We start from the raw sequence: 230,686 nt of genomic DNA on the forward strand, positions 1-230,686 counted from the left end.
CTTTTCGGTAATCGAGTGGGTCACCATGGTCATCCCGGTGATGAAAACGTTGTCGCAAATTTCGATATGCCCCACCAGCCCTACGCCACCGGCGAGCATGCAATGCTTGCCGATTTTGGTGCTGCCGGAGATCCCCACGCACGCGGCCATGGCGGTGTGATCACCGACCTGGACGTTGTGGGCGATCTGAATCTGGTTGTCGAGTTTCACCCCGTTACCCAGAACGGTATCGGCCAGTGCACCGCGATCGATAGCGGTATTCACGCCAATTTCCACATCGTCACCGACCAGCACACCACCGATCTGGGCGATTTTCTGCCAGACACCTTTCTCGTTGGCAAAACCGAAACCTTCGCCACCGAGCACGGCACCCGATTGAATCACCACCCGTTTACCGATGCGAACATCGTGGTACAGCGTGACTCGCGGGGCCAGCCAACCGCCCTCGCCAATCTCGCAGCGTGCACCGATGAAGCAGTGCGCGCCAACGGTCACGCCCGCAGCAATACGCGCGCAGCTTTCGATCACCGCAAAAGCACCAATGCTCGCCGCCGGATCGACCACTGCATCCGCTGCCACAACCGCTGTCGGATGGATACCGGCAGCCGCCTTTGGCTTGGGATCGAACAGATGGGAAATACGTGCGTAGGCCAGATACGGATCAGGCACCACCAGCGCATTACCTGCAAAACCTTCAGCGTCAGCGGCCTTCAGCAACAGGGCTGCGGCCCGGCTGTCCGCCAGGTATTTACGGTATTGGGGGTTTGCGAGAAAGCTCAACTGAGCTGGGCCAGCCTCTTGCAAAGTGGCTAGCCCAGTAATTTCTTTCTCCGGGTCGCCACGCAGTGTGGCGCCGAGGAACTCGGCCAATTGGCCGAGCTTTATAGTCGCTGTCATGGTTACTTCAGCTGATTCATGCGCTCGATAACCTGGCGAGTGATGTCGTACTGAGGTTTGACATCAATCACTGCGCCACGCTCGAAGACCAGGTCAAAAGCACCTTTCTTGATGACTTCTTCCACAGCGCTGTCCAGTTTCGGCTTGAGCTGCTTCAGCATTTCACGGTCGGCAACGGCTTTGGCTTCGTTCAGTTCCTTGGACTGGAACTGGAAGTCACGGGCCTTTTGCTTGAACTCGAGTTCCAGGCGTTCACGCTCACCTTGCTGCATCTTGTCGCCGCCGGCCATCAGACGGTCCTGGATGCCTTTGGCACTGCTTTCCAGAGTCTTGAGTTTGCTCAGCTGTGGGCCGAACTTTTTCTCGGCATCAACGGCGTACTTCTTGGCCGCGTCGGATTCCAGCAGAGCCATCTGATAGTTCAGAACGGCGATTTTCATGTCGGCAAAAGCCGGACCTGCTACCAGTACGGTCGCCAGGAGAACCAATTGAGTCAACTTACGCACGATGCACTCCTACAAAATCCATTGTCGTTATCTTGGGTCAGACGCTTAGAACGTCTGGCCGAGGGAGAATTGGAACACTTGAGTCTCAGCGTCATCCGGTTTCTTGACCGGCATGGCCAACGCGAAGCTCAGAGGACCCAGTGCGGTAACCCAGGTCACGCCTACACCGACGGAACTGGCCATGTTGCTCAGGCTGATGTCGTTACACGCTGTTTGAGCAGTCGAACCGACATTCGCGTTCGTCGTTTTTTCGCACTTGGAGTCGAATACGTTACCCACATCCCAGAATACCGAAGTACGCAGGGAACGCTGATCCTTGACGAATGGCAGCGGGAACAACACCTCGACACCACCCTGGATCAAAACGTTACCACCGAACGGCAGCGGATCCTGGTCCGGGTCGGCGAGCGTGCCGGTGTTACCCGTCACAGCCGCACCGCGACTTGGGGTACTGCGAGGACCGAGGGTGCTGTCCTTGAAGCCACGAACCGAGTTGAAACCACCAGCATAGTAGTTTTCATAGAACGGCAAGCCATCGGTAGAACCATAACCATCGCCATAGCCCAGTTCCGTGTGCAGGCGCATGGTGTAGTTTTCAGACAATGGCTGGAACAACTGGCCACGGTAATCAAGCTTGAAGAACGACAGGTCGCTGCCAGGCGTGGTGGTTTCCAGTGTCAGGCTCTGGGAATGACCACGGGTCGCCAATACGCCTTTGTTCAGGGTGGATTCGGACCAGCCGGCCGAGGCCTTGAAGTTCAGGTAGCTGTCGCCTTCCCTGTTAACGAAGTCGAAGATCTCGTCAACGGTGTATTGACCGGTCTTGATCTTGTCTTGTTGCGCGGTCAGGCCGAAGGTCAGACGCGAAGTCTCGCTGATCGGATAACCGACGCTAACGCCTGCACCCAGGCTGTCCACGGCATAGCTGGCTACGTCGACGTCGAGGTCTTTGTAGTCAGTGGTGCGATAGAACGCGTTGTAACCCAGGCTCACGCCATCAGCAGTCCAGTACGGGTCGACATAACCGAAGTTATAGCGGCTCTGATATTGACTGCGGGTCAAGCCGATGCTGACTTTGTTACCCGTACCCAGGAAGTTGTTCTGGGTGATCGAACCACCGAGGATCAGACCGGCGCTCTGGGCGAAACCGACGCTGGCGGTAATCGAACCGGAGGCCTGCTCTTCAACGCTGTAGTTCACGTCTACCTGGTCGTCGACGCCCGGCACGGCCGGCGTTTCGACGTTGACTTCCTTGAAGAAGCCCAGACGTTCAAGACGAGTCTTGGATTGGTCGATCAGGTAAGTCGAAGCCCAGCCGCCTTCCATCTGACGCATTTCACGGCGCAGCACTTCGTCTTCGGACTTGGTGTTGCCACGGAAGTTGATGCGGTTCACGTAAGCACGCTTGCCCGGATCGACGGCGAACGTGATATCGACGGTGTGGTCTTCATCGTGAGGCTGAGGCACGCCGTTGACGTTGGCGAAGGTGTAACCCTCGTTACCCAGACGGCGGGTGATCAGTTCGGACGTGGTGGTCATCAACTTGCGCGAGAACACCTGGCCCTTCTGGACCAGCAGCAGAGACTTGACCTGGTCTTCAGGGACTTTCAGGTCGCCGCTCAGCTTGACGTCACGGACGGTGTACTTCTCGCCTTCATTGACGTTGACGGTGATATAGACGTGCTTCTTGTCCGGGGTGATAGACACCTGGGTCGAAGCGATATCCATGTTGATATAGCCACGGTCCAGGTAGTAGGAGCGCAGACGCTCCAGGTCACCGGAAAGTTTTTCACGAGCATACTTGTCATCGTTCTTGAAGAACGACAGCCAGTTGGTGGTCTTGAGTTCAAACAGGTCGATCAGGTCTTCATCAGGGAAGACGGTGTTACCCACCACGTTGATGTGCTGGATAGCAGCAACGGTGCCTTCGTTGATATTGACCTTCAACGCAACGCGGTTACGCGGCTGCGGTACCACTTCGGTGTCGACGGTGGCCGAGTAGCGACCCTGAGCGACGTATTGGCGCTGCAGCTCGTTACGCACACCTTCGAGGGTGGCGCGCTGGAAGATCTCGCCTTCGGCCAGACCGGATTGTTTGAGGCCTTTCATCAGGTCTTCAGTGGAGATCGCCTTGTTACCCTCGATCTCGATACTGGCGACCGACGGGCGCTCGACTACCGTGATGACCAGGACGTTGCCATCGCGGCCCAGCTGGATATCTTGAAAGAAACCGGTTTTGAACAACGCACGAGTGGATTCCACCAGGCGACGATCATCCGCCTGTTCACCGACGTTCAACGGCAAAGCACCAAAGACGCTACCCGCGGAGACCCGCTGGAGGCCATTGACGCGAATATCAGAGATAGTGAAGGACTCGGCGTGAACTTCGGCGATCATCAATACGGTGAGAACCGCAGTTAGCAGCAGACGTTTCATGAAGTCCTTTCTTATTCCAACTGGCAATAAACAAACTGCCGCAAAATGCGGCAGATTCGCAATTCAGCGAAGCGTTACAGTCGACCCAGATCATTGACAAGAGCAAGCAACATCACCCCGATCACCAAACTGATACCGATCTGTATCCCCCAACCCTGCACCCGATCCGACAAGGGGCGACCACGCGCCCACTCGATCAGATAAAACAACAAATGTCCCCCATCCAGTACAGGAATGGGTAACAAATTCAGAACCCCCAAGCTAATACTCAGATAAGCAAGGAAATTCAGGAAATCAGCGACACCCGACTGGGCAGAAGCGCCCGCCACTTTAGCAATGGTTATCGGTCCACTCAAGTTTTTTACCGAGAGCTCACCGAACAACATTTTCTTGAGCGAATCGAGGGTCAGTACGCTCATGGTCCAAGTGCGTCGAGCCCCCTCCCCAATCGCTGCCACAGGACCATAACTCACTTCGCGAATCATCTCTGGCGGCCAATCAACTGCCTTCACCCCAGCCCCCAGATAACCACTGGGCGCCTTCTTCTCGCCGCGAGCGGCCAGCGTCACAGGGACGTCGATTTGAGCACCATCACGCTCGACGCGCAGCATGATTTTGGTATCAGGGTGCATACGGACCGTGTCCACCACCTGCTGCCAGTCATCAAGCGACTTGCCGTCCAGAGCCAACAGTCGGTCACCGGTCTTCAGGCCAGCAGCCTGTGCCGGGCCTTTCGGGTCAAGTTCGGCCAGGACCGGTGGCAGCGCCGGACGCCAAGGACGTAAACCCAGCGAACGAATCGGATCTGGCTCATCGGCACCCTTGAGCCATTTATCCAGCATCAGCTCACGGGGCGAATCCACTGTGGAACCCTGATCACGGACCAGCAACTGCAGGGAACCGCTCTCCCCAAGACGACGGACCAACTGCAGGTTCACTGCGGCCCAGCCGGAAGTTGGCTCTCCATCGATGGCAATGATTTCCTGGCCCGCGCTCAAACCAGCCTTGGCGGCGATACTGCCGGATTCGACTGCACCAATGACCGGGCGCACTTGCTCGCTGCCGAGCATGGCGAGCACCCAGAAAAAAAACATCGCCAGTAAAAAGTTGGCAATCGGACCCGCCGATACGATAGCGATACGCTGGCGGACGGATTTGCGATTGAAGGATTGATCAAGCTGATCGGCCGGCACTTCGCCTTCGCGCTCGTCGAGCATTTTCACGTAACCGCCCAGCGGGATCGCGGCGACGACGAACTCAGTGCCTTTCTTGTCGTGCCAGCGCAGCAACGGCATACCGAAGCCTACGGAGAAACGCAGCACTTTGACCCCACAGCGACGTGCGACCCAAAAATGGCCGAATTCGTGGAAGGTGACCAGCACACCCAAAGCCACCAGGGTGCCGACAATCATATAGAGCGCGCTCATCTACTTTCTCCGCAATCCTGTCCAGTGCCGCATGGGTCAACGTATTGCAGCACTTACCGCCCGTGACGACTCAACCATTGTTCGGCCAGTACTCGCGCTTTCGCGTCGGCCGTGAACACTGCCTCGAGATCGTCAACCGCAACCACGGGCTCGAGATTCAACACTTCTTCGATGATACTCGCGATTTCCGGGTAGCGAACCCGCCCGTCGAGAAAGGCCGCGACCGCCACTTCATTCGCCGCATTAAGCATGGCCGGCGCGCTATTGCCGGATTCGGCTGCCTGACGCGCAAGACGCAGACACGGGAATCGCTCTTCATCAGGCGCCTGGAAGTCCAGCCGCGCAATTGCAAACAGGTCCAGCGGCGCAACACCCGAATCGATCCGCTCCGGCCAGGCCAGCGCGTTGGCGATCGGCGTGCGCATGTCAGGGTTACCTAACTGGGCCAATACCGAACCGTCGATGTAATCGACCAGCGAATGAATCACGCTTTGAGGATGAATCACCACTTCGACCTGGGACGGCTTGGCATCAAACAGCCAGCAGGCTTCGATCAGCTCCAGCCCCTTGTTCATCATGCTGGCCGAATCCACCGAAATCTTGCGCCCCATGGACCAGTTCGGGTGGGCACACGCTTGCTCAGGGGAAACATGCACCAGTTCAGCCATAGGGGTCTGTCGGAACGGACCGCCAGAGGCCGTGAGTAAAATCCGACGCACCCCGACGGCACTCAGTCCACGAGCGAAATCCTGTGGCATGCACTGGAAAATCGCGTTGTGCTCGCTGTCGATCGGCAGCAACACCGAACCACTCTTGCGCACCGCCTGCATGAACAGAGCACCGGACATCACCAGTGCTTCTTTGTTGGCCAGGAGGATTTTCTTGCCGGCTTCGACCGCCGCCAGAGTCGGTCGCAAGCCCGCAGCGCCAACGATGGCCGCCATGACCGCATCGACCTCAGGATCGGAAGCAACCTGACACAGGCCCTCCTCACCCACCAACACGCGGGTCGGCAGGCCTGCAGCGCGCAGGTCGTCCTGCAAGCCTCGGGCAGCACCCGCCTCAGGCACCACGGCGAACCGCGGCGTATGGCGAACGCACAGCGCCAACAGCTCGCTCAGACGGGTGAAACCGCTCAAGGCGAAAACCTGATAACGCTCGGGATGGCGAGCGATGACGTCAAGCGTGCTCAGACCAATCGATCCGGTCGCCCCCAGGACGGTAATCTGCTGCGGGCGGCTCACGGCGCCGCCATCCACAGCAGCACGGCAAACACTGGAATCGCTGCAGTCAGGCTGTCGATACGGTCCAGCACGCCGCCGTGACCCGGCAGCAGATTACTGCTGTCCTTGATCCCGGACTGACGCTTGAACATGCTTTCAGTCAGGTCACCTACCACCGAGATAAACACGATGATGGCTGCACCAATCAGACCTTTGAACAGCTGCGCCACCGTCCAGTCTCGAACCAGACCGACAATGACAGTAATGAACAGACTCGCCGCAAGGCCGCCGTAGACGCCCTCCCAGCTTTTGCCGGGACTGACCTGTGGCGCCAGCTTGCGCTTGCCAAAGGCCCGGCCAGAGAAGTAAGCACCGATATCAGCGCCCCAGACCAGCACCATCACCGCCATGATCAGCCAGTTGCCCAAAGGCTCCTGCTTGATCTGAACCAGTCCTTGCCAGGCAGGCAGCAGGATCAGCAGACCGATCACCAGCTTGCAGGCAGCGCTGGACCAGAGTTCGCTGGAGCGCGGATACGTCAGCACCAGATAGGTTGCAACGCCCCACCAAAGCACCGAAGCGCCCAATACCCAAGGCGCGAGCCCAGGCACGATATGCATGACAAACAGCATCAACGCGACCACAGCGGCATAGGCAATGCGAATCGGCTGCTCAGTGAAGCCTGCCAGGCGAGCCCACTCCCATGCACCGAGGGTCACGACCAGCCCGATGAACAGCGCAAAACCGGTGCCTTCGAGCAGGAAAAACCCGCACAGGGCAATCGGCAGCAGGATCAGCGCGGTGATGATTCGTTGTTTAAGCATTAAACCCGGGCTCCAGCCTCGACCTGCTCGCTCGTTTTACCGAAGCGGCGCTGCCGAGAAGCAAAATCGGCCAGCGCGGTACGCATGGCATCGTGTTTGAAGTCCGGCCAGAACAGGTCGGAGAAGTACAACTCGGCGTAAGCCAGTTGCCACAGCAGGAAGTTACTGATGCGGTGCTCGCCACCGGTACGGATGCACAAGTCCGGCAACGGCAAATCGCCAGTAGCCAGACAGGTTTGCAGCAGTTCCGGAGTAATGTCTTCCGGACGCAGGTGCCCGGCCTGAACTTCCCGAGCCAGACGCTGTGCGGCCTGCGCGATATCCCACTGTCCGCCATAGTTGGCAGCGATCTGCAGAACGAAGCGATTGGTGCCCGCCGTCATTGCCTCAGCTTCACGCATGGCAGCCTGAAGCTCTGGATGAAAGCGCGAACGGTCGCCAATGATGCGCAAACTGATGTTGTTTTCGTTCAGGCGCTTGGCCTCGCGACGCAATGCCTTGAAGAACAGATCCATCAAGGCACTGACCTCATCGGCCGGGCGCTGCCAGTTCTCGCTGGAAAAGGCGAACAGGGTCAATACTTCGACCCCGGCCTCAGCACACACCTCGATCACCGCACGAACCGCGTCCACGCCCGCTTTATGACCGGCGACACCCGGCATAAAGCGCTTTTTCGCCCAGCGATTATTACCATCCATGATGATCGCGACATGGCGCGGCACCGCGGACGGCGCAGTCTGCTTGGTCTTTTCCATGAAAACGCGACCCTTATACGGCCATCAGGTCTTTTTCTTTCTGCGCCAGATTCGCGTCGATTTCAGCCACGTACTTCTTGGTCAAATCGTCGATCTCGCCAGTGGCGCGACGCTCTTCGTCTTCGCTGATTTCTTTTTCCTTGACCAGATCCTTCAGCGAGCTGTTGGCATCGCGACGGATGTTGCGCACGGCAACACGGGCATCTTCAGCGACATCGCGAGCCTGCTTGGTGAAGCCCTTACGGGTTTCTTCGGTCAGGGCCGGCATGGAGATCAGCAGCAATTCACCCAGGTTGGTCGGGTTGAGGTTCAGACCCGCGCTACCGATGGCTTTGTCGACGGCACCCAGCATGTTGCGCTCAAAGGCAACGACTTGCAGGGTACGGGCGTCTTTGACGGTGATGTTCGCCACTTGCTTGATCGGGGTGTCGGAACCGTAATACGGCACCATCACGCCTTCAAGGATGCTCGGGTGCGCCTGGCCGGTACGAATACGGCCGAAGTTGTGCAGCAGCGACTCGACGGATTTTTTCATGCGCTCTTGAGCGTCTTTCTTGATTTCGTTGATCATTGTTGGCCTTCCTCGATCAGGGTCCCTTCAGCGCCGCCATGCACGATATTCAGCAGGGCGCCGGGCTTGTTCATGTTAAATACGCGCAACGGCATCTTGTGGTCGCGGCACAGGCAAATAGCGGTCAGATCCATTACGCCCAGCTTGCGATCCAGCACTTCATCGTAAGTCAGATGATCGAACTTCTCGGCATGCGGGTCTTTGAATGGGTCAGCGGTGTAGACGCCATCGACCTTGGTCGCCTTGAGCACGACATCGGCATCGATTTCGATTGCACGCAAGCACGCTGCCGAATCCGTGGTGAAGAACGGATTGCCGGTACCGGCCGCGAAAATCACGACTTCCTTGGCGTTCAAGTGGCGCATGGCTTTGCGGCGATCATAGTGATCGGTTACGCCAACCATGGAAATGGCCGACATCACGATGGCCGAGATATTGGCACGTTCCAGCGCATCGCGCATGGCCAAGGCGTTCATCACAGTGGCCAGCATGCCCATGTGGTCGCCGGTAACCCGATCCATGCCGGCCGCGCTCAGCGCTGCACCGCGGAACAGGTTGCCGCCGCCGATCACCAGACCGACCTGAACACCGATGCCGACCAGTTGGCCGACTTCCAGCGCCATGCGATCCAGAACTTTCGGATCGATCCCGAACTCTTCCGAGCCCATCAGGGCCTCGCCGCTAAGCTTGAGTAGAATGCGTTTATAGCGAGCCTGATAACCACTGCCCTGCTGAGCCATTGCGAATCTCTCCTGCGGCGTATTTTAAAAATTCTTTGCGAGCTGTTTACAGCTGGCGTTCACTCTAACTTGGCGCTGCTTCAGCGCCATCGGAACATGGCTTTGTAAGCCAGTTCCAAAAGGAAACCAATTAAAAATTGGTGCCCCATCTGAAAAGAGGCTGCGCGCGTGAGCGGGCAGCCTCTTCAGGGCGACAGTTAAAAACCGTCTTATTGCTTGGCGGCAGCCAGCTGGGCAGCAACTTCTTCAGCGAAGTTGTCGACCGGCTTCTCGATGCCGTCGCCTACTTTGAAGTAGGTGAAGGAAACGATTTCAGCACCGGCTTTCTTGGCCAGTTCGCCAACCTTGATTTCAGGGTTCTTGACGAACGCCTGCTCAACCAGGCTCGCTTCAGCCAGGAACTTGCTGATACGGCCTTTGACCATGTTTTCAACAATGTTTTCCGGCTTGCCGGCGATCTTGTCAGCGTTGAGGGTCAGGAACACGCCTTTCTCGCGCTCGACCGCTTCAGCGGAAACTTCCGATGGCAGCAGGAATTCAGGGTTGGTCGCCGCTACGTGCATGGCGATGTCCTTGGCCAGCTCAACGCTTCCGCCTTTAAGGGCAACCACAACACCGATCTTGTTGCCGTGCAGGTAACCACCAACAACGTCACCTTCAACGCGAGCCAGGCGACGGATGTTGACGTTTTCGCCAACCTTGCCGACCAGAACCAGGCGATCGGCTTCTTGAGCTGCGATCAGCGGAGCAACGTCAGTCAGCTTGTCAGCGAACGCTTTTTCAACGCTCGAAGCGACAAATGCCTTGAAGTCATCCTGCAAAGCCAGGAAGTCGGTCTGCGAGTTCACTTCCAGCAGAACGGCGGACTTACCGTCTTCTTTCAAAGCGATCGCGCCTTCAGCGGCAACGTTGCCAGCTTTCTTGGCAGCCTTGATGGCGCCCGAAGCACGCATATCATCAATGGCTTTCTCGATGTCGCCGCCAGCCTTGGTCAAGGCCTTTTTGCAGTCCATCATGCCTTCGCCAGTACGCTCGCGCAGTTCTTTGACCAACGCTGCAGTAATCTCTGCCATTTCAAAATTCCTCTTGGATAGGTTTTCAACCATTCCACCCGATCGAACGGGCGATCAATTCTTCCCGAACCACCCTTGCTGGCTGCTGCAGGTTACAAAGGCTGTAACTGCGCTGCCGACAAACGGTTTTCGAGGTGGCAAAAAGGGGGCCAAGCCCCCTTTTTGCTTACTGAGTCAACGCCAAGGCGTCAATTACTCAGCTGCTGCTACCGGAGCTTCTTCAACGAACTGCTCGGTGCCGCCAGCAACGTGGTTGCGACCGCGGATTACTGCGTCAGCCATCGAACCCATGTACAGCTGGATAGCGCGGATTGCGTCATCGTTGCCTGGGATGATGTAGTCAACGCCTTCCGGGCTGCTGTTGGTATCGACTACGCCGATAACCGGGATGCCCAGTTTGTTGGCTTCGGTGATCGCGATGCGCTCGTGATCAACGTCGATAACGAACAGAGCGTCTGGCAGACCGCCCATGTCCTTGATACCACCCAGGGAACGATCGAGCTTCTCAAGATCGCGAGTGCGCATCAGCGCTTCTTTCTTGGTCAGCTTGGCGAAAGTACCGTCTTCGGCTTGCACTTCAAGGTCACGCAGACGCTTGATGGAAGCACGGATGGTTTTGAAGTTGGTCAGCATGCCGCCCAACCAGCGGTGATCGACGTACGGCGAACCGCAACGTGCTGCTTCTTCAGCAACGATCTTGCCAGCGGAACGCTTGGTGCCGACGAACAGAATCTTGTTTTTGCCCTGGGCCAGACGCTCTACGAAAGTCAGAGCTTCGTTGAACATTGGCAGGGTTTTTTCAAGGTTGATGATGTGGATCTTGTTACGCGCGCCGAAAATGTACTTACCCATTTTCGGGTTCCAGTAACGGGTCTGGTGACCGAAGTGCACACCGGCCTTCAGCATATCGCGCATGTTGACTTGGGACATGATAGTTCCTTAATAAGTCGGGTTTGGCCTCCACGTATCCCAATGACCAACCAGCAGCATCAGCTGAAGGCACCCAGGTCATCGTGTCGACACGTGTGTGGATTTAGGCTTTTCAGGGGATCCCCGGAAAGCGGCGCATTTTATATCACAAGGCTGAAAAAAACGGAACCCGGATTGTTAAATCCTGGTGCACGCCTTGGTTCCGCCCCTTGGAATCCTCCAAGAATGCGCCATTCTATAAGGAGAAGCGATGCACAGAGGCTCAGATTTGCGCTGCTCGTCTGTTAGAATCGCGTTTTTCAGGGCCGCGAAGATCGACCGCGCAACGCCCATCCCGTTTTAGAAGGCGCCATCGAGCGCAGAGAGAGCCTGTATGACCGTCACCCTCAAAACCCCAGAGGACATCGCAAAAATGCGCATCGCCGGCAAACTGGCCGCCGATGTGCTGGAAATGATTGCCGAACATGTCAAGCCGGGCATTACCACTGAAGAACTGGACCGCATCTGCCACGACTACATCGTCAACGAGCAGAAAGCCATCCCTGCCCCGCTCAACTACAAGGGCTTCCCGAAGTCGATCTGCACCTCGATCAACCACGTGGTCTGCCACGGCATTCCGAACGAGAAGCCATTGAAGGATGGCGATACGCTGAACATCGACGTCACCGTCATCAAGGACGGCTACCACGGCGACACCAGCCGCATGTTCCACGTCGGCACCGTGCCGGTCTGGGCCGAGCGTCTGTCGCAAGTGACTCAGGAATGCATGTACAAGGCCATCGAAATCGTCAAACCCGGCTGCCGTCTGGGCGACATCGGTGAAGTGATCCAGAAGCACGCGGAAAAGAACGGTTTTTCCGTGGTTCGCGAATTCTGCGGTCACGGCATCGGCAAGGTGTTCCATGAAGAGCCGCAGATCCTGCACTACGGCCGCGCCGGCACCGGCATGGAACTGAAAGCCGGCATGACGTTCACCATCGAGCCGATGATCAACCAGGGCAAGGCCGACACCAAGGTGTTGGGCGACGGCTGGACCGCGATCACCAAGGACCGCAAGCTGTCGGCACAGTGGGAACACACCCTGCTGGTAACCGAAACCGGTTACGAGATCTTCACCCTGCGCGCCGACGACACCATCCCGCGCGTTTCGGCCTGATCCGGGCGCGCAACTCCTCAGCCTTATAGACAGGAAAGCCAATCGATGCCGCAGGTGGATCCCGAACTCTTCGACCGTGGCCAGTTCCAGGCTGAACTGGCTCTGAAGGCAAGCCCGATCGCGGCCTTCAAGAAGGCGATTCGCCAGGCCCGCGAGGTGCTCGACGAGCGCTTTCGCAGCGGCCGCGACATTCGCCGGTTGATCGAGGATCGCGCCTGGTTCGTCGACAACATCCTGCAAAAGGCCTGGGAGCAGTTCAACTGGAGCGAAGACGCCGACATCGCGCTGGTCGCGGTCGGCGGCTACGGTCGTGGCGAGTTGCACCCTTATTCCGACATCGATTTGCTGATCTTGCTGGACAGCGCCGATCACGAAGTTTTCCGAGATTCCATCGAGCGTTTTCTGACGCTGCTGTGGGACATCGGCCTTGAAGTCGGTCAGAGCGTTCGCTCCGTGGACGAGTGCGTCCAGGAGGCCCGCGCCGACCTAACGGTCGTCACCAACCTGATGGAAAGCCGTACCATCTGCGGCCCCGAGCGCTTGCGCCAGCGCATGCTGGACGTCACCAGCACTGCGCACATGTGGCCGAGCAAGGACTTCTTCCTGGCCAAACGCGCCGAGCAGAAGGCCCGTCACCACAAATACAACGACACCGAATACAACCTGGAACCCAACGTCAAAGGCTCGCCCGGCGGCCTGCGGGATATTCAGACGATTCTGTGGGTGGCCCGTCGTGAATACGGCACCCTGAACCTGCGGGCCCTGGCCGGCGAAGGCTTCCTGGTCGAGAGCGAAAACGCCCTGCTGGCCTCCTCCCAGGAATTTCTGTGGAAGGTTCGTTACGCCCTGCACATGCTCGCCGGCCGTTCCGAAGACCGCTTGCTGTTTGACCACCAGCGCACCATTGCCGGGCTGCTGGGCTTCAAAGGCGATGACGCCAAGCAAGCCATCGAAAACTTCATGCAACAGTATTACCGGGTGGTCATGAGCATTGCCCAGCTCAGCGACCTGATCATCCAGCACTTCGAGGAAGTCATCCTCGCGCCGGAAGACGAAGCGCCGCCGCAGCCGATCAACTCGCGGTTCCAGCTGCACGACGGTTACATCGAGGCGCGTAACGACAACGTGTTCCGCCGTACACCGTTCGCCATGCTGGAAATCTTCGTACTCATGGCCCAGCAGCCGGAAATCAAAGGCGTGCGCGCCGACACCATTCGTCTGCTGCGGGAAAACCGTCACCTGATCGACGACGATTTCCGCAACGACATCCGCAACACCAGCCTGTTTATCGAGCTGTTCAAGTGCAAGATCGGCATTCATCGCAACCTGCGACGGATGAACCGTTACGGCATCCTCGGGCGCTACTTGCCGGAGTTCGGCTTCATCGTGGGGCAGATGCAGCACGACCTGTTTCACATCTATACGGTCGACGCCCACACCCTGAACCTGATCAAACATCTGCGTAAGTTGCAGTACACCCAGGTGTCGGAAAAATTCCCGCTGGCCAGCAAGCTCATGGGCAAACTGCCCAAACCCGAGCTGATCTACCTGGCCGGCCTGTACCACGACATTGGCAAGGGCCGGCATGGCGATCACTCGGAAATCGGCGCCGTGGATGCCGAAGCCTTTTGCCAGCGCCATCAGTTGCCGGTGTGGGACAGCCGCCTGATCGTCTGGCTGGTGCAGAACCATTTGGTGATGTCGACCACCGCCCAGCGCAAGGACTTGTCCGACCCGCAGGTCATCCACGATTTCGCGCAGATCGTCGGCGACGAAACCCACCTCGATTATCTGTACGTGTTGACCGTCGCCGACATCAATGCCACCAACCCGACGCTGTGGAACTCCTGGCGCGCAAGTCTGTTGCGCCAGCTCTACACCGAGACCAAGCGTGCCTTGCGCCGCGGCCTGGAAAATCCAGTCGATCGCGAAGAACAGATCCGCCAGACCCAGAGCGCTGCCCTGGACATTCTGGTGCGCGGCGGCACCGATCCAGACGACGTCGAGCAGCTGTGGGCGCAATTGGGCGATGACTACTTCCTGCGTCACACCGCCGGCGACGTGGCCTGGCACAGTGACGCGATCCTCCAGCAGCCGGCCGACGGCGGGCCGCTGGTGCTGATCAAGGAAACCACCCAGCGCGAGTTCGAAGGCGGCACGCAGATCTTTATCTACGCGCCGGATCAGCACGACTTCTTCGCCGTGACCGTGGCCGCGATGGACCAGCTCAACCTGAACATTCACGACGCCCGGGTCATCACCTCCAGCAGCCAGTTCACCCTCGACACCTACATCGTGCTCGACACCGACGGCGACTCGATCGGTGATAACCCGGCGCGGGTCAAACAGATTCGCGAAGGCCTGACCGAGGCCCTGCGCAACCCGGACGACTACCCGACCATCATTCAGCGTCGGGTACCGCGCCAGCTCAAGCATTTCGCGTTTGCGCCACAGGTGACGATCCACAACGACGCCCAGCGTCCAGTGACGGTACTGGAACTCAGCGCCCCCGACCGCCCAGGCCTGCTCGCACGCATCGGCACGATCTTCCTGGAGTTCGACTTATCGCTACAGAACGCCAAGATCGCCACCCTCGGCGAGCGCGTGGAAGACGTGTTCTTCATCACCGACGCGAACAACCAGCCGTTGTCCGACCCATTGCTGTGCACCCGCTTGCAGGATGCAATCGTCGAACAGCTGACCGTCAGTAACGAACCCGATATCAAACTGTCGCGCATCAGCATCTGATTGCGCGTCAGGATTCAGCCGCTTTGAACGAGACCCCGTACCGATGAACAACGCTCTGAACCAGTTGCAGCCCTACCCGTTCGAGAAGCTCCGCGCCCTGCTCGGCAGCGTCACGCCAAACCCGAACAAGCGTGCCATCGCGCTGTCCATTGGCGAGCCGAAACACCGTTCGCCAAGCTTTGTCGCCGAAGCCTTGGCAAGCAATCTGGATAAGATGGCCGTGTACCCGACCACCCTCGGAATTCCGGCCCTGCGTGAAGCCATCGCCGCGTGGTGCGAACGTCGTTTCAGCGTTCCGAACGGCTGGCTCGACCCGGCGCGCAATGTGCTGCCGGTCAACGGCACTCGTGAAGCGCTGTTCGCGTTCACCCAGACCGTGGTCAACCGTGGCGACGATGCACTGGTGGTCAGCCCGAATCCGTTCTATCAAATCTATGAAGGCGCAGCATTTCTCGCCGGCGCCAAGCCACACTACCTGCCATGCCTGGATGAAAACGGCTTCAACCCGGACTTTGATGCGGTGTCGCCGGACATCTGGAAACGCTGCCAGATCCTGTTCCTGTGCTCGCCGGGCAACCCGACCGGCGCACTGATCCCGGTCGAAACCCTGAAAAAGCTGATCGCCCTGGCCGACGAATACGACTTCGTGATCGCCGCCGACGAGTGCTACAGCGAACTGTACTTCGACGAACAAACCCCGCCCGCCGGCCTGCTCAGCGCCTGCGTGGAACTGGGCCGCAAAGACTTCAAGCGTTGTGTGGTGTTTCATAGCCTGTCCAAGCGTTCCAACCTGCCGGGCCTGCGCTCGGGTTTTGTGGCCGGTGATGCTGACATTCTCAAAGGCTTCTTGCTGTATCGCACCTACCACGGCTGCGCGATGCCGGTTCAGACCCAACTGGCCAGCGTTGCCGCGTGGAATGACGAAGTGCACGTGCGCGCCAACCGTGCGCTGTATCGCGAGAAATACGATGCGGTGTTGGAAATCCTCAGCCCGGTGATGGATGTGCAGCGCCCGGATGGCGGTTTTTACTTGTGGCCGAATGTTGAAGGTGATGATGAGGCGTTCTGCCGGGATCTGTTTGCTGAAGAGCATGTGACGGTGGTGCCGGGTTCTTACCTGTCCCGTGAAGTGGATGGCGTCAACCCGGGTGCCGGTCGGGTACGGATGGCGCTGGTCGCTCCACTGGCGGAGTGCGTGGAAGCCGCCGAACGTATTCGCGCGTTCATTACCCGCAAGCAGTAATCCATGAAGCCGTGCCAGTCAATCTGGCACGGCAACTTGTATTATCAGGCCCTACTTCAATACAACCAACCCTATTCTATTATAAGACACCAAAGTCCATACGAAGCCATATTGTTTGTCGAGCGCAACACCTGGTGACTCCAACAACATCAGTAACACACCCCACAAGTTTTCAACTTTACTAAACCTGCTACCAACACTAAATTCTACTTCCGCAGAAAAACCTGTGCACCCACTAATAAAACAAGGAAGTTAGATCATGCATTTCACCGTAACTTTTTCTATAACGGCGTCCGAAGACTTCGAAACCCTCTGCAACTTTGCAACTACAGCGCACACCCCCACTCAGGTTTTCCCAGGAGTTGCAGAGTAATGTGGGCCAAGAAAAATCCTTCCAAATTCTGGACTCCCGGGCGCACTCTTCGCATCGCCTTTCTCAATGGCACCCAGGAATTCAAGGCCGCGACCATCTCTGCAGCCAACAATTGGCTGCCGCACATCAATTTAAAATTCGAATTCGTCGAGGGTGAAGAAGGCGACATCCGCATACTTAGCGAGGAAGGGACGTTCTCGTCTAACGTCGGCACAGACGCACTGCTATCTACAGATGAGCCGACAATGAGGCTCTGGCCACACTCACCCAACCACGCACGTTACTTTACAGCCAATGTAATGCATGAATTCGGCCATATGCTGGGGGCAGAACATGAGCAGACCAACCCGACAGCAAACATCCCCTGGAACAAGTCAGCCATTTATGCACAACATGGAATAACCGATGACCCTGAAGAAGACGACTACCAAGCCGGAGTGATGCGAGAAAGACTGCACCAGTGGTATCTGGATCGCGCAGACCCCGACGCAAGCGTTTATTCAGAGTACGACCGAAAGTCGATCATGCACTACACCATCCACCAATCCTGGACCGAAGGCGACTTCCAGACTTTTCTCAATTTTGATCTCAGCGAAAAAGACAAGGCCTTCATGGCGAAGGCTTATCCCTACCCGGCAGAAAACGAATAACCTTCCTTTAATGGAGAGTTGTTTGACTTGGCCAAGGTTCGCTTCGCTTAAATCAAATTCTTCCAATACTTCACGCAACACGTCATCACCAATCTGGTGATGACGACTGAGGCTATACAACTCCAGGCGTTGCGCCCGCAACTCCCCCGGCGGCAATTTGTACCCGCGGCAACGACAGCGGGATCATCCGACCAACCAGACGGGAAACGCCGACCAGCATCAACAGGATCAGGACGGTGTAGGCGGTTTGCATAAAGCACGGTTCCCAGGCAATCGACAGCTTCGAAGTGCCATATTAGCCGCTTAGACTGCACGAAGGCCGTTGCACCAATGTCGCACGCAGCTCTGAACTGCCAGATAACCCTGTGGGAGCGAGCCCGCTCGCGATGGCGTTTTAGCATTCAACAACTGTGATGGATGAAAGTCCGCTATCGCGAGCAAGCTCGCTCCCACAGGTTTTGCGCTTCCATGGCATAATCCTTCACCTTTTATTTCCAGCACCTGCAAAGGGGGCAATTCCTTGACCGTTTCAAGCAAAACGTTGCACCTTTTCGGCATCAAAGCCTGCGACACCATGAAAAAGGCGCGCACCTGGCTCGATGAACACGCTGTCAGCTATGACTTCCATGATTACAAAGCGGCCGGAATCGACCGTGAACACCTGACCCAATGGTGCGACGAGCACGGCTGGCAAGTGGTGTTGAACCGTGCAGGCACGACCTTTCGCAAGCTCGACGACGAACGCAAAGCCGATCTCGACCAGCCGAAAGCCATCGAACTGATGCTCGCACAACCCTCGATGATCAAGCGCCCGGTGCTTGATCTCGGTGACCGAACCCTGATTGGCTTCAAGCCAGATATCTACGCGGCAGCGCTCAAGTAAGGCAGCCCGTTCCATTTTGTTAGAGGTATCAACATGTCTACTACCCTGTTCAGCCTGGCCTTTGGTGTCGGCACTCAAAACCGTCAAGGCGGATGGCTGGAAGTGTTTTACGCGCAGCCACTGCTCAACCCGTCGGCCGAACTGGTCGCTGCCATCGCGCCAATTCTGGGCTACACCGAAGGCAATCAGGCCATTGCGTTCACCACCGCTCAGGCCTCGCAACTGGCTGAAGCGCTGAAAAGCGTCGACGCTGCCCAGGCTGCCTTGCTGACCCGTCTGGCCGAGAGCCACAAGCCGCTGGTCGCGACCATTCTGGCCGAAGACGCCCAACTGACGTCCACGCCTGAGGCTTACCTCAAGCTGCACCTGCTGTCCCATCGTCTGGTCAAGCCGCACGGCCTGAACCTGGCGGGCGTGTTCCCGCTGCTGCCGAACGTGGCATGGACCAGCCAAGGCGCAATCGACCTGGCCGAACTGGCCGAACATCAACTGGAAGCCCGTCTGCGTGGCGAGCTGCTGGAAGTGTTCTCGGTGGACAAGTTCCCGAAAATGACCGACTACGTGGTTCCGGCCGGCGTGCGTATCGCTGACGCGGCACGTATTCGTCTGGGCGCTTACGTCGGCGAAGGCACCACCGTGATGCACGAAGGTTTCGTCAACTTCAACGCCGGCACCGAAGGCCCGGGCATGATCGAAGGCCGCGTTTCCGCTGGCGTATTCGTCGGCAAGGGTTCGGACCTGGGCGGCGGTTGCTCGACCATGGGCACCCTGTCGGGCGGCGGCAACATCGTGATCAAGGTCGGCGAAGGCTGCCTGATCGGCGCGAACGCCGGTATCGGCATTCCGTTGGGCGACCGCAACACGGTTGAATCGGGCCTGTACGTGACCGCTGGTACCAAAGTGGCGTTGCTGGACGAAAACAACAAACTGGTCAAAGTCGTGAAGGCCCGTGAACTGGCCGGTCAACCTGACCTGCTGTTCCGCCGCAATTCGGAGACCGGTGCCGTGGAATGCAAAACCCACAAATCGGCCATCGAACTGAACGAAGCGCTGCACGCTCACAACTAAGCAGAGCGTCAAACGATCACCTGTAGGAGCTGAGCTTGCTCGCGATGGGGCCCTTGAGGTCGCCAAAAGCTTCGCGAGCAAGCTTGGCTCCTACAGGCTCAGGCGTACACCCGCCCATGTTTAACAGGGCTCGATAGCATGATGATTCCCTCTCCCTGGCGCGCCGATTTTCCGGCCATCGCCGCATTGCAACGGCAAGACCAGACGTATCTGGACAACGCCGCCACCACGCAAAAACCTCAAGCCCTGCTGGATGCCCTGGCGCATTACTACGCCAACGGCGCGGCCAACGTGCATCGGGCGCAACACTTGCCCGGCGCCCACGCTACCCAGGCGTTCGAGGCCAGCCGCAGCAAAGTCGCCCACTGGCTCAATGCCGGCGATTGCGGGCAGATCATCTTTACCCATGGCGCAACGTCTGCGCTGAACCTCCTGGCTTATGGCCTGGAACATCTTTTCAATCCAGGCGATGAAGTTGTCATCAGCGCCCTGGAGCATCACGCCAATCTGTTGCCGTGGCAGCAATTGGCCCACCGTCGCGACCTGAAGCTGGTGATCCTGCCGCTGGACGCCGACGGTTTGATTGACCTTGATGCTGCCGCGCAGTTGATCGGTCCGCAAACCCGCTTGCTGGCGGTCAGTCAGCTGTCCAACGTACTCGGCGCCTGGCAGCCGTTGCCCGCCCTCTTGACGATGGCCAAGGCGCATAACGCGCTGACCGTGGTCGATGGCGCCCAAGGCGTGGTTCATGGTCGGCACGACGTGCAGGCGCTGGGTTGCGACTTCTATGTGTTTTCCAGTCACAAGCTCTACGGCCCCGATGGTCTGGGCGTGCTGTTCGGTCGCAATGAAGCGCTTGAGCAACTGCGTCATTGGCAATTCGGCGGCGAAATGGTGCTGGATGCGGATTACCACAGCGCACGGTTCCGCCCGGCGCCGCTGGGTTTCGAGGCGGGTACGCCGCCGATTGCCGGGGTGATTGGTCTGGGGGCGACGCTGGATTATCTTTCGGGGCTAGATCAGGACGCCGTGTCCGCCCATGAAGCAGCGCTGCATGACTATTTGCTCAAAGGCCTTGAAGCGCGCAACGGCATTCGGTTGTTGGGCAAGCCGCAACTGGCGCTGGCCAGTTTTGTCGTCGAGGGTGTGCATAACTCTGATTTGGCGCACTTGCTGACGGAACAGGGGATCGCGGTGCGCGCCGGTCACCACTGCGCCATGCCGTTGCTCAAGCGTTTTGAACTGGCCGGGGCGATTCGGGTGTCGTTGGCGCTGTACAACGATTCCGAAGACCTGGAGCGGTTCTTTGAAGCGCTGGATCAGGCGCTGGAGTTGTTGCGATGAACTTGCCTGCCGATGCGACTACGGCGCTGGAGACTTTTCAGAAGGCTGCCGGTTGGGAACAACGGGCGCGGCTGTTGATGCAGTGGGGCGACCGTCTGCCTGGATTGAGCGATGTGGAAAAGGTCGATGCCAACCGCGTGCATGGCTGTGAAAGTCAGGTGTGGCTGGTGGGCTCGCTGGATGACGGTCACTGGCAGTTTGCGGCGAGCAGTGATGCGCGGTTGATTCGCGGGTTGGTGGCGTTGCTGCTGGCGCGGGTTAACGGGTTGTCAGCGGTTGAGTTGCAGCAGGTGGATTTGCCGGATTGGTTCAATCAGCTTGGGCTGAGCCGTCAGCTCTCCCCTTCACGCAGCAATGGTCTGAATGCGGTGTTGCAGCGGATGCGTGAACTGGCCGCCTGACCGATCGTTCCCACGCTCTGCGTGGGAATGCCTCAAGGGACGCTCCGCGTTCCAGCTCTCGAAAGGGACGCGGAGCGTCCCGGGCTGCATTCCCACGCAGAGCGTGGGAACGATCAGGTTAGGCCGGTTTGACCCGATCCGCGGGGCGCCGCACACCCGCCACAATCTTATCCACAGCCTTGGTCGCCGCGACCATGCCAAACGTCGCCGTCACCATCATCACCGCACCAAACCCTCCGGCGCAGTCGAGCTTCACACCGTCACCGACAAAACTCTTCTGCAAGCAAATGCTCCCATCCGGTTTCGGGTAGCGCAGTTGTTCGGTGGAAAACACGCATGGCACGCTGTAGTGACGGGTCACGGTGCGTGAGAAGTTGTAATCCCGGCGCAAGGTCGAGCGCACTTTCGAAGCCAACGGATCATTGAAGGTCCGGTTCAAGTCGCACACCTGAATCAACGTCGGATCAATCTGCCCGCCCGCGCCGCCGGTGGTGATGATCTGTATCTTGCGGCGCTTGCACCAGGCGATCAGCGCCGCCTTGGCGTTGACGCTATCGATGCAATCAATGACGCAGTCGATGTTCGGCGTGATGTATTCGGCCATGGTCTCGCGGGTCACAAAATCCGCCACCGCATGCACAGTGCAGTCAGGGTTGATCCCGCGCAGACGCTCGGCCATCACGTCAACCTTGGGTTTGCCGACGGTGCTGTCCAGCGCGTGCAACTGACGGTTGGCGTTGCTGACGCAGACGTCATCCAGGTCGAACAGCGAAATCTCGCCCACGCCACAACGGGCGACGGCTTCCGCCGCCCAAGAACCGACACCACCGACGCCGACGATCGCCACGTGGGCCGCGCGCAAACGCTCCAGGCCGTCGATGCCATACAAACGGGCGATGCCTGCAAACCGCGGATCTTCTGTACTCATGACCATTACCCCAAAAACCGGCGCGCATTATAGGGCCACAGTGCGAGAACTTTTAACCTTCCGGCGACAAGTGAAAGAACTTATGTGAAACCAGAGTGCCCAATGTCGGGCGTTTCCCTGTTCGCTGTACGGTCAGAGAACCTCCAGTGTAGGATGCGCGCCCCTGCCCCCTGGCAGCCAGCCGCAAACCGTTCCTTCGTTCCACAGCCTTTGGAACCCGAAAAAGCTATGTCATCGCGTAAATTTGGACTCAACCTGGTCGTGGTGCTCGCCATCGCAGCCTTGTTTACCGGCTTCTGGGCGCTGATCAATCGCCCGGTCACCGCCCCCAACTGGCCTGAACAGATCTCCGGCTTTTCGTACTCGCCGTTCCAGCAAGGGCAGTACCCGCAAAAAGAGCAATATCCGACCGACGATGAAATGCGTCGCGATCTGGAGATCATGAGCAAGCTGACGGACAACATCCGTACTTACTCGGTCGATGGCAGCCTGGGTGATATCCCCAAGCTCGCCGAAGAATTCGGTTTGCGCGTGACGCTGGGTATCTGGATCAGCCCGGATCTTGAGCGCAACGAGCGTGAAATCCTGCGCGCCATTGACCTGGCCAATACCTCCCGCAGCGTGGTTCGCGTTGTGGTGGGTAACGAGGCGATCTTCCGTAAGGAAATTACCGCCGCCGAACTGAGCGTGATCCTTGATCGCGTCCGCGCGGCAGTGAAAGTTCCGGTGACGACCTCCGAGCAATGGCACGTCTGGGAAGAAAACCCGAGCCTGGCCAAGCACGTCGACCTGATCGCCGCCCACGTCCTGCCGTACTGGGAACATGTTCCGATGGAGCAGTCCGGGCAGTTCGTACTCGACCGCGCCCGTGACCTGAAAAAGATGTTCCCGAAAAAACCGCTGCTGCTGTCGGAGGTTGGCTGGCCGAGCAACGGCCGTATGCGCGGTGGTGCCGACGCGTCGCCGGCAGACCAGGCGATTTATCTGCGGACCTTGGTCAACAAGCTCAATCGCCAGGGCTTCAACTACTTCGTGATCGAAGCCTTTGACCAACCGTGGAAGGCCAGCGACGAAGGCTCCGTGGGCGCTTACTGGGGCGTTTTCAACGCCGCGCGCCAGCAGAAATTCAACTTTGAAGGCCCGGTCGTCGCGATCCCGCAATGGCGCGTGCTGGCCATCGGTTCGGTGGTGTTGGCTCTGCTGTCCCTGACCCTGCTGATGATCGACGGCTCGGCCCTGCGTCAACGCGGCCGCACCTTCCTGACCTTCATCGCGTTCCTCTGTGGTTCGGTGCTGGTGTGGATCGGTTACGACTACAGCCAGCAATACAGCACCTGGTTCAGCCTGACGGTGGGCTTCTTGCTTGCCCTCGGCGCACTCGGGGTGTTTATCGTGCTGCTGACCGAGGCGCATGAACTGGCCGAAGCGGTCTGGACCCACAAACGCCGGCGTGAATTCCTGCCAGTGGTGGGCGATTCGGACTACCGACCGAAAGTCTCGATTCACGTGCCTTGCTACAACGAGCCGCCGGAGATGGTCAAACAGACCCTCAACGCCCTGGCCAACCTCGACTATCCGGACTTCGAAGTCCTGATCATCGACAACAACACCAAGGACCCGGCGGTCTGGGAACCGGTGCGCGATTATTGCGAAACCCTCGGCCCGCGCTTCAAGTTCTTCCACGTCGCACCGTTGGCCGGTTTCAAGGGCGGCGCGTTGAATTACCTGATTCCGCACACCGCCAAGGATGCCGAAGTGATTGCGGTGATCGACTCGGACTACTGCGTCGACCCGAACTGGCTCAAACACATGGTGCCGCACTTCGCCGATCCGAAAATCGCCGTGGTGCAGTCGCCGCAGGATTACCGCGACCAGAACGAAAGCACCTTCAAGAAGCTCTGCTACGCGGAATACAAAGGTTTCTTCCACATCGGCATGGTCACCCGTAACGACCGTGACGCGATTATCCAACACGGCACCATGACCATGACCCGGCGCTCGGTACTCGAGGAACTGGGCTGGGCTGACTGGTGCATTTGTGAAGATGCCGAGTTGGGTCTGCGTGTATTCGAAAAAGGCTTGTCAGCGGCGTATTACCACACCAGCTACGGCAAAGGCCTGATGCCCGATACCTTTATCGACTTCAAGAAACAGCGTTTCCGCTGGGCTTACGGTGCGATTCAGATCATCAAGCGTCACACCGCCAGCCTGTTGCGCGGCAAGGACACCGAGCTGACCCGTGGCCAGCGTTACCACTTCCTCGCGGGCTGGTTGCCGTGGGTGGCGGACGGCATGAACATCTTCTTCACCGTGGGCGCCTTGTTGTGGTCCGCGGCGATGATCATCGTGCCGCAGCGGGTCGATCCACCGCTGCTGATTTTCGCGATCCCGCCACTGGCGCTGTTCGTGTTCAAGGTTGGCAAGATCATCTTCCTGTACCGCCGTGCGGTCGGGGTCAACCTGAAGGATGCTTTCTGCGCGGCACTGGCAGGGCTGGCGTTGTCACACACCATCGCCAAAGCGGTGCTGTACGGTTTCTTCACCAGCAGCATTCCGTTCTTCCGCACCCCGAAAAACGCCGATAACCACGGTTTCTGGGTGGCGATTTCGGAAGCTCGCGAAGAAATGTTCATCATGCTGCTGTTGTGGAGCGCGGCACTGGGGATTTTCCTGGTGAACGGCCTGCCGAGCAACGACATGCGCTTCTGGGTGACGATGTTGCTCGTGCAATCGTTGCCATACCTGGCGGCGCTGATCATGGCGTTCTTGTCATCGCTGCCGAAACCGGCGGTCGAGGGCGAGACGGCTCCGGCGGTCTAAATCGTTCCAGATGCACTAAACGGCGGCCAATGGCCGCCGTTTTGCTTTAAGATAACCGCCATTTTGCGCGCCTTGCCCCAATTCCTGTAGGAGCAAAGCTTGCTCGCGATTGACGCGATTCGGTGTAACAGAAAGACCTCATCATCGTTCATCGCGAGCAAGCTTTGCTCCTACACAATAAGCTTCCGGAGTCTTACATGACGGCCCACGCCGACCTTTCGCCGACCCTTCAACTCGCCATCGACCTGATCCGCCGTCCGTCCGTGACGCCGGTCGACGCCGATTGCCAGAAGCAGATGATGCAGCGCCTGGGCGATGCCGGTTTTGCGCTTGAGCCAATGCGCATCGAAGATGTGGATAACTTCTGGGCCACCCACGGTAAACACGACGGTCCGGTACTGTGCTTCGCCGGTCATACCGACGTGGTGCCGACCGGCCCGGTGACCGCCTGGCAGATCGACCCGTTCAACGCGGTGATCGACGAACACGGCATGCTCTGCGGCCGTGGCGCGGCGGACATGAAAGGCAGCCTCGCCTCCATGACCGTGGCGGCCGAGCGTTTCGTCACCGACTACCCGGATCACAAGGGTAAGGTCGCGTTCCTGATCACCAGCGACGAAGAAGGCCCGGCGCACCACGGCACCAAGGCTGTGATTGAACGCCTTGCCGCCCGTAAGGAGCGTCTGGACTGGTGCATCGTCGGCGAACCGTCGAGCACCACTCTGGTGGGCGACGTGGTCAAGAACGGTCGTCGCGGCTCCCTCGGCGCCAAGCTGACCGTGCGTGGTGTGCAAGGTCACGTGGCCTATCCACACCTGGCGAAGAATCCGATCCACCTCGCCGCCCCGGCGCTGGCCGAACTGGCCGCCGAGCACTGGGACCACGGCAACGACTTCTTCCCGCCGACCAGTTTCCAGATCTCCAACGTCAACTCCGGCACCGGCGCGACCAACGTGATCCCGGGTGATCTGGTGGCGGTGTTCAACTTCCGCTTCTCCACCGAATCCACCGTTGAAGGCCTGCAAAAGCGCGTCGCCGACATTCTCGACAAACACGGCCTGGACTGGCACATCGACTGGGCGCTGTCCGGCCTGCCGTTCCTCACCGAACCAGGTGCATTGCTGGATGCCGTCGCGTCGAGCATCAAGGACATCACCGGTCGTGAAACCAAGGCGTCCACCAGCGGTGGCACCTCCGACGGGCGCTTCATTGCGACCATGGGTACGCAGGTGGTTGAACTGGGCCCGGTCAACGCGACGATCCACCAGGTCAACGAGCGTGTGCTGGCTGCCGACCTCGATGTGCTGACCGAAATCTACTACCAGACCCTGATCAAGTTGCTCGCCTGATGCTCGCCTGCCCGATCTGCAGCGAACCGCTGAACGCGGTGGACAACGGCGTGGCCTGCCCCGCCGGGCATCGTTTCGACCGTGCGCGTCAGGGTTACCTGAACCTGTTGCCGGTGCAGCACAAGAACAGCCGCGACCCTGGGGATAACCTGGCGATGGTCGAAGCCCGGCGCGACTTTTTGAACGCTGGTCATTACGCACCAGTGGCCAAGCGTCTGGCCGAACTGGCGGCGCAATACGCGCCTCAGCGCTGGCTGGACATCGGTTGTGGCGAGGGTTACTACACCGCGCAAATCGCCGAGGCCTTGCCGAACGCCGACGGCTACGCACTGGATATTTCCCGGGAAGCCGTCAAACGCGCCTGCAAACGCAACCCACAGCTGACCTGGTTGATCGCCAGCATGGCGCGGGTGCCGTTGGCCTCGGGCAGCTGCCAGTTTCTCGCCAGCGTCTTCAGCCCGCTGGACTGGGAGGAAGCCAAACGCCTGCTCAGCCCCGGTGGCGGTTTGATGAAAGTCGGGCCGACCAGCGGCCATCTGATGGAATTGCGCGAGCGTTTGTACGACGAAGTCCGTGAGTACACCGACGACAAGCATCTGGCTTTGGTGCCGGAAGGCATGGCGTTGCAACACAGCGAAACCCTGGAGTTCAAACTGACGCTGGAAAGTGGTCAGGACCGGGCGAATCTGTTGGCCATGACGCCCCACGGCTGGCGCGCCAGTGCTGAACGCCGGGCGGCGGTCATCGAACAGGTGGAGCCGTTCGAGGTCACTGTTTCAATGCGCTACGATTACTTCGTACTTCAATAATTTTTAATTTTTTGGTCTTCGGCATTTGCCGTAGGCCGGCTAAATCCGCGAATGGATTTTTCAGACCCGCAGTGAGGACATCCATGCGCCAACCCGATATCGAGATTTACCTGAAAGACGCCGACGTCGACTACAAGGCCGTCGCAGCCTGGCTCGGCACTGCTTTGGGCCCTTGCACCGACTGGGTCCAGAAAGGCCAGACCTACAAGTGCAAGGCCGGCAACGTGTCGGTCACCTGGCTGCCGAAAGCCGTGGGCAAATGGAACAGCCTGTTCCTGGACAGCGACCAGACCCCGTGGGAAGACGACATCGCCTGCGCCCGCGCAGCGTTTGCCGCGCTGAACGTCGAAGTGCGTTGCGCACCGGGTAGCTGGGTCGAGGAAGAAGGTGAAGAGACAGCGGATCGCTGGATGCGCATCAGCGCTGATGGTGAAGAAGAAATCACCTGGAAGACTGTCTGACACCGATCGTTCCCACGCTCTGCGTGGGAATGCAGCCCGGGATGCTCCGCGTCCCAGAAGCGGACGCAGAGCGTCCGTTGAGGTATTCCCACGCAGAGCGTGGGAACGATCTTCAGAGGCCTACGACATCCTCAGCCTGCAAACCCTTCTCGCCAGTCACCACGCCGTATTCAACCTGCTGACCTTCAGCCAGGGAGCGATGCCCTTCGCCGCGAATCGCGCGGTAATGCACGAACACGTCCACCCCGTCCTCGCGCTGAATGAATCCGTAACCCTTGGCATCGTTGAACCACTTCACATTGCCGGTTTCGCGCGTAGCCATCTCAGTACCCCCTTGTTTTTATTTTGAACGGCCGAGTATATGACAGCCGCCAAAACTCTCAACTCAACTTTACTTAGGCGCTTTTTTGCCGATTTTCGGCGAATACGGCACACTATCGCCCGCCCGAGCAATTGCTTGGTTTTATTCACTCATGCAGAAGCCGTATGACCCGTTCCCCGTTCCGCCGTCTTGTGTTTGGCACCCTGCGCCGACTGCTCTACCTCTGGGTTCGCTCGGAGACGATCAATCAGTCGTCGTTCACCCTCAACCTCGACCGCAGCCGTCCGGTGTTCTACGTCCTGCAAAACCCTTCGCTGACCGACCTGGCCGTGGTCGATACCGAGTGCAGCAAGGCAGGTTTGCCCCGCCCGGTGTTGCCGGTCTCGGTAGGTACGCTGGAGGAACCCGCCGCGTTCTTTTACCTGACGCCAGATCCCGATTGGCTCGGCCGTCAGGACAAACGCGGCGCGCCGCCGACCTTGACTCGTCTGGTCAGCGCGTTGAGCCAGAACGCCGCCGAAGACGCGCAGATCATTCCGGTCAGCGTGTTCTGGGGTCAGTCACCGGACAGCGAATCGAGCCCGTGGAAACTGCTCTTCGCCGACAGCTGGGCAGTCACCGGGCGTCTGCGCCGGTTGCTGAGCATCATCGTGCTGGGGCGCAAAACCCGCGTGCAGTTCTCCGCGCCGATCCATTTGCGCGAGCTAATCGACCACAACAAGGGCCACGAGCGCACCGTGCGCATGGCCCAGCGGATTCTGCGGGTGCACTTCCGCAATCTGAAAGCAGCGGTGATCGGTCCGGACATTTCCCACCGCCGCAACCTGGTCAAAGGCCTGCTCAATCAGCCGCTGGTCAAGCAAGCGATCCTCGACGAAGCCGAGCGTGAAAACATCTCCCCGGAGAAAGCCAAGGCCCAGGCCCTGCGCTACGGCAACGAGATCGCCTCCGACTACACCTACACCGCGATCCGCTTTCTGGAAGTGGTGCTGAGCTGGTTCTGGAACAAGATCTACGACGGGATCAAGGTCAACCACATCGAAGGCGTGCAGAAGGTCGCTCAGGGTCACGAAGTAATTTACGTGCCGTGCCATCGCAGCCACATCGACTATCTGCTGTTGTCCTACTTGCTGTTTCGCAACGGCCTGACCCCGCCGCACATCGCCGCCGGGATCAACCTCAACATGCCGGTGATCGGCAGCCTACTGCGCCGTGGCGGTGCGTTCTTCATGCGCCGCACCTTCAAGGGCAACCCGCTCTACACCTCGGTGTTCAACGAATACCTGCACACCCTGTTTACCAAAGGCTTTCCGGTGGAGTACTTCGTCGAGGGTGGCCGTTCGCGCACCGGGCGCATGCTGCAACCGAAAACCGGGATGCTGGCGATTACCTTGCGCAGCTTCCTGCGCTCGTCTCGGATGCCGATCGTCTTCATCCCGGTCTACATCGGTTATGAACGCGTGCTGGAAGGCCGGACCTACCTCGGCGAACTGCGTGGCGCAACCAAGAAGAAAGAATCGATCTTCGACATCTTCAAAGTCATCGGCGCGCTCAAGCAGCGTTTCGGTCAAGTGGCGGTGAACTTCGGCGAGCCGATCAAACTGGCGGAATTCCTCGACAGCGAACAGCCGGACTGGCGCCAGCAGGAACTCGGTCCGCAGTTCAAACCGGCCTGGCTCAACGAAACCACCAACCGCCTCGGCGAGAAAGTCGCGCAGCATCTGAACGAAGCGGCGGCGATCAACCCGGTCAACCTGGTGGCCCTGGCGCTGCTGTCCACCAGCCGTCTCGCGCTGGATGATCGCGCTATGGCGCGGGTGCTTGATCTGTATCTGGCGCTGTTGCGCAAGGTCCCGTATTCGCCGCACACCACGTTGCCGGAAGGTGACGGCCGGGCGCTGATCGAGCATGTGAAGGACATGGATTTGCTGTCCGAGCAAAGCGATGCCCTGGGCAAGATTCTGTACCTGGACGAACAGAACGCCGTCCTGATGACCTACTACCGCAACAACGTTTTGCACATCTTCGCCCTGCCGGCGTTGCTGGCGAGCTTCTTCCAGAGCGCGTCGCGCATGAGCCGCGAACAGATCCTGCGCTACACCCGCGCGCTGTATCCGTACCTGCAATCGGAGCTGTTCATTCGCTGGTCGCTGGACGAGCTGGATGCGGTGATCGACCAATGGCTCGAAGCCTTCGTCGAGCAAGGTCTGCTGCGTTTTGAGAATGACGTCTATCTGCGACCGGCGCCGAGCTCGCGGCATTTCGTACTGCTGACCCTGCTATCGAAAAGCATCGCCCAGACCTTGCAGCGCTTTTACATGACGGTCTCGCTGCTGCTCAACAGCGGTCAGAACAGCATCAGCGCCGAAGAGCTGGAAGACCTGTGCACGGTCATGGCCCAGCGCCTGTCGATCCTCCATGGCCTCAACGCCCCGGAGTTCTTCGACAAGAGCCTGTTCCGCCACTTCATCCAGACAATGCTGGATCTGGACGTGCTCAAGCGCGACGAGGCCGGCAAGCTGAGCTATCACGAATTGCTCGGCGAATTGGCCGAAGGCGCGGCCAAGCGGGTGTTGCCGGCGGAGATTCGTTTGTCTATCCGTCAGGTCGCGTTGCATCGCAGTGAAGATGCGGCGGATCAGGTCGCGGTTCCAACTCAAACCGACTAAGTTCCTACGGGCGCCAGGCTACTTCTGGCGCCTTCGATACGGAGATCTCCGATGAAAAAACTCTCTTTATTGGCCATGACCACCCTGCTGGGAGCCTGTCAGTCGATGCAACCCGCCGCTAAAACCTCCCTCGATGGCGAAGTGTTCTACCTGCAACGCATCGCCCTGCCGCCGAGCGCCACGTTAAGCGTCAGCTTGCAGGACGTTTCCCTGGCCGACGCGCCCGCCGTGGTCCTCGACGAACAGAAAGGCCCGGTCAAAGGCCAGGTGCCGCTGCCGTTTCATCTGAGTTACGATCCAACGCAGGTCAAACCGGGCCATCGTTATTCGGTCAGCGCACGGATCGAAGTCAACGGCGAACTGATGTTCATCACCACCGAACATCACGCCGTGCAGCTGGATGGCAGCGACCCGCAGCCTCTGAAAATCCGCGTCGACGCCGCTCGCTAACTCTCAATTTTTGAACAAAGGAAGCTGCCATGTTCCGCCCTACCCTTCGCTTCGCCGGCCTGTGTGCAGGCTTGATGATCTCCGCCAGCGCCTTGGCGCTGTCGCTCAACGACCTGTCGCAAAACGACGCCACCGGCGGCCTCAAGGATGCCCTGACTCAAGGTGCGCAACTGGCCGTGAAACAACTCGGCACGCCGGGTGGCTTCAGCAACAACCCGGATGTAAAAATCGAACTGCCGGGCAAACTGGGTAAAGTCGCCAGCAAGATGAAACAGTTCGGCATGGGCGACCAGGTTGATCAGCTGGAAACCAGCATGAACAAAGCGGCTGAAACCGCCGTGACGCAAGCCCAGCCGATCCTGGTGGACGCGGTGAAGAAGATGAGCGTGGAAGATGCCAAGGGCATTCTCAGCGGCGGCAAGGACTCAGCCACTCAGTACCTGAGCAAAACCAGCCGCGAACAGATCCGCGTCAAGTTCCTGCCAATCGTCAAGCAAGCCACCGACCAGGTGGGCCTGGCCAAGCAGTACAACTCGTTCGCCGGGCAAGCCGCGACGATGGGTGTGGTGGATGCGAAGAGCGCCAACATCGAAAGCTACGTGACCGAGCAGGCGTTGAACGGTCTGTTCGAGATGATTGGTAAACAGGAAGAAGCCATTCGCCAGAATCCTGCGGCAGCAGCGACGAGTTTGGCGAAGAAGGTGTTTGGTACCCTCTAACACTCTCTCCCGCTGATCATTCCCGCTCAGAGCGTGGGAATGATCAGAACGGGGTTGCGTTTTGAGCCCGCAGAAAGAACACCCACTCGCGCCCCATCTTCCTCTTCTCAAACACCTCCAGTTCGACCAGCCCATTCAACGTGGCCGACGCGGTGTTGTAAGAACAGTCCAGATTCTCCTTCACATTGACCGCCGTAAACTCCTTGGCCATCCCACTCTTGGCCACCTGGAATACGGCTCGCTGCTTCTCGGTCAATCGGTCAAAAAAGCCAGACTCCAGCAACCAGCGATCAAAGCTTTCGGCATACGCCAGACTTTTCCGATAAGCATCGGTAAAACCGCTGACAGCCCGTAGGATCACCGAGCATTGAAAGTCGATGAAATAGGTCAGGTCCAAGTCATCAGCCTCAGTATTCAGATAAGACCGTCCATATTTCACCGGCGCACTGCGCAGCAAAATGCTGATCGCAATGTAGCGAAAGGCAGAGAAATCATTCTTGAACATGAACCAGTAAAACAGTGCCCGCGCGACCCGGCCGTTGCCATCGCGGAACGGGTGCTCATAGCCCAGAGCAAAATGCAGTGCGATGCCTTTGATCAGTGGATGAAGGTAATCCACTTGATCGGGATCGTTGTGGGGCTGGTTGATCCACGTCGACAGCACCCGCAATCGTGACACCAGCCCTGCTGCGGGCGGCGGTGTATGCACGGTGTTGCCCTCACCGTCCTGCACCACCACATCATCGTTACCCCTGCACTCGCCAGGCGAGTATTGCGCGTCATCAATGCCCTCGACACCCACCCGGTGCATGGCTGAAATCAGTTCGACACTCAGGGCGTCATAACGCTTTTCCCAGGCGAAATTCATCATCTTGTAGTTGCCGATCACCATTCGCTCATCCGGCGTGCGCGGCAGGCGATTGCGCTTGAGCATGTCCTTGGCCACCCGCGTGGTGGTCGCCGCGCCTTCGAGCTGGCTGCTGCTGATGGCTTCATCTTCGATCAAATCGTTGAGCAGATAGCTGAAGTGCGCATGCTCACCAATCTGACTGGTCATGTACTCCAGCGCGGCCGTTGTGGCTTGCCGATCGACGGCGGAAATAGCTTTCTGCGCCAGCGGCGTGAGCACGAAGTTGCCCCATTGAAGCGGCTCGCCCAGTGGCAAAAGACTTGAGTACTGCGCAGTCCGGGCTTTCTTCACCAGCGCCCAGCACAGATTCGAATCCAGCCCCGGCGCCCAGCGGTAGCGCAACTCATCGAAAGGCAGATAGCGCCCCTGATCGTCCTGCGGCTTGAGCAAGGCGAGGTAGTCCGAGAGGCGTTCCTTGTGGGGCGACTTCCCCAACAGGTCGAATACCGGGTCGGTCCTTCCCCTCAAAATCGGCGGCTTTTTCATTATTGCTGTCTCAAAAACTCGTAAAACTGAGTTTTTGAGTACAGCATTCAGATCTCTCTGACTCAATATCAGAGGGATCTGAAATACACGTAGGACGTCAGGCTTGGTCTTTCTTGATCCGGAACCACGCCGCATACAGCGCCGGCAGAAACAGCAACGTCAACGCCGTCGCCACAATCAACCCGCCCATGATCGCCACCGCCATCGGACCGAAAAACACGCTACGCGACAGCGGAATCATCGCCAGCACCGCCGCGAGTGCAGTCAACACAATCGGCCGGAAACGCCGCACAGTGGCTTCAATAATCGCCTGCCAAGGCTTGAGCCCGGAAGCAATGTCCTGCTCGATCTGGTCCACCAGAATCACCGAGTTACGCATGATCATCCCGGACAGCGCGATGGTGCCGAGCATGGCGACGAAACCGAACGGCTGACGGAACACCATCAGGAACAAGGTCACACCGATCAAACCCAAAGGCGCCGTCAGAAACACCATTACCGTGCGTGAGAAACTGCGCAGTTGCAGCATCAGCAACGTCAGCACCACCACGATGAAAAGCGGCACACCGGCCTTCACCGAATTCTGCCCGCGAGCCGAGTCTTCCACCGTGCCACCGACCTCCAGCAAATACCCGTCCGGCAGTTCGGCGCGAATCGGATCGAGGGTCGGCATGATCTGCTTCACCAGCGTCGCCGGTTGCTCTTTGCCGTAAATGTCGGCGCGGACCGTCACGTTCGGCAAGCGGTTGCGGTGCCAGATGATGCCTTCTTCGAAGCCGTATTCCAGGGTCGCGATTTGCGACAGCGCCACACTGCGACCGTTGTCAGTCGGCACCGCCAGGCTTGGCAGCAGCGACAGTTCGGTGCGTTCATGCAACGTGCCGCGCAACAGAATCTCGATCAACTCGTTGTCTTCACGGTACTGGCTGACGCTGGAACCGGTCAGAGAGCTTTGCAAGAACTTCGACAGGTTCGCAGTGCTCACGCCAAGCGCCCGGGCGCGGTCCTGATCGACGTTCAGATAAACGACTTTGCTCGGTTCTTCCCAATCCAGATGGACGTTGACCACGTGCGGGTTCTCGCGAACCTTGGCCGCGACTTTACGGGCCAACGCGCGGACTTCCTCGATGTGCTCACCGGTGACCCGGAACTGCATCGGATAGCCAACCGGTGGCCCGTTCTCCAGACGTGTCACCCGCGCGCGCAGGGCCGGGAATTGTTCCTTGAGGGCTTCGATCAGCCAGGTGCGCAGGACTTCGCGCTCCTCAATGGTTTTGGCCAGGACTACAAACTGCGCGAAGCTTGCTGCAGGAAGTTGTTGATCCAGCGGCAGGTAAAAACGTGGCGAACCGGTGCCCACGTAAGCGACATAGTTGTCGATACCGGCGTGATCCTTGAGCAGTGCTTCGAGGCGCTTGACCTCATCGCGGGTGTTGCTCAACGAGGCGCCTTCCGCCAGTTTCAGATCGACCATCAACTCCAGACGACCCGATGCCGGGAAGAACTGTTGCGGCACAAAGCGAAACAGGATGACAGAACCGATAAACAGCACGGCCGTCAGGACAATGACCGTCTTGCGCCGCCGCACGCACCACTCCACCAGGCGTCTGACGCGCTGATAGAACGGCGTGCCGTAAGGGTCGGGCTGGCCGTCGCCGGTGCCATGTTTGGCTGCATGAATCTTCGCCAGATCCGGCAGGAGTTTTTCCCCTAGATAAGGCACAAACACAACAGCAGCAACCCACGAGGCCAGCAACGCGATGGTCACCACCTGGAAGATCGAGCGGGTGTATTCACCCGTGCCCGATTGCGCCGTGGCAATCGGCAGGAAGCCGGCCGCGGTGATCAGTGTACCGGTGAGCATCGGGAACGCGGTGCTGGTCCAGGCGTAACTGGCCGCCTTGATCCGGTCGAAGCCCTGCTCCATTTTGATCGCCATCATTTCCACGGCGATGATCGCGTCGTCCACCAACAAACCCAGCGCCAGCACCAACGCCCCAAGGGAAATCTTGTGCAGGCCAATTCCCAGGTAATACATGCAGGCGAACGTCATCGCCAATACCAAAGGAATCGCCAGCGCGACCACCATGCCGGTGCGCACGCCGAGGGAGAAGAAGCTCACCAGCAGGACGATTGCCAGTGCTTCCACCAGCACCTGAACAAACTCACCGACACTGCTTTTCACGGCGGCGGGCTGGTCGGAGACCTTGCGCAGCTGCATACCGGCAGGAAGGTTTTTCTGGATGCGGTCGAACTCGATTTCCAAGGCCTTGCCCAGCACCAGAATGTCGCCACCGTCCTTCATGGCCACGGCCAGCCCAATGGCGTTTTCCGCCATGAAGCGCATGCTCGGCGCTGGCGGATCGTTGAAACCCCGACGCACATCCGCCACATCGGCGATGCGGAACGTACGATCACCGACGCGGATCGGGAAGCTCTTGATCTCTTCGACCGTCTGAAAATTCCCCGAGACGCGTAGCTGCAAACGCTCGCTGGAGGTCTCGAAGAACCCGGCAGTGGACACTGCGTTTTGCTCTTCAAGGGCCTGCTGCACCACCGCCAGGGGCAGGCCGAGGGTGGCGAGTTTGACGTTGGAAAGTTCGATCCAAATCTTCTCGTCCTGTAACCCGAGCAGATCGACCTTGCCCACATCCTTGACCCGTTGCAGCTGAATCTGCACGCGGTCGGCGTAGTCCTTGAGCACCGCGTAATCAAAACCTTCGCCGGTCAGCGCGTAGATATTGCCAAACGTTGTGCCGAACTCATCATTGAAGAATGGCCCCTGGATGCCCGGTGGCAGTGTCTGACGAATGTCGCCGATCTTCTTGCGAACCTGATACCAGAGGTCCGGGATTTCCACCGAGTGCATGGAATCACGGGCGACGAACGTCACTTGGGATTCGCCCGGACGGGAAAACGAAACGATGCGTTCGTATTCGCCGGTTTCCATCAGTTTCTTTTCAATACGCTCGGTGACCTGACGCGACACCTCCTGCGCCGTGGCCCCTGGCCAGTTGGTCCGAATCACCATGGCCTTGAAGGTGAACGGCGGGTCTTCACTTTGGCCGAGCTTGGTGTAGGACAGTGCGCCGACAATGGCCAGCAAGAGCATCAGGAACAGTACGATCTGGCGATTACGCAGCGCCCATTCGGAAAGATTGAAACCCATCGGGGATTACTCCTTGTCCGCCAGATTGACCACGCGGTTGGAGCGATCCACCGGACGCACCTGCTGCCCTTCAAGAAGCACATGGACGCCAGCGGCCACCACCCAGTCGCTGGCGTTCAGGCCTTCGAGCACCGGTACGGTTTTCTCGCCGAAGGCACCGACCCGCACCGGGGTTTTCTTCAGGGTGTTGTTGGCATTGACGACCCAGACGTAGGTTGCGCCGTTTTCCGCGGTGACGGCCGACAGCGGTACCGACAGCGACACCACGTCGGCGGTCTGGATAAACACCCGGGCGCTCTGGCCGAGTTCAGCGGGGACCTTGCCGGCAGTGAACGCGATGCGGGCGGCAAAGGTGCGCGATTTTGGATCGGCAGCGGGCGACAGCTCACGGATGCGCCCGGCGAAACGTTGGTCGGGTTGGGTCCAGAGTTCGACCGACACTGGCTGACCGACCTTGAAGCGGCCAAAGCTCTGCTCCGGCAAGCTGATCAACACTTCGCGCTCGCCATCGGTGGCGAGGGTAAATACGGTTTGCCCCGCCGCTACCACTTGCCCGACTTCAACCGCACGTTTAGCCACAACCCCATCCTGAGGCGCACGCAGCACGGCGTAACTGGCCTGATTGGTCGAAACGTTGAACTCGGCTTTGATTTGCTTGAGGCGTGCTTCACCGGATCGGTAAAGGTTTTCGGAATTGTCGTACAGCGAACGGCTGACCATCTGACGGTCCATCAGGGTCTTGTAGCGATCACGTTCGGCGCGCACCAGGTTCAGATTGGCCTCGGCAGCGGTGACCTGGGCACGGGTGGCTTCCAGTTGCAGTCGTACGTCCTGAGGGTCGAGCTCCGCCAAAGGTTGGTCAGCCTTGACCCTCTGCCCTTCTTCAACCAGTCGTCGACTGACTTTACCGCCAATGCGAAACGCCAGGTCCGGCTCATACCGTGCGCGGACTTCACCGGGAAAACTTTCCATCGCCTGGGACGACGGCTCTGGCTGCACAACCATGGCCGGGCGAACGGTAACTTGGGGCGCCTCTTCGTGACCACACGCAGACAATAAAAACGCCAGACTGACTGGCAACGCGAGGGGCAAGGCATAGCGGAACATGGTGAAGGACCTTTCGCTAATGGTGCTTGGAATAATTATACTGAGCAGTATGTTATTAATAGCAAACTCACCAGTCCAGTATTAAAAGCGCATATGCCTAACAATCTTCCAGTACCCAACGGCCCGGGCCGTCCCAAGGATCTGGCCAAACGCCAGGCGATCCTCGATGCGGCGAAAATTCTGTTTCTGAGCAAGGGTTATGCGAATACCAGCATGGACGCCGTCGCGGCCGAGGCCGGTGTGTCGAAGCTGACGGTCTACAGCCATTTCAACGACAAGGAGACGCTGTTCTCCGCCGCCGTGATGGCCAAGTGCGAAGAGCAATTGCCGACGCTGTTTTTCGAATTGCCGGACGGCACTGCCGTAGAAACGGTGCTGTTGAACATCGCGCGCGGCTTTCATCAGCTGATCAACAGCGACGAATCGGTCAACCTGCATCGGCTGATGATGACGCTGGGCAGCCAGGACCCGAAACTCTCGCTGATCTTCTTCGAGGCCGGGCCTGAGCGCATGCTGCAGGGCATGGAGCGGTTGCTGACCAAGGTTGATCAGAGCGGCGCGTTGAGCATCGACAAACCGCGCAATGCGGCCGAGCATTTCTTCTGCCTGCTCAAGGGTGCGGGGAATTTCAGGCTGCTTTATGGCTGTGGCGAGCCGTTGACCGGGGATGCGGCCGAGAGCCATGTGCAGGAAGTGGTGGAGTTGTTTATGCGGGCATATCGACCTTAGCAATGATCGTTCCCACGCTCTGCGTGGGAATGCCTCAACGGACGCTCCGCGTTCGGCTTTGAAGGGACGCGGAGCGTCCCGGGCTGCATTCCCACGCAGAGCGTGGGAACGATCAGTGTTGAGTCAGGGCTTGAGCGCTTTCTTCGGGTAAATGTCATACCGGCTGGATTTACCGTCCAGCGCATGACTCGGCTTCGGCCCTTCGATGCATGGCGCCTTGCGCGGGCGTTTGACCACTACCCGGTGGCTGGCCAACGCCAACGCGGCTTCGAGCAGTGCAGGCGCATCCGGGTCATCGCCTACCAGCGGCCGGAACAGGCGCATTTCCTTCTTCACCAACGCCGTTTTCTCACGATGGGGAAACATCGGGTCGAGGTAGATCACCTGCGGCGGCTCGCCTTCCCAATTGCGCATCACCTCGATCGAGTTGCCCTTGAGCAAGCGCATCCGCGCCACAATCGGCGCCACCTCAAAGTCTTCCGCGCCGCGTGCCAGGCCATCTTCAAGCAACGCGCCAATCAGCGGCTGACGCTCGATCAGGCTCATCTCGCAGCCCAGGCTCGCCAGCACGAACGCATCTTTGCCCAGCCCCGCCGTGGCATCCAGCACTCGCGGACGCACGCCTTGGGCAACCCCGACAGCCTTGGCGATCATCTGACCGCTACCACCGCCGTACAAGCGGCGATGGGCCGCACCGCCCTCGACAAAGTCCACCCGCACCGGCCCCGGTGCGTCCGGGCCCAGTTGCTGCAGCTGCAAACCCTGGTCACCGACCTGCAAGGCGAACTCACCGTCATCCACCTGCATCGGCAAACCCAGGCGCTCGGCCCATTGTTCGGCCTGTGGCTGAAAAGTCGCGGCCAGGGCCTCGACATGGATGCGGCAGGCCGCAGGTTGCTCAATCATGAGAAAACACGCTCAAAAAATTAATGATCGGCAAAAACGGCCGATAACAAAACTATCGAGCATTTTGCCAGAGCTGAGCGTCGACCGAGAGAAATGTCAGACATTCAACGCACATCGATAGGCTACATTTCGCGACACGGCGATTTTGGTCTACGAAACTCCCAAGCACTGAGCGGCGTCAGTCACCTGTGGCATGATTTTTTTGCCCAGGCCCTGGCCGATCAGTCGGGCGATGTCGTACCGGCTTCTCTCAACTTTCCACCGGTCGATCTCGACAGCCCGGTCGAACCCACCGTTGGCAGCGAACTGCTGGCTCACATCATTTCCCAGCGCGAATGCGATGTGAAAGAAACCGAGGTCCGCCCTCCCGAGCCACTGTTCCTGCCGATTGCCGAGTTCGAAATGGACCTGGCCGACAAACCTTTCCCACCGTTCCCGGCACAAGAAATCGTCGCTCAACAGAAGCAACAGGACTTCGAAAGCAGCTGGGTACGCCCGATCGTGCTCACTGCCGGTCAACCGCTGCCAGAGCCTGGCGTCGCGCCGCAACCGCGTCCGCTGCACCTGCCGATCGCCGAATTCGAACTCGATTTGCTGGACAAGCCATTCCCGCCGTTCTCGCCCGAAGAGCTGGTGGAACAACAGAAACAACTCGATTTCGATAACGGCTGGGCTCGCCCGATCATCCTGCAAAACCTGCGCATCGCCGCCTGACCTTCAATAACAGGCCCTCAGCGACACACCCACCACGGCCCGACATCCACATGAAAGTGATTGCGATGGGCGGCGTTGTAATCCGGACTCAAGACCACACTGAACAGGTCGCAGGCGCCATCGCGGACCTGACGTAAAAACCGTGCGTCCTGATTATCCTTCGGCCAATCCTTGAGCACGTTGATGGATCGGCCATCAGCCAAACGAAAACCGGCGATGTCCAGCGCATCAGCGCTGGCATGCTGGCTGCGTCTGCCGTTTTCGCGGCTGTAGACGTTGCGACAGGCAAAGCTGCCGAGATGGTCGACACGCGTCACCGCTTGACCGTAGACCGCTTGTGCCGCGGGTTGCAGGGCGTGGTGTTCGAACAGGGCGAACGACACCGCCAGGCGGCAACTGGCGAGGAAGCTGCTGCTCAGGGCCACCTCGCCGCCTTGCACACGCAAAGTGTTGATCAACGGGCACGTCGCGTCGGGGCTATCGGCCTGATGGGTTACGCGCAATCCAGAGCTGCTCAGGGCTTGATCGCACAACTGCGGATCATCGCGCAGGCGCATCAGTTTGTAGCGGGTCAGAAAATTGGGCGCGACCTTCACGTCCAGCGGTGCCCAGGGATTCCACTGCGGCGGCAGTGAGATCCAGCCGCGCCAGACGCTCACCGCCGCCGTGCCGATGGTCAACAGCATCAACAGCAGCCACCACCGAAACCGCATCGTCAGCCTTTGAACAATTGATTGGCCTGGGCGTACGGCATGGACCGCGACGTGAACCCGAATGTGCCAGACGTCTTGATCTCTTCGGCAGCGCGGAAAAACTCGCCATACGCTGCCAAGGCCAGCGCCGAACCGACACTGATGCGCTTGACGCCCATTTCGCTCAACTGCTCGACCGTCAATTTCAGTCCGCCAGACATCAACACATTCACCGGTTTCGGCGCCACGGCACGGACCACCGCCAACACATCTTCAGCACTGCGCAGACCCGGCGCGTACAGCACGTCGGCCCCCGCCTCGGCAAACGCCTGCAAGCGGCGAATGGTATCGGCGAGATCAGGATTGCCGCGCAGAAAGTTCTCCGCTCGCGCGGTCAACATAAAGGGAAACGGCAAGCTGCGAGCGGCTGCCACGGCAGCCTCAATGCGCGCCACGGCATGCTCGAAGCAGTAGATCGGCGCTTCTTCACGGCCCGTGGCATCTTCGATCGAGCCGCCGACCGCGCCGGCCTCTGCCGCACGCAAAATACTCTGTGCACATTCGGCGGGATCGTCCGCGAAGCCGTTTTCCAGATCGACGGCAACGGGCAGATCAGTTGCCGCGACAATCGCCCGAACGTTTGCCAGGGTGTCGTCCAGCGTCAGCGCGCCATCGGGGCGGGCGTTGGAAAAGGCGTATCCGGCACTGGTGGTCGCCAGCGCCTCGAAACCAAGGCTGGCGAGCATTTTCGCCGAGCCGGCGTCCCACGGGTTGGGAATGACAAAAGCCCCCGCGCGCTCGTGCAGTGCTTTGAACGCTTGGGCTCGAAGGGTTTGCGCAACCATTGGCAGGCTCCTGAAAAGGGCAGGGAATCCGCTTCAGAGCAGGCCAAGTTGCTCGGCAGCGGGCTCTCTGTATAGCTCAGGCAGCGGCGGCAGGCCAGGCAAACGCAGCATCAGTTTTGCGTGAAAACGTTGCGCCAGTTTGGCGGCCAGCAAATTGTCGGCGGTGTGCAGGAAGATATAGGGCGTGCGGCCCTCTTCGATCCACACGGCGATTTTTTCGACCCACGGCAGCAGGAACGGATCGTTGGCCTCAAGTTGCGGATGGCCGATGAAGCGTACCTGCGGACATTGCGTGAAGGCGGCCGGACGGGGCGGCACCCTGGGCTTTTTCGATTGGGCGTGAAGGACCGACGGCTCGGTCGATGTGCAGCTGAACAGCGCACGGGGATCGAGGCAGATACGCTCGACACCGCGATCCAGTAGCAAGCGATTGAGCATTCTCTCGGCATCGCCCTTGGCGAAGAACTCGTCATGCCGCACTTCAACCGCCAGAGGCCGCTCAAGCGCATCGATAAATCCGGCCAGTTCGGGCAATCGTTGCGGCGTAAAGCTTTTGGACAGTTGCAGCCACAGCGGTGAAACCCGTTCACCGAGGGGGCTGAGCAATTGCAGGAAGGTTTCGGCAGCGGTCAATTGTTCGCGCAGGTCACCGCTATGGCTGATGTCGCCGGGGAACTTGGCAGTGAAGCGAAAGTGTTCGGGCATGGTCTCGGCCCAACGCTGCACAGTGGTCGCAGCCGGGCTCGCGTAGAAGGTCGTATTGCCTTCCACGGCGTTGAAAACCTGGGAATAGAGATTCAGAAATTCGGCGGGTTTGGCGTCCGGCGGATAAAGATAATCGCGCCAGGCGTTTTCACTCCAGGACGGACAGCCAAGGAAGTAAGGCAGCCGCATCAGATGTACAGGTCGAGGCCCAGCACATCCGAATCCCAATCGACAAAACCGGCGGTGCTCAGGTAGCTGGCGAGAGCCTTCGCGACACTGCTGCTCATGGCACGGTGATAAAGCATGTCTTGTTGACGGGCGGGGAGATTGCTCAAGCGTTGCGCAGAGGCTTTGGCAGCGCGGGCGGCCATTTGCTCCTCGGATGGAATTTCCAGCTCGCCGTCGATATCGACGTAGTCGTCATCCGCCACAGGGCCTTTGCGAGGCTTGCGCTTGATGGGGTAGGACTGAGAGGGAACGCCGTCTATACGCATGAGTACATGTCCGGGATCAATGATGGCAGTTTAGTGGCGCATAGCCCGCTTCGCAAACCGCCGAGTGATAACTAGAACACAGAAAATGGAAAAGGTTTAAAAGCCGGTGCATAAAGTGACGATTGGCTGCGTTGCGCAGTCCGCCATCGCGGGCAAGCCCGCTCCCACAGGGTCAGCGGAGATCATGTGGGAGCGGGCTTGCCCGCGATGGGGACAACTCGGTATTAAGGATTAACGTGCTTTCGGGGTCGCGACTTTATCGCGCAGGTACACCGGCTGAGCCTCATCAGCCACGATCGCCTCGCCACGCGCCCAGGCAAAACGCGCCAGGGTCAGCAGATCTTCAGCGTGAGGCAACATGCCCGCATCCTGCCCGGTCAGGCTGACGGCGATTCGCTCGGCATAACCCCAGCCAGTGCCGGCGCCAAACCACTCACCGCTGGCGTCAGCCGGCAACGCGGCCACTTCCGGCGCAAGCACTGCTTCATTGCCAACCAGCCGCATCTCCCCCGCCGTTTCGCGGTAGCAACCCCAATACACCTCATCCATCCGAGCATCGATGGCGGCAGCCACCTGGCTCGCGCCATGTTCGCGATAGGCCCGCTGCGCCAGCACGGCCAGGTTCGATACTGGCAACACCGGACGATCCAGCGCAAACGCCAGCCCCTGCACCACGCCGATGGCGATCCGCACGCCGGTGAACGCACCCGGACCACGTCCGAACGCGATGGCATCGACCGCTTGCAAAGTGGTCCCGGCATCCGCCAGCAACTGCTGAATCATCGGTAGCAGCTTTTGCGCATGCAGGCGCGGGATCACCTCGTAATGGCTCGTGACTTTGCCGTCATGCAGCAAGGCAACGGAGCAAGCTTCAGTCGCGGTGTCCAGGGCCAGCAAGGTGCTCATCGATGTTTCCGTAAGAGAGGTCAGAAAAAGTGCGCCAGTATAAACAACTACGGCCCGCAAGCGGGCCGTAGAAGATGAAGCGATTCAGACTTTTCAGCTCAGTGCTGCAAGCACCTTGCCGGTGATCGCTTCAACCGAGCCAACACCTTCGATGTGGCTGTACTTCGGTTTGCCCAGATCAGCGGCCAGGTTCTGGTAAAACGCTACCAGAGGCTTGGTTTGGGAATGGTAGACCGACAGGCGATGACGCACGGTTTCTTCGGTGTCGTCCTTGCGCTGCACCAGTGCTTCACCGGTGATGTCGTCCTTGCCGGCGATTTTCGGCGGGTTGTAGACGGTGTGGTACACGCGGCCGCTGGCCTCGTGAACGCGGCGACCAGCGATACGCTGAACGATTTCTTCGTCGTCGACGGCGATTTCGACCACGTGATCCAGCTCCACGCCGGCTTTCACCAGGGCTTCAGCCTGAGGAATGGTGCGCGGGAAACCGTCGAACAGGAAACCGTTGGCGCAATCGGCCTGACTGATGCGTTCCTTGACCAGATTGATGATCAGGTCATCGGAAACCAGACCACCGCTGTCCATGACGCTCTTGGCGATCAGGCCCAGCTCGGTGCCAGCCTTGACCGCGGCACGCAGCATGTCGCCGGTGGAGATTTGCGGGATACCGAATTTTTCGGTGATGAACTTAGCCTGAGTACCTTTACCGGCCCCGGGAGCTCCCAGCAGAATGACGCGCATCGATGTGCTCCTCAATTTTTTATATAGATAACGTCAGATTCGCCTCGTGGGGCCAATCTCAAAATAAGGGTCGTGACCGCCCAAACGGTCAAAGGCTGATCAAGATACACAGCAGGCCCGGAGCACACAAGCCGCCGAAAGTCGGAGAAACCCGCGCCTGATGTGGCCTTTCGTCGGGGTAACCCTAGTCGCAACCCCATCACTAACTGTCGCCTGGCAGCACTTTTCAACCCCTCGCCCACAGGCAACTCGACGCTCGCGCCGAGTGCCTTGCCCCACGACGAAAACCTTAGCCGGTATTACGCAAACCGGCGGCAATCCCCGCCACAGACACCAGCAGCGCCTGTTCTACCGGGCTGCCCTGCGCCACTTCCTGTTGTCGCGAACGCGCCAACAACTCAGCCTGCAATAGATGAAGAGGGTCGAGGTAAGTGTTGCGCAAGCGGATGAATTCAAGCGTGGCTGGGCTATGTGCCAGTAGCTGCGACTGACCAGTCAACCCAAGGACCACCGAGCAGGCCTGCGACAATAGGTCGCGTAAATGCGCACCTAAAGGGAGCAGATCCGGCTCGACCAAACGCTCATCGTAAGACCGGGCGATATCGGCATCAGCCTTGGCCAACACCATTTCCAGCATATCGATGCGCGTGCGGAAGAACGGCCACTGTTCGCGCATCTGCCCCAGCAGCTCGCCTTCGCCGCGCTCCAGCGCCTTGCTCAGCGCCGCTTCCCAGCCGAGCCACGCCGGCAACATCAGACGCGTCTGGGTCCAGCCGAAGATCCACGGGATCGCCCGCAGACTTTCAATCCCGCCGGCGCGGCGCTTGGCCGGGCGACTGCCCAACGGCAAGCGGCCCAGTTCCTGCTCTGGAGTGGACTGGCGGAAATACTCAACGAACTGCGGATTTTCCCGCACGACGGCGCGATAAGCGCTGACACCGTCGGCAGCCAATTCGTCCATCAGATTGCGCCAGGCTGGCTCCGGTGGCGGCGGCGGCAGCAAGGTCGCTTCCAATACCGCTGCCAGGTACAAGTTGAGGTTCTGCTCGGCGATGTCCGGCAAACCAAATTTGAAACGAATCATTTCCCCCTGCTCGGTGGTACGGAAACGCCCCGCCACCGAACCCGGCGGCTGCGACAGAATCGCCGCGTGTGCCGGACCGCCGCCGCGTCCCACGGTGCCACCACGACCATGGAACAACAGCAGTTCCACTTGCTGCTCGCGGCAGATGTCGACCAAGCGCTCCTGCGCCCGATATTGAGCCCAGGCCGCCGCCGTCGTGCCGGCGTCCTTGGCCGAGTCGGAGTAGCCAATCATCACTTCCTGCGGCCCTTGCAGGCGCGAGCGATAACCAGGCAGCAGCAACAGTTTTTCAATCACCGGGCCGGCGTTGTCGAGGTCGGCAAGGGTTTCGAACAGCGGCACCACGCGCATCGGCCGCAACACGCCAGACTCTTTGAGCAGCAGTTGCACGGCCAGCACGTCGGAAGCAGCGCCGGCCATGGAGATCACATAAGAACCGAGCGATGCGCCCGGTGCGGCAGCGATTTCCCGGCAGGTCGCCAACACTTCAGCGGTGTCGGCCGATGGCTTGAAGTACGCTGGCAGCAACGGCCGGCGGTTGTTCAGTTCGCGCATCAGGAAGGAAATGCGATCTTCCTCGCTCCAGTCCTCGTAACGCCCCAGGCCCAGGTAATCGGTGATTTCGGTCATGGCCGCGGTATGGCGCGTCGAGTCCTGACGCACATCGAGCCGCACCAGGAACAGCCCGAACGTCACCGCCCGACGCAGGCAATCGAGCAGCGGCCCATCAGCGATCACGCCCATGCCGCACTCGTGCAGCGAGTGGTAGCACAGCTCCAGCGGATCGAGCAGCTCGCGGTTGTTTTGCAGCACATCGGCGGGTGCCGGCGTGGTCTTCGTCAAGGAGGCGTGAGCCCAGTTACGCGTCGCGCGCAGGCGTTCACGCAGCTGTTTGAGCACCGCACGGTAAGGTTCGGCGCTGTCCCCGGCCTTGGCCTTCAAGTCGTCACTGGCCTGCTGCATCGACAACTCGGCCGCCAGGTGATCGACATCGCGCAGGTACAAGTCCGCGGCCATCCAGCGCGCCAGCAGCAAGACTTCACGGGTTACGGCAGCGGTCACGTTGGGGTTGCCATCCCGGTCGCCGCCCATCCACGAGGCAAAACGAATCGGCGCTGCCTCTAGTGGCAAGTGCAGGCCAGTGGCGTCATGCAGGGCTTTATCGGCCTTGCGCAAATAGTTGGGGATCGCCTGCCACAGCGAATGCTCGATCACCGCGAAGCCCCATTTGGCTTCATCCACTGGGGTTGGGCGGGTGCGGCGGATTTCTTCGGTGTGCCAGGCTTCGGCGATCAGGCGCTGCAACTTCGTGTGGATCTGCTCGCGTTCGGCAGTGGTCAGGTCGCGATGGTCCTGGGCGGCCAGTTGCGCGGCAATCGCATCGTATTTCTGGATCAGCGTGCGGCGCGCCACTTCGGTCGGGTGCGCGGTGAGGACCAGTTCGATCTCCAGCCGGCCCAGTTGCCGGGCCAGGGATTCGGCGCCATGACCTTCAGCACTCAGGCGGGCGAGCAGTTCCGGCAGTACCCGCGCTTCGAACGGCGCAGGCTGTGACTCTTCGCGACGGTGAATCAGCTGATATTGCTCGGCGATATTGGCCAGGTTGAGAAACTGGTTGAATGCCCGCGCCACCGGCAGCAACTCTTCTTCGCTCAATTGGTTGAGGCTGGCGCTCAGTTCAGCGTCCATTGACCCGCGACGATCGGCCTTGGCGCCTTTGCGGATCTGCTCGATCTTGTCGAGAAAACCGTCGCCGTACTGTTCACGAATGGTGTTGCCCAACAGCTCACCCAACAGGTGAACGTCCTCGCGCAAGCGTGCATCAATATCGGTCATCAGCAGTTCTCCAGCGAAAATCCGGGTTTGCTTTGTCGTTAGAGAGTGCCGCTGTAAAGCGGTTCTTACAAGCGGACGACGATGGGAATGCTGTTCGCCCGAGAAAGTTTTGGGATTGGGGATTGGGGTTGGTGGGGTACATATCCGTTTCTGCGGTGATGGCTGATTACGGTTTCGCTTTTACAGCGACTCACTTTTCCAAACGCCGAAAAGTAAGCAAAAGGCTTTGCCCCTCCATTCGGTGCCTCGCTTAGGCTCGGCATGCCCTCACTCCGGCATTGCTCCGGGGGCCCGCCGCCATCGGCCATCCATGGCCGGGGGCGGCTACCGCGGCATCCTTGCCGCGGTGCCCCCTGCGCAACGCCTGCGTTCGGCCTCTGGGAAAGGGGCAACAGATCAAAAACCAAAGCCAAAGCCAAAGCCAAAGCAACGGCAACGGCAACGGCAACGGCAACGGCAACGGCAACGGCAACGGCAAGATCAACGTACAGCTTTTGCTTCTCACCACTCAACAGGCCGAGCGTTAGCTCGCCTGCAGCTTTTGATCTTGATGCTCCGCCGCCTCGAGAGGCCGAGTGGAGGTTCTGCGCAGTGGGCAACCCGGCATGGATGCCGGGTTAGCCGCCCCCGGCCATGGATGGCCGATGGCGGCGGGCCCACGGAGCAGGACCGGAGCGAGGGCATGCCGAGCCTAGGCGAGGCACCGAACGAAAGGGGCAAGAACCCTTTGGTTACTTTGGGGTTCTTTTCCAAAGTGACTCGCTGTAAAAGCGAAACCGTAATCAGCCATCACCGCAGAAACGGATATACACCCAATCTGAAGCACCGAAGCAACGCTCACCATTAGACGACGAAGGGACTTTAAACCTTGGGCGTTAAAGCTAGTCTGAAGAGTAAGCCTTACAACGGCTGCCGCCGGCGATTGCCGGACACTGACACTGCCTGCCACGAGCAGGTGCGCATTGAGGTCACTATGAAAATCCGCGAGCTTGCCCATCACTGGGAAGAAAACGCCAAGGGTCGTCTGACCGATACCGGATACTCGATTCATCTGGATGTGGAGGCCGCCGCACGGCTGGCGGCCATTATCGAAATGTACCCCAAACGACACCCCGAAGAACTGCTCGGCGAGCTGATCGGCGCAGCCCTGGAAGAGCTCGAAAAAAGCTTCCCATACGTAAAGGGCTCGACGGTTGTGGCCACCGACGAAGAAGGTGATCCGCTGTACGAAGACGTCGGTCCGACTCCGCGTTTTCTCGCATTGTCCCGCCGTCATTTGCACGATTTGTCGGCCGTCGACGACAAACAGAAACACTGATTACCGCACTTCTTTTCCCCTCCAAAAATGCGTATTCCTGGCCCCCTGCAGGGCCGGGAATACGGCTACTTGCGGTAAGAATTACCGGTTTAGAGCCTTGTCCGCCCGGTCAAAGTTTTTTCGGGCAATGGGCCATATTCTCTGAACTTTCGAAAAACGCCTCGGGTCACACCCATTAACCACGCCTGGGACGGCCGTTTTAAAACACCCCCGGAAATTGAAGGTTGCGGCTCCTTGCCCAGGATGGATTTTTAAGTTTTTCAGGAGTTTTTCCAATGGAGTTGAAGACCATGAAGACCCGAACTGCCAAATCCTCGTTTCCCCCTCTGCGTAGCCTGAAACTGGCTGCACTGGCCATCGGCAGCAGCTTCGTTCTGGCCGGTTGTGCCGGTAACCCGCCAAGCGAGCAATTCGCCGTGACGGAATCGGCGGTCAACAGCGCCGTCAGTGCCGGCGGTACCGAATTCGCGGCAGTGGAAATGAAGTCCGCGCAGGACAAGCTCAAACAAGCCGAAATCGCCATGCACGACAAAAAGTACGCCGAAGCCAAGGTCCTGGCCGAACAGGCCGAGTGGGACGCTCGCGTGGCTGAGCGCAAGGCCCAGGCCATCAAAGCTGAACAGGCTGTGAAGGACTCTCAGAAAGGTGTTCAAGAACTGCGTCAGGAAAGCCAGCGCACCGTTCAATAAGCGGCCGGCACGACGCACTTCTTACTCGACTAAAAGGACGAAACCACCATGCGTAAACAATTGATGATCCCTGCCCTGCTGGCCGCAAGCGTTGCACTGGCTGCCTGCTCCACACCGCCCAACGCGAACCTGGAACAGGCCCGAAGCAACTACACCGGCCTGCAAACCAACCCGCAAGCCAGCAAAGTCGCGGCGCTGGAAACCAAAGAAGCCAGCGATTACCTGGACAAGGCCGACAAGGCTTACCAGGACAAAGAGGACCAGGCCAAGGTCGATCAACTGGCTTACCTGACCAATCAACGTGTTGAAGTGGCGAAGCAGACCATCGCCCTGCGCAACGCCGAAGCCAATCTGAAAGATGCCTCTGCGCAACGTGCCCAGGCCCGTCTGGACGCACGCGACGCGCAGATCAAGCAATTGCAGAACAGCCTGAATGCCAAGCAGACCGATCGCGGCACGCTGGTGACGTTCGGTGACGTGCTGTTTGCCACTAACAAGGCCGAGCTGAAATCCAGTGGCCTGGTGAATATCAACAAACTGGCCCAGTTCCTTCAGGAAAACCCGGACCGTAAAGTGATTATCGAAGGCTACACCGACAGCACGGGCGCGCCGAACTACAACCAGTCGCTGTCCGAACGCCGTGCGACTTCCGTGCAAGTGGCCTTGATCAAGATGGGCGTAGATCCAGCGCGCATCGTGGCCCAGGGTTATGGCAAGGAATACCCGGTGGCCGAGAACACCAGCGTTTCGGGTCGTGCGATGAACCGTCGGGTGGAAGTGACCATTTCCAACGACAACCAGCCGGTGATCCCGCGTTCGGCGGTCAGCTCTAATTAAGCATCATCTGCTGAAACACAAAAGCCCCGCCTGAGTCGATCAGGCGGGGCTTTTGTTTTTAAGATTCGGGAACGCTACGGTTGCAGCTTCTGCGGGGTTTCCTCACCCATGCAGCGCACCGCTTTTTTCCTGTTATTGACCAACACGCCGCTCAGGCCTTTCTGTTCGGTGTCGAACATCACCAGCACGCCATCGATGCATTGCGCGACTTGCGGGGCCGGTTCCAGGGAGACTTTGTAGTCTTCACCCGGCACAGTCTTGAGCATGGTGAAGTCGCTGAGCAGCAGCGCATCTTCGGGTTTGGCGAAGTGCAGGTAGCCGTAGAACCACAGGGCTCCGACAGTGCCGAGGATGCTGCAGATACCGGTGATGATCAGCGGGATGGCGTTACGTTCTTCACTCATTGCGGACTCTCTGGTGGTTCATCTTCAGAATTTTTCGGCGCCGGGTAATTCGGGACTTCGCCCAGGCGGCGCAGACCGTTGAAATGCTGCGGGTCATCGAGAAAACGCAGCATGACTTTGCGCCAGACCGGGTCGGCGAACGTCTGCACATGACCGCCACGGGTCAGTTGCAGCACCCGCGGCGGCGGCGCAGCTTGATACAGACGGATGCCGTTGGAAAGGGGCACGATCGGATCATCGATGCTGTGGTAGATCAGTTTCGGCACGCCATTGAGCTGCGTCATGGAATGGATCGCGCTGTCGCCGTCCGGCACCAGCCAGGACAGCGGCACCTGAAACAGCCAGGTCAGCCAGGAATGGCTCAGGGCAAATTGACCGATACTGCGGTAACTGGCGGGCACGCCGTCGAGGACGAAGGCCTTGAGTTGTTTCTGGCGTTCGGGATGTTGAACCAGATAGTGCACGGCCATCGAACCGCCGAGGCTTTGCCCCAGGAGGATCAGCGGCTTGCCCTTGACCTCCGGCGCCTGATCGAGCCATTTGAACGCGGCGTCGATGTCCTGGTAGATCTCTGGCAGCGTCGGTTCACCTTCGGACAAACCGTAGCCGCGATAGTCCAGCAGCAACACTTGATACCCTTCTTTCGGTAACCACCAGCTCCCCCCAAGATGCATGGGCAGATTGCCGCCATTGCCGTGCAAATGCAGCACCGTGCCTTTGACCTCGACACCTTGTTTGGCCGGCAACCACCAGCCGTGCAGCTTGAGGCCATCGGCGGTGGTCAGGGTGACGTCGCGGTATTCGAGTTTGGCTTTTTCCGGGGTAAACAGCTGGCCTGGCTCGGGGTAGAACAGCAGCGAGCTGCAACCGCTCAAGGTCAGGAGAAGGCAGAAAAAGCCGAGGATTCTCATCCGATGAAACCTCATATTATTGATGATCGTTCCCACGCTCTGCGTGGGAATGCATTCCGTGACGCTCTGCGTCACAGTGGACGCAGAGCGTCCATGGCGGCATTCCCACGCGGAGCGTGGGAACGATCTGTATCAAAGGATATTGGAGTAATCCGCTTCGATCCGGTCCAGGCTCAGGTGATTGAGGAAGTTGGAGAAGCACATCCACGCCGACAGCGCGTTCAGGTCACGGAACTGATCCGGCAGATACTTCGGCGGCACCACCAACCCTTCATCCACCAACTGGCGCAAGGTGCGCATGTCTTCCAGCGTGGTCTTGCCGCAAAACAGCAGCGGTATCTGCTCAAGCTTGCCTTTACGCACGGCCAACTGAATGTAGTTGTAAACCATGATAAAGCCCTTGAGGTAGGACAAGTCTTTGGTGAATGGCAAACCTGTCGGCACCGAGCCACGGAAAACCCGACTGGCGTTGCCGTAGCTTTCCGCCATTTCAAAACCTTGCTCGCTGAAGAATTCAAAGATCTGCATGAAGTCCGCGCCCTCTTCCACCATGTGAATGGCGCGGGTGCGGTTGGTCAGTTTGCGCAGGCGACTTGGGTAGGAGGCGAAGGTGATGATTTCCATCAGGATCGCCAGGCCTTCCTGAGTGACCGTCGACGACGGCGGGCCTTTGGAGAGGAAGGTGCAGATCGGCTGGTTCAGACCATTGAGCGTGGTCCCCACATGCACCAGCCCTTCGTGGACTTCCAGAGCGCGCACGTCACGGTCGTTGAACATCGCGTCGGCGCGGATCTTGATGTAGTCGGCGCCAGCCGCGGCATCGGCGACGATCCCGTCGGACTCGAATACGCGAATGGTTTCCTCGGCCTCGCCGAATACCTTGTTCAAGCGGGTTTGCAGCAGGTGGACGGCTTCTTTGGCGGTGAGGATTTTCGGTTCGTCCTTCAGGTCGCCACGGCCATCGATATTGTTCAGGTAATCGGAGAGCATCAGGCCCAGGTCGGAAAGGGTCGGATCGCCGGCGTGGAACGCGTCGGAAGCGGCACCGTAAAGCTCTTGTGAAATCAGCCCGAAATCCTCGGTGCCGCGCGCTTCGAGCATGCGCACCACCATCCGGTATTCCTTGCACATGCGGCGCATGATCTGGCCAACCGGGTTGAACTGTCCGAGCTGACGGGTGATGTCGCGCTCGATGTTCTGGAATTCCAGCTTCACCTTGCTGGAATCGAACGCCAGCGGCCGGTTCAGGTAGTAATCACGGTCCACCGCCGGCATTTCCTTGCCCTTGGCCTTGAGGAAACCCTTGCGGATGTTGTCGTCCCACTTGACTGCATCGAGGACGCGAATCGGCGTCTGCGCCAGCACAATGCGATCGGACAACATGCGTATCGTCTGCTGGTAATCGTCCACCCGAAACTCCTGTAGAAAAACCGTTTACATGCTGGGTTTATTTGACTTTGGCCAGGCGCTGATAGCGCACGGCCTCGACGAACACATCGGAATTGGCCGGGTCGTCAAGGTAGGCGAAAACCTGGTCCAGATTGTTGTTGATCAACACGCCGTCGCCGTCGTCGGTCTGGAAGTCTTCGCCGCTGAGGACTTTTTGCCTCAGGGCCTGGTTGATCTGCTCGAGGTCGAGGTTATAGACCACCAGCTCATGCTTATCGGTGAGTTCAAATCCCAAGAGAGTGAAATGCCCACCGAATTGCGCCGGTACCTTGGCCGACAGGTACCAGCGACTGCCATGACGGGTCACCGTGAAGGGATAGGCTTCGCGCTCCTTGGGTTTGGCCTTGAAGTAGCTGACGGCCTGATAGTGATTGTCGCCCAGGCGCGTCAGCTCCAGATTCAGCGGCTCGCCCCAGGCGTTGGTGCTGGTCCATTTGCCGAGCAACCCTTTAGGCGCGGACTCGCTCGAGGGCAGCGGCTCCTTGAAGGTCACCAGACAGCCACTGAGCAGCAGGAACGACAAGGCGATCACAACGACACGCCAGGCTTTCATTCAACACTCCCTTTGAACACACTTCGCCTCATGATCGTTCCCACGCTCTGCGTGGGAATGCATCCAGTGACGCTCTGCGTCACGCCGGCAAGGGACGCGGAGCGTCCCGGGCGGCATTCCCACGCAGAGCGTGGGAACGATCTGAGAACCGGGTTACACCGACGCCAATACCAGGTGCATATACCGCGTGAGGATACCGAGCATTTCGGCTTCGGCGACAGGCTCGGCGTCGTTGAGCAGGCCCTGATATTCCATCCGTCCGATAATCGCCGTCAACACTTTGGCATCCTGTTGTGGCTCGCGGGAACCCAATACCTCGAAAAAATGGCAGGTGCCTTGCAGAAGAATTTGCTGATGCGAGCGCACCAACTCCGCCAGACGCGGGTTCAACAGCGCCTCCTGACGGAACGCCTGCTCGGCCATCAAGTGCTCGCGACGGTTGTGCAATTGGCGCTGCACATAATCGGCGGTCAGGCGTGCGATATCGTCGGCCAGCTGTGAACGCGACTCGGGGCTGCCATCGCCATAAGCAACCATCTCGCGCAGCAGGCCTTCGTTGCTGGCCCACAACTTGGCCATGAACGCCGCGCTGCGTTCCACGTATTGGGCAAAGGTATCGGTGAGCAGGTCATCGATATCCTTGAAATAGTAAGTGGTGGCCGACAGCGGCACTCCGGCCTCGGCGGCCACCGCGCGGTGACGCACGGCCCGCACGCCATCGCGCACGACAATGCGCATCGCCGCATCGAGAATATCCTGTCGACGCTGTTCACTGCCCTGTCGGCTGGCCTTGCGACCCTGGTACTGAACACTTTCAGCGACCGCAGTGGCGACGTCCGCTGCACCCTCTTGAGCAATTGCACGGTTCACGACAGGTATTCCTCTCTAACGTCAAAAGTAACCAATTGATACGTTTGTACCAGACAGGCAATAAAAAGCCGCCTGTTTTAGGCGGCTTTTTTATTGAAACACTTACGCTTGTGGCCGCATGTGCGGGAACAGGATCACGTCGCGGATCGACGGGGAGTTGGTCAACAGCATCACCAGACGGTCGATGCCGATACCTTCACCGGCCGTTGGCGGCATGCCGTACTCCAGCGCGCGAACGAAGTCGGCGTCGTAATGCATGGCTTCATCGTCGCCAGCGTCCTTGTCGGCCACCTGCGCCATGAAGCGCTCGGCCTGGTCTTCCGCGTCGTTCAACTCGGAGTAGGCGTTGGCGATTTCGCGGCCACCGATGAACAGTTCGAAACGGTCGGTGACGTTCGGGTTGTCGTCGTTACGACGGGCCAGCGGCGACACTTCGAACGGGTATTGAGTGATGAAGTGCGGTTGCTCCAGCTTGTGCTCGACCAGCTCTTCGAAAATCATCACCTGCAATTTGCCCAGACCTTCGAAGCCCAGCACCTTGGCGCCGGCCTTCTTGGCAATGGCACGGGCCTTGTCGATGTCGTTCAGGTCGTCAGCGGTCAGCTCAGGGTTGTACTTGAGGATCGAGTCGAACACCGACAGACGCACGAACGGTTCGCCGAAGTGGAACACTTTGTCGCCGTAAGGCACGTCGGTGCTGCCCAGAACCAGCTGCGCCAGTTCGCGGAACAGCTCTTCGGTCAGGTCCATGTTGTCTTCGTAGTCGGCGTAAGCCTGGTAGAACTCCAACATGGTGAATTCAGGGTTGTGACGAGTCGAAACGCCTTCGTTACGGAAGTTGCGGTTGATCTCGAACACCTTTTCAAAACCACCGACCACCAGACGCTTGAGGTACAGCTCCGGCGCGATGCGCAGGTACATGTCCATGTCCAGGGCGTTATGGTGTGTTTCGAACGGCTTGGCCGCTGCACCGCCTGGAATGGTTTGCAGCATTGGTGTTTCGACTTCCAGGAAGTCTCGCTTCATCAGGAAGCTGCGGATGTGCGCGATGACTTGCGAACGAACGCGGAAAGTCTGGCGCACGTCTTCGTTGACGATCAGGTCAACGTAACGCTGACGATAACGGGATTCGGTGTCGGTCAGGCCGTGGTGCTTGTCCGGCAGTGGGCGCAGGGATTTGGTCAGCAGGCGCACGCTGGTCATTTCGACGTACAGGTCGCCCTTGCCGGAACGGGCCAGGGTGCCTTCGGCGGCGATGATGTCGCCCAGGTCCCAGGTTTTCACCGCAGCCAGGGTTTCTTCGGACAGGGTTTTACGGTTGACGTAAACCTGAATGCGACCGGACATGTCCTGGATCACCATGAACGAGCCACGGTTGAGCATGAGACGACCAGCAACCTTGACCGGGATTGCAGCCTCTGCCAGCTCTTCCTTGGTCTTGTCCGCGTACTGTTTCTGCAAGTCTTCGCAGTAGTTGTCGCGACGGAAGTCGTTCGGGAAGGCATTGCCCTTGGCGCGCTCGGCAGCCAGCTTTTCCTTGCGCAGGGCGATCAGGGAGTTTTCTTCCTGTTGCAGGGCTTGCGGGTCGAGTTCTAGGTCGCTCATGTCTTTAAAAATTCCATCACAGGTTCGTTGCCCCCACCGGTGGCAGGGGACTTAAGGTCTTGACTGGCGGTTTACAGGCCTTGCTTCAGGCTGGCCACCAGGTATTCGTCGATGTCGCCGTCGAGCACCTTGTCGCAGTCACTGCGTTCGATGTTAGTGCGCAAATCCTTGATTCGCGACGCATCGAGCACGTAAGAGCGAATCTGGTGACCCCAGCCGATGTCCGACTTGGTGTCTTCCAGGGCTTGGGAGGCGGCGTTGCGTTTCTGCACTTCCTGCTCGTACAAGCGCGCCCGCAACATTTTCATCGCGGTGTCTTTGTTGGCGTGCTGGGAGCGTTCGTTCTGGCAGCTGACCACAGTGTTGGTCGGTACGTGGGTAATACGTACGGCCGAGTCGGTGGTGTTTACGTGCTGGCCACCGGCACCGGAGGAGCGGTAGGTGTCGATGCGCAGGTCCGACGGGTTGATGTCGATTTCGATGTTGTCATCGATTTCCGGCGACACGAATACGGCCGAGAACGAGGTGTGGCGACGGTTGCCGGAGTCGAAAGGACTCTTGCGCACCAGACGGTGCACGCCGATTTCCGTACGCAACCAGCCAAAGGCGTATTCGCCCTTGATATGCACGGTGGCGCCCTTGATCCCGGCGACTTCACCGGCAGACAGCTCCATGATGGTCGCGTCGAAACCGCGTTTGTCGGCCCAGCGCAGGTACATGCGCAGCAGGATGTTGGCCCAGTCCTGGGCCTCGGTGCCGCCGGAGCCGGCCTGGATGTCCAGGTAGGCGTTGTTGGCGTCCATCTCACCGCTGAACATGCGGCGGAATTCGAGTTTTTCCAGGGACTCGCGCAGGCGCTCGACTTCGGCAGCGACGTCATCGACGGCAGCCTGGTCTTCTTCTTCGGCGGACATCAGCAGCAGGTCCTTGGCATCGGCCAGACCGCTGTGCATTTCGTCGAGGGTTTCGACGATCTGGGCCAGCAGCGATCGCTCGCGGCCCAGTTCCTGAGCGTACGACGGGTTGTTCCAGACAGACGGATCTTCAAGCTCGCGATTGACTTCAGTCAGACGCTCATGCTTTTGATCGTAGTCAAAGATACCCCCGAATAGTTTCGGAGCGCTCGGACAGGTCCTTGATACTGTTAAGGATCGGGTTGATTTCCATGGCGGGCAGCACTCGTTGGCGAACTTTTGAAAGCCGGCGAGTATAACGTAATCAGACTGTCACGGCAGCCCGCCTGGCGGCTTTAGCGGTGAATGGTTTTGGCTAAACGGCGAACACTTGTAGCAGCTGCCGAGCCCGCGAGGCTGCGTTCGGCTGCGAAGCAGTCGTAAAACCGGACAACGCGGTCATTCAGGCAAACCGCGTGTACAGGGTTGGCGAGGACTTCGTCCTCGAACGCAGCCTCGCGCTGCTCGGCAGCTGCTACAGGGCGCCGTATAACCTTATTCGATCCCAACCTGATTACGCCCATTGTTCTTCGCCAGATACAGCCCCTTGTCCGCCGCCGAGATCAATTGACGGCAATCGCCACCCGGTTGCGGGGTCATGGTCGACAGACCGATGCTGATGGTCAGGCTTGAACCTTCGGCCGGGAAAATGTGCGGGATCTTCAACGCAGCCACGGTCTGGCGAAGTTTTTCCGCCACCAGTCGCGCGCCGCCCGGCGAAGTATTGGGCAGCACCAGGACGAATTCTTCGCCGCCGTAACGGGCTGGCAGGTCCGAAGGCCGCGCACTGGCATCACGAATCGCCGTGGCCACTTTGCGCAGGGCTTCATCGCCTTCAAGGTGGCCGAAGCTGTCGTTGTAGGACTTGAAGTAGTCGACATCGATCATCAGCAGCGACAGTTGACTCTGGTCACGCAGCGAACGGCGCCACTCAAGCTCCAGGTATTCGTCGAAATGCCGGCGGTTCGACAGCCCGGTCAGGCCGTCTGAGTTCATCAAGCGTTGCAGCACCAGGTTGGTGTCGAGCAACTGCTGCTGGCTGACCCGCAACGCGCGGTAAGCGGCGTCACGCTGCAGCAACGTCATGTAGGAGCGCGAGTGATAGCGGATGCGCGCCACCAGTTCGATGTTGTCCGGCAACTTCACCAGGTAATCATTGGCCCCGGCAGCAAACGCCGCGCTTTTGATCAGCGGGTCTTCCTTGGTCGACAGGACAATGATCGGGATGTCCTTGGTCGCCGGATGGTTGCGGTACTCGCGCACCAGGCTCAAGCCGTCAAGACCGGGCATCACCAGATCCTGGAGGATCACCGTCGGTTTGATCCGGATCGCCTGGGCGATGGCCTGGTGCGGGTCGGCACAGAAGTGGAAGTCGATGTTATCTTCGTTCGACAACCCGCGGCGCACCGCCTCGCCGATCATTGCCTGATCGTCCACCAACAACACCATGGCGGCGTTTTCGTCGGTTTTAAAGTCGTCGAGCTGTAAATCATTCATAGGCAGTCACCTGAGTACTACTTGAGCCAGATTGCTGTGAAAAGTCTTCATTTGGGGAAAATCTCCAGCAATCGTGGCGCTATCTTTTCCAATGGGCGAATCTCCACAGCGGCGTCGATGGCCGCTGCCGCCTTCGGCATGCCGTACACCGCGCTGCTGTTCTGATCCTGAGCGATGGTCAGGTAGCCCTGTTGGCGCATGAGTTTAAGCCCCCGTGCGCCATCGCGTCCCATGCCGGTTAGCAAAACACCCACGGCATCGCCATTCCAGTAATTGGCCACACTCTCGAAGAACACATCGATCGAGGGCCGGTAGATCTCGTTGACCGGTTCGGCGGTGTAGGCCAGCGTGCCGTTTTTCAACAAGCGAATATGGTGATTGGTGCCCGCCAGCAGCACCGAGCCGGCCTGCGGAGGCTCGCCTTCCTGGGCCAGGCGCACGTTCAGGCCGCTGGCGCTGCTGAGCCATTCGGCCATGCCGGCGGCGAATACCTGGTCAACATGCTGCACCAGCACGATGGCGGCCGAAAAATCTCGCGGCAGCCCCTTGAGCAATACTTCCAGCGCGGCCGGCCCACCTGCCGATGAGCCAATGGCGATCAGGCGCTGGCGCGAAGCCGAACTGCGCAGCGGGCTCGGGGCGGCTCGTTCCCGATTGCCCCGGTCACCGATCAGCCAACCGATGTTGATGATCTTGCGCAGTAACGGGGCTGCTGCCTCTTGGGCATTGCCGGCACCGATGGCCGGCGTGTCGACCACATCCAGCGCTCCGTGGCCCATGGCCTCAAACACCCGATGCACGTTCTGCTCGCGGTCGACCGTAACGATGACAATCGCGCACGGCGTACCAGCCATGATCCGCCGGGTCGCCTCCACGCCATCCATCACCGGCATGATCAGGTCCATCAGGATCAGATCCGGCGTATTTTCAGCGCAACGCTGCACCGCCTCGGCCCCATTACTGGCGACCCAGACCACCTCGTGCGCCGGATCGAAGGCCAGGGCGCGGCGCAGGGCCTCCACCGCCATGGGCATGTCGTTGACGATCGCTATTCTCATGCACGCGCTCCTCCAATGAGCTCAACCACCGCGTCAAGCAGGGCGTCGTCATGAAAACTGGCTTTGGCTAGATAATAGTCGGCTCCAGCGTCCAGTCCACGGCGACGGTCCTCTTCACGATCCTTGTAAGACACCACCATAACCGGAAGGGATTGCAGGCGATTGTCCCGGCGCAATAAAGACACCAGTTCGATACCATCCATGCGCGGCATATCGATGTCGGTGATCAGCAGATCGAAACTCTCCGAACGCAGGGCGTTCCAGCCGTCCATACCGTCCACCGCCACCGCCACGTCGTAGCCGCGATTGAGTAGCAACTTGCGTTGCAGCTCACGCACGGTCAGCGAATCGTCGACCACCAGAATCCGTTTTCGAGCCGCTTCAACCGCCTGGCTGCCTTGACGGGCAATGCGCTCAAGACGCCCGGTATTGAGCAGTTTGTCCACCGACCGCAGCATGTCTTCGACGTCGACGATCAGTACCACCGAACCATCGTCGAGCAAGGCCCCGGCGGAAATATCCTGCACCTTGCCCAGACGCTCATCCAGCGGCAAAACGACCAACGTCCGCTCGCCGATAAAACGCTCGACCGCCACGCCGTAAATTGCCTCGCGTTCGCGAATCACCACCACTTTGAGGGTTTGCTGACTGTTCTGGCTCGCCGGACGCTGCAACAGCTGACTGGCCGCGACCAGCCCGACATGCCGGCCTTCGTGCCAGAAATGCTGACGGCCTTCGACCTGGACGATGTCCGCCGGCTCCAGGTCGCACATCCGTTCGATGTGGGCCAACGGGAAGGCATACGCCTCGTCACCGACTTCCACCACCAGACTGCGCACCACCGACAGGGTCAGCGGCACTTCGAGATGAAAGCGACTGCCCTCGCCCGCCACCTGCTCCAGCACGACCGCGCCGCGCACCTGGCGGACCATGTGCTGGACCGCATCCAGACCGACGCCGCGCCCGGAGACTTCGGTGACAGTGTCGCGCAGGCTGAAACCCGGCAGAAACAGGAAGGTCAGCAGCTCTTCTTCACTCAACTGCGCGGCGGTTTCTGCCGGGGACAATTGGCGTTCGATGATGCTGCGGCGGACCTTTTCCAGATCGACGCCATTGCCGTCATCGCTCAGTTCCAGCACCAACAGACCGGCTTGATGGGAGACGCGCAAACAGATCAGACCTTCAGCGGGCTTGCCCGCCAATAGCCGTTGCTCCGGGGATTCGATGCCGTGATCCACGGCATTGCGCAGCAGGTGAGTCAGCGGCGCTTCAAGCTTTTCCAACACGTCGCGGTCGACCTGGGTTTTCTCGCCCTCGATTTCCAGTCGCACCTGTTTGCCGAGGTTGCGACCGAGGTCGCGGACCATGCGCTCTTGCCCGGTCAACACATCGGCAAACGGCCGCATGCGGCAGGCCAGCGCGGTGTCGTACAACACTTGCGCCCGTTGACTGGCCTGCCAGGCGAACTCATCCAGTTCGGCGTTCTTTTCCACCAGCAATTGCTGAGACTCAGCCAGTAGCCGACGAGCGTCTTCGAGGGCTTCTTGTGCTTCCAGACTCAAGGCATGTTCCTTGAGGTGGACGTTGAGGTTTTCCAGGGCCCGCAGGCCGTTGTTCTGCATACGCTTGAGGCGTTGCATGGTGGCCAGGTGCGGTTTGAGCCGCAGGGTTTCCACCAGGGATTTGCTCGACAGATCAAGCAGGCTGTTCAGGCGTTCGGCCGTGACTCGCAGTACCCGCTCGCCGTTTTCGGTGGTGCGTTTAGTTTTGGGCGTTGGCTCGGCGGGCGCTGCCGGCGGGGCTTCGGTGGCGGCCGGCATGGGCGGCTCAACCTTGGGCGTCGGCGGTTCCAGCTGAAGTTCTGCCATCGGCGGCGCGATGGGGGTAGCCGCCATGTGTTCAAGCAGCCGTCCCATCAAGACGACGTAAGCTTCAATATCCGCAGGCGCCGGAGCGTTGCCCGGCGTCGCAATTCGCATCAGCAGATCGGTGCCTTGTAACAGTGCATCAATGTATTCGGGCCGCAGGTACAGACGCCCTTCCTGGGCGCTGACCAGGTAATCCTCCATCACATGGGCAACGCGGACCCCGGCATCGACCCCGACAATCCGCGCCGCGCCCTTGAGCGAGTGGGCCGCGCGCATGCACGACTCGAGGTAATCGGCCTGGGTCGGATCGCGCTCCAGCGCCAAAAGGCCTGCGCTCAGCACCAGCGTCTGGGCCTCGGCTTCCAGACTGAACAGTTCCAGCAAAGAGGCGTCGCGCATTTGCTCGGGGGTCATGTAAGGCTCCGGGTCACGGCGGACAGCAGCTGTTCTTCATCCAGCCACCGCAGGCTGCGACCTTTGAATTGCAACACGCCACGGGTGTATTTGCCGCTGGCCTGCGTACCGGAGCGGGACGCCGCGTCGAGGATACGTTCGTCGATGGCGTGAATCCCGTCCACTTCATCCACCGGCACCACCACCGGCCCGCCGTGGGCGGCGATGATCAGCATGCGCGGCATGACCCGCGCGCCGGACGCCACGCTGCTGGCACCGTCGAGCCCCAGTAATTCCACCAGCGACAGGCACGCCACTAACGCGCCGCGCACATTCGCCACGCCGAGCAAAGCCCGGGAGCGTTGGTGCGGCAAGGAATGAATCGCTTGCAGCGGCGCCACTTCCACCAGACTGCGAGTGGCCAGGGCCAGCCACTCTTCGCCCAGGCGGAACATCAGCAGCGAACGGGTTTTCATCTCGCTCTCGACCGCCGTAGAGACTTGCCCGCGGTCTTCCTGCTGCAACGCGTAGCGGTCGAGCAAGCGCGTCGCCGCGGCCGAATACACCGCGCAATTGCGGCAGTGAATGTGATCGCTCAGCAGCGGGCAGGACTTGTCGCCGTGGACACCGATGCGGTTCCAGCAGTCGTCGATGGCCAGCGCATCTTCATGGGTGAGGCTAAAGGTATCGGCGACGTTCATCGTTTACGCTCACTGTCAGCGGCGCGCTCGCTGCGGGCGGCGCGGTCCTGCAATCGTCTGGCTCCCGCCGTGTCGCCCAAGGATTGCAGCAACGCCGCCAGGTGCATCAACGCGTCGGGATGTTGCGGGTCGAGGTACAACGCCTTGCGATAAAAACCCTGAGCCTCAAGGACTCTGCCGGCGACATCGCTGAGCAGGCCCAGCCAGTAAAAGACTTGGGCCACGGGCTCGTGACTGCGCAAATAGCTATCGCACGCGGCGCGGGCCTCGGCACTTTTGCCTTCGTTGGCCAGCGCAGCAATGTTCGCCAGCAGCGTGGCGGCGTCCGGGTTAGCGGTTTTCGTCGCAGCAGGTAACGGTGTCACTGTTGCGAAGGGCCGGCTGCGAACGGGCGGCGGTGCCACGCTGCGCACCGGTTGGCGCACGGGCAGAGACGTCGGAACGAACGTCGCAATGGGCGCAGGCTCTGGTGCGCTCTGCCGACTGAACGCAAAGGACTGCGGGATGCCGATCGAACGCATGCCAAAACGGCCGAGCAAACTGCCCTCGGCCGGGCCGATAAACAACACACCGTCGAAATGGGTCAGACGCTTGAGCACTTCGAACACTTGCTGCTGGGTCGGCTGATCGAAATAGATCAGCAGGTTGCGGCAAAACACAAAGTCATAGGGTGGCTCGTTGGCCAGCAACACCGGATCCAGCAAATTGCCGACCTGCAAACGCACTTGTTCGAGCACTCGCCCGCTGAGGCGATAGCCCTCCTCGCCTTCGGCGGTGAAATGCCGGTCGCGAAAGGCGATGTCCTGGCCACGGAACGAATTCTTGCCGTACAGCGCGCGCCGGGCTTTTTCCACCGACAACGGGCTGACGTCCATGCCTTCGACCTTGAACTGGTGCGGCTGTAACCCCGTATCAAGCAACGCCATGGCGATGGAGTACGGCTCTTCACCGGTGGAACACGGCAGGCTGAGAATCCGCAGCGCGCGCATGTTGTTGATGTCGCTCAGGCGTTTGGCGGCCAGTTTCGCCAACGTGGCGAAGGATTCCGGGTAACGGAAAAACCAGGTCTCGGGGACAATCACCGCTTCGATCAGCGCCTGCTGCTCGTCCTGCGAACCCTGCAAGGTGTGCCAGTACTCATCGGCCGTCAGCGCTTTGGATGCCGTGCTGCGCTGGCGCACCGCACGCTCGATGATCGCAGGTCCCACCGACGTCACGTCGAGACCGATGCGCTCTTTGAGGAAGTCGAAAAACCGCTGATCGCTGCTCATGGCCGCTCCTCAAGCAGCGCCAGGTTCAGAGGCTGCGGCGGAAACAGCAGCTCGCGAACCTGATCGTCGAGTAAGTCGGCGACCCGCACCCATTGCAGCAAACCCTGGGCATCTTCACGCACCGGCCCGAGGTATGGCGCCTGGCGATTGTCCAGGCCATAGGGCTGAAAATCCGCCGGGTTGCAGCGCAAGGTATCGGTGGCCTGCTCGAGAATCAGCCCGAGCAATTGCGCCTCAGCGAACTCATCCGGACGATAATTGACCAGCACCAGGCGCGTGCTGGTGCGGGCCTGGGCCGGTTGGCCGAACGTCAGTGCACTGAGGTCGATCACCGGCACCACCGCGCCGCGGTAGGCGAACACACCGGCCACCCATTCCGGCGCGCGGGGAATCGGTTTCAACGGCAGACGCGGCAGCACTTCCGCCACCTCGATGGCCTGCAAGGCATAGCGTTCGCTGCCGATGCGGAACACCAGAAACAATGATTGCAGCGCCGGCTTCACGGCGATGCGTTTGGCCGTGGGTTCGCTCATCAGACTTTGAATCGCGAAACGCCACTACGAAGCCCTACGGCCACCTGGCTCAATTCGTCGATGGCGAAACTGGCCTGGCGCAGGGACTCGACGGTCTGGCTGCTGGCATCGCCCAACTGTACCAGCGCGTGGTTGATCTGCTCCGCGCCCGTGGCCTGGGCCTGCATGCCTTCGTTGACCATCAACACCCGCGGCGCCAGCGCCTGAACCTGATGGATGATCTGCGACAGTTGCTCGCCGATTTGCTGCACCTCGGACATGCCGCGGCGCACTTCTTCAGAGAACTTGTCCATGCCCATCACCCCGGCCGACACTGCCGACTGGATCTCGCGCACCATCTGCTCGATGTCGTACGTGGCAACGGCGGTCTGGTCCGCCAGGCGCCGCACCTCAGTGGCGACCACGGCAAAACCGCGGCCGTATTCACCGGCCTTTTCGGCCTCAATCGCCGCGTTGAGCGACAGCAGATTGGTCTGGTCGGCGACCTTGACGATGGTCACCACCACCTGATTGATGTTGCCGGCCTTCTCATTGAGGATCGCCAGTTTCGCGTTGACCAGATCGGCCGCGCCCATCACTGAGTGCATGGTCTCTTCCATCCGCGCCAGGCCTTGCTGCCCGGAACCGGCGAGTACCGAGGCCTGATCGGCGGCGGTGGACACTTCAATCATCGTGCGCACCAGATCCCGCGAAGTGGCCGCAATCTCACGGGACGTCGCGCCGATTTCGGTGGTGGTGGCGGCGGTTTCGGTGGCGGTGGCTTGCTGTTGCTTGGAGGTGGCGGCGATCTCGGTCACCGAGGTGGTGACCTGCACCGAGGAACGCTGGGCCTGGGACACCAGGGACGTCAGCTCGGTCATCATGTCGTTGAAGCCGGTTTCCACGGCGCCGAATTCGTCCTTGCGCGCCAGGTTGAGACGACTGCTGAGATCGCCGGTACGCATTATTTCGAGGATCTGCACAATGCGGTTCATCGGCGCCATGATCGCGCGCATCAACAAAAGGCCACACAACCCGGCACTAATGACGGCGACCAGCAACGAAATGCCCATGATCAGCTTCGCCGCTGCTACCGATGAAATGATCGAGTCAGTGGCCGCCTCAGCCGCCTCCCGGTTGAATTCAATGAGTTCATCCAGATGTTTGCGGCCGGCAGCCCATGCCGGGGTCATCTGTTCGGCGAGTATGCGACGGGCCTGTTCGAAGTCCTTTTGCTGGTAGGCATCGAGTACCGCTTCGAGCAGCTTGTCATATTGTTCGTGCAGCTTTTCAAACTCGTCGAATCTTTCCTGATCATCTTTCTCGAAAATGGTACTCCGGTAGCTGGCCATCGCGCGTTGCAGCCTTTCCTCAATACTCTTGTACAGATCCTTGTCAGCCTGGGTCATGACTCGACCGCCACCCAGCCCGATCAGTTGCTGGGTCAGCACGTAATCATCGACCCAGGCACCGCGAATCAGGGAACTGTAGTGAATCCCGGGAACACTGTCCGTGCGCACAACGCTCTCGCTGGACTCAATCGACAGTAACCGGGAATACGACACGACAACCATCAGCAACATGATGGCGATAATCACCGCAAAGCTCGCCAAGATGCGTTGGCGCAACGTCCAGTTCTTCACAGTCAGTCCTCGGGAGACATTTCAAATGCTGCGGAGTATAGCCGAGGGTGGGGCTGCATCTAGAAAGGGTTGCGCGCCACTTCTCATCCCCGGCAAAAACAGCCGGAATTGGCCCTTTGGTGGGTATGTAGCGCGGCTGAAGGCGCCTTCGCGATCCGACTTGCCCGCGAAGGCGGCCTGAACGGTTACAGGGAAGCCTGGCGAACCTGCTTCTCCAACTCAGCCTTCAACCCCGGTTCAAGCTTCAACTGACGTGCAAGCTCATCGAGGTAGGACTTCTCCATGAAGCTCTCCTCATCCACCAGCATTACGCTGGCGATGTACATCTCAGCGGCCATTTCCGGCGTGCTGGCAGCGCGGGCCACCTCCGTCGGGTCGAGCGGCTTGCTGAGTTCGGCATGCAGCCACTGCTGCAATTCCTGATCGTTGTCGAGCTTGGTGAATTCGCCTTCTATCAATGCACGCTCGCGTTCATCAACGTGGCCATCGGCTTTGGCCGCCGCAACCAGCGCCTTGAGTATCGCCTGGCTGTGCAACTCGACTTGCGCTGGCGGCAGACGGTCGAGTGTCTGCGGTTCAGTCTTCGGCGCGGTGCCCTGCTGGGCCTGCCAATTACCATAGGCCTTGTAGGCAATGACGCCGAGCGCCGCGAGGCCGCCGTAGATGGCGACTTTGCCGCCGACGTTGCGTGCCTTTTTGCTGCCGAGCAACAGGCCCATGGCACCCGCCGCCAACGCCCCGCCGCCAGCGCCCGAAAGCAAACTGCCGAGGCCGCCCGAACCACCGCTGCCGCCGAGCAATCCGCCCAGGCCACCGCCGGAGGTCTTGTTTTGTGAGCCGCCGGCCTTGTTCTGCATCATCTCCTGACCGGACTTGAGTAGCTGATCGAGCAATCCACGCGTATTCATTTGCCGCCTCCAAAAAGGGGTTAACCGGATCAATAAGGCCACCAGCCTAGATCGAAAGTGCCCGGCATTCGGGGGCGAGAGTGCTTCGAGATGTTGCGCAGCGCCGTTCATCTGAGCACGGCCCTTCAGAAAAATGGATATACACTCAAGCAAATCTATAAAAACCGCCCACCGGGTACTTTCTCCATGATGACCTTGCGTCAGATCCGTCACTTCATCGCCGTGGCCGAGACCGGCTCAATCTCCGCCGCCGCGCAAACCGCGTTCATTTCTCAGTCCACCTTGACCCTGGCCATCCAGCAACTGGAGCAGGAAATCGGCGTCGGCCTGTTCAACCGTCACGCCAAGGGCATGACGCTGACCCACCAGGGCCACCAATTCCTACGCCAGGCGCACCTGATTCTGGCGACGGTGGACAACGCCAAACGCAGCCTGCAACAGAGCACCGATCAAGTCGCCGGGCAGTTGATCATCGGCGTGACCAGCCTGGTGGCCGGTTACTACCTTGCGGATCTACTCACCCGTTTCCAGCGCGCCTACCCCAACGTCGAGATCCGGGTGATGGAGGACGAGCGCCCGTACATCGAGCATTTGCTGGTCAGCGGCGAGATCGATGTCGGGGTGTTGATCCTCTCCAACCTCGAGGACCGCCACGCCTTGCAGACCGAAGTGCTGACCCACTCGCCCCATCGGTTATGGCTGCCGGCCCAGCATCCGCTGCTGGAACACGACAGCATCAACCTCGCCGACGTGGCCCGTGAACCGCTGATTCAGCTGAACGTCGATGAAATGGACCGCAACGCCCAGCGCATGTGGACAGCGGCCTCCCTACAACCGCGCATCACCTTGAAAACGGCGTCGACGGAAGCGGTGCGAAGCCTGGTAGCAGCGGGATTGGGCGTGTCGATCCAGCCCGACATGACCTATCGCCCGTGGTCACTGGAGGGCGACATCATCGAAGCCCGCCCGATAGCGGACCTGAGCCAGACCCTCGACGTCGGCCTGGCCTGGCGTCGCGGCACCGCGCGCCCGGCGCTGGTGGACCCGTTCCTGACCGTCGCCCGCGAACACCCCCACGGCGGGCGCAAGCCATCTATTTAATCGAACGCCACCTTCAGTATTTAGTATTTGTCGACCTCGGGTGCGGCGCCTAGTCTTGGTACATCTATAAGACGGCCGGACCCCAGTCACAGGGAGCAGCATGGCCACACAAGAAAAGAGAACCCGAAAAATGGCTGGCGCGCAGACCCCGTTGTTCACCGCGTTGTTGATCGATGGCGAATTGGTCGCGGGTCAGGGGTTTGTCGAGCCGATCCTCAACCCGGCCACCGGTGAAGTGCTGACGCACATTGCCGAAGCGAGCATCGAGCAAGTCGAAGCCGCCATTCTCGCCGCCCACCGTGCCTTTGCCGGTTGGTCGCGGACTACACCGCAACAACGCTCGAACCTGCTGCTGGACATCGCCAACACCATTGAAAAACAAGCCGACCTCCTCGCCCGCCTCGAATCCCTGAACTGTGGCAAGCCGTTGCACCTGGCCCGTCAGGATGACTTGAGTGCCACGGTCGATGTGTTCCGTTTCTTTGCTGGCGCCGTGCGTTGCCAGACCGGCCAGCTCAGCGGCGAATACCTGCCGGGCTACACCAGCATGGTCCGCCGCGATCCGATTGGCGTGGTCGCGTCGATTGCGCCGTGGAACTACCCGATCATGATGGCCGCGTGGAAAATCGCCCCGGCACTGGCCGCCGGCAACACGCTGGTGTTCAAGCCCTCCGAACACACGCCGCTGTCGATTCTGGCCCTGGCGCCCGCGCTGGCCGAGATCCTGCCACGCGGTGTGATCAACATCATTTGCGGTGGCGGTGAAGGCGTCGGCAGCCACTTGGTGAGCCATCCTAAAGTGCGCATGGTGTCGCTGACCGGCGATATCGTCACCGGGCAAAAAATCCTGCAGGCCGCGGCGAAAACCCTGAAGCGCACTCATCTCGAACTCGGCGGCAAGGCCCCGGTGATCGTCTGCAACGATGCCGACATTCAAGCCGTGGTCGAAGGCGTGCGCACTTATGGCTATTACAACGCCGGCCAGGATTGCACCGCTGCCTGCCGAATTTATGCACAGGCCGGGATTCATGATCGTTTGGTGGCCGAACTCGGCGCGGCGGTCAGCAGCCTGCGCTTTGCCGGCAAGCGCGACGCCGACAACGAGATCGGCCCGCTGATCAGCACCCGCCAGCGCGACCGCGTGGCCAGTTTCGTCGAGCGCGCCCTCGGCCAGCCGCACATCGAACGCGTGACCGGCGCGGCGGTGCATTCCGGTGCCGGCTTCTATTACCAGCCGACGCTGCTGGCCGGTTGCAAGCAGAGCGATGAAATCGTCCAGCGCGAAGTGTTCGGGCCGGTGGTCACCGTGACCCGTTTCGATCAGCTCGAACAAGCCGTGGACTGGGCCAACGACTCGGAATACGGCCTCGCCTCCTCGGTCTGGACCCAGAACCTGGACAAGGCGATGCAGGTCGCGGCGCGCTTGCAGTACGGCTGCACCTGGATCAACAGCCATTTCATGCTGGTCAGCGAAATGCCCCACGGCGGCCTGAAGCGTTCGGGTTACGGCAAAGACTTATCTAGCGATTCGCTCCAGGACTACAGCGTGGTGCGGCACATCATGGCCCGCCACGGCCAGCATCTCTGACTACGCTTATAACAAGCCGCTAACGGCCTGCTTCATCACGTTCAAAACTGCCCCGACCATAATTAAAGAAGAGGGAAACCCCATGTTCGTGCACAAGACCGCACTGCTCAGTGCAATCACCACCGCGCTGCTGGCCAGTGCCAGTATCCAGGCCGCCGAACCGCTGAAAGCCGTCGGTGCCGGCGAAGGTCAGCTGGATATTGTGGCTTGGCCTGGCTACATCGAACGTGGCGAAAGCGACAAGGCCTACGACTGGGTCACCGGCTTCGAAAAGGAAACCGGCTGCAAGATCAACGTCAAGACTGCCGCCACTTCCGATGAGATGGTCAGCCTGATGTCCAAGGGTGGTTACGACCTGGTGACTGCATCCGGCGACGCCTCCCTGCGGTTGATCGCCGGCAAGCGTGTGCAGCCGATCAACACGGCGTTGATCCCGAACTGGAAGACCATTGACCCTCGCCTCAAGGACGGCGCTTGGTATGTCGTCAACAAGCAAACCTACGGCACCCCGTACCAATGGGGCCCGAACGTGTTGATGTACAACACCAATATCTTCAAAACAGCGCCGGACAGCTGGAGTGTGGTGTTCGAAGAGCAAACCCTGCCGGACGGCAAGTCCAACAAGGGTCGGGTCCAGGCCTACGACGGCCCGATCTACATCGCCGATGCGGCGCTTTATCTCAAATCGAAACAGCCGGAGCTGGGCATCAAAGACCCGTACCAGCTCAACGAAGCGCAATACAAAGCGGCGCTGGACCTGCTGCGCAAACAACAGCCCTTGATCCACCGCTACTGGCATGACGCAACGGTCCAGATGAGTGACGTCAAAAACGAAGGCGTAGCGGCGTCCAGCACGTGGGGTTACATGGTCAACGGCCTGGTGGCGGACAAGCAGCCGGTTGCCTCGGTCATTCCAAAAGAAGGTGCAACGGGTTGGGCCGACACCACCATGTTGCACGCCGAAGCCAAGCACCCGAACTGCGCCTACAAGTGGATGGACTGGTCGCTGCAGCCGAAAGTCCAGGGTGACCTGGCGGCATGGTTCGGTTCGTTGCCGGCGGTTCCGGCAGGGTGCAAGGAGAGTGAATTGCTCGGCGCCGAGGGCTGCAAAACCAACGGCTTCGACCAGTTCGAGAAGATCGCCTTCTGGAAAACCCCGCAGGCTGAGGGCGGCAAGTTCGTGCCGTACAGCCGCTGGACCCAGGACTACATCGCGATCATGGGTGGCCGTTAAGCCCTCTGTAGCAGCTGCCGAGGCACGAGGCTGCGTTGCGTGTCCGCAGGACCGCTCTCGGGGCCGCTGCGCAGCCCGACGCAGCCTCGTACCTCGACAGCTGCTACGACGCTGTTCATTAAGTTTCAGTTTTTCAGACGTCCAGGCAGGGCCGCCGTGACGGCCCTCGCCTTTTTGGAGCACCGCACCATGACGCTTGCAGTCCAGTTCACCAACGTTTCCCGTCAGTTCGGCGAAGTGAAGGCCGTTGACCGGGTTTCCATCGATATCCAGGACGGCGAGTTCTTTTCCATGCTGGGCCCTTCCGGCTCGGGCAAAACCACCTGCCTGCGCCTGATCGCCGGTTTCGAACAACCGAGCGCTGGCTCTATCCGCATTCACGGCGAAGAAGCCGCCGGGCTGCCGCCTTATCAGCGTGACGTGAATACCGTGTTCCAGGATTACGCGCTGTTCCCGCACATGAACGTACTCGACAACGTCGCCTACGGTTTGAAGGTCAAAGGCGTCGGCAAAACCGAACGCCAGAAGCGCGCCGAAGAAGCCCTCGACATGGTCGCCCTCGGCGGTTACGGCGAGCGTAAACCGGTGCAACTGTCCGGCGGCCAGCGCCAGCGTGTCGCCCTGGCCCGCGCCCTGGTCAATCGTCCGCGCGTGCTGCTACTCGACGAACCGTTGGGCGCGCTCGACTTGAAGCTGCGTGAGCAAATGCAGGGTGAACTGAAAAAGCTGCAACGCCAGCTCGGCATCACCTTCATCTTCGTCACCCACGACCAGACCGAAGCGCTGTCGATGTCGGATCGCGTGGCAGTGTTCAACAAGGGACGCATCGAACAGGTCGACACGCCGCGCAACCTTTACATGAAACCGGCTACCACCTTTGTCGCCGAATTCGTTGGCACCTCCAACGTGATTCGCGGCGATCTGGCGAAACAATTGAGCGGCAATCCACAGCCGTTTTCGATTCGCCCGGAACACGTGCGTTTCGCCGAAGGGCCGCTGGCCAGTCATGAAATCGAAGTCAGCGGTTTACTCCATGACATTCAGTACCAGGGCAGCGCCACGCGCTATGAACTGAAACTGGAAAACGGCCAGACCCTGAACATCAGCCAGGCCAACGTCCAGTGGCTGGACGTCAGCGCGCAACATCAGACCGGGCAACGCATCAGCGCACGCTGGGCACGGGAAGCGATGATTCCGCTGCACGACAACGTTGTCGGCGGGGTGTGAGATGAACAGCGTGGCTCTCCCTCAAACCCCGGCCGGCGGCTCACCGTTGCGCAGGTTTTCCAACCTGCTGTATCGCCGGCCGAATTTTTACCTGTCGCTGCTGCTCGTGCCGCCGCTGCTGTGGTTTGGCGCGATCTACCTCGGCTCACTGCTGGTTCTGCTGTGGCAAGGTTTCTACACCTTCGATGACTTCACCATGGCGGTCACGCCCGACCTGACCCTGGCGAACTTTGCAGCGCTGTTCCAGCCGTCGAACTTCGACATCATCCTGCGCACCTTGAGCATGGCCGTCGTCGTCTCGATCGCCAGCGCCATCGTCGCATTCCCGATTGCCTACTACATGGCGCGCTACACCACCGGCAAAACCAAGGCGTTTTTCTACATCGCGGTGATGATGCCGATGTGGGCCAGTTACATCGTCAAGGCGTATGCCTGGACCTTGCTGCTGGCCAAGGGCGGCGTGGCGCAGTGGTTCGTTCAGCACCTGGGTCTTGAGCCGGTTTTGCAGTTCATTCTGGGCATTCCAGGCGTCGGCGGCAGCACCTTGTCGACCTCACACCTGGGCCGGTTCATGGTGTTCGTCTACATCTGGTTGCCGTTCATGATCCTGCCGATCCAGGCCTCGCTGGAACGTCTGCCACCCTCGTTGCTGCAAGCTTCGGCCGACCTTGGCGCCAAGCCGCGCCAGACCTTTATGCAAGTGACTTTGCCGCTGTCGATTCCGGGCATCGCGGCCGGTTCGATCTTCACCTTTTCGCTGACCCTGGGCGACTTCATCGTGCCGCAATTGGTGGGCCCGCCGGGCTACTTCGTCGGCAGCATGGTGTACGCCCAGCAAGGCGCGATCGGCAACATGCCGATGGCCGCGGCCTTCACGTTGGTGCCGATTGTATTGATCGCCATTTACCTGACTATCGTGAAACGACTGGGGGCCTTCGATGCGCTCTGATGCAAAAAAACAAAGGCCAGAAACGCACGGAGAGAAAGCCTCGCTCGGCCTGCGCATCGCAGCCTGGGGCGGGTTGGTGTTTCTGCACTTTCCGATCCTGATCATCTTCCTGTACGCCTTCAACACCGAAGACGCGGCGTTCAGTTTTCCGCCCAAGGGCTTCACCCTGAAGTGGATCGGCGTGGCGTTCTCGCGTCCCGACGTACTGGAAGCGATCAAGCTGTCGCTGCAAATCGCCTCCGTCGCAACGTTGATTGCGCTGGTCCTCGGCACCCTTGCATCGGCGGCGTTGTACCGTCGGGATTTCTTCGGCAAGCAAGGCATCTCGCTGATGCTGATCCTGCCGATTGCCTTGCCGGGGATCATCACCGGCATCGCGTTGCTGGCGACCTTCAAGACGCTAGGGATCGAGCCGGGAATGTTCACCATCATCGTCGGCCACGCGACCTTCTGTGTGGTGATCGTCTACAACAACGTCATCGCCCGCTTGCGTCGCACTTCGCACAGTTTGATCGAGGCTTCGATGGACCTCGGCGCCGACGGCTGGCAGACCTTCCGCTACATCATCCTGCCGAACCTCGGCTCGGCATTGCTGGCCGGCGGCATGTTGGCGTTTGCCCTGTCGTTCGACGAAATCATCGTCACCACCTTCACCGCCGGCCATGAACGCACCCTGCCGCTGTGGCTGCTCAACCAGCTCAGCCGCCCACGGGACGTGCCGGTGACCAACGTCGTCGCGATGCTGGTGATGATGGTGACCATGCTGCCGATCCTCGGCGCCTATTACCTGACCCGTGGCGGCGAAAGCGTGGCGGGCAGTGGCGGCAAGTGATTTTCCTGACAATTCCAATAATGAATTTGCGGTAGAAAGAGGACAAAGCCATGCAAACCAAACTCTTGATCAATGGCCAACTGATCGACGGCGAAGGCCCCGCCCAACCGGTGTTCAACCCGGCCCTCGGTCGTGTGTTGGTGGAAATCAACGAAGCCAGTGAAGCCCAGGTCGATGCCGCCGTGCGTGCCGCCGACAGCGCCTTCGAAGGCTGGTCGCAAACCACGCCGAAAGAACGTTCGCTGCTGCTGCTCAAACTCGCCGACGCCATTGAAACCCACGGCGAAGAGCTGGCCAAACTGGAGTCGGACAACTGCGGCAAGCCTTACAACGCCGCGTTGAACGACGAGATCCCGGCGATTGCCGACGTGTTCCGTTTCTTCGCCGGCGCCAGCCGTTGCATGAGCGGTTCGGCGGGCGGTGAATACCTGCACGGCCACACCTCGATGATCCGCCGTGACCCGGTCGGCGTGATCGCGTCCATCGCACCGTGGAACTACCCGCTGATGATGGTCGCCTGGAAAATCGCCCCAGCCCTCGCGGCGGGTAATACCGTGGTGCTCAAGCCGTCGGAACAAACCCCACTGACCGCGCTGCGTCTGGCGGAACTGGCGTCGGAGATTTTCCCGGCCGGCGTGCTTAACCTGGTGTTCGGTCGTGGTCCTACGGTTGGCAGCCCACTGGTCACACACCCGAAAGTGCGCATGGTCTCGTTGACCGGTTCGATCGCCACCGGTTCGAACATCATTTCCAGCACCGCCGACAGCGTCAAACGCATGCACATGGAACTGGGCGGCAAGGCCCCGGTGATCATCTTCGATGACGCCGACATCGACGCCGCCGTGGAAGGCATTCGCACCTTCGGCTTCTACAACGCCGGCCAGGACTGCACCGCCGCCTGCCGCATCTACGCGCAGGAAGGCATCTATGACACGTTCGTCGAGAAGCTCGGCGAAGCGGTCAGCAGCATCAAGTACGGTGTGCAGGATGATCCGTCGACCGAGCTGGGCCCGTTGATTACCGCCCAACATCGCGACCGCGTGGCCGGGTTTGTCGAGCGCGCCGTGGCGCAGCCGCATATCCGATTGATCACCGGCGGCAAAGCTGTGGAAGGCAATGGGTTCTTCTTCGAGCCCACTGTTCTGGCCGACGCTCAGCAGGACGATGAAATCGTCCGTCGCGAAGTGTTCGGGCCGGTGGTGTCGGTGACCAAATTCACCGATGAAGCACAGGTGCTGGGCTGGGCCAACGATTCGAACTACGGCCTGGCATCGTCGGTCTGGACCTCGGACGTCGGTCGTGCGCATCGCTTGTCCGCACGCTTGCAGTACGGCTGCACCTGGGTGAATACGCACTTCATGCTGGTCAGCGAAATGCCGCACGGCGGTCAGAAACTGTCCGGTTATGGCAAGGACATGTCCATGTACGGGCTGGAGGACTACACCGTCGTTCGGCATGTGATGTTCAAGCACTAAAAACCGCAAAACAAAACAATAACCACCGATCCGGGCAGCGCCGTCATGGCGCTGTCACGGTTTCGGACATCCGAAATCTGCCGATTTTCCGGAGCTAACACACCATGAGTGCATCACCCGAACTCTCCGCAGCCGTTGCCGACAGCGATGCCGAGCAACTACGTAAACTGGGTTACACCTCGAACTTCAATCGCAGCATGAGCCTGTGGGAAAACTTCGCCCTGGGCTTCACTTATCTCTCTCCGGTCGTAGGGGTTTATACCCTGTTCGGCCTGTGCCTCGCCGCCGGTGGGCCACCGATGTTCTGGGCTTATTTGCTGGTCGGATGCGGCCAGTTGCTGGTGTGCCTGATCTTCGGTGAAGTGGTCTCGCAGTTCCCGATTTCCGGCGGTGTGTACCCGTGGGCTCGTCGCTTGGTGGGCAAGCGCTGGGCGTGGATGGTCGGCTGGATCTACTCCATCGCCCTGTGCGTCACCATCGCGGCTGTTGCGGTGGGCGCCGGTCCATACCTGGCCGCCATGATGGGCTTTGAACCGAGCAACAACACCAACATCGTCATCGCATTGTTCCTGACGTTGTTCGCCACCCTGGTCAACCTCAGCGGCACCAAGGTGCTGGCGCGGATCGCCATGTTCGGCTTTCTGTGCGAACTGGTCGGTGCGGTAATCGTCGGCGTTTACCTGCTGATCTTCGAGCGTCATCAATCGATCAGTGTGTTGTTCAACACCTTCGATATCAGCGTCGACGGCTCGTATCTGCCGGCGTTCCTCACCGCCTCGCTGGCGGGGATGTTCCTCTACTACGGCTTCGAGGCCTGCGGCGATGTGGCCGAAGAAACCCCGAACCCAAGCAAACAGATCCCGGTGGCCATGCGCATGACCATCTACATTGGCGGCATCGCGGCGATGTTCGCCTGCCTGGCGCTGATCCTCGCCGTGCCAGACATGCAAGCGGTGATCAACGGCACCGACAAGGACCCGGTCGCCACCATCCTCAACAACGCCTTCGGCCTGGTCGGCTCGAAAGTGGTGATGGGCGTGGTGATGATTTCCTTCATCTCCTGCGTCATCAGCCTGCAAGCCGCGGCGAGTCGTCTGCTGTACTCCTACGCTCGGGATGAAATGGTCATCGGCAGCTCACTGCTGAAGAAGATTTCCCCTACGACTCAGGTTCCGGTTGCGGCGCTGTTCGTGTCCGGCGTCCTGCCGGCGCTGATCATTGTGCTGGGCTTCTTCCTGCAGGATGCGGTAGCAACCATCGTCAGCTTCGCGGCGATTGGTATCTACCTGGCGTTCCAGATGATCGTGCTCGCCGCGTTGTATGCGCGCATGAAGGGCTGGAAACCGAGCGGTAAATTCACCCTCGGCGCCTGGGGCTGGGCGGTGAACATCGGCGCGTTGGTCTATGGCGTCGGCGCAATCATCAACATGGCCTGGCCGCGCACGCCGGATGCGGCGTGGTACATCAACTACGCGATGGTGTTGAGTACTGCGATCGTGATTGGGCTGGGGCTGGTTTATATGTGGCTGGCCAAGCCGTATGACCATGGGACTGCGCCTGCGGGGGATGCTTGGAAGGTTAGTCGGTAAGGCTGATTGCCCCGGGATCCAGTGAGTTCCCGGGGCAAGTCCTGCCCGTCAAACAGCACCTGTCGTCATCCCGCAGCTCAGCCATCAATTCATCCGTACGCCCTTTGATATCAGCTTTGCCACGTACCGCTTCGAAGCGATCTTGGACATAAGCCTCAGGTTTCGCGTTGCTACCGTCAGTCATAGATCTGTTCCTTGTGCGCAGACTAAATGGACGTGGCACAGCGACCATGACCAAATCCAAGCCTCGTCAAACCGTGAAGCCTTTGCCGCTGATTCCGTGGATTTGAATAAATAAAGGAAAAACTTCGTCTCCGGTGCCGGTTTCCTGCATGCGGTGCAAAAACAGGAAAATCCTACAGACCATACCTTCTAGCAAAGACTCCCATTCCTACGACAAGCGTCGCCAGAGTAGACTTGGCGCCGCAAGCGCCTGACCGATAGGCTTTACCCCGTCGCTGCAAAATCAGCGATCCGGGGTCGAAGCCGGAAACTCATCAACATGGCGCATCTGCGCTCCCATATGAACTGGGGCATTTTTTGCCTTTCAGTTTCACTTTATGGCGGGCCGTGTGACGCGGGCCTCTTGGCTTACATGTTGATCGAGAATGTCCCGACTTCGAACGCCGCACGGTCCGTCACCCAAATCTGTCGAAGGATTAGTGGCGGCTCCTTTTTCAACATGGAGTCGAAGAAATGCACACGCTAAATCAGTCTGAAATTCATCCTCATTTCATCCCTACCGTTTTCCCTCGCCACAACCGGTTCCTCCACGCCATCATCCAAGCAAATCAAGCCTGGTTCTGCGTTCAGGACCTGGGACGTTTGATGGGCCGCCCACTGGACCAACGACTCACCCAAAAACTCGATCCCGATCAGCGCCGATATGCCTGGCTGCTGAAGAACGGCAAAACGGTCGAATCACTCATGATCAGCGAGTCCGGAATGTACGCTCTGCTTGTCCACCATTTCGTCCCGGAAAACCGCAACCTGCGCCAATGGCTGAGCAATGAAGTCATACCTGCGCTCCGTGAGTCGAGCGCGGCACCTGTGGAAAACTTCCCGAGCCTGAGTTCGTTGCAATGGGGCGGGCTCTCTGTGCCGCTATTGCACTGGCAACAGTCGGCCTGGATCAAATGGCGGGATATGCCTGATCTGGTGCAGGCACAGCGACTGTTCCCGATCATGGGCACCTGTAGGTAAAGGCAGGGTGAATCAGCGGGTGTAAAGCAGCCCGGTGTAGGAGTAAACCTGCAGGGATGCTTGGGAAGGTTAGTCGGTCAACGAGTTTGCCCCGGTGCCATCAATGGCAGCGGGGCACTCATTGCATTTCGAAATACATCCCCTCCTCTCGTTCTGCTTTCGCCCGCTAAGGTTTCTTCAGCCAACGCACGACGAGTTGTTGACGAACAAGCCGGTAAGACCTAGGGTGTTTACGTCGTTTACAGCGTATACATCTCTAGGAGAGCCACCATGGCCTCACCCGTTTTGTCCTTTCGAGTTGAAGAAACGCTGGCCCAACAGCTGGATAATCTGGCAGCGGCCACCGATCGAGACCGTCAGTACCATCTCAAGCGTGCATTGGTTCGATATGTAGAAGCCGAGTCATGGCATCTACAAGCCATAAGCGACGGCATAAAAGACGCCGACGCAGGAAAACTCACCGATCTGGATGCCGTAAAGGCTAAGTGGGCAAAACGTGCCGAGCGTAGTACTGACTGAAAAAGCTGAAAGTGACCTCGATTCTATTCATGAGTATTACCAAGGCGTCCTTGGTGCTGATGCCGCATTGGAGGTCATAGCAATTTTTCTGCAATCCTTCCTTCAACTGGAGCAGTTTCCAGGGTCAGGAAGGCCTTCAGTAGTACCGGATGTACGTGAGCTGGTATTCGGTCGTTATCCATTTATCGCTCCCTATCGATTGATGCATGGCCAGATACAGGTACTGCGTGTTCTGCACCAGCGGGCAGAGCGATCGCAAAATTGGTAATCGGCGACATTCAGCCGCAACACTATCGCCGCGGCTGAACGTCGTACCTCCTTAAAACCTCGAAACACTCCTCATCGCATCCACCAGATACCGCATCGCAATCTGGTCGCTTTCCGACAGCTCCCGATAACGCTCCAACAACTTCATCTCGTCCGAACTGACCCGACGCCTTCGGCGCACTGTGGTCAGGCAAGGAAGGATTCCCAGCAACTGAGTGATGCCTTGTACTTTCGTCATGGACGATGTCCTTCTATAAGCCCGAGAAAACTTCAAAAACCGCATCGCCCTCTCCTTTTGGTAGTCGCCGGCCTGAAGGGCATAGGTCGGTCATGAACACAGAATAGGAACTATCGCGGCGGTGAAAAGCGATTTTTAGAGTAATTAGTCAAAAAAAGCAGAAATGCCCTATATATCAGAACGTACTGTCAGAAAACCTAACCGACATTTCTTGTTTCATTGCCGCGAAGCCAAAGTGCTACCAATCATTTTTTCTACGCGACCGAACGGTTTAAGCTATTTGTTATCTGTTTAATGTCCGTTGCGTTTGGCCGAAGGCATGTCCGAACCTTTATTTTTGATCCAGCACGTGCCAGGAACGGCGCGGGATTGTTCACGACAGGTTGAACTTATGCACCGCAGGAATTTGCTCAAAGCATCCATGGCCATCGCTGCCTACACCGGATTATCAGCCACCGGCCTGCTGGCTGCGCGGGCCTGGGCCGGTAACAGCGCGGCGGATGGCGAGGCTCAGGCGTTCGACTTCGAAGCGCTGAAGATCCAGGCCAAGCAGCTCGCTGGCAATCGCTATCAGGACACCAAGCAGGTGCTGCCGCCGACCTTGGCGAACATGGCACCGCTAGATTTCAACGCGATCCGGTACGACGGCAACCACTCGCTGTGGAATGACCTCAACGGTCAACTGGATGTGCAGTTCTTCCACGTGGGCATGGGTTTCAAGCAACCGGTGCGCATGTACAGCGTCGATCCCAAGACTCGTCAGGCGCGGGAGGTGCATTTCCGCCCGTCCTTGTTCAACTATGAAAAAACCACGGTCGACACCAAACAGCTCACGGGCGACCTGGGGTTTTCCGGGTTCAAGCTGTTCAAGGCCCCGGAGCTGGACCGGCACGACGTGCTGTCCTTCCTCGGCGCCAGCTATTTCCGTGCGGTAGATGCCTCAGGCCAGTACGGTCTGTCGGCACGCGGCCTGGCGATCGATACCTATGCCAAGAAGCGTGAAGAATTCCCGGACTTCACCAAGTTCTGGTTCGAGACTCCGGACAAGGACAGTACCCGTTTCGTGGTCTACGCCCTGCTGGACTCACCGAGCGCCACCGGTGCCTACCGTTTCGACATCGACTGTCAGGCCAGCCAGGTCGTCATGGGCATCGATGCCCACATCAACGCGCGCACCGCCATCGAACAACTGGGCATTGCGCCAATGACCAGCATGTTCAGCTGCGGCACCCATGAACGGCGCATGTGCGACACGATTCACCCGCAGATCCACGACTCGGATCGCCTGGCCATGTGGCGCGGCAACGGCGAGTGGATCTGCCGCCCGCTGAACAACCCGGCCACCCTGCAATTCAATGCCTTCGCCGACACCAACCCGAAAGGTTTCGGCCTGGTGCAGACCGATCATGAGTTCGACAGTTATCAAGACACCGTCGACTGGTACAGCAAGCGTCCGAGCCTCTGGGTAGAACCTACGACCGAGTGGGGCGAAGGCTCTATTGATCTGATGGAAATTCCTACAACCGGCGAAACCCTGGATAACATCGTCGCGTTCTGGACCCCGAAAAAACCGGTCGCGGCCGGCGACTCCCTGAACTACGGCTACAAGCTGTACTGGAGCGCACTGCCGCCGGTTGGCACGCCGTTGGCACGGGTCAACGCTACTCGATCGGGCATGGGCGGCTTCATCGAAGGCTGGGCACCTGGCGAGCATTACCCGGAAGTCTGGGCTCGACGGTTTGCCGTGGACTTCACCGGTGGCGGTCTGGACCGCTTGCCGCAAGGCGCGGGGATCGAGCCGGTGGTTACGTGCTCGAATGGGCAGGTCAAGGACTTCAACGTGCTGGTGCTGGATGACATCAAGGGTTACCGCATTACCTTTGACTGGTACCCGACCAATGACAGCGTGGCTCCGGTTGAGCTGCGACTGTTCATTCGCACCAATGACCGGACGTTGAGTGAAACCTGGTTGTACCAGTACTTCCCGCCTGCACCGGATAAGCGTAAGTACACCTGACAGTTAGTCGGGGGTTGAAATGGCCCATTCGCGAGCAAGCCCGCTCCCACAGGGGGGTCTGCGTTGTTTCACAATAATGTGATCGACATCAATCCAATGTGGGAGCGGGCTTGCTCGCGAAGACGGCGGAACAGGCAACCAACATTCCAGCACAAAAACGCAAAAGCCCCGGTCAACTCGACCGGGGCTTTTTTGGTTTTACAGCGTCAATCAGTCGCGCAAATCCGACTCATGAATCGGCTGTTCACGATGGGTGGCCCGCTGATACTGCGCCGGCCAGATGGCTTTGCGTCCACCCAGGTCATCATCGGCATGCAGCGGCCAGTACGGATCACGCAGCAGCTCACGGGCCAGGAAGATGATGTCAGCCTGGCAGGTCCGCAGAATGTGCTCGGCCTGCGCCGGTTCGGTGATCATTCCTACCGTGCCGGTGGCAATACCTGACTCTTTGCGCACACGTTCAGCGAAGCGGGTCTGATACCCGGGACCTGTAGGAATCTCGGCATTGGCCGCCGTACCGCCCGACGAGACGTCAATCAGGTCTACGCCCAACGCGTGGAGGCGTCGCGCCAGCTCGACCGTTTCATCCGGATTCCAACCGTCTTCCACCCAATCGGTGGCCGACACCCGCACGAACAGCGGTAGCTCTTCAGGCCACACCGCACGCACCGCTTCGGTGACTTGCAGCACCAGCCGGATGCGATTCTCGAACGAGCCACCATATTGATCGCGCCGCTGATTGCTCAGGGGCGAAAGAAACTGATGCAACAGGTAACCGTGAGCAGCGTGTATTTCCACCACTTTGAAACCCGCGGTCAGTGCTCGCTTGGCCGACGCGACAAAGGCCTGAATGACCTCAGCGATCTCGCCATCATCGAGCTGCTTGGGGTGGGTGTGCTGCGGGTCGAAAGCAATCGGCGAAGGGCCTACGGGGATCCAGCCACCGTCTTCGGGTTTGACGCTGCCATGTTTGCCAATCCACGGCCGATGGGTGCTGGCCTTGCGCCCGGCGTGAGCCAACTGAATGCCGGCCACAGCGCCTTGAGCCGCAATGAAGCGCGTGATGCGTTGCAACGGTTCGATCTGTTCATCGTTCCACAGGCCGAGGTCCTCGGCGGTGATGCGTCCGTCGGCGGTCACCGCCGTGGCTTCGGTAAATACCAGGCCGGCCCCGCCGACAGCGCGGCTGCCAAGGTGGACCAGGTGCCAGTCATTGGCCAGTCCATCGACGCTGGAGTACTGGCACATCGGCGACACCGCAATGCGGTTGAGCAGGGTCAATTGGCGAAGGGTATAGGGTTCAAGCAGCAGACTCATGGGGCACCTCTCGAATCAGTGGGCAGGCTCCAGGGTTCTGTTTGAAAAGTCGACGAGTGACAGGAAAAAGATGCAGCACCCGCCCCCGCGGGCAAAAAATTCGACAAGACGTCACAAGGATAATCAAGCAGTGCTTAGAGACTAGTCGACATCGAGGGAAGGTGGAGGGTTCCGAGGGATTCGGTGCGAGGGAAATCGCTTTCGCGAGCAAGCCCGCTCCCACATTGGTTTTGTAAACACTGCAGATCCAATGTGTGAGCGGGCTTGCTCGCGAAGGGGTCAACGCGGTTCGATGTGGGCAATCATCAGTTGCACGGTCTCATTACCGCGAAACTCGTTGAGGTCGAGTTTGTAGGCCAATTCCACCCACTTGATGGTCGGATTCGGCCAGATGTCGCGGTCGATTCCGAAGGCAATGCCATCAAGCTTCACCGAACCGCATTCACTCTTCAGCACCACTTTGAGGTGCCGCTCGCCGACCACTCGCTGCTCGACCAATTGGAACACGCCGTGGAACAACGGCTCCGGGAAGTGCTGCCCCCAAGGTCCGGCATGGCGCAGGGCGCGGGCCAGTTCCAGGTGGAATTCCTCGACCGCCAGCGTGCCGTCCGACAGCAATCGACCCGTCAGGTCTTCTTCGCGCAATTGCCTACGCACTTCCGCATCAAAGGCTTCGGCGAACAACGGAAAATTCGCTTCCGGCAGCGTTAGGCCGGCGGCCATCGCATGGCCGCCGTATTTGCTGATCAGATTCGGATGCTGCGCCGCCACCACGCTCAACGCGTCGCGAATATGAAACCCCTGAACCGAACGCCCCGAGCCCTTGAGCAAGCCATCGCCGGCATCGGCAAAGGCAATGGTCGGACGGAAATAGCGTTCCTTCATACGCGATGCGAGGATTCCGATGACACCCTGGTGCCACTCGGGATCAAACAGGCACAAGCCGAACGGCATCGACTCGACCGGCAAATCCTTCAGTTGAGCCAGCGCTTCACGCTGCATGCCCTGCTCGATGGATTTGCGGTCCTGGTTCATGCCGTCGAGTTGAGCGGCCATTTCACGCGCCAGACCGGCATCTTCGGTGAGCAGGCATTCGATGCCCAGGCTCATGTCATCCAGACGCCCCGCCGCGTTCAGACGCGGGCCAACAATGAAACCCAGGTCGGTAGAGGTAATGCGCGTGTGGTCACGCTTGGCGACTTCGAGGATCGCCTTGATCCCCGGCCGTGCGCGCCCCGCGCGGATCCGCTCCAGGCCTTGGTGCACCAGAATCCGGTTGTTGGCATCCAGCGGTACCACGTCGGCGACGCTGCCCAGGGCCACCAAGTCCAGCAACTCGCCGATGTTCGGCTGCGGCTTGCTCTCGTACCAGCCGAGGCTGCGCAAACGCGCACGCAGGGCCATCAGCACATAGAAAATCACCCCGACGCCGGCCAACGCCTTGCTCGGGAACTCGCAACCTGGCTGGTTCGGATTGACGATGGCATCGGCCAGCGGCAATTCATCACCGGGCAAGTGGTGGTCGGTGACCAGCACCTGGAGCCCGGCCTTTTTCGCCGCTGCCACGCCTTCAACGCTGGAGATACCGTTGTCCACAGTGATCAGCAACTGTGGTGTACGGGTCAGCGCCACTTCGACGATTTCCGGCGTCAGGCCATAGCCATACTCGAATCGGTTCGGCACCAGGTAATCGACGTGAGCCGCGCCCAGCAGGCGCAAGCCCAGCATGCCCACGGTACTGGCCGTCGCGCCATCGGCGTCGAAGTCACCGACGATCAGAATCCGCTGACGCTGCTCGAGCGCCGTCACCAGCAAGTCCACCGCGGCATCGATGCCTTTGAGTTGCTGGAATGGAATCAACCGCGCCAGGCTCTTGTCCAGTTCAGCCTCGGACAGTACGCCCCGCGCCGCGTACAGACGGGTCAGCAGCGGCGGCAGATCACCGAGGAATGGCAGGGTGTCGGGCAACAGGCGAGGTTCGATGCGCATGGGGTGACAGGTGCTTCTCTTGAATACGTAGGATAAAAACGGGTAATGCAGGCCAGCAGCGAGTAATCAGCCGCGCTCGCCGCTCAGCCACTGCAACTGGACTTCGTGCTGACCACGGTCGTCGGTGACGAAAATCGTCCCTTCGCTGATCATCACGTCCCACTTGATAACGCGGGGCATGTCTTTGGCCAGGGTTTCCAGCACTTCCTGCGGAACAGCCGCGATGTGCACGTTTTTCAGGTTTTTGATCGCCGGGATCACTTTGGTCTCCCAGACGCGCAGGCTGCCGTAAGCCAGCAGGCTGGTGCGTTCGGTGCGACGCGAGCACCACGTCAGGCGATCAGCGTCTGGCTGGCCGACTTCGATCCAGTGCAGGACACGGTCGTCCAGGCTCTTTTCCCACAGGGCTGGTTCGTCCACGTCTGACAGACCGCGACCGAACGACAACTGCTCGTTGTACCAAAAGGCGTAGGCCAGCAACCGCACGGTCATGCGTTCTTCGGTTTCCGAAGGGTGACGGGCGATGGTCTGCTTCACGCTCTCGTACACGCTGCGATCGAGGTCGGTAAGGTTCAGTTCAAACTTGTAGGTCGTGGACGGCTGGGCCATGAACGGGCTTCTTGATACGGGGAAAGGCGGCAAGTCTAACCGATGCGGTAGGCAATCCACGAATTGAAGGCGATCAACCTTGGTCGTCTGACGTTCGGCTATGTTAAAACCCTGTATTCGCTCAACCTTTGTCCTACAGGATCCAGTATGCCGCTCACCGGAAAACCGCTCTCAGGTCTGAAAGTCATCGAATTGGGTACGCTGATCGCCGGGCCGTTTGCCTCGCGCATTTGCGGCGAATTCGGTGCCGAGGTGATCAAAATCGAGTCCCCCGATGGCGGCGATCCGTTGCGCAAATGGCGAAAACTGTATGAAGGCACCTCGCTGTGGTGGTTCGTCCAGGCGCGCAACAAAAAATCCCTGACCCTGAACCTCAAACACCCCGAAGGCTTGGCGATCCTGAAAAAATTGCTCAGCGAAGCGGACATTCTGATCGAGAATTTTCGCCCAGGCGTATTGGAAAAACTCGGTCTGGGCTGGGAAGTCTTGCACGCTCTGAACCCGAAACTGGTGATGGTGCGTCTCTCGGGTTTCGGTCAGACCGGACCGATGAAAGATCAACCAGGCTTTGGCGCCGTCGGTGAATCCATGGGCGGCTTGCGCTACATCACCGGTTTCGAAGACCGGCCACCAGTGCGCACCGGGATTTCCATCGGCGACTCGATTGCCGCGCTCTGGGGCGTGATCGGTGCGCTGATGGCGTTGCGTCATCGCGAGGTCAACGGTGGCCTCGGCCAAGTAGTGGATGTGGCGCTGTATGAAGCGATTTTCGCCATGATGGAAAGCATGGTCCCCGAGTTCGACGTGTTCGGCGTCATCCGCGAGCGCACCGGCAACATCATGCCGGGCATTACGCCCTCCTCTATCCACACCAGCGCCGACGGCAAACATGTGCAGATCGGCGCCAATGGCGACGCGATCTTCAAACGCTTCATGCTGATCATTGGTCGCGAGGACCTGGCCAATGACCCCGCGTTGGCGAGCAACGACGGACGCGATAGCCGTCGCGACGAGATTTATGGGGTGATTGATCGCTGGGTCAACTCGCTGCCGCTGGACACCATCATCGAGCAGTTGAATCAGGCCGACGTACCGGCCAGCCGGATCTTCAGTGCTGAAGACATGTTCAGTGATCCGCAGTACCTGGCCCGGGAAATGTTCCTGAAGGCCAAGTTGCCGGACGGCAAAGATTTCAAGATGCCGGGAATCGTGCCGAAACTCTCTGAGACACCCGGCACTTCGGAATGGGTCGGGCCGCAGTTGGGCGAACACAATGCGCAGGTACTCAACGATCTTGGTTACGACAAGGAACAGATCGCAAAGCTGCGTGAAGACGGGGCCATCTAAGCTGAGGCGCCTGCTTGCGCGGCCCATCGACCACTGCCTGACGCGCGGCGGGCGAGCATTGTGCGCGTTCGCGTTTTTCCTGTTGCTCGCCGGCCAGGCTCAGCCAACGTTGGCGCAACCGAAGGAAACCCTGGTCTGGTTATTGCGCGATCTTCCTCCGCTGATGATTTTCGAAGGATCGAAAAAGGGCCAGGGCGTCATTGATCAACTGTTACCGCTGCTGATCGCCCGCATGCCGCAATACGAACACACCCTGATGCGAGTCAATCGCGCTCGCGGCTTGCAAATGCTCCACGAGCCATCCCTCACGTGCGATGCGGCGCTGAACTGGAGCAAGGAGCGCGATGACTGGATCGCGTTTTCCATCCCGGTCTTTCGGGCCATGAGTAACGGCCTGGCAGTGCGCCGCGTTGATCGGGAGTTGCTGGCGCCCTTTATCAAGGATGGCGAAGTGGACCTGGCGGCCCTGCTGGCCAGTGGCGGCGAGAAACTGGGCATTATTGCCGAGCGCAACTACGGCGAATATCTCGACGCGCTGCTCAAACAAGCGCCAGCCAACTCACTGACCCTCCATTACGGCAACGACGCTTTGGGCAGCCTGTTGCAAATGCAACGCCTGGGGCGCTTGCGGATGCTGTTGGGGTACCGCTCGGAGATCCGCTACCAGGCCCAGCAGCAAGGGATCGCGGAAGATGAATTGCAGTTCTACCCGATTCGCGGCACGGGCAAATACCTGTCCGGTTACATTGGCTGTACCGACACTCCGCAGGGCCGGCAGGCGATCATCGAGATCAACCAACTGCTGCACACCCTGCCCCACGATCACTTGAGCCAGGCATACGCCGCCTGGCTGGACCCCGAAAGTCGCAGCGACTACCTGGAAGCCAGCCGGGCATTTTTCCTGCAGCAGGCCGAGCAATGACAAATCGCAGGCAAAAAGAAACCCCGAGAAGTGGGGAGACGACTCGGGGTTAAACGTGGCCTACATAAAGACCAGTGGCAGCAAGCTACAAGCACCGGAGCACAATGCTTGATCCTGCTGTTACAAGGTCTGACTGACCTAAGCGCAGGAAGGTTCCCACAAAAAACAATTCAATTTCGGTTGGCCAGGATCTTGTCCTGAGCAGCATTGCGCAACGCCGCGATGACGCAGGGCTCCAGCCGACCTTCGGCGATCAGCACGTCGCGATGCAAACCGTCGACAACATCCGTCAGTAGACGTTTGCTGGTCAACTGGGCCTGATTGAACGCCCGCTCGACCACGATCGCGCCGGTCGAATTTTTCAGTGTCACCAGGCATTCGCCATGGGTCCCCGACGGGGTCAACGTTACCTGATACGGGCTCAGAGCTTCACCGAGCAATAGACTGATACTTTCCATCTCGATCACCACTCATTAGTCCGAAAACAAAGTGCCTGGGGCGTGCCTACAGTAAATGACCACTGGCTCGAGAAGAAAGAGTTCTGGATACCAACTGCTGGTGAACCTGCGCCGCGGGTCAATAGAGCATGCACGGCCAAGATGACAGAGAAAAAACAGCCGCGTCACGCCTGCTGCTTACGCTTGCCAATATCGGTCCATCCTCCCAGCAGGCCCCGCAATTGTCCGTCGGCACCGTAAAAAGGCACCGTCCACTGATAGACATGCCTGACGCCGCTCTTGAACATCAATTGACGCTCGCTGAAACGCGTCTTGCGCGTACCGAGCTGGGCCATGAACTCTGCATGCAGCAGTTCGGCGGTCTCTTTGGGCAAGACGTCCAGTTCAATCAGCTGTCGTCCCTGAACCTGGTCGAAACGGGTCGACAAGCCCTCCTCATAACTTTTGTTGCACATGATCAAACGCCCTTGCAGATCACGAACAAATATCGGATCGGGCATGGCGTCCAACAACGCATGCTGGAAGGCAAGCTGATCACTCAGACTTTTTTCGGCATCCAGGCGCTGCTGGATCAATACCGTGAGCCGTCGGTTCCAGAGCAGGGACATCAGGCCGAACAGACTGACGATAAACATTCCCCAGCAGCCCCACTCGGCGAGTCGGTGCCAGGCGCCGGACACCTTGACGGGGGCAATCCCATTGAGCCATTTCAGGCGAATGGCGCGCAATTCGGCAGGATCAAGCGCCTCAAGCGCCTTGTTGAGGATACCCGACAGCTGAGGCTGACCTTTGCGTACGGCCAAGTGGTCCGCCTCCCATTTGCCCTCCACCGTATACCCGACCTTGAGCTGCCCGGACGGATAGAGTTGTGCTCCGGTTTCGTTTTCGATGGTGGCATAGGCCTCACCGCTCTCGACCAGCGCCCGGGCCTCCGCGTAGGTTTTAACCGAGCGCAGGTCGATGTCCGGATAGTCGCGGCGGATCGTGGCCTCCAGCGCATGTCGGGTCGGCAACACCAGAACCCTTCCCGACAACTGCTCCAGGGATTGCACCACTGGCGCGCCGGCCCGCCCGACGAACACCCAGCCAGCGCCACCGAACGCATGACTGAATTCCAGAAACGTCTTGCGTTCGTCATTCATCGCCAGCGTCGTGCTCATGTCTGCGGCACCGCTTTCCAGCCGTCCAAGCATCTGCTCGGTAGAAAACGACTCTTCATGAACAAACTGCAATCCCGTCATCGCGCTGATGCGGTTGAGCAAATCATTGTTCAAGCCACTCCATTGGCCGTGCTCATCCTTGAACAGGTACAGCGGATATTGCACCGATGCGACGATGACTTTCGAATGCTCGGCAATCCATTTCAACTCCTGAGCATCCAGCTCGATCATTAGGCCAGCAACCGATCCTTTGGAATCGGTCGCCGCCAATTGCGACGCACTCCCCCATTGAGCAAAGCCCAGGGTGCCGACTAAAAAAAACATCCAGCACGTGGCTGGTTTTAACCCTCTGAAAAACAGCATTGCCACTTCCTTCGTAATCAACTCGCCCGTCCTTCGTAGGCGAAAACCCGACAAGTGTGGCACGCAGAAATGAGAAAGCCCGTCAGGAGACGGGCTTCAAAATGTGACAGATTTAATCGGTTACAGAGGCTTGCCGCGGTTGCCATGCTGACTGACAAAGGCCTGCACGGCTTTCAGGTCATTTGGCAGCACGGTGCAGCGCTCATCTCGCTCAAACAAATCAGAAAGATGTGCAGGTAGTTCGAGCGCTTTTCCTACGCCAGCTTTTTCCACTGCGTCCGGGAATTTGACCGGATGGGCCGTACCGAGGATCACCATCGGGATATCCAGGCTGCGACGGCACTCGCGCGCCGCCTTCACGCCGATAGCGGTGTGCGGATCCAGCAGTTCGCCGGTTTGCTCGTAGACTTCGGCGATGGTTTCGCAGGTCTGCGCGTCATCCACGGCCAGGGAATCGAACAACTTGCGGGCTTCGGTCCAGCGTTCCTGTTCGACGCTGAAACCGCCACCTTGCTTGAAGGTGTCCATCAGACCGGCAATCGCTGCGCCGTTGCGACCGTGCAGGTCGAACAGCAGGCGTTCGAAGTTCGACGACACCATGATGTCCATCGACGGCGACAGCGTGGCGTGCAGGGTGTCCTTGACGTACTGATTGCCGCTCATGAAGCGGTGCAGGATGTCGTTGCGGTTGGTGGCGACGATCAACTGGTTGATCGGCAGGCCCATATTGCGCGCCAGGTAACCGGCGAAAATGTCGCCAAAGTTGCCGGTCGGCACCGAGAACGATACCGAACGTGCCGGGCCGCCCAACTGCAGGGCTGCATGGAAGTAGTAAACGATCTGGGCCATGATTCGCGCCCAGTTGATCGAATTCACGGCGACCAGACGCGTGCCTTTGAGGAAGCTCTGGTCACCGAAGCTGGCCTTGACCATTTCCTGGCAGTCATCGAAGTTGCCTTCGATGGCGATGTTATGGATGTTCTCGCCGAAGATGGTGGTCATCTGGCGACGCTGCACTTCGGACACGCGGTTGTGCGGGTGCAGGATGAAGATGTCGACGTTTTCGCAGTGCTTGCAGCCTTCGATGGCGGCCGAACCGGTGTCGCCGGACGTAGCGCCGACAATCACCACGCGCTCACCACGTTTTTCCAGCACGTAGTCGAGCAGACGACCGAGCAGTTGCAGGGCGAAGTCTTTGAACGCGAGCGTCGGGCCATGGAACAGCTCCAGCACCCATTCGTTGCCGTTCAGCTGACGCAACGGTGCCACGGCGTTGTGGGAAAACACGCCCTGCTCTGAAGAAGAGTAGGTCTCTTCCAGAATCTTTTTGAAATCGGCATCGGGGATGCTGCCGCCAACGAACGGGCGCATCACCCGGAAGGCCAACTCGTGATAAGGCAGGCCGGCCCAGGAAGCGATTTCTTCCTGGGTGAAACGTGGCAGGTTTTCCGGGACGTACAGACCACCGTCCGTGGCCAGACCGGCCAGCAGGACGTCTTCGAAATTCAGGGCCGGTGCCTGGCCGCGGGTACTGATATAACGCATGACTGGCTCCAATAGACAGTGTTCGCAAACCCGGGCCCGCAGGCGAGCCCGGTGAACGATAACGGCTTAGTTCAGGTGCTCGACGCGGATCCGTACGACCGGACCGACCACGCCAGCCAAGGCTTCGAGGGCGGCGATCGCGTCGTTCATGTGCTGTTCCAGCACGCGGTGTGTCAGCAGGATCATTGGCACCAGGCCGTCGTGTTCTTCGACTTCCTTCTGCATGATCGATTCGATGTTGATGCCGCGCTCCGACAGGATGCTCGCCACCTGCGCCAACACGCCCGGATGGTCCTTGGCCTGGATGCGCAGGTAATAGGAGCTTTCGCAGGCCTCGATCGGCAGGATCGGGTGGGCCGACAGCGAATCCGGCTGAAAGGCCAGGTGCGGTACGCGGTTTTCCGGGTCGGAAGTCATGGCGCGAACCACGTCCACCAGGTCGGCGATCACCGACGAAGCGGTCGGCTCCATGCCAGCGCCAGCGCCGTAGAACAGCGTCGAACCGGCGGCATCACCGTTGACCATCACCGCGTTCATCACGCCGTTGACGTTGGCGATCAGGCGATCGGCCGGGATCAGCGTCGGGTGCACGCGCAACTCGATACCGGCCGCGGTGCTGCGCGCCACGCCCAGGTGCTTGATGCGATAGCCCAGCGCTTCGGCGTAGTTCACGTCAGCGGTGGTCAGCTTGGTGATGCCTTCGGTGTAGGCCTTGTCGAACTGCAGCGGGATACCGAACGCGATCGACGCCAGGATCGTCAGCTTGTGGGCTGCGTCGATGCCTTCAACGTCGAAGGTCGGATCGGCCTCGGCGTAACCCAGTGCTTGCGCCTCGGCGAGTACGTCTTCGAAGGTCCGGCCCTTCTCGCGCATTTCGGTGAGGATGAAGTTGCCGGTGCCGTTGATGATGCCGGCGACCCAGTTGATGCGGTTGGCCGACAGGCCTTCACGGATCGCCTTGATCACCGGAATGCCACCGGCCACGGCGGCTTCGAACGCCACAATCACGCCCTTCTCGCGGGCCTTGGCGAAAATTTCATTACCGTGAACGGCGATCAACGCCTTGTTCGCGGTCACAACATGTTTTCCGTTCTCGATCGCTTTGAGTACCAGCTCGCGGGCAACGGTGTAGCCGCCCATCAGCTCTATGACGATGTCGATCTCAGGGTTCGTGGCCACTTCGAAGACATCGTTGGTAATCGCAATACCGGTCGTCTGGAACTGAGGCTTTGGCGTGCGCATGGCAATTTGTGCCACTTCGATTCCACGCCCGGCACGACGAGCAATTTCCTCGGCGTTACGCTGAAGTACGTTGAAGGTACCGCCACCGACGGTCCCTAACCCACAGATGCCTACTTTGACCGGTTTCACTGTGAACTCCCCATAAAACGGCCGACTCAAGGCCGGCCGTGAAAACAACCGCATGCTCGCGGTTCTCTATTAATGGCCCGGCGAATGCTGCCGCCGAACCATGATCGTCAATGGCTGACCGTGACGATGCGAATTTACTTCGCGCCCAGCGCCAGTTTGGCGACTTGTGGCGCAGGCTGGTAGCCCGGAATGACCTGGCCGTCGGCCAAAACGATGGCCGGTGTACCGTTCACGCCGATCGACTGACCGAGGGCGAACTGCTTGGAAACCGGGTTATCGCACTTGGCGGCCTTGATTTCCTTGCCGTCGACCATCTTGTCCATGGCGGCTTTCTTGTCTTTCGAGCACCAGACCGCTTGCAGCTGTTCGTCACCCGGCGAGCCAAGGCCCTGGCGCGGGAACGCGACGTAACGCACTTCGATGCCGCGCTTGTTCAGTTCAGGTACTTCGGCGTGCAGCTTGTGGCAATACGGGCAGGTGGTGTCGGTGAACACGGTGATGTGCGATTTGGTTTCGCCGATCGCCGGGTAGACCACGGTTTCAGCCACTGGAATCTCGTTGACCAGTTTGGAAACGCCCAGGCGTTCGGTCTTCTCGGTCAGGTTGACCGGTTTGCCGTCCTTGAGCTGGAACATGTAGCCCTGAACCACGTACTGGCCATCGGCGCTGGCATAGAGCACGCGGCTGCCCTTGAGTTTGACTTCGTACAGACCTGGCAGCGGGCTGGCGGTGATGCTTTCTACTGGCACTTCGAGCTGGAGGTTTTCCAGGCTTTTACGAATGGCTTTGTCGGCCGCGTCATCGGCGACGGCAAAGGTGCTGACCAACGCAATGGCTGCGGCGGCGAAAATCTGGGTCAGACGCATGAGAACTCCTGAAGGCGGACAAATGGGTCGATCAGAACGCCCGTGCCGAAACACCGGGTCATAAACGCCCATCGTGCAAACCGGCAAAGCCTACCACATAAGGCCCCTGTGGCCGAATGCGGGTGATGCAGGACATTGGCGCTTAACCGCGCGGATGGTGTTTGGCATGCAGGTCCTGCAAACGTGCGCGGGCGACATGGGTGTAAATCTGCGTGGTCGACAGATCGCTGTGGCCGAGCAGCATTTGCACCACCCGCAAATCCGCGCCATGGTTGAGCAAGTGAGTGGCGAAGGCATGGCGCAAGGTATGCGGCGACAGCGACTTGCCGATCCCGGCAACCTTGGCCTGGTGCTTGATGCGATGCCAGAAGGTCTGCCGAGTCATCTGCTCGCCGCGCTGGCTGGGGAACATGACATCGCTGGGACGTCCGCCGAGCAGCTCCTGGCGGCCATCACGCAGGTAACGCTCGACCCAGACAATCGCCTCCTCGCCCATCGGCACCAGCCGCTCCTTGCTGCCCTTGCCCATCACTCGCAGCACGCCTTGGCGCAGATTGACCTGCTCCAGTGTCAGGCTGATCAGCTCCGTCACACGCAAGCCGCAGGCATAAAGCACTTCGAGCATGGCGCGGTCACGCTGGCCGATGGCTTCGCTCAGGTCAGGTGCTTTTAACAAGGCCTCCACATCCGCTTCCGACAAGGATTTAGGCAGTGGCCGACCCAGCTGCGGCATATCGACACGCAAGGTCGGATCGACTGCAATCAGCTTTTCCCGCAGCAAATAGCGATAGAAACCACGCACGCCAGAGAGAAAACGCGCCGTCGAGCGGGGCTTGTAGTTTTGCTCCAGACGCCAGGCCAAGTGATCGAGGATCAATTCGCGGCCGGCATTGATCAACTCCAACCCTTTTTCCTGCAGCCAGCCGTTGAACAGGGCCAGGTCGCTGCGATAGGCATCGCGGGTGTTATCGGAAAGACCTTTCTCCAGCCACAGAGCGTCGAGAAACTGGTCTATCAAAGGATGATCGATGGCAGGCATAAAGGCTCAGGCAAGACCGACAGTACGGCCAGGGAAGATAAATCGCAGGCAACAAAAAAGCAGCCCGTAGGCTGCTTTTTTCTGCATCGGAAGCTGGACTTAAGCCAGTTTTTCCTTGATGCGAGCTGCTTTACCGGACAGGTCACGCAGGTAGTACAGCTTGGCTTTACGTACGTCACCGCGACGTTTAACGGCCATGCTGTCGATTTGCGGGCTGTAGGTCTGGAAAGTACGCTCTACGCCAACACCGTTGGAGATTTTACGAACGGTGAAAGCACTGTTTACGCCGCGGTTACGCTTGGCGATAACAACACCTTCGAACGCTTGCAGACGCGAACGGTCGCCTTCCTTCACTTTCACCTGAACGACAATGGTGTCGCCCGGGGCAAAGGTAGGGATCTCTTTGGTCATCTGCTCTGCTTCGAGTGCAAGGATGATTTTGTTAGTCATGCTGTGCTCCTAAGGTAAATCGTCGGATCTACCATCGATACGTTGTTAACTATCGTCCCGCTCGCGGATGTATTCCTCGAGCAGCTTCTTCTCTTCTCCAGAAAGCGAGCGGCTTTCCAGAAGATCGGCGCGTCGTTCAAAGGTCCTACCAAGGGACTGCTGTAAACGCCAACGCCGGATATGCGCGTGATTGCCACTTAGCAATACGTCGGGAACACGCTGATCCGCATACACCTCCGGTCGGGTGTAGTGCGGGCAATCCAGCAAACCATCCGTAAAGGAATCTTCCTCGGCGGAGTCCGCATGCCCTAAAGCTCCAGGCAGCAGTCGTGTAACCGCATCGATCAGGACCATCGCCGGCAGCTCGCCGCCAGACAGTACATAGTCGCCAATCGACCACTCTTCATCGACATGAGCATCAATAAAACGCTCGTCAATGCCTTCATAGCGGCCGGCAATCAGGATCAATGCATCCAGATTCGCCAACTCGCGTACCGCCGACTGAGTCAGTTGACGGCCTTGGGGGGACAGGTAAATTACCTTCGCCGCCTCCCCGGCTGCTGCCTTGGCCTGAACCAACGCATCTTCCAGGGGCTTGATCTTCATCACCATGCCCGGGCCACCGCCAAATGGGCGATCGTCCACAGTGTGATGTCGATCCGTCGTGTAGTCTCGCGGATTCCAACAGGTGAGCTGCAAGAGCCCCTGTTTCACCGCACGACTGGTGATGCCGTACTCGCTGATGGCGGAGAACATCTCGGGAAACAAACTGATCACTTCTACGCGCAAGTTAGCCACGCTTAGAAGTCCGCATCCCATTCCACCTTCATCTCGCCTGCGGCAAGGTCGACGGCCAACACGCATTGCTCCGTATAGGGCAACAGGCGTTCGCGATCATCCAGGCTGCCAGCGCAAGGCTTGACCACCATTACATCATTGGCGCCGGTTTCCAGAAGATGATCGATTTTCCCGAGCAATTGCCCGAGTTGATCAATGACCTTCAGACCTTCCAGCTGGTACCAGTAGTACTCGCCGTCGGTCAATTCAGGGAACAGGTTGCGCGGCACGCAGATCTCATAACCGGCAAGAAGACGCGCTTCTTCACGATCATCAAGACCCTTGAGCTTTGCGACCAGGAACTTGTCGTTCCCACGTCCGCTGACCAGCTCGACCTGTTTCACACTACCTTCGCGCTTGAGCGTCCAGGTTTTGTACTGCAACAGGTTTTCAGTCGGATCAGTAAAGGAATACACCTTCACTTCGCCGCGAACGCCATGAACCGAATAAATTTTGCCGATAACGATCAAATCATCAGCAACAGCTGGCGTCGCGTTCATATTGCTCAGGCCGCAGCCTTAGACGCGTCCTTCAACAACTGAGCAACGCGCTCAGAAGGTTGTGCACCAACGCTCAGCCAGTAGGCTACGCGCTCTTGGTTCACGGACAGACGGACTTCTTGACCACGAGCAACAGGGTTGAAGAAACCAACCTGTTCCTTGTGCGAACCGTCGCGCGGGTTGCGGCTGTCGGTTACGGTCAAGTGGTAAAACGGGCGCTTTTTGGAGCCGCCAAGGGCAAGACGGATTGTTAGCATGTGAACATCGTTCCTGTAGTCGGTGCTGCAAATCTAAAGGCACAGCGGGCATAGGTGCCCGAAAGGCCGCATATTCTAAGGAATATCCGGACTTTTGCAAATGACTTTTTCCGGCGGCCTTTCAGTCGCCATCAAGATTTGCTATAGAGCCGTCGTTGAAAACGGCCAGTCAGCTCCCGCCAAGTGCGGGTTTGCTGGAGATCCCACGTCCATGTGGGGCTGCGTCGACATCGCTGCCGACGCGGATTCTTTACATTCTCGGCATGCCGCCGCCGGGCAACATACCGCCCATGCCGCGCATCATTTTGGCCATTCCGCCTTTTGCGGAGAACTTCTTCATCATCTTCTGCATCTGCTTGTGCTGCTTGATCAAGCGACCGATGTCCTGCACCTGAGTGCCGGAACCCATGGCGATCCGGCGTTTGCGCGAACCGCTGATCATCTCAGGGTCGCGGCGCTCGGCCGGGGTCATGGAGTTGATGATGGCTTCCATCTGCTTGAATTGTTTCTCTGCCGCGCCTTGGGCGTTACCCATCTGCGCCAGGTTCATACCACCCATGTTTGGCAGTTTGTCCATGAGGCCGCCGAGGCCGCCCATGTTTTTCATCTGTTGCAGCTGATCGCGGAAGTCTTCGAGGTCGAAGCCCTTGCCCTTCTTCAGCTTCTTGGCCAGTTTGTCGGCCTTGTCCTTGTCGAGAGTCTGTTCGGCCTGCTCGATCAGGCTGAGTACGTCGCCCATACCGAGGATGCGCGAAGCAATACGCTCCGGGTGGAACGGTTCGAGCGCGTCGCTCTTCTCGCCCATACCGATGAACTTGATCGGCTTGCCGGTGATGGCGCGAACCGACAGCGCGGCACCACCACGGGCATCGCCGTCGACCTTGGTCAGGATCACACCGGTCAGCGGCAGAGCATCACCAAAGGCCTTGGCCGTGTTGGCGGCGTCCTGGCCGGTCATGGCGTCGACCACGAACAGTGTTTCCACCGGGTTGATCGCGGCATGCAGCGCCTTGATCTCGCCCATCATCTCTTCATCGATGTGCAGGCGACCGGCGGTATCGACGATGACGACATCAATGAATTTCAGTTTTGCTTCTTTAATAGCCGCTTGCGCGATGTCGACCGGCTTCTGGCTCAGGTCGGACGGGAAGAAGGTTACGCCGACTTCACCTGCGAGCATTTCCAGCTGCTTGATCGCTGCCGGACGGTAAACGTCCGCAGACACGACCATGACCGACTTCTTCTTGCGCTCTTTAAGGAAGCGCGCGAGTTTGCCGGCGGTGGTGGTTTTACCTGCACCCTGCAAACCGGCCATCAGCACGACGGCCGGAGGAACGGCGCTCAGGTTCAAGTCTTCGTTGGCCGCGCCCATCAGGCTTTCGAGTTCGGCCTGGACGATCTTCACGAAGGCCTGGCCCGGCGTCAGGCTGCGCGACACCTCGGTGCCGACGGCGCGTTCCTTGACCGAATTGACGAAGTCTTTCACCACCGGCAAGGCGACGTCAGCTTCGAGCAACGCCATGCGCACTTCGCGCAGGGTGTCTTTGATGTTGTCTTCGGTCAGCTTGGCCTTGCCGGTGACATGGCGCAGCGTCTGCGAGAGACGGTCGGTTAAGTTTTCAAACATTGCGCGATCCTTTCAGGCCCTGTGTAGACCGGGATAATGGCGGCCCAGACCGGAATAAACATGTGCTCGGCGAGCCTGCGGCGTGGGCAGGTCGCGGATTATAGCGAAGACTGCGTCTGGCGGACACCTCGTCGTCAGGTTGCATGGTCTTTCGTGCTGCGGGGGTTCTATGCCAAACTCAGCGCCTTTCGGGCTTGCCTAACAGGATTTATGCTCCCCTTGTCACCCAGTTTGCTAACTACCCTCGCCGCCGCCTGCTTGTATGCCGCTGCGACCCTCTATCAGGGCACTCGTCTGGCCACCGGTGCCAAGGCGAACAAACGCCTGCTGGTCACGCTCGGCGTGCTCGCCGTGCTGGCTCATAGCGCCAGCCTGTTCACCCACCTGCTGACACCGATTGGCCTGGGCCTGGATTTTTTCAGCGCCGCCAGCCTGATTGCTGCCGCGGTGATTGCCCTGACGCTGTTGGCCTGCTCGCGGATCCCGGTGGAGAACCTGCTTATATTGCTGTTCCCGCTCGGCGCCGCCACTGTGCTGCTCGCACAGTTCGCCCCCGCGGGCACGGTGCAGATCATCGACGAAGAACCGGGCATCCTCGCCCACATCCTGCTGTCGATCCTCGCCTACGGCATGTTCACCATCGCGGTATTCCAGGCGTTACTGCTGCTGGTTCAAGACCATCAACTCAAGCACAAGCACCCGTCCGGCCTGATCAAGAACTTCCCGCCGCTGCAAACCATGGAAAGCCTGCTGTTCGGCTTCCTCTGGGCCGGCTGGACCCTGCTGTCGCTGTCGCTGATCTCCGGCTGGCTGTTCGTCGACAACCTGTTCGCCCAGCACCTGGTGCACAAAACCTTGCTGGCATGCCTCGCCTGGATCGTTTTCAGCGTGCTGCTCTGGGGCCGTAACCGCCTCGGCTGGCGCGGACACAAGGCCATTCGCTGGACCCTCGCCGGTTTCTGCCTGCTGATGCTGGCGTATTTCGGCAGTAAGCTGGTTCGTGAATACATCCTGCATATCTGACGGGCGGCATTAATGGACGACTTGCCCATAGGGCCGATGCTCGCGGTAGTGGCCCTGCTGATTTTATGGTCGGGGCTGTTTACCGCCATCGAAGCTGCGCAACAGTACTTGCTCGCGCAGCGGACCGCTTCGCGCTCGAGCGACAAGCCGGTGGCAAAGCTGAGCTTTTCGCTCAATAGCCTGATCCTCTGCAACACCCTGTGCCGCGCACTGGTCGTGGTCATCAGCACCTTGCTGGCGATTTTCACTTGGGCGGAAAACGGTCCATGGGTAGCCTGCCTGGGGGCTGGCGCCGTTCTTCTGGTGTTCGCCGACTACCTGCCGCGCACCCTCGCCGTCCGTTATCCGGACGCCGTCCTGGCCCTGGGCAACACGTTGCTTGGCGCGCCACTGAAAATCATCTATCCCGCCGCCTGGTTGCTCAATGGCATAAGCCAGTTGCTGATGCGACCGTTCGCCCGCAAAGTCAAAGTGGTGCAGCAGAGCGAAGACGAGGCCCCGAACGATCGGCATGACGATCACGAACACGCCGTCTGCCGCCCACACCCGCTGTCAGGCATCCATGCGCTGGACAACATCACGGTCAACGACATTCTGGTGCCGCGCAGTGACGTCGACGGGGTCAATCTGGACGACTCCCTCGAGGAAATCATCGAGCAGCTTCGCGCCAATAAACGCACGCGCTTGCCGGTTTTCCACAGCGACATCAATCAGGTCGAGGCGGTGCTCAATACCCGGCAGATCCGTCACTTGTTGCACGATTCCAGCCTGACCCTGGAAGCATTGTTGGCGGCCAGCCACGACCCTTATTTCGTGCCGGAAAGCACCCCGTTGCAACTGCAGCTGTTGAATTTCCACAAACAACAGCGACGCCTGGGCATGGTGGTCGACGAGTACGGCGAAGTGCTCGGTGTCGTGACCCTGGAAGACATTCTCGAAGAAATCGTCGGCGAGTTCGAAAGCCAGCACAGCCTGGATAACCCGCACATCCACCCACAGGCCGATGGCCGCCTGGTGATCGAAGGGGCGGCGTCGATTCGCGAATTGAACAAGAGCCTGGGCTGGCACCTACCGAGCGACGGTCCGAAAACCCTCAACGGGCTGGTGACCGAGGCACTGGAGACGATTCCCGAAAGTGCGGTATGCCTGAAGATCGGGCGTTATCGGCTGGAGATTCTGGAGACGGAAGACAATCGGGTCAGCCGGGTACTGATCTGGCATACCAGTTCGACGCCGGCAGTCTTACCCGTCCGCTAGATCTTTTTTACCCCTTGTTCGATCGTTAGCCGCCTTCCTATAATCGAGCCGCTTACCCAAGCCCCGCCGAACCACGTGCTTACCCCGCACGCAGCAGGTTCCGGCCAGATCATCGACAATATCCGCACCACACCGACGACTGTTCCTACCTTGAACAGCGGCCGCGCCTCACTCCCACATCCCTGGGTGTACGACCATAATAATTCGCTCCACGGGGGCACATGACTGTCAGGGATAACTGCATGACGACCAGCACGACTTATAACGACACCGCGCCTGCGCAACCGACGAATTCCGCCACCCGCGTGGCGACCGCGAGTTTCATCGGCACCGCCATCGAGTTCTACGACTTCTACGTCTATGCCACTGCCGCTGCGCTGGTGATCGGTCCGGTATTTTTTCCGCAGACCTCCGGCACGGCCCAGATGCTGTCGGCGTTCCTCACCTTCGGCATCGCCTTCCTGGCTCGACCGCTGGGATCGGCGCTTTTCGGTCACTTCGGCGACCGTATCGGGCGCAAATCGACACTGGTTGCCTCACTGCTGCTGATGGGCGTATGCACCACGCTGATCGGCGTACTCCCGGGTTACGACAGCATTGGGGCCTGGGCGCCGATCCTGCTTTGCGTGCTGCGCTTCGGCCAGGGCCTGGGACTTGGCGGTGAATGGGGCGGCGCGGCGTTGCTGGCCACCGAGAATGCACCGAAGGGCAAACGCGCCTGGTTCGGCATGTTCCCGCAACTCGGCCCCTCGATCGGCTTCCTCGCGGCCAATGGGTTGTTTCTTACGCTGGCAATGACCCTGAACGACGAGCAGTTCCGCTCGTGGGGCTGGCGGATTCCGTTCCTGCTCAGTGCCGCGCTGGTGATGGTCGGTCTGTACGTGCGCCTCAAGCTTCACGAAACCCCGGTGTTTGCCAACGCAATGGCTCGCCAGGAGCGGGTGAAGATCCCGCTGGTCGAGCTGTTCAGCCAATATTGGGCGCCGATGTTGCTGGGTGCCGGGGCGATGGTGGTGTGCTACGCGCTGTTCTATATCTCGACGGTGTTTTCGCTGAGTTATGGCGTATCGACGCTCGGCTACACCCGCGAGACTTTCCTCGCGCTGCTGTGCTTCGCCGTGCTGTTCATGGCCGCCGCTACGCCGCTGTCGGCCTGGGCCAGTGATCGTTACGGGCGCAAACCAGTGCTGATCATCGGCGGTGTGCTGGCGATTCTGTCCGGTTTCCTGATGGAGCCGCTGCTGACCCAAGGTTCGACCTGGGGCGTGGCGCTGTTCCTGTGCATCGAGCTGTTTCTGATGGGTGTGACGTTTGCGCCGATGGGCGCGCTGCTGCCGGAGCTGTTTCCGACTCACGTGCGTTATACCGGTGCGTCGGCGGCCTACAACCTGGGCGGCATTGTCGGGGCCTCGGCGGCGCCGTTCTTCGCACAGAAGCTGGTGGCGATGGGCGGTTTGAGTTATGTCGGCGGGTATGTGTCGGGGGCGGCGGTGCTGAGCTTGATTGCTGTGCTGTGCCTGAAGGAAACGCGGCATAACGATTTGAATCGGGTGACATAAACAAAGTCAAAAGCTTCGCGAGCAAGCCCGCTCCCACATTGGATTTGGGTGTACACAACATCTGTGTTCACACCAATCCAATGTGGGAGCGGGCTTGCTCGCGAATGCCGCGCCCCGGTTAAAGCTCTACAACAACAGCCTGAGAAGCGCGGGTAGCCTTGGCACGAGCCGCTTCAATCGACTCATCACGCGCCAACGCCACACCCATCCGACGCTGACCATTCACTTCAGGCTTGCCGAACAGACGCAACGCCGTATCCGGCTCGTTCAACGCAGCACCGAGATTGGCGAAAGCCGTCTGGGTCGACTGCCCTTCCACCAGAATCACCGCCGAAGCCGAAGGACCGAACTGACGGATCAATGGAATCGGCAGGCCCAGAATCGCCCGTGCGTGCAGCGCAAACTGCGACAGGTCCTGGGAAATCAACGTCACCAGACCGGTGTCATGTGGGCGCGGCGAGACTTCGCTGAACCACACCTGATCACCTTTGATGAACAGCTCAACACCAAACAGACCACGACCACCCAAGGCTTCAGTGACGGCTTTGGCAACGCGCTCGGATTCGGCCAGGGCAATCGGGCTCATGGCTTGTGGCTGCCAGGATTCCTGATAGTCGCCCTTCTCCTGACGGTGACCGACTGGCGCGCAGAACGTAGTGCCGCCGACGTGACGCACAGTCAACAGGGTGATTTCGTAGTCGAAATCGATGAAGCCTTCGATGATCACGCGGCCTTTACCGGCACGGCCGCCTTCTTGAGCGTAATCCCAGGCCTTCTGCACGTCATCGACGCTACGCAGCAGGCTCTGACCTTTACCCGAGGAGCTCATGACTGGCTTGACCACGCACGGGAAGCCCAGGTCCTGGACTGCCTTGCTGTAATCCTCGAAGGTGTCGGCGAAGTGGTACGGCGAGGTCGGCAGGTCCAGCTCTTCAGCGGCCAGGCGACGGATGCCTTCGCGGTTCATGGTCAACTGCGCGGCGCGAGCGGTCGGGATCACGGTGAAGCCTTCGGCTTCCAGTTCCACGAGGGTCGCGGTGGCAATGGCTTCGATTTCCGGCACGATGAAATGTGGCTTTTCGGCTTCGATCACCGCACGCAGAGCGGCACCGTCGAGCATGTTGATCACATGGCTACGATGGGCGACCTGCATGGCTGGCGCATTGGCGTAGCGATCCACGGCAATCACTTCAACGCCCAGGCGTTGCAGCTCGATCACCACTTCCTTGCCCAACTCGCCACAGCCACACAGCAATACGCGGGTCGCGGTTGGCGACAATGGAGTTCCGATACGGGTCATCTCAGGTCCTCAAGAAGCGGATCATCGAGGGTAGCTACGCCTGGCGCGCTTCCCATGGGGAGAAAGCGCGGCATTTTACATGAACCTGCGGGTTTGGCTTCAGCTGACGACGGCCTGTTTGCGCAAGCGCCAGGCCATGATCAACCACACGGCCGTCACGCCCGCGAACTTCGAGCCCATGGCGGTGAGGATCACGCCTGGAGTGAACGCATCGATCATGCCGAAGAAGATGAAGGTATCGAGGGGAATGCTCAGGGCCGAACTTATCCACAGGCGGTCGTGCAAGGGACGCTTGGTGATGCTGAACACCAGCCAGTCGATGCATTCGGACACGGCGAACGCAGTAGCGCTGGCCAGCGCGATGGAGGGATCGGACGTCACGTAAGACAACACCAGCGCTGCCAGCATCGCCGCGATCGCACCATGGCCGAAACGGGTTTGTACCATGTCGCGCAAAACGAACACCAAACCACCCCAGGCCGACCAGATGATGTCCAGGTGCGGAGCGGTGGAAAAGGCGTAGTTGATCAGCACGACGCTGCTGATGTAAGCGATCAGGAAGAGCATGGGGCGGCGGGACACCTGTCAATTTTGCGCACAGGGTACTTCAGCCAAGCAACGCCGCCAAACCCAATGCGGTTACAGGTCGGTGGTTTTGCCCAGCATCCAGAGAAGGCCGCTGGATTTAGCCCGCTCATGGCACAACCCCAACACCTTGCGCCGCTCTTCATTGTCCATCCGGCTCCAGCGAGTGATCTCTTCCACTGTGCGCTGACACCCGGTGCAAATATCGTCCTCGTCCAGCGCGCAAATATTCACGCAAGGCGATCGAACCGGGCGCTCGGGCGTGCTCATTCTTCCTGCTCAACCAGATCGCGGGCATACCGTTGCGAGTTATGCACATAGTGAGCAGCGCTGGCCTCCAGCATTTTTTTCTGCGGCTCGGTCAGCTCGCGCACCACTTTGCCGGGGGATCCCATGACCAGCGAACCGTCTGGAATCTCCTTGCCCTCACCAATCAGTGAGTTGGCGCCGATGATGCAGTTCTTGCCGATTTTCGCGCCGTTGAGGATCACCGCGTTAATCCCGATCAAGCTGTAATCGCCCACCGTGCAGCCATGGAGCATGGCGTTATGGCCGATGGTCACGCCGGTGCCGATGGTCAGCGGGTAACCCATGTCGGTGTGCATCACCGTGCCATCCTGGACGTTGCTGTTCTTGCCGATCAGGATCAGTTCGTTGTCGCCACGTAGCACAGCGTTGAACCAGACGTTGGCGCCCTCTTCCAGTTTGACCTTGCCCACCAGCACGGCATTGGGTGCGACCCAGCTCTGCGGATGGGTTTCGACGCGGGCGTCGCCCAGGCGATATTTCATCTTATTGTCCTCAAGGCCAGGCTGGCTCACTTGCAAAAAGCGGGGTTCACGCCATACGGGCGATGGCTTCAGGTATTGATAAACGTCTTGGGTGGCTGGTGCAGGCTGATTTTGGCGTCATAGAGCAGGTTGATCAACTCGACGATCATAATCGCCGTCAGGCCCCAGATTTTGTACTCGCCATAACGATAGCTCGGCACGTACCAACTGCGGCCCTGGTAGTCGATTCGATGGGTGTGTTCGCGCGGATCCATGCGGAAGAACTCCAGCGGTACGCTGAAGACTGCGGCGATCTCGGCATCGTTGGCCCGGTACTCGACAAAGTCCGGAATCACACCGACATAGGGTGTGACCTTGATGCCGTGCAGGGAGATCAACGGGCTCAGCGGGCCGATCACTTCGACCAGCCCCGGCGGCAGGCCGATTTCTTCTTCGGCTTCGCGCAGGGCGGTGAAAATAAGGTCAGGGTCTTCGGGGTCGCGCCGCCCGCCGGGGAAGGCGACTTCACCGCCATGGGTCGAGAGCCCGCTGGCGCGCAGGGTCAGAACCAGTTCCGGTTCGTCACTGCGGGTGATGGGCACCAGCACTGCGGCCTCGGGGAAACGTTTATCGGTTTCCAGTGTGCTTGGGGTGTGGTTGCTTACTCGATGCAGTAGCTCGTCCAGCATGAGTCTTCTCGATCTGTTGGCCGTAGGGTCTGTTGACGTTTGCTGACAACCGCGTTGGCACTGCAACGCAGTTCGCCAGCAAACGTCAACAGACCCTATGCATCATGCACCAATCGAACCGACCGCCCAACCCCATAACCACTGCATGTCGCTAAACGACAACTTGCCGACAGACACCGCCGCACGCCAAGATAGGCGCAGCATTCAGGAACCCAAGCATGAAATTTTGCAGTCAGTGCGGCAACCCGGTGACCCAGCGCATTCCAGAGGGCGATTCGCGCCTGCGTTTTGTCTGTGACAGCTGTCAGGCGATTCACTACCAGAACCCCAATATCGTCGCCGGTTGCGTGGCGACCTGGGGCGCCAAGGTCTTGTTGTGCCGACGCGCCATCGAGCCTCGGCTCGGTTATTGGACCCTGCCCGCCGGCTTCATGGAAAACGGTGAAACCATCGAGCAGGCGGCCATTCGCGAGACGGCCGAAGAAGCCTGCGCGCGGGTGCGCAACCTGAGCATCTATACGTTGATCGACGTGCCGCACATCAGCCAGGTGCATGTGTTCTTCCGCGCCGAGCTGGTGGACCTGGACTTCTGCGCCGGTCCCGAGAGCCTTGAAGTGGCGCTTTTCGAAGAAGCCGACATCCCTTGGTCCGAGCTGGCTTTCCGCACGGTGGGCCGTACCTTAGAATGCTTCTTCGCTGACCGGCGGACCGAGGTCTACCCCGTGCGGTCCGAGTCGATCCCACCGCTTGCTCAGCCTGCCAATAAATAAAAAAACACCTATAACTATTAAATAGTCGCGACACCTCTTAGGGATATCGTTTCAATGCGCTGGTTGCTTGCCCTGTTTTGCTTGTCGTTCGTCGCTGTCTCCCAGGCTTCCATTGCGGAAACGCTGGACGGCAAAGTCATCGAAAAAGTTCTGGTGCTCAAGTCCGCCCACCAATTGCAATTGATCAATGACGGCAAGCCGCTCAAGACCTATCGCATTTCCTTGGGCAAACGCCCCAAGGGGCCGAAGCTGATGGAAGGCGACAAACGCACGCCTGAAGGTTTCTATTGGCTGGACTGGCGCAAGGTCAGCGATAAATTCAATCTGGCGATGCACATCTCCTACCCGAACATCAGTGACTCCGCGCGCTCCCGGCGTGAAGGCGTCGAACCCGGTAGCATGATCATGATCCACGGCACCCCGGACACTGAAGAAAACCCCGAAGACCTGTTCCATACGCTGGACTGGACCGACGGCTGCATTGCCATGCGCAACATGGACATGCGCGAGGTCTGGGGTTTGGTGCCGGACGGCACGATGATCGAAATCCGTCCGTAAAGGCTACCTTCGGTCGCCATCGAAAAAATAAATTCAAAAGATCGCAGCCTTCGGCAGCTCCTACCGGGTAGATACCACTCCCATCGGTAGGAGCTGCCGCAGGCTGCGATCTTTGCGTTCAAAATCCCCACCTCTAATACCACTTCAAACCATCAATCCTATTGCCCATCAATCAGAGCAGGCTTTCCCGCGCCCACAGCAAAGTGGTCTCATTGACATGGTATTTAAGTGGTATTAGGTTTCACCCCACCACCGGGCGACAACACTCCAATATCCGCATCGGACCAAACCTACATGAATGACCTCCAGGCCCTACGCCCTGACGACACCCAGCCCACGCCGCTGTACCTGCAACTGGCGCGCAATCTGGAAGCGGCGATCCATGCCGGCCAGTGGAAAGCCGAACAGGCCATGCCGTCGGAGCGCAACCTCAGCGAAATGCTGGGCATCTCCCGCGTCACCGCCCGCAAGGCGCTGGAAGTTCTGTTCGAGCAAGGCCTGATCCGCCGCAACCAAGGTTCCGGCACCTTCATCACCCCGCGCCTGGAACAACCGCTGTCGCGCCTCTCGGGTTTCAGCGAGATGCTGCGCCTGAAGGGCTTCGTCCCCGGCTCGCAATGGCTGGAGCGTGAAATCACTCCGCCGACCCACGAAGAACTGATCCGCCTGGGCCTCTCGCCGAACGACAAGGTCGCGCGGCTCAAGCGCCTGCGTAAAGCCGACGACACGGTAATGGCGATCGAGATGAGCACCCTGCCCGCCTCGATCATTCCCAAGCCACAAGCCGTGGGCGACTCCCTCTACGAATACCTCGACGGCATCGGCAAGCCGATCGTCCGCGCCCTGCAGCACATTCAGGCGATCAACGCCTCGGACGAATTCGCCGCCCTGGTGGGCATTGCCCCCGGCACCGCCATGCTGCTGATGACCCGGGTCGGTTACCTGGAAGACAACACGCCAATCGAAGTCACGGACACCTATTGCCGCAACGACTACTACGACTTTGTCGCAGAGCTCCGTAGATAAAGAACTTCGTCGATAACCCGCTTCGCCGCTAAAGAACCGAGAACTGATTATGTCTGAAGACAACATCCTCACCGCCCGCGGCTGGGTTCGCGGCCGGCTGATTCACGAACATGGCAAGGTCGTGTCGATCGAAGGCCATCTGTGCGACCCGGCCGACAACGACCTGCCCTACCTGCTGCCAGGTTTCATCGACCTGCACGTTCATGGCGGCGGCGGCAAAGACATCATGGAAGGTGCGCCAGCCTTCGAGACCATCACCAAAACCCACGTGCGTTTCGGCACCACGTCGCTGCTGGCGACCACCATGACTGCGCCGAACGAAGAGATTTCGCGAGTACTCAAGGACATCGGCGAGTTCTGCGAGCAGCGTCCAAAAGGCAGCGCCCGAGTCCTCGGCGTGCACCTCGAAGGCCCGTACATCAACCCCGGCAAACTCGGTGCCCAACCGAATTTCGCCCACACCGCATTGATGGCAGAAGTCGAAGAATACCTGGCACTGGCACCAATCCGGGTGATCACCATCGCCCCGGAAATCGCCGGTCACGACGCTTTGATCCGCAACCTCAGCGCTCGCGGCGTGCGCATGCAAATCGGCCACACCCTCGGCAGTTACGAGGAAGGCGTGGCCGCGCTTGAAGCAGGTGCCAGCAGTTTCACCCACCTCTACAACGCCATGAGCCCGTTGCATCACCGCGAACCGGGCATCGTCGGCGCGGCACTGGCTCACGCCAAATACGCAGAACTGATTCCGGACTTGCTGCACGTGCACCCCGGCGCCATCCGTGTGGCCCTGCGCTCAATCCCGTGCCTGTATTGCGTCACCGACTCCACCGCCGCTGCCGGCATGCCCGACGGTGAGTACAAGCTCGGCAGCCACACTGTGACCAAATGCCTGGGCGGTGTGCGCTTGCCCGACGGTACTTTGGCCGGCAGCACCCTGACCATGGATCAGGCGCTGCGCAATCTGGTGAAGATCGGTCTGCCGATCGCAGAGGCCTCGCAACGTCTTTCGCAATTCCCCGCCGACTACCTCGGCCTCACCGAACGCGGGCGCCTGCAACCCGGCAGCTGGGCCGACTGCGTGCGGCTCGATCGCTCACTCACACTGACCGCCGTCATGGTCGAAGGAGAAGACATTGACTTCAAAAATGCTTGAAGAGGCGCTGTCCTCATTCGAGGCCGTGCAAGCCCAATTGCAGCAACTCGACCCGCAGATGATCGAGATCGCCGGGCGCCTGCGTCGTCAGCCGCCGCAAGTGGCGATGACCGTCGCTCGCGGCAGCTCCGATCATGCCGCCAGTTATTTCGCCTACCTGACCATGCAGCAATTGGGCTTCCCGGTGGCGTCGTTGCCGATGTCGGTGGTGACCATGCTGCAAGCGCCGTTGAAGGTCAGCGGCCAAGTGGCGTTCGCCTTCTCGCAGTCCGGGCAAAGTCCCGATCTGGTGAACAGCATGCGTCTGCTGCGCAAGCGCGGCGCCCTGAGCATCTCGATGGTCAACGCCGAGAGTTCGCCGCTGGAGGCCGCGTGTGAGTTCAGCCTGCCGCTGTGTGCCGGCACCGAAAGCAGCGTCGCGGCGACCAAGAGTTTTATCGCCACCCTTAGCGCCAGCGCCCGTCTGATCGCACATTGGAAAGAGGACGCGGAATTGCTGGAGGCCGGCCTCGCACTGCCGGAAGGTTTGCGCGAGGCGGCGAAACAGGACTGGAGCCTGGCCATCGATGCCTTGCGCGATTGCCAGCGCCTGATGGTAATTGGCCGTGGCGCAGGTTTCGCCATCGCCCAGGAAGCCGCGTTGAAATTCAAGGAAACCTCGGCGATCCAGGCCGAAGCCTTCAGCAGCGCCGAGGTCCGTCACGGCCCGATGGCGTTGATCGACGAAAATTATCCACTGCTGATCTTCGCCCCGCGCGGTGCAGAGCAGGCCGGCTTGCTGAGCCTCGCCGCCGACATGCGCCAGCGCGGTGCCCGCGTATTGCTGGCCGCGCCGGATGACATTGCCGAACGCGACCTCACCCTGACCCGCGCCGAGCACCCGGCCCTCGACCCGATTCTGGCAATCCAGAGTTTCTACGTCATGGCCGCCGGTTTGGCCGTCGCCCGAGGCATGGACCCGGACCAGCCGCGGCACTTGAGCAAAGTGACGCGCACGCACTGAGTGGAGACCCCTGTAGCAGCTGTCGAGTGAAACGAGGCTGCGATCTTTTGATCCTGCGTTGAAAAGATCGCAGCCTCGTTTCACTCGACAGCTGCTACGGGGCGAGTTGATCCGAACCGTTTTTACTGATGAGACCGAGCCATGCACAACAATAATAAAGAGCTGACCCTCAGCGCCCCGCTCAGCGGCCCGGTGCTCACGCTCGCCAAAGTCCCGGACCCGGTGTTCGCCAGCGGCGCCATGGGCGACGGGATCGCCATCGATCCGCTGAACGACACCCTCCACGCCCCGTGTGCCGGCGTCGTGGTGCACGTCGCCCGCACCGGCCACGCCGTCACCTTGCGTGCCGACAACGGCGCCGAATTGCTGCTTCACCTGGGCCTCGACACCGTCGAGTTGCAGGGCGAAGGCTTCTCGATGCTGGTCAAGGAAGGGGCGCGAGTCAGCAACGGCCAACCGTTGTTGCGCTATGACCTGGACAAGGTCGCGCAGCAGTGCAAAAGCCTGGTCAGCCTGATGATCCTGACCAACAGCCAGGACTTTGAGGCGCGGCCGATCACGCTGAGGTCGGTGAAAGTTGGCGAGCCATTGCTGCACATCATTCGTCGACACGCGGCGGGGGCGCAGGCTGAAGCGGAGCTATCCGGGGAAGAGATTTACGGTCACATTCGCATCGCCCATCGTGGCGGTTTACATGCTCGTCCGGCAGCGCTGATTCGTCAGACAGCGCAAGGTTTCAAGAGCAAATCGCAGCTGCATTTCGCTGGCAAATCGGCGACCTGCGACAGCTTGATCGGGCTGATGAGTTTGGCCGTCGGCGAGCAGGACGAGGTTCAAGTCAGCTGCCAGGGGCCGGACGCCGAAGCTGCGTTGCAAGCGTTGCTGATCGCGTTATCCACAGCGCTGGCCGAAGACAGCCACGCCGCCGCGCCGACACCAATTGCCCGACGCACTCGAGCGGCCGAAGCGGGCGTGCTGCACGGTGTTTGTGCCGCGCCCGGTCTGGTTGGCGGGCCGTTGTTTCGCTTGAACGCAATCAGCCTACCAGTGGACGTCGGCAACCATGACCCCGAGCAACAGCTGCACGTTCTCGATACCGCGCTGACCGTTGTGCGCAGTGAAATCGACCACACGCTGGCCCAAGCCAGGAAACATAAAAACACCGACGAAGAAGCGATCTTCGCCGCGCACCTCGCCTTGCTCGAAGACCCTGCGTTGCTGAACGCAGCGAACACTTCCATAGACCAGGGCATGGCCGCGACCCACGCCTGGAGCCAATCGATCGACGTGCAGTGCGAGGTGCTCCAGCAACTCGGCAGCCCGTTGTTGGCAGAACGCGCCAACGATCTGCGCGACCTCAAACAACGCGTGCTACGTGCCCTGCTTGGCGAAACCTGGCACTACGACGTGCCGGCCGGCGCCATTGTCGCCGCGCATGAATTGACGCCTTCCGACCTGCTGCAACTCAGTCAGCAAGGTGTCGCCGGGTTGTGCATGGCCGAGGGCGGCGCAACTTCCCACGTGGCGATTCTCGCGCGTGGTAAAGGCCTGCCGTGCATGGTTGCACTGGGTTCTACGCTGCTGGATCAGCAGCAAGGCCAAGCGGTTGTGCTGGATGCCGATGGCGGTCGCCTTGAACTGATGCCAAGTGCCGAACGTTTGGCCGAAGTGCATCAGGCGCAACTCGATCATCAACAGCGCCGCGCGCTTCAACAATCCCAAGCGCATACCCGCGCATTGACCCTCGACGGTTTGCACATCGAAGTCGCCGCCAATGTGGCCTCCAGCGCTGAAGCGGCTGATGCCTTGGCAAATGGCGCCGACGGCGTCGGCTTGCTGCGTACCGAATTTCTGTTTGTGGATCGCAACACCGCACCGGACGAAGAGGAACAGCGCACCGCCTATCAAGCCGTGCTCGATGCCATGGGCGACAAGTCGGTGATCATTCGCACCATCGACGTCGGCGGAGACAAACAACTCGACTATTTGCCGCTGCCGGCCGAGGCCAATCCAGTGCTTGGCCTGCGCGGTATTCGCCTGGCTCAGGTCCGCCCGGAAGTCCTCGATCAGCAATTGCGCGCGCTGCTGCACGTCAATCCGCTTTCGCGCTGCCGGATCCTGTTGCCGATGGTCACCGAAGTCGATGAGTTGCTGCACATCCGCCAGCGTCTCGACGCGTTGTGCAGTGAACTCGGTGTGCTTGAGCGCCCGGAGCTGGGCGTGATGATCGAAGTTCCGGCCGCCGCGCTGCTGGCCGAACAACTGGCCGAACACGCGGACTTCCTGTCCATCGGCACCAACGATTTATCGCAATACACCTTGGCCATGGACCGCGACCACGCCGGCCTCGCTTCGCGGGTCGACGCCATGCACCCGGCATTGCTGCGACTGATCGCCCAGACCTGCGCCGGTGCGGCGGTACATAACCGTTGGGTCGGTGTCTGCGGCGCGCTGGCCTCCGATCCGCTGGCCACGCCGGTACTGATTGGCCTGGGCGTCAGCGAGTTGTCGGTCAGCCCGGTGCAGATCGGTGAAATCAAGGACCGCGTCCGCCACCTGGACGCGAGCGAATGCCGACGCATCAGCCAGGACCTGCTCAAGTTGAGCAGCGCCGCGGCTGTGCGTCACGCCTGTCACCAGCAATGGCCTCTGAGCTGAAAACAACAAGAATCCACGGAGATCCGCCATGTACCAATACTTCATCGAAGGCCTGCAGCGCCTCGGCCGCGCGCTGATGCTGCCGATCGCGATCCTGCCGATAGCCGGCCTGTTGCTGCGCCTGGGCGACACCGATCTGCTGAACATCGCGATCATCCACGACGCCGGCCAGGTGATCTTCGCCAACCTGGCGATGATCTTCGCCATCGGTATCGCGGTCGGTTTCGCCAAGGACAACAACGGCACCGCAGGCCTCGCCGGAGTCATTGGCTACCTGGTGATGATCTCCACCCTCAAGGTGCTCGACGCGAGCATCAACATGGGCATGCTCGCCGGGATCGTCAGCGGCTTGATGGCGGGCGCGCTGTACAACCGTTTCAAGGACATCAAACTGCCGGAGTACCTGGCATTCTTTGGCGGCCGGCGGTTCGTGCCGATTGTCACCGGGTTCGCCGCCGTCGGCCTGGGCGTGATCTTTGGCTTGATCTGGCCGCCCATCCAGCACGGCATCAACAGCTTCGGCACGCTGATGATGGAGAGTGGCAGCTTCGGCGCGTTCGTCTTTGGCGTGTTCAACCGCCTGCTGATCGTCACCGGGCTGCACCACATCCTCAACAACATGGCGTGGTTCGTCTTCGGTAACTTTACCGACCCGACCACGGGCGCCATCGTCACCGGCGACCTGTCGCGCTACTTCGCCGGTGACCCGAAAGGCGGCCAGTTCATGACCGGCATGTTCCCGATGATGATCTTCGGCCTGCCCGCCGCGTGCCTGGCGATGTACCGCAACGCCCTGCCGGAACGCCGCAAAGTCATGGGCGGGATCTTCCTGTCGATGGCGCTGACTTCGTTTTTGACGGGAGTGACTGAGCCGATCGAATTCGCCTTCATGTTCCTCGCGCCGCTGCTTTATCTCGTGCATGCGTTGCTGACTGGCCTGTCGATGGCGATCACCAACCTGTTGAACATTCACCTCGGTTTTACGTTTTCCGGTGGTTTGATCGACATGATTCTCGGCTGGGGAAAATCCACCAACGGCTGGTTGATGGTACCGGTCGGCCTGGCGTATGCGGTGATCTACTACGTGGTGTTTGATTTCTGCATTCGTCGGTTCAACTTGAAGACGCCGGGGCGTGAAGATGTTCTGAATGGCGACAAAGTAGTCGTCGCCGAGAATGAACGGGCCGGGGCTTACATCAAGGCGCTGGGTGGTGCGCAGAATTTGATCACCGTGGGTGCGTGCACCACTCGGTTGCGGCTGGACATGGTGGATCGCAACAAGGCAAACGATGCGGAGTTGAAAGCACTGGGGGCGATGGCCGTTGTGCGTCCGGGCAAGGGTGGGAGTTTGCAGGTAGTGGTCGGGCCGATGGCCGACAGCATTGCCGATGAGATTCGCTTGGCGATGCCGGCGTTGGGGCGCGCACTTGTTTCCTCCCCTCCTGCTGTTATCGATGCGCCGAAACCTGCTGCGGTGGCGAACTCAGAAGCGCAGCGTTGGCTGAAGGCACTGGGTGGGGGCGAGAACGTGTTGCAGATGGATTGCATCGCCATGACCCGAATCCGGCTGCAGCTCGCGGATGGCAAGGCGTTGTCGGAATGTGATTTGAAGGCGTTGGGTTGCCAGGGTGTCAGTCAGTTAGAGGGTGGGGTTTGGCATCTGTTGATTGGCGACAAGGCATCGAGTTTGAATGATGCACTGGATGCGTTGGTTAATCGGAGTGAGGTGAGTGCCAAGGTTTAGATTGTTGGCGCCTGATAGGCGGTCTTCGCAGGTAAGTCAGCTCCCACAATGGAACGGTGCACATCTGCGAAATCCTGGCCGGCTCTGAGACCGCCTGCTCGCGATGGAGCCCTAAATAACACCCTGGACTCAAAGCCCGCTGACCATGACCGGTCCAGCGGGCTTTTTCATTTCAACTGCCCTGCGGATAACGATAGCGATCATACGCAGTGGGCGGATCACGCCCGCTTTCTTACGAACAACAAAAAAACCGACCTAGGCCGGGTTCTCGTAGTGACACTTAGGCTCAAGCAGAAGTTGCGCGCTGCTCCGCTTCGTAATGTCGAGTCTGGAAAGGCATGAGGGTTTGAGCTTTCAGGCCGAGGCCTTCATTCAGCCCCCAGGAGATTGCAAGTTCATCACGGCGCCGACGAAGAGGTACGACTGCTTGTGGCGCCCTCCCTTGCCTGGAAGTCGAATATGCAAAAAGCTCAAGAGCATTGAGGGTTTCCGACACGCGGCTATCAGACACGCACGCAAAACGAGTAAACCGTTCGAGCAAGTAGCCTGCACGCCGAACCTCCAACCCATCCGTGTGGCAGCTCAGAAAAGCAGTTACTTCACTCTCAAGATTCAAACTCGAGTACCAAACAGCTTTGGCAGCGCTGACCAGCGCAGCGTCATCTGCTTGATTCAAAGGTTTTTTGACCAAGGTGTCCAAGGCGGATGAGAGGACGTGGCCGCTAAGGGGCGTCGCCATCTGTAGTCTCCAAGTAATCTTGCAAGATATTGGTGAGAACGGAGGTCGGTGGCTCTTTGTTGCCAACATATACATCAATTGCCTGCAATGCCAGACGACGGAGTTCAGTGGTCAGTATGAAACCCGCCCGAAGGAGCGCTTTGACATCGCCTATATCCTGGTCTGTCGCTCTACCTAGTTTGGATATTGCGATGTCGACAGGAGCCGCAATATGGACATGCAGCGGTGACTCTACAGAGAAATCTGCAAGGGGAAGACTGCGTTCCCAGTAGTCTTCATGAATGGAACCGAAGCGGGTGTTGTATTGAAGGTCGTAGTTCAGCTCCATCAACCTGCCGGATTGCTCATCAACAAAATGTTCAGGTACTTCTGCGAGCAAGGTCTGTAGGTGAAGACCTTGTGGGAGATTTGCATAGTAAATTTCAGCGTCAACATCAGTTGACACGCGATGATGAGTGTAGAGGTGAACGGCGCACCCTCCGAACACGATAACCTTGACCGCCCCTGGCTCTGCGCATTCACCGACTAGCTCCAGTTCGACGGATTTGAACATCGAAATTAGCGCCTGCCCAAGCGCGGTGTTCGAGTTAACCCTGGGAGTAATCGCGTCCGGTAGTTCCATCTTTGAACCTCAAGTAGATTGAAGTGTTTGTGATGGACAAAGGCTGGACTTGACACTTCCGACGGACAACCTGAAAAGGTTGTCGGATATTTCCTCGAACGATGTAGCCGTTACCACAAAAATGGGTATGCACGCCTCGACGAAAATGGGCGGCTATCAGGCAGCCATCGCAGCGATGCGGCGACCCGACAAACCAGCACCCACAGTTTTGATCTCCACACAGTCATCAAATCCCGGCCAATAAAAAACCCGCTGAACACTAATTCAACGGGTTTCTCATTCAGCGGTCGGTGAGATCAAAAATCCTCCAACCGCCACACCTCATAAGCCGGTGTCTCGTAGGGATGACTCTGCTTCAGAGCCAACACCACAGAACGAATCAAGTCGTCACTGACCACAAGCTCAACCTTCCATTCCTCAACCTGCTCGACCTGCCCCGCTTCCCCAATAAACGGCTGACTGCCATCCAACGGGCGAAACTGGCCAAGGCCGAGCACTTGCCAGGCGCAATGGTCGTACGCGCCGATCCGTCCGCCACCGGCGGCGAATACGGCACTTTTGACCTGTTCCACATGACTGGCCGGAACAAAAAAGCAGAGCTTATACACAGCGCTTAGTTAACCCAGACGCGAGCGTTTCGGAACATACGCATCCAAGGTGCGTCTTCGTTCCAGTCTTCCGAACGCCACGAGTTCTGCACGGCGCGGAACACACGCTCCGGGTGCGGCATCATGATCGTTACGCGACCGTCGCGGCTGGTCAAACCGGTGATCCCGCGCGGCGAGCCGTTCGGGTTGGCCGGGTAGTTTTCGGTGACCTTGCCGTGGTTGTCGACAAAACGCATCGCCACGCAACCCGACAGATCAGCTTCCAGCAACGCTTCTTCGCTGGCGAACTCGGCATGACCTTCACCGTGAGCAATAGCGATCGGCATACGCGAACCGGCCATGCCTTGCAGGAAGATCGAGTTCGATTCCTGGACCTGAACCATCGCCACACGTGCTTCGAACTGCTCGGAACGGTTACGCACAAAGTGCGGCCAGAACTCGCTGCCCGGGATCAGCTCGTGCAGGTTGGACATCATCTGGCAACCGTTGCACACGCCGAGGGTGAAGCTGTCGTTACGTTCGAAGAAGCCCTGGAACGCATCGCGAGCACGGCTGTTGAACAGCGCGGACTTGGCCCAGCCTTCGCCGGCACCCAGTACGTCGCCGTAGGAGAAACCGCCGCAAGCGACCAGACCTTTGAACTCGTTCAGGTCGACACGGCCGGCCAGAATGTCGCTCATGTGCACGTCGATCGCGTTGAAACCGGCGCGGTCGAACGCGGCCGCCATTTCCACCTGACCGTTGACGCCCTGCTCACGCAGCACGGCAACCTGTGGGCGGATGCCTTTCTTGATGTAAGGCGCGGCGACGTCCTGGTTGACGTCGTAGCTCAGCTTGACGCTCAGGCCCGGATTGTCTTCTTCCAGCAGCACGTCGAACTCTTGTTCGGCGCAGTCGGCGTTATCACGCAGACGCTGGATCTGGTAGCTGGTTTCAGCCCACTGACGTTGCAGCAGACGACGCTGACCTTCGAATACGGTTTCGCCGTTGAAGGTGATGTTGATCTGGCCGTTGTTCATCGGCTGACCAATCACCGACACGCACTCGCCCAGACCGGCAGCGCTGAACTGCGCGAGGATGTCCGGGGTAGCGTCCTGGCGAACCTGGATCACGGCGCCCAGTTCTTCGTTGAACAGGATTGCTGCGATGTCGGCAGAAGTTTCTGCCAGACCGTCGAGGTTCAGGCTCAGACCGCAGTGGCCGGCGAAGGCCATTTCCACAGTGCTGGTCAGCAGACCACCGTCGGAACGGTCGTGGTAAGCCAGCAGGTGACCGTCGGCGTTGAGGCCCTGGATCACCGCGAAGAAGGCTTTGAGGTCTTCGGCGTCGTCGACGTCCGGCGCTTGCGAGCCGAGCTTGCCGTGAACCTGGGCCAGGATCGAGGCGCCCATGCGGTTCTGGCCACGACCCAGATCGATCAGGATCAGGTCGGTGGTGCCCTTGTCCATGCGCAGTTCCGGCGTCAGGGTCTGACGGATGTCAGCCACAGGCGCGAAACCGGTCACGATCAGGGACATCGGCGAGGTGACGGTTTTGTCGACGCCTTCATCGTTCCAGCGCGTGGCCATGGACATGGAGTCCTTGCCCACCGGAATGGTAATGCCCAGCTCAGGGCACAATTCCATGCCGACCGCTTTCACGGTGTCGTACAGACGCGCGTCTTCACCTGGGTGACCGGCAGCGGACATCCAGTTCGCCGACAATTTGATGTCGGAGATCTTGTTGATGCGCGAAGCGGCGATGTTGGTCAGGGTTTCGCCGATGGCCATACGGCCCGACGCCGGAGCGTCCAGCAGAGCCAGCGGAGTACGCTCGCCCATGGCCATGGCTTCACCGGTGTAAACGTCGAAGCTGGTGGCGGTGACGGCAACGTCGGCCACCGGTACCTGCCACGGGCCGACCATTTGGTCACGAGCAACGAGGCCGGTGATGGTGCGGTCGCCGATGGTGATCAGGAAGCTTTTGCTGGCCACGGCCGGGTGATGCAGAACGCGTTCGACGCAGTCTGCAATTTCCAGTGTGCTTGGATCGAAATCGTCGCCCAGTTCGTTTTCGCGAACGGCCGAACGGTGCATGCGCGGGGCTTTGCCCAGCAGCACTTCGAGTGGCATGTCTACCGGGCTGTTGCCGAAGTGACTGTCGGTGACCGTCAGTTGCGGTTCGGCAGTGGCTTCGCCGACGACGGCAAACGGGCAGCGCTCGCGTTCGCAGATCGCCTGGAAGCGTTCGAAGTCAGCCGGGCCGACCGCCAGAACGTAGCGCTCCTGGGATTCGTTACTCCAGATTTCGTGCGGGGCCATGCCCGGCTCGTCGTTTGGAATGTTGCGCAGTTCGAAGCGACCGCCACGGTTGCCATCGTTGACCAGTTCCGGGAAGGCGTTGGACAGACCGCCCGCGCCGACGTCGTGGATGAAGCTGATCGGGTTGTGTTCACCCAACTGCCAGCAACGGTCGATGACTTCCTGGCAGCGACGTTCCATTTCCGGGTTTTCGCGCTGTACGGAAGCGAAGTCCAGGTCTGCCGAGCTGGTGCCGGTGGCCATGGAGGAAGCGGCGCCGCCGCCCAAGCCGATCAACATCGCCGGGCCGCCGAGCACGATCAGCTTGGAGCCAACGGTGATCTCGCCTTTCTGCACGTGTTCGGCACGGATGTTACCCATACCGCCGGCCAGCATGATCGGCTTGTGGTAACCGCGAACTTCGTCGCCACGCGGGGTGGTGATCGACTGTTCGAAGGTACGGAAATAACCGGTCAGGGCCGGACGACCGAATTCGTTGTTGAACGCGGCACCACCCAGTGGGCCTTCGATCATGATGTCCAGCGCGGTAACGATGCGCTCAGGCTTGCCGTACGGCACTTCCCACGGCTGTTCGAAGCCCGGGATTTGCAGGTTGGACACGGTGAAACCGGTCAGGCCAGCTTTTGGCTTGGCACCGCGACCGGTTGCGCCTTCGTCGCGAATCTCGCCACCGGAACCGGTGGATGCGCCCGGGAACGGGGCAATCGCAGTCGGGTGGTTGTGAGTTTCGACTTTCATCAGGATGTGCACCGGTTCCTGCACCGCGCCGTACTGGCGGGTTTCAGGGTCCGGGAAGAAACGACCGGCGACGTTGCCGACGATCACCGAAGCGTTGTCCTTATAAGCCGACAGAACGCCTTCGCTGTGCATCACGTAGGTGTTCTTGATCATGCCGAACAGGCTTTTTTCCTGGCTCTGACCGTCGATGTCCCAACTGGCGTTGAAGATCTTGTGACGGCAGTGCTCGGAGTTCGCCTGGGCGAACATCATCAGTTCGATGTCGTGCGGGTTGCGCTTCAAGCCGACGAAGGCGTTGACCAGGTAGTCGATTTCGTCTTCGGCCAGGGCCAGGCCCAGCTCGGTGTTGGCTTTTTCCAACGCGGCGCGGCCGCCACCCAACACGTCGATCGCGGTCAGCGGTTTCGGCTCGGCATGGCTGAACAGGCCGGCGGCTTGTTCAAGGTTGCCGAGGACGATCTGGGTCATGCGGTCGTGCAGCGCATCGGAGATCAGCTGCGCTTCGGCGTCGCTGAACTGGCCGGCGACGTAGAACGCGATGCCGCGTTCCAGGCGCTGGATTTTCGTCAGGCCGCAGTTGCGAGCGATGTCGCTGGCTTTACTGGACCATGGCGAGATGGTGCCGAACCGCGGCAAAACCAGGAACAGACGACCGGTCGGCTCTTGTACCGGAACACTTGGGCCGTACTTCAGAAGGCGCGCGAGCACCTGCTGTTCGTCGCCGGTCAGGACGCCGGTAACTTCGGCGAAGTGAGCGAATTCAGCATACAAGCCGCTGACAGCCGGGACCTTCTGGCTCAGTTGCTCAAGGAGTTTGCTGTGGCGAAAGGCAGAAAGGGCAGGAGCGCCGCGCAGGATCAACATCTTCGGGACAGCCTCGGGAAGGGGTGTGCTTTGAGGCCGTGCATTCTAGCCTAAACAGGCCGCGACATCACCCGAAACGGTACGGGCGGCTGCACCCGGGCGTCGGGCCGGGTGTTCGGACCTCAAACCGGTGCGCGTCGAGCGTTATTTTTTCTGTCACAAAATGCTGCTCGGGCCCATTCCTGCGGGCTCCGGAGCGGTTTTCAGTTGCCTAGCAGACAAGCCCTTCGCTGTCGAGATATGGCGCTCGTGGTCCTTTGCGTATACTGCGCAGATGTTTTCCCCAACGGCTTTGCGTCCGCGGTTCGCCAAATGGCTGATCGCAACCGGACTCTTCCTGGTGCTCAGTGGCTGTGTTGATAAACCCAACACGCTGGAGCGCGTAAAGGAGGATGGCGTGCTGCGGGTGGTTACCCGTAACAGCCCCGCCACCTACTTTCAGGATCGCAACGGTGAAACCGGCTTCGAATATGAGCTGGTGAAGCGCTTCGCCGACGATCTGGGGGTGGAACTCAAAATCGAAACCGCCGACAACCTCGACGACCTGTTTAATCAGGTGGGCAAACCCAACGGCCCGGTGATCGCTGCTGCCGGCCTGGTCAGCAGCGAAGCACGCAAAAAGCAGGTGCGGTTTTCCCACTCCTATCTCGAAGTCACCCCGCAGATCATCTATCGCAACGGCCAATCGCGGCCCACCGAAGCGAAGGATCTGGTGGGCAAGAAGATCATGGTGCTCAAGGGCAGCACCCACGCCGAGCAATTGGCGGAGCTGAAAAAGAAGTATCCCGGCATTGAATACGAAGAGTCCGACGCGGTTGAAGTCGTCGACTTGCTGCGGATGGTCGATGAAGATCAGATTGACCTGACCCTGGTCGACTCAAACGAAGTCGCGATGAACCAGGTCTACTTCCCCAACGTGCGGGTAGCCTTCGACCTCGGGGACGGCAGCAACCAGAGCTGGGCAGTGGCCGCTGGCGACGACAACAGCTTGCTCAACGAGATCAACGACTACCTCGACAAGGTGAAGAAAAACGGCACCCTGCAACGCCTGAAAGACCGCTATTACGGGCATGTCGATGTACTGGGTTACATGGGCGCCACCACCTTCGCCCAACACTTGCAGCAACGTCTGCCCAAATACGAACAGCACTTCAAGGCGTACGCCAAGAAAGAGAAAGTCGATTGGCGCCTGCTGGCCGCGGTCGGCTATCAGGAATCGCTATGGCAAGCGGCCGTCACGTCGAAAACCGGCGTGCGTGGCCTGATGATGCTGACCCAGAACACCGCGCAGGCCATGGGCGTGTCCAATCGACTGGACCCCAAACAAAGCATCATGGGTGGCGCCAAGTACCTGGCCTACATGAAGGACCAACTGGATGAGTCGATCCAGGAGCCGGATCGCACATGGTTTGCACTGGCGGCCTACAACGTTGGCAGCGGTCACCTGGATGACGCGCGCAAACTGGCGGCCAAGGAAGGACTGAACCCGGACAAGTGGCTGGACGTGAAAAAGATCCTGCCGCGCCTGTCCGAGAAGAAGTGGTTCAGCAAAACCCGTTACGGCTACGCCCGTGGCGGCGAACCCGTTCACTTCGTGGCGAACATCCGCCGCTACTACGACATCCTGACGTGGGTGACGCAGCCGCAGCTTGAAGGCAATCAGGTCGCCGAAGGCAACCTGCATGTGCCGGGGGTCGACAAGACCAAGCCGAATCAGGAAACCCCACAGCTCTGATACCGCGGGGCCGGTGCAAAAAAGATCTTAGCCTTTCAACGCAGCAGCCAGGATCAATGCCTTCATCTCCGAAACAGCCGACTTGAATCCGACGAACAACGCATGAGCCACCAGCGCGTGGCCGATGTTCAGTTCGTTGATGCCTTTGATCGCCGCCACAGCTTCAACGTTGTGGTAGTGCAGACCATGGCCAGCGTTGACGATCAGGCCTTGAGCCAGACCAAACGCCACGCCATCCGCCACACGCTTGAGCTCTTCAGCCACATCGGTCGGCGTCTCGGCATCGGCGTAACGACCGGTATGCAGCTCAATAGCCGGCGCACCAACACGACGGGACGCTTCGATCTGCCGCTCGTCAGCATCTATGAACAGCGACACTTCACAGCCGATCTTTGACAGGCGATCCACCGCTGCTTTAATCCGTGCTTCCTGCCCCGCTACGTCCAGACCACCTTCGGTCGTCAGCTCCTGACGGGTTTCCGGCACCAGGCAAATGTGCGCCGGACGAATGCGTTCGGCGAACGCCATCATCTCTTCGGTGACGCCCATTTCGAAATTCATGCGGGTTTGCAGCACATCCTTGAGCAGCAACACGTCGCGCTCCTGAATGTGCCGACGGTCTTCGCGCAGGTGCACGGTGATGCCGTCAGCGCCCGCCTCTTCCGCGTCCAGTGCTGCCTTGACCGGATCCGGATAGCGCGTGCCCCGGGCCTGACGCAGGGTGGCAACATGGTCGATGTTCACGCCAAGAAGAATGCGATTGCTGGTGGTCACGGAAGCGCTCCTGAAAATGGGAAAGTTCGGCGCACAGCATACACGGGGATTTTACGGCTTTCGAAACAACTCTCGGGAAACCAACGGACGACCGCCCAGATGCACGGCCAGCGCCTGGCGCATCAGGCGTTTGGCAGCGGACAGCGCGCCGGGCGCGGTCCAGTCGGCCTCGGCCATGGCCAACAGTTCGGTGCCGTTGAACAGACCGGGTTGCAGCAGGTAGACCCGTTCGAGCCCCGCATCCACTTGCAGACGGTAGAGACCGTCCGGCGCGATGGGATCGCCATGGATGTCGATGGTCAGGGCGAAGCCGTAACCCAAGTCATCCAGCAGCCGCCATTCGAAGGATCGCAACAAAGGCTCCAGCGGACGACCTTCGGCAAGTGCGAGCAGGGTCGCAGCGTAGTGATCGAAAACGGCGGGATGGGGATCTTCGGACGGCAGCAGCCGAATCAACAGCTCATTGAGGTAGAGACCGCTGAACAGCGCCTCACCATTGAGCCAGGTGGAGACGCCAGCGCTTTCCATGCGACTGACGTTCTTCAATTCACCACGCCCACGGAACTCGACTTCCAGCGGCACGAATGGCCGCGCCAACGTCCCGGCCTTGCCCCGAGCACTGCGCAACACCGCCCGCAGCCGACCTTGCGGCGTGAGGAAATCCACCAACGCGCTGTTTTCGCGGTAGGCGCGACTGTGGAGCACGAAGGCGGGTTGGCCGATGGGGTGGGTTTGGGACATGGGCGTCAGAGTTCTCAATGAACGAGCACAGCTTTATAAACTACCCAAAACCAATGTGGGAGCGAGCTTGCTCGCGATTGCGGTCTGTCAGTCAACATGGATGTTGAATTTCAGGCCCTCATCGCGAGCAAGCTCACTCCCACAGGGTTTCTCTGGTGTATCTGGAACCGGGTGTTACAGGTCGCCGTAACCCAGCGAACGCAAGGCGCGTTCATCGTCGGACCAGCCGCCTTTCACCTTGACCCAGAGGTTGAGCATGATCTTGGAGTCGAACAGCAACTCCATGTCCTTGCGCGCCTCGGTGCCGATGCGTTTGATCCGCTCGCCCTTGTCGCCAATGATGATTTTCTTCTGGCCATCGCGCTCGACGAGGATCAAGGCATGGATGTGCAGGGTTTTGCCCTGCTGCTTGAACTCTTCGATTTCGACGGTGATCTGGTACGGCAGCTCGGCGCCCATCTGGCGCATGATTTTCTCGCGCACCAGTTCTGCGGCGAGGAAGCGGCTGCTGCGGTCGGTGATCTGGTCTTCCGGGAAGAAGTGATCATTTTCCGGCAGGTAGCCGGCAATCACGCGCTCCAGCGTTTCGAGGTTATGCCCGTGCTGGGCCGAAATCGGCATGATCTGCGCGTTCGGCAACTGTTCCTGCAACCAGGTCAGGTGCGGCATCAGCTCGGCTTTATCTTCGATGCGGTCAGTCTTGTTCAGCGCCACGATCAGCGGGCCGGTCACGTATTGAACGCGCTCGAGGACCATCTGGTCTTCGTCGGTCCACTTGGTGCGGTCGACCACGAAGATCACCACGTCGACGTCTTTCAACGCCGCCGAAGCGGTCTTGTTCATGTAGCGGTTCAGGGCTTTCTCGCCACCTTTGTGCATGCCCGGGGTGTCGACGTAGATCGCCTGCACGGCGCCTTCAGTCTTGATGCCGAGCATGTTGTGGCGAGTGGTCTGAGGCTTGCGCGAGGTGATCGCCAGCTTCTGACCGAGGATGTGGTTCAGCAGCGTGGACTTGCCCACGTTGGGACGGCCGACGATGGCGACATAGCCACAGCGAGTTGCAGTTGAATCAGTCATGGCCATTCTCCACGCCCAGGGCAATCAGTGCTGCAGCGGCCGCTACCTGTTCGGCAATACGACGGCTCACACCCTGACCTCGGCTTTTTTCATTCAGTAAGGTGATTTCACATTCGACGAAGAACGTCCGGCAATGCGGCTCACCCTGGATATCCACCACTTCGTAACGTGGCAGTTCACAACCACGCGACTGCAGGAACTCTTGCAGGCGGGTTTTTGGATCTTTGTTGGTGTCGACCAGCGTCAGGCCTTCGAACTCCCCGGCCAGCCAGGCCAGCACGCGCTCGCGTGCCATGTCCATGCCGGCATCCAGGTAGATCGCACCAATCAGCGCTTCAAGGGCATCGGCCAGAATCGACTCGCGACGGAACCCGCCGCTTTTCAATTCACCGGAACCCAGGCGCAGGTATTCGCCCAAATCGAAACCGCGAGCCAGTACGGCCAGGGTCTCGCCTTTCACCAGGCGTGCGCGCAAGCGCGACAACTGACCTTCGCGGGCCAGCGGGAAGCGATCGAACAGCGCCTCGCCAGCGACGAAGTTAAGGATGGCATCACCGAGGAATTCCAGGCGTTCGTTGTTACGCCCGGCAAAGCTGCGGTGAGTCAGGGCCAGGACCATCAGTTCCTGATCCTTGAAGGTGTAGCCGAGCTGACGCTCGAGACGGCTTAAGGAGACGCTCACGGTTTACCCACGCTGAGTTCGTGGTTGGATTCCACCGCCATCGCCGTGATGCGGCGCAGGCTTGGGACAATTAACGCTGTGTTCAAAAATAACGTCCTGAATATCATTGTTTTCATGCTTCTGGTGTCGATTATGCCAACTCCAGAAATGCATTCGGCGCTGTGTTCAACAGCGCCGTGTGTGATTACTTGATCAGGCCAACCCGCGAGAAATTCGGCAGGTGACTGAGTTTAGGTTCCGGCCAGCTCATCCAGACTGCGAAGGCCTTGCCGACGATATTCTTGTCGGGAACCATGCCCAGCAGATCCTTGGGAATGCTCGGATCATCCCAAAAGCGACTGTCGTTCGAGTTGTCGCGGTTGTCGCCCATCATGAAGTAGTGCCCGGCAGGCACGGTCCACGAATGGTCCGGCATTGCGCGGTAACGGCTCATTTCCTTGCGGATCAGGTGCTCGGCGACGCCGAGTTTTTCCTTGTAGAGCTCGGCGCTGCCCAACGTGCCCGGCTCGGAGCCGACCAGTTGTTCGGCAATCGACTCACCGTTGACGAACAGACGCTTGTCGGCGGTGTAACGAATCTGGTCACCCGGCAGGCCCACCACACGTTTAATGTAGTTGACGTTCGGATCGCTCGGGTAGCGGAACACCATCACATCGCCGCGCTGTGGATCACCGACTTCGATGACTTTCTTGTCGATCACCGGCAAGCGGATCCCGTAAGAAAACTTGTTCACCAGAATGAAGTCGCCAACGTCCAGGGTCGGTTTCATCGAGCCGGAAGGAATCTGGAACGGTTCCACCAGGAACGAACGCAGGACCAGCACGATGAACAACACCGGGAAGAACGACTTGCCGTATTCGACCAGCAGCGGCTCTTTGTTCAGTTTCTCGACCACCACCCCATCAGGCTGACTGACACTGCCCTGATAGGAGGCAATGGCGGCACGCCGACGCGGCGCCAGGAAAACCAGATCGAGCAACGCCAACAGGCCGCAGACGAACACGGCGATGACCAGCAACAGCGGGAAATTTAGTGACATAGGACCTAACTATCCAACCTGAGCACTGCAAGGAAGGCTTCTTGTGGAATTTCCACGTTGCCGACTTGCTTCATGCGTTTCTTACCGGCCTTCTGCTTTTCAAGCAGTTTCTTCTTACGGCTAACGTCACCGCCGTAGCATTTGGCCAATACGTTCTTTCTGAGTGCCTTGACAGAAGTCCGCGCAATAATCTGCCCGCCAATGGCGGCCTGGATCGCGACGTCGAACATCTGACGTGGAATCAGTTCTTTCATCTTCTCGGTCAACTGGCGACCTTTGTAGTGCGCGTTATCCTTGTGCACGATCAGCGCCAGGGCGTCGACCTTGTCACCGTTGATCAGCACATCCAGTTTCACCAGATTAGCCGATTGATAACGATCGAAATGGTAATCCAGCGAAGCATAGCCACGGCTGGTGGATTTCAGACGGTCGAAGAAGTCCAGGACCACTTCGTTCATCGGCAAATCGTAGGTCACTTGAACCTGGGTACCGAGGAACAGCATGTCGTGCTGCACGCCACGCTTCTCGATGCACAGGGTAATGACGTTGCCCAGGTGCTCTTGCGGCACAAGAATATTGGCCCGCACGATCGGTTCGCGCATGTCTTCGATCGAGGACAGGTCTGGCAGCTTCGACGGGTTGTCGACGTAAATCGTTTCGCCGGTTTTCAGCAGCAGCTCGAAAATTACCGTCGGCGCCGTGGTGATCAGGTCCAGGTCGTACTCGCGCTCCAGGCGCTCCTGGATGATTTCCATGTGCAGCATGCCGAGGAACCCGCAACGGAAACCGAAGCCCAGGGCATCGGAGCTTTCCGGGGTGTACTGCAGGGACGAGTCGTTGAGCGTGAGCTTTTGCAGGGCTTCACGGAAATCTTCGAAGTCGTCGGAGCTGACCGGGAACAGGCCGGCGTAGACCTGCGGCTGAATGCGTTTGAAGCCTGGCAGCACGTCGACGTCCGGCGTGGAGCTCAAGGTCAGGGTGTCACCCACCGGTGCACCGTGGATGTCCTTGATGCCGGCGATGATGAAGCCCACTTCGCCGGCCTTCAGGTCAACGGTGGCGGTGTGTTTCGGGTTGAAGACACCGACGCTGTCCACGAGGTGGATCTTGCCGGTGGACTTGACCAGGATCTTGTCGCCCTTCTTCACACGACCGTGGCGCACGCGAACCAGGGAAACAACACCCAGGTAGTTGTCGAACCAGGAGTCGATGATCAACGCTTGCAGCGGATCTTCATAGTTGCCGGTCGGCGCAGGAATGGTCTTGACCAGACGCTCCAGCACTTCGTCGACGCCCAGACCGGTCTTGGCACTGCACTCGACCGCGTCGGTGGCATCGATGCCGATGATTTTTTCGATTTCTTCTTTAACGCGGTCCGGATCGGCCTGAGGCAGGTCGATCTTGTTCAGGACCGGCATCACTTCCAGGCCCTGCTCAATCGCGGTGTAGCAGTTGGCTACCGACTGTGCTTCAACGCCCTGACCGGCATCGACCACCAGCAACGCACCTTCACAGGCCGCCAGCGACCGGCTGACTTCGTAGGTGAAGTCAACGTGGCCCGGGGTGTCAATGAAGTTCAGCTGGTACTTGATGCCATCGCGAGCGGTGTAATACAGGGTGACGCTGTGGGCCTTGATGGTGATCCCGCGTTCACGTTCCAGGTCCATGGAGTCCAGAACCTGGGCTTCCATTTCGCGCTCGGCAAGGCCGCCACACATCTGGATGAAGCGATCGGCCAGCGTCGACTTGCCATGGTCAATGTGGGCGATGATGGAGAAATTGCGGATATGACTCAAATCACTCACGGATCAACACTCAAAAAGGCTGCAGGCATAGCCCGCCGAAAAATAGCCGGGAATTGTACCTGATCCACGGCGCAAGCGTCACGTTCGCAGGTCAGACGGCGCCTACAAAAACGCCCCGGTCTTGCGACAGGGGCGTTTTGAGTGACCTGCAAGGTCAGGAGAAACCCTTGATCAACCGGCCCGGCGCAACAACCAGACCCCGGCCAAGGCACAAACACCCGCCGGAACCAGCACCGCAAACAGCGGCGAGAAACCGAAGACCAGGCTCGAAGGACCGAGCAAATCCTGAACGATACGGAAGGTGAAGCCCACCAGCACGCCGGTGAATACTCGCTGACCGAGGGTCACCGAGCGCAATGGACCGAAGATGAAGGAAATCGCCATCAGTACCAGAGCGGCGGTGACCAGCGGTTGCAACACCTTGACCCAAAATGCCAGCCAGTAACGACCATTGCTCAGGCCCTGGTCAGCCAGGTAGTGGATGTAACCCCACAGGCCGCTGATCGACAACGTGTCAGGCGACATGACCACCGTACTCAACAACTGCGGACTCAAGGCGACATCCCAGCGCTCGATCGGGGTGGTGACCACTTCGGTGCTCTTTTCATGGAACAGCGTGGTGGTGACGTCGCTCAACTGCCAGTGATCCTGATCGAACTTCGCCCGTTTGGCGAAGCTGGAAGACAGCATGTGACGCTCATTGTCGAAACGATAACGGGTGACGCCGTATAGCAGACCGTTGGGCTGCACCGAGTTGACGTGAATAAACTCATCACCCTGGCGATGCCACAAACCATGCTTGGCGCTTTGCGCATCGCCGCCACCCTGAGCCAGGGATCGATTGGCCTGAGCGGTGACTTCGGTGGCCGGCGCGACGTATTCGCCGATCAGCACACCCACCACCATCAGGATCAGCATTGGCTTCATGACCGCCCAGACGATTCGCCCGATCGACACGCCTGCCGCGCGCATGATGGTCAGCTCGCTGTGACTGGCCAGACTGCCGAGGCCTATCAGGCAACCGATCAAAGCCGCCATCGGCAACATGTCGTAAAGACGACGCGGCGCGGTCAGCAGGACATAACTCAACACGTCGACCAAGGTGTAGGTATCGCTGACCTCACCCATTTCATCGATGAACGCGAACAGCGTCGCCAGACCGAGAATGATCCCCAGTACCGCCAGAATTGCCACAAATACGCTGCTACCAATGTAGCGATCGAGCTTATCCACGAGCCACCTCCAGCGCGCTGCGGCGACTCGCCAGCTTCAACTGCAAGGTTTCCCAATAGAGCAAGCCCAAGCCGATGGCCAGGAAGATTGCATGCACCCACCACAACCCCAGAGCTGGCGGGATTTTGCCCTTTTCAAGGGCGCCGCGGGCGGCAATCAGGATGGACAGATAAGCCATATATAGAAGAATCGCCGGCAGCAGCTTGAGGAAACGGCCCTGACGCGGATTGACCCGCGACAGCGGCACCGCCATCAGGGTCACGATAAAGACCAGCAACGGCAGGGATAGACGCCATTGCAGTTCGGTGCGGGAGCGAATGTCATCGCTGCCGATCAGGGAACTGGTAGTCATCGCGTCACGATCGGTCACTTCATCGCTGACGTCCGGCTTGGGCAGCAATACGCCGTACTCCTCGTACTTGATCGCCCGGTAGTCGGCCTGACCCGGATTGCCGTCATAGCGATAGCCGTTGTCGAGAATCAGGTAACGGTTACCGTCGGGGCGAATTTCCTGACGGCCCTTCTCGGCCACCAGCACGGAAATCCCGCGATCCTTCTTATCGGACGAGACGTTCTTCTGCGAAATGAATACGCCTCCAAGGTTGATGCGGTCATCTGACAGCGTTTCGGTGTAGGTCACCCGCGTCCCGTCGCGCAGCGCCTGGAAACGACCCGGCTCGAGGGTGTCGAACTCGGTCAGGGCATCCTGCTTGTTCAACAGCAACTGGAATTGATTGGCACCTTGTGGCGCCAGGCTCAGGCTCAGCCACGCCACCACCAGTGCAACCAGGGTGGCTGGAAAAAGGGTCATGGCAAACAGGCGCTGTTGGCTCATGCCGGTGGCCGACAGCACGGTCATTTCGCTTTCAAGGTACAGGCGACCGTAGGCCAGCAGGATTCCGAGAAACAGGCCCAAAGGCAAAATCAACTGCAGGAAGCCCGGCAGACGGAAGCCCATGATCAGGAATAGCGAGCCCGGATCCAGGAGACCAGAGGCCGCCTGGGCGAGGTACTTGATGAAGCGACCGCTCATGATGATGACCAGCAGCACAGCGCTGACGGCGCTCAAGGTCAACAGGACTTCGCGGGATAGATAACGGAAGACGATCAAACCAGACACTCCAGGGTTGTCAGGCTAAGGCGGCCAAACAAGCAAACGCATCAGCCGGCTCGCAGGGCAGAGCCGCCGAAAAAGATGCGCATTATCCTGTGATTGGGTGCGCCTGTCACTGCGCACGCTCAAGCAGGCGGTTAAAGCGTTGAAGATCGTACAACCGAGGGTTGTCAGGCTCGGGGCACGAGGTTCAAACTGCGGCCTTTGTCGCGGGCCGTGACCTGCGTCTTTCTATTTATAAGCAAGCTCGAATGCAAGCCGTCGAGCTCTTGCGTGTTGACCATTAATTCAGGGACCCGGACATGGAACTGGTTGTAAAAAGCGTTAGCCCAGAAACGTTGAAAACCGCCACTCTGGTGGTCGCCGTCGGCGAAGGCCGCAAACTCGGCGCCGTTGCCAAACAACTCGACGAACTGAGCGGTGGCGCCATCAGCGCTGTACTCAAGCGCGGCGACCTGGCTGGTAAAGTCGGTCAGAGTCTGTTGCTGCACAGCCTGCCGAACCTCAAGGCCGAGCGCGTGCTGCTGGTCGGCGTTGGCAAGGACGAAGAGCTGGGCGACCGACCGTTCCGCAAAATCATCGCCGGCATCCTCAACACCCTTAAAGGCCTGGGCGGCAGCGATGCGGTGCTGGCCCTGGATGAAGTCGTGGTCAAAGGCCGCGACAGCTACGGCAAGACCCGCCTGCTGGCCGAAACCCTGGCGGACGGCGAATACACGTTCGATCAGTTTAAAAGCCAGAAAGCCGAGCCTCGCTCCCTGAAAAAAGTCACTTTGGTGACCATCAAGGCTGCACAGGCTGAAGTCGAGCGCGCCGTGGCCCACGCCACTGCCATCGCCAACGGCATGGCGTTTACCCGCGACCTGGGTAACCTGCCGCCGAACATCTGCCACCCGACGTTCCTCGGTGAGCAAGCGAAGAACCTGGGCAAAGAATTCAAAAGCCTGAAAGTCGAAGTCCTCGATGAGAAGAAGATCAAGGACCTGGGCATGGGCTCGTTCTACGCCGTCGGCCAGGGCAGCGCCCAGCCACCGCGCCTGATCGTCATGCAATACAACGGCGGCAAGAAATCCGAGAAGCCGTATGCACTGGTCGGCAAAGGCATCACCTTTGACACTGGCGGCATCAGCCTGAAACCGGGCGCCGGCATGGACGAAATGAAGTACGACATGGGCGGCGCTGCCAGCGTATTCGGCACCCTGCGTGCCGTGCTCGAGCTGAAACTGCCGATCAACCTGGTGTGCATCCTGGCCTGCGCCGAGAACATGCCGAGCGGCAACGCTTCGCGTCCTGGCGACATCGTCACCACCATGAGCGGCCAGACCGTGGAAATCCTCAACACCGACGCCGAAGGCCGTCTGGTGCTGTGCGATGCCCTGACCTACTCCGAGCGCTTCAAGCCGCAGGCCGTGATCGACATCGCCACCCTGACCGGTGCATGCGTCGTCGCGCTGGGCTCCCACACGTCGGGCCTGCTGGGCAACAACGACGAGCTGATCGGCCAACTGCTGAGCGCCGGCCAATCGGCTGACGATCGCGCCTGGCAACTGCCGCTGTTCGATGAGTACCAGGAACAGCTGGACAGCCCGTTCGCCGACATCGCCAACATTGGCGGCCCGAAAGCCGGCACCATCACCGCTGCCTGCTTCCTGTCGCGCTTCACCAAGAACCTCAACTGGGCGCACCTGGACATCGCCGGCACGGCCTGGACCAGCGGTGGCAAGGACAAAGGCGCCACTGGCCGTCCGGTTCCGTTGCTGACCCAATACCTGCTGGACCGCGCCAAAGCCTGAAACCGATGACTTCCGGTGGCGTCACTCTCGGGTGATGCCACTTGAAGCTCAGGAACCGCAATGACCAAAGTCGACTTCTATATCCTGCCCAGCGCCGATCCTTCGGCGCGGCTGGACTTTGCCTGCAAGCTCACCGAAAAAGCCTGGCGCATGGGCCACCGCATCTATCTGCATTGCAGCGATGCCGCCCAACGCGACGATCTCGATGCGCGCCTGTGGGCCTTCAAGGGCGAAAGCTTTGTGCCCCACGGCCCAGCTGAAAATGAGCCGGACGGGTTGATTGTGTTGGGCCTTGGCGATGACTGCGGTCCGCATCAGGACCTGTTGGTCAATCTCGCCCTGAAAGTCCCGGCATTCGCCAACAAGTTCGCCCGCGTGGCGGAAGTGGTGGTGGAAGATCCGACGATTCGTACGGCTGCGCGGGAGAGTTTCCGTTTCTACCGCGAACAGGGCTATCCTCTGCAAGATCACCGTTTACAGCGACTCTGAGCATTCCGATGGACACTCCAAAACCGCTGCAAAAGTCCGCGCACCTGCTGGACGACCTTGAGTCGATCCGTCAATTGCTCGGCGATGACAACCTGCAACCGCCCTTGCTCACCGACACGGTCGAGGAAGGTGATCAGGAACAGATTCCGATGCTGTTCGATACGGTCGGCGCCAACCCGCCAACCCTCGAACGGGCGCCACCCGCCCCTGCTGCCCCTGCCGCCCAACCGGCGCCCGCCGCCAGCAAGAGCCCCGACGACCTGCTGCACCTGGATGGCGAACTGCGCGCCGCCGCGCAATTGATCATGCAAGACGTGATCGACGACTTCGCCCCGCACATCGAAACCGAAATCAAACGCCGCCTCAGCGCGCGGATGGAACGGTTGTTGAGTCAGTACGAGTAACACCCATCTCCAATGGGAGCAGGTTTGCCTGCTCCCACATTTGGTCTGCGCCCTGTCTGCCCCTGCTCGCCCTCTGCCCCATGCCCCGCTATACTTGCCGGCTTTTCCTGAATAAATGCCAATAGGGTCCCGCCGCGCATGGATAAGACCTACCAGCCGCACGCCATTGAAACTTCCTGGTACAACACCTGGGAGTCAGAGAATTACTTCGCCCCGCAAGGCGCGGGCGAGTCCTACACCATCATGATCCCGCCGCCGAACGTCACCGGCAGCCTGCACATGGGTCACGGCTTCAACAACGCGATCATGGACGCCCTGATCCGTTTCCGCCGCATGCAGGGTCGTAACACCCTGTGGCAGCCGGGTACCGACCACGCCGGTATCGCCACGCAAATGCTGGTGGAGCGTCAACTCGAAGCTCAGGGCCAGAGTCGTCACGACCTGGGCCGTGAGAAATTCCTCGAGAAAGTGTGGGAATGGAAGGATCAGTCCGGCGGCAACATCAGCCGTCAGATCCGCCGTCTCGGCTCGTCCGTGGACTGGGGCCGCGAGCGCTTCACCATGGACGACGGCCTCTCGGAAGCCGTTAAAGAAGCCTTTGTCCGCCTGCACGAAGACGGCCTGATCTACCGCGGCAAGCGCCTGGTCAACTGGGACACCAAGTTGCACACGGCGATTTCCGACCTCGAAGTGGAAAACCACGACGAGAAAGGTTTCCTGTGGAACCTGAAATACCCGCTGGCCGACGGCGCCAAGACCGCTGAAGGCCAGGATTACCTGATCGTCGCGACCACTCGCCCGGAAACCATGCTCGGCGACGCCGCCGTAGCGATTAACCCGAACGATGAACGCTACCAGGCCCTGATCGGAAAATTCGTCGAGCTGCCGCTGGTCGGCCGCCGCATCCCGATCATCGCCGACGATTACTGCGACCCAGAATTCGGCACCGGCTGCGTGAAAATCACCCCGGCCCACGATTTCAACGACTACGAAGTCGGCAAGCGCCACAACCTGCCGCTGCTGAACATCTTCGACAAGAACGCCGCTGTATTGCCGGCCTGCCAGGTGTTCAACCTCGACGGCACGCTGAACGAAAGCATCGACGGCAAGATTCCGGCCGAATACGCCGGTCTGGACCGTTTCGAAGCGCGCAAGCAGATCGTTGCTGCGTTTGATGCCGCCGGCCTATTGGTCAGCGTCAACGATCACGCGCTGAAAGTACCGAAAGGCGACCGCTCCGGGACCATCATCGAGCCGTGGCTGACCGACCAGTGGTACGTGTCGACCAAGCCATTGGCTGAGCCAGCCATCGCCGCCGTTGAAGACGGCCGCATCGCGTTCGTGCCGAAACAGTACGAAAACATGTACTTCTCGTGGATGCGCGACATCCAGGATTGGTGCATCAGCCGTCAGCTGTGGTGGGGCCACCGGATTCCGGCCTGGTACGACGAGTCGGGCAAGGTCTACGTCGGTCGCGACGAAGCCGAAGTGCGTGCCAAGCACAACCTCGGCCCGGACGTTGCCCTGCAACAGGACAACGACGTTCTCGACACCTGGTTCAGTTCGGGCCTGTGGACATTCTCCACGCTCGGCTGGCCTGAGCAGACCGAGTTCCTGAAGAAATTCCACTCCACCGACGTGCTGGTGACTGGCTTCGACATCATTTTCTTCTGGGTTGCCCGGATGATCATGCTCACCATGCACTTGGTGAAGAACGAAGACGGCACGCCGCAGGTTCCGTTCAAGACCGTTTATGTTCACGGTCTGGTGCGTGATGGCCAGGGCCAGAAGATGTCCAAGTCCAAGGGCAACGTCCTTGACCCGCTGGACATCATCGACGGCATCGAGCTCGAAGACCTGGTGCAGAAACGCACCTCGGGCATGATGCAGCCGAAACTGGCGAAGAAGATCGAGAAGCAGACCCGCGACGAGTTCGCCGACGGCATCGCCAGCTACGGCACCGACGCCCTGCGCTTCACCTTCTGCTCGCTGGCGTCCACCGGTCGCGACATCAAGTTCGACATGGGCCGCGTCGAGGGCTATCGCAACTTCTGCAACAAGATCTGGAACGCCGCGCGCTACGTGCTGGACAAGGGCGAAGACTGCGGTCAGAACGGCGAGGCTTATGAGCTGTCGCTGGCGGATCGCTGGATCATTTCGCAACTGCAACGCACCGAAGCCGAAGTGACCCGTCAACTCGATCAGTTCCGCTTCGACCTGGCCGCACAAGCCTTGTACGAGTTCATCTGGAACCAGTATTGCGACTGGTACCTGGAACTCTCCAAGCCTGTGCTGTGGGACGAAAACGCACCGGTCGAACGTCAGCGCGGCACCCGCCGCACACTGGTTCGGGTATTGGAAGTCGCGCTGCGTCTGGCACATCCGTTCATGCCGTTCATCACCGAAGAAATCTGGCAGCGCATCGCACCGCTGGCCGGTATCGAAGGCAAGACGATCATGCTGCAGCCTTGGCCAGTGGCCAATGAAGAGCGCATCGATCCGGCTGCCGAAAACGACATCGAATGGCTCAAAGGCCTGATGCTCGGCACGCGTAACATCCGTGGCGAAATGAACATCGGTCCAGGCAAGCCGTTGAACCTGTTCCTGAAAAACGTCAGCGCCGAAGATCAGCGTCGTCTCACCGAGAACGAAGCCCTGCTGAAGAAGCTGGCGCGCCTCGAATCGATCACCGTGTTGGCTGCTGGCGAAGAAGCACCGCTGTCCGCCACCGCACTGGTCGGCGAGATGGAAGTGCTGGTGCCGATGGCCGGTCTGATCGACAAAGACGCCGAATTGGCCCGTCTGGACAAGGAAATCCTGCGTCTGCAGGGCGAGGTTCAGCGGGTTGGCGGCAAGCTTTCCAACGCCGGTTTCGTCGACAAGGCCCCGGCCGAAGTCATCGAGAAGGAACGCGCCAAACTGGCTGAAGCTGAACAGGCTTTGGGCAAGTTGGCCGAGCAGCATGCGCGGATTGCCAGCCTGTAACGGCAAATCGCAATGAAAACGGGAGGCCTGGTGGCCTCCCTTTTTTATGCCCGACGCTTTCTCTCAAACACTGCAATCCCCTGTGGGAGCGAGCTTGCTCGCGATGAGGCCATAACATTCAACATCGATGTTGGCTGACAGTCCGCCATCGCGAGCAAGCTCGCTCCCACAGGGAATGGTGCTGATCTTCACAATTGGGTTCACAACGGCTGAATGTGGGACAATACCCGCCACTTTTAGCCATACCCGAATCGACCACGCCCATGAACGCCCCCCGCACACCAAGACCTGCGCGCAAAAAGCCTGATTCCGCGACCCCGGCCAAAGCCGTGGAGCCCCGCGAGAAGGCCAGCCTGCATCCGCGCAACCGCCATCAGGGTCGTTACGACTTCCCGGCGCTGATCAAAACCACGCCGGAACTGGCGAAGTTCGTGATCATCAATCCGTACGGCAAGGAAAGCATCGACTTCGCCAGCCCGGACGCAGTGCGCGTGTTCAACCGTGCGTTGCTCAAGTCGTTCTACGGCGTCGCCCATTGGGACATCCCGGCCGACTACCTCTGCCCTCCGGTTCCGGGGCGTGCCGATTACGTGCACTTCCTGGCCGACCTGCTGGCCAGCGTCAACGACGGCGAGATCCCGCGCGGCGCGCCGGTCAAGGTGCTCGATATCGGCATGGGCGCCAACTGCGTCTATCCGTTGATCGGCTACAGCGACTACCGCTGGCATTTCCTCGGCTCGGAAATCGACCCGACGGCCGTGGCCGCCGCCAAAGCCATCGTCCAGTCCAACGGGCTGAACAAAGCCATCCAGTTGCGCCAGCAAAGCAATCCCAAGCACATCCTGCTGGGCCTGCTCGAACCCGGCGAACGCTTTGACCTGACCATGTGCAACCCGCCGTTCCACGCTTCGATGGACGAAGCGACCAAGGGCAGCGAGCGTAAATGGCGCGCACTGGGCCGTGCCGATCCAAAACGCAAACTGCCGGTGCTGAACTTTGGCGGTCAATCGGCAGAATTGTGGTGTGAAGGTGGCGAAGCACGGTTTGTGACGCAACTGATCGCCGAGAGCGCGCATTTCCAACACAAAGTGCTTTGGTTCAGCACCCTGGTCTCGAAAGCCTCCAACCTGCCGGCGATCCAGACGGCGTTGAAAAAGGCCGGCGTACTGGAAAGCCAGGTCGTGGAAATGTCCCAGGGCCAGAAGCAAAGCCGCTTCGTCGCCTGGACCTTCCAGACCAAATCCGAGCAGCAGGTCTGGCGCGAACGTTGGGCTCGCAAAAGCTGAGTAGCGGCTTAAACAGCGATTGGCCCTGGGTCAATCGCTGAATCGCAGACACAAAAAAGCCGTGCCCGGATCACTCCGGAGCACGGCTTTTTTTACTGCGTCTTACTTGTTAACAGCGTCGGTCAGGCCTTTGGCCACAACCAGCTTGATAACTTTCTTGGCAGCGATTTCGATGGCAGCGCCAGTCGAAGGGTTGCGGCCGGTACGGGCAGGACGCTCAGTCACTTTCAATTTGCCGATACCTGGCAGAGTGATTTCGCCGCCGTTTTCCAGCTGATCGGCAACGATTTGGCCCAGTTGGTCCAGAGCGTTACGCGCGGTGGTTTTTGGCGCGTCGATAGCTTCAGCGATGTCGGCGATCAGTTGGTCTTTAGTAAGAGCCATGTAGTGTTCCTTCCCTATCAAATTCATATGGATTGCAGAGTGCAGTGTCAGCCATCGAGCCCGATCTTCTGGATCTGGCACCCTCGGCCATAACCGCGACGAGTCGGGGTTATAGATACCGAAATCAGGGTTTGGTTCGACCTGACAAATGCTGAATGCACGCTTAACGCAGTGACTTCGCGTAAGACCGGGCAAAACTAGCACAGAGACGGGGAAATATCCGCCTCTAGCTACCCATTTGGTCAGCTTTATTGCTCTAAAACTGTAAAAAACAGCATAAGCGCCATCGGACACCTGCGAATTGCCCTTCGTGCCGCGCCAAAACCAGTGGTTGCGGTACACTTGGCACTTTTTGGGGGAGCACGCCCTCCTCTCTTCAATCAGCCGAGAAGCCCATGCCGATCCGCCATTGCATCGTCCACCTGATCGACAAAAAACCCGACGGCACGCCCGCAGTTCTCCACGCTCGCGACTCCGAACTGGCCGAGTCGAGCGCCATCGAGTACATGCTTGCCGACCTCAATGAGAGCTACAACGCCAAACAAGGCAAGGCCTGGGGTTTCTTCCATGCCGAGTCCGGGGCGCATCCGTTCAGCGGCTGGCTGAAGGAATACCTCGATGGCGGCAAGGATTTCACCGCGTTCAGCCGAGTGGCGGTGGAACATCTGCAAAAACTGATGGAAGAGTCGAACCTCTCTGTGGGCGGCCACGTGCTGTTTGCGCATTATCAGCAAGGCATGACCGACTACCTGGCGATCGCCCTGCTACACCACAGTGAAGGCGTTGCAGTGACCGATCAGCTGGACGTGACCCCGTCCCGGCACCTGGATCTGGGCCAACTTCACCTGGCGGCACGGATCAACGTGTCCGAGTGGCAGAACAACAAGCAGTCCAAGCAGTACATTTCGTTCATCAAAGGCAAGAACGGCAAAAAGGTTTCGGAGTATTTCCGCGACTTCATCGGCTGCCAGGAAGGCGTCGACGGCCCCGGCGAAACCCGCACCCTGCTCAAGGCCTTCAGTGACTTCGTCGAAAGCGAAGACCTGCCGGAAGAGTCCGCCCGCGAGAAAACCAAGACCCTGGTGGATTACGCCAGCAGCCAGGCAAAACTGGGCGAACCCATGGGCCTGGAAGAACTCTCGGAGCTGATCGACGAAGAACGTCCGAAGGCCTTCTACGATCACATCCGCAACAAGGACTACGGCCTGTCCCCGGAGATCCCGGCAGATAAACGTACCCTCAACCAGTTCCGCCGCTTCACCGGTCGCGCCGAAGGCCTGTCCATCAGCTTCGAAGCGCACCTGCTGGGCTCGAAGATCGAATACGACGAAGAAGCCGGCACGCTGATCATCAAAGGCCTGCCGACCCAACTCACCGATCAGCTCAAGCGACGTAACTGATGCTCGGCGGCGTACTGAAGAAATGCCTGCTGATCCTGCTGGTGGTCGTGGTCTACCAGAACTGGGGCAAGATCGAGCGGGTGTTCCATCCGGCGCAGGTGGTGTCCGAGCAGACTCAAGCCAAGGCCAACGTCGTGCTCTATGCCACCGAATGGTGTGGCTACTGCAAACTGACTCGGCGTTTTCTCGATCAGAAGGGAATTCCGTACAAGGAGTTCGATATCGAGAAGGATGCCGAGGCGCGCAAGGCCTATGAGGCACTGGGTGGCGGCGGGATTCCGATCATCGATGTGAACGGGACGTTGATTCGCGGGTATGACCCGGATGCGATTCTTGCCGCACTGAAGTAAATCATTGCCTCACACAAATCCTGTAGGAGCATGGCTTGCCCGCGATGAACGATGACGCGGTGTGACTGTTACACCGAGTCGCGGCCATCGCGGGCAAGCCATGCTCCTACAGGAGTGGGGCTCAGCGTTTTTCGATGCGAAAGCCAAAGCGCGGAAAGTGCACATGCACCACGCCGCCCCGCTCGTCTTCACGACGCAGAATCAATTCTTCACTGCCCGCAAACAGCAGCTCACCCGCCACCGGGTCAACGCCGTAATCGATGGCGGCAATAAATACCTGCTGGCCAACCTCAAAACCATTCGGCTCGTCGAATTGCTCATCTGGCAATGCGGCCGGTGTGGCATTGCGCGCAACCTCCAGCGCCTCCTCCGAGCTCATCTCGCTGAACGCGCCATGACCGAAGCCCAACACGCGCCCCAGCCACGCCGAAACCGCTGGATAAGCATCGACCAACGGTGACGTGACGGGCGTGGCTTTGAGGAACCACAACGGATGGGCCAGGGCAAAGTCGGCAATCGACGGCTCGCCGAACAGGAAGTCGCCCTGCTCGCGCTGAAGCTGTTGCTCCAGACGCGTCATGATGGTCGGCCATTGATGCCGGGCCTGCTCTGCCGACAGCCGTGTGGCACTGCCACCGCTGAACAACTCCGCGCGATCGGCAATGAACGCCTTGATCGCTTCCGGCGGCATATTGGCGAAGCGCACGGCGATCGATTCCGGCTGAAACACCAGGCTGACCGCATGCTGGAACACCACCGAATCCGCCCACGCGGCAAAGGTCGCGGCGATCATTTCCTGACCTTCCGGGAAGAACGCCGGCAAGGCTTTTTCCTGTTCCAGACGACGGGCGATCAGCGACGTATCGCAATAGATATCCGCGCCAATCTGCAACACCGGCGTCTTGCGGTAGCCGCCGGTCAGCGCGGTCAGATCGGGTTTTGGCATCACCGGCGAGATCTTCACCGAGCGCCAGGACAGCCCCTTGAAACCCAGCAGCAAGCGGGCCTTTTCGGCGAAAAGGGACGTCGGGTAATGATGAAGAATCAACTCTGACATGCTCGGCTCCGCCGCACGGATAGGGAATCCGCAGCTTAGCGCGCATTCCCTGACCAGCCCAGACATCTACCTGATGGGCATTTATCAGTCAGATTGATAAGCCCGCAGACGCACTCGCCACCAGGCACTCCTTGGCGCTTTTCTTGAGTTTTTTGATCAGCCGTTCCTGACGCAGCGCTTCGCTTTTATCGCGGCAGGCTTCGGTGTAGACCAATGCCACGGCAGGGCTGGAGAGAAAAAAGCGCGCGCCCTTGCCACTCTGGTGGGTAGCGAATCGGCGTACGGGATCATCGCTGATCCCGCAGTAGAGCGAACCATTGGCCGCGCGAACGAGGTAGACGAACCAGGGTTTGCTGACAGGCAGCGATGGTTCGGCGGCAATGACGGAAGATTCGCTGGCGGTGTTCACGTGACGATCAAGGCTTGTAGGAAACAAGCCGCGATCTTATCAGCGACTGGCCTGGAATGCCTTCAGCCCCTTCAAGGCCTGCGCGCGAACCGCGTTCCTCACCGCTGGCGTCCAGCCCAACAACAACCCTTTGAAACCCAGCGCCTGTCGGGACCAGGCCCACATATCAAAGCTGTCGTGATGCTCGCAGATCTTGCCGTCGCGAAAAACAAAACGCGCCTGAATGTCGTTGACTACGGTGTTGCCGGTCTTGAACAGGTACGTCGCCACCCAATGGGCGCCGCCCGTGCGCTCATCGCTGCGTACGTTATCGAACGTCAGGGAAAAATCCTTGGCCCGGGTGGTGAGCATGCGCCACATGTCGCTGGCATCGCGGCCGCGCAACTCGCCGAACGCCGGATCGCTGAACACCACGTCATCGGTATAGCAGGCGCTCATGGCCTCGGCATCCAGCCGCTGGAAGGCTTGGTAGAACTGGGTGATCAATGCGTTGTGGGCATCACTCATGGGCAGGCTCCCTGATGTGCAAAGTGGTTTCAAAAGATTGCCTGCACGATAGTCAACAAAGGCGCGAAACACTATCGGCATTCGCGGGCCGAATACCGACAGTGTGCGGGTGTCAGACCTTTTCGCTGACGACCTGAACATACAGCGAACGTCCGGCGCCGAGACCAGCGATGATCGCCCCCAGGCCGATGATGCCGAATATCCAGCCCAAGGCGTTCCAGCCGCCGGTCCAGTCATGCACGATACCGACCGCGAACGGGCCCATGGACGCCAGGGTGTAACCGAAGCCTTGGGCCATGCTCGACAGGTTCGCCGCGACATGGGCGTCCCGCGAACGCAGCACGATCAGGGTCAACGCCAGACTGAACGTACCGCCCTGCCCCAGACCCAGCAGGATCGCCCAACCCCACAAGCCTTCGAGCGGTGCGTAAAGGCAACCAAACAGGCCGCCAAGGGTCAGCAGCATGACGATAACGATCGCCAGACGCTGATCCTTGCCACGCGTCGCCAGCCATGGCGCCGCCAGGGAACTCGCCAACTGAACAATGACCGAGCCTGACAGCACCAGACCCGCCTGGGTCGGCGTCAGGCCGCGACCGATCAGGATCGAAGGCAACCAGCCGAACACGATGTAGGCCAGAGAAGATTGCAGGCCCATGTAGAGCGTCACTTGCCAGGCCAGTGGATCACGCAACAGACCGCGAACCCGATACGCGACGTTGTGCGCGCCGTGTTTCTGCCCGACTTGTGGCAACCAGAAAATCGCCGCGACCAATGCCGGAACCACCCAGAAGCCGAGACCCAAGGCCCAGCTCTTGTCGAAATGCTCGCTCAACGGCACGGTCGCACCCGCGGCCATCGCCGCCCCCAGGCACAGGGCCATGGTGTAGACGCCGGTCATGGTGCCGGCCTGTTTCGGGAAGTCGCGCTTAACGATGCCCGGCAACAAAACGCCGATCACGCCGATGCTGGCGCCGGCCAGTACGCTGCCGGCAAACAGGCCAATCTCACCGAACGAACTGCGCAGGATGATCCCGCCGGCCAACATCAAGAGAATGCCCAGCACCACTCGCTCGGCGCCGAAACGTCGTGCCAGCACGGGCGCCAGCGGTGCAAACAAACCGAGGCACAGCACTGGCAACGTTGTCAGCAAACCGGCCTGGGCCGCCGACAAACCGAGGGTTTTCGACACCTCGCTGAGCATCGGCGCCATGCTCGACAGCGCCGGGCGCAGGTTCAGCGCCACCAGAATCAGGCCCAGCAACAGCAGCCACGGCCGCCGCAGGATCGGGTGACTTTGCTGGACCTGTTCGTCATCCGCCTCGGCGTCGATCAGCAGCTCTTCGAGTTCTGCTGTCCGCTTGGGATGAGTGATGTTGCTGTTGCTGCTGGACATGGGGTTCTCGGTTTCAAGGTTCATTGATCAACTGCCTCGACAGGGCTTTGGCCCGTTCCGGGTCGCGTTGCTCGACGGCATCAAGCAGTTCGATATGGAGGTCGAACACCTCTTGGCGTCGGGGGGAAATGTTCAGGGTTTCGCGTAATTGCGCACCGATGACGCTGGAAAAATAGCGATACAACTCGCTGAGGGTCGGGTTGTGCGCGGCGTCCACCAGTCGACGGTGGAACACCAGATCGCAGGCGATATACGTGTCGAGATCGCCGTGATAGTGGCTGCCGCTCACGCCCAACGCCTCGCGCAATGCCACCAGGTCTTCGTCGGTACGACGCAACGCAGCCAGGCCGATGGCCTCGACTTCCAGAATGTGCCGGGTTTCCCGGGCCTGTTCATGGGAGCAGCGGGACAACGCCTTCATGGTGTCGAGCGGATCGACCACCGCCCGCAAATAGCTGCCGTCGCCCTGACGAATTTCGATCAACCCGGAAAACGCCAATACGCGCATGGCTTCACGCACGGTATTGCGGCTGATGCCCAGCTCGGCGGACAGCTCAGGTTCGGTGGGTAAACGCTGGCCGACCGTCCAGATTCCTTCGGTGATGCGCAGGCGTAACTGGTCCAGTGCCTGGTCGACCAGGGACCGTTTAACTAGCGGAGAAATGTCTGACATAGGATTCGCCCTTTCATCCAATCATAGGATGAATTTTCTGACATGTTAGTCAGCTTCGTCCGAGAGGACAACCGCCTAGGGTTAAGGGGCGGGAAAAGGAGCGGGATTTTCGATTGTTAAAATTACCCTTTAAGGGTAGTTTTTATCTCAGAGTTGAAGTGTCTTATGGAAAAGAACACACCTCATTACGACCTGGCAGTGGTCAAGGCGGAGGTTGCCAGGATGGGGGTCCACGCTTTCACTAACAAAGCGCTGGAGACAGGCAGGAGCATGGGACTCAATTACAAGAGCATGCAAAAGGTCATTTATGCATTGGAGAGAAGGATGCTCTACAAATCCATGACAACTTATCTGGATCACCGAACCTGGCAGGACGTTTACCACGCAAAACTTAATGATCAGGAGATTTACATTAAAGTGACCTACTGCCCCGGTGGTGGCGCCCCAGTGATCTCCTTCAAGGAGAAAAACCCATGAAGATACGGCAATGCATGAGCTGTGGCGCCCGCGACGGTATGCATCACTTCGTCGATCGCAGTCTCACCGTCAATTACAAGCAAATGTCGCGACTGGTACACGATCTAGCCGGTTGGGAGTGCAAGGTGTGCGGTGAAATCATCTTCGATGACACCACAGACAGCGCCGAACGATATGTCGATGCAGGCGACAAACTTCTGGAAGACTGTTTTCAAGTCATGGGATCCGAGATAAAACGTATCCGCCTCAAATTGCACCTCACACAGAAAGACGCGGTGAAGCTACTCTCCGGCGGCGGGCACAATGCGTTTTCCCGCTACGAGCGCGGTGAACTCGCCCCTCCTCAACCGCTGCTTACGTTGATGCGCTTGCTGGATCGTCACCCGCATCTGATGGCCGAGGTGCACGCGCTCAGCGAGGGCGCCGATTTAAAGCAGCTGTTGGCGACACGTCATCCGGAACAAGAAACCGTCCTGACGCAATAACCCAGACAAAATAAACCCGGAACACTGTCCGGGTTTATTTCACTGCCAAGCGCCAATCAATGCAGGATCTGGCTCAAGAACAGCTTGGTACGCTCATTCTGCGGGTTATCGAAGAAGTCGTTCGGTGCAGCCTGTTCGACGATTTCGCCCTTGTCCATGAAGATCACACGGTTGGCCACGGTGCGGGCGAAGCCCATTTCGTGGGTCACACAGAGCATGGTCATGCCGTCTTCGGCCAGGCCGATCATGGTGTCGAGAACCTCTTTCACCATTTCCGGGTCGAGTGCCGAGGTCGGTTCGTCGAACAGCATGATTTTCGGTTTCATGCACAGGGCGCGAGCAATCGCCACACGCTGTTGCTGACCGCCGGACAGTTGCCCCGGGAATTTATGCGCCTGCTCCGGAATGCGGACGCGTTCCAGGTAATGCATGGCGATTTCTTCGGCCTTGCGCTTGGGCATCTTGCGCACCCACATCGGCGCCAGGGTGCAGTTCTGCAGGATGGTCAGGTGCGGGAACAGGTTGAAGTGCTGGAACACCATGCCGACTTCACGGCGAACCGATTCGATCTGCTTGAGGTCGTTGGTCAGCTCCACGCCATCGACCACGATGCGGCCCTGCTGGTGTTCTTCCAGTCGGTTGAGGCAGCGAATGGTGGTGGATTTGCCAGAACCCGACGGGCCGCACAGGACGATACGCTCGCCCTGTTTAACGTTCAGGTTGATATCTTTCAACACGTGGAACTGGCCGTACCACTTGTTCACGCCCTGCATCTGAATAATGCCTTCAGGGCTCGCAGGCTTTTTGATTGCTTCGCTCATTACAGAACTCCTAACGCTTGTGGCCAGTGTCGAGCTTGCGTTCCAGATGCATGGAATAGCGCGACATACCAAAACAGAAAATCCAGAACACCAGGGCCGCGAACACATAGCCTTCGGTGGCCATGCCCAACCATTTCGGGTCGGCGGCGGCTTGTTTGACGCTGTTGAGCAAGTCGAACAGGCCGATGATGATCACCAGGCTCGTGTCCTTGAACAGCGCAATGAAGGTGTTGACGATGCCAGGGATCACCAGCTTCAGGGCTTGCGGCAGAATCACCAGGCCCATGCTGCGCCAGTAACCGAGGCCCATCGCTGCAGCCGCTTCGTACTGACCTTTGGGAATCGCTTGCAGACCACCGCGCACCACTTCGGCCACGTAGGCCGACTGGAACAGGATCACGCCGATCAGCGCCCGCAGCAGTTTGTCGAAGTTCATGCCTTCAGGCAGGAACAACGGCAGCATCACCGAGGACATGAACAGCACCGTGATCAACGGCACGCCGCGCCAGAATTCGATGAAGGTCACGCAGACCACGCGAATCGCCGGCATGTTCGAACGACGGCCCAGCGCCAGGACAATGCCCAGCGGCAATGCACCGGCAATACCGACGGTGGCGATCACCAGGGTCAGCATCAGACCGCCCCATTGGCTGGTCGCCACCTGGGTCAGGCCGAAAACGCCGCCATGCAACAGGCACCAGGCAATGATCGGGTACAGCACCAGGAAGCTCAGGCCATACACGGCTTTATGGTGGAAGCGCGAGATGAACAACGGTGCCACGCCGATAACCGCCAACCACACGGTCAGGTCCACACGCCAGCGCAAGTCCACCGGGTAGTAGCCGTACATGAACTGGCCGAAGCGCTGCTGGATGAACACCCAGCAGGCGCCTTCCTTGGTGCAGTCAGCCTGGCTGGTGCCAACCCAGTTGGCATCGAGGATCGCCCAGCTCAGGATCGGCGGTACCACCAGGTAAATCAGATAGAACGCGAACAGGGTCAGCAGGGTATTGAGCCAGCTGGAGAACATGTTGGCGCGCATCCACGCCACCACACCGATGCTTCTGTTCGGTGGCGGCATGTCAGGCTTGAAAGTATGAGTCGTCATGCGCTTTTCCTTACCGCTCGATCAGCGCAATGCGCTTGTTGTACCAGTTCATCAGCAGGGAAATGCTGATACTGATCGCCAGGTACACGCTCATGGTGATGGCAATCACCTCGATCGCCTGCCCGGTCTGGTTCAGCACCGTACCGGCAAACAACGAGACCATTTCCGGATAACCGATACCGGCCGCCAGCGAGGAGTTCTTCGCCAGGTTCAGGTATTGGCTGGTCAGCGGTGGAATGATCACGCGCAGGGCTTGCGGGATGATCACCTTGCGCAGGGTCGGACCGTTGCGCAATCCCAACGAGTGCGCCGCTTCCGTCTGGCCGTGGCTGACCGACTTGATGCCCGAACGCACGATCTCGGCGATGAACGCCGCGGTGTACACCGTCAGGGCCAGGGTCAGCGCCAGCAGTTCCGGGATCAGTACCCAGCCACCGACGAAGTTGAAGCCTTGCAGCTTCGGCATTTCCCAGTGCACGGGCGCGCCGAAGATCAATGCGCACAGCGCAGGGATCACCAGGAACAGCGCCAGACCCACCCAGAACTTGTGGAACGGTACACCGGTCGCTTCGAAGCGTTTGGTCGCCCAGCGGCTCATCAGCACGATGGCGACAATGGCCACGACGATGCTGACCACAAACGGCCAGAAACCATCCGCCGTCAACGCGGCCGGCATGTTCAGGCCGCGACTGCTGACAAAGAAGGTGTCACCGAAGTTATGGCTATTGCGTGGCCCCGGCATGGTCAGGAACACCGCGAAGTACCAGAACAGGATTTGCAGCAGCGGCGGAATGTTACGGAAAACCTCTACATACACCGTCGCCAGCTTGGCAATGATCCAGTTCTTCGACAGCCGTGACACACCAACGATGAACCCGAGGATCGTCGCCAGGATCACGCCGATGAAGGTCACCAGCAGCGTGTTGAGCAGGCCGATGACAAACACCCGGGCATAGCTGTCCGATTCGGTGTAGTCGATCAGGTGTTGAGCGATGCCGAAACCGGCACTGCGCTCCAGAAAGCTGAAGCCGGAGGTAATGCCCCGGTGTTGAAGGTTGGTCTGCGTGTTGTCGAACAGATACCAGCCCATCGAGACCACCGCCACAATGGTGATGATCTGAAATAGCCACGCACGCACTTTTGGATCGCTGAGGCTGAGCCTCTGCTTTGGTGCGCCGATTGAATTTTGCATGAAGTGCCCCGCAAATAATGGAACAGAACATCACCCGGTGGTTGGCCCACCGGGTGATAGAACCATCAGCGCACTGGTGGTGCGTATTGAATGCCGCCGTTGTTCCACAGAGCGTTCAGCCCGCGGTCGATGGCCAGTGGAGTGCCTTTGCCGAGGTTTTTCTCGAACACTTCACCGTAGTTGCCCACTTGCTTGACGATCTGCACGACCCAGTCTTTCTTCACTTTCAGGTCTTTGCCGTATTCACCGTCAGCGCCCAGCAGACGAGCAACGTCCGGGTTCTTGGTGGCTTTGGCTTCAGCTTCAACGTTTTTCTGGGTGATACCCATTTCTTCAGCGTTGAGCATGGCGAACAGGGTCCACTTGACGATGCTGAACCACTCTTCGTCGCCTTTACGCACGACCGGGCCCAGAGGCTCCTTGGAGATGGTTTCCGGCAGAACGACGTAGTCGGTCGGGGTCGCCAGCTTGCTGCGTTGTGCGTAGAGCTGGGATTTGTCGGAAGTCAGCACGTCGCAACGACCGGATTCCAGCGACTTGGCGCTTTCATCGGAGGTGTCGAAGGTGATCGGGGTGTATTTCAGACCGTTACCGCGGAAGTAGTCGGAAACGTTCAGCTCGGTCGTGGTGCCGGCTTGAATGCAGATGGTGGCGCCGTCGAGCTCTTTGGCGCTCTTCACGCCCAGCTTGTTGTTCACCAGGAAGCCGATGCCGTCGTAGTACGTCACGCCGGCAAACACCAGGCCCATGCCCGAATCGCGGGAGCTGGTCCAGGTGGTGTTACGCGACAGCACGTCGATTTCGCCGGACTGCAGCGCGGTGAAACGCTCTTTGGCGTTCAACTGGCTGAATTTGACCTTGGTCGCGTCGCCGAATACGGCAGCGGCCACAGCGCGGCAGACGTCAGCATCGATACCGATGATCTTGCCAGTGGAGTCCGGAACCGAGAAACCCGGCAGACCGTCACTTACACCGCACTGTACGAAACCTTTCTTCTGCACTGCATCCAGGGTTGCACCCGCCTGAGCGAACCCACTGACACCGAGTACTGCGGCTGCAGTCACGATAGCCAGGGTGGATTTCAACATCTTCATTCAAACCTCCAGTTTTGCTCTTGTTGTGTCGGAGCTGAGTCCAGTCGCACCCTTATGAGGCGTTGTTGACCCGTGTTGGCTTTTTTTGGGGTCAACCGACGTAAGACCTGCGCTATGAGTCTAGTAGGAGAAAATCCACATAATGGACAACTCACTTCTCACCAATCGGCCGAACGGGCTGTAGCCCTTTCACGTTCGCGAAGCCCGTAGCGGCCACTGGCGAACATCCATCACCGGATTCTTTGCTATCCCACCGCCAGCAGTACACTGATAGTGTTACCGCAAGGCGCGAGATGGGTTGCACCGTTTCCCCATAGCAAAGCCCGTACCAGACCGCTCGCTGAAGCGATTGCGCGACAGGTCAATAGCAAAACTTGTAGCCTTGCGACATCTTATTAACTGATCAACCAGGCACGCCCTCAGACCTCGCACTCAATGAGAGCGCCTGCACAAAATTGGAGCAACCATGACCGAGCCCTTGATTCTTCAGCCCGTCAAGCCCGCAGACGCCTGCGTTATCTGGCTGCACGGCCTGGGCGCCGATCGCTATGACTTCTTGCCGGTGGCCGAGGCGTTGCAGGAAAGCCTGCTGACCACCCGCTTCGTTCTGCCCCAGGCACCGACCTGCGCCGTGACCATCAACGGTGGTTACGAGATGCCGAGCTGGTACGACATATTGGCCATGAGCCCCGCGCGCGCGATCAACCGCGAGCAGCTGGAAGAGTCGGCGCAGCGGATCGTCAATTTGATCGAAGTGGAGCGCGCCATCGGAATAGACGCCTCGCGGATATTCCTGGCAGGATTTTCCCAAGGTGGCGCGGTGGCGTTACACACCGCGTTTCTGAAATGGCAGGGACCGCTGGGTGGCGTACTTGCCCTCTCGACCTATGCACCGACCTTCAGCGATGAACTGGAGCTTTCCGCCAGCCAGCAGCGCATTCCCGTGCTGTCTTTACACGGCCAGTACGATGACGTCGTTCAAAACTCCATGGGCCGCACCGCCTACGAGTATTTAAAGCAGCATGGTGTCACCGTGACATGGCAGGAATACCCAATGGGCCACGAAGTGTTACCCGAGGAGATTCGCGACATTGGTGTCTGGCTCGCCGAGCGCTTGCGTTAACTGTTTATGTGAAAAGCAGCCCATTGATCCATCCCACTACGCCGCGCCCGATTCTTGCATTACACTGGCCGGCGTATATTCCTTAATCAATTGATGAGATGACCGTGCTCAAAGCACTCAAGAAAATGTTCGGTAAAAGCGAGACTGAGCAGCTCGCGCCAGTCTCCAGCGCTCCGTCTCACCATCCCAGCCACCGCACCGACGGTAATCAGTCTGGTCGGACCGCAGCCGTAGCGGTACCGAAGCACGAGCCGATGACCACACCGGCCGTCCAACCCGTTGAGGCTCAGGCCTCTGAAGAACCAAGCAGCGAAGCTGCGAAACCTGCCCGACCGCGTCGCGACCCCAAGCCAAAAGCACCGGTTATCCCCTGGAAACTCGAAGACTTCGCCGTCGAACCCCAGGAAGGCAAAACCCGTTTCCACGATTTCAAACTCGCCCCCGAACTGATGCACGCCATTCAGGACCTGGGCTTCCCGTATTGCACGCCGATCCAGGCACAAGTCCTCGGCTTCACCCTGGCCGGCAAAGATGCCATTGGCCGCGCCCAGACCGGCACCGGCAAAACCGCAGCGTTCCTGATTTCGATCATCACCCAGTTGCTGGAAACCCCGCCGCCGAAAGAGCGTTATATGGGCGAGCCGCGGGCGCTGATCATTGCACCGACCCGTGAACTGGTAGTGCAGATTGCCAAGGACGCAGCCGACCTGACCAAGTACACCGGCCTCAACGTCATGACGTTCGTTGGCGGCATGGACTTCGACAAGCAGCTCAAGCACCTCGAAGCCCGTCATTGCGACATCCTCGTGGCCACACCAGGTCGTCTGCTGGACTTCAACCAGCGCGGCGACGTGCACCTGGACATGGTCGAAGTCATGGTCCTGGACGAAGCCGACCGGATGCTCGACATGGGTTTCATCCCACAAGTGCGTCAGATCATTCGCCAGACTCCGCCGAAGAACGAGCGACAGACACTGTTGTTCTCCGCGACCTTCACCGAAGACGTGATGAACCTGGCCAAGCAATGGACCACCGACCCGTCGATCGTCGAGATCGAGTCGCAGAACGTGGCCAGCGAAAACGTCGAGCAACACATCTACGCCGTCGCCGGTGCCGACAAATACAAACTGCTCTACAACCTGGTCAACGACAACGGTTGGGAACGGGTGATGGTGTTCGCCAACCGCAAGGATGAAGTGCGACGCATCGAAGAACGCCTGGTGCGCGATGGCGTCAACGCCGCGCAACTGTCCGGCGACGTGCCTCAGCACAAGCGCATCAAGACCCTGGAAGGTTTCCGCGAAGGCAAGATCCGCGTCCTGGTCGCCACCGATGTTGCCGGTCGCGGCATCCACATCGACGGCATCAGCCATGTGATCAACTTCACCCTGCCGGAAGTCCCGGACGACTACGTGCATCGCATCGGTCGTACCGGTCGTGCCGGCGCCGATGGCGTGTCCATCAGTTTTGCCGGTGAAGACGACTCCTACCAGCTACCGTCCATCGAGGCGCTGCTGGGTCGCAAGATCAGCTGCGAAACGCCACCGACGCATCTGCTGCGGGCGGTTGAACGCAAACGCCCGTAACGCGGGTCGCACTAAAAGAGGCGCAGCCGGAAACGGACTGCGCTTTTTTTTCGTCCGGACATTGATCGAGACAACTAAAAGTCCATAATGGACAAATTAGTTTACTTCCAGCTCCCGGAGCCGACCATGTCCAGTACGCCTTACGTGATCACCCAAGCTCAGGCCAGCGAGTTGCTGGCGCAGGTCGACGTGCCGCAGATCCTGCGCAAACTGTTCCGCGACCTGGCCGCCGGGCAAGCTGTGCAACCGGCGCAGCAACTGGTGGAATTCCCGCAGGGCGCTGGCGACTTCATCAACTACCTGGGCGTATTGGCCGAAGACGGCGTGTACGGGGTCAAGACTTCGCCGTACATCGTGCGCGAACAAGGCCCGCTGGTGACCGCCTGGACGCTGCTGATGTCGATGCAGACCGGCCAGCCGTTGCTGCTCTGCGATGCCGGTGAACTGACCACGGCACGCACCGCCGCAACAACCGCAGTGGCGGTCGACGCCCTCGCCCCGCTCAAGGCCCGACGCCTGGCGATCATCGGCAGCGGCAAGGTCGCCCAAGCCCACTTGCACTACGTCAAAGGCCTGCGGGACTGGCAGAGCATCAGCCTCTACTCGCCGAGCCTGAGCGACAAGAATCCCGAGGTATTGGCGCAACTCCAAAGTCTCGATCCACGCCTGACCATCGTCGACAGTCGTGAAGCAGCGGTTCAAGACGCCGACGTGATCATGCTCTGCACCTCGTCCGCAGGCCCAGTGATCGACCCGTCAAGCCTGAGCAAACCGGCACTGATCACCTCCATCAGCACCAACGCGCCGCGGGCCCATGAAGTGCCGCCGCAGAGCCTCAATGACATGCAGGTGTTCTGTGACTATCGTCTGACCACCCCGGGCTCGGCCGGCGAGATGCTGATTGCCGGTGAACAACATGGCTGGGACAAGGGCGCGATCATCGGCGATCTGCCCGATCTGCTCAGCGAAAAAGTCCAGCGCCCCGACTACGACCGCCATGTGTTCTTCCGCTCCATTGGTCTGGGTCTGGAAGATATCGCATTGGCCAATGCCCTTTATCAATTGCAACGGCACGGCGCTTGAGCCCGGCCCCACAGGAGACGTTCATGAGCCAGGCAGATTTCATCATCATCGGCGGCGGGATTGCCGGCGCTTCCACCGGTTTCTGGTTGTCGCAGCAGGCCCGAGTGATCGTGCTCGAACGCGAGTCCCATCCGGCTTACCACTCCACCGGACGTTCAGCCGCACTGTTCACCGCCGCTTACGGCACACCGCAGGTTCGGGCGCTGACCCAGGCCAGCCGCGACTTCTTCGACTCCCCTCCGGCCGGTTTCTGCGAACACCCGCTGCTGACCCCGCGTGGCGAGATGACCGTGGACTTCACCGGTGACCCGGCCGAGCTGAACAATCAATACCTGAGCGCCAAAGCCACGGTGCCGGAGATGCAGCTGCTCAGCGCCGACGAGGCCTGCGTGCGCCTGCCGATTCTGCGTCGGGAAAAAGTCCATGGTGCGATTTACGACCCGACCGCCAGCGACATCGACACCGATGCCTTGCACCAGGGTTACCTGCGCGGTATCCGGCGCAATAAAGGCGAAGTTCATACCGACAGTGAAGTCCTGAGCCTGACCCGTGACGCCGAAGGTGTATGGCACGTACAAACCAACGGTCAGACCTTCAGCGCCCCGATCATCATCAACGCGGCAGGCGCCTGGGCCGACAAAATCGGCGAGCTCGCCGGTGCCAAACCACTGGGCCTGCAACCCAAACGCCGTGCGGCGTTCATCTTCGCCGGCCCCGAGGGCGTGGACATCCACCATTGGCCAATGCTGGTCAGCCTCGACGAATCCTTCTACATGAAGCCCGACGCCGGAATGCTCCTCGGCTCGCCAGCCAACGCCGACCCGGTGGAACCGCACGACGTGCAGCCTGAAGAGCTGGACATCGCAATGGGCATCTACCAGATCGAAGAAGCCACCACCCTGACCATCCGCCGTCCGACCCGCACCTGGGCCGGCTTGCGCAGTTTCGTGAGCGACGGTGATTTGCTGTCCGGTTTCGATCCGCAGGTGCCGGGGTTATTCTGGGTAGCAGCACAAGGCGGTTATGGCATCCAGACCTCGCCGGCCATGGGCCAGGCCAGCGCTGCACTGGTACGCGGTGAAGCCTTGCCCGAGCAACTGACTCGCTTCGGTCTGAACCCCCAGATGCTCTCCCCTTCGCGACTGGGCTGACTTTCGGACGCAGGTGACGTGCAGACACGATTACGGCAAACTTCCAGCGCCCTTTTTTGACGGGGCGGTGATGCTGTCTGGAGCTCCACTTTATGAACGCCCAAGAACAAGAACCAGCCGGTGATGACTCTGCATTGAAGAGCTCACCGCTGGATAACTTCCGCGCGATCGCCGATGCCATCGCCACGTTGTTCTTTCCTCACGCCGAGGTGGTGCTGCACGATCTGCGCACACAGAAGGTCGACTACATCGCCAACAACCTGTCCAAACGGGAAATCGGTGACGACTCGGCGCTGGAAGACATGCTCAGCGAAGAAATCAGCGAACGAAACATCGGGCCGTACGAAAAGCTCAATTGGGATGGCCAGAAGATTCGCAGCCTCAGCAGCGTGCTGCTCGACAGCGAAGGTCACCCGCTGGCGATGCTGTGCATCAATCTGAATATTTCGTTGTTCGAAAATGCCAAGGCCGCGCTGGACCTGTTCCTGTCGCCGAGCAAGTTGATTCCGCAACCGGACTCGCTGTTTCGCGATGACTGGCAGGAGCGGATCAACACCTTCCTCCACGCCTGGCTGCGCGAACGTCAGCTGAGCCTGAACCTGCTGACCCGTGACCATAAACGCGAACTGGTGCTGGCACTGCATGCCGAGGGCGCCTTCAAAGGCAAAAGCGCCTCCAACTATGTGGCGAACGTGCTGAACATGGGGCGGGCGACGGTGTACAAACATTTGAAAGAATTGAAGGGCTGAAACCTGTGGCGAGGGAGCTTGCTCCCTCGCCACAGAGTACCCGGCGTTAGCGTTACTCCAGCGCCGAAGCCGGCCCGAAGAATTCGTAACGGCTTTGCTTCTCCGGCACACCCAACGCTTTCAGGTGACGCTTGACCGCCGCCATGAAGCCTTTAGGACCGAGGAAGTAAGCGTCCAGATCGCGCTGCTGCGGCAGCCACTCGCCCAGTTGCTCCTGGCTCAACAACCCAACCTTGTCCGCTGCCGGGCTGATGCCGTCGTCTTCGTCGTAGCAATAGAAGCGTTTGAGTTGCGGATGACGCTCGGCCAAGCCATCGATCCAGTCGCGGAAAGCATGAACGCTACCGTTGCGCGCGCAGTGGATAAAGTGCACCGGCCGCTCGGTCGCCAACGCCGCTTCGAGCATCGCCAGCGTCGGAGTGATGCCGACGCCGCCGCTGATCAGCACTAATGGTTTGTCGCTGTCGGTCAGGGTGAATTCGCCCGATGGCGGGAACAGCTGAATGCTGGAGCCCACATGCAGCTGATCGTGCAAATGGTTGGAGGCGCGGCCACCGGTTTCACGTTTGACGCTGATCCGGTACTGGCCCTTGTTGGCCAAGGCCGACAGTGAATAGTTACGACGAATCTCTTCGCCATCGAGGATCAGTTTCATACCGATGTACTGGCCGGGTTCTGCCGCCAGAATCGGGCCTTTGTCGGCCGGTTCGAAGTAGAACGAAGTGATTTCCGCGCTTTCCTCGACCTTGGCCACCACGATGAATTCCCGCGCCCCGCGCCAGCCGCCCGGTGCCTGTTCCTTCTGGTCGTAGATACTGGTTTCGGCGCCGATCAGGATGTCGGCCAATTGACCGTAAGCAGCTCCCCAGGCGGCCATCACTTCAGGTGTGGCGATCTCGTCGCCCAGCACTTCGGAGATGGCTCGCAGCAGACAGGCGCCGACAATCGGGTAATGTTCCGGAAGGATTTGCAGGGCCACGTGCTTGTTGATGATCTTGGCCACCAGGTCGCCCAACTGGTCGAGCTGGTCAATGTGTCGTGCATACATCAAGACACCATTGGCCAAAGCGCGTGGCTGATCGCCGCTGGCCTGGTGGGCCTGGTTGAACAGCGGGCGGACTTCCGGGTACTCGGACAGCATCATGCGGTAGAAATGAGTGATCAATGCTTCGCCACCGCTTTCCAGCAAGGGCACGGTGGATTTGACGATTGCACGGTCTTGAACGCTAAGCATAAGGTGACTCCTGATCTACTTGGATTGCTAACTGACTGCCTTGTACTTATCAGTTTCCGTGCCAGAAGATAAAACCTTATAAATCAATTAGTTAATTTCTTTATAGTCATATAGACACACCCTGACTTATAGTCATACCGACTACATGGAGTCACTATGACTGCAAAAGCCTTGCTAACCACCCTGCTGCCACTGGTCGCCGACCTGTCCCGCGAACTCCCCGAAGGCGAGCGTTATCGGCGCTTGCTCGAAGCCATGCGCGCCTTGCTCCCGTGCGATGCTGCCGCCCTGCTGCGCCTTGATGGCGAATGGCTGGTGCCACTGGCCGTCGACGGGTTGAGCACCGACACCCTCGGCCGACGCTTCAAAGTCAGCGAACACCCGCGTTTCGAAGCGCTGCTCAGCAGCCACGGCCCGACCCGTTTCGCCGCCGACAGCGAATTACCCGACCCTTACGACGGACTGGTCGATGGCCTCGATGATCATCTGGAAGTCCACGACTGCATGGGTTGCCCGCTGTTTATCGACGAGCGTCCATGGGGTTTGCTGACCCTCGACGCACTCGATCCGGAGCGCTTCGAACCGATCGAGCTGGACGCCCTGGAAGCCTTCGCCAGCCTCGCCGCCGCCACGGTCAACGCCGCCGAGCGCATCGAACGCCTGGCCAATCGTGTCGAAGACGAACATCAGCGTGCCGAGGTTTACCGACAAGCCAGCGGCCAGCAGAACCGCGAGATGATTGGCCAGAGCAAGGCCCACAAACGGCTGGTGGAAGAAATCAATCTGGTTGGCGGCAGCGATCTGACCGTGCTGATCACCGGCGAAACCGGGGTCGGCAAGGAACTGGTCGCCCAAGCCATCCACGCCGCATCGCCTCGGGCCGACAAGCCGATCATCAGCCTCAACTGCGCCGCGCTACCAGACACGCTGGTAGAGAGCGAGTTGTTCGGCCACGTCCGCGGCGCCTTCACCGGCGCGATGAACGATCGACGCGGCAAGTTTGAACTGGCCAATGGCGGCACGCTGTTTCTCGATGAAGTCGGTGAGCTGTCCCTGACCGTCCAGGCCAAATTGCTGCGAGTGCTGCAAAGCGGTCAATTGCAGCGATTGGGTTCGGATAAAGAACATCAGGTGGACGTACGTCTGATCGCCGCGACCAATCGCGATCTGGCAGAAGAAGTGCGCAGCGGCCGCTACCGTGCCGACTTCTATCACCGCCTGAGCGTTTATCCGTTGCTGGTGCCGGCACTGCGTGATCGTGGGCGGGATGTGCTGCTGCTCAGCGGTTATTTTCTGGAACAAAACCGCTCTCGCATGGGCCTCAACAGCCTGCGCCTGAACAGCGATGCGCAGGCTGCATTGCTGGCGTATGCATGGCCGGGCAATGTGCGGGAGCTGGAGCACTTGATTGGCCGCAGTGCCTTGAAGGCGCTGGGTAACTGCAAGGAGCGGCCGAAGATTCTGAGTTTGAGCGCGGCGGATCTGGATTTGCCCAATGGCAGCGTTGAGCTTGCAACCGAGCCAGTCCCTGCCAGCCCTGCTGCTTTGGTCTCGGGAGACTTGCGGGCGGCGACCGAGGATTATCAGCGTCGACTGATCAACGCCTGTCTGGAACGGCACCATAACAATTGGGCGAGTGCGGCGCGTGAGCTAGGCTTGGATCGGGCGAATCTTGGGCGAATGGCCAAGCGATTGGGAATGAAATAACACGGTCCCTTGTAGCAGCTGCCGAAGGCTGCGTTCGAGGACACAGTCCTCGCCAAACCATTCACCGCGCTATATCTGGTGCACCGAGGGCTCGGGATTTACGACTGCTTCGCAGCCGGACGCAGCCTTCGGCAGCTGCTACAGGGATCGCGTTGGTCGGCAATACCGGGGAATAACCCTAAAGCCTGCCCGCAACAAGTCGATAACCCGGCATCGATAGCTGTTGGCGATCCTCGCGATCGCCGATCACCTTTTTCCACAGAAGGTTTTTATGTCTTCAAACAAAGCCCGCGCAGATTCACTTTCGCTTCTGCTGTTTACCTTGCGCAGCGGCAAGCTGATGGCGATCAACCTGCTGAAAGTCAGTGAAATCATCCCCTGCCCGCCGCTGACCAAGCTGCCGGAGTCGCATCCCCACGTCAAAGGCATCGCCACCCTGCGCGGTGCCTCGTTGTCGGTGATCGACCTCAGCCGTGCCATCGGCGAACGGCCGCTGGAAGACCCGAACGGTGGCTGCCTGATCGTCACCGATGTCAGCCGCTCCAAGCAGGGTTTGCACGTTCAAGCCGTGAGCAAGATCGTCCACTGCCTGACCACCGACATCCGTCCTCCGCCCTTTGGCTCTGGCGGCGTGCGTTCGTACATCACTGGCGTGACCTCGGTCGACGGCACATTGGTACAGGTGCTGGACATCGAAAAAGTGATCCATGGCATCGCTCCGGCGCAGATCGAAACGGCCCCGACCGAACTGAGCATGGAAGACGCCGAAGTACTCGGCAACGCGCGGATTCTGGTGGTCGATGACAGCCAGGTGGCGTTGCAGCAATCAGTGCACACCCTGCGCAACCTCGGCCTGCAATGCCACACCGCCCGCAGCGCCAAGGAAGCCATTGACTGCCTGTTGGACCTGCAAGGCACGGCCCAGCAGATCAACCTGATCGTCTCGGACATCGAAATGTCGGAGATGGACGGCTACGCCTTCACCCGCACCTTGCGCGAAACCCCGGACTTCTCGCACCTCTATGTGCTGCTGCATACCTCTTTGGACAGTGCGATGAACAGCGAAAAGGCTCGTCTTGCCGGCGCGAACGCGGTGCTGACCAAGTTCTCCTCGCCAGAACTGACCAAGTGCCTGATCGAAGCAGCCAAGGCTGTCGCTGAACAAGGTCATTGAGGCTTGAGCAAGGAATTCTGCTTTCTGATGCGGCGCAACCTCGCTGAAGTTGTGCCTGCGATCACTTGGCCTCAGGGAATCGTCCTCAGCGAATACCGCCCCGAACTGGCAGAAGCCGTTCATCGTCTGATGGAACTGGGTTATCAGCAAGGTGGCGGTCGCGTGCCGGCACTCGACGTCTGGCAACAGCGTTTTGAAACCGATCCTGAATATGATCCGAGTCTGTGCTTCATTGCCCTGGATGCCGAAGGTATTGTCGGCGTGTGCCAGTGCTGGACCAGCGCCTATATCAAGAACCTGGTGGTGCATCCGCGGGCTCAAAGGCAAGGATTAGGACGCGCGTTGCTGCTACATGCTTTCAACATATTTCAGCAACGGCGCGAAGGTTTTGTGGACTTGAAGGTACTGGAAGATAACCTTCGAGCGCAGCGGCTGTATGAAAGCGCCGGGATGCGCGTGGTCCGCCGGGAACCGGTTCCAGCCTGACATACTCAGAACTTGGTCAATACCCGCCCAAGGATGCCAGAACATGAAAGCCTCAACCCTGACCCTCCTCTGCCTCACTGCTCTCGCCTCCCAGGCCCACGCCTCCAGCCCAGACGCCTGGGCTGCTTACGACAAAGCCGTGCTCGCCAGTTGCACCAAGGCCAGTGGCTTGAAGAATGCCAAACCCGTCGGCAACGCCGCGCAGTTCGATGACCGGGTTGGCTACACCGCATTGCTGTTGCAAGGCCAATACCCGCAAAAACACATGAAAGGCCAGCAAGGCACCGAACTGTGTCTCTATAACAAGAAAAGCAAAACCGCTTACGTCACCGAATGGGACTCCATCCGCCCAACCGCCAAGGCGCAGTGACTGGCGCATAACTTGCTTTGACAGTGGCCTTTGCGGCGGCATTCTGTCGCCGTTTCATGCCCTGATAGGCGACTAAACGCTCAATGAATACGACGTTTTCCTGCGTAGGTTGTGGTAAATGCTGCAACGACCACCACGTGCCCCTGACCTTGACCGAAGCCCGGATGTGGGCGGCCGATGGCGGTCAGGTGATCGTATTGGTGGAAGGTTTCCTGGGCAATGGGCTGGGCCTGCCAGTGCAGCAACGCGAACACGCCGAACGTCGCTCGGTGAGTGTTCGAAGCGGCGCATCCGAGGCGTACATCGCCATCACCTTTGCCGCCTACAACGTCGGTCCTTGCCGGAATCTTGACGACGACAACCTCTGCCGCATCTACGAACGTCGCCCACTGGTGTGCCGCATCTACCCGATGGAAATCAATCCGCACATTCCCCTGAACACTGCAGTAAAGGAGTGTCCGCCCGAGTCGTGGGAAAAGGGACCGGATCTGATTGTGGGGGGAGAATTGGTGGATCAGGAACTGCTCGGATTAATCCAGCGCTCCCGTCAGGCGGATCGCGATGACATTCGGACCAAGGATGCGATTTGCGCGTTGCTGGGGATTCGGACTACAGCGTTGAAGGGCGATGGGTTTACCGCTTATCTGCCGGACATGACGGCGTTTGCGAGGGTCATGGACCAGGTTGCGGCGCAGCCATTGGCTGAGTCAGGCGCTGACTGGTTGTTTCATGTGTCGGGTGAGGACATTGCCGGGCAAGTGCAGGCGGCTGGTGCGCACGTGGCGACAGATACGCCAGTGAACTATGCGTTTATTTCGTTGCGGGCGGCTTGATCCAGAAGGTGTATTGCCTTTGATGGCCCCTTCGCGAGCAAGCTCGCGAAGACGGTAGATCAGGCACCGCAGCGTTTAAAACTCAGCGCTTACCCATCGAACGACGAGTACCGGGAGGCGCTGCGCCGGGGGTCTTGGTATGACCGTTCTTGGCGCCGTTCTTGTACCAGGGCTGGCTGGCGTTCTTCGCTGAGGCCAGGTCGCCCGGCTTGAACGGGAACTTGAACGCCGGGATCTCGGCTTTGGTTTCGCTGTCTGCGCTGGAGTCGACGCTGTCTGGCAGGTCTGCCTGGTCGTCGCTCAAAGCGTCGGCAACCGGCGGTTGTGTCGGGGAAGTCATGAAAGCTCCGGGTGATGCAATAGAGTCGGGCCCGGTCAGCGAGCCGCGAAAGGCGGCAGTATACCTGTGTCGGGAGCTGCAAGCTTCAAGCAGCAAGCGAGTCCGTCGGGTTTTGTGTCTTGGTCGGCCACCTGGCCGCCAAGATCAAAAGATCGCAGCCTCCGGCAGCTGCTGCGGGAGGGATCGGCGTCGACCCGCAGAGGTCCAAACTGACAGCGCCGTCAGTTACCCGTCACCTTCCTGACCGGCGAACAGGTTTATAAAGGAAGGTATAGACCTGAAAAAACTCCGACCTCCCAGCCCCGGCGCCCCACTCGCATGCGAATTCAGAAAAACCCCGCCCTGCTCGCAGCCCTTCTGATCGTTCTGGCAGCGCTGGGCCTGTGGTATGCCATCAAGCCCGCTACCACCAAACTGACCGCGCCCTCTGCGATCCCCGTTCGGGTAGTGAACGTCGTCGAAAAAGACGTCCCCCGCTACGTCAGCGGCATCGGCTCGGTGCTGTCCCTGCATAGCGTTGTGGTGCGCCCGCAAATTGACGGCATCCTCACCAAATTGTTGGTCAAGGAAGGCCAACTGGTGAACAAAGGCGACCTGCTCGCCACCATCGACGACCGCTCGATCCGCGCCAGCCTCGATCAGGCCCGAGCACAACTCGGCGAAAGCCAGGCGCAGTTGCAAGTGGCGCTGGTCAACCTCAAACGCTACAAACTATTGAGCGTCGATGACGGCGTTTCCAAGCAGACCTACGACCAGCAACAAGCCCTGGTCAACCAACTCAAAGCCACCGCCCAAGGTAACCAGGCCTCGATCGACGCCGCTCAAGTGCAGCTTTCCTACACACAGATTCGCTCCCCGGTGACCGGTCGCGTCGGTATTCGCACGGTGGACGAAGGCAACTTCCTGCGCATGACCGACGCTCAAGGCCTGTTCACGGTGACCCAGATCGACCCGATCGCCGTGGAGTTCTCCCTGCCACAGCAAATGCTGCCGACCCTGCAGGGGCTGATCAACGATCCGGAACATGCTCAGGTGAAGGCCTACATCGGCGCCGACACTGACGGCGAAACCGGCAATCTACTGGGCGAAGGTCATTTGACCCTGATCGACAACCAGATCAACGCCAACACCGGGACCATTCGCGCCAAGGCTGAATTCAACAACGCCGGGCAAAAACTCTGGCCAGGCCTGCTGGTGACGGTAAAAATTCAGACAGCGCTGGATAAAGATGCGCTGGTGGTGCCGCCCACGGTCGTACAACGCGGTCTCGATCAACATTTCGTGTACCGGGTCAACGGCGACAAGGTCGAAACCGTTACCGTACAAATGGTCTATCAAGGCAGCGGTCAGGACATCATCAAAGGCGTTAAACCAGGTGATGTACTGGTCAGCGACGGCCAGTCGCGGCTCAAACCCGGTTCGACCGTGCAGGTGCTGACCGAGCCGCCGCAAGTGGTGCAATCGGAGCCGAAACCATGAAGGGCCATGGCTCGGTCTCTGCCTGGTGCATCGACCATCCGGTTGCGACGATTCTGCTGACCTTTGCGCTGGTGCTGCTCGGTGTCATCGCCTTCCCGCGCCTGCCCATCGCGCCATTGCCGGAAGCTGAATTCCCGACCATTCAGGTGGCCGCGCAATTACCCGGTGCCAGCCCGGAGACCATGGCTTCGTCGGTGGCCACGCCGCTTGAAGTGCAATTCAGCGCCATCCCCGGCGTGACTCAGATGACGTCGAGTAGCGCCTTGGGCTCGACCAACCTGACCCTGCAATTCACCCTCGACAAAAGCATCGACACCGCTGCTCAGGAAGTCCAGGCCGCGATCAACACCGCCGCCGGCAAACTACCGAAAGACATGCCGACCCTGCCGACGTGGAGGAAGGTCAACCCGGCCGACAGCCCGGTACTGATCCTCAGCGTCAACTCGACCCAAATGCCCGGTACCGAACTCAGCGACTTGGTGGAAACCTTGCTCTCCCGTCAGATCAGTCAGATCGACGGTGTAGGCCAAATCAACATCACCGGTCAGCAACGTCCGGCGATCCGCGTTCAAGCCTCGGCTGACAAACTGGCTGCCATCGGCCTGACGCTGGCGGACATTCGTCTGGCGATCCAGAACACCAGCCTCAACCTGGCCAAAGGTGCGTTGTACGGTGAGTCAAGCATTTCGACGCTGTCGACCAACGACCAGTTGTTCCACCCTGAGGAATACAGCCAACTCATCGTTTCCTACAAGGACGGCGCCCCGGTTCACCTCAAGGATGTGGCCAAAGTCGTCAATGGTTCGGAAGATGCCTACGTGCAAGCCTGGGCCGGTGATAAGCCTGGGGTGAACCTGGTGATTTCCCGGCAACCAGGCGCTAACATCGTTGAAACCGTGGATCGCATTCAGGCCGCCCTGCCCGGCCTCGAAGCCATGCTGCCGGCGTCAGTACAGGTCAAAGTGCTGGTCGACCGCACCCAGACAATCCGTGCATCGCTGCATGAAGTGGAAGTCACCCTGCTGATCGCGATCATGCTGGTGGTGGCGGTGATGGCGCTGTTCCTGCGCCAGTGGTCGGCGACCCTGATCGTGTCCGCCGTGTTGGGTGTTTCGCTGGTCGCCAGTTTCGCCCTGATGTACATCATGGGTTTCAGCCTGAACAACCTGACGCTGGTAGCGATCGTGGTGGCCGTGGGGTTTGTGGTCGACGATGCGATTGTGGTGGTGGAGAACATTCACCGTCACCTTGAAGCTGGCGACGGCATGCGCGAGGCGGCGATCAAAGGTGCCGGCGAGATTGGTTTTACCGTGGTCTCCATCAGCTTTTCGCTGGTGGCAGCGTTTATTCCGTTGCTGTTCATGGGCGGCGTGGTCGGGCGACTGTTCAAGGAATTCGCCCTGACCGCCACTTCGACGATCATGATTTCGGTGGTGGTCTCACTGACGTTGGCGCCGACGCTCGCCGCGCTGTTCATGCGCGCACCGGTGCATCACGCCCACAGCAAACCTACGTTTGGCGAACGCTTGCTGGCAGGTTATGAAAAACTTCTGCGCCGCGCCCTCGCCCACCAGAAGCTGATGATCGGCGTGTTCGGCCTGTCCCTCGGTCTGGCCATCGCCGGTTACATCTTCATCCCCAAAGGCTTCTTCCCGGTGCAGGACACCGGGTTTGTCCTCGGCACCACCGAAGCTGCCGCCGACATTTCCTACGGCGACATGGTGAAGAAACATCTGGCGATGGCCGAAATCGTCGCGGCGGATCCGGCAGTCGCGGCCTTTTCCCACTCGGTTGGCGTCTCGGGCAGTAACCAGACCATCGCCAACGGTCGCTTCTGGATCTCCCTGAAAAAACGCAGCGACCGCGACGTCTCCGCCAGCCAGTTCATTGACCGGATTCGCCCGCAACTGATGAAAGTCCCGGGCATCGTGCTGTACCTGCGCGCCGGCCAGGACATCAACCTCAGCTCCGGCCCGAGCCGCGCGCAGTACCAATACGTGCTCAAGAGCAACGACGGTGCCGTCCTCAGCACCTGGACCCAGCGCCTCACGGAAAAACTGCGCGCCAACCCGGCGTTCCGCGACATTTCCAACGACCTGCAACTGGGCGGCAGCATCACCCACATCAGCATCGACCGCAGCGCTGCCGCGCGTTTCGGCCTGACCGCCAGCGATGTCGATGAAGCGCTGTACGACGCCTTCGGCCAGCGGCAGATCAACGAATTCCAGACTCAGATCAACCAGTACAACGTGATTCTGGAACTGGACACCAAGCAGCGCGGCAAGGCTGAAAGCCTCAACTATTTCTACCTGCGCTCGCCGCTGAGCGGAGAAATGGTGCCGCTGTCGGCGCTGGCCAAATTTGATGCGCCCACCGTCGGTCCGCTATCCATTGCCCATGACGGCATGTTCCCGGCTGCCAACTTGTCGTTCAACCTGGCGCCCGGTGTGGCATTGGGCGATGCGGTGATCATGCTCAACCAGGCCAAGGCCGACATCGGCATGCCGGCCGCCATGAGCGGCAACTTCCAGGGCGCGGCCCAGGCGTTCCAGAGTTCGCTGGCCAGCCAGCCATGGCTGATCCTGGCGGCGTTGGTGGCGGTGTACATCATTCTCGGCGTGCTGTACGAGAGCTTCGTGCATCCGCTGACCATCATCTCGACGCTGCCGTCGGCGGGACTCGGCGCGGTGATCATGTTGTGGATTTGCGGGCAGGACTTTTCGATCATGGCGCTGATCGGGCTGGTGTTGCTGATCGGGATCGTGAAGAAGAACGGCATCCTGATGATCGACTTCGCCCTCGAAGCGCAACGCAAGAGCGGGCTGCCGCCGGAAGAAGCGATCTACCAGGCCTGTATCACGCGATTCCGGCCAATCATCATGACCACCCTCGCCGCCCTGCTCGGCGCGCTGCCGCTGATGCTCGGCTACGGCACCGGCGCCGAACTGCGCCAGCCCTTGGGGATCGCGGTGGTCGGCGGCTTGCTGGTGAGCCAGGCGCTGACGCTGTTCACCACGCCGGTCATATACTTGTGGCTTGAGCGGCTATTCCATCGGCCAAAACCAGCAGCGTTGCCCGCGCTGGCGACCACAGACTGAGGCGGGGTCATGCGCGTTCTGATTATCGAAGACGAAGGAAAAACCGCGGATTATCTGCACCGCGGCCTGACGGAACAGGGTTACACCGTGGACCTGGCGCGTGACGGCGTTGAAGGCCTGCACCTGGCGCTGGAAAGCGACTACGCGGTGATCGTCCTCGACGTCATGCTGCCGGGCCTCGACGGCTTCGGCGTACTGCGCGCATTACGTGCGCGCAAACAAACCCCGGTGATCATGCTCACCGCCCGCGAGCGTGTGGAAGATCGCATCAAAGGCCTGCGCGACGGTGCCGACGATTACCTTGGCAAACCGTTTTCCTTCCTCGAACTGGTGGCGCGCCTGCAAGCGCTGACCCGGCGCAGCGGCGGTCACGAACCGGTGCAGGTGAGCATCGCCGACCTGTGGATAGATTTGATCAGCCGCAAAGCCACCCGCGCCGGCACGCGCCTGGACCTGACCGCCAAGGAGTTTTCGCTGCTTAGCGTACTGGCACGCCGTCAGGGTGAAATCCTGTCGAAAACCGCCATCGCCGAAATGGTCTGGGACATCAATTTCGACAGCGACGCCAACGTTGTCGAAGTCGCGATCAAACGCCTGCGAGCGAAGCTCGACGGACCGTTCGACGAGAAACTGCTGCACACGATTCGTGGCATGGGTTATGTGCTGGAGAGCCGTGGTGTTTAGGGTAGGTCATCATTCATTTCCTGCGACGCGTTGCCGTCTGAAAGCGGGCCAGGCAAGGCGCAGCCCGAAGGTAAGGGTTGTTTCCTTGCCAAGGGCTGCAACGCAGCATGGCCCGCTTTCAGACGACAACCCGGAGGGCCGAGTCTGCTGTTGCGCAGGGCTGCGTTGCTCGGAGCTTATTTGGAACAACCAAACCGCGCTCCTCGCGCCTTGCCCTGCGCAACAGCAGACTCGGCGCGGCGCAGGAAATGAATGATGACCTACCCTCGCAACTCGATTGCGCTGCGCCTGAGCGGGATGTTCACGCTGGTGGCGCTGCTGGTGTTTCTGTTGATCGGCTGGGCGCTGTATCAACAGGTCGATAAAGGTCTGGGTTTGTTGCCCGAGGCTGAGCTGGACGCGCGCTACAGCGTGCTCGAATCCACCGTCGGCCGTTACGGCACGCCCGAGCATTGGGTGAAGATCAACAACAAGCTCAAGCTGCTCGGCGAGGAAGACAAACGCATCAGTTTCTGGATCATCAGCGGTGATCCGCACTACGAATACGGCAACCTGACGCCGCAGATCCGCGCCTTTGCCGAAGGCCCGCTGGGCATGCGCGACTTGAATCTGCCGGATCAGCCTTATCCGCTGAAAGTGCTGGTCAGCCAATTCCCGGCCAAGGATCAACGCCCGCCGTTGCGCTTCATGATCGGCATCGACACCGAGACGTTTTTGCAGACTCAGCACCATTTGCTGATTGCCCTGATCAGCCTGGCGATCATCGGCGTGTTACTGGCGTCGGCCCTCGGTTATTGGGTGGCGCGGATCGGCCTCAAGCCGCTGATCAAGTTGTCCCAGGAAGCCCAGCGACTGGCCCCGCCATTGCGTTCCGGGCGTTTGAGAATGTCGTCATTGCCGCCGGAGTTGAATCAGTTCGTCAACTCCTTCAACTCGACACTGGAGCGGGTCGAACAGGCTTACTCGCGCCTTGAGTCGTTCAACGCTGACGTCGCCCATGAACTGCGCTCGCCGCTGACCAATCTGATAGGCCAGACCCAAGTCGCGCTGACCCGCGGGCGATCCGCCGAACACTATTTTGAAGTGCTGCAATCGAACCTTGAAGAGCTTGAGCGACTGCGTTCGATCATCAACGACATGCTGTTTCTTGCCAGCGCGGATCAGGGCAGCAAGGCCACCAAACTGACCTCCACCTCGCTGGCCGATGAAGTGGCCACGACCCTGGAATATCTGGATTTCATTCTTGAAGACGCGCAGGTTCAGGTGCAGGTCAGTGGTGACGCGCAGGTGCGGATCGAGATTGCTCATCTGCGTCGGGCGTTGATCAACTTGCTCAGTAACGCAGTGCAACACACTGAGCCCGGCCAGGTGATTGAGGTGCGGATCGAGGTTGAGGAGCATCAGGTCAGCATCGGGGTTGCGAACCCTGGGTCGCCGATTGCCAGCGAGCATTTGTCGCGGCTGTTTGAGCGTTTTTATCGGGTGGATGCATCGCGCAGCAACAGTGGCAACAACCATGGGTTGGGGTTGGCGATCGTAAAAGCGATTGCGCTGATGCACGGCGGGGATGTGTTTGTGCGCAGTGATCACGGCATGAATACCTTCGGCATTCACCTCCCTGTCTAGATTACGTAATCCCCTGTGAATGATCGTTCCCACGCTCCGCGTGGGAATGCAGTCAGGGACGCTCCGCGTCCCATCCCAAGCCGAACGCGGAGCGTCCGTTGAGGCATTCCCACGCAGAGCGTGGGAACGATCAGCGCGCCACTGTTGCTTTAAGCGCAACAGTCCTTTCATGAATCCGCTCTTTTTCCCCTCTCCAATCCCCCTTATCTTTGCCGCACCAAACAGCACTTGCCAAGCAAGAAGGTTTTAAAGATGTCCAACACTATGGGTATTGCCAGCGCTTTCGTTTTGTCCTCTTTGTTTCTGTCTCCGTTCGCCATCGCTGAAGAGTCGCAGACGTTCGTCGCGCAAAATTCCGCACGCACTGCAGCATTCGAAGAGTATCAGAGCGAAATGACGGCCAAGGCTCAGGAAGCTGCGCAAACCCCTCAAGCGTCGACCACTCAAGCCCAGCCACGGGTTGAGAAAGACAGCTGATTATTAAGTATCGCTCTGTTTCCCTCGACACTTTTCATCGGCTCTTCCCTTTGAAAAGTTGTCTTCAAAGCCGCTGCTATCAGCGGTTTTTTTTCGTTGTGATTTTAAACAGCTTCAGTTCGTCTCCCCTAACAAGAAACATTTTGAGTCTCAATACAATGAGGCTCTTAGTTGACCCAAGGAGCTTTACCGCTAGTGCGTTTCCCTCTTAGATTCAGCCCGTTGTTCATTGCAATCGCTGCAACGGTGGCGCCTGCTGCTCACGCCGCAGACGACTCAAACGCCGAAGGTTTCATTAAAGGATCGAGCCTCAACTTCAACGCCCGCAACTACTACATGAACCGCAACCGCCTGCAGCAGACGGACGACAACATCGAATGGGGCCAGGGTTTCCTCGGCCTCTTCGAATCGGGCTACACCCAGGGCACCGTCGGTTTCGGCGTTGATGCCCACGCCATGCTCGGGCTCAAGCTCGACGGCGGTGGCGGTACCGACGGGTCGAGTATCCTGCCGATCAGCGATGGCAACGGCAAAGCGCCGGGCTCGTTCTCGACAACGGGCGGCACGCTGAAAATGCGTGCCTTCGATACGGAACTGAAGGCCGGTGATTTGTTTCTCACCAATCCGGTGATCGCCGGCGGCGAAACCCGCATGCTGCCCCAGACCTTTCGCGGCGTCAGCCTGACCAACCACAGTTTCGACGGCTGGATGATTGAAGGTGGCCAGGCAAGTTTCACCAAGCCATACAACCAGAGCGGACACACCCGAATCGGCACGTCCTACGGCAGCCTGGCCGATGGTGACGAAAGCCGACACCTGAACTGGGCCGGTGTCGCCTGGAGCGGTCTGCCGGGGTTGACCAGCAGTCTCTATGCTTCCGAGCTCAAGGACATCTGGAACCAGTATTACTACGATCTGGACTACACCTACGCGCTGAATAATCTGGTCAGCCTCAACCCGGGTCTGCACGCCTATCACACGCAAGACACCGGCAATGCGCTGCTGGGCAACATCGACAACAACACCTACAGCCTGCATTTCACCGTCGGCGTGGGCAATCACAGCGTTACCGCGGCCTATCAGCGGGTCAACGGCAACACGCCATTCGACTACATCAGCCAGGGCGACAGTGTCTACCTCGACAATTCCCAGCAGTATTCGGACTTCAACGGCCCGAACGAACGCTCATGGAAACTCAAGTACGCCTACGACTTTGTCGGGCTCGGGCTGCCTGGCCTGACCTCGGCGATGTCTTACTCCCGAGGTGAACTGGACCTGACCAAGGTCGATCCGGACAGCCCCGGTTATGCCTCGTGGTACAGCGCTGATGGCAAAAACGCCAAGCACTGGGAACGCGACATTGATCTCAAATATGTGGTTCAGGGCGGCAAGGCCAAAAACCTGGCGCTGCGTCTGCAATGGGCGACCAACCGTGGCGGAAACGGCTATGGCGCACTGGATCAGGACACCGATGAATACCGGGTGATCGTCGACTACCCGCTCAATGTCTTCTAAGCTTCAATAAGTAAAAGGCCAGCATGTTTTGCTGGCCTTTTTTTTATCCGGGATTTATACAGGCGCTCCGAACGCAAACGGTTTCTGGGATTCTGCCTGAGTCTTGTAAAACACTTTCATAACGCCTCATTAGCAGAAGTCAGAACCATGAGTGTGAGCAGTGCAGCATCTCACCAGCCGATCCGGTCGACGCGATCGGAGCGGCTTCTGGTTCTCGGCAGTTTGCTGCTGGTGATTGCGATATTGAGCATCGTGGCGTTCCTGCTCATTCGCGAACGCGCCAATGCTGAACAGTCTGCCACTCGTGCAGCAACCAACATCGTGCAATTGATCGACGCCGACGTGCTGCGTAATGTCGAACTCTATGACCTGTCCTTGCTCGGCTTGATCGCTGCCTCGCAGCGTGAAGACCTCAAGAACGTTTCCCCTACCATCCGCCATCTGGCCTTGTTTGACCGTGCCACTGCCGCGCCTTACAAGGGCGACATTTTACTGCTGGACAACAAAGGCGACGTGATCGCCGACTCGGCCTCGGTAGAGCCCAGAAAGGGCAATTTTGCTGACCGCGAATACTTTCAGTCGCACGTGAACAATCGCGACCCGAGCATGCTCATCAGCCGTCCCTTCCGTTCCAGACAACCTGAACATGAATGGCGAATCAGCTTCAGTCGCCGGGTCAGCGGCTCACAGGGTGAATTTCTTGGCGTGGCCGAAGCCGCCATGCGCTTGAGTTATTTCGATCAGCTGTTCAACAGCTTGAGCATCGGTCGTGACAGCTCGGTCAACCTGATCAGCTCGGACGGGATTCTTCTGGCTCAGGAACCCCGCCTGGCCGAAGAGCTTATTGGCAAGGACTTTAGCAGCCGTCCCAACTTTCAGCGCATCGTCAAAGAAGGCAACGGCAGCTTCACCGGTGTTTCAAGCCGCTATAAGGACGAACGCCTGTACACGTTCTCCAAGGTCGGCAACTTGCCGTTGATCGTCATCGTTGCACTGTCCAGTGATGAAGTGTTTGCCTCGTGGAAGCGCACGACGGTAGTGGTCAGCGTTGCGACTATTGCGCTGTGCATCGGCTTGCTCTGGCTGACTTGGCTGCTCAGCCGGGAACTGCGCCTGCGCCACAACGCCGAACAGGAACTGGCGCAACTGGCGGCCACCGATGCCTTGACCGGCCTGGCCAACCGCCGAACGCTGGATCAGGTCCTGCGTCATGAGTGGTTCCGCGCTCAACGTTCCGGCCAGCCGTTATCGCTGCTGATGGCTGATGCCGACCACTTCAAGGCCTTCAACGATCGTCATGGCCATCAGGCTGGCGATGATGCGTTGCGCTCGGTGGCCAAGGTGATCTCCGACAATGTGCGGCGACCAGCCGATTTGGTCGCCCGTTACGGCGGTGAGGAGTTTTCGGTGATTCTCGCGGAAACCGACAGCCAGGGTGCGCAACAGATTGCCGAACACATCCGAGCGACAGTGGAGCAATTGCCACTGGTGGCAGATGCCGAGTCGCCGATTACTGTCAGTATCGGTATCAGTACCTGGACCACCTCCGCCGAGATCAGTCTGGAACAGCTATTGTTTGCAGCGGACAAGGCGCTGTATCAGGCCAAGGAAAGTGGGCGTAATCGGGTGGTCGCTGCGGATTGAGGCCTTTCCCGCAGGCATAAAAAAAGGCCACCCGAAGGTAGCCTTTAAAAAACTAGAGAGGTTTTTTACTTACACGGCCGCAACTGGACGCATGTAAGAGATCGGTGCAGTGCTGGCGTCTTCGAAAGTCACGACTTCCCAAGCATCTGTCTGCTCAATCAACTTGCGCAGCAGCTGGTTGTTCAATGCATGTCCGGACTTGAAGCCCTTGAACTCACCAATCAGGCTATTGCCCAGCAGGTAGAGGTCACCAATTGCATCGAGGATCTTGTGCTTCACGAATTCGTCTTCATAGCGAAGGCCGTCTTCGTTCAGTACACCATCCGCGTCGACCACAATAGCGTTTTCAACGCTGCCGCCGAGTGCGAGGTTGTGCTTGCGCAGGTACTCGATATCACTCATGAAACCAAAGGTACGGGCGCGGCTGACTTCTTTTACAAACGAAGTGCTGGAAAAATCCACGCTTGCACTTTGTGTGCGGTTACGGAAAACCGGGTGATCAAAATCGATCTCGAAACTCACCTTGAAGCCTTCGAAAGGGACGAAAGTGGCGCGCTTGTCGCCGTCTTCCACTGTCACTTCCCGCAGGATCCGGATGAACTTCTTCGGTGCGTCCTGTTCTTCCAGGCCGGCCGATTGAATCAGGAATACGAAAGGTCCAGCGCTACCATCCATGATCGGAACTTCGGACGCGGAGAGCTCGACGTAGGCGTTATCGATGCCCAGGCCAGCCATGGCCGAGAGCAAGTGCTCCACCGTATCCACTTTGGTGTCACCACTGACCAATGTGGTCGACATCGTGGTTTCACCAACGTTTTCCGCGCGGGCAGGAATCTGCACCACAGGGTCGAGATCGGCACGAACAAACACAATGCCGGTGTCGATAGGTGCGGGCTTGAGGGTCAGGTATACCTTCTCCCCGGAGTGCAGGCCTACACCTGTAGCACGGATAATATTTTTCAGTGTGCGTTGTTTAATCATGGCTTGGGCCGCTTCAGCGCAAATTGCGAACTGGTATCAACAAAGGCTGGCGATGATAGCAGACCAGACCTTTGCTGAACACCAATCACCTTCATAGCCCTGATACATTCCATTAATCGGCCTGACGACGCAGGAAAGCCGGGATGTCCAGATAGTCTAGATCATCTTGCGGATTCATCTTCGCGGCAGTCGCAGCACCGGCCTGAGCCTGGTTGCGCATGACGGTCGGACGGTCCAGGTCACGGTAGTTCACAGCAGGCGCTTCCTGACGAGCAGAGGCTTGTTGCTGCGGCTGCGATGCCACGGACGTGTGCATGGTGTTGTCGATAACCTTCACAGGCTTCTCGATTTTCGCGCCCAGACCAGTAGCAACCACGGTCACGTGCAGCTCGTCGCGCATGTCTGGATCGATAACGGTACCGACCTTGACCATCGCGTGTTCGGAAGCAAAGGCTTCGATGATGCTACCCACGTCGGAGTACTCACCCAGAGACAGGTCAGGACCAGCGGTGATGTTCACCAGGATGCCGCGTGCACCTTGCAGGTTCACGTCTTCCAGCAGTGGGTTGCGAATGGCCGCTTCGGTGGCCTCACGTGCACGGTTCGGACCGCTGGCGCAGCCAGTGCCCATCATCGCCATGCCCATTTCGCTCATCACGGTGCGTACGTCGGCAAAGTCGACGTTGATCATGCCCGGACGCTTGATGATGTCGGAGATACCGCGAACGGCACCGGCCAGTACATCGTCGGCCTTGGCGAATGCGGACAGCAGGCTTGCGTCCTTGCCAAGGATGGTCAGCAGCTTCTCGTTGGGAATAGTGATCAACGAGTCGACGCTTTCAGACAGCAGACGGATGCCTTCATCGGCGATCTGCATGCGCTTGCGGCCTTCGAACGGGAACGGACGAGTCACCACCGCAACGGTGAGAATCCCCATTTCCTTGGCCACTTCAGCAATGATCGGCGCAGCACCGGTACCGGTGCCACCGCCCATGCCAGTGGTGATGAACACCATATTGGTGCCCTGCAGGACTTCGGCAATGCGCTCACGATCTTCGAGAGCGGCCTGACGACCTACTTCAGGGTTGGCGCCAGCGCCGAGACCTTTGGTCACGCCGGTGCCCAGTTGCAGGATGGTCCGCGCGCCGATGCTTTTCAGCGCTTGGGCATCAGTGTTGGCGCAGATGAATTCAACGCCTTCAATGTTGCTTTTGACCATGTGGTTGACAGCGTTGCCGCCGCCTCCGCCAACACCGATAACTTTAATAACCGGGCTTGCGGGGATGTTGTCTACGAGTTCGAACATTTTCCCTCTCCTTACATTCTCTAGTTTTTTCGCCTACTGCTTTTTGCTGCGGTGCTGCGGTAAATCTTTAGAAGTTGCCTTGTACCCAGCTCTTGAAGCGATCGAGCAAGGCGACTTTCGGTTCTTCATTGCTGTAGCTGTCGCGGCTGCTGATGCCCGAGAACGAAATCCCGTCGGACTGCTTTTGCAGGCCGTACATCAACAGGCCAACGCCAGTGGAATAAATCGGGTTACGAACCACATCGTCCAGGCCCTTGACGCCATGCGGCACGCCCAGGCGGACCGGCATGTGGAAGATTTCTTCGGCCAGTTCGACCGCGCCTTCCATCTTCGACGTACCACCGGTCAGCACGATGCCGGCCGGGATCAGGTCTTCGTAGCCACTGCGACGCAGCTCGGCCTGGATCAGCGTGAACAGCTCGTCGTAACGCGGCTCGACCACTTCGGCCAGGGCCTGGCGGGACAGTTCGCGCGGTGGGCGGTCGCCGACGCTTGGGACCTTGATGGTTTCACCGGCACCGGCCAGTTTGGCCAGGGCGCAGGCGTAGCGAATCTTGATTTCTTCGGCGTACTGGGTCGGAGTGCGCAACGCCATGGCGATGTCGTTGGTCACCTGGTCGCCCGCAATCGGGATTACCGCGGTGTGACGGATCGCGCCTTCGGTGAAGATCGCGATGTCGGTGGTGCCGCCACCGATGTCCACCAGGCACACGCCCAGCTCTTTCTCGTCGTCGGTCAGGACCGAGTAGGCCGAAGCCAGTTGCTCGAGAATGATGTCGTCGATTTCCAGGCCGCAGCGACGCACGCATTTTTCAATGTTCTGTGCGGCGTTGACGGCGCAGGTGACCACGTGAACCTTAGCTTCCAGACGTACGCCCGACATGCCCAGAGGCTCGCGAACGCCTTCCTGGTTATCGATCACGTAATCCTGCGGCAGGGTGTGCAGTACACGCTGGTCAGCCGGGATCGCTACAGCCTGGGCGGCGTCGAGAACTCGCTCGAGGTCGGCGGCGCTGACTTCGCGATCACGAATCGCCACGATGCCGTGAGAGTTCAGGCTGCGGATATGATTGCCAGCCACGCCGACGAACGCCGAGTGAATACGGCAACCAGCCATCAGCTGCGCCTCTTCGATCGCGCGCTGGATCGATTGCACGGTGGACTCAATGTTCACCACCACGCCTTTCTTCAGGCCACGGGACGGATGGGTACCGATCCCGACGATTTCCAGCGTGCCGTCGTCCGAAACCTCGCCGACCAGCGCCACCACCTTGGAGGTGCCGATATCGAGACCGACGATCATTTTGCCGCTTTGCACGTTTGCCATGGTCCTGCCTCTTCTCAATTCTTCGCGACAGCGGGTTGGGCTGCCGTGGGCGCTACAGGTTCCCGCCAGCCAACAGCGAGGCCGTTGGCGTAGCGCAGATCGATGCGCGCAATGTTCGTAATCTGTTCTTTAAGCGTCTTGTCATAGATGGCAATGAAGCGGCGCATCTTTTCCAGCAGGTTGCCGCGTCCCAGCAGCAGTTCGATTCCCGGGCCTGCGCTGCCGGCGCCGGTGGTCAGGAACCAGCTGCCTCGGTCACGCAACTCCAGGCGCGCAATCGAGAAGCCCAACGGCCTGAGCATCTGGCTCAGCACCTGGTATTGCTGCATCACTTGCTGTTGGGCCCGTTGTGGGCCGAACAGCTGTGGCAAGTGTTCGTAGTTCGCCAGCTCACGCGGGGTGAACGCCTGACCCTGGTTGTTCAACAGCGACTCATCGCCCCAACGGGCCACCGGCAGTTGTTCTTCCAGGCGGATCACCACTTGATCCGGCCACACCCGACGCACTTCGGCGTGGGCAATCCATGGCATCGTTTCAAGCTCGGTGCGCATGCTCTCCAGGTCGATGGTGAAGAAGCTCGACGCCACGTACGGGGCGATCCGCTGCTGCACCGCTTGCTGGCTGATGTAACTCAAGTCGCCCTGCACGTTGATCTTGGTAATTGGCCGGTCGGCGTACGGCAGCAAACGCTGTGCGCCTTCGTAAGTGCCGAAACCCAGTGCGACCAACAGCACCGGCCAGAACACGGATTTCAGAAAACCAAAATTGGCTTTCGGCAGGCGCGCAGACATCGGCTCTTTGGCCACCATTCGGCTGGCACCCCGCGGTACCGGCTTACGGCCGGGTGGTGCGGAGGGCTGATGTCTCAGCTGTGCGCCTTGCATGGTCTTAACCTCGCGGCTCGTTATTGCCGGCAATGCTGGCGGCCAGAATCGCCAGAACCAGTTGCTGGAAATCCAGACCGGCAGCACGAGCCGCCATCGGCACCAGACTGTGATCGGTCATGCCCGGTGCGGTATTGACTTCCAGGAACCAGAACTGCCCGTCGGCGTCCTGCATCACGTCAGCCCTGCCCCAACCGGCGATACCCAGCGCTTCACAGGCTTTCGCCGTGAGGTCCATCAGTTCTTTTTCTTTGTTGCTGTCCAGGCCACACGGAATCCGGTACTGGGTATCGGAAGCCACGTACTTGGCGTCGTAGTCGTAGAAACTGTGCGTCGTGCCCAGGGCGATTGGAGGCAACACCTGGTCACGCAGGGTGGCGATGGTGAACTCCGGACCTTGAATCCATTGCTCGACCAACACTTGCGAATCGTAGGTACTGGCCGCTTTCCACGCGTCGATCAACTCCGACGCGGAGGTCACTTTGGCCATCCCGATACTTGAACCTTCATGGGCCGGTTTGACGATCAAAGGGAAGCCCAGTTCCGTCGCCGCGGAAATACAATCGGCCTCGGAGCTCAGTACGGCATGGCGTGGCGTCGGAATACCGAGGCTGTGCCAGACCTGTTTGGTCCGCAGCTTGTCCATGGCCAGCGCGGAAGCAAGAATCCCGCTGCCGGTGTACGGAATACCCAGGCATTCCAGCAGGCCCTGCATGCTGCCGTCTTCACCGCCACGACCGTGGAGAATGATGAAGGCGCGATCGATTTTTTCGTTCAGCAGACGCTGCAAAAGATCATCGCCCACGTCGAGACCAAACGCGTCCACACCGGCGCTTAGCAGCGCGTCGAGAACCGCGTTACCCGACTTGAGAGAAACCTCACGCTCGGCACTCTTGCCGCCGAAGAGCACGGCGACGCGGCCGAAATCTTTCGGCGCAATAGTGGAGACGAGGTTGGCGTAAGCAGCAGTCATTTCAACTTCCCCACACTCGGCGCAGCAACGGCGCCTGCGAACAACGGACTTTTCAACAGTTTCGGTGCGAGACCACCGATGTCACCGGCGCCCTGGCACAGCAGGATGTCGCCGGCACGCAGCAGCGGCTTGACGATGGGCGCGAGGTCGACACCGCGCTCGATGTAGATCGGGTCGAGCTGACCGCGCTGACGGATGCTGTTGCACAGCTTGCGGCTGTCGGCGCCCGGGATCGGTTCTTCACCGGCCGGGTAGACTTCCATCAGCAGCAGGACGTTGGCGTCGGCCAATACATTGACGAAATCGTCGTACAGGTCGCGGGTGCGGCTGTAACGGTGCGGCTGGTAGACCATCACCAGACGGCGTTCCGGCCAGCCACCGCGCACGGCTTTGATGACCGCGGCGACTTCGGTCGGGTGGTGACCGTAGTCGTCGACCAGCATCACGCTGCCATCTTCTACCGGCAGTTCGCCGTAGACCTGGAAGCGTCGGCCGACACCCTGGAACCCGGACAGGCCCTGGACGATGGCTTCATCGCTGACGCCTTCATCGGTGGCGATGCAGATGGTTGCCAGTGCGTTCAACACGTTGTGGTTGCCCGGCATGTTCACCGAGACATCCAGCGGATCGCGATCAGGACGCAGCACGGTGAAGAAGGTCTGCATGCCCTGCTGACGCACATTGATCGCGCGCACATCGCAGTCGTCGCCGAAGCCGTAAGTGACGGTCGGACGTTTCACCTGCGGCAGGATTTCACGCACCACCGGATCGTCCAGGCACACCACCGCCAGACCGTAGAACGGCAGGTTGTGGAGGAACTCGACGAAGGTTTTCTTCAGTTTGTTGAAGTCACCGTCGTAGGTCGCCATGTGGTCGGCGTCGATGTTGGTGACCACGGCCACCAGCGGCTGCAAGTGCAGGAAGCTGGCGTCGCTTTCGTCAGCTTCGGCGATCAGGTAACGGCTGGTGCCAAGCTGGGCATTGGTGCCCGCGGCATTCAGACGGCCACCGATCACGAATGTCGGGTCCAGGCCACCGGCGGCAAACACCGAAGCGATCAGGCTGGTGGTGGTGGTTTTGCCATGGGTACCGGCGACGGCGATGCCGTGGCGGTAGCGCATCAGCTCAGCCAGCATTTCAGCGCGAGGCACCACCGGAATGCGGCGTTCCAGGGCAGTGGCGACTTCCGGGTTGGACGTGTTCACAGCACTGGAGGTGACCAGCACATCGGCGTTCGCGGCGTTCTCGGCGCGGTGGCCGATAAAGATCTGGGCGCCGAAGGACTCGAGACGCTCGGTCACTGGCGAAGCTTTCAGGTCGGAACCGGACACTTCATAGCCCAGGTTCAACAACACTTCGGCAATGCCGCACATGCCCACGCCGCCGATGCCGACGAAGTGGATGCGACGGATGCGGCGCATTTCCGGTTGCGGCATGGCTTTCTGATTCTCAACCATGGGCCACCTCCAGGCAGGTATCGACCACGTTACGGGTTGCATCGGGTTTGGCCAGGCGGCGTGCCGCGGCGGCCATGTCGGTCAGTCGTTGTGGTTGCATCAGGACCTCTGTCAGGCGTGCGGCAAGATCCGCTGCGCCAGTCGTTCTTTGCGGCATCAGGAAGGCAGCGCCTTCACGGGCCAAATAATCGGCGTTGCGGGTCTGGTGATCGTCGATCGCGTGGGGCAAAGGCACCAGCATCGAGGGCAGACCGGCGGCGGCCAGTTCACTGATGGTCAGCGCGCCTGCGCGGCACACCACCAGGTCGGCCCAGCCATAGGCTTGGGCCATGTCTTTGATGAAAGGCTGCACTTGCGCCTCGACGCCAGCCGCGCGATAGCGCTCTGCAGTCACTTCATCGTGGTTTTTGCCGGCCTGATGAAACACTTCCGGGCGCAGGTCGGGGGCGACTTGCGACAGGGCTTCAGGCAGCAACTTGTTCAACGGTTCTGCGCCCAGGCTTCCGCCCAGAATCAGCAAACGCGCCTTGCGACCGGCCAGAGCCTGTCGCGGTGTTTCGAGGAACAGCTCGGTGCGCACCGGGTTACCGGTGGTCCGACGGCTGCCCGACAGGGTAAAGGTGTCGGGGAACGCTTCACAGACTCGGGCGGCCAACGGCACCAACAACCGATTGGCGGTACCCGCCACGGCGTTCTGCTCGTGAACGATCACCGGCACGCCGGCCAGTTTGGCTGCAACGCCACCAGGACCGGTCACATAACCACCAAAGCCGACGACACACACCGGCCGCAGCTGACGAATGATCGCCCGCGCCTGCCAGATCGACTTGAGCAACATGAACGGCGCCTTGAGCAGGGACAGCTTGCCCTTGCCACGCAGACCGCTGGCATTGATTCGATGCAGTTCGATGCCGGCCACCGGAATCAGATCGTTCTCGATGCCGCGAGGAGTCCCGAGCCAATGCACGGTGTAACCACGGGCCTGAAATTCGCGAGCACAGGCCAGCGCCGGGAACACGTGGCCACCGGTGCCGCCCGCCATGATCAATACGTTAGCGCCCATGGGTCGGCTCCTCGGCGAAGTCGCTCTCATGGAACTCCATCTCTTCGCTGCCCAAGTGGGTTCGACTCTCCCACTCGATGCGCAGCAACAAGCCGAGACAGGCGCAGCAGATCACCAACGAACTACCGCCATAACTGAGGAACGGCAGGGTCAGCCCTTTGGTTGGCAACAGCCCGACGTTCACCCCGATGTTGATCAGGAACTGACCAATCCACAGGAACGACAAGCCGTACGCGATGTAGGCGGCGAAAAATTGCTTGGCCTTCTCGGCCCAATAACCGATGTACATGCCACGAATACAGACAAAGACGAACAGCGCCACCGTGCACAACGAACCCACGGCACCCAGTTCTTCGGCCAGGACCGAGAACACGAAGTCGGTGTGGGCTTCCGGCAGGTAGAACTGTTTCTGCACGCTGTTGCCCAGGCCAACGCCCAGCCATTCGCCGCGACCAAAAGCGATCAACGCTTGAGACAACTGATAGCCGGCACCGAACTGATCGGCCCACGGATCCGCGAAGTTGGTCAGGCGCGCCATTCGATACGGCTGCACTTGAATCAACAACACCACCGCCGCGACCGCCAGGACAACCATCAAGGAAAAACGGAACAGCCCGACCCCGCCGAGGAACAGCATCGCCGCCGCAGCCCCCATCATCACGACGGTGGCACCGAAGTCTGGCTCCATCAGCAACAGACCCGCCATTGGCAGCAGAACGATGAACGGCTTGAAGAAGCCCATCCAGCTTTCACGCACTTCTTTCTGGCGACGCACCAGGTAACCGGCGAGGTAGATCACCACGAACACCTTGGCGATCTCGGAAGGCTGAACGTTGAAGAAACTGAAGCCGATCCAGCGCATCGAACCGTTCACTTCACGGCCGATCCCCGGGATGATCACCATCACCAGCAAACCGAACGCACCAATCAGCATCAGCCAGCCCAGGCGTTGCCAGGTGGCGATCGGAATCATCATGGTGACGACGCAGGCACCCAGGCCCAGCACGATGTAGATAAGGTGGCGAATCATGTAATACAGGGCGCTGCCTGACTGCACAGCCGCCACTTCGGTCGATGCCGACGCAATCATGACCAGCCCGAGGCCGATCAATGCCAGGCAGCCGGCGAGCATCGGGAAGTCGAGGTCGATGCCGCGCCCGGTGATGATCGGCGACGGATAGGGCTTGATGATATTCATCAGGCTCATGCCAGATCCTCCACAGCGCGGACGAACTGGTGACCACGGTCTTCGTAATTCTTGAACATGTCGAAACTGGCGCAAGCCGGCGACAACAACACGGCGTCGCCCTTTTCTGCGATGGCGCGACATTGCTCGACTGCTTCGATCAGCGAGTTGACGCGAATCAGTGGCACGGCATCGCCGATTGCCTCAGCGATCAGCTCGGCGTCGCGGCCCATCAGCACCACGGCGCGGCAGTTGGCCGCCACCGGATCACGCAGATCCTTGAACTCGGCACCCTTGCCGTCGCCACCGGCGATCAGCACGAGTTTGCCGTCGATGTCCGCGCCCAGGCCTTCGATGGCAGCCAGTGCGGCACCGACGTTGGTGGCTTTGGAATCGTTGTAATAGCTCACGCCATTCAGGTCACGGACCCACTGGCAGCGATGCTCAAGCCCGGCGAAAGTACGCAGGCTCGAGAGCATGGCGTCGAACGGCAGGCCGACGGCGTGGCCCAGCGCCAATGCCGCCAGGGCATTGGACTGGTTGTGGGCGCCGCGAATTTTCAACTCGCGCACCGGCATCAGGTTCTGGAATTCGAAGGCCAGGTATTTCTCGCCGTCTTCTTCGCGGATACCGAATGCCTTGAAATCAGGTTTGCTCAAACCGAAGGTCCAGCATGGCTGACCTTCGCCAATCAGCGGACGGCTCAGGGCATCCTGACGGTTGACCACAAACTGCTTCGCCCCCCGGAAGATCCGGTGCTTGGCCAGGTGATAAGCCGGCAGACCGCTGTAGCGGTCCATGTGGTCTTCGCTGACGTTGAGCACGGTCGCCACTTCGGCGTTGAGTTGATCGGTGGTTTCGAGCTGGAAGCTCGACAGTTCCATCACGTACAGCTCGACGTCGTCGCTGAGCAGGTCCAGCGCCGGCGTGCCGAGGTTGCCGCCAACGGCGACACGCTTGCCAGCCGCTGCAGCCATCTCGCCCACCAACGTGGTGACGGTGCTTTTCGCGTTGGAGCCGCTGATGGCGACGATCGGCGCCTTCGCGTTACGCGCGAACAGCTCGATGTCGCCGGACAATTTCACGCCACGGGCGGCGGCAGCCTGCAGGGCCGGGGTCGCCAGGGCCAGGCCGGGGCTCACGTAGAGCTCGTCGGCGCGGCACAGGAATTCGACGTCCAGCTCGCCACAACGCACTTCCACGTGCGGATAGTCACGCTTGAGCGTGGCCAGTTCCGGTGGATTTTCCCGCGTGTCGGCGACAGCAAACGACGTGCCCCGGTTCGCCAGGAAGCGAACCAGGGACATGCCGCTCTTGCCGAGGCCGACAACGATGCGGAAGTGGTCAGAAGCGATCAGAGACACTCGTTCTACCTCAGCTTCAGGGTGGCAAGGCCAACCAGCACGAGAATCACGGTGATGATCCAGAAACGGACGATCACGCGTGGCTCGGGCCAGCCCTTGAGTTCAAAGTGGTGGTGAATCGGTGCCATGCGGAACACACGGCGACCGGTGAGCTTAAAGGAAGCAACCTGAATGACGACTGACAGGGTCTCCATCACGAACACACCGCCCATGATGAACAGGACGATTTCCTGACGGACGATCACCGCGATAGTGCCCAGTGCCGCGCCCAGCGCCAGTGCGCCGACGTCGCCCATGAACACCTGAGCCGGATACGTGTTGAACCAGAGGAACCCGAGGCCCGCGCCGATCAAGGCGCCGCAGAACACGATCAACTCGCCTGCGCCCGGTACATACGGGATCAGCAGGTATTCAGCGAATTTCACGTTACCCGACAGGTAGCAGAAAATGCCCAACCCGCCGCCGACCATTACGGTGGGCATGATCGCCAGACCGTCGAGGCCATCGGTCAGGTTGACCGCGTTGCTCGAGCCGACGATCACGAAGTAGGTCAGGACGACGAAGCCTATGCCCAGCGGAATGCTGTGGTCCTTGAGCATCGGCAGGATCAGGGTGGTTTCCACCGGCGTCGCTGCAGTCATATAAAGGAAGATCGCCGCGCCCAGGCCGAACACCGATTGCCAGAAGTACTTCCAGCGGCTCGGCAAGCCACGGGAGTTCTTCTCGATCACTTTGCGGTAATCGTCGACCCAGCCGATCGCGCCAAACAACAAGGTCACCAGCAGAACGGTCCAGACATAACGGTTGGTCAGGTCAGCCCAAAGCAACGTACTGACGCCGATGGACGACAGAATCAGCGCGCCGCCCATGGTCGGGGTGCCGGATTTGGACAGGTGCGATTGTGGACCGTCGTTACGAACGGATTGACCGATCTGACGGTTCTGTAAAGTGCGGATCATCCACGGGCCATAGCACAGCGACAAAACCAGCGCGGTCAGCACACCGAGGATCCCGCGCAGGGTCAGGTACTGAAAGACCGCGAAGCCTTTGTAGAACTGTTGCAGGTACTCCGCTAACAGCAGCAGCATTAATGTTTCTCCAGGCTGGACCCGCACAAAGCGGCGACGATGTTTTCCATCGCAGCGCTGCGCGAGCCCTTGATCAAAATGGTGGTGTTTGTGTCTTGCTCGGCGCCGAGGGCCTTGATCAGTTCAGCCTGAGTGGTGAAGTGCCAGGCCTGCTCGCCGAAAGCGTTCACGGCGTGAGCCATCATTGGCCCGACAGCGTAAAGCGCGGAAACCTTGCCGCGGGCGTACTCGCCCACATCGCGGTGCCCCTGCTCCGCCCAATCGCCCAACTCGCCAATATCTCCGAGCACCAGAACGGTGCGGCCGGAAAAGCCGGCGAGTATATCAACGGCGGCGCACATGGAGGTGGGGTTCGCGTTGTACGTGTCATCGATTACGCGCATGCCATTGGTGGCCAGTTGCGCGACGGTGCGGCCCTTGACCGGTTGTACCGCGCCGAGGCCGGTGGCGATGCCGAACAGCGACACGCCCAGCGCATGGGCAGCAGCAGCGGCGGCCATGGCATTGGCGACGTTATGGGTGCCGAGCAGGTTCAGTTGAACGCGCTCCATACCTTCAGGAGTGTGCAGGTTGAACGCCGGGCAACCGCGAGCGTCGCGGTCCAGATCGCTGGCGTAGAAATCGGCGCTGACATTGCTCAGGGCGAAGGTCAGCACTTTGCGACCGGCAGCGCGGGTCTTCCAGATGTCGAACGCCTTGTCGTCAAGATTGAGAACGGCGACGCCATCGGCATCCAGCCCCTCAATAATCTCGCCCTTGGCTTCAACGATTTTTTCCGGCCCGCCGAACTCGCCAACATGGGCGGTCCCGGCGTTGTTGAGCACGGCCACATGAGGCTTGGTCATGCCGACGGTGTAGGCAATTTCGCCGAGCCGCGAAGCACCCAGTTCGATCACCGCAGCGGTATGTTCCGGTGCGAGTTCGAGCAGGGTCAGCGGAACGCCGAGATCATTGTTCAGGTTGCCACGGGTCGCCAATACCGGACCGCGCGTGCGCAGGATGCTGGCGAGCATTTCCTTGACCGTGGTCTTGCCGCTGGAACCGGTGATCGCTGCGACTGGGTTGCTATAAGCCGCACGGTTCAACGCGCCGAGTTGCCCCAGCGCCTGACGAGTATCTTTCACCAGCAATTGCGGCAGTGTGCTGTCGGCGACTTCGCGCTCGACCAGCGCCGCTACGGCGCCTTTTGCGGCGACGTCATTGAGATAGTCATGACCATCGAAACGCGGGCCGGTCAGGGCAATAAAGAGTTGGCCTGGTTTGATCGCGCGGCTGTCGATGCTGACGCCGTCGAAGCTGGCATCGGCAGTGACCAAGCGGGCATTCAGCGCGCCGGTCAGTTCGCTCAGTTTCAAGGCTTTAAGCATGGGCCACCTCCCACGCGGTCAAGGCGTGATCGGCCTCGACCAGATCGGAGAAAGCGTGACGCTGGCCGTTGATTTCCTGATAGTCCTCGTGACCTTTACCGGCCAGGACAATCACGTCATCCGCCGAAGCGCTGGCGATCAATTGGGCAATCGCCCGGCCACGGCCAGCGACGAAGGTGACTTTATCCACAGCGGTAAAACCGACGCGGATGTCGTCGAAGATCACTGCAGGGTCTTCGGTGCGCGGGTTGTCATCGGTCACCAGCACGCCGTCAGCCAGACGCTCGACCACTTCAGCCATGAGCGGACGTTTGCCGCGATCGCGATCACCACCGCAACCGAACAGGCACAGCAAACGGCCTTTGGCGTGAGGACGCAGGGCCATCAAGACTTTTTCCAGCGCATCCGGTGTGTGGGCGTAATCGACCACGACCAGCGGCTGAGTGCCGCCGCCGAGGCGCTGCATGCGTCCGGCCGGGCCTTCGAGTTTCGGCAGCACGTTGAGGATTTCGTCCAGCGCGTAGTCCAGACCCAGCAAGGCGCCGACCGCGGCCAGCACGTTGCTCAGGTTGAAACGACCGAGCAAGGTGCTGCGCAAATGGTGCTCGCCCTGCGGCGTGACCAACGTGGCGCGCACGCCTTCGTCATCGAACTGCGCTTCACGGCAATAAAGGTAGGCACTGGAGTCTTCCAGGCTGTAGGTGATCAAGCGCGACTCGCGTTTATCGGCTGCCAGTTCGCGGCCGAACTCGTCGTCGAGGTTAACCACCCGGCACTTCAAATCGTTCCAGGCAAACAGCTTGGCCTTGGCTTCGCCGTAGGCTTGCATGGTGCCGTGGTAATCCAGGTGATCGCGGGACAGGTTGGTCATCACCGCCACATCGAACGCCAGCGCGGTCACGCGGCCCTGATCCAGACCATGAGACGAGACTTCCATGGCGACGGCTTTGGCACCAGCCTTTTTCAGGTCGGCGAGGGTTGCCTGCACGGCGATCGGGTTCGGCGTGGTGTGCAAGCCGCTTTCGAGCGCGCCGTAAAAACCGGTGCCCAACGTGCCGACGATACCGCAGTGCTGGCCGAGCAGGTCAAGCGCCTGGGCAACCAACTGCGTCACGCTGGTTTTGCCGTTGGTGCCGGTCACGCCGATCAGGTTCAGGTGACGACTAGGGTCACCGTAAAAACGCCCGGCGATGTCCGACAGCTGCGCCGCCAGGCCTTTGACCGGAATCAGCGGAACATCGGTAATCGGCAATACGGTCGCGCCTTCGACTTCATACGCCACAGCGGCAGCGCCGCGTTGCAGGGCGTCGGCAATGTGCGCACGACCGTCGAATTTGCCGCCAGGGACGGCGAGAAACAGATCGCCAGCCCGCACGTTGCGGCTGTCCAGGGTCAGTTCGCGGATCAATAGATCGCGGCCGGCGTGGGCGAAAATCTTGTTCAGACTCAGAGACATCAGCCGCGCCCTCCATTGGCTTTCAGCGGAACGACCGGTGCTGCGTTCGCTTGTTGAGTAGGTGGCAGGTTGTCCGGGGTGATGTTCATCAGGCGCAAGGTCCCGGACATCACTTTGCTGAACACCGGCGCCGAGACCAGACCACCGAAGTAACCGGCCTTGGTCGGCTCATCGATCACCACCACGATTGCGTAACGCGGATCGCTCATCGGGCCAAAGCCTGCGAACAGCGAACGGTAGGAATTCTCGGCGTAGCCTTTGGTGCCGACCGACGTTTTACGCGCGGTACCCGACTTGCCGCCCACGTGATAGGCCGGCACTTGCGCGCGGAATACACCGCGCGGGGCTTCGATCACTTGTTGCAGCATGGTTTGCATGGTTTTCGCGACAGCTTCCGGCAATACCTGTGTGGTTTGCGGCGCCTTGTCGGATTTGATCAGGGTCAGTGGCGCGAGGCGGCCATTGTTGGCCAGGGCCGAGAAGGCGTGGACCAACTGGATCGCGGTCACGGAAATACCGTAGCCGTAAGACAGCGTGGCGGTTTCAGCCTTGCGCCATTCGCGGTAGTTCGGCAGGTTGCCGACGCGCTCGCCCGGGAAGCCCAGGCCGGTGTCCTGGCCGAGGCCGACTTTTTGCGCCAGACGGAAAATCGTTTCGCCGCCGATATCGAAGGCGACCTTACTCATGCCGACGTTACTGGAGTTGATGAGGATGCCAGTCAGGTCGAGCACCGGACCTTCGCTCTTGGATACGTCCTTGATGGTGTATTTGCCAATCTGCAAGGTGCCCGGATAAACCTCAACGGTATCGGTCGGTTTCCAGCGCCCGGTTTCAATCGCGGCGCTCATGGAAATCGCTTTCATGGTCGAACCCGGTTCGAACACGTCGATCATCGCGCGGTTACGCATCATCGCCGGTTGCAGGTTGCGACGGTTGTTCGGGTTGTAGGTCGGCTGGTTGACCATGGCCAGGATCTCGCCGCTCTTCACGTCCATGATCACCAGGCTGCCGGCCTTGGCGCCGTTCTCGATGATCGCGTTACGCAGTTCACGGTTGGCCAGGTATTGCAGACGCAGATCAATGGACAACGCCAAGGGCTTTCCGGCCTTGGCGTTTTTGGTGACCTGAACATCCTTGATAAGTCGGCCACGCCGATCCTTGATCACCTGTCGCTTGCCGGGGACCCCGGCCAGCCATTCGTCGTAGGCCAGCTCGACGCCTTCACGACCGTGGTCATCGATGTCGGTAAAACCGACCATATGGGCAGTGACTTCACCGGCCGGGTAGAAACGACGAAATTCTTCGATGCCATAAACGCCCGGCACTTTCAGATCGAGCACTGACTGACCCTGTTCGGGGGTCAGCCCGCGCACCAGGTAGATGAATTCTTTGTTGGCCTGGGCCTCAAGACGTTCGGCCAGGGCTTTCGGATCCTGCCCCAAGGCAGCCGCCAGTGCAGGCCACTTCTCTTTGGCCGTTTGCATTTCCTTGGCATTGGCCCAAAGGGTGGTGACCGGGGTACTCACGGCCAAAGGCTCGCCGTTACGGTCGGTGATCAGACCACGGTGAGCCGGAATCGGGATATGACGAACGCTGCGCGCATCGCCCTGACCTTTGAGGAAGGCACGATCGACTACTTGCAGATCGATAATCCGCCAGGCAATCGCCGCGACCATGACGCCGAGCAAACCCAGCACCAGGCGGAACCGCCATGGAAAGAGTGCGCCCTCGAGTTTCATCATGGCGCCACCATCTGCACTTCAGCTGCGCCAGGAATGCGCATCTTCAGTTGCTCGGTCGCCAGGACTTCGATACGGCTGTGGGCGGTCCAGGTGCTCTGTTCGAGAATCAAACGGCCCCACTCCGCTTGCGCCTTGTCGCGCACGCTCAACTCGTTGTATAGCGAGTTCAACAGTTGACGGTTCCAGTGGGCGCTGTAGGAAACGCCGATGGCCGACACGAGCACGCCAATAAACAGCAGAAACATGAAAAAGCTTCCGCCGGGAAGTGGCTTGGCGAAAAGCTTGCTCACCGCAGCTTCTCCGCGACGCGCATGACGGCGCTCCGGGAACGTGGGTTGGCTTTGAGTTCGGCCTCGGAGGCGGACTGCGCTTTGCCATGGATTTTGATTATTGGTTCGAAGGCGACGTGACGTACCGGCAGGTTGCGCGGCAGATTGTCGGCTTCGCCTTTCACCAGTTTGCGCATGAACAGCTTGACGATGCGGTCTTCCAGCGAGTGGAAGCTGATGACGACCAGACGGCCGCCGACTTCCAGGCATTCCAGCGCGGCTTCGAGGCCGGCTTCCAGATCACCCAGTTCGTTGTTGACGTGAATGCGCAAGCCCTGGAACGCACGGGTCGCCGGGTTTTTGCCCTTTTCCCATGCAGGGTTGGCGACTTTCAGGACTTCAGCCAGATCGGCAGTGCGCTCGAACGGCTTGATGTCGCGACGCTCGGCCACGGCACGGGCCATGCGGCCGGAGAAACGTTCTTCGCCGTATTGCTTGAACACCCGGGCGATTTCTTCCACGGGGGCGGTGTTGACGAATTCGGCAGCGCTGATTCCGCGGGACGGATCCATGCGCATGTCCAGCGGGCCATCATTGAGGAAACTGAAGCCGCGCTCAGGGTCGTCGAGCTGCGGCGAAGACACGCCGAGGTCGAGCAAAACGCCGCTGACCTTGCCGGCCAGACCACGTTCGGCGACTTCCGAACCAAGCTCGGCAAAGCTGCGTTGCACAACGACAAAGCGGCCGTCTTCGGCCGCTAGCGTCTGCCCGGTGGCAATCGCTTGAGGGTCTTTGTCGAATCCGAGGACTCGACCATCGGGACCGAGCTGACTGAGGATCAACCGGCTGTGTCCGCCGCGCCCGAACGTACCGTCCAGATAGCAGCCATCAGGACGTACGGCGAGAGCCTCCACGGCTTCGTCAAGCAGTACGGTGATGTGGTTAAAGCCGCTATCAATAGTCACAGGATCAAATCACGCAGTTCATCAGGCATGGCGCCCGGTTGTTGAATGGCAGCCAGGTCAGCGGCAGAAACCGCATCCCAGGCATCCTCGTCCCACAATTGGAACTTGTTCAGTTGGCCTACCAACATCGCGCGCTTATCCAACTTGGCATATTCACGAAGACGCGGCGGAACCAGAAAACGACCACTGCCATCGAGCTCGAGGTCGACGGCATTACCAATCAGTAAACGTTGCAGGCGGCGGTTCTCTTCGCGAAGCGAAGGCAGTGCGCGCAGTTTGGTTTCAATAATTTCCCACTCATCGAGGGGGTAAACACACAAACACGGATCAACGGCATCAATTGTGACGATTAACTGACCGGAACTACGCGAAACGAGCTCGTCACGGTACCGGCTCGGCATAGCGAGACGGCCCTTTGCGTCGAGACTGATAGCGTTAGCTCCGCGAAACACGTCAGCGTTTCTCCAAATATTAGCGTTTTGAGCTCAAAAAACCCACTTCATGCCACTTTCCGCCACTTGTGCACACTATAGGAATGCGGCCACCGCACCGTCAAGGCGCGGATTAAAGGAAAAGCCTTACAGAACTGAGATTTAGGAGCGTATTAGGAGGGGCAAGAAGAATCAGACGTGTAATCCCGCTCAATAACTTGAACCAGCACTGATGGCTGCGCTCGGAAGTTAAAGTAATTTATTAAGAGTAAGATTTTTTCGGTATTACGAAAGTGCTTCTGCCGACGATTGTGTAAGGAGGGGAATTGCCATCACCAGCGCCCTGCTCAATGATTTAAGCAGAGGAGAGAAAAAAGGTGGAGAGTCGATCTGTAAGCCGGGTTCTGTCTTGAACAGTCATTCGTCTACGATGGCCATCACTGGACATCTTTAGCAACCTACCCGGTCCCAGCGCGGGCCACGCCTTGGGACCCTATTTGGTCTTGCTCCAAGTGGGGTTTACCTAAGCCACGAACTGTTGCCAGACGTGCGGTGCGCTCTTACCGCACCTTTTCACCCTTACCGGCGCCGAAGCGCTTAGGCGGTTATTTTCTGTGGCACTTTCCGTAGGCTCACGCCTCCCAGGCATTACCTGGCACTTCGCCCTATGGAGCCCGGACTTTCCTCCCCCCCCTAATTTTCATAGAGGGCAGCGACTGTCCGATCGACTCTCCGCCGCGAAGATTAACGGCAGAGCGGCCGAAGGACAAGCGCTAAACGCCTTGGGCCGCGCCTGCACATCGGTTTTTACTCGCCCTTCTGTTTATCCAGCGCGACCTGATAGAGCACATTCTTGCGCTCGCCGGTAATTTGCGCCGCCAACGCCGCGGCTCGCTTGAGCGGCATTTCTTCAAGCAACAGATTCAGAATGCGCATCGCTTCACTGCTGACGGCGTCCTCGGTCTCGGGGGCAGACCAACCCGCCACCAACACCACGCACTCGCCGCGTTGCTGATTGCTGTCTGACTCGACGAACTCGCGTAACTCGGCCAGCGGCAAGCCCTTAAGGGTTTCAAAGGTTTTAGTGATTTCACGGGCCAGCAAAGCCGGGCGCTCCCCACCGAACACCAGTTCCATGTCTTGCAGACATTCAAGGATGCGGTGTGGCGCCTCATAAAAAATCAGCGTGCGTGGCTCTTCCTTCACCAACTCAAGACGGGCGCGCCGACCGACAGCCTTGGCCGGCAGGAAGCCTTCGAAGATGAAACGGTCCGACGGCAACCCCGCCGCCGACAATGCTGCAATCAACGCGCAGGCGCCCGGAACCGGCACCACATTGATACCCGCAGCACGAGCCTGACGCACGAGGTGATAACCCGGATCGGAAATCAACGGCGTGCCGGCATCGGAAATCAGCGCCACATCGTCGCCGGCAAGCAAGCGAGTGATAAAGCGGCTACCTTCATCCCGCTCATTGTGTTCATGACAGGCCGCCAGCGGCGTAGGAATGCCGAAATGCTGCATCAATCGCTGAGAGTGACGGGTGTCTTCGGCGGCGATCAGAGCGACCTCGCGCAGGATTTTCAGCGCACGCGCACTGATGTCGTCCAGGTTGCCGATGGGCGTCGCCACCACATAAAGCGAGCCAGCAGCGGAATTCAAAGCACCTGGAGCAGTCAAAGCGCACACCTCATGATCGGTAAAAGCCGCCATTGTAGCGCGTCGTGACGTTCGCGATACGCGCAAGCACCCCTCGGTTTTGCAGCCTTTTGTGCAGTGCCGCAACATTTGCACGAGCTAAATTGATCGATTCACACCAGTAACATCGCGCCCCGGCCAGTGCTTGGGTACAATTCCACGCTAATTTGATCGAGTATCAGGAACACTACATGATCGCTTGCCTGCGGCTGTTCACTGCCCTCTGCCTCGCTGCCTTGTTGGCGGCTTGCGCCAGCTCGCCCTCCTCCAGCCTTGGCGAACTTCCACGGACCCCGGATGCCAGTATCGAGCAATTGCTCGCACAGGCCGCTCAAAGCAAAGACCCGGAAAAAGCCTCCCTGTTGCGCCTGAGCGCGGCAGACCTGGCCTATCGTCAAGGGAATGCCGGCCAGTCCGCGCAAATCCTGCAACAAGTCCCCGTCGAAACACTCAAGCCCGGACAACAGGTTTTCGCCAGCACCCTGGCGGCTGAACTGGCCATGGTTCGCAATCAGCCCAAAGCGGCACTGTCAGCCTTGAGTCATCCGAGCCTGCAACGCCTGAGTGAACTACCGGTTGAGCAACAGGTTCGCACCGGCACTGTTCATGCCCGCGCCCTTGAAGCCGATGGCCAGACCCTGGCTGCCGCACGGGAGCGCATCTTCATTGCGCCAATGCTTGAAGGTGAAGCGGCAAGCAAAAACCACGAAGCGATCTGGACCTTGATCGCCTCGCTGCCGACCGATCAATTGCAGCCGAGCACCACCGACGACCTCGGCGGCTGGATGGGCCTGGCGCAGGCGGTGAAAACTGCCGGCACCCTGGAACAGCAGCAAGCCGCGATCGACAACTGGCGCGCACAGAATCCAAAGCACCCGGCCGCCATTCAATTGCCGCTGCCACTGACCAAGCTCAAGGAACTGGCCAGCCAGCCCCTGAGCAAAATCGCCCTGCTGCTGCCGCAAGACGGCCCGCTGGCGTCGGTCGGCAAAGCACTGCGCGAAGGTTTCATGGCCGCTCACTACCAGGCCCAACAAGCCGGGCAGAAGCCGCCAGCCATCGAGTTCTATGACAGTTCGAAACTCACTTCGATGGACGAGTTCTACCGCAAGGCCCAAGCCGATGGCGTGCAGTTGGTCGTCGGTCCGCTGGAGAAGCCGCTGGTCAAGCAGCTCAGCGCTCGCCCGCAATTGCCGATCACCACCCTGGCGCTGAACTACAGCGAAGGCGAACAAGGTCCGGCCCAGCTGTTCCAGTTCGGTCTTGCGGCTGAAGACGAAGCCCGCGAAGTGTCCCGCCGTGCTCGCGCCGATGGCCTGCATCGCGCAGCCATCATGGTGCCGAAAGGCGAATGGGGCGATCGCGTCTTGAGAGCGTTCAGCCAGGATTGGCAGGCTAACGGTGGCAGCATCGTCGCCACCGAACGTGTCGACCAACCGGTTCAACTGGCCCAGCAGATTGCCGACATGTTCCAGCTGCGTCAGAGCGAAGGTCGTGCCAAGAGCCTGCAAAGTACCGTTGGCGGGCAGGTAGCCGCCCAGCCTTCGCGCCGTCAGGACATCGAGTTCATCTTCCTGGCTGCAACGCCTCAGCAAGCCCAGCAGATCAAGCCGACCCTGAACTTCCAGTACGCCGGTGATGTGCCGGTTTATGCCACCTCCCACGTGTTCAGCGCCAGCGGCGATGTGAATCAGTACAACGACATGAACGGCATTCGCTTCTGCGAAACCCCATGGTTGCTGGATGCCAGTGATCCACTGCGCAAACAGGTCACTGCACAATGGCCACAGGCTGGTGGCAGCTTGGGTCGTCTGTACGCGATGGGTGTTGATGCCTATCGCCTGGCACCACGCCTGGGTCAACTCAAGGCTCTGCCGGACAGCCGCATCGAAGGTCAATCGGGCAGCCTGGGCATGACTCAGAACCAACGTGTGATCCGCCAGTTGCCATGGGCACAGTTCGTCAGCGGCCAGGTTCAACGCCTGCCGGACACCCCGCGCTGATGCCCGACAGATCACGCCAGCAAAGCGGTAAAGATGCCGAGCGCCATGCGCTCGAGCATCTTCAACAACAAGGTCTGCGCCTGCTGGCGCAGAACTGGTTGTGTAAACGCGGTGAGCTTGATCTGGTCATGCTTGATGGCGATACAGTAGTATTCGTTGAAGTCCGCTACAGAAAAAACACTCAATGGGGTGGCGCGCTCGATAGCATCGATGAGCGCAAACGGCAGAAGCTGATATTTGCCGCGCAGTATTTTCTTCAGCGCGAGTCGCGCTGGGCCAACTCCCCTTGCCGTTTCGACGTGGTTGCCATCGACAGCAACCTCGATCAGTTGAACTGGTTGCAGAATGCCTTCGACAGCTGATCGCGTACGTTCCGAACCGGACACTTTCACCCAACACTTTTGCTCTTTGCTTTGCGGGCTGCACATTCATGTGCCAAGTAGCCGCGCTAATTAAGGTCACACAGATGGACATGCAATCCCGAATTCGCCAGCTTTTTCAGGCCAGTATCGATACCAAGCAAATGGCGATGGACGTACTTGCACCGCACATCGAGCAAGCCAGCCAGGTGATGGTCAACGCCCTGCTCAACGAAGGCAAAATGCTGTCCTGCGGCAACGGCGGCTCTGCCGGTGATGCCCAGCACTTCTCGTCCGAGCTGCTCAACCGTTTCGAGCGCGAGCGTCCGAGCCTGCCAGCGATTGCGCTGACCACCGACAGCTCGACGATCACCTCGATCGCCAACGACTACAGCTACAACGAAATCTTCTCCAAACAGATCCGCGCCCTCGGCCAGCCGGGTGACGTATTGCTGGCGATTTCCACCAGCGGCAACTCGGCAAATATTATTCAAGCGATCCAGGCCGCACATGATCGCGAAATGATTGTCGTAGCATTGACCGGTCGCGATGGCGGCGGCATGGCGTCGCTGCTATTGCCCGAGGACGTCGAGATTCGCGTACCGGCCAACGTCACCGCACGTATTCAGGAAGTCCACCTGCTGGCGATCCATTGCCTTTGCGATTTGATCGACAGCCAACTGTTCGGGAGTGAAGAATGACCCCTAATCGCCTAGGCCTTCTGGCCTTGACCCTGTGCCTCGGCATCAGCGGCTGCACCTCGGTGGTGAACGCCAGCCGTGAAGCACCGATTGAAGATGACCGCGGCACCCGCACCTTCGGCAGCAAGATCGACGACTCTCTGATCGACACCAAGGTCGGCGTGAACATCGCCAAGGCCGATCCAGCCCTGGATAACGACTCGCACATCGTCGTCACCAGCTTCAATGGTGTCGTGCTGCTCGCCGGGCAAACCCCGCGTGCCGACCTCAAGGCCAAGGCCGAACAGGCCGCTGCGGCTGTTCAGCGGGTGAAGACAGTCCACAACGAACTGCAAGTCCTGCCACCTTCCGGCTTCCTTGCCCGCCAGAACGACACCTGGCTGACCTCCAAGATCAAGACCCAGATGCTCACCGACCCGAACATCCCGGGCTCGCGCATCAAGGTTGTCACCGAAAACGGCATTGTCTACCTGCTGGGTCTGCTAACCAAGCAGGAAGCTGCCCAAGCCACCAACCTGGTGCAAGGCGTTTCCGGCGTGCAGAAAATCGTGAAGTTGTTTGAATACATCGACTGATACCCCCCCTGTAGGAGCACGGCTTGCCGGCGATGGCGTCCTTGAAATCGCCATCGCGAGCAAGCTCGGCTCCTACAGAAGCAATAAAAAAGGCGATCCATCCGGATCGCCTTTTTTATTACTTCACCACCTTCAAGCTTGGTCGACCGCTGGGACGCGGCGGCTCGCTGTCGGGTGGCGGAATATCGTCATCCGGCTCGATCTCTTCCTCGTCTTCCATAGGCGATTCCAGATCGAACACCATGCCCTGACCGTTCTCCCGGGCGTAAATGCCCAGGATCGATGCGATAGGCACGTACAGGGTGTGCGGCACGCCACCGAAACGCCCTTCGAAGCTGACCGCTTCGTTGTCCATGTGCAGATGACGCACGGCTGCCGGCGATACGTTCAGGACAATCTGTCCGTCACTGGCAAAACCCTGAGGCACCTGCACCGACGGATACTCGGAATTGACCAGCATGTGCGGGGTGCAATCGTTGTCCACAATCCACTCGTAGAGCGCGCGGACCAGATAAGGTCGACTGGAGTTCATAGCGGCTCCTTAAGCCTTAGCGCATATCGCGTTCGACACCAGACAGACTCGCCTGGAAAGCCTCACGCGCAAACGAGCGCTCCATGTAATCAAGCAGCGGCTTGGCAGGCCGCGGCAGTTCTATACCCAGAATCGGCAATCGCCAGAGTATTGGTAGTAGGCAGCAATCCACCAGACTTTGTTCCTCACTGAGGAAAAACGGCTTGTCGGCGAACAACGGCGACACGCCGGTCAGGCTTTCGCGCAGCTCTTTACGAGCCACGACACGGGCTGCTTCCTTGGACCGGGAATCCAGGATCAGATCCACCAGACCACACCAGTCACGCTGAATACGATGAATCAGCAGACGGCTGTTGGCACGCGCCACTGGATAAACCGGCAGTAAAGGCGGGTGCGGGTAACGCTCATCCAGATATTCCATCACCACGGTCGACTCCCACAACGCCAGGTCACGATCGACCAGGGTGGGCAAGCTGCCGTAAGGGTTCACTTCAATCAGTTTAGGCGGCTGGCGACCAGCTTCCACGTAAATGATCTCGGCGCTGACACCCTTCTCTGCAAGTACGATACGCACTCGGTGGGAATAGTGGTCGGCGGGGTCGGAGTAACAGGCCAACCGATTGGTCACGCCCATGGCGGTCCTCCTCGCTTGTTGAAATTATCGGAAACGGAAAAACGCGCGCGCCCAGAGGACGCCTCCCGTAACGCCTGGATCACCAGGCTCGTTACACCTTCAGAGACGCCCTTGGGCGCGCGCGATTGACAGCAATTTTACAGCAATATCAATGGACGTCTTTCCAGTATTCACGCTTGAGCAAGTATGCGAATACGAAGAAGAACGCCAGGTACAGCAACACATAGGTACCGATGCGCTGATGCTGCAGCTTCACCGGGTTGGCCGAGTAGGCCAGGAAGGTCACCAGGTTCTTGACCTTCTCGTCGAACTGCTCTTCGTTCAGCGTGCCGGTTTTCGGCAGTATGGTCAGCTGGTCGCAGGCTTCATGCGTCAAAGCCGTGCCGGTCAGCGGATCGTATTGCTTCTTGCCGTCTTCGACGATTTGAACTTGTTTACAGCCTACCACCTGACGACCCTGCAGGCCGACCAGAACGTTAGGCATCCCGACGTTCGGGAACACCTTGTTGTTCACGCCCCAAGGACGCGATGGGTCTTCGTAGAAAGATTTCAGGTAACCGTAGAGCCAGTCAGTGCCACGAACGCGGGCGACCAGGGTCAGGTCGGGCGGCGCCGCACCGAACCAGGTCTTGGCGTCAGCCGGCTGCATGCCGATGCTCATGTGGTCGCCGATCTTGGCGCCGGTGAACACCACCTTCGAGAGCATCAGGTCGTGCGGAATGCCCAGGTCATCGGCGACACGCTCGTAACGCTGGAACTTGGCACTGTGACAGCCCATGCAGTAGTTGGCGAATGTACGCGCGCCATCCTGCATGGCAGCCTTGTCGGAAACGTCGATGTCGACCTTTTCCAGCTCAGGACCACCGTGTTCGGCCGCGAAGGACAGCACAGGCAAAGCAGCAAGAATCAGTACAGCAAATAGCTTTTTCATCAGCCAGTCACCCTTTCCGGAACCGGTTTGGTCTTCTCGAGCCTGGTGTAGAACGGCATCAGAATGAAGTAGGCGAAGTACAGGAAGGTACATACCTGCGACAGCAACGTCCGCTCAGGGGTTGGGGCCAGTACGCCCAGCACGCCCAGGATCACGAAGGAGATGCAGAACACCCAGAGCCAGATCTTGCTCAGCCAGCCTTTGTAGCGCATCGACTTGACCGGGCTACGATCGAGCCATGGCAGGACGAACAGCACAGCGATGGCCGCGCCCATGGCGATAACGCCCAGGAGCTTGTCCGGAATCGCCCGCAGAATCGCGTAGAACGGCGTGAAGTACCAGACCGGTGCGATGTGCTCTGGCGTCTTGAAGGCGTTCGCCACTTCAAAGTTCGGCTTCTCGAGGAAGTAGCCGCCCATTTCCGGGAAGAAGAACACGATCGAGCAGAAGATGAACAGGAACACCACCACGCCGACGATATCTTTCACGGTGTAGTACGGGTGGAAGGCAATGCCGTCCAGTGGTACGCCGTTTTCGTCTTTGAATTTCTTGATGTCCACGCCGTCCGGGTTGTTCGACCCGACTTCGTGCAGCGCCAGAACGTGCAGCACCACCAGACCGAGGATCACGATCGGCAAGGCAACAACGTGCAGGGCGAAGAAGCGGTTCAGGGTGATACCGGAAATCAGGTAGTCACCACGGATCCACTGAGTCAGGTCGTTGCCGATGACCGGGATCGCACCGAACAGCGAGATGATCACCTGGGCACCCCAGTAGGACATCTGGCCCCACGGCAGCAGGTAACCCATGAAGGCTTCAGCCATCAGCGCCAGATAGATCAGCATGCCGAAGACCCACACCAGCTCACGCGGCTTCTGGTACGAACCGTAGAGCAAGCCACGGAACATGTGCAGATAGACCACGATGAAGAACGCCGAGGCGCCAGTGGAGTGCAGCAGACGCAGGATCGAGCCGTACTCGACGTCGCGCATGATGTATTCGACGGAAGCAAACGCCTCTTCCGCCGACGGGGTGTAGCTCATGGTCAGCCAGACACCGGTAACGATCTGGTTGACCAGAACGAGCAGCGCGAGGGAACCAAAGAAATAGAAGAAGTTGAAGTTCTTCGGGGCGTAGTACTTGCTGAGATGGTCTTCCCACATTTTGGTCGCAGGAAAGCGCGCATCAACCCAATCCATGAACTTGCTCATCACGCTTTCTCCGTATCGACGCCAATGACAATGATGTCATCGGTCTCATAGGAATGCGGGGGAACTGGCAGGTTCAAAGGCGCAGGTTGCGACTTGTAGACGCGGCCAGCCAGATCGTAGTGGGAACCGTGGCAAGGGCAGAAATAACCACCTACCCAGTCCTTGCCCAGATCCGCAGGCGCCACTTCTGGACGGAAGGTCGGCGAGCAACCCAGGTGCGTGCAGATACCGATCAGCAGCAGAACCTCTGGCTTGATCGAACGCGTTTCCGGGTCGACATAGGTCGGTTGTGTCGAGTTCTTGGAGGTCGGGTCAGACAGCTGGCCCTCGATCTTTTTCAGATTCCCCAGGATTTCCTCGGTACGGCGGACAATGAACACCGGCTGACCGCGCCACTCAGCAATCATCTGCTGGCCTGGCTCGATTTTGCTGACATTCACCTTCACCGGTGCACCTGCGGCTTTCGCCTTGGCACTGGGAAACCATGACCCCACGAACGGGACCGCAGCCCCCACCGCTCCTGCAGCACCCACCACGGATGTGGCTGCTACCAAGAAGCGACGCCGGCCTGCATTCACGCCGTCATTGCTCATTCAGTCCTCTCCCATCAGCTTTGTGGCCTGTTAAATCAGGCGTCTACTAAGTAAAAATCTGAACTTATAAAAATTTTGCCGAATGGTAATGAAAAGCCCCAATTCTGACAAGGTAATTACCGAGGGGCTCCACTGCCAAGCCTTGCAGTATAGGGCTTCTACGGCTGTGGCAAGTTGTCACAGAGCAATTCTTTGATAAATCGCGCCCATAAAAAAACGCCCAGCTTCGCGAGGAAACTGGGCGCTCTTTTTGAACGTAAAAGCGAATTAACGCTTCGAGTACTGCGGACGCTTACGCGCTTTACGCAGACCAACTTTCTTACGTTCAACTTCACGTGCATCGCGAGTAACGAAGCCAGCTTTGCGCAGAGCGCCACGCAGGGTTTCGTCGTACTGCATCAGTGCGCGAGTGATACCGTGGCGGATTGCGCCAGCTTGACCACTTACACCACCACCGATCACGGTGACGTAGATGTCGAATTTCTCGACAGTCTCAGTCAATTCCAGCGGCTGACGAACTACCATGCGGGCAGTTTCGCGGCCGAAGAAATTTTCCAGGGTGCGGTTGTTGATGGAGATGTTACCAGTACCCGGACGCAGGAAAACGCGTGCGGTTGCGGTCTTGCGACGGCCAGTGCCGTAATTTTGAGTCGCCGACATAATGAACTATTCCGTTAAAACTTCAGTTCTTGGGGCTGCTGAGCAGTATGAGGGTGTACAGCGCCCGCATAGACTTTCAGCTTACGATACATGTCGCGACCCAGCGGGTTCTTAGGCAGCATGCCTTTGACCGCGGTCTCGATCACGCGCTCAGGGGCTTTAGCGATCAGCTTTTCGAAGTTGATCGACTTGATGCCGCCCGGGAAACCGGAGTGGGAGTAGTAGATTTTGTCGGTGGTTTTAGCACCGGTTACACGAATCTGCTCGGCATTGATAACGACGATGTAATCGCCGGTGTCAACGTGAGGAGTGTACTCAGCTTTATGCTTGCCACGCAGACGGCTCGCGATTTCGGTGGCCAGACGACCCAGGGTCTGACCTGCAGCGTCGACGACAAACCAGTCGCGCTGTACTGTTTCCGGTTTAGCAGTAAAAGTTTTCATTCTTTATAGCCTCAGGGGCCGCCCTGTAAATTAGACGGCGGATCTTACTGAATAGTGCGTACTTTGACAAGTCAAAGGCAGCCGGATACAGACGCTTTCGGGGGCTCGGGTCGGCGCGTCCGTTCAACGGCAAGATTCTTCGGCGGCGGCGCATCACTTCCACTGCAGAAAGAGGTGCGCAATTATGCAGATTGCGAAAAATAATTCAACCTGCTTTTATGATTGTTTTGCCCAAGGAGCACCCGATGGACTATCGACAGCTAGGCCGAACCAATCTGAACGTGAGCGCCATCTGCCTCGGAACCATGACCTGGGGCGAGCAAAACAGCGAGGCTGAAGCCTTCGCCCAGATTGAACGGGCCAAAAGCGCCGGGATCAATTTCATCGACACTGCCGAAATGTACCCGGTGCCACCCAAGGCCGAAACCTACGCCACCACCGAGCGCTACATTGGCAATTACTTCAAAAGCCGCGGTGATCGCGCCGACTGGATCCTGGCCAGCAAGATCGCCGGCCCCGGCAACACCATCGACTACATCCGCGACAAAAACCTGCGACACAACCGCCAGCACATCACCGAAGCCGTGGACGCCAGCCTCAAGCGCTTGCAGACCGACTACATCGACCTCTACCAGCTGCACTGGCCGGAACGCAGCACCAATTTCTTCGGTCAGCTCGGTTACAAACACCAGACCGAAGCCAACCTCACGCCGCTGGAGGACACCCTCGAAGCGCTGGACGAGCAGGTCAAGGCCGGCAAGATCCGCCACATCGGCCTGTCCAATGAAACGCCATGGGGCACCATGCGCTTCCTCGCCCTGGCCGAAGCCCGTGGCTGGCCACGCGCCGTGTCGATCCAGAACCCGTACAACCTGCTCAATCGCAGCTTCGAAGTCGGTCTGGCGGAAATCGCCATCCGCGAACAGTGCGGCTTGCTCGCTTATTCGCCGCTGGCGTTCGGTTTCCTGTCGGGCAAGTACGAAGGTGGCGCGCGTCCGCCTAAAGGCCGCCTGAGCCTCTACAGCCGCTTCAGCCGCTATTTCAACCCGCAGTCGGAAGCCGCGTGCAGTCGTTATGTGGCACTGGCGCGTGAACACGGCCTGGATCCGGCACAAATGGCGCTGGCGTTTGTCACTCAACAGCCATTTGTGACCAGCAACATCATTGGCGCAACGACGATGGAGCAGCTTGAAAGCAATTTAGCGAGCTTCGAGCTGAAGCTGTCGGATGAAGTACTGGAAGGGATCGAAGCGATTCACAAGGATCACCCGAACCCGGCGCCTTGATCGATTCATAAACCCAATCGTCGGAACGCCGCCCGGAGCAAGCTCGCTCCCACATTTGGAATGCATTCCCCTGTGGGAGCGAGCTTGCTCCGGGCGGCGTTCCGACGATGAGGGCCTGACAGTCGCCGCAAATTACAGCGACCGCGCAATAATCTCCTTCATGATTTCATTGGTCCCCGCATAAATCCGCTGCACCCGCGCATCCGCCCACGCCCGGGCTATCGGGTATTCCCACATGAACCCGTAACCGCCATGCAACTGCACGCACTCGTCGAGCACCTTGCATTGCAGGTCAGTGCCCCAATACTTGGCCATCGCCGCTGTCGGCACGTCGAGCTTGCCTTGCAGGTGCAGTTCCAGACAGCGATCGACGAAGACCCGGCCGATCTGAATCTCGGTCGCCATCTCCGCCAGTTTGAAGCGGGTGTTCTGGAAGTCGGCGATCGCCTTGCCGAATGCCTTGCGCTCGCGGGTGTAATCCAGCGTCCATTGCAACGCAGCTTCAGCCGAAGCCAGCCCGCCGATGGCAACGGTAAGACGCTCTTGAGGCAATTCCTGCATCAGGTACGCGAAGCCCATCCCGGCCTGCCCCAACAGGTTTTCCTTGGGCACCCGAACGTCCTGGAAGAACAGTTCCGAGGTGTCCTGAGCCTTCATGCCGACTTTTTCCAGACGCTTGCCCTTGGCGAATCCTGGGGTGTCGGCTTCCACCAGAAACAGGCTAGTGCCTTTCGCGCCAGCCTTCGGATCGGTCTTGGCCACGACAATCACCAGGTCCGCCAGATAGCCGTTGGTGATAAACGTCTTCGAACCGTTGATCACATACTCGTCTCCATCGAGCACTGCGGTGGTTTTCACCCCTTGCAGGTCGGAACCGGCACCCGGCTCGGTCATGGCAATCGCCGTGACCATCTCGCCAGACACCAGTTTCGGCAGGTATTTGTGTTTCAGCGCTTCACTGCCGTAATGCAGGATGTAAGGCGCGACGATGTCCGAATGCAGGGAAAAACCGATACCGGTCAGGCCGAGACGACCGATCTCTTCGATCACCACTGCGCTGTAGAGAAAGTCCGCCCCCAGGCCGCCGTACTCTTCCGGCAAATGCGAACACAGCATCCCCGCCTCCCCTGCCTTGTTCCAGAGTTTGCGGTCGATATAGCCTTGTTTTTCCCATTGCCCATGGAACGGCACGGCCTCTTTTTCGAGGAACGTTCGCACGCTGTCGCGAAAAAGTTCGTGCTCGGAACTGAACAAAGTTCTGGGGATCATGCGGCACCTGTCGTTATTGTTAGCCGGAATTGACCTTCAGAGACTATGCCCTGCATCCGATACAGGACACTGGACACATCCGACAAAAAATAAGACGATCCAGCCGTCTGGTGACCACTTTCCCCTATAAGAATAAAGTTGAATTATGTCTAACCAAGTCTCCACGCCCTTGCGGCGCGTCAGCATCCTGGCTATCGACCGGGTTTTCGCTTCCACCCTCATGCAAGCCAAGGATTTCTTCCACCTGGCCAGCCTGCGTTACGGCAAACAACTGGGCCAAGGCCTGACTCCGGCGTTCGAAACCCGCCTGGTCAGCCCCGACGGCAAACCGGTGAACAGCTTCAGTGACGTGATCATGCCGGTGGACGGCGGCCTGGAAAACGCCGACATCATTGTCCTTCCAGCCTTCTGGGACGATTTCGACACCCTTTGCCAACGTTATCCACAGGTCCTGCCTTGGCTACGTCAGCAACATGCTCGCGGTGCAGTACTCTGCGGCGAAGCCACCGGGGTGTTCTGGCTGGCCGAGGCCGGGCTGCTCGACGGCAAGGAAGCGACCACTTACTGGCGCTTCTTCAATGCGTTTGCCGAGCGTTTCCCGAAGGTTCAGCTCAATCAGGACAAGCACCTGACCGATGCCGACAACCTGTATTGCGCCGGCGGAACCACCTCGGCCTGCGACCTTTACATTTACCTGATCGAACGCTTCTGCGGCGCCAACGTGTCCCAGGCCGTGGCGCGGGACATTCTTTATGAAGTGCAGCGCAGCTACTCGCCGGGCCGAATCGGTTTCGGCGGTCAGAAGCTGCACCAGGATGTGATCATCCTGCAGATCCAGCACTGGCTCGAAGAACACTTCGCCGACAAATTCCGCTTCGAAGACGTGGCCCGCGAACACGGCATGAGCATCCGCAACTTCATGCGGCGCTTCCAGACCGCCACTGGCGACAAGCCGCTGCATTACCTGCAACGACTGCGCATCGAAACCGCCAAGGGCCTGTTGTCCGGCAGCCGCAAGAGCATCAAGACCATCAGCTATGAAGTCGGTTACGACGATGCGAGTTTCTTCGCTCGGCTGTTCCGCCAACACACGGAGTTGTCGCCGAACCAGTATCGACAGCAGTTTCAGCAAGCGGCATAGATCCTGGAGCACAAATCAACTGTGGGAGCGAACCTGCTCGCTCCCACATTGAATCTTGCGCGTACAAAAAGGCCGGCCACGCAGTTCTTTCGCTATGCATTTTCCTACGCATAAAGCGGAATACAGAGCGCTAGAGCACTCGATTCTGCTCACATACAACACCCCTTAAAAACTTCAACATCGTTCCCTGAAAACAACATCAGGGAAGATCAACAGTGACCATCGGATCAAGCTACAACTACCCGTCATTAGTCGCCAAGTCCGTTCGGGCAAAGCGATCGACTGAAAACAAATGGGCGACTCGCTTTCCAAACCCACCCGACTTGTGCTTCGACTATCGAGCATTGGTTGAACAGGAAAACGGCATCTCCAAGGCAACTGACCCGCACCATAAAATTTGCATTATTGGCGCCGGCGTAACCGGACTGACGGCCGCCAGAGAACTGTATCGCTGCGGTTTTACCCAAATCACCCTCATAGAACAATCCAGACGCATAGGCGGCAGACACCTGACCATCCCTGGAAGCCCGAACTCCCCGATGAGTCATACACCGTTTGAAATGGGGGCCATGCGCATGCCCTTCTTCAACCGGGCGGACGAGCCACCGACAGAGGGACGGTCGCTGATGGCTTACTACGCCAAGGCGTTCGACCTGGCGTTTTCAGATTTTGCCAATCCCGGAAGCCAGTGGGTCACCTCGACCGGGATCTATCTGCGAGAGGGCAGCATGAGCGGCGGGCCGACTCCGCAGATGCTGATCTGGAAAAATGAAGATGGCCAGACACCACCTCCCGGTGAAGAACTGCAAAAGGTTTATGCAAAGTGGAAGGCCTTTGCCGATCGCATGACCCGGCACGTCGCTGAGGTTTACGCCAGTCAGGCATGGGAAGTCATGTGGGCTGCTATCGTCGAAAAATACGAGAGCGTTTCGTTTCGCGATCTGGTCAGCATGCCCACCCTGCAAGCTTGGGATGAACGCTCACCGGGGGACTTTGGCGGGATGGGAATGTCCGCACAGGAGTCCGCGATCTTCTATGCCATTGGCATCGGCGACGGTAGTTGGGGTGCCTTTTACGATGTCTGCTCCCTTTATCCCCTGCGCACTGCCATTTTTGGATTCAGCAGCCAGCTACAATTGATCCATGGTCGGGTGGACTCAACGGGCGATCCGCTAGATTCACCCTACCTGCACAACGAAGCCGTTTTTGACTCGATGGGGCGAAGTTTCGACAGCCCCCGCTACATAGGACTCGCAGCGCTGGACGAATGCCTGCTGTTCATGAAAACCGACGAAACCGGAAAGTCCTTCTACGAACACTGCAGGGAAAGAAACAACGGTTTGCTCACGGACTCATCCGTTACAAAACTTAAAAAACTGACCAACCAGAAAACACGCGTCTACTACAACTGGAAACACAGCCAACCCGAGCAAATCCAGGAGTACTTCGATGACTTTGATTCGGTCATCATGACCCTTCCCTCCTGGCTGATAGAAACTCGCATCAAGCTTGAAAACTTCACGCCACAGATGCTGCCGTTCGAAATGATCAATGCCTATAAAACCGCGCACTGGGAAACCAGTTGCAAAGTCTTCGCACCGTTAAAAAAATCCTTTCTTTCAAAAAACAGCAAAATCCCGCAAGCCATCGTCACTGACAGTTTCATTCACGACGTCTACACCTATCGCTACAACGATAAATATAGTTATGACTGCATCCTTTTAAGTTACACATGGGAGGATGACGCCACCAAACTGGCCTCATTCACCGACAAGGAATTGGTGCACAAGTGTGCCAAAGAGCTGGACCGGATCCTCATGAATTCCGCCAACATCCAGGAGAAAATCTCTTCGTATATTGGCCTCGATCAAGCCGTGGTCCAACGCTGGATGACCGATAAAAATGCGCTGGGTTGTGCAAAGCTATACCGACCTGGCACCTACTACGACGCCGTCAGCCTGATGAAGTACAACCGGGACTTCGCGCATGTCTCAGGTCTGTATTTTTCCGGGGAGTCATTTTCAGTCGATGCTGGCTGGACCGAGCCGTGCTTTCGGGGTGCTGTCGATGCGGTCATCCATATCTGTAACAAAACCGCAGCGACCTTCCATGGCGGTTTTTCCATGAACGACTACCCGCACTATAACGTCGGAACCTGATCACCTTCCTTAATCTGGAGCCATGCACGACGTGCATTGGCTCTACTTTGTCGACCCTCCTGCCAAGCGCCTCGCGCAGTCATCTTGGGATACGGACTACACCCTAAACGGAAGTAGCTGACTTACGCGTTCTCACCGATTCGACTCTCATAAGCACGCAATTAAACAGCGTGAATAACAATAAAAAAGAGGTCATCGGAAATGAGTGAGCCAACAAGCCCTGTTCGTGTAGCAGTCGTGCAATTCGATCCACAAGTCGGCATGGAAAATCACGAAACAAATCTGCGTCGCAGCCTGGAATTGGCTATGGAAGCGGCAAATGACGGTGCGAATCTCATCGTCCTGCCCGAGCTTTCAAGCACAGGCTACTTCTTCAAAACCCGGCAGGATGCATTCGAGCATTCGGAGGTCGTTCCCAGCGGGCCGAGCGTGCAGAGCTGGATGGATTTTGCCCGCCAGCACAAGGTTTATCTGGTCGCCGGTTTGACGGAGCGCGACGGCATGCAGCTGTTCAACACCGGCGTTCTTGTCGGGCCTGACGGCTTCATCGGCAAGTACCGAAAAGCTCATTTGTGGAATCTGGAGAAATTGTGGTTCACGCCGGGCGATCTGGGCTTCCCGGTTTTCGAAACCCCAATCGGTCGCATAGGGTTGTTGATCTGCTGGGATATCTGGTTCCCGGAAGTACCGCGCATTTTGAGCCAGCAAGGCGCCGACATTATTTGCAGCCTGAACAATTGGGTCTGGACCCCGCCGCCCCTGTTCGATGACGCCGGCAAGTGCATGGCGTCGTACCTGACAATGACGGCGGCTCACGTCAACAATGTGTTTATTGCGGCGGCGAGCCGGATCGGCGAAGAGCGAGGTGCACGTTACCTGGGCTGCTCGCTGATCGCGGGCACCAACGGCTGGCCGATTGGCCAGGTGGCCTCAGCGGACAAGCAGGAAATCCTGTTTGCCGACATCGACCTGACCAGCTCGCGCAGCGCGCCCATCTGGAACAACCTGAACGATTTGCATCGCGATCGTCGAACCGATCTCTACGATCAAATGCTCGGTTACACCCAGCACCCTTGTCTGCCGCGCTGATAAGGGGGAATGACTGATGGAAACCACCAACGAAAAACCGCAAAACCGGCTTGCCGCCAGGTCGCGGCTGGATATGGCGATCATCTGGCTGATGCTCAGCACGACTCTGTTGATCATCTGGCTCTCATTCACCTACCGGACATCCTGGTCAGCCCATTGGCCAGACTACAGTCACATGGTATCGAGCCTCCCGGAGCCCAGTGCCTGGCTGCGTTGGGTCTTGGGAGACATCAGCGAGGTGGCGTTCTACAAACATGAGTTCGCTTCGATCGGGTTGCTTGCAGGCGCCTACCTGGCCTACTGGGCGAATAGAACGGGAAAAGCCTGGCAAGGCTTTACCATTTGCTACGGCAGCGGATTATGGCCGTGGCTCGTCACCAGCTCGTTGCTGGGCCTGTTGTTGAGCAACCTTCTGTGGGGCTGGACGGTCACGGCCACCAGTTGGCAACCCACGTTTGCCGCCTTTGTTTCGTTGCCGGCGGCGATGGTGCTGATGTTTGGCGGCGGCTGGAAGGTCACGATCAATGGCGCAATCATGGGCGCCGTGTTCGTCACTCCGATGTGCTTGTTGATCGTCAATTACGTCTGCAGCCCCCTCGGATTGCCGGCTGTGATCGGCAACGTCACGGGCATGGCGGTCGCCAGCGTCGGCGCTTTTCTGCTCTGCCGTTACCTGCCGAGCCTGGTGAAGTCCGCCCCACTCAAGAAGCCGTCCGCCCCTGTGCCCGCACCCGTCATCACAAAAACGCCGGACTATGGCGTCGTGTGGAGTCTACGCCGGGTGTTGGCCGACTTTTCGGAAGCGCCGTTCTTCGGCAATGAATGGGCCAGTCTCGGCTTGATCGCGGGCGCCTTGCTGGCTTACACCTTGAACCCGACGAGCCCAGTGTATGGCACGGGCTTGCTGCCCCAACTGATCGCCGCGCAGGCGTTGACCTCGGCGTTAGGGGTAGTGATCTGGCATCGGCAATGGGTATTGCGCGGCTGGCATCCCACCTATGTTCCATTGGTGTCAGTCGTGCCGGCGGCCGTTCTGACGTACGGTGGCAGCTGGCAGGTCATCGCCTCAAGCGCACTGCTGGGGGCATTGATTGCGCCACCACTGGCATGTGCGATTGCCAAGCGGTTGCCGGCCGACATGCACGGTTTCATCGGCAATGTACTGGCCATGGCTATCAGTACGCTGCTGATCATTCCGTTTGTCGGACTGCTGATAGCCAGCTGACGAACGTCGCGACTGGGCTGTATCGCGGACTCAAATCCGGATACAGCCACCTCTCATCACAAGCTAATGAGGTATCACATGGACCTGCCCAAACTGGCCATTGCGGCGCTCGGCGGCACCGTAAGCATGCAAGCCAGGAACGCCGGCGAAGGGGTAATCCCGACCGTCAGCGGCGAAACCCTGCTGGCCTCGGTGCCAGAGTTGGCGACCTTGGCACGCGTCACCGTAGAAACGCTCGGACTGTTGCCCAGTGCCTCACTTGATTTCGACTTTTTGCTGAGTGCCCTTTCCTGGGCGAATGTTCAAATCAGGCAAGGTGCGGTGGGTATTGTCATCACTCAAGGCACGGACACCCTAGAGGAAACCGCCACATTTTTTGACTACTTGTGGGACAACGACGAGCCGTTGGTCCTGACCGGCGCCATGCGTTCGGCAGCCCAGGCAGGGGCGGATGGGCCGGCCAATCTGCTGGATGCTTGCCGGGTTGCACTGGCTGAAAGCAGCCGTCAACGAGGCGTTCACGTGGTAATGAACGGACAGATCCATTCAGCGAACGCCGTCCGCAAAACCGACTCATTGGCATTGCAGGCGTTTTCCTCCCCCATCGTTGGTCCTGCCGGCATGCTGATGGAAAACACTGTCAACTATCTGCGCCTGCCAGTCCGGCGCAGGGTCTTGCCGTTGCCACAGCTGACCACACAGAAGATTGCCCTGCTGGAAGCGTCGCTTTGCGCCGATACCCTGTTAATCGAGAACATCCTCGAACTGGGTTACGACGGGCTGGTGATTGCGGGTTTCGGTGCAGGACACGTTGGCGCGAGCTGGGCGGATGTAATCGAAACCATCGCCAGAAAGATCCCTGTCATCGTTGCCACCCGGACAGGTTCCGGCTCCACGGCTCAATCGACATACGGATTTATTGGCAGCGAGATGGACCTGATCAGTAAAGGTGCATTGATGGCTGGATTTCTCTGTCCACGCAAAGCCCGAATCCTGCTGTGGCTGCTCGTCGGCTGTCAGCGGCAAGATGAACTGGCGCGCTTTCTCGTTCAAAACTGACACACAGCGCACAAAAAAGGCCTGCAATGCAGGCCTTTTTTATTTTCCGAACCGTCCTACGGCTTGTGCGCCCGGGATAGGAATTCGTGAGACTGCATTTCCAGCAGACGGCTGAGCGTGCGCTGGAATTCGAAGTTCAGGCGACCGCCGGTGTAGAGGTCTTTGAGCTCGACTTCAGCGGAAATGATCAGCTTCACGTTGCGGTCGTAGAACTCGTCGACCATGTTGATAAAGCGTCGGGCGATGTCGTCGGTGGTGACGCTCATCTGCTCGACACCACTGAGCAACACGGCGTGGAAGATCTTGCCCAGTTCGATGTAATCGTTCTGGCTACGCGGGCCGTCGCAGAGTTCGCGGAAGTCGAACCAGGCCACGTCATCGCACGTGCGCAAGGCGCGAATTTCGCGGTTCTCGATCATCAGCACGTCGTTTTCGATGGCTGCCGTGCATTCCGGCGTCAGGGCGCGGAAGCTCTTGCGCAGGCTTTCGTGGGACGCTTCATCCAGCGGGAAGTGGAACAGCTCCGCTTGCTCAAGGTGACGCAGACGATAATCGACGCCACTGTCGACGTTGACGATCTCGGTGTTCTGCTTGATCAGCGCAATCGCTGGCAGGAAGCGCGCACGTTGCAGGCCGTCCTTGTACAGACCGTCCGGCACGATGTTCGAGGTCGCGACCAGGGTCACGCCGTTCTTGAACAGCTCTTCCATCAGCGTGCCGAGGATCATCGCGTCGGTGATGTCGGACACGAAGAACTCATCGAAACAAATCACCCGGGCTTCGTCGGAGAAGCGCTTGGCGATGATGGTCAGCGGGTTTTTCTCGCCGCCGAGGGTCTTCATCTCTTCGTGCACGCGCTTCATGAAGCGGTGGAAGTGAGTGCGGACCTTTTCCTTGAACGGCAGCGCTTCGAAGAAGGTGTCGACCAGATAGGTCTTGCCACGGCCGACGCCGCCCCAGAAGTACAGACCCTTGACCGGTGCCACGTCTTTCTTGCCAAACAGTTTGCCGAACAGACCCGGTTTGCTGTGCGAGGCCGCGACCAGATCGTCGTACAGGCGCTGCAAATGGCGCACCGCAGTTTCCTGCGCGGCGTCATGGAAGAATTCCGGGCGTTTCAGATCAGCTTGATATCGTTCTAGGGGCGTCATAATTCGTTAGCAAGGCAACAAAAACGGGCCGTCACTGTAGCGACGGCCCGTGGGAATGGCAATCGGCCCTTGGTCGGACCGAGCCGTTGATTATTCCTGAACCGGGGTCAGGGCAACCCGCAGGGCGTCGATGGCGACGTCGCGAGCGGCGTTGTCAGCAAATGTCGGGCTGTCGCCCACGCATTCGCCTTCCAGCCAGACGCTGAAACTGCGGTCTTCACTGCGCACATCCAACGGCTGACCCGATTGCAACTGCTTGGTCACTTGACCTGCGGTTTTGCCGTCGGCGAAGTTGCGCGACAACAGCAGCTGCTCGCCATCAGCCGCCAGCAGACGGAAACGGAAGCTGCTGTCTTCTTCGCGGAAACTGACAAAACGCGCGGCTTTCGCGGCTTTCTTCTTGGTGGTGATCGCGACCTGGGTCTGAGCGACGAAAGAACGCAGACCAACCGCTTCACGCAGTTCGTGGAGGAACGGTGTCGCCACCGAACGAGCCTTTTTGGCACCGATTTGCAGGATGTCTTCCAGATCCGCCGGGCGTTCGATCAACTGGTGATAGCGCTCGCGGGACTCGCCCAATTCGTTGTCCAGCAGCTGGAACAGACGATTCTTCGCCTCGCCCCAACCCAGGCCTTGCAGCAGTTCGCTGCGGAACTCGTCGGCCTGCGCAGCAGTGGCGAACGCCTGGAACAGGGTGAACAGGTGCGAGTTGTCCGGATCTTTCGCTTCGCCCGGCGCTCGGGAGTCAGTAACGATCCGCGAAATCGCGTCCTTCATTTCCTTGGCGCTGCTGAACAATGGAATGGTGTTGTCGTAGCTCTTCGACATCTTGCGACCGTCGAGGCCTGGCAGCGTGGCGACGCTTTCTTCGATCAGCGCCTCGGGCATGGTGAAGAATTCTTTGCCCTGACCGAACAGATGGTTGAAGCGCTGGCCGATGTCACGGGCCATTTCCACGTGCTGGATCTGGTCACGGCCGACCGGCACCTTGTGGGCGTTGAACATCAGAATGTCCGCGGCCATCAGCACCGGGTAGCTGTACAAGCCCATGGTGATGCCGGCGTCCGGGTCTTCACCGGTTTCGACGTTCTTGTCCACCGAAGCCTTGTAGGCATGGGCGCGGTTGAGCAGGCCCTTGGCGGCAACGCAGGTCAGCAGCCAGGTCAGTTCGGGGATTTCCGGGATGTCGGACTGGCGATAGAAGGTTACGCGGTCCACATCCAGGCCACCGGCCAGCCAGGTCGCGGCGATTTCCAGGCGCGAGCGCTGGATACGCAGCGGGTCATCGCATTTGATCAGAGCGTGGTAGTCGGCCAGGAAGTAGAACGAATCGGCATTGCTGTCACGGCTGGCAAGGATCGCCGGGCGGATGGCGCCGGCGTAGTTGCCCAGGTGCGGCGTGCCGGTGGTGGTGATGCCGGTGAGGATACGGGTACGAGTCGTCATGGGTAATCGCTTGTCAGACTGCAATCAATTCGAAAGACGCGGCAGGATCAGATCCTTGAGATCGGTCAGCTTGCCATGAAAAAAGTGTCCGCATTCTGCCACTTTCAGCAGCTCATGGGGGCGTTCGAGCTTGTCAGACCATTCGTAAACGAGCTGCGGATCAATGACTTCGTCGGTTTCTGGCTGAATCAGGGTCAGCTCGCCGTGTTGCGGCAGTTGATCCTGATCGCCCAGACGCATCACCGCAGGCGCGACCATGAACAGGTGCTTGAGCTGCTCACCCTTGGCTTCCAGACGTCCGCCGAGACTTGCTGCAACAAAACCGCCGAAGGAGAATCCGAACAGCGTCAGCGGCAACTCGGGGTGTTTGGCTCGCAGCCATTCGGCAACGGCTTGGGCGTCGTCGACTTCGCCGGTGCCCATGTCGTGGGTGCCTTCACTGGCACCGACGCCACGGTAGTTGAAACGCAAAGTAATCAAACCGGCGTCGCGCGCGGTGCGCTGCAAGGTCGAGACGACTTTGTTGAGCATGGTGCCGCCCTGCACCGGGTTTGGGTGGCAGATCAGCGCCAGGCCGCGGGGCTGCTCGCTATCAAGGTAAAGGGCTTCCAGTTGGCCGACCGGGCCATCAATCACTACAGGGGTTTCGCGCATAAGCAAGGAAGGAACTCCGTGACCTCGAATCGGGTCGACTCGTCTAGCAAATTGTCTGTGCCAATCTATTGCGAGTGAATCGCGGTATACAGCGCAGGTTCGAGCCGTTAACGTAAAGCAAAGCCGTTTATAGAGGAAGGACTCGTGGAACACTCGCTCTTAGTTTGGTTGTTGCCGACTCTTGCCCTGGTTGTGGGTGTCGCCATTGGTTTCCTGATCGCTCGCCTGGTGCCGAATGCTGCGCCTAGCAGCACGCAACGTCAGCTGGATGACGTTCAGGAACGTTTCGACAGTTATCAGAACGAGGTGGTCACCCACTTCAACAGCACTGCAACGCTGGTCAAGAAACTGACTGCGAGCTATCAGGAAGTGCAGGATCATCTCGCCGAGGGTGCCAACCGCCTGGCCCTGGACGAGCAGACCCGTCAACGCTTGCTGGCTTCCCTGCACGCCGACGCGGCCCAGGCCCCGCGCGAACGCCTGACGCCGCCGCGCAACCAGGAGCCGCCACGCGATTACGCCCCCAAAGCCCCGAACGCGCCGGGCATGCTCGATGAGCATTACGGCCTGAAGAAATAATCAGGTTTCGCGCGATACAAAAAGCCCCCGGACGAGTAATCGCCCGGGGGCTTTTTTGTTGCTGAGTCTATATCTCTAGTGCCTGATCCGGCCCCTTATGGGTACTGCTGAACCGTACCTTGCTGTTGCTGACCACCATACTGCTGACCCGGAATCGCCTTCAAATTGACCTCGACCCGGCGGTTCTGCGCCCGACCATTGACGTCACCGTTGCTGGCAATCGGGTTATCCGGCCCGGCACCGCGAGCCGACAGGTTGGCACCGCTCACGCCCTGAGACGTCAGGTAAGTCGCCACGCTCTGGGCGCGACGCTGGGACAGGTCCATGTTGTGCTGGCGGCTGCCCGTGCTGTCGGTGTAGCCGACGATCTCGATCTGGTTCTGGCTGAACTCCTTGAGCGAGCCCGCCAGATTGTTCAGCGGCTGATAGAAACCCGACGCGATGTTCGCCGAATCGGTGGCGAAGGTGATGTTACCCGGCATGATCAGTTTGATCTGATCACCCTGGCGCTGCACTTCCACCCCGGTGTTGGCCATGCTGGCGCGCAGCTTTTTCTCTTGCTGGTCGGCGTAATAACCGTAACCGGCAGCGGAAGCACCCACCACCGCAGCGCCAATCAGCGCGCCCTTGCCACGGTTATCGTGACTGATGGCGGCACCGGCCAAAGCACCGGCCAGAGCGCCGAGGCCACCGTACTTAGCGGTTTTGCTCATGCCCGTGGAACCACCGTCGGCCTGGCCCTGGTTGTCGTAAGGGTTAGGCGTGGCGCAGCCAGACAGCAAGGCCACAGCCGTAGCGACAATAATCAAACGCTGCTTGGTGAACATGAAGAGCTCCTACTTTTTTGCATTCTGTGGTGCAACGGACTAAGGCATTAAACCTTTGCGGGCGTTGGATCATGTGGGATGAAAAAAATTCCGCGGTGCGTCTTCCCAACTGCAGAAATCAGGCCCGCACAAAAGGGTTCTCGCGCATTTCATCGCCCAGACGCGTGTCTGGACCATGCCCGGTCACCACCGTCGCCTCTTCGTCGAGAGTGTACAGCCGCTGCTTGATCGACCGCACGATGGTCGCCTGATCGCCACCCCAAAGATCCGTGCGCCCTACTCCGCGACGGAACAGCGTATCGCCGGCAATCAGCAGCTTAGCCTCTGAAAACCAAAAGCTCATGGAACCCGGCGTATGACCCGGTGTGTGCAACGCCACGCCGCAGCCGCAGGCCAGTTCTTCATCATCGGCCAACCAGCGATCCGGCGGCGGCACCTGCGTGTAGGGCACACCGAACATCTGGCACTGCATCTCCAGGTTGTCCCAGAGGAATTGATCTTCTTTATGCAGATGCAGGGTTGCGCCGGTTTTCTCCTTCAACTGGCCGGAAGCCAGGAAGTGATCGAGGTGCGCATGGGTGTGAATGATGCTGACCACCTTCAAGCCCAGTGCGTCGAGCCGCGCGAGGATCAGTTCGTGATTACCGCCCGGATCGACCACGATGGCCTTTTTGGTGATCGGATCGCCGATGATCGTGCAGTTGCACTGCAAAGGGCCGACGGGGAAGGTTTCGCGGATGAGGGCTGTATTCGGGGTTTGCATGGGGTTAATCCTGGTGCCAAGGCTGGGTACTGCGGTTATGATCCGCAAAATTGATAGGTTATCCTCGCGCCGCGCCTATTTTGAAACAAGACGGCAGGAAGCCAATGTCTGGTTCAAACGACTCTTGAAGCGTTTTTTGTAACGCTCAGCCCAAAAAGGATAATCCCATGCAAGAAGACTATCTCCTTCGTCAGGACATTAAAGGTATCGAAGCCTGGGCACAGGTCTGAGCCATGCCTGAGATCCCGGAAGACTTCAGCTGTAAAACGGCCTGCGCATTTGTGGCAGGACGCTCGCACGTCCAGACTCAAACGCCTTGCCAGGACTATGTCGCGGCCAGAGAGTCCAACGAAGTGACGTGCATTTCATTGGCCGATGGGGCTGACTCCAGAGCCAGATCCGACATCGGTGCCCAGGTAGCGGTCACGGCGACCCTGGCCTTTGTCTGCAAAAACTTTGAAAGCCTCTGGCAAAACATGGACAAACACAACGCGAAGGCAGCCCAGCGACTGGTTAATCGCTGCCTGGACGCGTTCAGACGCAAATCTGCAAAGCTCGGAGGCGATATCAACGACCTGGCCTGCACCTTGTCGTTCGTCGCTTACTCACGAGGCCGCTACCTGGCAGGCCACTTGGGCGATGGCGTTATCGCAAGCCTTGATGCAGACGGACAACTCCTGGCCCTTTCCCATCCAGAAAATGGCGAGCTCGCCAATACCACCCTGCTTCTGACTGACCATAAAGCGGCGTCGCGGCTCAGGTTGTACCGTGGGCAAATCGAAGCCACCACTGGCTTCGCGATCATGAGCCACGGCATCGCAGAAAGCCTCTATGACAAATCCAGCGCCGTCCCCGCCCCGGCGATCCAAGAGCTGCTGGAGTGGAATGCAACGTTGCCCAGAAAAAAAATGAGGGAAGTGCTGGGTGACAACCTGCAACAGTCCATTGCCAGTAAAACCGCAGATGACTGCTCCATCGGCTTACTGTCGATCCTGAAGCACTCCATCGACGTGGGGCAAACATCCGGAGTGACTGTCTCAGAGGATAAATGACCGAAAACCTCTGATCGCAAGGCCCAACTTGTTTCGGAGGTCTTCAAACGGCGATTACTGCAATACACCCAACTCTTTCGCCCTGGCGACCGCTTGCGTTCGCCGCTCCACCCCAAGCTTGCTGTTGATATGGCTGGCATGGGTTTTCACCGTGTGCAGCGAGATAAACAGCTGATCGCTGATTTCCTGATTTGAACAACCCTGGGCGATCAGTCGCAGGACAGCCATTTCCCGCGTACTGAGTTGTTCCGCGGCGGCGGATGACTCCACTGCGGGACGGGCTATCTCTGCCGGAAGTTGTTCTGAAAGGCTCTGTGAAACGGGCGTCGGTGCACCGAGTTGAAGTTGTCCACGCAGCCAGTCCGAATGTTCAGCCAACAACCTGTCAAACGGTTGCAGCACTCCACCGGCCGCCGCTTCCAGCGCCTGACTCAGTGCCTTGCGGGCCTCGGGTTCGCGTCCGCACCCCAGCAATAACGTCACTTTCTGAGTCAGTGCCATCACACTGAGCAGTTGCCTGCCCGTTTGCTGCCCATGCTCAAGCAACGCGTTCAATCGCCCTTCCGCCAGCATCGGCTGCCCCTGAATGACCTCCAGCAAGGCCTGCTGCAACTCGATATGCAGCGGCAGTTGCGGATGGAACTCCGGAGGGGCTGCCGCGTGTTCGCCGTTGTAGGTCTGGCCCAAGCGAGCGAGCCAGGCTTCGGCCAGATCGGTACGCCCCTGAGCCAGCCAGAGTTCGCATTTGACCAGGGTGATCATCGCCAGGTAGTAGATCGGTGGCACGTCCCAGATGTGCATCAGGCGTTCGGCTTCGGCGAGTTCGGCGAAGGCTTTGGCGAATTCGCCGCTGATACCCTCAAGCCTGGCGATCACGCAGTGGCCGATCAATACGCTGATATCACGACAGGCGCGTGCTTCATTCAAACCGGCTTGCAAGCGTGCCCGCGCGGCTTGGGGCTGCAAGCGCAGGGCTAACAAAAAGCCTTCGTACAAAGTCAGTCGGGCGCGTACGGCATAAAGCCGTTGCGGGGATAACCGTTGCAGGCGTTGCAACCCCTGACGCACTTCATCCAGCGAACGCAGGATTTCCCCTCGCGCTTGCAGCACGCGAGCGCGGTCATAATGGGCCAGCGCTTCGAACAGCGGGTTGCCGACCCGTTGCGCCAACTCCAGAGATTCACGGTTCAACCCGCGGGCACGCCACAAATCGCCGTCGGCAATGGCCAGGTTGGACAGGGTCGAGAGGCACATCAGGCGCTGCCCGTAGCGTTTGGCGGGCAGGCTCTCCTGCGCTTCGGTGCAATAGAGCAGCGTCAGCTCACGATTGCCGCGCCCGCGCGCGATGATCCCGCTCAGGGCCAGCCATTGCGCCAGCATGGATTTCTGCGCAGTGGCCGACGGGGCCGGCAGGAAGCGACTCAAATGACTGGCCAGCTCCTCGGCGGCGTCCAGCTGACACGCCAGCCCCAACGCCCAGCTGTACAGCACGATCAGCCGTGGCGTGCTGATCAGCAGGCTGTCGGGCAAGTCCATTTTCCAGCGCAGCAACATGCCGACGTTCTGTTCGGCCAGCAGTTGCTCTTCGGAGAGGTTCTGCACCAGGTTCGCCGCGACATCCAGGTGCCCGGCACGCAACGCCTGCTCAACTGCTTCATCGAGCAGTCCCTGGGCATTGAACCAGCGACAGGCGCGCAAGTGCAGGCTGGCCGCTGGCACCATCGCTTGCGCGGTAGGCCGGGTGCGCAACAGATCGGAAAACAAATGGTGGTAGCGATACCAGTGACCGTTTTCATCCAGTGGCACCAGGAACACCTGATGGGCCAACAGAAAACGCAGGATCTCGGCACTGTCATGGGCTTCGCGAACGGCGTCGCACAGTTCGCTGCAAAAACGTTCCTGAGGTGCTGTGTCGTAAAGGAATGACTGCACCTCGGCGGGCAGACAATCGATGACTTCTTCGAGCAGATAATCGCGGATCAGCCCTTCCCCGCCATGCAAGGCCTGCGGCAAAGCACCCTGGGAGCCCGCTTCAGACGCCGCCAGCAGCCAGAAACGCAGTCCGGCGACCCAACCTTCGCTGCGCAGGATGAGGCTCTCCAGCGCTTCGCCGCGCAAGGAGCTGCTGTGCCGATCAAGCAGGGTCAAGGCTTCGTCGTGAGTCAGGCGCAAGTCCTGCTCATTCAACTCGAGCAGTTGCCGCGACAGCCGCAGGCGCGCCAGATGCCAGTCCGGCCGCTGCCGACTGGTGACCATGACCAGCAAGCCGTCAGGGAGGTGATTGAGGAAAAATTGCAGGCAGCGATCGAGAACCGGGCCCTGCGCCAGATGGTAGTCATCAAGCACCAACAGCAGGGGCGTATTCGAAGACAGGTGCACGGCCAACTCATCGAGCAAACCGTCCAGCCATTCTTCAAAAGCAAACGGTTGATGCCGCTGCCGCATTTTCAGCAGCCCCAGGGACTGACTGCCGAGTTGCGGAAAAAAGTCCTGGAGGCCTTCGAGCAACCGCTCAAGAAAACGTCCGGGATCGCTGTCTCGCGGACTCAACCCCAGCCACAGACTTTGCCAGTGAGCCGGCAAGCCCTGACAGAACTCCACCGCCAACGAACTCTTGCCAAACCCCGCCGGTGCGCTGACCAGCAACAACCTGCCACCGAGGCCCGCACTCAAGCGCTCGCACAGACGAGGCCGCAGCACATGGCCATCGGGCAACGGAGGCCGAAAAAAACGCCCGTCCAGTACCGCGACGGCAACGCTTGCAGGGCCCGGGTGTGGGGACAGATCAGTCATGGCCGGCTCTTGTTTGAATGGCGGTTGGCGGCGTTGCAGATGTCCGCAGCCTAGCGGTAAACGAAGAGGGAATGAAGGTTATTGCTACAAATGGCTACAAAAAGAATACAAGCAGAAGTGCCGAGCAAACCCGACAGTCACACCGACCTCGTAGCAGCTGTCGAGCTTGCGAGGCTGCGTTCGGCTGCGCAGCAGTCGTGAAGTCAAACGCTGCGGTGCTTCAGGACAACCTTGCATTCAGGTTTTACGACTGCTTCGCAGCCGAACGCAGCCTCGCAAGCTCGACAGCTGCTACAAAGATCTTTGTGAACTGAAAAAAAAACGCCCCGAACCAGTCGGGGCGTTTCTCGAGGATGCGGCCTCTGTTCAGGACAGCTTAGCGAACACCATCCTGGCGCAGAGCGGCCGGAGTGAAGTCGCTGGTGGTGGCGGTGAAGCCGAAGTCATACGCCGATTTCTCTTCGTTCTTCATGCCCAGCGCCAGGTAGCGGCCCGATTGCAGGTCGTACAAGGTTTCCAGGGTGTACCACGGCACTTGAACGTTGTAGTAATTCTGGGAGTGAGCTTCCGCCACCCGCCACAGTTGATTACGACCGTCGTAGTGGTCGATCACGGCCGCTTGCCAGGTGTCTTCGTCGATGTAGAAGTCACGCTTGGCGTAGATGTGACGCTGACCTTCCTTCAAGGTAGCCACCACATGCCAGACCCGGCGCAGCTCGTAACGAGCCAGGTCCTGGTTGATGTGACCGGCCTTGATGATGTCGTCGTACTTGAGTTGCGGCGAGTCGAGTTTGTAGCTGTCGGAGGCGATGTACATCTCTTTCTTGCCTTCGAGTTTCCAGTCGTAACGATCCGGCGCACCGTTATACATGTCCAGGTTGTCGGAGGTACGCAGGCCATCGGCTGCGGTACCCGGCCCGTCATAGGACACTTGTGGTGCGCGACGCACACGACGCTGGCCGGCGTTGTAGACCCACGCCGAACGTGGCTCTTTCACCTGGTCGAGGGTTTCGTGCACCAGCAGCACACCGCCGGCCAGACGTGCCGGCGCGGTCACTTTCTGCTTGAAGTAGAACAGGATGTTGCCCGGGTTCGCCGGATCGTAATCCTTCATCTTGTCGCGGAACACGAACTGGTCCTGGAAGTACACCAGGCTGTACGAGCCGTTCGGCTGCGGCGTGGCCTGGGTCACCAGACGGGTCACGCTGCCACCGCGATAGCGGGTGATGTGGTTCCAGATGACTTCGACGCCGGTCTTCGGAATCGGGAATGGAACTGCGGTTTCGAAGTTCTCCAGACCGTTGCCGCCGGACACCAGGTTAGTGGCGGTGGCGTTTTTCTTGATGGAGGCAAACACGGCATCCGGCACGGTCGCGCCGCGATGGGACGGGTAAACCGGCATCTTGAAGGTTTCCGGGTAGCGCTTGAACATCGCGTACTGACCCGGAGCGAGCTTGTCCTTGTACTGGTCGACGTTCTGCGCCGTGATGGTGAACAGCGGTTTTTCACTGGCGTACGGGTCGGACAGGAAGCCTTTGCCGTCGACGTTGCCGGCGTTTTTCGCCATCGGTTTCCAGGCCGGGATCGATCCGTCAGCGTTGCCTGCCATCTCGGCGCCCATCGGGGTCAGGCTCTTGCCCAGTTTGTCCGCTTCGGCCGCAGGGACCGCCGCCATGACGCCGGTCGCCAGCAGCGAAAGCCCCAGAACACCGACGTGGAACAGACTCTTTGTTATTTTCATAGGTGTGTTCGTCCTGATAATGCAGTGCTTAGAAGTTCACGCCGAAGCTGAGCGCAACGAAGTCGCGGTCATCGACGGTGGTGTACTTGCCATCAAAGAAGTTGGTGTAAGCCAGGCTCGCGGTGTAGGTGTTCTGGTACTCGGCATCGACGCCCAGGCTCACCGCTTTGCGACCTTCCTCGAAGTTGCCGCCAGGGCCAGGTGAGTAGCCTTCCACGTCATGAGACCAGGCCACGTTCGGCTTGAGGTTCACACCGGCGAATACGTCGTTGTATTCCCAGATGGCACGACCGCGGTAGCCCCAGGAGTTTGCGGTGGTGAACCCGTCGTTTTCGCAGTAGCGACTCACGTTGTTTTGTGGTCCGCCGGCCAGGGTGCCGCTGTTCAATGTCTGGCACTGACCACCTGGCAACGGGCCCGGGCCGTAGCTCGGGTCACGGCCGTAACGCGCTTTGTTAGTGCTTTCCAGACCACCAACGTGAGTAAAGCCGACCTCACCCACCAGGGTCAGTCGCTCAGCGCCCATCACCTGGTCGAAGAAATGAGTAAGGGTCGTCTGGAGCTGGGTCACTTCCTTGCGGCGATAGCCTTTTTGATCCGCCCCTGGCGTACCCTGGAGTACGGAAACGTTAGGGTTCAGAGGTGTCAGACCGGAAAAGAGAATGTCGGTGGTGTTGAGCTGAACCGGAGCATTCGGCCGGTAGCTGACTTCACCACTCCACGCAGTACCTGTCGGTAACGTGGTAGAGAAGCTCAAGCCATACAGGCGAATATCTTCAGGGTACTCGACGTAGTAGCTGGAGTTACCGGCCACATTCAATGGCAACAAGGTCGGTGCCAGGTTACGCGCGACAGCAAGAGGAACACCCCTGGCCACCAGGGAGCCCACCAGGCCCGCCGCGCTGTAAGCGCTCGCCGGAGCACCTTTGCCGCTGAAAATCGGCGCACGGCTGTGGTAGTTCATGAAGTAGGCGCCGAACTCGGTGTCCAGCGGATCGAACATGTATTTGAAGGACACGCCAAATTGACCGCTGTCACGGGCATCGCGATCCGGACCGCGACGAACGATTACGCCTTCATCCGGGTCTCCCCAGTTCACGCCTCCGGCAGCCAGGGTGTTGATGCTGGCATTACGAAGCGAAGCCGGCAGCCCCGCAGCCGTCAGTGCGCTGTTAAGTCCGTTACGGGTGCGCAGTACGGCCAGGTTGTTGTCGCAGCCATCCGAAATCACGTCCGGTTGCGAGAAGAAGGTGCCGCAGTTGTCGGTAACGGTCTGGTCCCATTCGAGCTGGTAGAAGGCTTCGGTCGAGAGGTTCTCGGTGAGGCTCTGGGACACGTAGAACATGTTGACCGGGATCAGGCCTTCCTTGATCTCGGCACCGGGACGACGGAACGCGGATACGTCGATCGGGTTGATCGAGTTGATACCGCCGCCGATGAAAGTACTTTCACCCCAGCTCACTACTTGCTTGCCCAGACGCACGGAGCCCGGCTGATCGGCAACGGAGTAGTTGTGGTAGACGAAGGCGTCGAGGATCTGGCCGCCGGAGGACTTGGCGCCTTCCTTGCGGTTGCTGTCGCTGATGTCCTTGAACGGACGGTCTTCGTCCTTGAGTTCGAAGTCGTACCAGTATTTGCCACGAACGAAAACACCGGTGTCGCCATATTTCAATTCAAGGTCATGGATGCCCTTGAAGATCTTGGAGAACGTTTCGCCGCTCTTGAAGTTCAGGTGACCGTCGTCGGAAGTCTGGGACAGGCCACGGCCGCCGTTGTTGACGCCGATGAGGTTCTTGTTGGCATTTTCAGTAGACCAACTGGCACCGATCGACAGGGACGAGTCGAACTGACCTTCGATTTCACCAACGTTGAAACTGACGCCGAATGCTGGCCCGGCGAGCGTAGAGGCAAGACTGACCGCCAGGGGCAGTTTTGCCCGGCGCCAGAACTGGTTTACTGATGTCATCGACGCTACTCCATGTGCATTTTATTGTTATGGCAGTGAGCACTTCTAAAAACGCTGTGGATGACTGGGAGCCAAGGTGTCCCTAAGTCATTCCAAAGTTGCATCGCCCCGGTTTGTGCGTTTGCTCCGTTCTTAAAAATCCTTGAGCGGACTATAGCCAGCAGGTAGTACTGCTTGATCCCTCTAAAGTGTGATTTGCAGCTGCCAGCCACTCTGGAACAGTCCTTTGCCAAGCCGACACCTGTCGGCACGGCAAGGATGGCTGAAATTTCAGATTTGACAAGCCAAGCGCTTGCTTGGTGGGGCTGGCGTGCCCTTTTGGGCACGCCAAGTGACGCTTAAAGCGTCGAGAGGAAGGTGCTGTTGTTGGCTTGCCATTCGGTGATGTCGACGCGAATACGCTTCTTGTCGAGTTTGCCGACACTGGTCTTGGGAATTTCAGTAACAAGGGCGATCTGGCTCGGGATGGCCCACTTGCTCAGGTGCCCCAGTTCCACGAACGGCTTGAGGTGTTCCTTCAGTTCTTTGGCCCCGATCTCATGGCCTTCGCGGACCACCAGCAGTGCGAACGGTCGTTCGCCCCACTGCGGATCGGCGATGCCCACAACTGCTACTTCGCGTACCGCAGGGTGGCGGCTGATCAAGTCTTCAAGGTCCAGGGAGGAGATCCACTCGCCGCCAGTCTTGATCACATCCTTGATCCGGTCGCGAATGTCGATCACACCCATGCTGTCCAGGGTCGCAACATCACCGGTGTGCAGCCAGCCCCCGGCCCAGAGCTCGGCGCCCTTTTGCGGTTCGTTGAAATAACCCTCGGTGAGCCACGGCGCACGCAGCACCAGTTCGCCCTGGGTTTCGCCATCGGCGGGCAGGAAGTTACCGTCGGTGTCGACGATCGCCGCCTCCACCAATGGCCCCGGCACACCGGCCTTGATCCTGTACGTGGTGCGTTCGTCTTCGGTGCCGGCCATCAGCTCATCGTTGAGGTGGGCACACGACACCAACGGCCCGGTTTCCGACATGCCGTAAGCGGCGGTCAGTTGAATGCCCTTGGCCTTGGCCGCGTCGTACAGCGCACGGTTCAGCGCACTGCCGCCGATGACGATTTTCCAGCCACCGAAATCCGTGCCTTGCGCAGCTTTGGAATTGAGGACCATTTGCAGGATGGTCGGCACGCAATGGGAAAAGGTGACCTTCTCCTTGCGCCACAGCTCCACCAGGTACTCAGGGTCATAGCGACCGGGATAGACCTGCTTGAGCCCGAGCATGGTCGCCACATACGGCAAGCCCCAGGCGTGCACATGGAACATCGGGGTAATCGGCATGTAGACGTCGTTGGTGCCCAACAAACGCACGCTGTCGATGGCGCCCATGATGGTCGACACACCCATGGTGTGCAGCACCAGTTGCCGATGGGTGAAATACACGCCTTTGGGATTACCGGTGGTGCCGGTGGTATAGAACGTGGTCGCGACCGAGTTTTCGTCGAAGTCCTGGAAGTCGTACTGCGTGCTCGCGGCCGCCAGCAATTGCTCGTACTCGCCAATCAGGTTCGGCAAGTCGGCGGTTTTCTCCGGCAGATCGGTCAGCAGAAGGGTTTTCTCTACCGTGGTCAGGTGCCCGGCAATGGCCTGGTACAACCCGACGAACTCGCTGTTGACCAGCACAAAGCGGTCCTCGGCGTGGTTCATGGTGTAGAGGATCTGTTCCGGTGACAGGCGCACGTTGATGGTGTGGATCACCGCGCCGATCATCGGGATGGCGAACATGCATTCCAGATAACGATGGCTGTCCCAGTCCATCACCGCCACGGTATCCCCGGCCTTGACGCCGGCCGCCGTCAGCACGTTGGCCAGCCTGGCGACCCGTTCGATCAGGGTCGGATAGCTGTAGCGCAACTGGTCGCGGTAAATGATCTCGCGGGTTTTTTCATAACGAGCGCCGGACATCAGCAGCCGTTTAATCAGCAACGGATACTGGTAAGCGCCTTCGGCTGGAGGGATAACGCGAGTCTGCAACATAAGAGTCCCTTTTCTGACTGCACGGTCGTGGCTGAAAGTAAGCACTTTAGTGCGCTTGGACGCCAGCCAAATCAGCCAAAGGAATGATTTGCAGAAACGGGCAAAATACTAGCTTTACGCCACTACCTCTGGCGTGTTTCGTCGGAAATTCGGGATCTGCGCTGTAAAACGTTGCAACGCATGCACGTAACACTTGTCTGTCAGCCTACGTACCATACGGACACGATGAGCCGATCGGTTGGCAGCCGAACAGTTGCCCCAGGTCGCCCGACCTTCAACCTCATCTTCAAGAGAAGGATCTTGTTCACTAGACCTGTCTGGTCACACGCCATCGGTATTGCATATAACAATGACTATTGAATTGACCGCCCCCCAGAACGGCACCTCCACACAAGTGCCTCTGGTTTCCATCGTGGCGCCCTGTTTCAACGCGCAAAAGTACCTGGAAGACGCCATCAAGAGCATCTTCGCCCAGGACTACCCGAACTTCGAAGTCATCATCGTGGACGATGGGTCCAGCGACGACAGCCTCGCCATACTCAAGCGCTTGCAACAAACCTATGACTTCCAGCTGTATTCGCAACCGAACCGGGGCGTGAGCGCGGCGCTCAACCACGGCTTGCGATACGCCAAAGGCGTCTATGTGTCGACGCCGGACCTGGATGACATCATGCTGCCGGAGTCAGTGCGTATTCGCGCCGAATACCTGGACAAGCACCCGAATGTCGGCTGCGTAGGTGCGCTGATCAGCTACATGGACAGCGATGGCAACACCCTCAAGCACCAACAACGCGACAAGATCCACACCTACAACTTCGATCAGGTCCTCAGAGGTGCCGTCGTGATCGGCGCCCCTGTTGCGCTCTACCGCATGAAAGCGATGCGAAGTGCCGACTTCTACGCGCCGAAGCTGCGGGTTCAGGACTTTCAGATGACGTTGCGGATCGCCCGGCTGGGTTATGAGATCCATGAACTGCCGATCTGCATGACCCGCTATCGCCGTCATGCCAACAACCTGTCGAGAAAATACCGGATATTGCTCCAGGCGGACCTTGAGGCGATCGAACCGTACGTGAACCATCCCGGATACCACAGCGCCCGCACCAAACTGGTGAACAAGGCTCTCAAATATGCCGTGGTCGAAGACAAGAAAGAAGCCTGGCAGCTGTTGCGCTCGATTCCCTGGCGGCACCTCAATAGAACCAGCTTCAAACGCTTCAGGCGGCTGGTATTACATCGCTAGCCGCCTCAACGGGCCTCAGTGCATCTCGGTAAACGCGAGTTTCACGCCGATGGCGATCAGTACCGCGCCCATGGTCCGATCAAACCAGTGGCCCATCCGGGCAAAACCTGCACGCACGCGCTGCTGGCTGAACAGCATCGCCACCAGGCAGAACCACACAGCGGTGGCAACCGCGAGGTAGACCCCGTAGCCCGTCTGTACCGTCAGCGGCGTGTGCGGATTGATCACCACGGTGAACAGCGAAAGGAAGAACAGCGTCGCTTTCGGGTTCAGACCGTTGGTCACGAAACCCGACGTAAAGGCGCCGCGAGCAGTGCGCTCACCCGCTTCCTTGTGCAACTCGTCAGCCGCAGGCTGGGCCGGCTGTGCTCGCAGGGCCTTGAAGCCGATGTACAGCAGGTACGCGGCGGCAGCCCATTTCAGGGCATTAAACAACACGATCGACTGGGACACGATCAGGCCAATGCCGAGCAACGAATAGCCGACGTGCAGGAAAATCGCCGTGCCAACGCCCAGCGCCGTCCAGGTGCCAGCGCGACGGCCATGGGTCACGCTCTCACGCACCACCACGGCAAAGTCCGGGCCGGGGCTGGCCACGGCCAGCAAGTGAATCAGGGCAACGGTCAAAAACTCTGTCCAGTACATGGGGGGTCCTTTTGGCCAAGCGTAACTGTTTGTTTCATCTGGTAGGCTCGGCAGATTACGCCTTCAGTTCATTGCACAAAAGGTACAGTTGATGACGAACACTCACCGCGCCGTTTTCCTCGACCACCCGTCCCTGGACCTGGGCGACCTCGACCTCAGCCCGCTGCAAGAGTGTTTCAGCGACTTACAGCTTTTCGCCCAGACCACACCGGACCAGGTGATCGAACGCCTCAAGGGCGCTACCGTTGCCATCAGCAACAAAATCCTGATCGACGCCGCCGCCATCGCTGCCAGCCCTGAGCTGAAGCTGATCCTGATCACCGCCACCGGCACCAACAACGTTGACCTCGCCGCCGCCCGCGCCCACGGCATTACCGTCTGCAACTGCCAGGGTTACGGCACGCCGTCGGTGGCGCAGCACACGATCATGTTGCTGCTCAATCTGGCAACGCGCCTGGCCGATTATCAAAAGGCTGTCGGCGAAGGTCGCTGGCAGCAGGCGAAACAGTTCTGTCTGCTGGATTACCCGATTGTTGAGCTGGAAGGCAAAACCCTCGGCCTGCTCGGTCACGGCGAACTGGGCGGCGCGGTCGCACGACTCGCCGAAGCCTTTGGCATGCGTGTACTGCTCGGCCAGATTCCCGGGCGCCCTGCCCGGCCGGATCGTTTGCCACTGGATGAGCTGCTGTCGCAGATCGATGCGCTGACCCTGCACTGTCCGCTCAACGAACACACCCGCCACTTCATCGGAGCCCGTGAACTGGCCTCGATGAAACCCGGTGCATTCGTGGTCAACACCGCACGCGGTGGCTTGATTGACGAACAGGCCCTGGCCGATGCCCTGCGCAACGGTCACCTGGGTGGCGCGGCCACCGACGTGTTGAGCGTCGAGCCACCGACCGCCGGCAATCCGCTGCTGGCCCACGACATTCCACGGTTGATTGTCACCCCGCACAACGCCTGGGGCAGTCGCGAGGCACGCCAGCGAATCGTGGGCCAGTTGACCGAAAACGCTCGGGGATACTTCAGCGGTAAAGCACTGCGGGTCGTCAGTTGATAGACTGCGGCACTTTTTTTCACAGGAGCAGAGTATGGATCCGCGCAGTGAAGTACTGCTTCGTCAGGCCGAGTTATTCCAGGGTTCGGTGCTGCTGGCCGGTTTGCCCGCCGATGACCTGCTGGGCCGTCTGCCCGATGCTCATGGCTGGTGCTGGCATGCCGGCGATCAAGCAGCGCTGGATGCCCGCTTCGCCGAGCGTAGCCATTTCGGTGTGACTGTAACGGAGCGCGCGTTCGACACCGCCGTGGTGTTTCTGCCCAAGTCCAAGGACCTGACCGACTACATCCTCAACGCCCTCGCCTCTAAACTGGCCGGTCGTGAACTGTATCTGGTGGGGGAAAAACGCAGCGGCATCGAAGGCGCGGCCAAGCAACTGAACCCCTTCGGCAAACCGCGCAAGCTCGACAGCGCGCGGCATTGCCAGCTGTGGCAGGTGACCGTGGCCACTGCGCCAGAAGCCAAGTCGCTGGAAAGCCTGGCCCAGACTTATGAGTTGCCGCTGGCCGAAGGTCCGCTAAAAGTCATCAGCCTGCCGGGCGTGTTCAGCCACGGTCGGCTGGATCGCGGCAGCGCGCTGTTGCTGGAGCATCTGGACAAATTGCCGAGCGGCCATTTGCTGGACTTCGGTTGCGGCGCGGGTGTGTTGGGAGCCGCCGTGAAACGTCGTTATCCACACAACCAGGTCACCTTGCTTGATGTGGATGCCTTTGCCGCCGCCAGCAGTCGCCTGACATTGGCCGCCAACGGTCTGGAAGCTGACGTGATTACTGGTGACGGTATCGACGCAGCACCGATGGGCTTGAGTGCAATTCTGAGCAACCCACCGTTCCATGTCGGGGTTCACACCGACTACTTCGCCACCGAGAACTTGCTGCGAAAAGCCGCAAAACATCTGAAAAACGGTGGCGAACTTCGTTTGGTGGCGAACAGCTTCCTGAAGTATCAGCCGCTGATCGAGGAGCATCTGGGTGTATGTGCGATCAAGGCTGAAGGACAGGGTTTCAGGATCTACCGAGCCAAACGCGGCTAGAACCTCTTTTAAAAAAGAGGCTTGCCCAATCGGATTTGCCTAGGCAGAATCCGCTCCGTCCTAGGGGAGTAGTCTCCCACGAGCGCCATGCTCGTCCGGCATACGTCAACATACTTGGTCAACAGACCATGGCGTATGCGACCCAAGCGTCCGCATCAGACGGATCGCAGGGTTTGACAAGACCTATGACACGAACACCTTACCCGGGGCGGGGAGGCTGTACGTGTCATAGCCGTGTCGACCCGCCCCTTAGGAAAACCCTGATGCTGGATTCACTTCTCGTTCCCACCGCAATCGTTGCCTTGGCCGAAATCGGCGACAAGACGCAACTGCTCGCGCTCATTCTCGCCGCTCGCTTTCGCAAACCCTGGCCGATCATCGCCGGTATCGTCGCTGCAACCCTGGCCAACCACGCGGCAGCCGGTGCGGTAGGCGCCTGGGTCGGTAGTTTCTTCTCGAATGCGACGCTGCACTGGATCCTCGCCGCGAGCTTCACCGCGACGGCGTTGTGGACCCTGGTGCCGGACAAAATGGACGACGACGAAGCCAGCACCGCACGCAAGTTCGGACCGTTCCTGACCACGTTGATCGCGTTTTTCCTTGCGGAGATGGGCGACAAGACACAAGTCGCCACGGTGATGCTCGCGGCGCAATACCCGGAACTGTGGCTGGTGATCATCGGCACTACCGCCGGCATGTTGATTGCCAACGTGCCAGTGGTTTTGGCGGGTAACTTTGCCGCGGATAAATTGCCGTTGACGTTAATTCGTCGCCTGGCGGCGTCGGCATTCTTCATCCTCGCCATTGTCGCGGTGTACAAGGCGATGCAGAGCAGCGGGTGGGTTTAATGTTGTAGGTCGGTAGACCGCGTTATCGTTCTTCGCGAGCAAGCCCGCTCCCACATTTGACCGAGCTCTTCCAGAGCAAATGCAGTCGAATGTGGGAGCGGGCTTGCTCGCGAAGGCGTCAGTGGCCTCACCGCATGACTATCATTATTTCTTGGCTTTCTCGTACAGCGGCATGACTTTCGGAATCGCCGCCTGCAAAGAAGCAATACGACTCGACGACGCCGGGTGAGTACTCATGAACTCCGGCGGCGAACCTTCCGAGGCCTTGGTCATCTTGTTCCACAGGGTGATCGCGGCGTTCGGGTTGTAACCGGCGCGAGCGGCCAGTTCCAGGCCGATCAGGTCCGCCTCGTTTTCATTGGCGCGACTGTTGGGCAAGGTCATGCCGTAGTTGGCCACGGTATCCGCCAGCGCCAGGCTGTCCTGACCCAGACCGAACAAGGCACCAGCGCCCTGCTTGGCCATTTCGATGCCGTAAGCCTTGGACATTGCTTCACGACCGTGCTCGCGCAGGGCGTGGGCGATTTCGTGGCCCATGATTGCGGCGATTTCATCATCGGTCAGTTTCAGGCTGTCGATCAGCCCCGTGTAGAAAATGATCTTGCCGCCAGGCCCGCAGTTGGCGTTGAGTTCGTCACTCTTGATCAGGTTGACTTCCCATTTCCATTGGGCCGAATCCGGACGGAAAACCGGCGCCTGGGCAATCAGCCGGTCGGCAATCGCCTGGACACGTTTGGCCTCATTACTGGTCTTGTCGAGCACGCCTTTGGTGTTCGCCTCACCGACAGTCTTTTGATAAGACTGGGCGTACATCTGGTTGACCTCGTCGGTCGACAGCATGCTGAACATGTACTGTTTACGCTCAACACCTACCGCACCACCGCTGGTGGTATTGACCGACTGACAACCGGCGAGCAGCAGACTTGCGCTCAGTGCACACACAACCAATGTCTTGTTCATCAAAAAACTCCCTGAAAACATGCCGCGTATCCTAGGCGGTGAATTGTATCGGCGCCAGATACAACGGACGTGTAGCACACACTAATTCATTTACGACATCAAACATTCCAAAACAGCCAATTCGCCAAACCCCGCTCATGGCCATCGCCCCCGTGCCGATACAGCACCGCAGACGTCCTCTTGCGTGCGGAGCACCCATGAAATTCAAGTCGATCCAGTTTTCCGTGGCCGCTCTCGCCGGCGCCATCGTTCTTAGTGTCGTGGCAGCCCTGGTGCTGTACGCGTTGTTTTCCGGCGCACGGACACAAGACATGATCCAGCAGCGGACCCAGGCACAATTCGAGCAAGTCATCGAACAACGCCTGACGTCACTGGCGCAAACCCAGGTCAGCCAGATCCAGCGCGAGCTCGAAGCGCCACTGCTGATTGCCGGCGGACTGGTGCGAGTCAACGCATTGATCGGCACACCGGGTGCCGATGGCCAGCCACAGTTGCACCTGAGCCGTGAGCAATTGATCAGCCTGATCAAGGAAAACGTCGTCAAGAACCCGAAAATTCTCGGCACCTACATCGGCTGGGAAAAAAACGCCCTCGATCACAACGACGCGGCCTACGTCGACACCCAGGTTGTCGGCATCGACGCCAGCAACGGCCGCTTCCTGCCGTGGTGGTTCCGCAACGAAGACGGCAGTCTGGGCCTGGACAAACTGGTGGACGTCGACGACCAGAAAACCCTGTCCACCGGCGTGCGCGCCAGCGAGTACTACCTGTGCTCGAAAGAAACCAAAAAATCCTGCGTGATCGATCCGGCGCCCTACAAGGTCGGCGACAAGATCGTCATGCTCGCCTCCTTTATAGAACCGATCATGCTCAACGGGGCCTTCCAGGGCATCGTCGGCGCCGACCTCTCGGTGAACTTCATCCAGGAAATGCTCCTCGGCGCGAATCAGAAGTTGTACAGCGGCGCGGGTGAAATGGCCCTGATTGGCGGCAACAGCCGGATCGTTGCCTACACCAAGGACCCGAGCAAATTCGGCGAGAAGGTCAGCGACATCCTCGACAGCCAGCAGATCGCCAACATGGCCAATCTCAAGCGTGGCGAAGTCACCTACACCGTCGACAAGGCCCAGGGCCGGATCGAGTTGTACCTGCCGTTCGGTATTGGCCAGACCGATGCTCGCTGGACCCTCATGCTGCAATTGCCGCTGAACGCAGTGATGGCCGATCTGCAAAAACTTCAGGGCGATCTGGACGCCCAGCGCAAGTCCGACACCTTCGGCATGGCCATGGTCGGCTTGTTGATTGCCGGTATCGGCTTGCTGGTGATCTGGCTGGTCGGCCACGGCATTGCCCGGTCGCTGAAGCAGATGGTTGCCATGCTCGACGACATCGCTCAGGGCGAAGGTGACCTGACTCGCCGCCTGACCAGCGACCGCGCCGACGAATTGGGCTCGATCGCCAAAGGCTTCAATACCTTCCTGGCCAAGTTGCAGGTGATGATCACCCAGGTGGTGACTTCGGTGCAGAGCGTCAGCGACTCGTCGGAACACACCGCCGACATCGCCATCCGCACCAACATCGGCGTGCACAAGCAAATGGCCGAGATCGATCAAGTCGCAACTGCGGTGCATGAAATGACAGCGACCGCTCAGGACGTGGCGCGCAACGCGACCCAAGCTGCGCAAGCCGCCAGCCATGCGGATCAGGCAGCAGCGCAGGGCATGCAAATCGTGCGTGATACGTCGAATTCGATTGGCGTGCTGGCGGTTGAAATCGGCAAGGCCGTGAGCGTGGTGCAGACCCTGGCCAAGGACAGCGAGAACATCAACGCAATCCTTACCGCCATTCGAGGGATCGCTGAACAGACCAACCTGCTGGCCTTGAACGCGGCCATCGAAGCGGCACGAGCTGGCGAACAGGGACGCGGTTTTGCGGTGGTGGCCGATGAAGTGCGCAACCTGGCGCAGAAGACTCAGAAAGCCACTGAAGAAATTCAGACCATGATCCAGCAGCTGCAACAAGGCACCCGCGATGTGGTGCGGGTGATGGAGGACAGTCAGAACCGCACCGATGAAAGCGTGCAGCACGCGGCGAAAGCGGCCGAGGCGCTGGAGACGATTACTCAAGCGGTGTCGGTGATCAACGACATGAACACCCAGATTGCCAGTGCGGCCGAGGAACAGAGTGCGGTGGCTGACGACATTAAT

General features: G+C 59.3%; 207 protein-coding genes, 1 other RNA gene, 1 pseudogene and 1 riboswitch (2 of these 210 only partly in view). Of the genes and pseudogenes, 89 read left to right on the plus strand and 120 right to left on the minus strand.

The genetic code is table 11. From position 1 onward, the window contains the following. From lpxD to rpsB, 11 genes are all read right to left on the minus strand, one after another. Window positions 1-897, minus strand: the 5' portion of a protein-coding gene (gene lpxD / locus ACMXYI_RS00830) for a UDP-3-O-(3-hydroxymyristoyl)glucosamine N-acyltransferase (RefSeq protein WP_223433361.1). Its footprint begins 159 nt before the window's first position; only the first 897 of its 1,056 coding nucleotides appear in the window; its start codon is at window positions 895-897; the stop codon falls past the left edge of the window. A gap of 2 nt (window positions 898-899) precedes the next feature. Next, entirely contained in the window at window positions 900-1,403 is a 504-nt protein-coding gene (locus ACMXYI_RS00835) for an OmpH family outer membrane protein (RefSeq protein ID WP_010462812.1), read from the minus strand. A 45-nt stretch (window positions 1,404-1,448) separates the two neighbouring features. Next, window positions 1,449-3,839 (minus strand): outer membrane protein assembly factor BamA, encoded by a 2,391-nt coding sequence (gene bamA, locus ACMXYI_RS00840; RefSeq protein WP_415771114.1) that lies wholly within the window; start codon window positions 3,837-3,839, stop codon window positions 1,449-1,451. A gap of 74 nt (window positions 3,840-3,913) precedes the next feature. Next, window positions 3,914-5,266, minus strand: coding sequence for a sigma E protease regulator RseP (gene rseP / locus ACMXYI_RS00845; RefSeq protein ID WP_415771116.1), 1,353 nt, complete (start codon window positions 5,264-5,266; stop codon window positions 3,914-3,916). A 53-nt stretch (window positions 5,267-5,319) separates the two neighbouring features. Next, a complete protein-coding gene (ispC, locus tag ACMXYI_RS00850) occupies window positions 5,320-6,510 on the minus strand; it encodes a 1-deoxy-D-xylulose-5-phosphate reductoisomerase (protein WP_129441621.1) in 1,191 nt (396 codons plus the stop codon). Next, entirely contained in the window at window positions 6,507-7,313 is an 807-nt protein-coding gene (locus ACMXYI_RS00855; protein WP_415771118.1) for a phosphatidate cytidylyltransferase, read from the minus strand. Before ACMXYI_RS00855 ends, ispC begins: the two co-directional genes overlap by 4 nt. Beyond that, entirely contained in the window at window positions 7,313-8,068 is a 756-nt protein-coding gene (uppS, locus tag ACMXYI_RS00860; protein ID WP_033056297.1) for a polyprenyl diphosphate synthase, read from the minus strand. Before uppS ends, ACMXYI_RS00855 begins: the two co-directional genes overlap by 1 nt. 13 nt (window positions 8,069-8,081) lie before the next feature. Continuing rightward, entirely contained in the window at window positions 8,082-8,639 is a 558-nt protein-coding gene (gene frr, locus ACMXYI_RS00865) for a ribosome recycling factor (RefSeq protein WP_208669802.1), read from the minus strand. After that, a complete protein-coding gene (pyrH, locus tag ACMXYI_RS00870; RefSeq protein ID WP_003172271.1) occupies window positions 8,636-9,379 on the minus strand; it encodes a UMP kinase in 744 nt (247 codons plus the stop codon). The genes frr and pyrH overlap by 4 nt, the downstream gene beginning before the upstream one ends. A 209-nt stretch (window positions 9,380-9,588) precedes the next feature. Further along, on the minus strand, window positions 9,589-10,452 hold the full coding sequence (tsf, locus tag ACMXYI_RS00875; RefSeq protein WP_033056302.1) for a translation elongation factor Ts: 864 nt from the start codon (window positions 10,450-10,452) through the stop codon (window positions 9,589-9,591). 192 nt (window positions 10,453-10,644) lie between these two features. Next, on the minus strand, window positions 10,645-11,382 hold the full coding sequence (gene rpsB / locus ACMXYI_RS00880; RefSeq protein WP_003219330.1) for a 30S ribosomal protein S2: 738 nt from the start codon (window positions 11,380-11,382) through the stop codon (window positions 10,645-10,647). Between the two features lie 373 nt (window positions 11,383-11,755). On the opposite strand from rpsB, the gene map reads away from it, so the two are divergent. From map to ACMXYI_RS00920, 8 genes are all read left to right on the plus strand, one after another. Beyond that, the gene (gene map, locus ACMXYI_RS00885) at window positions 11,756-12,538 is read left to right on the plus strand and encodes a type I methionyl aminopeptidase (RefSeq protein ID WP_008146676.1); all 783 of its coding nucleotides are present in this window, start codon (window positions 11,756-11,758) and stop codon (window positions 12,536-12,538) included. A gap of 45 nt (window positions 12,539-12,583) precedes the next feature. Next, window positions 12,584-15,286 carry a [protein-PII] uridylyltransferase gene (locus tag ACMXYI_RS00890; RefSeq protein ID WP_415771121.1) on the plus strand — a complete coding sequence of 901 codons (2,703 nt, stop codon included), beginning with the start codon at window positions 12,584-12,586 and terminating at the stop codon, window positions 15,284-15,286. A gap of 43 nt (window positions 15,287-15,329) precedes the next feature. Continuing rightward, a complete protein-coding gene (gene dapC / locus ACMXYI_RS00895; protein ID WP_415771123.1) occupies window positions 15,330-16,529 on the plus strand; it encodes a succinyldiaminopimelate transaminase in 1,200 nt (399 codons plus the stop codon). 372 nt (window positions 16,530-16,901) lie between these two features. Continuing rightward, on the plus strand, window positions 16,902-17,552 hold the full coding sequence (locus ACMXYI_RS00900; RefSeq protein ID WP_415771125.1) for a hypothetical protein: 651 nt from the start codon (window positions 16,902-16,904) through the stop codon (window positions 17,550-17,552). Between the two features lie 520 nt (window positions 17,553-18,072). After that, complete coding sequence (locus ACMXYI_RS00905) at window positions 18,073-18,435, plus strand: ArsC family reductase (RefSeq protein ID WP_415771126.1); 363 nt, start codon at window positions 18,073-18,075, stop codon at window positions 18,433-18,435. Between the two features lie 33 nt (window positions 18,436-18,468). Beyond that, entirely contained in the window at window positions 18,469-19,503 is a 1,035-nt protein-coding gene (dapD, locus tag ACMXYI_RS00910; RefSeq protein WP_415771128.1) for a 2,3,4,5-tetrahydropyridine-2,6-dicarboxylate N-succinyltransferase, read from the plus strand. 138 nt (window positions 19,504-19,641) lie between these two features. Further along, window positions 19,642-20,847: an aminotransferase class V-fold PLP-dependent enzyme gene (locus ACMXYI_RS00915; protein WP_415771130.1), complete on the plus strand. Its 1,206-nt coding sequence runs from the start codon at window positions 19,642-19,644 to the stop codon at window positions 20,845-20,847. Next, window positions 20,844-21,248: a SufE family protein gene (locus ACMXYI_RS00920; RefSeq protein ID WP_415771132.1), complete on the plus strand. Its 405-nt coding sequence runs from the start codon at window positions 20,844-20,846 to the stop codon at window positions 21,246-21,248. Before ACMXYI_RS00915 ends, ACMXYI_RS00920 begins: the two co-directional genes overlap by 4 nt. A 118-nt stretch (window positions 21,249-21,366) precedes the next feature. Here ACMXYI_RS00920 and tcdA read toward each other — a convergent pair whose 3' ends face one another. Continuing rightward, the gene (gene tcdA / locus ACMXYI_RS00925) at window positions 21,367-22,176 is read right to left on the minus strand and encodes a tRNA cyclic N6-threonylcarbamoyladenosine(37) synthase TcdA (RefSeq protein ID WP_415771133.1); all 810 of its coding nucleotides are present in this window, start codon (window positions 22,174-22,176) and stop codon (window positions 21,367-21,369) included. Window positions 22,177-22,404: 228 nt separating this feature from the next. Between tcdA and ACMXYI_RS00930 the strand changes: the two genes are divergently transcribed. The 4 genes from ACMXYI_RS00930 to ACMXYI_RS00945 all read left to right on the plus strand — a co-directional run bounded on the left by ACMXYI_RS00930 (window position 22,405) and on the right by ACMXYI_RS00945 (window position 27,615). Beyond that, complete coding sequence (locus tag ACMXYI_RS00930; RefSeq protein ID WP_415771135.1) at window positions 22,405-24,996, plus strand: glycosyltransferase; 2,592 nt, start codon at window positions 22,405-22,407, stop codon at window positions 24,994-24,996. 197 nt (window positions 24,997-25,193) lie between these two features. Further along, window positions 25,194-26,345, plus strand: a complete 1,152-nt coding sequence (gene dapE, locus ACMXYI_RS00935) for a succinyl-diaminopimelate desuccinylase (RefSeq protein WP_008146697.1) — start codon at window positions 25,194-25,196, stop codon at window positions 26,343-26,345. After that, the gene (locus ACMXYI_RS00940; protein ID WP_415771137.1) at window positions 26,345-27,154 is read left to right on the plus strand and encodes a putative RNA methyltransferase; all 810 of its coding nucleotides are present in this window, start codon (window positions 26,345-26,347) and stop codon (window positions 27,152-27,154) included. Before dapE ends, ACMXYI_RS00940 begins: the two co-directional genes overlap by 1 nt. 83 nt (window positions 27,155-27,237) lie before the next feature. Next, the gene (locus tag ACMXYI_RS00945) at window positions 27,238-27,615 is read left to right on the plus strand and encodes a hypothetical protein (protein WP_008146702.1); all 378 of its coding nucleotides are present in this window, start codon (window positions 27,238-27,240) and stop codon (window positions 27,613-27,615) included. 112 nt (window positions 27,616-27,727) lie between these two features. Here the strand turns inward: ACMXYI_RS00945 and ACMXYI_RS00950 are convergent, their stop codons facing one another. Continuing rightward, complete coding sequence (locus ACMXYI_RS00950) at window positions 27,728-27,937, minus strand: cold-shock protein (protein ID WP_008146705.1); 210 nt, start codon at window positions 27,935-27,937, stop codon at window positions 27,728-27,730. 164 nt (window positions 27,938-28,101) lie between these two features. Between ACMXYI_RS00950 and plsB the strand changes: the two genes are divergently transcribed. Genes plsB through ACMXYI_RS00965 form a run of 3 tightly spaced genes read left to right on the plus strand, consistent with a single transcriptional unit; the run spans window position 28,102 to window position 31,775 of the window. After that, window positions 28,102-30,606, plus strand: coding sequence for a glycerol-3-phosphate 1-O-acyltransferase PlsB (gene plsB / locus ACMXYI_RS00955; protein WP_415771139.1), 2,505 nt, complete (start codon window positions 28,102-28,104; stop codon window positions 30,604-30,606). A 51-nt stretch (window positions 30,607-30,657) separates the two neighbouring features. Beyond that, window positions 30,658-31,056: a YbaY family lipoprotein gene (locus ACMXYI_RS00960; RefSeq protein WP_283190036.1), complete on the plus strand. Its 399-nt coding sequence runs from the start codon at window positions 30,658-30,660 to the stop codon at window positions 31,054-31,056. A gap of 29 nt (window positions 31,057-31,085) precedes the next feature. Beyond that, the gene (locus ACMXYI_RS00965) at window positions 31,086-31,775 is read left to right on the plus strand and encodes a DUF4197 domain-containing protein (RefSeq protein ID WP_046046320.1); all 690 of its coding nucleotides are present in this window, start codon (window positions 31,086-31,088) and stop codon (window positions 31,773-31,775) included. 43 nt (window positions 31,776-31,818) lie between these two features. On the opposite strand, the gene ACMXYI_RS00970 is transcribed toward ACMXYI_RS00965, so the two are convergent. The 3 genes from ACMXYI_RS00970 to ACMXYI_RS00980 all read right to left on the minus strand — a co-directional run bounded on the left by ACMXYI_RS00970 (window position 31,819) and on the right by ACMXYI_RS00980 (window position 37,447). Continuing rightward, a complete protein-coding gene (locus ACMXYI_RS00970; protein WP_415771142.1) occupies window positions 31,819-33,171 on the minus strand; it encodes a Fic family protein in 1,353 nt (450 codons plus the stop codon). Window positions 33,172-33,268: 97 nt separating this feature from the next. Then, window positions 33,269-36,340 carry an efflux RND transporter permease subunit gene (locus tag ACMXYI_RS00975; protein WP_415771143.1) on the minus strand — a complete coding sequence of 1,024 codons (3,072 nt, stop codon included), beginning with the start codon at window positions 36,338-36,340 and terminating at the stop codon, window positions 33,269-33,271. A 6-nt stretch (window positions 36,341-36,346) separates the two neighbouring features. Further along, window positions 36,347-37,447, minus strand: coding sequence for an efflux RND transporter periplasmic adaptor subunit (locus ACMXYI_RS00980; protein ID WP_415771144.1), 1,101 nt, complete (start codon window positions 37,445-37,447; stop codon window positions 36,347-36,349). 93 nt (window positions 37,448-37,540) lie between these two features. Here ACMXYI_RS00980 and ACMXYI_RS00985 point away from each other — a divergent pair, with 93 nt between their 5' ends. Further along, window positions 37,541-38,176: a TetR/AcrR family transcriptional regulator gene (locus ACMXYI_RS00985; protein ID WP_415771145.1), complete on the plus strand. Its 636-nt coding sequence runs from the start codon at window positions 37,541-37,543 to the stop codon at window positions 38,174-38,176. 123 nt (window positions 38,177-38,299) lie between these two features. Here the strand turns inward: ACMXYI_RS00985 and ACMXYI_RS00990 are convergent, their stop codons facing one another. Next, complete coding sequence (locus tag ACMXYI_RS00990) at window positions 38,300-39,082, minus strand: class I SAM-dependent methyltransferase (protein WP_008146717.1); 783 nt, start codon at window positions 39,080-39,082, stop codon at window positions 38,300-38,302. Between the two features lie 93 nt (window positions 39,083-39,175). On the opposite strand from ACMXYI_RS00990, the gene ACMXYI_RS00995 reads away from it, so the two are divergent. Beyond that, entirely contained in the window at window positions 39,176-39,796 is a 621-nt protein-coding gene (locus tag ACMXYI_RS00995; protein ID WP_415771147.1) for an energy transducer TonB, read from the plus strand. 17 nt (window positions 39,797-39,813) lie between these two features. Here the strand turns inward: ACMXYI_RS00995 and ACMXYI_RS01000 are convergent, their stop codons facing one another. The 7 genes from ACMXYI_RS01000 to ppc form a co-directional block, all read right to left on the minus strand. Next, a complete protein-coding gene (locus tag ACMXYI_RS01000; RefSeq protein ID WP_415771149.1) occupies window positions 39,814-40,509 on the minus strand; it encodes an extensin-like domain-containing protein in 696 nt (231 codons plus the stop codon). A gap of 2 nt (window positions 40,510-40,511) precedes the next feature. Further along, the gene (locus ACMXYI_RS01005) at window positions 40,512-41,333 is read right to left on the minus strand and encodes an isocitrate lyase/PEP mutase family protein (protein WP_415771151.1); all 822 of its coding nucleotides are present in this window, start codon (window positions 41,331-41,333) and stop codon (window positions 40,512-40,514) included. A gap of 33 nt (window positions 41,334-41,366) precedes the next feature. Then, complete coding sequence (locus ACMXYI_RS01010; RefSeq protein ID WP_415771152.1) at window positions 41,367-42,227, minus strand: DUF72 domain-containing protein; 861 nt, start codon at window positions 42,225-42,227, stop codon at window positions 41,367-41,369. Next, entirely contained in the window at window positions 42,227-42,532 is a 306-nt protein-coding gene (locus ACMXYI_RS01015; RefSeq protein ID WP_008156859.1) for a hypothetical protein, read from the minus strand. The genes ACMXYI_RS01010 and ACMXYI_RS01015 overlap by 1 nt, the downstream gene beginning before the upstream one ends. A 231-nt stretch (window positions 42,533-42,763) precedes the next feature. Continuing rightward, complete coding sequence (gene tsaB / locus ACMXYI_RS01020; RefSeq protein ID WP_415771154.1) at window positions 42,764-43,438, minus strand: tRNA (adenosine(37)-N6)-threonylcarbamoyltransferase complex dimerization subunit type 1 TsaB; 675 nt, start codon at window positions 43,436-43,438, stop codon at window positions 42,764-42,766. 93 nt (window positions 43,439-43,531) lie between these two features. Then, window positions 43,532-44,179: an adenylate kinase gene (adk, locus tag ACMXYI_RS01025; RefSeq protein ID WP_415771156.1), complete on the minus strand. Its 648-nt coding sequence runs from the start codon at window positions 44,177-44,179 to the stop codon at window positions 43,532-43,534. Window positions 44,180-44,468: 289 nt separating this feature from the next. Further along, window positions 44,469-47,099 (minus strand): phosphoenolpyruvate carboxylase, encoded by a 2,631-nt coding sequence (ppc, locus tag ACMXYI_RS01030; RefSeq protein ID WP_415771158.1) that lies wholly within the window; start codon window positions 47,097-47,099, stop codon window positions 44,469-44,471. Between the two features lie 973 nt (window positions 47,100-48,072). Here ppc and ACMXYI_RS01035 point away from each other — a divergent pair. The 3 genes from ACMXYI_RS01035 (at window position 48,073) to ACMXYI_RS01045 (ending at window position 49,943) form a co-directional block, all read left to right on the plus strand. Next, the gene (locus tag ACMXYI_RS01035) at window positions 48,073-48,417 is read left to right on the plus strand and encodes a pilin assembly protein (RefSeq protein WP_415759296.1); all 345 of its coding nucleotides are present in this window, start codon (window positions 48,073-48,075) and stop codon (window positions 48,415-48,417) included. 275 nt (window positions 48,418-48,692) lie between these two features. After that, window positions 48,693-49,106, plus strand: coding sequence for a DUF4398 domain-containing protein (locus ACMXYI_RS01040; protein WP_415771159.1), 414 nt, complete (start codon window positions 48,693-48,695; stop codon window positions 49,104-49,106). A gap of 48 nt (window positions 49,107-49,154) precedes the next feature. Further along, the gene (locus ACMXYI_RS01045) at window positions 49,155-49,943 is read left to right on the plus strand and encodes an OmpA family protein (RefSeq protein WP_415771161.1); all 789 of its coding nucleotides are present in this window, start codon (window positions 49,155-49,157) and stop codon (window positions 49,941-49,943) included. Between the two features lie 74 nt (window positions 49,944-50,017). Here the strand turns inward: ACMXYI_RS01045 and ACMXYI_RS01050 are convergent, their stop codons facing one another. From ACMXYI_RS01050 to ACMXYI_RS01120, 15 genes are all read right to left on the minus strand, one after another. After that, window positions 50,018-50,347: a hypothetical protein gene (locus ACMXYI_RS01050; RefSeq protein WP_415771163.1), complete on the minus strand. Its 330-nt coding sequence runs from the start codon at window positions 50,345-50,347 to the stop codon at window positions 50,018-50,020. After that, window positions 50,344-51,258 (minus strand): alpha/beta hydrolase, encoded by a 915-nt coding sequence (locus ACMXYI_RS01055; protein WP_415771165.1) that lies wholly within the window; start codon window positions 51,256-51,258, stop codon window positions 50,344-50,346. The genes ACMXYI_RS01050 and ACMXYI_RS01055 overlap by 4 nt, the downstream gene beginning before the upstream one ends. Before the next feature lie 132 nt (window positions 51,259-51,390). Continuing rightward, the gene (locus ACMXYI_RS01060) at window positions 51,391-52,641 is read right to left on the minus strand and encodes a flavohemoglobin expression-modulating QEGLA motif protein (RefSeq protein ID WP_415774007.1); all 1,251 of its coding nucleotides are present in this window, start codon (window positions 52,639-52,641) and stop codon (window positions 51,391-51,393) included. 64 nt (window positions 52,642-52,705) lie between these two features. Next, on the minus strand, window positions 52,706-53,260 hold the full coding sequence (locus tag ACMXYI_RS01065; RefSeq protein ID WP_415771167.1) for a hypothetical protein: 555 nt from the start codon (window positions 53,258-53,260) through the stop codon (window positions 52,706-52,708). A gap of 153 nt (window positions 53,261-53,413) precedes the next feature. After that, a complete protein-coding gene (locus tag ACMXYI_RS01070; protein ID WP_046048164.1) occupies window positions 53,414-54,130 on the minus strand; it encodes a TetR/AcrR family transcriptional regulator in 717 nt (238 codons plus the stop codon). Between the two features lie 102 nt (window positions 54,131-54,232). After that, the gene (gene lysS / locus ACMXYI_RS01075) at window positions 54,233-55,735 is read right to left on the minus strand and encodes a lysine--tRNA ligase (RefSeq protein ID WP_415771169.1); all 1,503 of its coding nucleotides are present in this window, start codon (window positions 55,733-55,735) and stop codon (window positions 54,233-54,235) included. Window positions 55,736-55,806: 71 nt separating this feature from the next. After that, a protein-coding gene (prfB, locus tag ACMXYI_RS01080) for a peptide chain release factor 2 (RefSeq protein ID WP_095920368.1) occupies window positions 55,807-56,902 on the minus strand; the annotation gives its coding sequence in 2 pieces (ribosomal slippage) (window positions 55,807-56,829 and window positions 56,831-56,902; 1,095 coding nt in all). 281 nt (window positions 56,903-57,183) lie between these two features. Continuing rightward, a complete protein-coding gene (locus tag ACMXYI_RS01085) occupies window positions 57,184-58,185 on the minus strand; it encodes a diguanylate cyclase domain-containing protein (RefSeq protein ID WP_415771171.1) in 1,002 nt (333 codons plus the stop codon). A gap of 47 nt (window positions 58,186-58,232) precedes the next feature. Continuing rightward, window positions 58,233-59,243, minus strand: coding sequence for a chemotaxis response regulator protein-glutamate methylesterase (locus ACMXYI_RS01090; RefSeq protein WP_415771172.1), 1,011 nt, complete (start codon window positions 59,241-59,243; stop codon window positions 58,233-58,235). Beyond that, window positions 59,240-61,525, minus strand: coding sequence for a hybrid sensor histidine kinase/response regulator (locus tag ACMXYI_RS01095; protein ID WP_415771174.1), 2,286 nt, complete (start codon window positions 61,523-61,525; stop codon window positions 59,240-59,242). The genes ACMXYI_RS01090 and ACMXYI_RS01095 overlap by 4 nt, the downstream gene beginning before the upstream one ends. Next, the gene (locus tag ACMXYI_RS01100; RefSeq protein ID WP_415771176.1) at window positions 61,522-62,205 is read right to left on the minus strand and encodes a chemotaxis protein CheW; all 684 of its coding nucleotides are present in this window, start codon (window positions 62,203-62,205) and stop codon (window positions 61,522-61,524) included. The genes ACMXYI_RS01095 and ACMXYI_RS01100 overlap by 4 nt, the downstream gene beginning before the upstream one ends. Further along, window positions 62,202-63,476: a CheR family methyltransferase gene (locus tag ACMXYI_RS01105; protein WP_415771177.1), complete on the minus strand. Its 1,275-nt coding sequence runs from the start codon at window positions 63,474-63,476 to the stop codon at window positions 62,202-62,204. The genes ACMXYI_RS01100 and ACMXYI_RS01105 overlap by 4 nt, the downstream gene beginning before the upstream one ends. After that, window positions 63,473-64,009 (minus strand): chemotaxis protein CheW, encoded by a 537-nt coding sequence (locus tag ACMXYI_RS01110; protein WP_415771179.1) that lies wholly within the window; start codon window positions 64,007-64,009, stop codon window positions 63,473-63,475. Before ACMXYI_RS01110 ends, ACMXYI_RS01105 begins: the two co-directional genes overlap by 4 nt. Then, window positions 64,009-65,631 carry a methyl-accepting chemotaxis protein gene (locus ACMXYI_RS01115; RefSeq protein WP_415771180.1) on the minus strand — a complete coding sequence of 541 codons (1,623 nt, stop codon included), beginning with the start codon at window positions 65,629-65,631 and terminating at the stop codon, window positions 64,009-64,011. Before ACMXYI_RS01115 ends, ACMXYI_RS01110 begins: the two co-directional genes overlap by 1 nt. Before the next feature lie 185 nt (window positions 65,632-65,816). Continuing rightward, window positions 65,817-66,539, minus strand: a complete 723-nt coding sequence (locus ACMXYI_RS01120; RefSeq protein WP_415771181.1) for a tellurite resistance TerB family protein — start codon at window positions 66,537-66,539, stop codon at window positions 65,817-65,819. Between the two features lie 186 nt (window positions 66,540-66,725). On the opposite strand from ACMXYI_RS01120, the gene ACMXYI_RS01125 reads away from it, so the two are divergent. The 11 genes from ACMXYI_RS01125 to ACMXYI_RS01175 all read left to right on the plus strand — a co-directional run bounded on the left by ACMXYI_RS01125 (window position 66,726) and on the right by ACMXYI_RS01175 (window position 78,524). Continuing rightward, window positions 66,726-67,640, plus strand: coding sequence for a LysR family transcriptional regulator (locus ACMXYI_RS01125; RefSeq protein ID WP_415771183.1), 915 nt, complete (start codon window positions 66,726-66,728; stop codon window positions 67,638-67,640). Window positions 67,641-67,740: 100 nt separating this feature from the next. Further along, window positions 67,741-69,228, plus strand: a complete 1,488-nt coding sequence (locus ACMXYI_RS01130) for a gamma-aminobutyraldehyde dehydrogenase (protein ID WP_415771185.1) — start codon at window positions 67,741-67,743, stop codon at window positions 69,226-69,228. A gap of 82 nt (window positions 69,229-69,310) precedes the next feature. Next, the gene (gene ydcS / locus ACMXYI_RS01135; RefSeq protein WP_415771187.1) at window positions 69,311-70,462 is read left to right on the plus strand and encodes a putative ABC transporter substrate-binding protein YdcS; all 1,152 of its coding nucleotides are present in this window, start codon (window positions 69,311-69,313) and stop codon (window positions 70,460-70,462) included. 189 nt (window positions 70,463-70,651) lie between these two features. Further along, complete coding sequence (locus ACMXYI_RS01140; RefSeq protein ID WP_123365763.1) at window positions 70,652-71,689, plus strand: ABC transporter ATP-binding protein; 1,038 nt, start codon at window positions 70,652-70,654, stop codon at window positions 71,687-71,689. A gap of 1 nt (window position 71,690) precedes the next feature. Further along, window positions 71,691-72,638, plus strand: coding sequence for an ABC transporter permease (locus ACMXYI_RS01145; RefSeq protein ID WP_415771189.1), 948 nt, complete (start codon window positions 71,691-71,693; stop codon window positions 72,636-72,638). Next, a complete protein-coding gene (locus ACMXYI_RS01150; RefSeq protein ID WP_415771191.1) occupies window positions 72,628-73,470 on the plus strand; it encodes an ABC transporter permease in 843 nt (280 codons plus the stop codon). The genes ACMXYI_RS01145 and ACMXYI_RS01150 overlap by 11 nt, the downstream gene beginning before the upstream one ends. A 50-nt stretch (window positions 73,471-73,520) precedes the next feature. Beyond that, window positions 73,521-74,945, plus strand: coding sequence for a gamma-aminobutyraldehyde dehydrogenase (locus ACMXYI_RS01155; protein ID WP_415771192.1), 1,425 nt, complete (start codon window positions 73,521-73,523; stop codon window positions 74,943-74,945). Between the two features lie 104 nt (window positions 74,946-75,049). Next, complete coding sequence (locus ACMXYI_RS01160; RefSeq protein ID WP_415771194.1) at window positions 75,050-76,534, plus strand: APC family permease; 1,485 nt, start codon at window positions 75,050-75,052, stop codon at window positions 76,532-76,534. 696 nt (window positions 76,535-77,230) lie between these two features. Beyond that, a complete protein-coding gene (locus ACMXYI_RS01165; RefSeq protein WP_415771196.1) occupies window positions 77,231-77,737 on the plus strand; it encodes a BRO-N domain-containing protein in 507 nt (168 codons plus the stop codon). Between the two features lie 270 nt (window positions 77,738-78,007). Continuing rightward, on the plus strand, window positions 78,008-78,256 hold the full coding sequence (locus tag ACMXYI_RS01170) for a CopG family ribbon-helix-helix protein (protein ID WP_134101860.1): 249 nt from the start codon (window positions 78,008-78,010) through the stop codon (window positions 78,254-78,256). Next, window positions 78,234-78,524 (plus strand): type II toxin-antitoxin system RelE/ParE family toxin, encoded by a 291-nt coding sequence (locus ACMXYI_RS01175; RefSeq protein WP_415771198.1) that lies wholly within the window; start codon window positions 78,234-78,236, stop codon window positions 78,522-78,524. The genes ACMXYI_RS01170 and ACMXYI_RS01175 overlap by 23 nt, the downstream gene beginning before the upstream one ends. Window positions 78,525-78,575: 51 nt before the next feature. Here ACMXYI_RS01175 and ACMXYI_RS01180 read toward each other — a convergent pair whose 3' ends face one another. Next, window positions 78,576-78,761, minus strand: coding sequence for a hypothetical protein (locus ACMXYI_RS01180; protein ID WP_008151642.1), 186 nt, complete (start codon window positions 78,759-78,761; stop codon window positions 78,576-78,578). Window positions 78,762-79,152: 391 nt separating this feature from the next. Between ACMXYI_RS01180 and ACMXYI_RS01185 the strand changes: the two genes are divergently transcribed. Beyond that, window positions 79,153-80,778 carry a glucan biosynthesis protein D gene (locus ACMXYI_RS01185; protein WP_415771199.1) on the plus strand — a complete coding sequence of 542 codons (1,626 nt, stop codon included), beginning with the start codon at window positions 79,153-79,155 and terminating at the stop codon, window positions 80,776-80,778. Between the two features lie 210 nt (window positions 80,779-80,988). Here ACMXYI_RS01185 and ACMXYI_RS01190 read toward each other — a convergent pair whose 3' ends face one another. The 3 genes from ACMXYI_RS01190 to ACMXYI_RS01200 all read right to left on the minus strand — a co-directional run bounded on the left by ACMXYI_RS01190 (window position 80,989) and on the right by ACMXYI_RS01200 (window position 84,693). After that, window positions 80,989-82,095: an NADH:flavin oxidoreductase/NADH oxidase gene (locus ACMXYI_RS01190; protein ID WP_033056387.1), complete on the minus strand. Its 1,107-nt coding sequence runs from the start codon at window positions 82,093-82,095 to the stop codon at window positions 80,989-80,991. A 279-nt stretch (window positions 82,096-82,374) separates the two neighbouring features. Continuing rightward, a complete protein-coding gene (recJ, locus tag ACMXYI_RS01195; protein WP_134101866.1) occupies window positions 82,375-84,084 on the minus strand; it encodes a single-stranded-DNA-specific exonuclease RecJ in 1,710 nt (569 codons plus the stop codon). Between the two features lie 66 nt (window positions 84,085-84,150). Then, window positions 84,151-84,693, minus strand: coding sequence for a YaeQ family protein (locus tag ACMXYI_RS01200; RefSeq protein ID WP_007897614.1), 543 nt, complete (start codon window positions 84,691-84,693; stop codon window positions 84,151-84,153). 147 nt (window positions 84,694-84,840) lie between these two features. Here ACMXYI_RS01200 and ACMXYI_RS01205 point away from each other — a divergent pair, with 147 nt between their 5' ends. Both ACMXYI_RS01205 and ACMXYI_RS01210 read left to right on the plus strand, forming a co-directional pair. Then, window positions 84,841-86,040, plus strand: coding sequence for a CaiB/BaiF CoA transferase family protein (locus tag ACMXYI_RS01205; RefSeq protein WP_415771201.1), 1,200 nt, complete (start codon window positions 84,841-84,843; stop codon window positions 86,038-86,040). 58 nt (window positions 86,041-86,098) lie between these two features. Continuing rightward, entirely contained in the window at window positions 86,099-86,962 is an 864-nt protein-coding gene (locus ACMXYI_RS01210; protein WP_415771203.1) for a TIGR02285 family protein, read from the plus strand. Between the two features lie 170 nt (window positions 86,963-87,132). Here ACMXYI_RS01210 and ACMXYI_RS01215 read toward each other — a convergent pair whose 3' ends face one another. The 11 genes from ACMXYI_RS01215 to ffh form a co-directional block, all read right to left on the minus strand. Then, window positions 87,133-87,420: a DUF3509 domain-containing protein gene (locus ACMXYI_RS01215; protein WP_415771204.1), complete on the minus strand. Its 288-nt coding sequence runs from the start codon at window positions 87,418-87,420 to the stop codon at window positions 87,133-87,135. A gap of 164 nt (window positions 87,421-87,584) precedes the next feature. After that, window positions 87,585-88,943, minus strand: a complete 1,359-nt coding sequence (locus tag ACMXYI_RS01220) for a transporter substrate-binding domain-containing protein (RefSeq protein ID WP_415771205.1) — start codon at window positions 88,941-88,943, stop codon at window positions 87,585-87,587. 120 nt (window positions 88,944-89,063) lie between these two features. Continuing rightward, window positions 89,064-90,488 carry a threonine synthase gene (thrC, locus tag ACMXYI_RS01225; RefSeq protein WP_415771207.1) on the minus strand — a complete coding sequence of 475 codons (1,425 nt, stop codon included), beginning with the start codon at window positions 90,486-90,488 and terminating at the stop codon, window positions 89,064-89,066. A gap of 66 nt (window positions 90,489-90,554) precedes the next feature. Next, the gene (locus tag ACMXYI_RS01230) at window positions 90,555-91,859 is read right to left on the minus strand and encodes a homoserine dehydrogenase (protein ID WP_046048339.1); all 1,305 of its coding nucleotides are present in this window, start codon (window positions 91,857-91,859) and stop codon (window positions 90,555-90,557) included. Between the two features lie 134 nt (window positions 91,860-91,993). Beyond that, complete coding sequence (gene dsbC, locus ACMXYI_RS01235; RefSeq protein ID WP_046048191.1) at window positions 91,994-92,725, minus strand: bifunctional protein-disulfide isomerase/oxidoreductase DsbC; 732 nt, start codon at window positions 92,723-92,725, stop codon at window positions 91,994-91,996. Window positions 92,726-92,867: 142 nt separating this feature from the next. Beyond that, window positions 92,868-93,764, minus strand: a complete 897-nt coding sequence (xerD, locus tag ACMXYI_RS01240) for a site-specific tyrosine recombinase XerD (RefSeq protein WP_008151625.1) — start codon at window positions 93,762-93,764, stop codon at window positions 92,868-92,870. A 99-nt stretch (window positions 93,765-93,863) separates the two neighbouring features. Next, window positions 93,864-94,214 carry a 50S ribosomal protein L19 gene (rplS, locus tag ACMXYI_RS01245; RefSeq protein WP_003175895.1) on the minus strand — a complete coding sequence of 117 codons (351 nt, stop codon included), beginning with the start codon at window positions 94,212-94,214 and terminating at the stop codon, window positions 93,864-93,866. Window positions 94,215-94,259: 45 nt separating this feature from the next. After that, window positions 94,260-95,033: a tRNA (guanosine(37)-N1)-methyltransferase TrmD gene (gene trmD / locus ACMXYI_RS01250; protein ID WP_173860472.1), complete on the minus strand. Its 774-nt coding sequence runs from the start codon at window positions 95,031-95,033 to the stop codon at window positions 94,260-94,262. Continuing rightward, window positions 95,015-95,551, minus strand: coding sequence for a ribosome maturation factor RimM (gene rimM / locus ACMXYI_RS01255; RefSeq protein WP_010565276.1), 537 nt, complete (start codon window positions 95,549-95,551; stop codon window positions 95,015-95,017). Before rimM ends, trmD begins: the two co-directional genes overlap by 19 nt. A 5-nt stretch (window positions 95,552-95,556) precedes the next feature. Next, window positions 95,557-95,808, minus strand: a complete 252-nt coding sequence (gene rpsP, locus ACMXYI_RS01260) for a 30S ribosomal protein S16 (protein ID WP_010463010.1) — start codon at window positions 95,806-95,808, stop codon at window positions 95,557-95,559. A 250-nt stretch (window positions 95,809-96,058) separates the two neighbouring features. Continuing rightward, window positions 96,059-97,435 carry a signal recognition particle protein gene (gene ffh, locus ACMXYI_RS01265; protein WP_074879887.1) on the minus strand — a complete coding sequence of 459 codons (1,377 nt, stop codon included), beginning with the start codon at window positions 97,433-97,435 and terminating at the stop codon, window positions 96,059-96,061. 210 nt (window positions 97,436-97,645) lie between these two features. Here ffh and ACMXYI_RS01270 point away from each other — a divergent pair, with 210 nt between their 5' ends. The 3 genes from ACMXYI_RS01270 (at window position 97,646) to ACMXYI_RS01280 (ending at window position 101,274) form a co-directional block, all read left to right on the plus strand. Beyond that, window positions 97,646-98,458: a cytochrome C assembly family protein gene (locus ACMXYI_RS01270; RefSeq protein ID WP_046053341.1), complete on the plus strand. Its 813-nt coding sequence runs from the start codon at window positions 97,646-97,648 to the stop codon at window positions 98,456-98,458. A gap of 12 nt (window positions 98,459-98,470) precedes the next feature. Next, a complete protein-coding gene (locus ACMXYI_RS01275; protein WP_415771211.1) occupies window positions 98,471-99,715 on the plus strand; it encodes a transporter associated domain-containing protein in 1,245 nt (414 codons plus the stop codon). Between the two features lie 242 nt (window positions 99,716-99,957). Next, the gene (locus ACMXYI_RS01280) at window positions 99,958-101,274 is read left to right on the plus strand and encodes an MFS transporter (RefSeq protein ID WP_415771213.1); all 1,317 of its coding nucleotides are present in this window, start codon (window positions 99,958-99,960) and stop codon (window positions 101,272-101,274) included. Between the two features lie 118 nt (window positions 101,275-101,392). Here the strand turns inward: ACMXYI_RS01280 and purT are convergent, their stop codons facing one another. The 5 genes from purT to ACMXYI_RS01305 all read right to left on the minus strand — a co-directional run bounded on the left by purT (window position 101,393) and on the right by ACMXYI_RS01305 (window position 104,618). Further along, entirely contained in the window at window positions 101,393-102,574 is a 1,182-nt protein-coding gene (gene purT / locus ACMXYI_RS01285; RefSeq protein WP_415771215.1) for a formate-dependent phosphoribosylglycinamide formyltransferase, read from the minus strand. A gap of 99 nt (window positions 102,575-102,673) precedes the next feature. Continuing rightward, a complete protein-coding gene (locus tag ACMXYI_RS01290) occupies window positions 102,674-103,141 on the minus strand; it encodes a VUT family protein (protein ID WP_310263625.1) in 468 nt (155 codons plus the stop codon). Between the two features lie 72 nt (window positions 103,142-103,213). Then, window positions 103,214-103,429, minus strand: coding sequence for a DUF1289 domain-containing protein (locus tag ACMXYI_RS01295; RefSeq protein ID WP_415771217.1), 216 nt, complete (start codon window positions 103,427-103,429; stop codon window positions 103,214-103,216). Further along, complete coding sequence (locus tag ACMXYI_RS01300; protein ID WP_007954617.1) at window positions 103,426-103,950, minus strand: gamma carbonic anhydrase family protein; 525 nt, start codon at window positions 103,948-103,950, stop codon at window positions 103,426-103,428. Before ACMXYI_RS01300 ends, ACMXYI_RS01295 begins: the two co-directional genes overlap by 4 nt. Before the next feature lie 68 nt (window positions 103,951-104,018). After that, window positions 104,019-104,618, minus strand: coding sequence for a CoA pyrophosphatase (locus ACMXYI_RS01305; protein ID WP_415771219.1), 600 nt, complete (start codon window positions 104,616-104,618; stop codon window positions 104,019-104,021). A gap of 218 nt (window positions 104,619-104,836) precedes the next feature. Between ACMXYI_RS01305 and ACMXYI_RS01310 the strand changes: the two genes are divergently transcribed. The 7 genes from ACMXYI_RS01310 (at window position 104,837) to nagE (ending at window position 113,533) form a co-directional block, all read left to right on the plus strand. After that, window positions 104,837-105,388: an NUDIX hydrolase gene (locus ACMXYI_RS01310; protein WP_415771221.1), complete on the plus strand. Its 552-nt coding sequence runs from the start codon at window positions 104,837-104,839 to the stop codon at window positions 105,386-105,388. A 54-nt stretch (window positions 105,389-105,442) separates the two neighbouring features. Continuing rightward, window positions 105,443-105,946: a L,D-transpeptidase family protein gene (locus ACMXYI_RS01315; protein ID WP_415771222.1), complete on the plus strand. Its 504-nt coding sequence runs from the start codon at window positions 105,443-105,445 to the stop codon at window positions 105,944-105,946. Window positions 105,947-106,240: 294 nt separating this feature from the next. After that, entirely contained in the window at window positions 106,241-106,972 is a 732-nt protein-coding gene (locus ACMXYI_RS01320; protein ID WP_008151596.1) for a GntR family transcriptional regulator, read from the plus strand. A 49-nt stretch (window positions 106,973-107,021) separates the two neighbouring features. Continuing rightward, entirely contained in the window at window positions 107,022-108,128 is a 1,107-nt protein-coding gene (gene nagA, locus ACMXYI_RS01325; protein WP_415771224.1) for an N-acetylglucosamine-6-phosphate deacetylase, read from the plus strand. Then, window positions 108,109-109,131, plus strand: a complete 1,023-nt coding sequence (locus ACMXYI_RS01330) for an SIS domain-containing protein (RefSeq protein ID WP_415771226.1) — start codon at window positions 108,109-108,111, stop codon at window positions 109,129-109,131. The genes nagA and ACMXYI_RS01330 overlap by 20 nt, the downstream gene beginning before the upstream one ends. A 141-nt stretch (window positions 109,132-109,272) precedes the next feature. Then, window positions 109,273-111,789 (plus strand): phosphoenolpyruvate--protein phosphotransferase, encoded by a 2,517-nt coding sequence (ptsP, locus tag ACMXYI_RS01335; protein ID WP_415771228.1) that lies wholly within the window; start codon window positions 109,273-109,275, stop codon window positions 111,787-111,789. 28 nt (window positions 111,790-111,817) lie between these two features. Next, on the plus strand, window positions 111,818-113,533 hold the full coding sequence (gene nagE, locus ACMXYI_RS01340) for an N-acetylglucosamine-specific PTS transporter subunit IIBC (RefSeq protein ID WP_415771229.1): 1,716 nt from the start codon (window positions 111,818-111,820) through the stop codon (window positions 113,531-113,533). 286 nt (window positions 113,534-113,819) lie between these two features. Here nagE and ACMXYI_RS01345 read toward each other — a convergent pair whose 3' ends face one another. The 4 genes from ACMXYI_RS01345 to purL all read right to left on the minus strand — a co-directional run bounded on the left by ACMXYI_RS01345 (window position 113,820) and on the right by purL (window position 119,404). Next, window positions 113,820-114,272, minus strand: coding sequence for a hypothetical protein (locus ACMXYI_RS01345; protein WP_415771230.1), 453 nt, complete (start codon window positions 114,270-114,272; stop codon window positions 113,820-113,822). After that, entirely contained in the window at window positions 114,256-114,894 is a 639-nt protein-coding gene (locus tag ACMXYI_RS01350) for a DUF6036 family nucleotidyltransferase (protein ID WP_415771231.1), read from the minus strand. Before ACMXYI_RS01350 ends, ACMXYI_RS01345 begins: the two co-directional genes overlap by 17 nt. A gap of 296 nt (window positions 114,895-115,190) precedes the next feature. Beyond that, on the minus strand, window positions 115,191-115,502 hold the full coding sequence (locus ACMXYI_RS01355) for an NGG1p interacting factor NIF3 (RefSeq protein ID WP_415771232.1): 312 nt from the start codon (window positions 115,500-115,502) through the stop codon (window positions 115,191-115,193). A gap of 5 nt (window positions 115,503-115,507) precedes the next feature. After that, a complete protein-coding gene (purL, locus tag ACMXYI_RS01360) occupies window positions 115,508-119,404 on the minus strand; it encodes a phosphoribosylformylglycinamidine synthase (RefSeq protein WP_415771233.1) in 3,897 nt (1,298 codons plus the stop codon). Window positions 119,405-119,678: 274 nt separating this feature from the next. On the opposite strand from purL, the gene mltF reads away from it, so the two are divergent. After that, complete coding sequence (gene mltF, locus ACMXYI_RS01365; protein WP_415771234.1) at window positions 119,679-121,139, plus strand: membrane-bound lytic murein transglycosylase MltF; 1,461 nt, start codon at window positions 119,679-119,681, stop codon at window positions 121,137-121,139. Between the two features lie 27 nt (window positions 121,140-121,166). Here the strand turns inward: mltF and pdxJ are convergent, their stop codons facing one another. The 8 genes from pdxJ to lptF all read right to left on the minus strand — a co-directional run bounded on the left by pdxJ (window position 121,167) and on the right by lptF (window position 129,601). Beyond that, on the minus strand, window positions 121,167-121,913 hold the full coding sequence (gene pdxJ / locus ACMXYI_RS01370) for a pyridoxine 5'-phosphate synthase (protein ID WP_134101908.1): 747 nt from the start codon (window positions 121,911-121,913) through the stop codon (window positions 121,167-121,169). Window positions 121,914-121,964: 51 nt separating this feature from the next. Continuing rightward, window positions 121,965-122,654, minus strand: coding sequence for a DNA repair protein RecO (gene recO / locus ACMXYI_RS01375; protein WP_415771235.1), 690 nt, complete (start codon window positions 122,652-122,654; stop codon window positions 121,965-121,967). 174 nt (window positions 122,655-122,828) lie between these two features. Then, on the minus strand, window positions 122,829-123,731 hold the full coding sequence (gene era / locus ACMXYI_RS01380) for a GTPase Era (RefSeq protein WP_008151577.1): 903 nt from the start codon (window positions 123,729-123,731) through the stop codon (window positions 122,829-122,831). Next, entirely contained in the window at window positions 123,724-124,413 is a 690-nt protein-coding gene (rnc, locus tag ACMXYI_RS01385; RefSeq protein WP_033053426.1) for a ribonuclease III, read from the minus strand. The genes era and rnc overlap by 8 nt, the downstream gene beginning before the upstream one ends. 184 nt (window positions 124,414-124,597) lie before the next feature. Continuing rightward, complete coding sequence (lepB, locus tag ACMXYI_RS01390) at window positions 124,598-125,452, minus strand: signal peptidase I (protein WP_415771237.1); 855 nt, start codon at window positions 125,450-125,452, stop codon at window positions 124,598-124,600. Window positions 125,453-125,457: 5 nt separating this feature from the next. Next, entirely contained in the window at window positions 125,458-127,257 is a 1,800-nt protein-coding gene (lepA, locus tag ACMXYI_RS01395; protein WP_008151572.1) for a translation elongation factor 4, read from the minus strand. A gap of 171 nt (window positions 127,258-127,428) precedes the next feature. Beyond that, window positions 127,429-128,490 (minus strand): LPS export ABC transporter permease LptG, encoded by a 1,062-nt coding sequence (lptG, locus tag ACMXYI_RS01400; RefSeq protein ID WP_415771239.1) that lies wholly within the window; start codon window positions 128,488-128,490, stop codon window positions 127,429-127,431. Next, window positions 128,483-129,601, minus strand: coding sequence for an LPS export ABC transporter permease LptF (gene lptF / locus ACMXYI_RS01405; protein ID WP_415771240.1), 1,119 nt, complete (start codon window positions 129,599-129,601; stop codon window positions 128,483-128,485). Before lptF ends, lptG begins: the two co-directional genes overlap by 8 nt. Window positions 129,602-129,906: 305 nt before the next feature. On the opposite strand from lptF, the gene ACMXYI_RS01410 reads away from it, so the two are divergent. The 5 genes from ACMXYI_RS01410 to rlmF all read left to right on the plus strand — a co-directional run bounded on the left by ACMXYI_RS01410 (window position 129,907) and on the right by rlmF (window position 136,561). Then, complete coding sequence (locus ACMXYI_RS01410) at window positions 129,907-131,397, plus strand: leucyl aminopeptidase (RefSeq protein ID WP_415771242.1); 1,491 nt, start codon at window positions 129,907-129,909, stop codon at window positions 131,395-131,397. A gap of 60 nt (window positions 131,398-131,457) precedes the next feature. After that, the gene (locus tag ACMXYI_RS01415; RefSeq protein ID WP_046048214.1) at window positions 131,458-131,886 is read left to right on the plus strand and encodes a DNA polymerase III subunit chi; all 429 of its coding nucleotides are present in this window, start codon (window positions 131,458-131,460) and stop codon (window positions 131,884-131,886) included. An 8-nt stretch (window positions 131,887-131,894) separates the two neighbouring features. Next, window positions 131,895-132,290 (plus strand): DNA polymerase III subunit chi, encoded by a 396-nt coding sequence (locus ACMXYI_RS01420; RefSeq protein ID WP_415771244.1) that lies wholly within the window; start codon window positions 131,895-131,897, stop codon window positions 132,288-132,290. Between the two features lie 138 nt (window positions 132,291-132,428). Beyond that, the gene (locus tag ACMXYI_RS01425) at window positions 132,429-135,275 is read left to right on the plus strand and encodes a valine--tRNA ligase (protein ID WP_415771246.1); all 2,847 of its coding nucleotides are present in this window, start codon (window positions 132,429-132,431) and stop codon (window positions 135,273-135,275) included. Between the two features lie 263 nt (window positions 135,276-135,538). After that, window positions 135,539-136,561, plus strand: coding sequence for a 23S rRNA (adenine(1618)-N(6))-methyltransferase RlmF (gene rlmF / locus ACMXYI_RS01430; protein ID WP_056743581.1), 1,023 nt, complete (start codon window positions 135,539-135,541; stop codon window positions 136,559-136,561). Between the two features lie 102 nt (window positions 136,562-136,663). Here the strand turns inward: rlmF and ACMXYI_RS01435 are convergent, their stop codons facing one another. Continuing rightward, window positions 136,664-136,945, minus strand: a complete 282-nt coding sequence (locus ACMXYI_RS01435) for an HU family DNA-binding protein (RefSeq protein ID WP_007905514.1) — start codon at window positions 136,943-136,945, stop codon at window positions 136,664-136,666. 395 nt (window positions 136,946-137,340) lie between these two features. Between ACMXYI_RS01435 and yejK the strand changes: the two genes are divergently transcribed. Together yejK and ACMXYI_RS01445 are read left to right on the plus strand one after the other, a co-directional pair. Continuing rightward, entirely contained in the window at window positions 137,341-138,345 is a 1,005-nt protein-coding gene (gene yejK, locus ACMXYI_RS01440; RefSeq protein ID WP_008147593.1) for a nucleoid-associated protein YejK, read from the plus strand. Then, window positions 138,345-138,695: a glutaredoxin family protein gene (locus ACMXYI_RS01445; RefSeq protein WP_415771248.1), complete on the plus strand. Its 351-nt coding sequence runs from the start codon at window positions 138,345-138,347 to the stop codon at window positions 138,693-138,695. Before yejK ends, ACMXYI_RS01445 begins: the two co-directional genes overlap by 1 nt. 121 nt (window positions 138,696-138,816) lie before the next feature. Here ACMXYI_RS01445 and ACMXYI_RS01450 read toward each other — a convergent pair whose 3' ends face one another. The 5 genes from ACMXYI_RS01450 to ACMXYI_RS01470 all read right to left on the minus strand — a co-directional run bounded on the left by ACMXYI_RS01450 (window position 138,817) and on the right by ACMXYI_RS01470 (window position 142,737). Continuing rightward, window positions 138,817-139,752 (minus strand): glutathione S-transferase family protein, encoded by a 936-nt coding sequence (locus tag ACMXYI_RS01450; protein WP_415771250.1) that lies wholly within the window; start codon window positions 139,750-139,752, stop codon window positions 138,817-138,819. A gap of 88 nt (window positions 139,753-139,840) precedes the next feature. Then, the gene (locus tag ACMXYI_RS01455) at window positions 139,841-140,161 is read right to left on the minus strand and encodes a GIY-YIG nuclease family protein (RefSeq protein WP_415774008.1); all 321 of its coding nucleotides are present in this window, start codon (window positions 140,159-140,161) and stop codon (window positions 139,841-139,843) included. A gap of 39 nt (window positions 140,162-140,200) precedes the next feature. Continuing rightward, window positions 140,201-140,668 (minus strand): nuclear transport factor 2 family protein, encoded by a 468-nt coding sequence (locus ACMXYI_RS01460; protein ID WP_415771252.1) that lies wholly within the window; start codon window positions 140,666-140,668, stop codon window positions 140,201-140,203. Window positions 140,669-140,780: 112 nt separating this feature from the next. Next, window positions 140,781-142,088 carry a CynX/NimT family MFS transporter gene (locus ACMXYI_RS01465; protein WP_415771254.1) on the minus strand — a complete coding sequence of 436 codons (1,308 nt, stop codon included), beginning with the start codon at window positions 142,086-142,088 and terminating at the stop codon, window positions 140,781-140,783. Next, window positions 142,078-142,737: a FadR/GntR family transcriptional regulator gene (locus ACMXYI_RS01470; protein WP_140677801.1), complete on the minus strand. Its 660-nt coding sequence runs from the start codon at window positions 142,735-142,737 to the stop codon at window positions 142,078-142,080. Before ACMXYI_RS01470 ends, ACMXYI_RS01465 begins: the two co-directional genes overlap by 11 nt. Window positions 142,738-142,902: 165 nt before the next feature. Here ACMXYI_RS01470 and ACMXYI_RS01475 point away from each other — a divergent pair, with 165 nt between their 5' ends. Beyond that, window positions 142,903-143,214 carry a type II toxin-antitoxin system MqsR family toxin gene (locus ACMXYI_RS01475; protein ID WP_415771256.1) on the plus strand — a complete coding sequence of 104 codons (312 nt, stop codon included), beginning with the start codon at window positions 142,903-142,905 and terminating at the stop codon, window positions 143,212-143,214. Then, the gene (locus ACMXYI_RS01480; RefSeq protein ID WP_415771257.1) at window positions 143,211-143,699 is read left to right on the plus strand and encodes a type II toxin-antitoxin system MqsA family antitoxin; all 489 of its coding nucleotides are present in this window, start codon (window positions 143,211-143,213) and stop codon (window positions 143,697-143,699) included. The genes ACMXYI_RS01475 and ACMXYI_RS01480 overlap by 4 nt, the downstream gene beginning before the upstream one ends. Window positions 143,700-143,755: 56 nt before the next feature. Here ACMXYI_RS01480 and ACMXYI_RS01485 read toward each other — a convergent pair whose 3' ends face one another. The 4 genes from ACMXYI_RS01485 to ACMXYI_RS01500 all read right to left on the minus strand — a co-directional run bounded on the left by ACMXYI_RS01485 (window position 143,756) and on the right by ACMXYI_RS01500 (window position 147,914). Further along, window positions 143,756-144,520 carry an amino acid ABC transporter ATP-binding protein gene (locus ACMXYI_RS01485; protein WP_046048226.1) on the minus strand — a complete coding sequence of 255 codons (765 nt, stop codon included), beginning with the start codon at window positions 144,518-144,520 and terminating at the stop codon, window positions 143,756-143,758. Between the two features lie 10 nt (window positions 144,521-144,530). Next, window positions 144,531-145,628, minus strand: a complete 1,098-nt coding sequence (locus tag ACMXYI_RS01490; RefSeq protein WP_415771259.1) for an amino acid ABC transporter permease — start codon at window positions 145,626-145,628, stop codon at window positions 144,531-144,533. A 10-nt stretch (window positions 145,629-145,638) separates the two neighbouring features. Next, entirely contained in the window at window positions 145,639-146,820 is a 1,182-nt protein-coding gene (locus tag ACMXYI_RS01495; RefSeq protein ID WP_415771261.1) for an amino acid ABC transporter permease, read from the minus strand. A gap of 65 nt (window positions 146,821-146,885) precedes the next feature. Then, window positions 146,886-147,914: an amino acid ABC transporter substrate-binding protein gene (locus tag ACMXYI_RS01500; RefSeq protein WP_123365710.1), complete on the minus strand. Its 1,029-nt coding sequence runs from the start codon at window positions 147,912-147,914 to the stop codon at window positions 146,886-146,888. A gap of 466 nt (window positions 147,915-148,380) precedes the next feature. On the opposite strand from ACMXYI_RS01500, the gene ACMXYI_RS01505 reads away from it, so the two are divergent. The 5 genes from ACMXYI_RS01505 (at window position 148,381) to ACMXYI_RS01525 (ending at window position 153,606) form a co-directional block, all read left to right on the plus strand. Further along, window positions 148,381-149,037 carry an alpha/beta hydrolase gene (locus ACMXYI_RS01505; RefSeq protein WP_046048230.1) on the plus strand — a complete coding sequence of 219 codons (657 nt, stop codon included), beginning with the start codon at window positions 148,381-148,383 and terminating at the stop codon, window positions 149,035-149,037. 98 nt (window positions 149,038-149,135) lie between these two features. Continuing rightward, window positions 149,136-150,623: an ATP-dependent RNA helicase RhlB gene (rhlB, locus tag ACMXYI_RS01510; RefSeq protein WP_415771264.1), complete on the plus strand. Its 1,488-nt coding sequence runs from the start codon at window positions 149,136-149,138 to the stop codon at window positions 150,621-150,623. A gap of 126 nt (window positions 150,624-150,749) precedes the next feature. Further along, on the plus strand, window positions 150,750-151,706 hold the full coding sequence (locus ACMXYI_RS01515; protein ID WP_415771266.1) for an ornithine cyclodeaminase family protein: 957 nt from the start codon (window positions 150,750-150,752) through the stop codon (window positions 151,704-151,706). A 23-nt stretch (window positions 151,707-151,729) separates the two neighbouring features. Beyond that, window positions 151,730-152,857: an NAD(P)/FAD-dependent oxidoreductase gene (locus ACMXYI_RS01520; protein ID WP_415771268.1), complete on the plus strand. Its 1,128-nt coding sequence runs from the start codon at window positions 151,730-151,732 to the stop codon at window positions 152,855-152,857. 92 nt (window positions 152,858-152,949) lie between these two features. Further along, a complete protein-coding gene (locus tag ACMXYI_RS01525) occupies window positions 152,950-153,606 on the plus strand; it encodes a helix-turn-helix transcriptional regulator (RefSeq protein WP_415771270.1) in 657 nt (218 codons plus the stop codon). A 52-nt stretch (window positions 153,607-153,658) separates the two neighbouring features. Here the strand turns inward: ACMXYI_RS01525 and hmpA are convergent, their stop codons facing one another. Beyond that, window positions 153,659-154,840 (minus strand): NO-inducible flavohemoprotein, encoded by a 1,182-nt coding sequence (hmpA, locus tag ACMXYI_RS01530; protein ID WP_415771272.1) that lies wholly within the window; start codon window positions 154,838-154,840, stop codon window positions 153,659-153,661. Window positions 154,841-154,996: 156 nt separating this feature from the next. On the opposite strand from hmpA, the gene norR reads away from it, so the two are divergent. From norR to ACMXYI_RS01555, 5 genes are all read left to right on the plus strand, one after another. Then, on the plus strand, window positions 154,997-156,547 hold the full coding sequence (gene norR, locus ACMXYI_RS01535) for a nitric oxide reductase transcriptional regulator NorR (protein WP_415771274.1): 1,551 nt from the start codon (window positions 154,997-154,999) through the stop codon (window positions 156,545-156,547). Window positions 156,548-156,818: 271 nt separating this feature from the next. Continuing rightward, window positions 156,819-157,721, plus strand: a complete 903-nt coding sequence (locus tag ACMXYI_RS01540) for a chemotaxis protein CheV (RefSeq protein ID WP_008147551.1) — start codon at window positions 156,819-156,821, stop codon at window positions 157,719-157,721. Window positions 157,722-157,748: 27 nt separating this feature from the next. Next, on the plus strand, window positions 157,749-158,207 hold the full coding sequence (locus tag ACMXYI_RS01545) for a GNAT family N-acetyltransferase (RefSeq protein ID WP_415771276.1): 459 nt from the start codon (window positions 157,749-157,751) through the stop codon (window positions 158,205-158,207). 43 nt (window positions 158,208-158,250) lie between these two features. Beyond that, window positions 158,251-158,577: a hypothetical protein gene (locus ACMXYI_RS01550; RefSeq protein ID WP_415771278.1), complete on the plus strand. Its 327-nt coding sequence runs from the start codon at window positions 158,251-158,253 to the stop codon at window positions 158,575-158,577. Between the two features lie 83 nt (window positions 158,578-158,660). Then, complete coding sequence (locus tag ACMXYI_RS01555; RefSeq protein ID WP_415771280.1) at window positions 158,661-159,410, plus strand: YkgJ family cysteine cluster protein; 750 nt, start codon at window positions 158,661-158,663, stop codon at window positions 159,408-159,410. Between the two features lie 82 nt (window positions 159,411-159,492). Here ACMXYI_RS01555 and ACMXYI_RS01560 read toward each other — a convergent pair whose 3' ends face one another. Next, window positions 159,493-159,750, minus strand: a complete 258-nt coding sequence (locus ACMXYI_RS01560) for a hypothetical protein (protein WP_415771282.1) — start codon at window positions 159,748-159,750, stop codon at window positions 159,493-159,495. A gap of 318 nt (window positions 159,751-160,068) precedes the next feature. Between ACMXYI_RS01560 and ACMXYI_RS01565 the strand changes: the two genes are divergently transcribed. The 7 genes from ACMXYI_RS01565 to ACMXYI_RS01595 all read left to right on the plus strand — a co-directional run bounded on the left by ACMXYI_RS01565 (window position 160,069) and on the right by ACMXYI_RS01595 (window position 170,273). Next, complete coding sequence (locus ACMXYI_RS01565) at window positions 160,069-161,229, plus strand: efflux RND transporter periplasmic adaptor subunit (protein WP_415771284.1); 1,161 nt, start codon at window positions 160,069-160,071, stop codon at window positions 161,227-161,229. Further along, on the plus strand, window positions 161,226-164,327 hold the full coding sequence (locus ACMXYI_RS01570) for a multidrug efflux RND transporter permease subunit (protein ID WP_415771286.1): 3,102 nt from the start codon (window positions 161,226-161,228) through the stop codon (window positions 164,325-164,327). Before ACMXYI_RS01565 ends, ACMXYI_RS01570 begins: the two co-directional genes overlap by 4 nt. Before the next feature lie 9 nt (window positions 164,328-164,336). Then, window positions 164,337-165,011, plus strand: coding sequence for a heavy metal response regulator transcription factor (locus ACMXYI_RS01575; RefSeq protein ID WP_415771288.1), 675 nt, complete (start codon window positions 164,337-164,339; stop codon window positions 165,009-165,011). A 255-nt stretch (window positions 165,012-165,266) separates the two neighbouring features. Next, window positions 165,267-166,637, plus strand: a complete 1,371-nt coding sequence (locus ACMXYI_RS01580; RefSeq protein WP_415771290.1) for a heavy metal sensor histidine kinase — start codon at window positions 165,267-165,269, stop codon at window positions 166,635-166,637. Window positions 166,638-166,889: 252 nt separating this feature from the next. Then, the gene (locus ACMXYI_RS01585) at window positions 166,890-167,114 is read left to right on the plus strand and encodes a hypothetical protein (RefSeq protein ID WP_415771292.1); all 225 of its coding nucleotides are present in this window, start codon (window positions 166,890-166,892) and stop codon (window positions 167,112-167,114) included. Between the two features lie 195 nt (window positions 167,115-167,309). Continuing rightward, window positions 167,310-168,629, plus strand: a complete 1,320-nt coding sequence (locus tag ACMXYI_RS01590; protein ID WP_415771294.1) for an OprD family porin — start codon at window positions 167,310-167,312, stop codon at window positions 168,627-168,629. Between the two features lie 147 nt (window positions 168,630-168,776). Continuing rightward, window positions 168,777-170,273, plus strand: a complete 1,497-nt coding sequence (locus ACMXYI_RS01595) for a sensor domain-containing diguanylate cyclase (protein ID WP_415771296.1) — start codon at window positions 168,777-168,779, stop codon at window positions 170,271-170,273. 69 nt (window positions 170,274-170,342) lie between these two features. Here ACMXYI_RS01595 and lpxC read toward each other — a convergent pair whose 3' ends face one another. The 18 genes from lpxC to rsmI form a co-directional block, all read right to left on the minus strand. Then, window positions 170,343-171,254, minus strand: coding sequence for a UDP-3-O-acyl-N-acetylglucosamine deacetylase (lpxC, locus tag ACMXYI_RS01600; protein ID WP_008147525.1), 912 nt, complete (start codon window positions 171,252-171,254; stop codon window positions 170,343-170,345). A 112-nt stretch (window positions 171,255-171,366) separates the two neighbouring features. Next, complete coding sequence (gene ftsZ / locus ACMXYI_RS01605) at window positions 171,367-172,560, minus strand: cell division protein FtsZ (RefSeq protein WP_134418962.1); 1,194 nt, start codon at window positions 172,558-172,560, stop codon at window positions 171,367-171,369. Between the two features lie 67 nt (window positions 172,561-172,627). Beyond that, window positions 172,628-173,887 carry a cell division protein FtsA gene (gene ftsA, locus ACMXYI_RS01610; protein WP_128873758.1) on the minus strand — a complete coding sequence of 420 codons (1,260 nt, stop codon included), beginning with the start codon at window positions 173,885-173,887 and terminating at the stop codon, window positions 172,628-172,630. 14 nt (window positions 173,888-173,901) lie between these two features. Beyond that, entirely contained in the window at window positions 173,902-174,771 is an 870-nt protein-coding gene (locus ACMXYI_RS01615) for a cell division protein FtsQ/DivIB (RefSeq protein WP_415771298.1), read from the minus strand. Window positions 174,772-174,775: 4 nt separating this feature from the next. Next, entirely contained in the window at window positions 174,776-175,744 is a 969-nt protein-coding gene (locus ACMXYI_RS01620) for a D-alanine--D-alanine ligase (protein ID WP_218537972.1), read from the minus strand. Then, window positions 175,741-177,201 (minus strand): UDP-N-acetylmuramate--L-alanine ligase, encoded by a 1,461-nt coding sequence (gene murC / locus ACMXYI_RS01625; RefSeq protein ID WP_415771300.1) that lies wholly within the window; start codon window positions 177,199-177,201, stop codon window positions 175,741-175,743. The genes ACMXYI_RS01620 and murC overlap by 4 nt, the downstream gene beginning before the upstream one ends. Then, window positions 177,194-178,264 (minus strand): undecaprenyldiphospho-muramoylpentapeptide beta-N-acetylglucosaminyltransferase, encoded by a 1,071-nt coding sequence (murG, locus tag ACMXYI_RS01630; protein WP_415771302.1) that lies wholly within the window; start codon window positions 178,262-178,264, stop codon window positions 177,194-177,196. The genes murC and murG overlap by 8 nt, the downstream gene beginning before the upstream one ends. Continuing rightward, window positions 178,254-179,471, minus strand: a complete 1,218-nt coding sequence (gene ftsW / locus ACMXYI_RS01635) for a putative lipid II flippase FtsW (protein WP_056740916.1) — start codon at window positions 179,469-179,471, stop codon at window positions 178,254-178,256. Before ftsW ends, murG begins: the two co-directional genes overlap by 11 nt. Then, entirely contained in the window at window positions 179,468-180,814 is a 1,347-nt protein-coding gene (gene murD, locus ACMXYI_RS01640; RefSeq protein WP_415771304.1) for a UDP-N-acetylmuramoyl-L-alanine--D-glutamate ligase, read from the minus strand. Before murD ends, ftsW begins: the two co-directional genes overlap by 4 nt. Window positions 180,815-180,819: 5 nt before the next feature. Beyond that, window positions 180,820-181,902, minus strand: a complete 1,083-nt coding sequence (gene mraY / locus ACMXYI_RS01645; protein WP_033061333.1) for a phospho-N-acetylmuramoyl-pentapeptide-transferase — start codon at window positions 181,900-181,902, stop codon at window positions 180,820-180,822. After that, entirely contained in the window at window positions 181,902-183,269 is a 1,368-nt protein-coding gene (locus tag ACMXYI_RS01650) for a UDP-N-acetylmuramoyl-tripeptide--D-alanyl-D-alanine ligase (protein WP_415771306.1), read from the minus strand. Before ACMXYI_RS01650 ends, mraY begins: the two co-directional genes overlap by 1 nt. Continuing rightward, the gene (locus ACMXYI_RS01655; protein WP_415771308.1) at window positions 183,262-184,725 is read right to left on the minus strand and encodes a UDP-N-acetylmuramoyl-L-alanyl-D-glutamate--2,6-diaminopimelate ligase; all 1,464 of its coding nucleotides are present in this window, start codon (window positions 184,723-184,725) and stop codon (window positions 183,262-183,264) included. Before ACMXYI_RS01655 ends, ACMXYI_RS01650 begins: the two co-directional genes overlap by 8 nt. Then, window positions 184,725-186,464, minus strand: a complete 1,740-nt coding sequence (locus ACMXYI_RS01660; protein WP_415774009.1) for a peptidoglycan D,D-transpeptidase FtsI family protein — start codon at window positions 186,462-186,464, stop codon at window positions 184,725-184,727. Before ACMXYI_RS01660 ends, ACMXYI_RS01655 begins: the two co-directional genes overlap by 1 nt. After that, window positions 186,464-186,757, minus strand: a complete 294-nt coding sequence (gene ftsL / locus ACMXYI_RS01665; protein WP_033053422.1) for a cell division protein FtsL — start codon at window positions 186,755-186,757, stop codon at window positions 186,464-186,466. Before ftsL ends, ACMXYI_RS01660 begins: the two co-directional genes overlap by 1 nt. Beyond that, the gene (gene rsmH / locus ACMXYI_RS01670; RefSeq protein WP_008147489.1) at window positions 186,754-187,701 is read right to left on the minus strand and encodes a 16S rRNA (cytosine(1402)-N(4))-methyltransferase RsmH; all 948 of its coding nucleotides are present in this window, start codon (window positions 187,699-187,701) and stop codon (window positions 186,754-186,756) included. The genes ftsL and rsmH overlap by 4 nt, the downstream gene beginning before the upstream one ends. Then, entirely contained in the window at window positions 187,698-188,153 is a 456-nt protein-coding gene (gene mraZ / locus ACMXYI_RS01675; protein WP_008147486.1) for a division/cell wall cluster transcriptional repressor MraZ, read from the minus strand. The genes rsmH and mraZ overlap by 4 nt, the downstream gene beginning before the upstream one ends. Window positions 188,154-188,509: 356 nt before the next feature. Next, window positions 188,510-188,864: RNase P RNA component class A (gene rnpB / locus ACMXYI_RS01680), an RNA gene on the minus strand. Between the two features lie 75 nt (window positions 188,865-188,939). Beyond that, window positions 188,940-189,845, minus strand: coding sequence for a 16S rRNA (cytidine(1402)-2'-O)-methyltransferase (rsmI, locus tag ACMXYI_RS01685; RefSeq protein ID WP_165353260.1), 906 nt, complete (start codon window positions 189,843-189,845; stop codon window positions 188,940-188,942). 176 nt (window positions 189,846-190,021) lie between these two features. Between rsmI and ACMXYI_RS01690 the strand changes: the two genes are divergently transcribed. From ACMXYI_RS01690 to ACMXYI_RS01705, 4 genes are all read left to right on the plus strand, one after another. Continuing rightward, window positions 190,022-191,833 carry a penicillin-binding protein activator gene (locus ACMXYI_RS01690; RefSeq protein WP_415771310.1) on the plus strand — a complete coding sequence of 604 codons (1,812 nt, stop codon included), beginning with the start codon at window positions 190,022-190,024 and terminating at the stop codon, window positions 191,831-191,833. Next, window positions 191,833-192,195, plus strand: a complete 363-nt coding sequence (locus tag ACMXYI_RS01695; protein ID WP_019582357.1) for a YraN family protein — start codon at window positions 191,833-191,835, stop codon at window positions 192,193-192,195. Before ACMXYI_RS01690 ends, ACMXYI_RS01695 begins: the two co-directional genes overlap by 1 nt. Window positions 192,196-192,299: 104 nt before the next feature. Further along, on the plus strand, window positions 192,300-192,893 hold the full coding sequence (locus tag ACMXYI_RS01700; RefSeq protein ID WP_008025961.1) for a phosphoheptose isomerase: 594 nt from the start codon (window positions 192,300-192,302) through the stop codon (window positions 192,891-192,893). Next, window positions 192,890-193,468 (plus strand): BON domain-containing protein, encoded by a 579-nt coding sequence (locus ACMXYI_RS01705; protein ID WP_008147477.1) that lies wholly within the window; start codon window positions 192,890-192,892, stop codon window positions 193,466-193,468. The genes ACMXYI_RS01700 and ACMXYI_RS01705 overlap by 4 nt, the downstream gene beginning before the upstream one ends. A 118-nt stretch (window positions 193,469-193,586) precedes the next feature. Here the strand turns inward: ACMXYI_RS01705 and ACMXYI_RS01710 are convergent, their stop codons facing one another. The 7 genes from ACMXYI_RS01710 to rplM form a co-directional block, all read right to left on the minus strand. Next, entirely contained in the window at window positions 193,587-194,000 is a 414-nt protein-coding gene (locus ACMXYI_RS01710; protein ID WP_008155980.1) for a ClpXP protease specificity-enhancing factor, read from the minus strand. 16 nt (window positions 194,001-194,016) lie between these two features. Continuing rightward, entirely contained in the window at window positions 194,017-194,634 is a 618-nt protein-coding gene (locus tag ACMXYI_RS01715) for a glutathione S-transferase N-terminal domain-containing protein (protein ID WP_008155978.1), read from the minus strand. 148 nt (window positions 194,635-194,782) lie between these two features. Next, complete coding sequence (locus tag ACMXYI_RS01720; protein WP_129441363.1) at window positions 194,783-195,565, minus strand: cytochrome c1; 783 nt, start codon at window positions 195,563-195,565, stop codon at window positions 194,783-194,785. Next, window positions 195,565-196,776 carry a cytochrome b gene (locus ACMXYI_RS01725; RefSeq protein WP_008155974.1) on the minus strand — a complete coding sequence of 404 codons (1,212 nt, stop codon included), beginning with the start codon at window positions 196,774-196,776 and terminating at the stop codon, window positions 195,565-195,567. Before ACMXYI_RS01725 ends, ACMXYI_RS01720 begins: the two co-directional genes overlap by 1 nt. Further along, a complete protein-coding gene (gene petA / locus ACMXYI_RS01730) occupies window positions 196,776-197,369 on the minus strand; it encodes a ubiquinol-cytochrome c reductase iron-sulfur subunit (protein WP_007905300.1) in 594 nt (197 codons plus the stop codon). The genes ACMXYI_RS01725 and petA overlap by 1 nt, the downstream gene beginning before the upstream one ends. Before the next feature lie 267 nt (window positions 197,370-197,636). Then, on the minus strand, window positions 197,637-198,029 hold the full coding sequence (gene rpsI, locus ACMXYI_RS01735) for a 30S ribosomal protein S9 (protein WP_003216038.1): 393 nt from the start codon (window positions 198,027-198,029) through the stop codon (window positions 197,637-197,639). 14 nt (window positions 198,030-198,043) lie between these two features. Beyond that, a complete protein-coding gene (gene rplM / locus ACMXYI_RS01740) occupies window positions 198,044-198,472 on the minus strand; it encodes a 50S ribosomal protein L13 (protein WP_007905295.1) in 429 nt (142 codons plus the stop codon). Between the two features lie 245 nt (window positions 198,473-198,717). Here rplM and ACMXYI_RS01745 point away from each other — a divergent pair, with 245 nt between their 5' ends. Continuing rightward, window positions 198,718-199,758: an NADP(H)-dependent aldo-keto reductase gene (locus ACMXYI_RS01745; protein WP_095130461.1), complete on the plus strand. Its 1,041-nt coding sequence runs from the start codon at window positions 198,718-198,720 to the stop codon at window positions 199,756-199,758. A 132-nt stretch (window positions 199,759-199,890) separates the two neighbouring features. Here the strand turns inward: ACMXYI_RS01745 and ACMXYI_RS01750 are convergent, their stop codons facing one another. Further along, window positions 199,891-201,027, minus strand: a complete 1,137-nt coding sequence (locus ACMXYI_RS01750) for an acyl-CoA dehydrogenase family protein (protein ID WP_415771313.1) — start codon at window positions 201,025-201,027, stop codon at window positions 199,891-199,893. Window positions 201,028-201,271: 244 nt separating this feature from the next. Here ACMXYI_RS01750 and ACMXYI_RS01755 point away from each other — a divergent pair, with 244 nt between their 5' ends. From ACMXYI_RS01755 to ACMXYI_RS01775, 5 genes are all read left to right on the plus strand, one after another. Continuing rightward, the gene (locus ACMXYI_RS01755; protein ID WP_415773842.1) at window positions 201,272-202,168 is read left to right on the plus strand and encodes a GlxA family transcriptional regulator; all 897 of its coding nucleotides are present in this window, start codon (window positions 201,272-201,274) and stop codon (window positions 202,166-202,168) included. Between the two features lie 215 nt (window positions 202,169-202,383). Further along, on the plus strand, window positions 202,384-204,327 hold the full coding sequence (locus tag ACMXYI_RS01760; protein ID WP_415771315.1) for a flavin monoamine oxidase family protein: 1,944 nt from the start codon (window positions 202,384-202,386) through the stop codon (window positions 204,325-204,327). 201 nt (window positions 204,328-204,528) lie between these two features. Then, entirely contained in the window at window positions 204,529-205,416 is an 888-nt protein-coding gene (locus tag ACMXYI_RS01765; RefSeq protein WP_415771317.1) for a nitrilase family protein, read from the plus strand. A gap of 16 nt (window positions 205,417-205,432) precedes the next feature. Then, window positions 205,433-206,641, plus strand: coding sequence for a hypothetical protein (locus tag ACMXYI_RS01770; RefSeq protein WP_415771319.1), 1,209 nt, complete (start codon window positions 205,433-205,435; stop codon window positions 206,639-206,641). A gap of 78 nt (window positions 206,642-206,719) precedes the next feature. Further along, a complete protein-coding gene (locus ACMXYI_RS01775; RefSeq protein WP_415771321.1) occupies window positions 206,720-207,700 on the plus strand; it encodes an asparaginase in 981 nt (326 codons plus the stop codon). Between the two features lie 56 nt (window positions 207,701-207,756). On the opposite strand, the gene zapE is transcribed toward ACMXYI_RS01775, so the two are convergent. From zapE to ACMXYI_RS01790, 3 genes are all read right to left on the minus strand, one after another. Next, window positions 207,757-208,851: a cell division protein ZapE gene (gene zapE, locus ACMXYI_RS01780; protein ID WP_415771323.1), complete on the minus strand. Its 1,095-nt coding sequence runs from the start codon at window positions 208,849-208,851 to the stop codon at window positions 207,757-207,759. A 90-nt stretch (window positions 208,852-208,941) separates the two neighbouring features. After that, complete coding sequence (locus ACMXYI_RS01785; protein ID WP_415771325.1) at window positions 208,942-210,297, minus strand: tryptophan--tRNA ligase; 1,356 nt, start codon at window positions 210,295-210,297, stop codon at window positions 208,942-208,944. A 24-nt stretch (window positions 210,298-210,321) separates the two neighbouring features. Further along, entirely contained in the window at window positions 210,322-210,951 is a 630-nt protein-coding gene (locus ACMXYI_RS01790) for an alpha/beta hydrolase (RefSeq protein WP_415771327.1), read from the minus strand. 144 nt (window positions 210,952-211,095) lie between these two features. Here ACMXYI_RS01790 and ACMXYI_RS01795 point away from each other — a divergent pair, with 144 nt between their 5' ends. Further along, the gene (locus ACMXYI_RS01795) at window positions 211,096-211,530 is read left to right on the plus strand and encodes a YhcB family protein (RefSeq protein ID WP_129441343.1); all 435 of its coding nucleotides are present in this window, start codon (window positions 211,096-211,098) and stop codon (window positions 211,528-211,530) included. A 95-nt stretch (window positions 211,531-211,625) separates the two neighbouring features. Here the strand turns inward: ACMXYI_RS01795 and ACMXYI_RS01800 are convergent, their stop codons facing one another. After that, window positions 211,626-212,357 carry an OmpA family protein gene (locus tag ACMXYI_RS01800; RefSeq protein ID WP_415771329.1) on the minus strand — a complete coding sequence of 244 codons (732 nt, stop codon included), beginning with the start codon at window positions 212,355-212,357 and terminating at the stop codon, window positions 211,626-211,628. Window positions 212,358-212,475: 118 nt separating this feature from the next. Further along, a complete protein-coding gene (locus tag ACMXYI_RS01805; protein WP_415771331.1) occupies window positions 212,476-213,120 on the minus strand; it encodes an MBL fold metallo-hydrolase in 645 nt (214 codons plus the stop codon). A gap of 233 nt (window positions 213,121-213,353) precedes the next feature. Here ACMXYI_RS01805 and ACMXYI_RS01810 point away from each other — a divergent pair, with 233 nt between their 5' ends. Next, window positions 213,354-214,172: a PP2C family serine/threonine-protein phosphatase gene (locus tag ACMXYI_RS01810; RefSeq protein WP_415771333.1), complete on the plus strand. Its 819-nt coding sequence runs from the start codon at window positions 213,354-213,356 to the stop codon at window positions 214,170-214,172. A 54-nt stretch (window positions 214,173-214,226) separates the two neighbouring features. Here the strand turns inward: ACMXYI_RS01810 and ACMXYI_RS01815 are convergent, their stop codons facing one another. From ACMXYI_RS01815 to ACMXYI_RS01830, 4 genes are all read right to left on the minus strand, one after another. Then, window positions 214,227-216,965, minus strand: coding sequence for a LuxR C-terminal-related transcriptional regulator (locus tag ACMXYI_RS01815; RefSeq protein ID WP_415771335.1), 2,739 nt, complete (start codon window positions 216,963-216,965; stop codon window positions 214,227-214,229). Between the two features lie 376 nt (window positions 216,966-217,341). Beyond that, window positions 217,342-218,706: a DUF1329 domain-containing protein gene (locus ACMXYI_RS01820; RefSeq protein WP_415771337.1), complete on the minus strand. Its 1,365-nt coding sequence runs from the start codon at window positions 218,704-218,706 to the stop codon at window positions 217,342-217,344. Window positions 218,707-218,734: 28 nt separating this feature from the next. Further along, window positions 218,735-220,672, minus strand: coding sequence for a DUF1302 domain-containing protein (locus ACMXYI_RS01825; protein WP_415771339.1), 1,938 nt, complete (start codon window positions 220,670-220,672; stop codon window positions 218,735-218,737). 338 nt (window positions 220,673-221,010) lie between these two features. Further along, window positions 221,011-222,693: a fatty acid--CoA ligase gene (locus ACMXYI_RS01830; protein WP_095130433.1), complete on the minus strand. Its 1,683-nt coding sequence runs from the start codon at window positions 222,691-222,693 to the stop codon at window positions 221,011-221,013. 361 nt (window positions 222,694-223,054) lie between these two features. On the opposite strand from ACMXYI_RS01830, the gene ACMXYI_RS01835 reads away from it, so the two are divergent. Beyond that, window positions 223,055-223,936 carry a glycosyltransferase family 2 protein gene (locus tag ACMXYI_RS01835; protein ID WP_415773843.1) on the plus strand — a complete coding sequence of 294 codons (882 nt, stop codon included), beginning with the start codon at window positions 223,055-223,057 and terminating at the stop codon, window positions 223,934-223,936. A 15-nt stretch (window positions 223,937-223,951) separates the two neighbouring features. Here ACMXYI_RS01835 and ACMXYI_RS01840 read toward each other — a convergent pair whose 3' ends face one another. Further along, complete coding sequence (locus ACMXYI_RS01840; RefSeq protein WP_415771341.1) at window positions 223,952-224,581, minus strand: LysE family translocator; 630 nt, start codon at window positions 224,579-224,581, stop codon at window positions 223,952-223,954. Between the two features lie 91 nt (window positions 224,582-224,672). On the opposite strand from ACMXYI_RS01840, the gene ACMXYI_RS01845 reads away from it, so the two are divergent. The 3 genes from ACMXYI_RS01845 (at window position 224,673) to ACMXYI_RS01855 (ending at window position 227,519) form a co-directional block, all read left to right on the plus strand. Beyond that, window positions 224,673-225,638 (plus strand): 2-hydroxyacid dehydrogenase, encoded by a 966-nt coding sequence (locus ACMXYI_RS01845; protein WP_415771343.1) that lies wholly within the window; start codon window positions 224,673-224,675, stop codon window positions 225,636-225,638. 34 nt (window positions 225,639-225,672) lie between these two features. Continuing rightward, the gene (locus ACMXYI_RS01850) at window positions 225,673-226,671 is read left to right on the plus strand and encodes a class I SAM-dependent methyltransferase (protein ID WP_283189090.1); all 999 of its coding nucleotides are present in this window, start codon (window positions 225,673-225,675) and stop codon (window positions 226,669-226,671) included. Window positions 226,672-226,721: 50 nt separating this feature from the next. Further along, window positions 226,722-226,846: riboswitch (yybP-ykoY riboswitch) on the plus strand. Window positions 226,847-226,934: 88 nt separating this feature from the next. After that, window positions 226,935-227,519, plus strand: a complete 585-nt coding sequence (locus tag ACMXYI_RS01855; RefSeq protein WP_008155932.1) for a TMEM165/GDT1 family protein — start codon at window positions 226,935-226,937, stop codon at window positions 227,517-227,519. Window positions 227,520-227,663: 144 nt separating this feature from the next. Here the strand turns inward: ACMXYI_RS01855 and ACMXYI_RS01860 are convergent, their stop codons facing one another. Next, window positions 227,664-228,479: a M48 family metallopeptidase gene (locus tag ACMXYI_RS01860; protein ID WP_415771346.1), complete on the minus strand. Its 816-nt coding sequence runs from the start codon at window positions 228,477-228,479 to the stop codon at window positions 227,664-227,666. A gap of 1,286 nt (window positions 228,480-229,765) precedes the next feature. On the opposite strand from ACMXYI_RS01860, the pseudogene ACMXYI_RS01865 reads away from it, so the two are divergent. Both ACMXYI_RS01865 and ACMXYI_RS01870 read left to right on the plus strand, forming a co-directional pair. Beyond that, a pseudogene (locus tag ACMXYI_RS01865) lies at window positions 229,766-229,960 on the plus strand (HAMP domain-containing protein); the annotation flags it as partial. Between the two features lie 114 nt (window positions 229,961-230,074). After that, window positions 230,075-230,686: the 5' portion of a methyl-accepting chemotaxis protein gene (locus ACMXYI_RS01870; protein WP_415773844.1), read on the plus strand. The gene runs 132 nt beyond the window's last position; only the first 612 of its 744 coding nucleotides appear in the window; it begins with the start codon at window positions 230,075-230,077; its stop codon lies beyond the right edge, outside the window.

This window comes from Pseudomonas lyxosi, from assembly GCF_047758685.1.
GTDB lineage: Bacteria > Pseudomonadota > Gammaproteobacteria > Pseudomonadales > Pseudomonadaceae > Aquipseudomonas > Aquipseudomonas lyxosi.

Coding starts and splice junctions, on each gene's coding strand:
- bamA (WP_415771114.1), bottom strand. CDS start 3,839: ATGAAACGTCTGCTGCTAACTGCGGTTCTCACCGTATTGATGATCGCC.
- rseP (WP_415771116.1), bottom strand. CDS start 5,266: ATGAGCGCGCTCTATATGATTGTCGGCACCCTGGTGGCTTTGGGTGTG.
- ACMXYI_RS00855 (WP_415771118.1), bottom strand. CDS start 7,313: ATGCTTAAACAACGAATCATCACCGCGCTGATCCTGCTGCCGATTGCC.
- uppS (WP_033056297.1), bottom strand. CDS start 8,068: ATGGAAAAGACCAAGCAGACTGCGCCGTCCGCGGTGCCGCGCCATGTC.
- frr (WP_208669802.1), bottom strand. CDS start 8,639: ATGATCAACGAAATCAAGAAAGACGCTCAAGAGCGCATGAAAAAATCC.
- pyrH (WP_003172271.1), bottom strand. CDS start 9,379: ATGGCTCAGCAGGGCAGTGGTTATCAGGCTCGCTATAAACGCATTCTA.
- tsf (WP_033056302.1), bottom strand. CDS start 10,452: ATGGCAGAGATTACTGCAGCGTTGGTCAAAGAACTGCGCGAGCGTACT.
- rpsB (WP_003219330.1), bottom strand. CDS start 11,382: ATGTCCCAAGTCAACATGCGCGATATGCTGAAGGCCGGTGTGCACTTC.
- map (WP_008146676.1), top strand. CDS start 11,756: ATGACCGTCACCCTCAAAACCCCAGAGGACATCGCAAAAATGCGCATC.
- ACMXYI_RS00890 (WP_415771121.1), top strand. CDS start 12,584: ATGCCGCAGGTGGATCCCGAACTCTTCGACCGTGGCCAGTTCCAGGCT.
- dapC (WP_415771123.1), top strand. CDS start 15,330: ATGAACAACGCTCTGAACCAGTTGCAGCCCTACCCGTTCGAGAAGCTC.
- ACMXYI_RS00900 (WP_415771125.1), top strand. CDS start 16,902: ATGTGGGCCAAGAAAAATCCTTCCAAATTCTGGACTCCCGGGCGCACT.
- dapD (WP_415771128.1), top strand. CDS start 18,469: ATGTCTACTACCCTGTTCAGCCTGGCCTTTGGTGTCGGCACTCAAAAC.
- ACMXYI_RS00915 (WP_415771130.1), top strand. CDS start 19,642: ATGATGATTCCCTCTCCCTGGCGCGCCGATTTTCCGGCCATCGCCGCA.
- ACMXYI_RS00920 (WP_415771132.1), top strand. CDS start 20,844: ATGAACTTGCCTGCCGATGCGACTACGGCGCTGGAGACTTTTCAGAAG.
- tcdA (WP_415771133.1), bottom strand. CDS start 22,176: ATGAGTACAGAAGATCCGCGGTTTGCAGGCATCGCCCGTTTGTATGGC.
- ACMXYI_RS00930 (WP_415771135.1), top strand. CDS start 22,405: ATGTCATCGCGTAAATTTGGACTCAACCTGGTCGTGGTGCTCGCCATC.
- dapE (WP_008146697.1), top strand. CDS start 25,194: ATGACGGCCCACGCCGACCTTTCGCCGACCCTTCAACTCGCCATCGAC.
- ACMXYI_RS00940 (WP_415771137.1), top strand. CDS start 26,345: ATGCTCGCCTGCCCGATCTGCAGCGAACCGCTGAACGCGGTGGACAAC.
- ACMXYI_RS00945 (WP_008146702.1), top strand. CDS start 27,238: ATGCGCCAACCCGATATCGAGATTTACCTGAAAGACGCCGACGTCGAC.
- ACMXYI_RS00950 (WP_008146705.1), bottom strand. CDS start 27,937: ATGGCTACGCGCGAAACCGGCAATGTGAAGTGGTTCAACGATGCCAAG.
- plsB (WP_415771139.1), top strand. CDS start 28,102: ATGACCCGTTCCCCGTTCCGCCGTCTTGTGTTTGGCACCCTGCGCCGA.
- ACMXYI_RS00960 (WP_283190036.1), top strand. CDS start 30,658: ATGAAAAAACTCTCTTTATTGGCCATGACCACCCTGCTGGGAGCCTGT.
- ACMXYI_RS00965 (WP_046046320.1), top strand. CDS start 31,086: ATGTTCCGCCCTACCCTTCGCTTCGCCGGCCTGTGTGCAGGCTTGATG.
- ACMXYI_RS00970 (WP_415771142.1), bottom strand. CDS start 33,171: ATGAAAAAGCCGCCGATTTTGAGGGGAAGGACCGACCCGGTATTCGAC.
- ACMXYI_RS00975 (WP_415771143.1), bottom strand. CDS start 36,340: ATGGGTTTCAATCTTTCCGAATGGGCGCTGCGTAATCGCCAGATCGTA.
- ACMXYI_RS00980 (WP_415771144.1), bottom strand. CDS start 37,447: ATGTTCCGCTATGCCTTGCCCCTCGCGTTGCCAGTCAGTCTGGCGTTT.
- ACMXYI_RS00985 (WP_415771145.1), top strand. CDS start 37,541: ATGCCTAACAATCTTCCAGTACCCAACGGCCCGGGCCGTCCCAAGGAT.
- ACMXYI_RS00990 (WP_008146717.1), bottom strand. CDS start 39,082: ATGATTGAGCAACCTGCGGCCTGCCGCATCCATGTCGAGGCCCTGGCC.
- ACMXYI_RS00995 (WP_415771147.1), top strand. CDS start 39,176: ATGTCAGACATTCAACGCACATCGATAGGCTACATTTCGCGACACGGC.
- ACMXYI_RS01000 (WP_415771149.1), bottom strand. CDS start 40,509: ATGCGGTTTCGGTGGTGGCTGCTGTTGATGCTGTTGACCATCGGCACG.
- ACMXYI_RS01005 (WP_415771151.1), bottom strand. CDS start 41,333: ATGGTTGCGCAAACCCTTCGAGCCCAAGCGTTCAAAGCACTGCACGAG.
- ACMXYI_RS01010 (WP_415771152.1), bottom strand. CDS start 42,227: ATGCGGCTGCCTTACTTCCTTGGCTGTCCGTCCTGGAGTGAAAACGCC.
- ACMXYI_RS01015 (WP_008156859.1), bottom strand. CDS start 42,532: ATGCGTATAGACGGCGTTCCCTCTCAGTCCTACCCCATCAAGCGCAAG.
- tsaB (WP_415771154.1), bottom strand. CDS start 43,438: ATGAGCACCTTGCTGGCCCTGGACACCGCGACTGAAGCTTGCTCCGTT.
- adk (WP_415771156.1), bottom strand. CDS start 44,179: ATGCGCGTCATTCTGCTGGGAGCTCCCGGGGCCGGTAAAGGTACTCAG.
- ppc (WP_415771158.1), bottom strand. CDS start 47,099: ATGACCGATATTGATGCACGCTTGCGCGAGGACGTTCACCTGTTGGGT.
- ACMXYI_RS01035 (WP_415759296.1), top strand. CDS start 48,073: ATGAAAATCCGCGAGCTTGCCCATCACTGGGAAGAAAACGCCAAGGGT.
- ACMXYI_RS01040 (WP_415771159.1), top strand. CDS start 48,693: ATGGAGTTGAAGACCATGAAGACCCGAACTGCCAAATCCTCGTTTCCC.
- ACMXYI_RS01045 (WP_415771161.1), top strand. CDS start 49,155: ATGCGTAAACAATTGATGATCCCTGCCCTGCTGGCCGCAAGCGTTGCA.
- ACMXYI_RS01050 (WP_415771163.1), bottom strand. CDS start 50,347: ATGAGTGAAGAACGTAACGCCATCCCGCTGATCATCACCGGTATCTGC.
- ACMXYI_RS01055 (WP_415771165.1), bottom strand. CDS start 51,258: ATGAGAATCCTCGGCTTTTTCTGCCTTCTCCTGACCTTGAGCGGTTGC.
- ACMXYI_RS01060 (WP_415774007.1), bottom strand. CDS start 52,641: ATGTTGTCCGATCGCATTGTGCTGGCGCAGACGCCGATTCGCGTCCTC.
- ACMXYI_RS01065 (WP_415771167.1), bottom strand. CDS start 53,260: ATGAAAGCCTGGCGTGTCGTTGTGATCGCCTTGTCGTTCCTGCTGCTC.
- lysS (WP_415771169.1), bottom strand. CDS start 55,735: ATGAGCGACCTAGAACTCGACCCGCAAGCCCTGCAACAGGAAGAAAAC.
- ACMXYI_RS01085 (WP_415771171.1), bottom strand. CDS start 58,185: ATGAATGATTTACAGCTCGACGACTTTAAAACCGACGAAAACGCCGCC.
- ACMXYI_RS01090 (WP_415771172.1), bottom strand. CDS start 59,243: ATGAGAATAGCGATCGTCAACGACATGCCCATGGCGGTGGAGGCCCTG.
- ACMXYI_RS01095 (WP_415771174.1), bottom strand. CDS start 61,525: ATGACCCCCGAGCAAATGCGCGACGCCTCTTTGCTGGAACTGTTCAGT.
- ACMXYI_RS01100 (WP_415771176.1), bottom strand. CDS start 62,205: ATGAACGTCGCCGATACCTTTAGCCTCACCCATGAAGATGCGCTGGCC.
- ACMXYI_RS01105 (WP_415771177.1), bottom strand. CDS start 63,476: ATGAGCAGCGATCAGCGGTTTTTCGACTTCCTCAAAGAGCGCATCGGT.
- ACMXYI_RS01110 (WP_415771179.1), bottom strand. CDS start 64,009: ATGAGCGAACCCACGGCCAAACGCATCGCCGTGAAGCCGGCGCTGCAA.
- ACMXYI_RS01120 (WP_415771181.1), bottom strand. CDS start 66,539: ATGAATACGCGTGGATTGCTCGATCAGCTACTCAAGTCCGGTCAGGAG.
- ACMXYI_RS01125 (WP_415771183.1), top strand. CDS start 66,726: ATGATGACCTTGCGTCAGATCCGTCACTTCATCGCCGTGGCCGAGACC.
- ACMXYI_RS01130 (WP_415771185.1), top strand. CDS start 67,741: ATGGCCACACAAGAAAAGAGAACCCGAAAAATGGCTGGCGCGCAGACC.
- ydcS (WP_415771187.1), top strand. CDS start 69,311: ATGTTCGTGCACAAGACCGCACTGCTCAGTGCAATCACCACCGCGCTG.
- ACMXYI_RS01140 (WP_123365763.1), top strand. CDS start 70,652: ATGACGCTTGCAGTCCAGTTCACCAACGTTTCCCGTCAGTTCGGCGAA.
- ACMXYI_RS01145 (WP_415771189.1), top strand. CDS start 71,691: ATGAACAGCGTGGCTCTCCCTCAAACCCCGGCCGGCGGCTCACCGTTG.
- ACMXYI_RS01150 (WP_415771191.1), top strand. CDS start 72,628: ATGCGCTCTGATGCAAAAAAACAAAGGCCAGAAACGCACGGAGAGAAA.
- ACMXYI_RS01155 (WP_415771192.1), top strand. CDS start 73,521: ATGCAAACCAAACTCTTGATCAATGGCCAACTGATCGACGGCGAAGGC.
- ACMXYI_RS01160 (WP_415771194.1), top strand. CDS start 75,050: ATGAGTGCATCACCCGAACTCTCCGCAGCCGTTGCCGACAGCGATGCC.
- ACMXYI_RS01165 (WP_415771196.1), top strand. CDS start 77,231: ATGCACACGCTAAATCAGTCTGAAATTCATCCTCATTTCATCCCTACC.
- ACMXYI_RS01170 (WP_134101860.1), top strand. CDS start 78,008: ATGGCCTCACCCGTTTTGTCCTTTCGAGTTGAAGAAACGCTGGCCCAA.
- ACMXYI_RS01180 (WP_008151642.1), bottom strand. CDS start 78,761: ATGACGAAAGTACAAGGCATCACTCAGTTGCTGGGAATCCTTCCTTGC.
- ACMXYI_RS01185 (WP_415771199.1), top strand. CDS start 79,153: ATGCACCGCAGGAATTTGCTCAAAGCATCCATGGCCATCGCTGCCTAC.
- ACMXYI_RS01190 (WP_033056387.1), bottom strand. CDS start 82,095: ATGAGTCTGCTGCTTGAACCCTATACCCTTCGCCAATTGACCCTGCTC.
- recJ (WP_134101866.1), bottom strand. CDS start 84,084: ATGCGCATCGAACCTCGCCTGTTGCCCGACACCCTGCCATTCCTCGGT.
- ACMXYI_RS01200 (WP_007897614.1), bottom strand. CDS start 84,693: ATGGCCCAGCCGTCCACGACCTACAAGTTTGAACTGAACCTTACCGAC.
- ACMXYI_RS01205 (WP_415771201.1), top strand. CDS start 84,841: ATGCCGCTCACCGGAAAACCGCTCTCAGGTCTGAAAGTCATCGAATTG.
- ACMXYI_RS01215 (WP_415771204.1), bottom strand. CDS start 87,420: ATGGAAAGTATCAGTCTATTGCTCGGTGAAGCTCTGAGCCCGTATCAG.
- ACMXYI_RS01220 (WP_415771205.1), bottom strand. CDS start 88,943: ATGCTGTTTTTCAGAGGGTTAAAACCAGCCACGTGCTGGATGTTTTTT.
- thrC (WP_415771207.1), bottom strand. CDS start 90,488: ATGCGTTATATCAGTACCCGCGGCCAGGCACCGGCCCTGAATTTCGAA.
- dsbC (WP_046048191.1), bottom strand. CDS start 92,725: ATGCGTCTGACCCAGATTTTCGCCGCCGCAGCCATTGCGTTGGTCAGC.
- xerD (WP_008151625.1), bottom strand. CDS start 93,764: ATGCCTGCCATCGATCATCCTTTGATAGACCAGTTTCTCGACGCTCTG.
- rplS (WP_003175895.1), bottom strand. CDS start 94,214: ATGACTAACAAAATCATCCTTGCACTCGAAGCAGAGCAGATGACCAAA.
- trmD (WP_173860472.1), bottom strand. CDS start 95,033: ATGGGATGCGGACTTCTAAGCGTGGCTAACTTGCGCGTAGAAGTGATC.
- rimM (WP_010565276.1), bottom strand. CDS start 95,551: ATGAACGCGACGCCAGCTGTTGCTGATGATTTGATCGTTATCGGCAAA.
- rpsP (WP_010463010.1), bottom strand. CDS start 95,808: ATGCTAACAATCCGTCTTGCCCTTGGCGGCTCCAAAAAGCGCCCGTTT.
- ffh (WP_074879887.1), bottom strand. CDS start 97,435: ATGTTTGAAAACTTAACCGACCGTCTCTCGCAGACGCTGCGCCATGTC.
- ACMXYI_RS01270 (WP_046053341.1), top strand. CDS start 97,646: ATGCTCCCCTTGTCACCCAGTTTGCTAACTACCCTCGCCGCCGCCTGC.
- ACMXYI_RS01275 (WP_415771211.1), top strand. CDS start 98,471: ATGGACGACTTGCCCATAGGGCCGATGCTCGCGGTAGTGGCCCTGCTG.
- ACMXYI_RS01280 (WP_415771213.1), top strand. CDS start 99,958: ATGACGACCAGCACGACTTATAACGACACCGCGCCTGCGCAACCGACG.
- purT (WP_415771215.1), bottom strand. CDS start 102,574: ATGACCCGTATCGGAACTCCATTGTCGCCAACCGCGACCCGCGTATTG.
- ACMXYI_RS01290 (WP_310263625.1), bottom strand. CDS start 103,141: ATGCTCTTCCTGATCGCTTACATCAGCAGCGTCGTGCTGATCAACTAC.
- ACMXYI_RS01295 (WP_415771217.1), bottom strand. CDS start 103,429: ATGAGCACGCCCGAGCGCCCGGTTCGATCGCCTTGCGTGAATATTTGC.
- ACMXYI_RS01300 (WP_007954617.1), bottom strand. CDS start 103,950: ATGAAATATCGCCTGGGCGACGCCCGCGTCGAAACCCATCCGCAGAGC.
- ACMXYI_RS01305 (WP_415771219.1), bottom strand. CDS start 104,618: ATGCTGGACGAGCTACTGCATCGAGTAAGCAACCACACCCCAAGCACA.
- ACMXYI_RS01310 (WP_415771221.1), top strand. CDS start 104,837: ATGAAATTTTGCAGTCAGTGCGGCAACCCGGTGACCCAGCGCATTCCA.
- ACMXYI_RS01315 (WP_415771222.1), top strand. CDS start 105,443: ATGCGCTGGTTGCTTGCCCTGTTTTGCTTGTCGTTCGTCGCTGTCTCC.
- ACMXYI_RS01320 (WP_008151596.1), top strand. CDS start 106,241: ATGAATGACCTCCAGGCCCTACGCCCTGACGACACCCAGCCCACGCCG.
- nagA (WP_415771224.1), top strand. CDS start 107,022: ATGTCTGAAGACAACATCCTCACCGCCCGCGGCTGGGTTCGCGGCCGG.
- ptsP (WP_415771228.1), top strand. CDS start 109,273: ATGCACAACAATAATAAAGAGCTGACCCTCAGCGCCCCGCTCAGCGGC.
- nagE (WP_415771229.1), top strand. CDS start 111,818: ATGTACCAATACTTCATCGAAGGCCTGCAGCGCCTCGGCCGCGCGCTG.
- ACMXYI_RS01345 (WP_415771230.1), bottom strand. CDS start 114,272: ATGGCGACGCCCCTTAGCGGCCACGTCCTCTCATCCGCCTTGGACACC.
- ACMXYI_RS01350 (WP_415771231.1), bottom strand. CDS start 114,894: ATGGAACTACCGGACGCGATTACTCCCAGGGTTAACTCGAACACCGCG.
- purL (WP_415771233.1), bottom strand. CDS start 119,404: ATGTTGATCCTGCGCGGCGCTCCTGCCCTTTCTGCCTTTCGCCACAGC.
- mltF (WP_415771234.1), top strand. CDS start 119,679: ATGTTTTCCCCAACGGCTTTGCGTCCGCGGTTCGCCAAATGGCTGATC.
- recO (WP_415771235.1), bottom strand. CDS start 122,654: ATGTCCCAAACCCACCCCATCGGCCAACCCGCCTTCGTGCTCCACAGT.
- era (WP_008151577.1), bottom strand. CDS start 123,731: ATGACTGATTCAACTGCAACTCGCTGTGGCTATGTCGCCATCGTCGGC.
- lepB (WP_415771237.1), bottom strand. CDS start 125,452: ATGTCACTAAATTTCCCGCTGTTGCTGGTCATCGCCGTGTTCGTCTGC.
- ACMXYI_RS01410 (WP_415771242.1), top strand. CDS start 129,907: ATGGAACTGGTTGTAAAAAGCGTTAGCCCAGAAACGTTGAAAACCGCC.
- ACMXYI_RS01415 (WP_046048214.1), top strand. CDS start 131,458: ATGACCAAAGTCGACTTCTATATCCTGCCCAGCGCCGATCCTTCGGCG.
- ACMXYI_RS01420 (WP_415771244.1), top strand. CDS start 131,895: ATGGACACTCCAAAACCGCTGCAAAAGTCCGCGCACCTGCTGGACGAC.
- ACMXYI_RS01425 (WP_415771246.1), top strand. CDS start 132,429: ATGGATAAGACCTACCAGCCGCACGCCATTGAAACTTCCTGGTACAAC.
- rlmF (WP_056743581.1), top strand. CDS start 135,539: ATGAACGCCCCCCGCACACCAAGACCTGCGCGCAAAAAGCCTGATTCC.
- ACMXYI_RS01435 (WP_007905514.1), bottom strand. CDS start 136,945: ATGGCTCTTACTAAAGACCAACTGATCGCCGACATCGCTGAAGCTATC.
- yejK (WP_008147593.1), top strand. CDS start 137,341: ATGCCGATCCGCCATTGCATCGTCCACCTGATCGACAAAAAACCCGAC.
- ACMXYI_RS01445 (WP_415771248.1), top strand. CDS start 138,345: ATGCTCGGCGGCGTACTGAAGAAATGCCTGCTGATCCTGCTGGTGGTC.
- ACMXYI_RS01450 (WP_415771250.1), bottom strand. CDS start 139,752: ATGTCAGAGTTGATTCTTCATCATTACCCGACGTCCCTTTTCGCCGAA.
- ACMXYI_RS01460 (WP_415771252.1), bottom strand. CDS start 140,668: ATGAGTGATGCCCACAACGCATTGATCACCCAGTTCTACCAAGCCTTC.
- ACMXYI_RS01465 (WP_415771254.1), bottom strand. CDS start 142,088: ATGAACCTTGAAACCGAGAACCCCATGTCCAGCAGCAACAGCAACATC.
- ACMXYI_RS01470 (WP_140677801.1), bottom strand. CDS start 142,737: ATGTCAGACATTTCTCCGCTAGTTAAACGGTCCCTGGTCGACCAGGCA.
- ACMXYI_RS01475 (WP_415771256.1), top strand. CDS start 142,903: ATGGAAAAGAACACACCTCATTACGACCTGGCAGTGGTCAAGGCGGAG.
- ACMXYI_RS01480 (WP_415771257.1), top strand. CDS start 143,211: ATGAAGATACGGCAATGCATGAGCTGTGGCGCCCGCGACGGTATGCAT.
- ACMXYI_RS01485 (WP_046048226.1), bottom strand. CDS start 144,520: ATGAGCGAAGCAATCAAAAAGCCTGCGAGCCCTGAAGGCATTATTCAG.
- ACMXYI_RS01490 (WP_415771259.1), bottom strand. CDS start 145,628: ATGACGACTCATACTTTCAAGCCTGACATGCCGCCACCGAACAGAAGC.
- ACMXYI_RS01495 (WP_415771261.1), bottom strand. CDS start 146,820: ATGCAAAATTCAATCGGCGCACCAAAGCAGAGGCTCAGCCTCAGCGAT.
- ACMXYI_RS01500 (WP_123365710.1), bottom strand. CDS start 147,914: ATGAAGATGTTGAAATCCACCCTGGCTATCGTGACTGCAGCCGCAGTA.
- ACMXYI_RS01505 (WP_046048230.1), top strand. CDS start 148,381: ATGACCGAGCCCTTGATTCTTCAGCCCGTCAAGCCCGCAGACGCCTGC.
- rhlB (WP_415771264.1), top strand. CDS start 149,136: ATGACCGTGCTCAAAGCACTCAAGAAAATGTTCGGTAAAAGCGAGACT.
- ACMXYI_RS01515 (WP_415771266.1), top strand. CDS start 150,750: ATGTCCAGTACGCCTTACGTGATCACCCAAGCTCAGGCCAGCGAGTTG.
- ACMXYI_RS01520 (WP_415771268.1), top strand. CDS start 151,730: ATGAGCCAGGCAGATTTCATCATCATCGGCGGCGGGATTGCCGGCGCT.
- ACMXYI_RS01525 (WP_415771270.1), top strand. CDS start 152,950: ATGAACGCCCAAGAACAAGAACCAGCCGGTGATGACTCTGCATTGAAG.
- hmpA (WP_415771272.1), bottom strand. CDS start 154,840: ATGCTTAGCGTTCAAGACCGTGCAATCGTCAAATCCACCGTGCCCTTG.
- norR (WP_415771274.1), top strand. CDS start 154,997: ATGACTGCAAAAGCCTTGCTAACCACCCTGCTGCCACTGGTCGCCGAC.
- ACMXYI_RS01540 (WP_008147551.1), top strand. CDS start 156,819: ATGTCTTCAAACAAAGCCCGCGCAGATTCACTTTCGCTTCTGCTGTTT.
- ACMXYI_RS01545 (WP_415771276.1), top strand. CDS start 157,749: ATGCGGCGCAACCTCGCTGAAGTTGTGCCTGCGATCACTTGGCCTCAG.
- ACMXYI_RS01550 (WP_415771278.1), top strand. CDS start 158,251: ATGAAAGCCTCAACCCTGACCCTCCTCTGCCTCACTGCTCTCGCCTCC.
- ACMXYI_RS01555 (WP_415771280.1), top strand. CDS start 158,661: ATGAATACGACGTTTTCCTGCGTAGGTTGTGGTAAATGCTGCAACGAC.
- ACMXYI_RS01560 (WP_415771282.1), bottom strand. CDS start 159,750: ATGACTTCCCCGACACAACCGCCGGTTGCCGACGCTTTGAGCGACGAC.
- ACMXYI_RS01565 (WP_415771284.1), top strand. CDS start 160,069: ATGCGAATTCAGAAAAACCCCGCCCTGCTCGCAGCCCTTCTGATCGTT.
- ACMXYI_RS01570 (WP_415771286.1), top strand. CDS start 161,226: ATGAAGGGCCATGGCTCGGTCTCTGCCTGGTGCATCGACCATCCGGTT.
- ACMXYI_RS01575 (WP_415771288.1), top strand. CDS start 164,337: ATGCGCGTTCTGATTATCGAAGACGAAGGAAAAACCGCGGATTATCTG.
- ACMXYI_RS01580 (WP_415771290.1), top strand. CDS start 165,267: ATGACCTACCCTCGCAACTCGATTGCGCTGCGCCTGAGCGGGATGTTC.
- ACMXYI_RS01585 (WP_415771292.1), top strand. CDS start 166,890: ATGTCCAACACTATGGGTATTGCCAGCGCTTTCGTTTTGTCCTCTTTG.
- ACMXYI_RS01595 (WP_415771296.1), top strand. CDS start 168,777: ATGAGTGTGAGCAGTGCAGCATCTCACCAGCCGATCCGGTCGACGCGA.
- lpxC (WP_008147525.1), bottom strand. CDS start 171,254: ATGATTAAACAACGCACACTGAAAAATATTATCCGTGCTACAGGTGTA.
- ftsZ (WP_134418962.1), bottom strand. CDS start 172,560: ATGTTCGAACTCGTAGACAACATCCCCGCAAGCCCGGTTATTAAAGTT.
- ftsA (WP_128873758.1), bottom strand. CDS start 173,887: ATGGCAAACGTGCAAAGCGGCAAAATGATCGTCGGTCTCGATATCGGC.
- ACMXYI_RS01615 (WP_415771298.1), bottom strand. CDS start 174,771: ATGCAAGGCGCACAGCTGAGACATCAGCCCTCCGCACCACCCGGCCGT.
- ACMXYI_RS01620 (WP_218537972.1), bottom strand. CDS start 175,744: ATGACTGCTGCTTACGCCAACCTCGTCTCCACTATTGCGCCGAAAGAT.
- murC (WP_415771300.1), bottom strand. CDS start 177,201: ATGGTTGAGAATCAGAAAGCCATGCCGCAACCGGAAATGCGCCGCATC.
- murG (WP_415771302.1), bottom strand. CDS start 178,264: ATGGGCGCTAACGTATTGATCATGGCGGGCGGCACCGGTGGCCACGTG.
- ftsW (WP_056740916.1), bottom strand. CDS start 179,471: ATGAGCCTGATGAATATCATCAAGCCCTATCCGTCGCCGATCATCACC.
- mraY (WP_033061333.1), bottom strand. CDS start 181,902: ATGCTGCTGCTGTTAGCGGAGTACCTGCAACAGTTCTACAAAGGCTTC.
- ACMXYI_RS01650 (WP_415771306.1), bottom strand. CDS start 183,269: ATGCTTAAAGCCTTGAAACTGAGCGAACTGACCGGCGCGCTGAATGCC.
- ACMXYI_RS01655 (WP_415771308.1), bottom strand. CDS start 184,725: ATGTCTCTGAGTCTGAACAAGATTTTCGCCCACGCCGGCCGCGATCTA.
- ACMXYI_RS01660 (WP_415774009.1), bottom strand. CDS start 186,464: ATGAAACTCGAGGGCGCACTCTTTCCATGGCGGTTCCGCCTGGTGCTG.
- rsmI (WP_165353260.1), bottom strand. CDS start 189,845: ATGGCGGCTTTTACCGATCATGAGGTGTGCGCTTTGACTGCTCCAGGT.
- ACMXYI_RS01690 (WP_415771310.1), top strand. CDS start 190,022: ATGATCGCTTGCCTGCGGCTGTTCACTGCCCTCTGCCTCGCTGCCTTG.
- ACMXYI_RS01695 (WP_019582357.1), top strand. CDS start 191,833: ATGCCCGACAGATCACGCCAGCAAAGCGGTAAAGATGCCGAGCGCCAT.
- ACMXYI_RS01700 (WP_008025961.1), top strand. CDS start 192,300: ATGGACATGCAATCCCGAATTCGCCAGCTTTTTCAGGCCAGTATCGAT.
- ACMXYI_RS01705 (WP_008147477.1), top strand. CDS start 192,890: ATGACCCCTAATCGCCTAGGCCTTCTGGCCTTGACCCTGTGCCTCGGC.
- ACMXYI_RS01710 (WP_008155980.1), bottom strand. CDS start 194,000: ATGAACTCCAGTCGACCTTATCTGGTCCGCGCGCTCTACGAGTGGATT.
- ACMXYI_RS01715 (WP_008155978.1), bottom strand. CDS start 194,634: ATGGGCGTGACCAATCGGTTGGCCTGTTACTCCGACCCCGCCGACCAC.
- ACMXYI_RS01720 (WP_129441363.1), bottom strand. CDS start 195,565: ATGAAAAAGCTATTTGCTGTACTGATTCTTGCTGCTTTGCCTGTGCTG.
- ACMXYI_RS01725 (WP_008155974.1), bottom strand. CDS start 196,776: ATGAGCAAGTTCATGGATTGGGTTGATGCGCGCTTTCCTGCGACCAAA.
- petA (WP_007905300.1), bottom strand. CDS start 197,369: ATGAGCAATGACGGCGTGAATGCAGGCCGGCGTCGCTTCTTGGTAGCA.
- rpsI (WP_003216038.1), bottom strand. CDS start 198,029: ATGTCGGCGACTCAAAATTACGGCACTGGCCGTCGCAAGACCGCAACC.
- rplM (WP_007905295.1), bottom strand. CDS start 198,472: ATGAAAACTTTTACTGCTAAACCGGAAACAGTACAGCGCGACTGGTTT.
- ACMXYI_RS01745 (WP_095130461.1), top strand. CDS start 198,718: ATGGACTATCGACAGCTAGGCCGAACCAATCTGAACGTGAGCGCCATC.
- ACMXYI_RS01750 (WP_415771313.1), bottom strand. CDS start 201,027: ATGATCCCCAGAACTTTGTTCAGTTCCGAGCACGAACTTTTTCGCGAC.
- ACMXYI_RS01765 (WP_415771317.1), top strand. CDS start 204,529: ATGAGTGAGCCAACAAGCCCTGTTCGTGTAGCAGTCGTGCAATTCGAT.
- ACMXYI_RS01770 (WP_415771319.1), top strand. CDS start 205,433: ATGGAAACCACCAACGAAAAACCGCAAAACCGGCTTGCCGCCAGGTCG.
- ACMXYI_RS01775 (WP_415771321.1), top strand. CDS start 206,720: ATGGACCTGCCCAAACTGGCCATTGCGGCGCTCGGCGGCACCGTAAGC.
- zapE (WP_415771323.1), bottom strand. CDS start 208,851: ATGACGCCCCTAGAACGATATCAAGCTGATCTGAAACGCCCGGAATTC.
- ACMXYI_RS01785 (WP_415771325.1), bottom strand. CDS start 210,297: ATGACGACTCGTACCCGTATCCTCACCGGCATCACCACCACCGGCACG.
- ACMXYI_RS01790 (WP_415771327.1), bottom strand. CDS start 210,951: ATGCGCGAAACCCCTGTAGTGATTGATGGCCCGGTCGGCCAACTGGAA.
- ACMXYI_RS01800 (WP_415771329.1), bottom strand. CDS start 212,357: ATGTTCACCAAGCAGCGTTTGATTATTGTCGCTACGGCTGTGGCCTTG.
- ACMXYI_RS01805 (WP_415771331.1), bottom strand. CDS start 213,120: ATGCAAACCCCGAATACAGCCCTCATCCGCGAAACCTTCCCCGTCGGC.
- ACMXYI_RS01810 (WP_415771333.1), top strand. CDS start 213,354: ATGCCTGAGATCCCGGAAGACTTCAGCTGTAAAACGGCCTGCGCATTT.
- ACMXYI_RS01815 (WP_415771335.1), bottom strand. CDS start 216,965: ATGACTGATCTGTCCCCACACCCGGGCCCTGCAAGCGTTGCCGTCGCG.
- ACMXYI_RS01820 (WP_415771337.1), bottom strand. CDS start 218,706: ATGAAAATAACAAAGAGTCTGTTCCACGTCGGTGTTCTGGGGCTTTCG.
- ACMXYI_RS01825 (WP_415771339.1), bottom strand. CDS start 220,672: ATGACATCAGTAAACCAGTTCTGGCGCCGGGCAAAACTGCCCCTGGCG.
- ACMXYI_RS01830 (WP_095130433.1), bottom strand. CDS start 222,693: ATGTTGCAGACTCGCGTTATCCCTCCAGCCGAAGGCGCTTACCAGTAT.
- ACMXYI_RS01840 (WP_415771341.1), bottom strand. CDS start 224,581: ATGTACTGGACAGAGTTTTTGACCGTTGCCCTGATTCACTTGCTGGCC.
- ACMXYI_RS01845 (WP_415771343.1), top strand. CDS start 224,673: ATGACGAACACTCACCGCGCCGTTTTCCTCGACCACCCGTCCCTGGAC.
- ACMXYI_RS01850 (WP_283189090.1), top strand. CDS start 225,673: ATGGATCCGCGCAGTGAAGTACTGCTTCGTCAGGCCGAGTTATTCCAG.
- ACMXYI_RS01855 (WP_008155932.1), top strand. CDS start 226,935: ATGCTGGATTCACTTCTCGTTCCCACCGCAATCGTTGCCTTGGCCGAA.
- ACMXYI_RS01860 (WP_415771346.1), bottom strand. CDS start 228,479: ATGAACAAGACATTGGTTGTGTGTGCACTGAGCGCAAGTCTGCTGCTC.